202 protein-coding genes, 3 rRNA genes, 1 pseudogene and 2 riboswitches (1 of these 208 cut by a window edge) are annotated in these 230,686 nt (G+C 51.8%); of the genes and pseudogenes, 68 read left to right on the plus strand and 138 right to left on the minus strand.

What is annotated here, in order from left to right; all coding sequences use genetic code 11:
- Window positions 1-209 precede the first annotated feature (209 nt).
- The 12 genes from R70331_RS24985 to R70331_RS25045 all read right to left on the minus strand — a co-directional run bounded on the left by R70331_RS24985 (window position 210) and on the right by R70331_RS25045 (window position 9,878).
- Window positions 210-1,631 carry a hypothetical protein gene (locus R70331_RS24985; protein ID WP_042180294.1) on the minus strand — a complete coding sequence of 474 codons (1,422 nt, stop codon included), beginning with the start codon at window positions 1,629-1,631 and terminating at the stop codon, window positions 210-212.
- Window positions 1,632-2,232: 601 nt separating this feature from the next.
- Window positions 2,233-2,754, minus strand: a complete 522-nt coding sequence (locus R70331_RS24990; RefSeq protein WP_042180296.1) for a hypothetical protein — start codon at window positions 2,752-2,754, stop codon at window positions 2,233-2,235.
- Between the two features lie 462 nt (window positions 2,755-3,216).
- Window positions 3,217-3,609 carry a hypothetical protein gene (locus R70331_RS24995; RefSeq protein ID WP_042180298.1) on the minus strand — a complete coding sequence of 131 codons (393 nt, stop codon included), beginning with the start codon at window positions 3,607-3,609 and terminating at the stop codon, window positions 3,217-3,219.
- A gap of 66 nt (window positions 3,610-3,675) precedes the next feature.
- Window positions 3,676-4,677 (minus strand): WG repeat-containing protein, encoded by a 1,002-nt coding sequence (locus R70331_RS25000; RefSeq protein ID WP_052419211.1) that lies wholly within the window; start codon window positions 4,675-4,677, stop codon window positions 3,676-3,678.
- Window positions 4,678-4,871: 194 nt separating this feature from the next.
- A complete protein-coding gene (locus tag R70331_RS25005; RefSeq protein ID WP_042180300.1) occupies window positions 4,872-5,378 on the minus strand; it encodes a hypothetical protein in 507 nt (168 codons plus the stop codon).
- Window positions 5,350-5,844 carry a hypothetical protein gene (locus tag R70331_RS25010; RefSeq protein WP_197071362.1) on the minus strand — a complete coding sequence of 165 codons (495 nt, stop codon included), beginning with the start codon at window positions 5,842-5,844 and terminating at the stop codon, window positions 5,350-5,352. Before R70331_RS25010 ends, R70331_RS25005 begins: the two co-directional genes overlap by 29 nt.
- Window positions 5,845-6,019: 175 nt before the next feature.
- A complete protein-coding gene (locus R70331_RS25015) occupies window positions 6,020-7,357 on the minus strand; it encodes a 5'-deoxyadenosine deaminase (protein WP_042180306.1) in 1,338 nt (445 codons plus the stop codon).
- 77 nt (window positions 7,358-7,434) lie between these two features.
- Window positions 7,435-7,533, minus strand: a riboswitch (purine riboswitch).
- A 171-nt stretch (window positions 7,534-7,704) separates the two neighbouring features.
- Window positions 7,705-8,229, minus strand: coding sequence for a GNAT family N-acetyltransferase (locus R70331_RS25020; RefSeq protein WP_042180309.1), 525 nt, complete (start codon window positions 8,227-8,229; stop codon window positions 7,705-7,707).
- A 296-nt stretch (window positions 8,230-8,525) separates the two neighbouring features.
- Window positions 8,526-8,915, minus strand: a complete 390-nt coding sequence (locus R70331_RS25030; RefSeq protein ID WP_052380683.1) for a hypothetical protein — start codon at window positions 8,913-8,915, stop codon at window positions 8,526-8,528.
- A 4-nt stretch (window positions 8,916-8,919) separates the two neighbouring features.
- Window positions 8,920-9,222: a hypothetical protein gene (locus tag R70331_RS25035; RefSeq protein WP_039876758.1), complete on the minus strand. Its 303-nt coding sequence runs from the start codon at window positions 9,220-9,222 to the stop codon at window positions 8,920-8,922.
- Window positions 9,219-9,560, minus strand: a complete 342-nt coding sequence (locus R70331_RS25040; protein WP_042180317.1) for an alpha-helical endospore appendage domain-containing protein — start codon at window positions 9,558-9,560, stop codon at window positions 9,219-9,221. The genes R70331_RS25035 and R70331_RS25040 overlap by 4 nt, the downstream gene beginning before the upstream one ends.
- Window positions 9,561-9,584: 24 nt before the next feature.
- Entirely contained in the window at window positions 9,585-9,878 is a 294-nt protein-coding gene (locus tag R70331_RS25045) for a nucleoside-diphosphate sugar epimerase (protein ID WP_081947748.1), read from the minus strand.
- Window positions 9,879-10,090: 212 nt separating this feature from the next.
- Here R70331_RS25045 and R70331_RS25050 point away from each other — a divergent pair, with 212 nt between their 5' ends.
- Complete coding sequence (locus tag R70331_RS25050) at window positions 10,091-10,642, plus strand: GNAT family N-acetyltransferase (RefSeq protein WP_052419212.1); 552 nt, start codon at window positions 10,091-10,093, stop codon at window positions 10,640-10,642.
- A 47-nt stretch (window positions 10,643-10,689) separates the two neighbouring features.
- Here R70331_RS25050 and R70331_RS25055 read toward each other — a convergent pair whose 3' ends face one another.
- The 5 genes from R70331_RS25055 to R70331_RS30740 form a co-directional block, all read right to left on the minus strand.
- Complete coding sequence (locus R70331_RS25055; protein WP_042180322.1) at window positions 10,690-11,421, minus strand: sugar phosphate nucleotidyltransferase; 732 nt, start codon at window positions 11,419-11,421, stop codon at window positions 10,690-10,692.
- Window positions 11,422-11,469: 48 nt separating this feature from the next.
- Window positions 11,470-12,207: a glycosyltransferase family 2 protein gene (locus tag R70331_RS25060; RefSeq protein ID WP_042180325.1), complete on the minus strand. Its 738-nt coding sequence runs from the start codon at window positions 12,205-12,207 to the stop codon at window positions 11,470-11,472.
- Entirely contained in the window at window positions 12,204-13,415 is a 1,212-nt protein-coding gene (locus R70331_RS30735; RefSeq protein WP_052419213.1) for a glycosyltransferase family 2 protein, read from the minus strand. The genes R70331_RS25060 and R70331_RS30735 overlap by 4 nt, the downstream gene beginning before the upstream one ends.
- Window positions 13,412-14,266, minus strand: a complete 855-nt coding sequence (locus tag R70331_RS25070; protein WP_042180327.1) for a glycosyltransferase family 2 protein — start codon at window positions 14,264-14,266, stop codon at window positions 13,412-13,414. The genes R70331_RS30735 and R70331_RS25070 overlap by 4 nt, the downstream gene beginning before the upstream one ends.
- 364 nt (window positions 14,267-14,630) lie before the next feature.
- Complete coding sequence (locus R70331_RS30740; RefSeq protein WP_052419214.1) at window positions 14,631-19,520, minus strand: WIAG-tail domain; 4,890 nt, start codon at window positions 19,518-19,520, stop codon at window positions 14,631-14,633.
- Window positions 19,521-19,803: 283 nt separating this feature from the next.
- Between R70331_RS30740 and R70331_RS25080 the strand changes: the two genes are divergently transcribed.
- Window positions 19,804-20,898, plus strand: coding sequence for a YheC/YheD family endospore coat-associated protein (locus R70331_RS25080; RefSeq protein WP_042180330.1), 1,095 nt, complete (start codon window positions 19,804-19,806; stop codon window positions 20,896-20,898).
- An 89-nt stretch (window positions 20,899-20,987) separates the two neighbouring features.
- Window positions 20,988-21,779, plus strand: coding sequence for an archaetidylserine decarboxylase (gene asd, locus R70331_RS25085; RefSeq protein WP_042180332.1), 792 nt, complete (start codon window positions 20,988-20,990; stop codon window positions 21,777-21,779).
- A gap of 66 nt (window positions 21,780-21,845) precedes the next feature.
- Here the strand turns inward: asd and gpmA are convergent, their stop codons facing one another.
- The 3 genes from gpmA to R70331_RS32215 all read right to left on the minus strand — a co-directional run bounded on the left by gpmA (window position 21,846) and on the right by R70331_RS32215 (window position 26,816).
- Window positions 21,846-22,595: a 2,3-diphosphoglycerate-dependent phosphoglycerate mutase gene (gpmA, locus tag R70331_RS25090; protein WP_042180334.1), complete on the minus strand. Its 750-nt coding sequence runs from the start codon at window positions 22,593-22,595 to the stop codon at window positions 21,846-21,848.
- A gap of 423 nt (window positions 22,596-23,018) precedes the next feature.
- Complete coding sequence (locus R70331_RS25095) at window positions 23,019-23,804, minus strand: helix-turn-helix domain-containing protein (RefSeq protein ID WP_042180337.1); 786 nt, start codon at window positions 23,802-23,804, stop codon at window positions 23,019-23,021.
- A 1,194-nt stretch (window positions 23,805-24,998) separates the two neighbouring features.
- A complete protein-coding gene (locus R70331_RS32215; RefSeq protein ID WP_042180340.1) occupies window positions 24,999-26,816 on the minus strand; it encodes an aminotransferase-like domain-containing protein in 1,818 nt (605 codons plus the stop codon).
- Window positions 26,817-26,925: 109 nt separating this feature from the next.
- Between R70331_RS32215 and R70331_RS25105 the strand changes: the two genes are divergently transcribed.
- The 3 genes from R70331_RS25105 (at window position 26,926) to R70331_RS32220 (ending at window position 29,296) form a co-directional block, all read left to right on the plus strand.
- On the plus strand, window positions 26,926-27,540 hold the full coding sequence (locus tag R70331_RS25105; protein ID WP_042180342.1) for a pyridoxamine 5'-phosphate oxidase family protein: 615 nt from the start codon (window positions 26,926-26,928) through the stop codon (window positions 27,538-27,540).
- A gap of 124 nt (window positions 27,541-27,664) precedes the next feature.
- Window positions 27,665-28,972 (plus strand): aminotransferase class I/II-fold pyridoxal phosphate-dependent enzyme, encoded by a 1,308-nt coding sequence (locus R70331_RS25110; RefSeq protein WP_042180345.1) that lies wholly within the window; start codon window positions 27,665-27,667, stop codon window positions 28,970-28,972.
- Between the two features lie 213 nt (window positions 28,973-29,185).
- Window positions 29,186-29,296, plus strand: a complete 111-nt coding sequence (locus R70331_RS32220; protein WP_020429695.1) for a hypothetical protein — start codon at window positions 29,186-29,188, stop codon at window positions 29,294-29,296.
- A gap of 96 nt (window positions 29,297-29,392) precedes the next feature.
- Here R70331_RS32220 and R70331_RS25115 read toward each other — a convergent pair whose 3' ends face one another.
- The 5 genes and pseudogenes from R70331_RS25115 to R70331_RS25135 form a co-directional block, all read right to left on the minus strand.
- Window positions 29,393-30,610 carry an ABC transporter permease gene (locus R70331_RS25115; RefSeq protein WP_042180347.1) on the minus strand — a complete coding sequence of 406 codons (1,218 nt, stop codon included), beginning with the start codon at window positions 30,608-30,610 and terminating at the stop codon, window positions 29,393-29,395.
- Window position 30,611: 1 nt separating this feature from the next.
- Complete coding sequence (locus R70331_RS25120; protein ID WP_042180350.1) at window positions 30,612-31,358, minus strand: ABC transporter ATP-binding protein; 747 nt, start codon at window positions 31,356-31,358, stop codon at window positions 30,612-30,614.
- Window positions 31,355-32,844, minus strand: a pseudogene (locus R70331_RS25125) (DEAD/DEAH box helicase). The gene R70331_RS25120 and the pseudogene R70331_RS25125 overlap by 4 nt, the downstream one beginning before the upstream one ends.
- A gap of 96 nt (window positions 32,845-32,940) precedes the next feature.
- Entirely contained in the window at window positions 32,941-33,717 is a 777-nt protein-coding gene (locus R70331_RS25130) for an SDR family NAD(P)-dependent oxidoreductase (protein ID WP_042180353.1), read from the minus strand.
- A gap of 28 nt (window positions 33,718-33,745) precedes the next feature.
- The gene (locus R70331_RS25135; RefSeq protein ID WP_039876796.1) at window positions 33,746-34,201 is read right to left on the minus strand and encodes a chemotaxis protein CheX; all 456 of its coding nucleotides are present in this window, start codon (window positions 34,199-34,201) and stop codon (window positions 33,746-33,748) included.
- A 329-nt stretch (window positions 34,202-34,530) separates the two neighbouring features.
- On the opposite strand from R70331_RS25135, the gene R70331_RS25140 reads away from it, so the two are divergent.
- Window positions 34,531-35,433, plus strand: coding sequence for a LysR family transcriptional regulator (locus R70331_RS25140; protein ID WP_042180356.1), 903 nt, complete (start codon window positions 34,531-34,533; stop codon window positions 35,431-35,433).
- 57 nt (window positions 35,434-35,490) lie between these two features.
- Entirely contained in the window at window positions 35,491-36,303 is an 813-nt protein-coding gene (locus R70331_RS25145) for a histidinol-phosphatase (RefSeq protein WP_042180359.1), read from the plus strand.
- Between the two features lie 201 nt (window positions 36,304-36,504).
- On the opposite strand, the gene R70331_RS25150 is transcribed toward R70331_RS25145, so the two are convergent.
- The 7 genes from R70331_RS25150 to R70331_RS25180 all read right to left on the minus strand — a co-directional run bounded on the left by R70331_RS25150 (window position 36,505) and on the right by R70331_RS25180 (window position 43,607).
- On the minus strand, window positions 36,505-37,254 hold the full coding sequence (locus R70331_RS25150; RefSeq protein WP_042180361.1) for a nitroreductase family protein: 750 nt from the start codon (window positions 37,252-37,254) through the stop codon (window positions 36,505-36,507).
- Window positions 37,255-37,481: 227 nt separating this feature from the next.
- Window positions 37,482-38,030, minus strand: coding sequence for a GNAT family N-acetyltransferase (locus tag R70331_RS30745; RefSeq protein ID WP_052419215.1), 549 nt, complete (start codon window positions 38,028-38,030; stop codon window positions 37,482-37,484).
- Window positions 38,031-38,079: 49 nt separating this feature from the next.
- Window positions 38,080-38,976 (minus strand): metallophosphoesterase, encoded by an 897-nt coding sequence (locus R70331_RS25160; protein ID WP_042180363.1) that lies wholly within the window; start codon window positions 38,974-38,976, stop codon window positions 38,080-38,082.
- A 75-nt stretch (window positions 38,977-39,051) separates the two neighbouring features.
- Complete coding sequence (locus tag R70331_RS25165; RefSeq protein WP_042180365.1) at window positions 39,052-39,855, minus strand: DUF3891 family protein; 804 nt, start codon at window positions 39,853-39,855, stop codon at window positions 39,052-39,054.
- A gap of 348 nt (window positions 39,856-40,203) precedes the next feature.
- Window positions 40,204-40,968, minus strand: coding sequence for a succinate dehydrogenase iron-sulfur subunit (sdhB, locus tag R70331_RS25170; RefSeq protein WP_042180367.1), 765 nt, complete (start codon window positions 40,966-40,968; stop codon window positions 40,204-40,206).
- Between the two features lie 150 nt (window positions 40,969-41,118).
- Window positions 41,119-42,861 (minus strand): succinate dehydrogenase flavoprotein subunit, encoded by a 1,743-nt coding sequence (sdhA, locus tag R70331_RS25175; protein WP_042180370.1) that lies wholly within the window; start codon window positions 42,859-42,861, stop codon window positions 41,119-41,121.
- Between the two features lie 80 nt (window positions 42,862-42,941).
- Window positions 42,942-43,607 (minus strand): succinate dehydrogenase cytochrome b558 subunit, encoded by a 666-nt coding sequence (locus tag R70331_RS25180; RefSeq protein WP_042180372.1) that lies wholly within the window; start codon window positions 43,605-43,607, stop codon window positions 42,942-42,944.
- Between the two features lie 435 nt (window positions 43,608-44,042).
- On the opposite strand from R70331_RS25180, the gene R70331_RS25185 reads away from it, so the two are divergent.
- The gene (locus R70331_RS25185; protein WP_042180375.1) at window positions 44,043-44,942 is read left to right on the plus strand and encodes a LysR family transcriptional regulator; all 900 of its coding nucleotides are present in this window, start codon (window positions 44,043-44,045) and stop codon (window positions 44,940-44,942) included.
- A gap of 96 nt (window positions 44,943-45,038) precedes the next feature.
- Here the strand turns inward: R70331_RS25185 and R70331_RS25190 are convergent, their stop codons facing one another.
- From R70331_RS25190 to R70331_RS25220, 7 genes are all read right to left on the minus strand, one after another.
- Window positions 45,039-46,688: a type 2 periplasmic-binding domain-containing protein gene (locus tag R70331_RS25190; protein WP_042180377.1), complete on the minus strand. Its 1,650-nt coding sequence runs from the start codon at window positions 46,686-46,688 to the stop codon at window positions 45,039-45,041.
- Window positions 46,689-46,745: 57 nt separating this feature from the next.
- Complete coding sequence (locus R70331_RS25195; protein ID WP_042180380.1) at window positions 46,746-47,645, minus strand: carbohydrate ABC transporter permease; 900 nt, start codon at window positions 47,643-47,645, stop codon at window positions 46,746-46,748.
- Window positions 47,646-47,659: 14 nt separating this feature from the next.
- Window positions 47,660-48,616 (minus strand): ABC transporter permease, encoded by a 957-nt coding sequence (locus R70331_RS25200; protein WP_042180383.1) that lies wholly within the window; start codon window positions 48,614-48,616, stop codon window positions 47,660-47,662.
- Between the two features lie 249 nt (window positions 48,617-48,865).
- Window positions 48,866-51,133: an AraC family transcriptional regulator gene (locus R70331_RS25205; RefSeq protein WP_042180385.1), complete on the minus strand. Its 2,268-nt coding sequence runs from the start codon at window positions 51,131-51,133 to the stop codon at window positions 48,866-48,868.
- A 47-nt stretch (window positions 51,134-51,180) separates the two neighbouring features.
- Window positions 51,181-52,284: a rhamnogalacturonan acetylesterase gene (locus R70331_RS25210; RefSeq protein WP_042180388.1), complete on the minus strand. Its 1,104-nt coding sequence runs from the start codon at window positions 52,282-52,284 to the stop codon at window positions 51,181-51,183.
- Between the two features lie 272 nt (window positions 52,285-52,556).
- Window positions 52,557-53,225, minus strand: coding sequence for a potassium channel family protein (locus R70331_RS25215; protein WP_042183224.1), 669 nt, complete (start codon window positions 53,223-53,225; stop codon window positions 52,557-52,559).
- 15 nt (window positions 53,226-53,240) lie between these two features.
- A complete protein-coding gene (locus tag R70331_RS25220) occupies window positions 53,241-54,608 on the minus strand; it encodes a TrkH family potassium uptake protein (RefSeq protein WP_042180391.1) in 1,368 nt (455 codons plus the stop codon).
- Window positions 54,609-54,827: 219 nt separating this feature from the next.
- On the opposite strand from R70331_RS25220, the gene R70331_RS25225 reads away from it, so the two are divergent.
- The 4 genes from R70331_RS25225 (at window position 54,828) to R70331_RS25240 (ending at window position 59,369) form a co-directional block, all read left to right on the plus strand.
- The gene (locus tag R70331_RS25225; RefSeq protein WP_042180393.1) at window positions 54,828-55,217 is read left to right on the plus strand and encodes a GntR family transcriptional regulator; all 390 of its coding nucleotides are present in this window, start codon (window positions 54,828-54,830) and stop codon (window positions 55,215-55,217) included.
- Window positions 55,210-55,956, plus strand: coding sequence for an ABC transporter ATP-binding protein (locus R70331_RS25230; protein ID WP_042180395.1), 747 nt, complete (start codon window positions 55,210-55,212; stop codon window positions 55,954-55,956). Before R70331_RS25225 ends, R70331_RS25230 begins: the two co-directional genes overlap by 8 nt.
- The gene (locus tag R70331_RS25235) at window positions 55,953-57,521 is read left to right on the plus strand and encodes a hypothetical protein (RefSeq protein ID WP_042180397.1); all 1,569 of its coding nucleotides are present in this window, start codon (window positions 55,953-55,955) and stop codon (window positions 57,519-57,521) included. Before R70331_RS25230 ends, R70331_RS25235 begins: the two co-directional genes overlap by 4 nt.
- 123 nt (window positions 57,522-57,644) lie before the next feature.
- Window positions 57,645-59,369: a CPBP family intramembrane glutamic endopeptidase gene (locus tag R70331_RS25240; RefSeq protein ID WP_042180400.1), complete on the plus strand. Its 1,725-nt coding sequence runs from the start codon at window positions 57,645-57,647 to the stop codon at window positions 59,367-59,369.
- A 350-nt stretch (window positions 59,370-59,719) separates the two neighbouring features.
- Here the strand turns inward: R70331_RS25240 and uvrC are convergent, their stop codons facing one another.
- Together uvrC and trxA are read right to left on the minus strand one after the other, a co-directional pair.
- Window positions 59,720-61,687: an excinuclease ABC subunit UvrC gene (gene uvrC, locus R70331_RS25245; RefSeq protein WP_042180403.1), complete on the minus strand. Its 1,968-nt coding sequence runs from the start codon at window positions 61,685-61,687 to the stop codon at window positions 59,720-59,722.
- Between the two features lie 115 nt (window positions 61,688-61,802).
- Entirely contained in the window at window positions 61,803-62,120 is a 318-nt protein-coding gene (gene trxA / locus R70331_RS25250) for a thioredoxin (RefSeq protein ID WP_038596102.1), read from the minus strand.
- A 347-nt stretch (window positions 62,121-62,467) separates the two neighbouring features.
- Between trxA and R70331_RS31730 the strand changes: the two genes are divergently transcribed.
- Window positions 62,468-62,626 (plus strand): YqzM family protein, encoded by a 159-nt coding sequence (locus R70331_RS31730; RefSeq protein ID WP_156131196.1) that lies wholly within the window; start codon window positions 62,468-62,470, stop codon window positions 62,624-62,626.
- Window positions 62,627-62,701: 75 nt separating this feature from the next.
- Here R70331_RS31730 and dnaI read toward each other — a convergent pair whose 3' ends face one another.
- The 3 genes from dnaI to R70331_RS25265 form a co-directional block, all read right to left on the minus strand.
- Complete coding sequence (gene dnaI / locus R70331_RS25255; protein ID WP_042180410.1) at window positions 62,702-63,658, minus strand: primosomal protein DnaI; 957 nt, start codon at window positions 63,656-63,658, stop codon at window positions 62,702-62,704.
- A gap of 18 nt (window positions 63,659-63,676) precedes the next feature.
- The gene (locus tag R70331_RS25260) at window positions 63,677-65,224 is read right to left on the minus strand and encodes a DnaD domain protein (protein ID WP_042180415.1); all 1,548 of its coding nucleotides are present in this window, start codon (window positions 65,222-65,224) and stop codon (window positions 63,677-63,679) included.
- 264 nt (window positions 65,225-65,488) lie between these two features.
- A complete protein-coding gene (locus R70331_RS25265) occupies window positions 65,489-65,785 on the minus strand; it encodes a YuiB family protein (RefSeq protein ID WP_042180417.1) in 297 nt (98 codons plus the stop codon).
- Window positions 65,786-66,161: 376 nt separating this feature from the next.
- Between R70331_RS25265 and hemQ the strand changes: the two genes are divergently transcribed.
- Complete coding sequence (gene hemQ, locus R70331_RS25270; RefSeq protein ID WP_042180420.1) at window positions 66,162-66,920, plus strand: hydrogen peroxide-dependent heme synthase; 759 nt, start codon at window positions 66,162-66,164, stop codon at window positions 66,918-66,920.
- Window positions 66,921-67,134: 214 nt separating this feature from the next.
- Here the strand turns inward: hemQ and R70331_RS25275 are convergent, their stop codons facing one another.
- Both R70331_RS25275 and R70331_RS25280 read right to left on the minus strand, forming a co-directional pair.
- Window positions 67,135-67,386, minus strand: a complete 252-nt coding sequence (locus tag R70331_RS25275) for a hypothetical protein (RefSeq protein WP_042180422.1) — start codon at window positions 67,384-67,386, stop codon at window positions 67,135-67,137.
- A 1-nt stretch (window position 67,387) separates the two neighbouring features.
- Window positions 67,388-68,581 carry an NAD(P)/FAD-dependent oxidoreductase gene (locus tag R70331_RS25280; protein WP_042180424.1) on the minus strand — a complete coding sequence of 398 codons (1,194 nt, stop codon included), beginning with the start codon at window positions 68,579-68,581 and terminating at the stop codon, window positions 67,388-67,390.
- A 327-nt stretch (window positions 68,582-68,908) separates the two neighbouring features.
- On the opposite strand from R70331_RS25280, the gene R70331_RS25285 reads away from it, so the two are divergent.
- The gene (locus R70331_RS25285) at window positions 68,909-69,883 is read left to right on the plus strand and encodes an NAD(P)/FAD-dependent oxidoreductase (protein ID WP_042183225.1); all 975 of its coding nucleotides are present in this window, start codon (window positions 68,909-68,911) and stop codon (window positions 69,881-69,883) included.
- Between the two features lie 135 nt (window positions 69,884-70,018).
- On the opposite strand, the gene R70331_RS31270 is transcribed toward R70331_RS25285, so the two are convergent.
- Window positions 70,019-70,162, minus strand: a complete 144-nt coding sequence (locus tag R70331_RS31270; RefSeq protein WP_076112513.1) for a sporulation histidine kinase inhibitor Sda — start codon at window positions 70,160-70,162, stop codon at window positions 70,019-70,021.
- A gap of 326 nt (window positions 70,163-70,488) precedes the next feature.
- Window positions 70,489-71,151, minus strand: a complete 663-nt coding sequence (locus R70331_RS25290) for a YheC/YheD family protein (protein WP_042180426.1) — start codon at window positions 71,149-71,151, stop codon at window positions 70,489-70,491.
- Window positions 71,152-71,472: 321 nt separating this feature from the next.
- Here R70331_RS25290 and R70331_RS25295 point away from each other — a divergent pair, with 321 nt between their 5' ends.
- The 3 genes from R70331_RS25295 to R70331_RS25305 all read left to right on the plus strand — a co-directional run bounded on the left by R70331_RS25295 (window position 71,473) and on the right by R70331_RS25305 (window position 73,188).
- Window positions 71,473-71,733, plus strand: a complete 261-nt coding sequence (locus tag R70331_RS25295) for a DUF805 domain-containing protein (RefSeq protein WP_231576356.1) — start codon at window positions 71,473-71,475, stop codon at window positions 71,731-71,733.
- 102 nt (window positions 71,734-71,835) lie between these two features.
- Complete coding sequence (locus R70331_RS25300) at window positions 71,836-72,045, plus strand: hypothetical protein (protein WP_042180431.1); 210 nt, start codon at window positions 71,836-71,838, stop codon at window positions 72,043-72,045.
- Window positions 72,046-72,210: 165 nt separating this feature from the next.
- Window positions 72,211-73,188, plus strand: a complete 978-nt coding sequence (locus R70331_RS25305; protein ID WP_042180434.1) for a Gfo/Idh/MocA family protein — start codon at window positions 72,211-72,213, stop codon at window positions 73,186-73,188.
- A gap of 727 nt (window positions 73,189-73,915) precedes the next feature.
- On the opposite strand, the gene R70331_RS25315 is transcribed toward R70331_RS25305, so the two are convergent.
- A complete protein-coding gene (locus tag R70331_RS25315) occupies window positions 73,916-74,275 on the minus strand; it encodes a HesB/IscA family protein (protein WP_042180437.1) in 360 nt (119 codons plus the stop codon).
- A gap of 300 nt (window positions 74,276-74,575) precedes the next feature.
- On the opposite strand from R70331_RS25315, the gene mqnE reads away from it, so the two are divergent.
- Both mqnE and R70331_RS25325 read left to right on the plus strand, forming a co-directional pair.
- Window positions 74,576-75,682, plus strand: coding sequence for an aminofutalosine synthase MqnE (gene mqnE, locus R70331_RS25320; RefSeq protein WP_042180438.1), 1,107 nt, complete (start codon window positions 74,576-74,578; stop codon window positions 75,680-75,682).
- Between the two features lie 63 nt (window positions 75,683-75,745).
- Window positions 75,746-76,807 carry an NAD(P)/FAD-dependent oxidoreductase gene (locus R70331_RS25325; protein ID WP_042180439.1) on the plus strand — a complete coding sequence of 354 codons (1,062 nt, stop codon included), beginning with the start codon at window positions 75,746-75,748 and terminating at the stop codon, window positions 76,805-76,807.
- 15 nt (window positions 76,808-76,822) lie between these two features.
- Here R70331_RS25325 and R70331_RS25330 read toward each other — a convergent pair whose 3' ends face one another.
- The gene (locus R70331_RS25330; protein ID WP_042180440.1) at window positions 76,823-77,077 is read right to left on the minus strand and encodes a YuzB family protein; all 255 of its coding nucleotides are present in this window, start codon (window positions 77,075-77,077) and stop codon (window positions 76,823-76,825) included.
- Window positions 77,078-77,159: 82 nt separating this feature from the next.
- On the opposite strand from R70331_RS25330, the gene R70331_RS25335 reads away from it, so the two are divergent.
- Window positions 77,160-77,408 (plus strand): NifU family protein, encoded by a 249-nt coding sequence (locus R70331_RS25335; RefSeq protein ID WP_042180441.1) that lies wholly within the window; start codon window positions 77,160-77,162, stop codon window positions 77,406-77,408.
- Window positions 77,409-77,592: 184 nt separating this feature from the next.
- Here R70331_RS25335 and R70331_RS25340 read toward each other — a convergent pair whose 3' ends face one another.
- The 13 genes from R70331_RS25340 to R70331_RS25400 all read right to left on the minus strand — a co-directional run bounded on the left by R70331_RS25340 (window position 77,593) and on the right by R70331_RS25400 (window position 91,822).
- Entirely contained in the window at window positions 77,593-78,471 is an 879-nt protein-coding gene (locus R70331_RS25340; RefSeq protein ID WP_042180444.1) for a MetQ/NlpA family ABC transporter substrate-binding protein, read from the minus strand.
- 53 nt (window positions 78,472-78,524) lie between these two features.
- Complete coding sequence (locus R70331_RS25345) at window positions 78,525-79,193, minus strand: methionine ABC transporter permease (RefSeq protein WP_042180446.1); 669 nt, start codon at window positions 79,191-79,193, stop codon at window positions 78,525-78,527.
- The gene (locus R70331_RS25350) at window positions 79,193-80,209 is read right to left on the minus strand and encodes a methionine ABC transporter ATP-binding protein (protein ID WP_042180447.1); all 1,017 of its coding nucleotides are present in this window, start codon (window positions 80,207-80,209) and stop codon (window positions 79,193-79,195) included. The genes R70331_RS25345 and R70331_RS25350 overlap by 1 nt, the downstream gene beginning before the upstream one ends.
- A 95-nt stretch (window positions 80,210-80,304) precedes the next feature.
- A riboswitch (SAM riboswitch) is annotated at window positions 80,305-80,447 on the minus strand.
- Window positions 80,448-80,502: 55 nt separating this feature from the next.
- Entirely contained in the window at window positions 80,503-81,297 is a 795-nt protein-coding gene (locus R70331_RS25355) for a Cthe_2314 family HEPN domain-containing protein (protein WP_197071363.1), read from the minus strand.
- 66 nt (window positions 81,298-81,363) lie between these two features.
- On the minus strand, window positions 81,364-83,079 hold the full coding sequence (locus R70331_RS25360; protein WP_042180448.1) for a UbiD family decarboxylase: 1,716 nt from the start codon (window positions 83,077-83,079) through the stop codon (window positions 81,364-81,366).
- A 57-nt stretch (window positions 83,080-83,136) separates the two neighbouring features.
- Window positions 83,137-84,057, minus strand: coding sequence for a COX15/CtaA family protein (locus R70331_RS25365; RefSeq protein ID WP_081947749.1), 921 nt, complete (start codon window positions 84,055-84,057; stop codon window positions 83,137-83,139).
- Between the two features lie 142 nt (window positions 84,058-84,199).
- A complete protein-coding gene (locus tag R70331_RS25370; protein ID WP_042180450.1) occupies window positions 84,200-84,544 on the minus strand; it encodes a thioredoxin family protein in 345 nt (114 codons plus the stop codon).
- A 111-nt stretch (window positions 84,545-84,655) separates the two neighbouring features.
- Complete coding sequence (locus tag R70331_RS25375) at window positions 84,656-86,281, minus strand: putative polysaccharide biosynthesis protein (RefSeq protein WP_042180453.1); 1,626 nt, start codon at window positions 86,279-86,281, stop codon at window positions 84,656-84,658.
- A 26-nt stretch (window positions 86,282-86,307) separates the two neighbouring features.
- Window positions 86,308-86,793: a DUF456 domain-containing protein gene (locus R70331_RS25380; RefSeq protein ID WP_042180454.1), complete on the minus strand. Its 486-nt coding sequence runs from the start codon at window positions 86,791-86,793 to the stop codon at window positions 86,308-86,310.
- 380 nt (window positions 86,794-87,173) lie between these two features.
- Window positions 87,174-87,926: a Cof-type HAD-IIB family hydrolase gene (locus R70331_RS25385; protein ID WP_042180456.1), complete on the minus strand. Its 753-nt coding sequence runs from the start codon at window positions 87,924-87,926 to the stop codon at window positions 87,174-87,176.
- Window positions 87,927-87,981: 55 nt separating this feature from the next.
- On the minus strand, window positions 87,982-90,093 hold the full coding sequence (locus R70331_RS25390; protein ID WP_042180458.1) for a peptidoglycan D,D-transpeptidase FtsI family protein: 2,112 nt from the start codon (window positions 90,091-90,093) through the stop codon (window positions 87,982-87,984).
- Window positions 90,094-90,190: 97 nt separating this feature from the next.
- Window positions 90,191-91,336, minus strand: coding sequence for a transglutaminase domain-containing protein (locus R70331_RS25395; protein ID WP_042180460.1), 1,146 nt, complete (start codon window positions 91,334-91,336; stop codon window positions 90,191-90,193).
- A 45-nt stretch (window positions 91,337-91,381) separates the two neighbouring features.
- Window positions 91,382-91,822 (minus strand): hypothetical protein, encoded by a 441-nt coding sequence (locus R70331_RS25400; protein WP_042183229.1) that lies wholly within the window; start codon window positions 91,820-91,822, stop codon window positions 91,382-91,384.
- A gap of 247 nt (window positions 91,823-92,069) precedes the next feature.
- Here R70331_RS25400 and R70331_RS25405 point away from each other — a divergent pair, with 247 nt between their 5' ends.
- Together R70331_RS25405 and R70331_RS25410 are read left to right on the plus strand one after the other, a co-directional pair.
- A complete protein-coding gene (locus R70331_RS25405; protein WP_042183232.1) occupies window positions 92,070-93,245 on the plus strand; it encodes an MFS transporter in 1,176 nt (391 codons plus the stop codon).
- 258 nt (window positions 93,246-93,503) lie between these two features.
- Window positions 93,504-93,854 (plus strand): DNA primase, encoded by a 351-nt coding sequence (locus tag R70331_RS25410; RefSeq protein WP_042180462.1) that lies wholly within the window; start codon window positions 93,504-93,506, stop codon window positions 93,852-93,854.
- Window positions 93,855-93,929: 75 nt separating this feature from the next.
- Here the strand turns inward: R70331_RS25410 and R70331_RS25415 are convergent, their stop codons facing one another.
- Both R70331_RS25415 and cyoE read right to left on the minus strand, forming a co-directional pair.
- Complete coding sequence (locus R70331_RS25415; RefSeq protein WP_156131197.1) at window positions 93,930-94,547, minus strand: SCO family protein; 618 nt, start codon at window positions 94,545-94,547, stop codon at window positions 93,930-93,932.
- Window positions 94,548-94,563: 16 nt separating this feature from the next.
- Complete coding sequence (cyoE, locus tag R70331_RS25420) at window positions 94,564-95,496, minus strand: heme o synthase (protein WP_042180464.1); 933 nt, start codon at window positions 95,494-95,496, stop codon at window positions 94,564-94,566.
- 261 nt (window positions 95,497-95,757) lie between these two features.
- On the opposite strand from cyoE, the gene R70331_RS25425 reads away from it, so the two are divergent.
- Entirely contained in the window at window positions 95,758-96,762 is a 1,005-nt protein-coding gene (locus tag R70331_RS25425) for a metal-dependent hydrolase (RefSeq protein ID WP_042180466.1), read from the plus strand.
- 260 nt (window positions 96,763-97,022) lie between these two features.
- A complete protein-coding gene (locus tag R70331_RS25430) occupies window positions 97,023-97,217 on the plus strand; it encodes a hypothetical protein (RefSeq protein WP_042180467.1) in 195 nt (64 codons plus the stop codon).
- Here R70331_RS25430 and trpS read toward each other — a convergent pair.
- Window positions 97,214-98,203, minus strand: a complete 990-nt coding sequence (gene trpS, locus R70331_RS25435; protein WP_042180468.1) for a tryptophan--tRNA ligase — start codon at window positions 98,201-98,203, stop codon at window positions 97,214-97,216. The two genes, R70331_RS25430 and trpS, sit on opposite strands and share 4 nt — an antisense overlap.
- A gap of 438 nt (window positions 98,204-98,641) precedes the next feature.
- Here trpS and R70331_RS25440 point away from each other — a divergent pair, with 438 nt between their 5' ends.
- Both R70331_RS25440 and R70331_RS25445 read left to right on the plus strand, forming a co-directional pair.
- Window positions 98,642-99,616 carry an aldose 1-epimerase gene (locus tag R70331_RS25440; protein WP_042180469.1) on the plus strand — a complete coding sequence of 325 codons (975 nt, stop codon included), beginning with the start codon at window positions 98,642-98,644 and terminating at the stop codon, window positions 99,614-99,616.
- 100 nt (window positions 99,617-99,716) lie between these two features.
- Window positions 99,717-99,950: an alpha/beta-type small acid-soluble spore protein gene (locus R70331_RS25445; protein ID WP_042180472.1), complete on the plus strand. Its 234-nt coding sequence runs from the start codon at window positions 99,717-99,719 to the stop codon at window positions 99,948-99,950.
- A gap of 124 nt (window positions 99,951-100,074) precedes the next feature.
- Here the strand turns inward: R70331_RS25445 and R70331_RS25450 are convergent, their stop codons facing one another.
- A complete protein-coding gene (locus R70331_RS25450; protein WP_042180475.1) occupies window positions 100,075-100,491 on the minus strand; it encodes a hypothetical protein in 417 nt (138 codons plus the stop codon).
- Between the two features lie 490 nt (window positions 100,492-100,981).
- A complete protein-coding gene (locus R70331_RS25455; protein ID WP_042180477.1) occupies window positions 100,982-102,781 on the minus strand; it encodes a M3 family oligoendopeptidase in 1,800 nt (599 codons plus the stop codon).
- A 138-nt stretch (window positions 102,782-102,919) separates the two neighbouring features.
- Between R70331_RS25455 and R70331_RS25460 the strand changes: the two genes are divergently transcribed.
- Window positions 102,920-103,099 carry a YycC family protein gene (locus R70331_RS25460; RefSeq protein WP_042180479.1) on the plus strand — a complete coding sequence of 60 codons (180 nt, stop codon included), beginning with the start codon at window positions 102,920-102,922 and terminating at the stop codon, window positions 103,097-103,099.
- On the plus strand, window positions 103,096-103,326 hold the full coding sequence (locus R70331_RS25465) for a hypothetical protein (RefSeq protein WP_042180481.1): 231 nt from the start codon (window positions 103,096-103,098) through the stop codon (window positions 103,324-103,326). Before R70331_RS25460 ends, R70331_RS25465 begins: the two co-directional genes overlap by 4 nt.
- A 77-nt stretch (window positions 103,327-103,403) precedes the next feature.
- On the opposite strand, the gene R70331_RS25470 is transcribed toward R70331_RS25465, so the two are convergent.
- Together R70331_RS25470 and R70331_RS25475 are read right to left on the minus strand one after the other, a co-directional pair.
- The gene (locus tag R70331_RS25470) at window positions 103,404-104,114 is read right to left on the minus strand and encodes a DUF2225 domain-containing protein (protein ID WP_042180485.1); all 711 of its coding nucleotides are present in this window, start codon (window positions 104,112-104,114) and stop codon (window positions 103,404-103,406) included.
- 31 nt (window positions 104,115-104,145) lie between these two features.
- Window positions 104,146-104,529, minus strand: a complete 384-nt coding sequence (locus R70331_RS25475; protein ID WP_042180490.1) for a globin domain-containing protein — start codon at window positions 104,527-104,529, stop codon at window positions 104,146-104,148.
- 361 nt (window positions 104,530-104,890) lie between these two features.
- Here R70331_RS25475 and ylbJ point away from each other — a divergent pair, with 361 nt between their 5' ends.
- The 4 genes from ylbJ to R70331_RS25495 all read left to right on the plus strand — a co-directional run bounded on the left by ylbJ (window position 104,891) and on the right by R70331_RS25495 (window position 109,957).
- Window positions 104,891-106,147, plus strand: a complete 1,257-nt coding sequence (ylbJ, locus tag R70331_RS25480; RefSeq protein WP_042180493.1) for a sporulation integral membrane protein YlbJ — start codon at window positions 104,891-104,893, stop codon at window positions 106,145-106,147.
- 135 nt (window positions 106,148-106,282) lie between these two features.
- Complete coding sequence (locus R70331_RS25485; RefSeq protein WP_042180495.1) at window positions 106,283-107,086, plus strand: NAD kinase; 804 nt, start codon at window positions 106,283-106,285, stop codon at window positions 107,084-107,086.
- A 189-nt stretch (window positions 107,087-107,275) separates the two neighbouring features.
- Window positions 107,276-108,442, plus strand: coding sequence for a copper amine oxidase N-terminal domain-containing protein (locus R70331_RS30750; protein WP_052419217.1), 1,167 nt, complete (start codon window positions 107,276-107,278; stop codon window positions 108,440-108,442).
- A 72-nt stretch (window positions 108,443-108,514) separates the two neighbouring features.
- Window positions 108,515-109,957, plus strand: coding sequence for a S41 family peptidase (locus R70331_RS25495; protein WP_042180498.1), 1,443 nt, complete (start codon window positions 108,515-108,517; stop codon window positions 109,955-109,957).
- A gap of 87 nt (window positions 109,958-110,044) precedes the next feature.
- Here R70331_RS25495 and R70331_RS31275 read toward each other — a convergent pair whose 3' ends face one another.
- Window positions 110,045-110,650 (minus strand): YutD family protein, encoded by a 606-nt coding sequence (locus R70331_RS31275; protein WP_156131198.1) that lies wholly within the window; start codon window positions 110,648-110,650, stop codon window positions 110,045-110,047.
- A gap of 229 nt (window positions 110,651-110,879) precedes the next feature.
- Here R70331_RS31275 and R70331_RS25505 point away from each other — a divergent pair, with 229 nt between their 5' ends.
- Window positions 110,880-111,944, plus strand: a complete 1,065-nt coding sequence (locus R70331_RS25505) for a M23 family metallopeptidase (RefSeq protein WP_042180500.1) — start codon at window positions 110,880-110,882, stop codon at window positions 111,942-111,944.
- Window positions 111,945-111,947: 3 nt separating this feature from the next.
- On the opposite strand, the gene R70331_RS25510 is transcribed toward R70331_RS25505, so the two are convergent.
- From R70331_RS25510 to R70331_RS25525, 4 genes are all read right to left on the minus strand, one after another.
- Entirely contained in the window at window positions 111,948-113,648 is a 1,701-nt protein-coding gene (locus tag R70331_RS25510; protein WP_042180503.1) for a glycoside hydrolase family 13 protein, read from the minus strand.
- A gap of 163 nt (window positions 113,649-113,811) precedes the next feature.
- Window positions 113,812-114,480, minus strand: coding sequence for an alpha/beta hydrolase (locus R70331_RS25515; RefSeq protein ID WP_042180506.1), 669 nt, complete (start codon window positions 114,478-114,480; stop codon window positions 113,812-113,814).
- A 133-nt stretch (window positions 114,481-114,613) separates the two neighbouring features.
- Window positions 114,614-115,195, minus strand: a complete 582-nt coding sequence (locus R70331_RS25520; protein ID WP_042180508.1) for a hypothetical protein — start codon at window positions 115,193-115,195, stop codon at window positions 114,614-114,616.
- 21 nt (window positions 115,196-115,216) lie between these two features.
- Window positions 115,217-115,753 (minus strand): hypothetical protein, encoded by a 537-nt coding sequence (locus R70331_RS25525; protein ID WP_042180511.1) that lies wholly within the window; start codon window positions 115,751-115,753, stop codon window positions 115,217-115,219.
- Between the two features lie 289 nt (window positions 115,754-116,042).
- Here R70331_RS25525 and R70331_RS32225 point away from each other — a divergent pair, with 289 nt between their 5' ends.
- The 4 genes from R70331_RS32225 to R70331_RS31945 all read left to right on the plus strand — a co-directional run bounded on the left by R70331_RS32225 (window position 116,043) and on the right by R70331_RS31945 (window position 124,173).
- Window positions 116,043-117,950: a DUF6385 domain-containing protein gene (locus R70331_RS32225; RefSeq protein ID WP_231576357.1), complete on the plus strand. Its 1,908-nt coding sequence runs from the start codon at window positions 116,043-116,045 to the stop codon at window positions 117,948-117,950.
- Between the two features lie 159 nt (window positions 117,951-118,109).
- Window positions 118,110-120,179 carry a glycosyltransferase gene (locus tag R70331_RS25540; protein ID WP_042180514.1) on the plus strand — a complete coding sequence of 690 codons (2,070 nt, stop codon included), beginning with the start codon at window positions 118,110-118,112 and terminating at the stop codon, window positions 120,177-120,179.
- Window positions 120,176-121,981: a tetratricopeptide repeat-containing glycosyltransferase family 2 protein gene (locus tag R70331_RS30755; protein WP_052419218.1), complete on the plus strand. Its 1,806-nt coding sequence runs from the start codon at window positions 120,176-120,178 to the stop codon at window positions 121,979-121,981. Before R70331_RS25540 ends, R70331_RS30755 begins: the two co-directional genes overlap by 4 nt.
- Complete coding sequence (locus tag R70331_RS31945; RefSeq protein WP_052419219.1) at window positions 121,978-124,173, plus strand: tetratricopeptide repeat-containing glycosyltransferase family 2 protein; 2,196 nt, start codon at window positions 121,978-121,980, stop codon at window positions 124,171-124,173. Before R70331_RS30755 ends, R70331_RS31945 begins: the two co-directional genes overlap by 4 nt.
- Window positions 124,174-124,366: 193 nt before the next feature.
- On the opposite strand, the gene R70331_RS25555 is transcribed toward R70331_RS31945, so the two are convergent.
- From R70331_RS25555 to R70331_RS25590, 8 genes are all read right to left on the minus strand, one after another.
- Window positions 124,367-125,110 (minus strand): glycosyltransferase, encoded by a 744-nt coding sequence (locus R70331_RS25555; protein ID WP_042180516.1) that lies wholly within the window; start codon window positions 125,108-125,110, stop codon window positions 124,367-124,369.
- Entirely contained in the window at window positions 125,097-126,374 is a 1,278-nt protein-coding gene (locus tag R70331_RS25560; protein ID WP_042180519.1) for a hypothetical protein, read from the minus strand. Before R70331_RS25560 ends, R70331_RS25555 begins: the two co-directional genes overlap by 14 nt.
- Window positions 126,371-127,900 carry a glycosyltransferase family protein gene (locus tag R70331_RS25565; RefSeq protein WP_042180522.1) on the minus strand — a complete coding sequence of 510 codons (1,530 nt, stop codon included), beginning with the start codon at window positions 127,898-127,900 and terminating at the stop codon, window positions 126,371-126,373. The genes R70331_RS25560 and R70331_RS25565 overlap by 4 nt, the downstream gene beginning before the upstream one ends.
- A 117-nt stretch (window positions 127,901-128,017) precedes the next feature.
- The gene (yunB, locus tag R70331_RS31285) at window positions 128,018-129,022 is read right to left on the minus strand and encodes a sporulation protein YunB (protein ID WP_081947891.1); all 1,005 of its coding nucleotides are present in this window, start codon (window positions 129,020-129,022) and stop codon (window positions 128,018-128,020) included.
- Between the two features lie 485 nt (window positions 129,023-129,507).
- The gene (locus R70331_RS25575; protein ID WP_042180524.1) at window positions 129,508-130,119 is read right to left on the minus strand and encodes a TVP38/TMEM64 family protein; all 612 of its coding nucleotides are present in this window, start codon (window positions 130,117-130,119) and stop codon (window positions 129,508-129,510) included.
- 238 nt (window positions 130,120-130,357) lie between these two features.
- The gene (locus tag R70331_RS25580) at window positions 130,358-131,230 is read right to left on the minus strand and encodes a glycine betaine ABC transporter substrate-binding protein (RefSeq protein WP_042180526.1); all 873 of its coding nucleotides are present in this window, start codon (window positions 131,228-131,230) and stop codon (window positions 130,358-130,360) included.
- Window positions 131,231-131,256: 26 nt separating this feature from the next.
- Window positions 131,257-132,093 carry an ABC transporter permease gene (locus R70331_RS25585; protein ID WP_042180529.1) on the minus strand — a complete coding sequence of 279 codons (837 nt, stop codon included), beginning with the start codon at window positions 132,091-132,093 and terminating at the stop codon, window positions 131,257-131,259.
- Window positions 132,090-133,289: a quaternary amine ABC transporter ATP-binding protein gene (locus R70331_RS25590; protein WP_042180531.1), complete on the minus strand. Its 1,200-nt coding sequence runs from the start codon at window positions 133,287-133,289 to the stop codon at window positions 132,090-132,092. Before R70331_RS25590 ends, R70331_RS25585 begins: the two co-directional genes overlap by 4 nt.
- A 256-nt stretch (window positions 133,290-133,545) precedes the next feature.
- Between R70331_RS25590 and R70331_RS25595 the strand changes: the two genes are divergently transcribed.
- Window positions 133,546-134,103, plus strand: a complete 558-nt coding sequence (locus tag R70331_RS25595; protein WP_042180533.1) for a GbsR/MarR family transcriptional regulator — start codon at window positions 133,546-133,548, stop codon at window positions 134,101-134,103.
- Window positions 134,104-134,259: 156 nt separating this feature from the next.
- On the opposite strand, the gene R70331_RS31290 is transcribed toward R70331_RS25595, so the two are convergent.
- Window positions 134,260-139,200: a carbohydrate binding domain-containing protein gene (locus R70331_RS31290; RefSeq protein WP_081947751.1), complete on the minus strand. Its 4,941-nt coding sequence runs from the start codon at window positions 139,198-139,200 to the stop codon at window positions 134,260-134,262.
- A 291-nt stretch (window positions 139,201-139,491) separates the two neighbouring features.
- Between R70331_RS31290 and R70331_RS25605 the strand changes: the two genes are divergently transcribed.
- The gene (locus tag R70331_RS25605) at window positions 139,492-140,508 is read left to right on the plus strand and encodes a LacI family DNA-binding transcriptional regulator (RefSeq protein ID WP_042183246.1); all 1,017 of its coding nucleotides are present in this window, start codon (window positions 139,492-139,494) and stop codon (window positions 140,506-140,508) included.
- A gap of 1,401 nt (window positions 140,509-141,909) precedes the next feature.
- Here R70331_RS25605 and R70331_RS25610 read toward each other — a convergent pair.
- The 7 genes from R70331_RS25610 to R70331_RS25640 all read right to left on the minus strand — a co-directional run bounded on the left by R70331_RS25610 (window position 141,910) and on the right by R70331_RS25640 (window position 151,670).
- The gene (locus R70331_RS25610) at window positions 141,910-142,920 is read right to left on the minus strand and encodes a ketoacyl-ACP synthase III (protein ID WP_042180535.1); all 1,011 of its coding nucleotides are present in this window, start codon (window positions 142,918-142,920) and stop codon (window positions 141,910-141,912) included.
- Window positions 142,921-143,219: 299 nt separating this feature from the next.
- Window positions 143,220-144,605, minus strand: a complete 1,386-nt coding sequence (locus R70331_RS25615; protein WP_042180537.1) for a glycoside hydrolase family 28 protein — start codon at window positions 144,603-144,605, stop codon at window positions 143,220-143,222.
- A 154-nt stretch (window positions 144,606-144,759) separates the two neighbouring features.
- Entirely contained in the window at window positions 144,760-145,890 is a 1,131-nt protein-coding gene (locus R70331_RS25620) for a glycoside hydrolase family 88/105 protein (RefSeq protein ID WP_042180540.1), read from the minus strand.
- 17 nt (window positions 145,891-145,907) lie between these two features.
- Window positions 145,908-146,783, minus strand: a complete 876-nt coding sequence (locus tag R70331_RS25625; protein ID WP_042180543.1) for a carbohydrate ABC transporter permease — start codon at window positions 146,781-146,783, stop codon at window positions 145,908-145,910.
- 31 nt (window positions 146,784-146,814) lie between these two features.
- Window positions 146,815-147,783: an ABC transporter permease gene (locus tag R70331_RS25630; RefSeq protein ID WP_042180546.1), complete on the minus strand. Its 969-nt coding sequence runs from the start codon at window positions 147,781-147,783 to the stop codon at window positions 146,815-146,817.
- Between the two features lie 118 nt (window positions 147,784-147,901).
- On the minus strand, window positions 147,902-149,470 hold the full coding sequence (locus R70331_RS25635) for an extracellular solute-binding protein (protein WP_042180549.1): 1,569 nt from the start codon (window positions 149,468-149,470) through the stop codon (window positions 147,902-147,904).
- Between the two features lie 1,648 nt (window positions 149,471-151,118).
- Window positions 151,119-151,670 (minus strand): CueP family metal-binding protein, encoded by a 552-nt coding sequence (locus R70331_RS25640; RefSeq protein WP_042180552.1) that lies wholly within the window; start codon window positions 151,668-151,670, stop codon window positions 151,119-151,121.
- Between the two features lie 213 nt (window positions 151,671-151,883).
- On the opposite strand from R70331_RS25640, the gene R70331_RS25645 reads away from it, so the two are divergent.
- Window positions 151,884-152,555: a lipoprotein gene (locus tag R70331_RS25645; protein WP_042180554.1), complete on the plus strand. Its 672-nt coding sequence runs from the start codon at window positions 151,884-151,886 to the stop codon at window positions 152,553-152,555.
- An 81-nt stretch (window positions 152,556-152,636) separates the two neighbouring features.
- Here R70331_RS25645 and R70331_RS25650 read toward each other — a convergent pair whose 3' ends face one another.
- The gene (locus R70331_RS25650; RefSeq protein WP_042180555.1) at window positions 152,637-154,154 is read right to left on the minus strand and encodes an extracellular solute-binding protein; all 1,518 of its coding nucleotides are present in this window, start codon (window positions 154,152-154,154) and stop codon (window positions 152,637-152,639) included.
- A 181-nt stretch (window positions 154,155-154,335) separates the two neighbouring features.
- Between R70331_RS25650 and R70331_RS25655 the strand changes: the two genes are divergently transcribed.
- Window positions 154,336-156,675 carry a helix-turn-helix domain-containing protein gene (locus R70331_RS25655; RefSeq protein ID WP_042180557.1) on the plus strand — a complete coding sequence of 780 codons (2,340 nt, stop codon included), beginning with the start codon at window positions 154,336-154,338 and terminating at the stop codon, window positions 156,673-156,675.
- Between the two features lie 77 nt (window positions 156,676-156,752).
- Here the strand turns inward: R70331_RS25655 and R70331_RS25660 are convergent, their stop codons facing one another.
- The 3 genes from R70331_RS25660 to R70331_RS25670 form a co-directional block, all read right to left on the minus strand.
- Window positions 156,753-157,460: a hypothetical protein gene (locus tag R70331_RS25660; RefSeq protein WP_042180559.1), complete on the minus strand. Its 708-nt coding sequence runs from the start codon at window positions 157,458-157,460 to the stop codon at window positions 156,753-156,755.
- Between the two features lie 85 nt (window positions 157,461-157,545).
- On the minus strand, window positions 157,546-159,372 hold the full coding sequence (locus R70331_RS25665) for an APC family permease (protein WP_042180562.1): 1,827 nt from the start codon (window positions 159,370-159,372) through the stop codon (window positions 157,546-157,548).
- Between the two features lie 142 nt (window positions 159,373-159,514).
- Complete coding sequence (locus R70331_RS25670) at window positions 159,515-159,931, minus strand: MarR family winged helix-turn-helix transcriptional regulator (protein WP_042180564.1); 417 nt, start codon at window positions 159,929-159,931, stop codon at window positions 159,515-159,517.
- A gap of 135 nt (window positions 159,932-160,066) precedes the next feature.
- On the opposite strand from R70331_RS25670, the gene R70331_RS25675 reads away from it, so the two are divergent.
- Entirely contained in the window at window positions 160,067-160,540 is a 474-nt protein-coding gene (locus R70331_RS25675; RefSeq protein WP_042180566.1) for a DUF2798 domain-containing protein, read from the plus strand.
- A 90-nt stretch (window positions 160,541-160,630) separates the two neighbouring features.
- Here the strand turns inward: R70331_RS25675 and R70331_RS25680 are convergent, their stop codons facing one another.
- The 5 genes from R70331_RS25680 to R70331_RS25705 all read right to left on the minus strand — a co-directional run bounded on the left by R70331_RS25680 (window position 160,631) and on the right by R70331_RS25705 (window position 166,924).
- The gene (locus R70331_RS25680) at window positions 160,631-161,536 is read right to left on the minus strand and encodes an ROK family protein (protein ID WP_042180568.1); all 906 of its coding nucleotides are present in this window, start codon (window positions 161,534-161,536) and stop codon (window positions 160,631-160,633) included.
- Between the two features lie 18 nt (window positions 161,537-161,554).
- Window positions 161,555-163,039 carry a glycoside hydrolase family 32 protein gene (locus tag R70331_RS25685; RefSeq protein ID WP_042180570.1) on the minus strand — a complete coding sequence of 495 codons (1,485 nt, stop codon included), beginning with the start codon at window positions 163,037-163,039 and terminating at the stop codon, window positions 161,555-161,557.
- 423 nt (window positions 163,040-163,462) lie between these two features.
- Window positions 163,463-165,007, minus strand: a complete 1,545-nt coding sequence (locus tag R70331_RS25695; protein ID WP_156131271.1) for an ABC transporter substrate-binding protein — start codon at window positions 165,005-165,007, stop codon at window positions 163,463-163,465.
- Between the two features lie 124 nt (window positions 165,008-165,131).
- A complete protein-coding gene (locus R70331_RS25700; RefSeq protein WP_042180574.1) occupies window positions 165,132-166,013 on the minus strand; it encodes a carbohydrate ABC transporter permease in 882 nt (293 codons plus the stop codon).
- A gap of 17 nt (window positions 166,014-166,030) precedes the next feature.
- The gene (locus tag R70331_RS25705; protein ID WP_231576526.1) at window positions 166,031-166,924 is read right to left on the minus strand and encodes an ABC transporter permease; all 894 of its coding nucleotides are present in this window, start codon (window positions 166,922-166,924) and stop codon (window positions 166,031-166,033) included.
- Between the two features lie 477 nt (window positions 166,925-167,401).
- Here R70331_RS25705 and R70331_RS25710 point away from each other — a divergent pair, with 477 nt between their 5' ends.
- Window positions 167,402-168,442, plus strand: a complete 1,041-nt coding sequence (locus tag R70331_RS25710; protein WP_042180579.1) for a LacI family DNA-binding transcriptional regulator — start codon at window positions 167,402-167,404, stop codon at window positions 168,440-168,442.
- A gap of 66 nt (window positions 168,443-168,508) precedes the next feature.
- On the opposite strand, the gene R70331_RS25715 is transcribed toward R70331_RS25710, so the two are convergent.
- Window positions 168,509-169,210: a metallophosphoesterase family protein gene (locus R70331_RS25715; RefSeq protein WP_042180581.1), complete on the minus strand. Its 702-nt coding sequence runs from the start codon at window positions 169,208-169,210 to the stop codon at window positions 168,509-168,511.
- A 173-nt stretch (window positions 169,211-169,383) separates the two neighbouring features.
- Between R70331_RS25715 and R70331_RS25720 the strand changes: the two genes are divergently transcribed.
- From R70331_RS25720 to R70331_RS25730, 3 genes are read left to right on the plus strand one after another with little or no spacing between them, the layout of a single operon-like run.
- Entirely contained in the window at window positions 169,384-170,859 is a 1,476-nt protein-coding gene (locus tag R70331_RS25720; RefSeq protein WP_042180584.1) for an FG-GAP repeat domain-containing protein, read from the plus strand.
- Window positions 170,860-170,873: 14 nt separating this feature from the next.
- Window positions 170,874-171,569: a response regulator transcription factor gene (locus R70331_RS25725; protein WP_042180587.1), complete on the plus strand. Its 696-nt coding sequence runs from the start codon at window positions 170,874-170,876 to the stop codon at window positions 171,567-171,569.
- Window positions 171,563-172,960 carry a sensor histidine kinase gene (locus tag R70331_RS25730; RefSeq protein ID WP_331281490.1) on the plus strand — a complete coding sequence of 466 codons (1,398 nt, stop codon included), beginning with the start codon at window positions 171,563-171,565 and terminating at the stop codon, window positions 172,958-172,960. The genes R70331_RS25725 and R70331_RS25730 overlap by 7 nt, the downstream gene beginning before the upstream one ends.
- Window positions 172,961-173,025: 65 nt before the next feature.
- Here the strand turns inward: R70331_RS25730 and R70331_RS25735 are convergent, their stop codons facing one another.
- The 3 genes from R70331_RS25735 to R70331_RS25745 form a co-directional block, all read right to left on the minus strand.
- A complete protein-coding gene (locus tag R70331_RS25735) occupies window positions 173,026-173,619 on the minus strand; it encodes a flavin reductase family protein (protein ID WP_042183251.1) in 594 nt (197 codons plus the stop codon).
- Window positions 173,620-173,646: 27 nt separating this feature from the next.
- On the minus strand, window positions 173,647-174,597 hold the full coding sequence (locus tag R70331_RS25740; RefSeq protein WP_042180590.1) for a ring-cleaving dioxygenase: 951 nt from the start codon (window positions 174,595-174,597) through the stop codon (window positions 173,647-173,649).
- Window positions 174,598-174,833: 236 nt separating this feature from the next.
- The gene (locus R70331_RS25745; RefSeq protein WP_042180592.1) at window positions 174,834-175,610 is read right to left on the minus strand and encodes an NAD-dependent epimerase/dehydratase family protein; all 777 of its coding nucleotides are present in this window, start codon (window positions 175,608-175,610) and stop codon (window positions 174,834-174,836) included.
- A gap of 142 nt (window positions 175,611-175,752) precedes the next feature.
- Between R70331_RS25745 and R70331_RS25750 the strand changes: the two genes are divergently transcribed.
- On the plus strand, window positions 175,753-177,381 hold the full coding sequence (locus R70331_RS25750; protein WP_052419220.1) for a carboxylesterase/lipase family protein: 1,629 nt from the start codon (window positions 175,753-175,755) through the stop codon (window positions 177,379-177,381).
- Window positions 177,382-177,418: 37 nt separating this feature from the next.
- Window positions 177,419-178,213 (plus strand): sulfite exporter TauE/SafE family protein, encoded by a 795-nt coding sequence (locus tag R70331_RS25755; protein WP_042180595.1) that lies wholly within the window; start codon window positions 177,419-177,421, stop codon window positions 178,211-178,213.
- Between the two features lie 16 nt (window positions 178,214-178,229).
- Here R70331_RS25755 and R70331_RS25760 read toward each other — a convergent pair whose 3' ends face one another.
- Both R70331_RS25760 and R70331_RS25765 read right to left on the minus strand, forming a co-directional pair.
- Window positions 178,230-178,826, minus strand: a complete 597-nt coding sequence (locus R70331_RS25760; protein ID WP_042180597.1) for a DUF421 domain-containing protein — start codon at window positions 178,824-178,826, stop codon at window positions 178,230-178,232.
- Window positions 178,827-178,898: 72 nt separating this feature from the next.
- Entirely contained in the window at window positions 178,899-179,870 is a 972-nt protein-coding gene (locus R70331_RS25765; RefSeq protein ID WP_042180599.1) for a phosphotransferase enzyme family protein, read from the minus strand.
- A 126-nt stretch (window positions 179,871-179,996) separates the two neighbouring features.
- Here R70331_RS25765 and R70331_RS25770 point away from each other — a divergent pair, with 126 nt between their 5' ends.
- Window positions 179,997-181,142, plus strand: coding sequence for an epoxide hydrolase family protein (locus tag R70331_RS25770; protein WP_042180601.1), 1,146 nt, complete (start codon window positions 179,997-179,999; stop codon window positions 181,140-181,142).
- Window positions 181,143-181,347: 205 nt separating this feature from the next.
- On the plus strand, window positions 181,348-183,276 hold the full coding sequence (locus R70331_RS25775) for an ATP-dependent DNA helicase (RefSeq protein WP_231576358.1): 1,929 nt from the start codon (window positions 181,348-181,350) through the stop codon (window positions 183,274-183,276).
- A 107-nt stretch (window positions 183,277-183,383) separates the two neighbouring features.
- Here the strand turns inward: R70331_RS25775 and R70331_RS25780 are convergent, their stop codons facing one another.
- Together R70331_RS25780 and R70331_RS25785 are read right to left on the minus strand one after the other, a co-directional pair.
- A complete protein-coding gene (locus R70331_RS25780) occupies window positions 183,384-184,724 on the minus strand; it encodes a glycoside hydrolase family 28 protein (protein WP_052419221.1) in 1,341 nt (446 codons plus the stop codon).
- Between the two features lie 205 nt (window positions 184,725-184,929).
- The gene (locus tag R70331_RS25785; RefSeq protein WP_052419222.1) at window positions 184,930-185,883 is read right to left on the minus strand and encodes a type 2 periplasmic-binding domain-containing protein; all 954 of its coding nucleotides are present in this window, start codon (window positions 185,881-185,883) and stop codon (window positions 184,930-184,932) included.
- 243 nt (window positions 185,884-186,126) lie between these two features.
- Between R70331_RS25785 and R70331_RS25790 the strand changes: the two genes are divergently transcribed.
- On the plus strand, window positions 186,127-187,812 hold the full coding sequence (locus R70331_RS25790; RefSeq protein ID WP_442950559.1) for a methyl-accepting chemotaxis protein: 1,686 nt from the start codon (window positions 186,127-186,129) through the stop codon (window positions 187,810-187,812).
- 120 nt (window positions 187,813-187,932) lie between these two features.
- On the opposite strand, the gene rrf is transcribed toward R70331_RS25790, so the two are convergent.
- The 6 genes from rrf to R70331_RS25820 form a co-directional block, all read right to left on the minus strand.
- A 5S ribosomal RNA gene (rrf, locus tag R70331_RS25795) occupies window positions 187,933-188,049 on the minus strand.
- Between the two features lie 197 nt (window positions 188,050-188,246).
- Window positions 188,247-191,174: ribosomal RNA gene (locus R70331_RS25800) — 23S ribosomal RNA — on the minus strand.
- 292 nt (window positions 191,175-191,466) lie between these two features.
- Window positions 191,467-193,014 (minus strand): 16S ribosomal RNA (locus R70331_RS25805).
- Together the 16S, 23S and 5S rRNA genes form the textbook arrangement of a ribosomal RNA operon.
- A 410-nt stretch (window positions 193,015-193,424) precedes the next feature.
- Window positions 193,425-194,444 carry a zinc-binding alcohol dehydrogenase family protein gene (locus R70331_RS25810; RefSeq protein ID WP_042180605.1) on the minus strand — a complete coding sequence of 340 codons (1,020 nt, stop codon included), beginning with the start codon at window positions 194,442-194,444 and terminating at the stop codon, window positions 193,425-193,427.
- Complete coding sequence (locus tag R70331_RS25815; RefSeq protein ID WP_042180607.1) at window positions 194,444-195,409, minus strand: aldo/keto reductase; 966 nt, start codon at window positions 195,407-195,409, stop codon at window positions 194,444-194,446. The genes R70331_RS25810 and R70331_RS25815 overlap by 1 nt, the downstream gene beginning before the upstream one ends.
- Window positions 195,410-195,433: 24 nt before the next feature.
- Window positions 195,434-196,264, minus strand: coding sequence for an amidohydrolase family protein (locus R70331_RS25820; RefSeq protein WP_042180610.1), 831 nt, complete (start codon window positions 196,262-196,264; stop codon window positions 195,434-195,436).
- A gap of 166 nt (window positions 196,265-196,430) precedes the next feature.
- On the opposite strand from R70331_RS25820, the gene R70331_RS25825 reads away from it, so the two are divergent.
- The 5 genes from R70331_RS25825 (at window position 196,431) to R70331_RS25845 (ending at window position 200,356) form a co-directional block, all read left to right on the plus strand.
- Window positions 196,431-197,303 carry an AraC family transcriptional regulator gene (locus R70331_RS25825; protein ID WP_042180612.1) on the plus strand — a complete coding sequence of 291 codons (873 nt, stop codon included), beginning with the start codon at window positions 196,431-196,433 and terminating at the stop codon, window positions 197,301-197,303.
- A gap of 211 nt (window positions 197,304-197,514) precedes the next feature.
- On the plus strand, window positions 197,515-197,955 hold the full coding sequence (locus tag R70331_RS25830) for a DedA family protein (RefSeq protein WP_231576359.1): 441 nt from the start codon (window positions 197,515-197,517) through the stop codon (window positions 197,953-197,955).
- Window positions 197,956-197,978: 23 nt separating this feature from the next.
- Window positions 197,979-198,530 (plus strand): class I SAM-dependent methyltransferase, encoded by a 552-nt coding sequence (locus tag R70331_RS25835; RefSeq protein WP_042180617.1) that lies wholly within the window; start codon window positions 197,979-197,981, stop codon window positions 198,528-198,530.
- 52 nt (window positions 198,531-198,582) lie between these two features.
- The gene (locus R70331_RS25840; RefSeq protein WP_042180620.1) at window positions 198,583-199,263 is read left to right on the plus strand and encodes a response regulator transcription factor; all 681 of its coding nucleotides are present in this window, start codon (window positions 198,583-198,585) and stop codon (window positions 199,261-199,263) included.
- Window positions 199,256-200,356 carry a sensor histidine kinase gene (locus tag R70331_RS25845; protein WP_042180621.1) on the plus strand — a complete coding sequence of 367 codons (1,101 nt, stop codon included), beginning with the start codon at window positions 199,256-199,258 and terminating at the stop codon, window positions 200,354-200,356. The genes R70331_RS25840 and R70331_RS25845 overlap by 8 nt, the downstream gene beginning before the upstream one ends.
- 9 nt (window positions 200,357-200,365) lie before the next feature.
- Here the strand turns inward: R70331_RS25845 and R70331_RS25850 are convergent, their stop codons facing one another.
- The 4 genes from R70331_RS25850 to R70331_RS25870 all read right to left on the minus strand — a co-directional run bounded on the left by R70331_RS25850 (window position 200,366) and on the right by R70331_RS25870 (window position 203,818).
- Window positions 200,366-200,818, minus strand: coding sequence for a DUF1569 domain-containing protein (locus R70331_RS25850; protein ID WP_052419223.1), 453 nt, complete (start codon window positions 200,816-200,818; stop codon window positions 200,366-200,368).
- A gap of 38 nt (window positions 200,819-200,856) precedes the next feature.
- On the minus strand, window positions 200,857-202,248 hold the full coding sequence (locus R70331_RS25855) for an aldehyde dehydrogenase (protein ID WP_042180623.1): 1,392 nt from the start codon (window positions 202,246-202,248) through the stop codon (window positions 200,857-200,859).
- 27 nt (window positions 202,249-202,275) lie between these two features.
- Window positions 202,276-202,578: an ArsR/SmtB family transcription factor gene (locus tag R70331_RS25860; RefSeq protein ID WP_042180625.1), complete on the minus strand. Its 303-nt coding sequence runs from the start codon at window positions 202,576-202,578 to the stop codon at window positions 202,276-202,278.
- 364 nt (window positions 202,579-202,942) lie between these two features.
- Window positions 202,943-203,818, minus strand: coding sequence for an AraC family transcriptional regulator (locus tag R70331_RS25870; protein WP_231576360.1), 876 nt, complete (start codon window positions 203,816-203,818; stop codon window positions 202,943-202,945).
- A 161-nt stretch (window positions 203,819-203,979) separates the two neighbouring features.
- Between R70331_RS25870 and R70331_RS25875 the strand changes: the two genes are divergently transcribed.
- From R70331_RS25875 to R70331_RS25885, 3 genes are read left to right on the plus strand one after another with little or no spacing between them, the layout of a single operon-like run.
- A complete protein-coding gene (locus R70331_RS25875) occupies window positions 203,980-205,158 on the plus strand; it encodes an MFS transporter (protein WP_042180633.1) in 1,179 nt (392 codons plus the stop codon).
- Window positions 205,155-205,775, plus strand: coding sequence for an NAD(P)-dependent oxidoreductase (locus R70331_RS25880; RefSeq protein ID WP_042180635.1), 621 nt, complete (start codon window positions 205,155-205,157; stop codon window positions 205,773-205,775). Before R70331_RS25875 ends, R70331_RS25880 begins: the two co-directional genes overlap by 4 nt.
- Before the next feature lie 45 nt (window positions 205,776-205,820).
- Complete coding sequence (locus R70331_RS25885) at window positions 205,821-206,468, plus strand: cysteine hydrolase family protein (protein ID WP_042180638.1); 648 nt, start codon at window positions 205,821-205,823, stop codon at window positions 206,466-206,468.
- 104 nt (window positions 206,469-206,572) lie between these two features.
- Here R70331_RS25885 and R70331_RS25890 read toward each other — a convergent pair whose 3' ends face one another.
- The 5 genes from R70331_RS25890 to R70331_RS25910 all read right to left on the minus strand — a co-directional run bounded on the left by R70331_RS25890 (window position 206,573) and on the right by R70331_RS25910 (window position 209,745).
- The gene (locus tag R70331_RS25890) at window positions 206,573-206,854 is read right to left on the minus strand and encodes a hypothetical protein (RefSeq protein WP_042180639.1); all 282 of its coding nucleotides are present in this window, start codon (window positions 206,852-206,854) and stop codon (window positions 206,573-206,575) included.
- Window positions 206,851-207,396: an RNA polymerase sigma factor gene (locus tag R70331_RS25895; RefSeq protein WP_042180642.1), complete on the minus strand. Its 546-nt coding sequence runs from the start codon at window positions 207,394-207,396 to the stop codon at window positions 206,851-206,853. Before R70331_RS25895 ends, R70331_RS25890 begins: the two co-directional genes overlap by 4 nt.
- A 13-nt stretch (window positions 207,397-207,409) precedes the next feature.
- Window positions 207,410-208,111, minus strand: coding sequence for a hypothetical protein (locus R70331_RS25900; RefSeq protein WP_042180645.1), 702 nt, complete (start codon window positions 208,109-208,111; stop codon window positions 207,410-207,412).
- A gap of 196 nt (window positions 208,112-208,307) precedes the next feature.
- Window positions 208,308-209,078 carry a DODA-type extradiol aromatic ring-opening family dioxygenase gene (locus tag R70331_RS25905; protein WP_042180648.1) on the minus strand — a complete coding sequence of 257 codons (771 nt, stop codon included), beginning with the start codon at window positions 209,076-209,078 and terminating at the stop codon, window positions 208,308-208,310.
- A 19-nt stretch (window positions 209,079-209,097) separates the two neighbouring features.
- Window positions 209,098-209,745, minus strand: coding sequence for an alpha/beta hydrolase (locus R70331_RS25910; RefSeq protein WP_042180651.1), 648 nt, complete (start codon window positions 209,743-209,745; stop codon window positions 209,098-209,100).
- 150 nt (window positions 209,746-209,895) lie between these two features.
- Here R70331_RS25910 and R70331_RS25915 point away from each other — a divergent pair, with 150 nt between their 5' ends.
- Complete coding sequence (locus tag R70331_RS25915) at window positions 209,896-210,447, plus strand: helix-turn-helix domain-containing protein (RefSeq protein WP_042180653.1); 552 nt, start codon at window positions 209,896-209,898, stop codon at window positions 210,445-210,447.
- Between the two features lie 47 nt (window positions 210,448-210,494).
- Here the strand turns inward: R70331_RS25915 and R70331_RS25920 are convergent, their stop codons facing one another.
- Together R70331_RS25920 and R70331_RS25925 are read right to left on the minus strand one after the other, a co-directional pair.
- Entirely contained in the window at window positions 210,495-210,989 is a 495-nt protein-coding gene (locus R70331_RS25920; RefSeq protein WP_042180655.1) for an HXXEE domain-containing protein, read from the minus strand.
- 130 nt (window positions 210,990-211,119) lie between these two features.
- Entirely contained in the window at window positions 211,120-211,833 is a 714-nt protein-coding gene (locus tag R70331_RS25925; RefSeq protein WP_042180659.1) for a hypothetical protein, read from the minus strand.
- A gap of 426 nt (window positions 211,834-212,259) precedes the next feature.
- Between R70331_RS25925 and R70331_RS25930 the strand changes: the two genes are divergently transcribed.
- From R70331_RS25930 to R70331_RS25940, 3 genes are read left to right on the plus strand one after another with little or no spacing between them, the layout of a single operon-like run.
- Entirely contained in the window at window positions 212,260-212,625 is a 366-nt protein-coding gene (locus tag R70331_RS25930; RefSeq protein ID WP_042180661.1) for a helix-turn-helix domain-containing protein, read from the plus strand.
- 16 nt (window positions 212,626-212,641) lie between these two features.
- Window positions 212,642-213,442 carry a hypothetical protein gene (locus tag R70331_RS25935; RefSeq protein ID WP_042180664.1) on the plus strand — a complete coding sequence of 267 codons (801 nt, stop codon included), beginning with the start codon at window positions 212,642-212,644 and terminating at the stop codon, window positions 213,440-213,442.
- 12 nt (window positions 213,443-213,454) lie between these two features.
- Window positions 213,455-214,294 (plus strand): hypothetical protein, encoded by an 840-nt coding sequence (locus R70331_RS25940; RefSeq protein ID WP_042180666.1) that lies wholly within the window; start codon window positions 213,455-213,457, stop codon window positions 214,292-214,294.
- Between the two features lie 426 nt (window positions 214,295-214,720).
- On the opposite strand, the gene R70331_RS25945 is transcribed toward R70331_RS25940, so the two are convergent.
- Together R70331_RS25945 and R70331_RS25950 are read right to left on the minus strand one after the other, a co-directional pair.
- On the minus strand, window positions 214,721-215,515 hold the full coding sequence (locus tag R70331_RS25945; protein ID WP_042180668.1) for a TrmH family RNA methyltransferase: 795 nt from the start codon (window positions 215,513-215,515) through the stop codon (window positions 214,721-214,723).
- A gap of 24 nt (window positions 215,516-215,539) precedes the next feature.
- Window positions 215,540-216,199, minus strand: a complete 660-nt coding sequence (locus tag R70331_RS25950; RefSeq protein ID WP_042180670.1) for a potassium channel family protein — start codon at window positions 216,197-216,199, stop codon at window positions 215,540-215,542.
- Window positions 216,200-216,389: 190 nt separating this feature from the next.
- Between R70331_RS25950 and sspI the strand changes: the two genes are divergently transcribed.
- Complete coding sequence (gene sspI, locus R70331_RS25955; protein WP_042180672.1) at window positions 216,390-216,635, plus strand: small acid-soluble spore protein SspI; 246 nt, start codon at window positions 216,390-216,392, stop codon at window positions 216,633-216,635.
- 77 nt (window positions 216,636-216,712) lie between these two features.
- Here sspI and R70331_RS25960 read toward each other — a convergent pair whose 3' ends face one another.
- The 11 genes from R70331_RS25960 to R70331_RS26010 form a co-directional block, all read right to left on the minus strand.
- A complete protein-coding gene (locus R70331_RS25960; RefSeq protein ID WP_042180674.1) occupies window positions 216,713-218,296 on the minus strand; it encodes a peptide chain release factor 3 in 1,584 nt (527 codons plus the stop codon).
- 248 nt (window positions 218,297-218,544) lie between these two features.
- Complete coding sequence (locus R70331_RS25965) at window positions 218,545-219,777, minus strand: MFS transporter (protein WP_042180675.1); 1,233 nt, start codon at window positions 219,775-219,777, stop codon at window positions 218,545-218,547.
- Window positions 219,778-219,982: 205 nt separating this feature from the next.
- Window positions 219,983-221,533, minus strand: a complete 1,551-nt coding sequence (gene zwf, locus R70331_RS25970; protein WP_042180678.1) for a glucose-6-phosphate dehydrogenase — start codon at window positions 221,531-221,533, stop codon at window positions 219,983-219,985.
- A gap of 326 nt (window positions 221,534-221,859) precedes the next feature.
- Window positions 221,860-222,816, minus strand: a complete 957-nt coding sequence (locus tag R70331_RS25975; RefSeq protein WP_042180681.1) for a YwmB family TATA-box binding protein — start codon at window positions 222,814-222,816, stop codon at window positions 221,860-221,862.
- Window positions 222,817-223,337: 521 nt separating this feature from the next.
- On the minus strand, window positions 223,338-223,988 hold the full coding sequence (locus tag R70331_RS25980) for a response regulator (RefSeq protein ID WP_042180683.1): 651 nt from the start codon (window positions 223,986-223,988) through the stop codon (window positions 223,338-223,340).
- Between the two features lie 15 nt (window positions 223,989-224,003).
- A complete protein-coding gene (locus R70331_RS25985) occupies window positions 224,004-225,017 on the minus strand; it encodes a sensor histidine kinase (protein ID WP_231576527.1) in 1,014 nt (337 codons plus the stop codon).
- Window positions 225,018-225,078: 61 nt separating this feature from the next.
- Complete coding sequence (liaF, locus tag R70331_RS25990; RefSeq protein ID WP_042180686.1) at window positions 225,079-225,726, minus strand: cell wall-active antibiotics response protein LiaF; 648 nt, start codon at window positions 225,724-225,726, stop codon at window positions 225,079-225,081.
- Window positions 225,727-226,007: 281 nt separating this feature from the next.
- Window positions 226,008-226,712 carry a PspA/IM30 family protein gene (locus tag R70331_RS25995; RefSeq protein ID WP_042180689.1) on the minus strand — a complete coding sequence of 235 codons (705 nt, stop codon included), beginning with the start codon at window positions 226,710-226,712 and terminating at the stop codon, window positions 226,008-226,010.
- A 2-nt stretch (window positions 226,713-226,714) separates the two neighbouring features.
- A complete protein-coding gene (locus R70331_RS26000) occupies window positions 226,715-227,206 on the minus strand; it encodes a PspC domain-containing protein (RefSeq protein WP_042180692.1) in 492 nt (163 codons plus the stop codon).
- 4 nt (window positions 227,207-227,210) lie between these two features.
- Window positions 227,211-227,888 (minus strand): PspA/IM30 family protein, encoded by a 678-nt coding sequence (locus tag R70331_RS26005; protein ID WP_042180694.1) that lies wholly within the window; start codon window positions 227,886-227,888, stop codon window positions 227,211-227,213.
- 53 nt (window positions 227,889-227,941) lie between these two features.
- Window positions 227,942-228,244, minus strand: coding sequence for a LiaF transmembrane domain-containing protein (locus tag R70331_RS26010; RefSeq protein WP_042180697.1), 303 nt, complete (start codon window positions 228,242-228,244; stop codon window positions 227,942-227,944).
- A 312-nt stretch (window positions 228,245-228,556) separates the two neighbouring features.
- Here R70331_RS26010 and R70331_RS31295 point away from each other — a divergent pair, with 312 nt between their 5' ends.
- Both R70331_RS31295 and R70331_RS32235 read left to right on the plus strand, forming a co-directional pair.
- Window positions 228,557-230,410 carry a glycosyltransferase gene (locus R70331_RS31295; RefSeq protein ID WP_081947755.1) on the plus strand — a complete coding sequence of 618 codons (1,854 nt, stop codon included), beginning with the start codon at window positions 228,557-228,559 and terminating at the stop codon, window positions 230,408-230,410.
- Window positions 230,407-230,686, plus strand: partial view of an exosporium glycoprotein BclB-related protein gene (locus R70331_RS32235; RefSeq protein WP_081947756.1) — the beginning only. The gene runs 2,183 nt beyond the window's last position; only the first 280 of its 2,463 coding nucleotides appear in the window; the start codon lies at window positions 230,407-230,409; its stop codon lies beyond the right edge, outside the window. Before R70331_RS31295 ends, R70331_RS32235 begins: the two co-directional genes overlap by 4 nt.

The following is a 230,686-nucleotide window of genomic DNA, read 5'->3' on the forward strand; positions in this document are numbered from 1 at the left end:
CCGGGAGATCGACGTTACCCGATTCAGCCCGTCATAGCCGTAGCCTGTGGTTTTAACAGTTCCATTTCCTCGGCACCTGCGACAAAGGGTTGCAAAAAACTTCATACGCTGCGCACAAGAAGCTTCTGCATTTTTGGAAAACAAAAAGTGTCCCAAGACCGGAACACTTAAATAATGTAATTTGGATATCAGGCACAAATCTACACGAACTAAACAGAGACATCCATCAATTTCACTTGATCTTTCAATAGAAAGCGATTTAAATCGTTTTGGTTAGTAGACGACAAGGAATGGATAAAACGATTCCAGTCACTGGCATAGTTTTGATTCACCCAAGAGCTAGTGTATGCGTTATAGCGAGCTAATTGACCACTCTGCATGTCATTCATTTTGTTTTTATATAAAGCGACAAACGTGTTCAAATCGGATCGAAACGCTGCATTGACGTCATCGGCCCGAACGTTATCCACCATTTGCTTAATCAGGTTCAAAACAGCTTTTTTGTCATAATCCGCTGCATACGCTTCTTTATTCCGCACAAATGGATCTTTCCGCTGCTGCTCAATATAGGCAGCTGCCCGATCAATCTCTCCCTGAATAAATCCGCCGAACGCTTGATCAAGCTTAGATCTTATGCGATCGCTTACTTGAAAATGACCGGAGATCATTTCATACTTCATGGCGGCAAGACCCAGTTTGAAGCCCAGTTCTTCTTCAGAGCGGTTAGATGTTTGAGAACGGTCTTGCAATTGAGTTAGAGCTTTGACCATCGTGCCGGCTGCTTGTAAATCGTCGATACTATATCCATTCTCACTCTTAATTGACATTTCCGATTGCTGCGAATTTAGTGCATACCGAAGCTGTTCTCCCATGAAATCACCTGCTGTCAATAGCCATTCGTCCTGTGTCCCTTCAACGCTGGCGTAATCGGGATTCTCCTGGATAAATTGCATATAAGTTGTTTTCCGCTGTTCGTAAATATCGAGGAAGCTGTTTCGTATAGCTTCTTGCTCGCCTGGCACACCGCTTGCTTCCAAGAATCCACCGACCGATTCGGCAAAGTGATTGGCAGATTCGCCTACCCGTTGAGCAAACATATCATCCAGCTTTGCCAATTCGGTTGCTTGCTCTTCTCCGGCAAATTGGCGTGCAATCCGACTTTTGTATTGGGCATATTCCGAAGCAAAGTAATCAATTTGTTGCCCAACCTCGTCCAACGTTGTTTGTCCGATCATCATACCATGCGTTTGCAAGTTGAAGTCTACATGCTTCCAGGAAATAGCCGAATCCCCGCCTGTTGCTCTTTTATAGGCCAGCGCTGCTTCTGGATCGGATATGCTTTCCGTCCAGATCGAGCCATCTTCATTTCTTCCGATGCGAATCGTAGATGTTGCGGCCCGGAGAATTGCTTGTTCCCGCATGCTATTCGCATTCGCCCGATAATCTTCGATCCCGATCGCGTTCATTTGATTTGTTAGAATAATGGCTGGCTTCCACGGCTGCAATAAAGAGTTCGTGGAAAACGAACCAGCGATCGGGGACGTGACGGATGGAAGACGTTCAGGTTTTTGTTCAATGATGTAAGAGTCATTACGTAGTGCAAAGCCATAAGCAAACATGTTTAGCTGCATAATGCCACCTCATTTTATATGTATCGCTTACACGAGTTCAAAGGTTCTCATTATTAGTGTCGGCACAACAGATTGAATAATTTAGAAAAAATGAGATCTATTCAAACAAAATTGTAATTTGCAGGAAAATAAGTGGCATAGTCAGACGAATAATCGACGAGCGTTGTGATATAGGCAACTCTTTCGTACGAGATCGAACACTTCCGTGTTTGTAATTCCCGCCTGACGAGAAAAAGAAAAATTTTTTCTATTGTAAATGGGAGTTATAATAGCCGCTTTCGATGTATTGGCTATAAAATTCTCGTTCATGTATAAATCCCCGTTTGAATAATCCCAAACTACTGATTGAAGGGCGCTTTATGTATCCTCAAGGGATGTTGCACCTTCGCAATTTGATATAGTTTGACCTAGAGTTGGGCTGTTCAACGTCCCCTCTCAGATAAGAAGGAAGTTTCTATTAAAGAAGTATTTTCCATTCTGAAAACAAAGGACATTCGATATATTCAACTGACTAAGAGGCTGCTTATAGAAATATCAGTAACCTTTCACGATCAATGAAAAACAGGCCTATAACAGCCTGTCTTTGTGTTTTCTAATAATGTTAATTTAAAACCTTGTCCATCTCAAAAAATACACCTTGATCTTTGTTTTCAGTAAGAAAAAAATCCCCTCCGGTTTCAAAGTAATTCTCATGGAACTCCTTATCCATAAATATTTGAACGAGCTTGATGGAATTTTTCTTAACACCAATATTTTCAAGCCATATATTGTAGTTATTTGTAAATTCATCTTCTGTATATAATGTTTCCTTGTAACTTGGATTTTTTATCTCTCTTGGTGAAATACCCGCTTTCTCATTTGAGTAAGTTACCTCCTTTCCAATTATTTGCTCTATATCTTCTTCGTCATATGCGCTTGCTGGTCCATATCCTAAAACCTTGGTTAGTTTCCAAACCCCATAATATAATTCACTTGTAGTGTCTTCTATTTTTGCATTATTCGTTTGTGCAAATACATCCGTCTGAGTTGCTGGTGAAACAGATGCTTTATTTTGAGAAGAAGAGCATCCAGTCGAAAAAATGCTGAGTACCAATACGCCCAATATAACTAATTTCCTGTTCATGTTTTCCCTTCCCCAAAATGTTTTTTCAAAACCATCCGGTCTGTCGAAAGCATCCCTCTTATAGTCACCAGAGTTAAATATTTGCCATTCGTCGCTTTCTTCAATTTATCGGGCGAACTATTGCCTGAACTTAGTTTTCTAGCTAGCGTAGAATCAAAACACAACTAGAATTCTTCACCTGTGCTAATCATTGGGTTTAAAATTAAGGGGGCTAACATTAAAGTCTTTTTTCTGAGTACACTTGAGTCGGAGAATATTTATTGCGGGATTACAATAGTGATATTTTGAGTATACGTGCAGTTCTAATATCTACTTATTCCATAACTTTTCCACATATTAATTTCCAAGAATGCGGATTGCTCGATTGCTTCTATTAGCGCACTTTACAACAAAATCCATAACGATTGCCTAATAGACTCCCTGTAAACCTTCGACTTCTTTTCACTTTCTCTAACTATTCCATCAAGGCTCTCTATATGGTTTTTGGGAGTATTTCAGTATCCAGCCATCTTCCGTGTAAAGCTCCCCGGCCAGCCCATCACTTATTTCCTTAATCTCGACTTCTCCTGTATCTTCTTTACTCCCACTTCCCATAAACAACAGCTTGATCTTTTCTTCCTGCTCAAACAATTCCAGAAAATTATGTAGTGTAGAATCAACAATTTGATTAACGAGACCCATCACCATCTCTAAAGCCGGGCCGTCTAACTTCGATTTAGCCTCCTCATAAACGTTCACAGCACGCTTACTTTTTAATTGTCCAGTTAACATCTTTTCCCATTGTTCAATGGTACTATCCCTAACCTGATTTATAACCAGCTCACCAAACATATCCAGCTTCTCTTTTGCGTTCATTATATCAACCCTTTCACTATTTATATCATGGTATTCTAGAGAGAATCCCCCCGATCAATTGTACATTCATTTATAAATTTCAATAATTCCCTTCTTATCTACACCATTCTCTACATTGATGACGATAGCGTAGGGACCGTTCATTTCTCCCAAAAAGTCAAAGCTTGGCGCAAGCCGTTGCTCTCCATGTAATCCCATTAAGCCATATTTGCGAACCTTCATACTTTCATCTGTAAAGATATAGCCAGGGATCACATTCAAATGCTTATCATAATAAAATGCACTAATAAAAAATGCGGAGTCGCCCGTGAAAACATTATTTCCTTCGCTATCGATAATGCAGTATAAGTCTTTTGAGACGAAGGCAAGCCCATCCTTAAACTCTCCAACCTCAATCATCCGGCCTTCCGTAGCGTTGTACGGATAAAAATCAATAGCTATGTTTCCACCATAATCTATATACGCCCAGGCATCCCCATCCTCCGTGTAATCCGACACTTTGACAGCGGCCTTGCCTTCACTAAAATTCCCGGCGTCATCATACTTTAATTCAACACTTACCTGCCCTTCGGTATCGATGAATCCCCATTTATTGTTTTTCATGACTGCCGCGTATCCTTCATGAAAATCTTCCACCTGATCATATTGAGGTCCTGCAGAATCACTAAACCGCCCTGTACTCAGATACCGCTCTTTTGTGATGCTATTTCCTTTTTTATCAATGTATGATAACTTCCCGTCCATGCTTACCACAGCAACACCGTCATAGAAACGGCCAATACTATCGTATTCATCCGCCAAAACCGTTTCTCCATTTGTGTCTATCACCTTATATTTCCCGCTACTGCCCTTAACCGCAATCCAATCCTCATCGACAAAAAATAAATCGGCATAGTCACCGGCCTCCACAACCCATTTCCACTTTAACTCATCGTTGTTAGTTGGCAATTGGGTTATTACCTGATCCACAGCATACGTGCTGCCGGACTCTACAGTAGAGCAGCCGGATAATAGGACTGCAGATATAGCAATTACTCCAATGATTCTAAAGATAGTTATCCTCTTCATCCCCCAGACATCCCAAAAAAACCACATGGAGTTCATCACATGCGGCTGTTTTACCTTATACCTTATTGTTTAAACCTAATGCAGCAATAAATAAAAGGAGAATGGCAACAACAACAATCAGCTTTTTTCTTTTTGAAAATTTCAGTCTTCATGCCTCCATCTAAATACCTTAAGCCCTATAATTATCCAAATCCCTAGACTGTATCTTCGGGCAGAAATGTTTTTATGACATCGTAAAAAATATCATTCCCCTTAACCTCAACGCCATTGACAAAAACGCTGCTGTCTCTGCCCCACATTGCAACATCAAATAATTTGCCGTTTTTCTTGCTTTCAAACACGTAATAAATTCGGGCATTTACACGTGATTTCTTCTTAACAGATTCTAAGTCATCGTTTATTTGTTTCAATAAATCCATAGGTTCTTCCAAATCACCACCGCGGATAACAATCTTTTGTACATCGGTGAAGCTAATCAAATCTTCGGCACTCAAAGGATAACGAGTGAGGATAAACGGATTCAAATAATAAATGGTCAAGCTAATATCGTTGATATCTTCTTTTGCAACCCGTTTAGAAATATTAAGCGCGGGTTCTTTTGGGTGAATATTCTCCCGGCTGGTTAACATAGCAATCGCAAATATCAGTAAAATAAGACATCCTGAAATAGATTTATTTTTTCCATTCCTGCAACAAAGCATAATTCACCAGCCTCCCACAAATCACACTACTACAATCCAAAAAGTCGCAATATAAGTCCTCGAACATTTTTGAAACTGCAGCCTTCTCCATATATACAGGACTTGGATCAGGTACCCAATCTGTGCGGCTACTGCAAGTAATCTTAACAAGGTTATCCTCTTCTTCGAATAGAAGCAGTCTTTCTGTTCCCTGTTCGAAAAAATCTAATTCAAAGGAGTATATGCCCGATCTGGTTTTTTCTAAAATATCAGGAACCTGTTCAATAACAGTACACAAGTCTGTTCTGCAATCAACAAGCCAATTATCTTGCCCAAAACCGCCGACATCGAACGATACTGCTTTTGAAATTTCAAACGCATCGCACATACAAGATAGAACTCCAAGCGCAGCATCGGTTTCGAAATCGGGTGGTAGGTATTCTGTTTCGGGTATACTTTCCAACGACTTTAACAGTACTAACTTCATCCTAAAAATATGAGATCCGCCCTTTCTTACTCGGGTCACGTACAGATAACCCCAACAATGCTTGCACAAAAAAATAGCCCACAACCGTGGGCAGCATTCACACAAATCAATCATATGTCAAAAATCCAGCTGGCGAAACGGTGGTATTTTGTCGAATGTGACGATAATATACACCTCAGCTAACCTGCGTATGCACCAGCAATCTTTTAATCGAACGATTGGCCTCATGCAGCACAGTGTCTTTATCTACGGTCTTCAGCAGCCCTTTATCCATCAAAATCTCTCCGTCGACAATCGTCGTCTCGACATCGGCGCGGGTGGCGGAGTAGACAATCCGGGAGATCGGATCGACGTCATAGGACGGGAAGGTGTGGAAGTTGTAGAGATTTAGGATCGCCAGGTCGGCTTTTTTGCCTACCTCGATGCTGCCGATCTGGTCTTCCATGCCGACTGCCTTGGCGCCGCCGATGGTCGCCATCCGGAAGACACTGCGTGCATCCATCGTGGTCGGGCCATGGTGGGGCTTCTGGATGACTGCGGCCAGCCGCATTTCATTGAACATGTCGAGGTTGTTGTTGCACGGCGCGCCGTCGGCACCCAGACTGAGGTGGATGTGATCGTGCAGCATCCCCGGCGTATCGGCGATCCCGGAAGCCAGCTTCAGGTTGGAGCCCGGACAGTGGCTGACATGCACCCCGCGGTCGCGCAGAATCCGCTTCTCCTCAGCATCCAGCCAGACGCAGTGGGCCAGAATCAGGCGTTCATTCGCCAGCCCCAGGTGATCGAGGTACACGACATTGCGCATGCCGGTCATGGCCTGAACAATCTCAATCTCACCCTGATTCTCTGAAGCGTGGGTGTGCACTTTGACATTATAACGGGCAGACAGGTCACGCACTTCCTTGAGCAGCGGCTCTGTACAGGAGATCACGAATCTCGGTGAAAAAGCGTACTGGATCCGCCCGTTGCCGTAGCCGTTCCATTTTTCCAGCAGATCTACACTCTCCTGCAGCGAAGCCGCCGTGTCCTCCTGCAGCGCTGCCGGGACGTCCCCGCCCTTCTGATCCATCATCACCTTGCCGGAGAGGGCACGGATGCCGCTTTTGGCAATGGCCTGGAATGCAAAATCCGTATGATTGACCGTCTCCATATCGACAATCGTCGTTGTGCCGCTGGAGATCAGCTCCCCGATCCCGAGCATGGCAGAGTAATACAGCGATTCCTCATCATGGGCGGCTTCCAGCGGCCAGATCCGTTTGCGCAGCCAGTCCATAAGCTCCAGATCATCGCCTTTGCCGCGGAACAGCGTCTGGCAGAGATGAATATGCGTCTGCACAAAGCCCGGAATTACCGTCCGGTTCGTTGCATCAATAACCCGCTCGTCCCCCTGCGCCGTAAGCCCGCTGCCGATTTCTGTAATCAGATCATCTTTGATCCGGATATCCCCGTGAAAGATTTCTTCCTGTTTGTTCATTGTAATAATCTCCGCGTTTTTGATCAGTATGTTCGCCATGTCCGTTTCCCCCTCGTTCAATTCACAGATTGCTTTGCGCACAGCCAAATCCAGATAACATAAAAAGGCCACAAAAATATGCCGCAGCATATTTTCGTAGCCAGAAATTTACGGTTCCCGGTAGAGACCCTTAAACCAATTATTAAGGATATACGAAAAAAAGGATTATTCAATTGGTTTTGAATAACCCCATGATAAACGAAGGACAAAGCTCATGTCAACATAATTAACATATAATTCAGATTAGATACTGTATATCACCATTTATTCTGAAAATCCTATGTCCGACGTTACTTTATATAACATAGCGTTAGATTACATCAGCAACCGGTACATGTCCGACAAGACTATTCCTGGTCTTGCACCAGCACCTTCTCAAATACCGGAAAGCTCGCCGTACGCTGCGGGAAAAAGATCTCGCCTCTGCGCTCATATCCGAGCTTCGGATACAAGGCCAGAGCGGGCGTGTTTTTGGAATAGGTGTCCAGCCGGATGCTGCTGTAGCCTGCCTCCTGGGCATATTGCTCAGCGTATGCAGTCAGCTTCCGTGCAATGCCCTTACCCTGGGCTTCGGGATGAACAGCCAGCCGGTGCATAATCAGCGCCTTCCCCTGCTCCTGTCTCCACTGAATCTCCCGGTACAGCTCATTCGGATGCTCGTCCAGCACAAGAATGCCGGCAACTGCACCGTTGTCTATATATGTGTATAAGGTCCCTTGTTCAATATCCTTTTGAATGATTTCACGGTTAGGATAGCTGTCATCCCACTGGTCGCTGCCGCCCGCCTGCATAACCTGTACGCATCTGGCGATCAGCTTCATAATCTCTTCCATATCCTCTGTCCGCGCTTTACGGATGTCATTACTGCTCATGGTATCCCTGCTTTCCGTGCCTGAAAATTTGAATCTCTTAATGATTCACTAGTGAAGTTTATCACATCAGAGGACAAATTCAATAGCCCGGCAGCAAAACCGCAGCACCGCAGCAGGGCCTGCCCGTACTATACAGGCAAGCCCATGTTGGATGATCCGGAAGATCTCCATCAGGCAGGGCAGAAAGGCCAAGCTGCTTAAAGGAGCCTGCCGGAAAGAGCCTAAGCTGCTGTTAACGGCAGCGCTCTCCCGACAGACTCCATTACCATCCTCAGCCATTACGCCCGTGCCGTTAATCAGCCCAGCTCCAGCTTATGCCCGTCCTCGAAGCCCTTGGCGAAACCGGCGTCGAACCCCACGTTGTATGCTTCGGTGTAGCCCTGCTGATAGGCGTCTCCCGCCGGCGTTTCCGGAGAGACGCCCAGATCCGGGGGGAGCGGAACGACCAGCGGGGCAGCCGGCGTTACCTGTACCGGCGGCTGGACAACCACCTGCACTCTCCGGGCCGCAATCCGGCGGCGGAGTCTTCTTTTTTTGCGCAGCAGCAGGCCTCTCTTCGTCTTGCCTGAACGCAGCTTGCGGACTTTACGCCCCGCCCCTCTGCGGATTTTGGCCTTCCGTGTTACCAGCAGGGTCCGTCTCTTGACTGCTCTGCCTGCGCGCTTGGTCACTTTCTTTCTCTTCATCCGTTTACTCCTCCTGTACTCCATGTGCTCGTCGCGGCGCCCTTTGCGCATGCTTATTAAGCCATGGTGCCGCAGGCTTTCCCTGCTTAGGCTGATGCAGTGAAATACCGGACATCATCCGGCACATGGCGCTTTGATATTGGCTTAGGATTCTGATATTGTCACTCAGCTTGCGGGCCGTCAGCTCCGATTGCCCCGTAATTTCGGCGATACTCTCCAGTATCGCAGCCAGTGCGGCCTGGCTGCGGGCAATGGAGCGGATCATCTCCAGCTTGACGGCGTGTTCGGAGAGAAGCCCGCCGCTCATTTGCTGTCGTCCCCGAAGTCGAAGCCGTCACCGGACATGCCGCCGAAGCCTTCGCCGCCTTCTTCCTCACCGCTGCCCAGCACCGCCTTCAGGTTACTGTACAGCCCGTTTTCCAGCTTGGTCAGCCCCTCTACCATCTCCACAATTACCTCATGGATGGAGAGAGTCTCTTTCAGCTGCTCTTCATGGTTGTCGAAGGATCTGGCGTGGATGTGATGATGTGTCCACTGCTTGACCTTTTCCGCCTCCACCGCTTTGGCCTCGAGAATCATCGCGATGTTCCACTGGATAGTAGCGGTCGACTCCAGCATTTGCAGATAAGCCTTTTCCCTGCTCATATTCCGCCTCCTGCTCTTTAAGCGCTACTCTTCATCCTGGCCGCCTAATTCCTTGATTACCCGGCCTACTCCCTCAGCCATTGCCTCTTCCAGATCAGCAAGTGCATTCAAATAAGCGATGATATTCTTGTTGATCTGGCCGTGGCTTTCGACCAGCCCGCTGAATCCGCCGAAATCAGGCTCCGCATCCGGCAGATCGTGGACTATTTGCGACATACGGACGGCAACGTGGCGTTCGGCGTCAAGAATCCGCGCCATCTGTTCGTGCGTATGGGCCATGTGCTGCAGCACTTTGGTTATTTTATTCTGCACCTTCATGTCTCCTTTGCTCAAACGCCCTGCTACAGCATATGCGGCAGAAGCCCTGTCGGTGCGGAGGAACAGGGCTTGCCGCGGCACTGATGCTATGGATGTCAGGAATATATTGACAGGCGTACATGGAGGCGCATATGCTGGATGCTGGAACGGATCTTTTTTTTATAAACAGCACTTGAAGTGCTAAATATCTTATATACAAACGGGGGAATTCTATGAAGTTATCGGATCAACGCCTGGATTTGCAGGCTTTAACGGCTGTGCAGCTGTCTGCCAGCACCGGCAGCAATACGGCAGCTGCACTTGAGCAGGAACTGGGACTGAAGCTGGCGCCGGCTGTACTGGACGATGAGATGCTGTATGCAATCCAGGTGCGTTATTCCAAAGTACTGCAGAATGCAGAGCACTATCTGTGGTATACGTGCTGGGCTGTAATTCACAGGGAAGAGCAGCAGCTGATCGGCTTCCTCATTCTAAAAGGACATCCGAACGGGCAGGGCGAGGTCATTATCGGATACGTTATCGATGAAGGCCACTGGGGAAAGGGCTATGGGACAGAAGCGGTGCGGTGCTTGAGCGATTGGATCTTCAGTCATCCTGAGGCACAGTGGATTATCGCTGATACCGAGCCGGACAACACGGCCTCCCACAGGCTGCTGCAGCATCTGGGCGCTGAACGATACCGTGAGACTGATGAGCTGATCTGGTGGAGAATCGGCCGGCCGCAGACGCAACAACCCGCTTTTACCGGATCAAATCCTGCATAAAGCCCGGACATGAGATACTGCCCCTATGTACAGAAAAACACGCCGCCCTAAGGCAGCGTGTTCTTCAGCTTTTCTCCGGCCTCCTGCAGAGACTGGAACGTTCCGGCGTCACTCCACCATTCCTCGAGCACATCGTAGCTGAGTTTACCTTCTCCGGCATAAATATTGTTCACATCCGTAATCTCCAGCTCTCCGCGGTTCGAAGGCGCAATACGCCTGATAATGCCAAAAACAGCCTCGTCATACATATAGATACCGGTCACGCAAAAATTTGTTTTCGGCTGCGCCGGTTTTTCTTCAATATAAGCAATCAGGGAAGCATCCGTAGCATCGAACACGGGAACCCCATACCTGCGGGCATCCTCAACCGGCTTCAGCAGCACTTTTGCCGTCCCTTGCGGCTGTTGCATATACTTCTCAATATAAGGCGTCAGATCATCCATAAAAAGATTGTCACCCAGCAGCACGACAAACCGTTCGCCCGGGAGAATGAATCCTTCCGCCAGCTCCAGTGCCTCTGCGATGCCTCCTGCAGCCTCCTGGATTTTGTAGGTTAAGTTCACGCCGAATTCCGCACCGCTGCCTAAAAAATCCGTATACTGCCCCGCAGACTGCTTGCTGATGATCAGGAGAATATCGGTTATCCCGCCCCGGCGCAGCCGGTCTATGCCGTAACACACCATAGGATATTTGCCGACCGGAAGCAAATGTTTGTTCATCAGCCGGGTCAGCGGATGAAGCCTTGTTCCTTTTCCGCCCGCCAGTATGACTCCTTTCACTTACTTTCCTCCTTTATTATCTGTGTCTTTAGCCTTCGGGCCGGCAGGTTAGATGAACTGTGCCGGATCTAAATGCCATTTTTCTATAAAAATCTTACGGTTACGCTCCACCAGCTCCTGAAGCTCCGCTGAGTAAACCTGCTTGAAGCTTGCGCTTCCTTCATGATGCACCAGGCAGTCGCCGCCGATCAGCAGCCGGAAGCCCTTTAGCCTGGCTCGGTAGCAGTAATCATCGTCCTCGTAATGGCCCGGTGAATACCGCTCATCCAGCAGGCCGACACGGTCGAACACGGTTCTTTTGAACAAAAAACACAGACCTACAATCCGCACGGTTTCCTGCCATTTCACCGGATCAGGAACGTTGGCCGCCAGCGCCTCAGCATGAAACCCGGGCATATCGCTGTAAGACGTCCTTACCTGCTGCCGCCCGCTGGCATAATTCGTCACCGGCCCGACAATGCCGACTTCAGGCGCGCTGTACAAGGCCCTCTTCAGATTCGACAGCCAGTCATGCGAGACAATGACGTCATTGTTCAGCAGCAGCAGGTCGTCGCCCGAAGCCAGCTGCAGACCCACGTTGCAGGCAGCCGGAAAACCGCGGTTCTCAGGAAGCGATATGAAGGTCAGCCGGTTTTTGCGGCAATAGGCTGCCGTACCGTCGTCGGAAGCGTTATCGACCACAATGATTTCATAGGGCGAAGCTGTGTGCTGCCTGATCGATTCGACACAGGCCTCCAGCAGCTTACGCCCGTTATAGGTTGGGATAATGATGCTGGTCAAGGTCATAACGCGTTCCTCCAGGCTGCCAGCCTGCTGCGCTGCTCCTGCAGGCTTGGGGCAGAATGCGCTTCGTCCTGTCCCGGCACGATATGAACGGCTTCAGCATGGCCTGATCTTTGCATATGATTGATATGCTGGCCGATTATTATATTCAGTGCTTCGGCATGATCTCCGGCTATCAGCTGCTCCATCTTGTTGCCGGCGCCTGTATTGTCCCGGCGCAGCCGGTTCTGCTTGAATACGTTGACTGTGCCTGCTTTTTGCACCTGCAGCTGCTTCAGCAGCGCGAGCGCCTGCGCTTTGGGCGGCACCATCAGCTCACGGTACCCGATCATTTCCAGCGCCCGCCGGGACAGGGCATGGGGCACGGCAGTCATCGAGCTTGCTCCGAGATCACTCCGGCCAAGCACTATATTGAGGTACAGCTTGCAGCGCGTGACAGAATCACTGAGCTTGAAAGGCGGCAGCAGATGATCCAGATCATTCAGCGCTACATCTACTCCACCGTCTACCGCTGCTGTAAAGCCGGCCAGCTGCGGAGCAGGAATAACCATATCACCATCAAGAAACAACAGGATATCGCTCTTACTGAGCTTGGCTCCGAGCGCACGGCCTACATCATGGCCTGCCGATTCCGGGATATGCACAATGATTGCCTGCCTGCATGTACGGGTACGCTGAAAGCTGTTGTCCGTGCACCCGTTGAGCACTACGATAATCTCATCAGGCGCAAGCCGCTGCACCTGCTTCAGCAGCAGCGGCAAGGTCTGCGCCTCGTTCCTTGCCGAGATAATGACCGACAGCGTGCCGCGCCGTTTGCCGGGAGGCTGCTGTGCCTGCTTCGCGCGGGACGCGCTCGGCTGCCGGCGGGCTGCGGGCTTGCGGCCGGCAGCCCGCTTTTTGCCGGAGGCCGGGCGGCCGCCGGATTTGCGAACACTGCCGGACACAGGCCGCTTGCCGGAGCCGAGCGCAGACACAGATACAGCACCGGCAGCAGAGTCAGGCGGCGTCACAGCCGCTAATCGGGTGAAGTCGCTATGCCCGGCAGCGGATGCCGGGCCGATGGCGGAGTTACGTGCTGCGGCGACTGCCGGGCCGACGCTGGAGTTACGTGCTGCGGCGACTGCCGGGCCGATGCTGGAGTTACTTGCTGCGGCGGCCGGCCGTTTTCTCTGCTGCTGGTACTTTCTGTACTTTACGCCTGCCGCCTTCATCGCACCATCTCCCTTCGCCGTCCTGCGTCATCATAACCTGCCCGTTCTCCCCTGCGTTCAAGCAGCATCGCGACTGCCGCCAGGTGATCGCTAAGAATGATCTCCTGGAGAGGATCTCTGCCGCCGTCCTTTCGGCGGACCGCATTCATCTTGCCGACCTGCACCTTATGCACCGCCCTCACCTTCAGTCCGTCCAGCACTGCGCGGGCATACGCCAGCGGCGGTCTGGAGAGGATTGCGCTTCCCAGCAATGACAGTGCCTTACGGCTGATTGCATGAGGCACCGCAGTAAGGGAATATCCGTGCAGGTCAGGCCGGCCAAGCATAAGGTTGAGCGTATGCTTGGAGAGCACCACAGGATGCGGAATCCGGCTGCGGACCGGGCCGGAGTAATCATTCAGCGCCACGTCTGCCCCACCGCTGACTGCCTCCACAAAAGGGCGCAGCTCCGCTGCCGGGATGACCAGATCCCCGTCAGTAAACAGCAGAATCTCTCCGCCCGCCGCCTCCGCTCCTACTCTCCGCCCCACATCATGCCCAAGCGGCTGCGGAAATGTAATAACCTTTGCGCCCATCCTCTGGGCAATTTCTGCTGTATTGTCGGCGGAACCGTTGACTATCACAATAACCTCACAGCGCGGATGAACGCCTCTGGCTCCGGCAATAACGGCAGCAATCGTCCCCGCCTCATTCATAGCCGGAATGATTACCGACACATAAGGCTCCGGGTGATTCACTACAGGTATTGCTTCCGCAGGCCGCTGCTGCGGCCGGGAGTTCCTCCGCACTGCTTGAGAAGCCCGCCGCCCCGAGCGGCGGGCAGATGTTCGTCTATGCTGTTTCAAGCTCATCCACCTTCCTTCGGAGGGCACACTCCGGGCTGAGGGTTACACCACAGTCTATGTAATCTGCCGTCCTCCGTAACGGCAAATGTCTCTCTTTGTACAGATAATTGGACAAATGCCGCCTGACGGATATTTGTCCATAAGCCTGTCTGCAGCAGCTGGCCTTACTCCGGTTGGGCTGCCGGACACTCCGGCCGAAATCAAAGGCCTATTTGTCCTTGATTTGGCCCTCCCGTATATAAATTAACCTGCACCAAATCCTGCTGCGTTCTGCCAACAGAAACGGCGCAGCCCCAGGGCTGCGCCGTTTCCTAAACCTATTCAAGCCTTGCAGTGACTGGGCAAAGCAATACACCCGCCGGCCAGCCTCTTAATCAAATGCCCGGTGCTCGACCGCCGGTTTCACCAGCGGAGAACCAAGCGCAATCCATGACAACACACCGTAGAAATGCGGGGTTTCCCGCAGGCGGTTGATAACAACCACCGCTTCTCCGCTGCCTCTGCTCTTCAGCGAAGAGTGGAAGTACGGCTGGTTGGTCATGGCAACCAGCACGTAACCGGTATGGCCAAAAGCTTCGTCGAATGTTACAGTGACCTCCACGCTCTCCGCATTGCCGTTGAACATAAATGCCGTCATGCCAAACTGCTGCAGAACCTGCTTGTTTCCGGAGCTTTGTACCGGACTAAAGGACAGATGCTCTGCCGAGACTGCACCTTGGGCCAGATGATCCCCGGTAACAGCGCCGGCTGCAATATGATAGCTCTGCACACTTTCTTCCTCAAGATGCTTGGATTGCACAGCGAAGGCGGCCAATTTAGCAGAATCCACAGCTTCGTCAGCAATTGCGGATGTGTTAACGGCATGCTCAGCCAGCTGCTCCTCCCCGATACTGCCTGCAGCCAGCTTGATTCCGGTAATACTGCCGTCAGGCAGCAGATCGGCTGTGCGGACCTCTTCTGCAAGATGCGCCAGTTTAATCGTTTCCGGAAGCAAATGCCGCTCTTCCAGAATACCATCAGCCAGATGCTCACCGTATATACTTTCCTGCTGCACATGACGGGAATGCACGGCTCCAGCCGCCAGCTTTTCCGCGTCAATACTGCCTTCAGACAGCATATCAGCATTCAATGCTCCTTCAGCCAGATGGTCGGAGGTGATGCTGCCGCTGCGGATATGGCGGCTATCGACCGACTCCGCAGCCAGATGGGCGCCATGCACGCTGTCCGGGGCCAGCTGGCTGGAACCGATCGAGCTCTCAGCCAGCTTCACAGCACCAATGCTGCCGTCCGGGAGCAGATCCGAAATCTCCACTTCCTCTGCCAGATGCTTCAACGTAATGCTTCCGCTGCGGATGTGGCGGCTGTCTACCGACTCTGATGCCAGATGCCCTCCGTAAATGCTGCCGGGCGCCAGCTGGAAGGAGCCGATCGAACCCTCGGCCAGCTTCGCAGCACTGATACTGCCGTCAGGCAGCAGATCAGAGGTCAGCGTCCCTTCAGCCAGATGCTTCAGCGTAATGCTGCCGCTGCGGATATGGCGGCCATCCACCGCCTCAGAAGCCAAGTGGCCTCCGTACACACTGCCCGCGGCAAGCTTCCGGGAACCGATGATGCCGTCAGCCAGCTTATCGGCTCCGATACTGCCGTCAGCAAGCAGCTTCGCACCGCGAGCCTCATCGGCCAGATGCGCCAGCGTGATCTCGCCTTCAGCGATGTGGCGGCCCGTTACTGCATCGTTCACCAGATGGGCTCCGTTAACGCTGCCGGTAGACAAGTGCCGCGATTCCACTGCGTTCTCTGACAGCTTATCGGCCCCGATGCTGCCATCAGAAAGTAGCTTCGCACCGCGAACCTCATCGGCCAGATGCGCCAGCGTGATCTCGCCTTCAGCGATGTGGCGGCCCGTTACTGCATCGTTCACCAGATGGGCTCCGTTAATGCTGCCGGTAGACAAGTGCCGCGATTCCACTGCGTTCTCTGATAGCTTTTCTGCACCAATACTTCCGTCAGAAAGCAGCTTCGCACCGCGAACCTCATCGGCCAGATGCGCCAGCGTAATCTCGCCTTCAGCGATGTGGCGGCCTGCCACTGCATGCTCTGCCAGATGGGTACCGTCAATGCTGCCTGAGGATACATGGTGTGACTCCACAGCGTTCTCCGCCAGCTTTCCGCCGCTGATGCTGCCTTCAGGCAGCCACTTCACGCTGCGGACTTCCTCTGCCAGGTGATCCAGCGTAATCTCGCCATCGCCGATATGGCGGCCGGTTACTGCGTCATGGACCAGATGGCTGCCATACACACTGTCCGCTGACAGATGACGGAAGCTTACGGAATCCTCAGCCAGCTTGGAGCCGCTGACACTGCCGTCCGGCAGAAGCTCAGAGGTGAATACCTCATCAGCGAGATGCTTCAGTGTAATGCTGCCGCTCTTGATATGGCGGCTGTCTACCGCCTCCTTGACCAGATGGTCACCATATACACTGCCGGGAGCCAGCTTCAGCGGACCGATCGTGCCGTCTGCCAGTTTACCGGCGCTGATGCTGCCGTCGGGCAGCCACTGGGCGCTGCGGATTTCCTCAGCCAGATGGTCAAGTGTAATCTCACCCTCGCCGATATGGCGGCTCTGTACCGCATCATCTGCCAGATGGCTGCTGTACACACTATCCGCCGACAAGTGCTGTGCCCCGATAGACCCTTCAGCCAGCTTGGAGCCTTCAACACTTCCGTCAGGCAGAAGCTCTGAGGTGAACACTTCTCCGGACAGGTGCCTCAGCAGGATGCTGCCGCTCTTGATATGGCAGCTGTCCACCGCTTCTTGAACCAGGTGCCCTTCATCCACACTGCCGGAAGCCAGATGGGAAGCCTGAATGGCACCCTCAGCCAGCTTACCGCTGCCGATACTGCCATCCGGCAGCCACTGCGCATCAAGCACCTCCTCGGCCAGATGTGCAAGCGTAATTTCGCCTCCGCTGATATGACGGCTCTCTACCGCATGATCCGCCAGATGACTACCCCGTACACTATCCGGCGACAGGTGGCGGGAAACCACCGCCTCATCAGCCAGCTTGGAGCTGTTGATGCTGCCTTCCTGCACTTGTATGGAAGAAATCGAACCGGGGAGAATATGCCCGTTGCCGACTGACATCGGCCGGATATGGGCTCCGCCGATGCTGCCCGGCGCCAGATGTCTGCCCTGTACAGCGGTATCGCTGAGTGAGGCCGGAACGACTGCCCCCGGAGCCAGATGCTCGGCAGTTACAGCAGCAGGTGCCAGCTTGGGTGAAGTCACACTGCTGTCCGCAAGTTTAATGGAGGTAACAGATAAATCGCTGAGCTTATCTGTCGAGATGCTTTCCGGTGATAGTTTTAATGAAGTAACCGCATGATCAGCCAGATGATGCGGCTGTACTGCACCGGCAGCCAGATGTATTTCCTTTACTGTACCGGAAGCCAGCTTATCGCTTGTTACCGCTCCGGCCTGGAGTGCAGAGCTGTTTACACTGTTCTCAGCCAGGTGTCTGCGTTCTACAGCTCCGGTAGCCAGGTGTTCCGTATCTACTGCGGCGCCCTGCAGCACACGGCCGCTGACACTGGCATCCGCCAGATGCTTTTCCTCCACCGCACAAAAGGCTATATGCTCACCGCTCACCGCTTCTCGGGCAAGCGCATTTGCATTCACTGCACTGTGGGCCAGCTTGGCGCCTGTCACAGCACCGTCCACCAGTTTGGCTGCGGTCACGCTGTGCGGAAGAAGATGCTCTGTACTGACAGAGTCATTCGCCAGCACTTTACCGTTAACGGAGCCGGAGGCCAGATGACTGCCCAGCACAGCACCAGCCTGCAGCTGGTCTGAGCCGACCGACTCTGCCGACAGATGGGACTGGTCCACCGCTTCACGCTGCAGATGGCCGGAGGAGATGGACTGCATGGCAATCTGAGGGCTGCGGACGGCTGACTTCGCCAGATGGCGGGTTGCCACTGCTTCGTCTGCCAGCTTATGTGCCAGAATGCTCTGGTCGGCAATTTTGGAGGAGGTGACCGCCTGCTCCACGATCTGGGCTGTCCCTACCGCTCCCTCTGCCAGCTTCACAAAAGAGATGCTCCGGTCAGCCAGATGATTCCCGCTAATCTCCCCGTCGCCGATATGCGACCCGGTGATGCTCTCCGGACTAAGATGCTGGCTGCGCACCGACTTCTCCGCAAGCTGCCGCGCACCGACTGCCCCGTCGGCCAGATGCCCGCTCTCAATGACAGCAGAACCCAGCTGTTCCTTGCCGATCAGCCGGCTGGCCAGCTGTTCACGCCCGATCGCTCCCGGTGCCAGGTGCTTCGCAGACACCGTTCCTTCCTTCAGATGGCGGCTGTCGATGGCGCCTTCGGCAATTTTGTCGCCGCTGATTTCACCGTCGGCGATTTTATCTCCCGATACCGCATCATCTGCCAGCTTAGAGCGGTCAATGATACCGTTCGCCAGGTGGCGGCTGACAATGCTGCTGCTGAGGATTTTTTCACCGCTTACGGCACCGTCCTCCAGCAGCTCTGAGGTGATCAGCAGCTCGCTCAGATGGCGGCCGGAAATGGACCGGTCTGCAATCTGCTCACCGCCGATGGTCCGGTCAGCCAGCTTTTCGGGACCGATGCTGCCGTTCTTCAGCTTTTCACCGCCGATAGAATGATCCAGCAGCTTGCCGCCGCTGATACTGCCTTCCGCCAAATGCTCGCCTGAAATGGATTCATGGGCGATTTTTGATGAGGTAACGGCTTTTTCCGCAATGTTGATGCTTTGTACCGCGTAATCCTGCAGCCACGGCGTACCGATAATGCCGAACTTCAGCTTGGACCCGTCAATGGTGCGTGGGGCGATTTTGGGGCCGGTAACAGCAGCTTCCGAGATGTCGTCAGTGTATACCTTCTGCAGGCGTTCCTTCTCTGTCAGCAGCGGTGCGGCCGGGAGGCTTACCCGTACTTCCGCTTCATTCCTGGGCGGAGCCTCTGCCGCCGGCTGTTGCTGCACCTGCGGCTCCGGAGCCGGTTCAGCTGTAACAGCCTCTGCCGGAGCCGGGAGCTCCGCCGTGCCTACCCCGCTGACCTGCAAAGACTGATCCGGCGTGTCGGCTATCCTTTCCGTCTCCCCTGTTGCTGTATCCCCCTGTGCCCTTGGACCGCTACGCAGCATGCTCAGTTCCGTTTTATTGGGATTATCCACGTAATAAAGACGCCGTTTGGATTGATTATTCCGGTTCTTTCTGGAGCCCTTCACAAGCAGTCTCCTCCTTCCATCGAATGTTTCTTCTAGGCATCATATGCAGTGGAATAGGCGGGTGACACCCTTTTGCAGCAGCGGGCCATTCTTTAATGAAGCGGGGTCTTTACATCGACGCGGACTCAGGTACTTTGCGGGACCCCGAAAGCTTATACATCCTTTCTTACTAAAAAAGGGCATCTGCCGCCGCGCATTCGTCCATCCTGGACGCCCCGTACAAACATACAATGCTAGAGAAGCGGAACCGCCGTCACTACAGAAGCTAACAGGAGGAACGAACATGGGGCAAAAGCTCGTGGGAATACTGCTAAATGCCGCTATGCACCGGGGCGTTCCCCGGTTAAAAACGGGACAGGAGTCGCTGGAGCTCTATGAGGAGGCCGCTGCCGCATACGGAATGGTCCCCTGCTTCCTGCAGCTGTCCGATATTAACCTTGAATCCGGCTACAGTGTAGCCTATGTAAAGGGAAGCCAGGGATACCAGCTGATGGCCGTCCCGACACCGTCTGTTATTCATAACCGGGCGATCTATAGCCAGAACAGTACCGGAACCGACCGTCTGCTGGAGCAAGGCCTCCTAGTTTTTAATACATGCAACCGCTATGGCAAGGATCAGATTCACAGGCTGCTTGCGCAGAACGGGGCTTTGCGGGGGTTTTTGCCCGACTCTGCGGCTGGTCTGTCCGGGCTGAAGACCATGATGCGCCGCTATCCCGACCTTATATTGAAGCCGTGCCGCGGCAGTGTCGGGAAGGGGGTCATGCGCCTGTCACGGAGGGGTGAACGGCGCTGGATCTGGAGCTATCTCCCTTCGGGAACGCGCCGCTGGATGCATAGAGCAGTGAATCCGGAGGCTCTGCCCAGGGCGCTGCGGGCACGCCTGTCTGCTATGCCTTATCTGGTGCAGGAGCGCATTCCGCTGGCTGAGCTGAACGACCGCCCCTTTGACCTGCGTGTTACGGTTCAGCGCGGCTGGGGGGGAGACTGGCAGATTACCGGCATGTTCGCCAAGCTGGCGGCGCCAGGCGGCTTCGTCTCCAATATCGCCAGAGGCGGCGAAGCGTACAGCAGCTCTTCGGTGCTGGAGCAGTTATTCGGCGGTGAGACGGCTGCCAGCATCCGCATGTCTGTCGAGGCGCTTAGTGTTATGATTGCACGCCAGCTGGAACGAAGCCTGCCCGGCCTTGCCGATATCGGTCTGGATATCGGGGTTACCCGGGACGGGCGGCTCTATTTTATCGAATGCAACGGCCGCGACCAGCGCTACGGCTTTCAGAAGGCCGGTCTTGGCAACCTCTGGAAAGACAGCTACCGCAAGCCGATGGGCTATGCCCGTTTTCTGCTGGATGATCCCTCCAGGTATATCCGTTATTGATTTGTCTCCTATTCTATGTCAATATAATGCAGAGCAGTAACGGTCCCGCGCCGCGGGACCGTTACTCTGCAAGACGGAAGGAGATAATCATGGTTAAACAATTGCTGCGGCTGATGACCGAGCTGTCCTCGTACCGGTGGCTTTCGCGGTTAATGGGTGCTTTTGCCCATAGCAGACTCAGCCGTCTTTTGATCCCGACATTTATCCGGACCTATCATATTCCTGCCGCTGAAGCGGAGAAGCCGTCCGGAGAATATCGCACACTGAATGAATTTTTCAGCCGCAGGCTGAAGCCGGGCATGCGTCCCGTCGCTGAAGGGGCTAACGCTGTAGCCAGTCCCGTTGACGCCCTGATTACCGCGATGGGCGAGATTCATTCCGGAACACTAATGAATGTTAAAGGGCAGAATTATCTGCTGGAGGAGCTGCTCAACCATTCACCGCACCAGGAGCTGTATAAGAAAGGCTATTATCTCGTCCTTTATCTGAGCCCGACCGATTACCACCGTATTCACTCACCGCTTACCGGACGCAAGGTTGAGAGCGATTATATCCGCGGCCGGGCATATCCAGTCAACGAATTCGGCATGAGACATATGAAAAGCGTGCTGAGCCGCAACGAACGGCTCATTACTTATATTGCCGGAACGAACGGTGAAGCTGCCGTTGTAAAGGTGGGGGCAATGAATGTCAGCAGCATCCGATATGCGGATGAGCAGGCTGAGAATTGGCAGATTGGTGATGACCTGGCTTATTTTGAATTCGGCTCCACCGTAGTGCTGTTGCTTGAGAACGGTACCTTCACCCCGCGACCGGGGCTTCAGGAAGGAACCAAGGTCAGGATGGGCGAGCTGCTGGGCACACAGGGCAGACCGCAATAGAACTGCACACAGATAAGGGTACTCCGCCTGCCTGCCAGGTTTGGGAGTACCCTTTTTGTATACGTATTATTCCGTTACCTTACTTGGATTAGCCACTTCCCGCGCCTTCTCCTGGACCTCCTCGGGAATACCGAGATAAAAACGGCTCACCGGCTTCACATTATCATCCAGCTTGTAGACAAGCGGAACTCCGGTAGGTACATTTAGCTTCAGCAGGGTCGGCTCATCCAGATCCTCCATGAATTTAATTAACGCCCGCAGCGTATTGCCATGGGCTGAGATCAGTACCCGCTCCTTCTTGCGGATCAGGGGGACAATGCGGTTGTTCCAGAAATCACCGACACGGCCCACCGTATCCTGCAGGCTCTCGCCGCGCGGAATATCACCGGCACGGACCTCCTTGTAACGGACGTCGTTTCGGGCATAGCGCGGATCATCCGGTGTAAGCAGCGGCGGGCGGACCGAGAGGCTTCGCCGCCAGATCTGCAGCTGCTCCTCACCGTATTTAACGGCCGTTTCACTTTTGCTCAGCCCCTGCAGCGCCCCGTAATGCCGTTCATTCAGCTTCCATGATTTCTGTACGGGAATCCACAGCAGGTCCATTTCCTCCAGCACATAGTTCAGCGTCTTGATTGAACGCTTCAGCACCGAGGCAAAAGCAAGATCAAAGGAGTAGCCTGCTTCCTTCAGCAGCTTGCCGGCGGCCTTAGCCTCCTGGACCCCTTTTTCCGTCAAATCCGGATCACTCCAGCCCGTGAACAGATTCTGGCGGTTGTATTCACTCTCTCCGTGCCGGATTAATACGATTTCATACATACTCACACGCTCCTTCACCCGATGGCTCATTTGCTGTTTAGCCTACGCATAATTATCAATCTGCATTCCAATTGCTGATAGCGTGAACTTCTTTTTTATATCAAACAATATTAAAAAACCGGCAGCCTGCCGGCCCCGGTTCCCTGTCTGTCCTGCTCTATACGTGCACGTATGGGCTGATAGCTTTAGAACCACTGGTCAATGCCTGTGCTGTTCGTCTGCTTCAAGCGTTTCCAGCGGCTCCGGCAAAATCCGGCGCTTCCGCACTTGAGGGCATTATTGGATATTCTGCGTCCTCTAAACATACCTGTGTTCTCCCCTTCCAAGCTGCATCTAGATCATCTGTTAAACCAGGTTGCAACGTATTTACCCCCGGATGTAAAAGCTGAAACAAGGCAGCCGGAAGCGGATGGGTTCAGGCGGTCAGCGGATCTCGGACGGGCTTTTGCCGGTGTGCTGCTTAAATTGGCGGCTGAAAAAGAAAATATCACGGTAGCCCAGCGCATCCGCCACCTCCGTCACATTCATTCCGGCATACAGCAGGAGATGCTGCGCCCGCTCTATCCGGGCTCTGATGACATAGGACTGCACCGACGATCCGGTGATCTCCTTGAATTTGATTGAGAAGTAACGGGGGGACAGGCCCGCCCGGGCAGCCAGATCCTCTACCCGGTGTGATGCCCCAGGATGCTGGCTTACGTAATTGGCAACCTCATGGATTATTTCACTGAGCTGATTGCTGACATGGCGTTCCACCGGCATCATCCGGTCCTCGCGCAGCAGATGGATCATCAGCTGTTTGAGAATCAGGCGACCCTCTTCCTCTGCGGCAAAGGTCTTCACCAGGAACAGCCGTACATAACGGGCCAGCAGATGCTCGAACTCCACGGTTTCACCCAGCTCACGGTAAGGCTCGGGAACTTCCGTCACCGGTTCGGTGATATCAAAATGAATATATGTAAGAACCAGCGGCTTTTGCGGATTATGTGTCGCATACGTATGATCGCCCGGCCGGAACAGGAAGCAGCTTCCCTTGCCCACCTGAAAAGGCGTACCGTTGCGCACAACCGTCCCCTCCCCGCTCCAGACATAGAACAAATCATAATTTTGCAGCGGCTTCTCTCTTTTCTGCCATCTCCAGCCCGGTTCGCACACAATCTTCGCCAGGGCCGGCAGGATCACAAAAGAGGACGGCGATGCATGAAGCATAATATTCCCCTCCTAAAGGTTGTTCTTTGTTACTTTCTGAATGCGTAAGGTGGCTATTTGCCGAAATAGGTGGCTTAATACCTGATTCCCACCAAGTTATATTTTCTAATAAAATTACAGAATGCCTGTCCGAAGGAGGGACAATTGCCTGCATGAGACGGATTCAAGGGCATTTTTGCTATTCATTAGCCGGGCATCAGCCTTAGCCGAGGCCACAAAGGGAGTTTTTTCCAACACTTCGGCGCGATACTTTTTCTATTAAGGGGATTATTTCCCTTAATTGAGTATTTCCGGCACGCTGCTGGCGCCATTAATGGGATTTTTCCCTTTAATCGATTACTTCCGGCACGCTGCTGGCGCCATTAACGGGATTTTTCCCTTTAATTGAGTACTTCCGGCACTCTGCTGGTGCCATTAACGGGATTTTTCCCTTTAATCGAGTACTTCCGGCACTCTGCTGGTGCCATTAACGGGATTTTTCCCTTTAATTGAGTACTTCCGGCACTCTGCTGGCGCCATTAACGGGATTTTTCCCTTTAATCGAGTATTTCCGGCACTCTGCTGGTGCCATTAATGGGATTTTTCCCTTTAATCGAGTACTTCCGGCACGCTGCTGGCGCCATTAACGGGATTTTTCCCTTTAATCGAGTACTTCCGGCACGCTGCTGGCGCCATTAACGGGATTTTTCCCTTTAATTGAGTACTTCCGGCACTCTGCTGGCGCCATTAACGGGATTTTTCCCTTTAATCGAGTACTTCCGGCACGCTGCTGGCGCCATTAATGGGATTTTTCCCTTTAATCGATTACTTCCGGCACGCTGCTGGCGCCATTAACGGGATTTTTCCCTTTAATCGAGTACTTCCGGCACGCTGCTGGCGCCATTAATGGGATTTTTCCCTTTAATCGAGCATTTCCGGCACGCTGCTGGCGCCATTAATGGGATTTTTCCCTTTAATCGAGTACTTCCGGCACGCTGCTGGCGCCATTAACGGGATTTTTCCCTTTAATCGATTACTTCCGGCACGCTGCTGGTGCCATTAACGGGATTTTTCCCTTTAATCGAGTACTTCCGGCACGCTGCTGGCGCCATTAACGGGATTTTTCCCTTTAATTTTGGAGCATGTCCCGTTCCAGCATGATTATGAGAATCTATTCCGGTTAGCACCGATCCTCTCACCCTTAATAATACCTTGTCACGACAGGTTTTGCACATCATTCCAGGCCTGCAACAGACGGCTTACTCCCTCCTCCAGCGCTGCTGCATCGAGGTGGGCAAATGAGAAGCAGGCTGCTGCGCTGCCCGGCCTGATCCTGTACAGCACTGCGTCGCGGAAGTCTGTGCCGCGCCGGAGCGCCGCCGCCCGGAAGGCGGCGAACTCCGCATCGCTGCGCAGCCAGCGTGCATACAGATGCAGGCCGGCGTCACCCGGCAGCACCTCAAAAACATCTCCGAGCCGCTCCGCGAGCAGCGTCCGGAGAAGCTGCGCGCGTTCACCGTAGATGCGTGTCATGCGCCGCAGGTGCCGGCCGTAACCGCCGGTACTCATGAACCGCGCCAAAGCCCGCTGCTCCAGCTGGCCTGCGGGCAGCGGCTCATACAGCGCCTTGGCTGCAATCACCGGTGCAGCCAGCGAAGGAGGCAGCACGGCGAAGCCCACGCGCAGCCCGAAGAACATGCTGTTAGAGAACGAGCCGACATATACGACCCGTTCCTCCCGGTCCAGCGCCTTAAGCGGCTCAATAGGCCGGCCGCCCCAACGGAACTCGCTGTCATAATCATCCTCGATAATGACAGCTTCATGACGCCGGGCCCATTCCAGCAGCCTGCGCCGCCGCTCCAGCGGAAGCACAGCCCCGGTAGGAAACTGGCGGCTCGGCGTTACGAACAGCAGCCGGGCCTCCCAGTCCTCGGGGACCAGCCCTTCTGCATCCACCCTGCCCGGCAGCAGCCTGCCGCCGCTGATCTCCACAGCACGGCGGATACCGTGATAGCCCGGGTCTTCAACCACCGCGCTGCTGCCCTGCTCCAGCAGAAGCTGGGTCAGGATCATGATGCCCTGCATTGAGCCGCTGAACAGCACAATCTGTCCCGCCTCGGCACGGATACCCCGGGTAATCCGCAGATGAGCAGCGATTGACCGCCGCAGCCCTTCGTCTCCTTGAGGCGGACAGTAGCTGTCCAGCAGGCCGCCCTGCTTACCTCCGGCATAGTTCAGCGCGCTCCTCCACTCCGCATACGGGAACTGGCCTGCCTGCATTCCGCTGCTGCGGAAGCTGACGGAACCAACCCCGGTCTTCTCATACACAGTGAGCTGACGCTCCATAAGGCGCTCTCCCCAGGCACTAAGCTTAACCGGCCCAGCAGCAGCCGGCCGGTTCCCGTAACCAGATACGCCCTCCGCAGTCCATTCTACGCTGACAAGAGTGGAAGCACTGCCAGCTTCCGTCTCACTCCCGCCACCATTCCACGGAACAGAACTGCCAGCTACTCCAGACAACCCCCAACACGTACTGCCTCCTCCAGGCGCACGAATCCTGTCAGAAGCATCCGCCTCACTCCTGCCGCCGTTCCTCAGCACAGAGCAGCCAGCTTCACCGGACCAACTCCCAAATAAACTGTCTCCCTCAGGCGCAGAAATCCCGGCACTTCCGGCACTTCCGGCACTTCCGGCACTCCCGCCACTCTCGGCATTCCCAGAATTCCCAGTACCCCCAGCCCCGCTTCCCGCGTCATGCCCTTCATCGTCATCGCCCAAAAAACCGCCCTCCGAGACAAAGGCCCCCCGCCCCCGCTCCGTTCTAATATAACCGTCCGCCAGCAGCATATCGTACACCTGGGATGCCGAGCCGCGGGACAGCTGGTACAGCCCGGCCAGCTTTCTTGTTGAAGGCAGCCTCGTCCCTCCGGGCAGTGTTCCGTCCAGAATTGCTGCGCGGAGCGCGTGGTACAGCGCCAGATATTTGTAACGGTAGATGTCCAGATACTGTTCATATGGAAGTGTAAAGTTCATCCCTATCCTTCTTCCTCAAGAGTGGACTAATAAAATTAATGTAAACCGGTCCTTTTTTATTGTCAATTCTTGCTCTATGCTTGATGAAATTATGGGAGGGTGATAAGCCATGCGCAGAAAAGAATTCCAGATCGAACAGGAGGAGGAAATCGTATCCTTTCTCCAGGGAATGAGCTTCGGCTTTCTGGGAACGGCGGATGAACAGGGGTTTCCCCGGGTGACACCGCTGAACTTCGTATATTCAGATGGCCATTTCTATTTCCACGGCAGCCATGCCGGAGGCAAAATGGACAGTATCCGCCGCCAGCAGCAGGTCTGCTTCACGGTAGCTGATGAATATGCGCTCATTCCGTCCTATTTCAGTGATCCCGAGCTGGCCTGTCCCGCAACAGCCTATTTCAAAAGCGTAACCGCCTACGGAAAGGCTGAGCCGGTTGAGGACCTCGCCGAAAAAGCAGCCGTCCTGTCACTCTTTATGCAGAAGCTCCAGCCTGAGGGCGGCTATACCCTGATCACTGCTGAGGACCCCGTCTACCGGCCGCGGCTGAAAGCCGTAGCCGTTGTCCGTATTACTCCGGCTCAGCTGACCGCCAAATTCAAATTCGGCCAGAATCTCAAAGAGGATAACCGTGCCGGCGTTATACGCGGCCTCACAGAGCGCGGCGGAGCGCGTGATGCCGAAACGCTGGAGATGATGCAGAAATTTTGTCCTTTTCATCCATAAAGAAATTTTTCGAAAAGTATTCATAAAACGCGGCTTTCTTCAGTGACGGCGGCAAGCCGCGGTGATATAATGTTAGGCAATGTTAACGTATATATCCCAGAAGAATACCGGAAGGATGAAACGGATGAATCCACTGGCTGGACAATTGAACGACAACATCAAGGCAGGCAATGAACATGTATACGATATGCTCTCCAATCTCGGCAAAGCGATCTATTTTCCAAAAGAGGGCATTCTGAGCCAATCTGCAGAAGCGACGGCTCATGCGAAGAAATATAATGCTACCATCGGTATTGCAACTGAGCACGGCGTGCCTATGCACCTTGCCGTCATTCAGGATAAGCTGTCCGCTTACAATCCCAAAGACCTGTACGGCTATGCACCTCCTGCCGGCAAACCGGAGCTGCGGACCGTATGGCGGGAGAAGATGCTGCGCGAGAACCCGTCGCTTGAAGGCAAATCCTTCGGCAATCCTGTCGTAACCAACGCTCTGACTCACGGGCTGAGCATTGTTGCTGATCTGTTCGCTGAGGAAGGCGATGCCGTCATCTATCCGGATAAGAACTGGGAGAATTACGAGCTGACCTTCGGCATCCGCCGGCTCAGCCGCATCGTAAATTATCCGCTTTTCACTGAAGATATGAAGTTTAACAGCGACGGGCTGCTGGATGCACTGCTGGCCCAGAAGGACCGCGGCAAAGCCATCGTGCTGCTGAACTTCCCTAATAATCCTACCGGCTACACACCGGGGCTTGAAGAAGGCGAAGCGATCGTTGCCGCCATCCTCCGTGCTGCTGAAGAGGGAATCAATGTCGTTGTAGTCAGCGATGATGCTTATTTCGGACTCTTTTTCGAGGATTCACTCAAGGAATCACTGTTTGGACGCCTGGCTAACCTGCATCCGCGGGTGCTTGCAGTTAAGGTGGACGGAGCCACCAAGGAAGAATTCGTCTGGGGCTTCCGCGTCGGCTTCATCACCTATGCTTCCGAAGACAAGGAGCTGCTGGCTGCACTGGAGCAGAAGACGCTCGGCATTATCCGCGCAACGATTTCCAGCGGAGCCCATCCTTCGCAGACCTTTGTGCTGGATGCGCTGAAAGCACCGGAGTTCCCGCAGCAGAAGGAAGAGAAATTCCAGATTATGAAGGGCCGAGCCAACAAAGTGAAGGCACTGCTGGACAGCGGCAAATACGGAGATGATGTATGGACCTATTACCCGTTCAACTCCGGTTACTTCATGTGCCTCAAGCTGAAGACTGTACCGGCCGAGACACTGCGTCTGCATCTGATCCACCAGTACGGCCTGGGTACGATCGCCCTTGGCGAAACCGATCTGCGCGTGGCCTTCTCCTGCATTGAAGAAGACCAGCTGGAAGAGCTGTTCGACATGGTATATGCCGGTATCCGCGACCTGGAGCAGGCTGATAAATAAGAGGATATAATACCAGCAGACAGTCCCGGACACCCGGGACTGTTTTGATTTTCCGGGGTCTCTGCTAAGTAGCTGAGTATGCATCCATCTCCCCCCCCCCCCGTTTTACGGGTTATTTTACTGTCTCGCGGCATTGGCCTATACACGTTGTTCCCTCCGCACATACAATACGGTGTACTCAAGTACAACAACACATTCGAAAGGGGAATGAACATGAGCGAAGAAGTAAGAGGCGGATACGGATACCCTGGATTTACTAGCACTGGCGCAATTCTGGTACTCTTCATCCTGCTGGTTATCATCAGCCGTTCACTCTTTGTCTAACTGAATTTTTTTTGATATACAGCAAAGAAGCCTTGATGCGGGCGAAAGCTCCCGTCAAGGCTTCTTTCTGTTAACAAGGCTTCTGTAAACGTTCTGCTACAGATCATCATCCGGATCTACCGATTTACGCTGCATGTACAGTTTGAACAAGAAAGCCAGCAGCGCACCTGCCAGCAAGCTGCCGATGGCCGGAAGCGGCCGCTCGCCCACCGTGAGCAGGAAGGGCCAGCCCAGCAGCAGCGCCAGCACAAGCAGGGTCCGGAAAATAAACTGTGTGGTGCTGTCCGCCCTGCTGCCTGCAGGCAGCGGATAGATTGTCAGCCAGAAGGATTCACTGTGCAGCTTGCGCAGCGACGACAGCTGAATGCCGGTCAAAAACAGGAAGAACAGGTAGATGCCGGTGCCGGCATAGCTGCTGCGGTTCCACAGGACGAGCAGCATACCCAGTAAGGCTATCCGCATTACAATTCCGAAGACGTCACCGCGGGCGAAGCTTTTGGTCAGCAGAAAGCGGTACGCGCTATCGCGGCGCCAGGCAATTCCGCTGCCCCAGCGGGACAGATAACGCCGGGCATAAGCCCGCTGCTCGCGTCCCGGCACATCTACGAACCAGCCGAGTATCATCAGCGCTCTTGTGCCCTGATTCTTCTCGGTGGCGATCAGCCGCTCCCAGGGAACGGCATGACGGCCTGGAACACGCAGCGCCGCTATATAAGCGGCTGCCAGCAGGGCGGCGAACAGCAGGGCCCGCAGCGGCGGCTGCCACAGCCATGCCGCAAGCATTAATCCCCCCACTGCCCAGCGCAGCAGCTGATAGCCGGCTGCAGCCGGACGCGACAGCATGGCGATCTCCCGCCACAGCCCGTAGCTGGACAGCAGCTTCACTGCAACCAGCAGCAGGGCTGTATACAGCAAGGATTGAGGCGAAGCGTCCGTGCGTATGTACAGCGGCCATAATGTAATGAGGATAAAGGCCATCCGCAGGAGCTTCCAGACATTCCCGCTCACCCAGGCCGGAGCAAAATACGCCTTCATCCGGTGGCCCTGCGGCAGCAGAAAGATCGTATCCGGACTCTGCAGATAAGTCCGGAAGCTGCTGTGCACTGCTGCAGGCAGCAGGAGCACGAGCATAATCCAGCGGATCGGCAGATCTGCCGGTATATCGCGAAGCAGCGCTGTATACCAGGCGGAGAACACAATCAGCACCATAAGCAGCACCATCGCTACTCCGCTCCTGATTACATAGCCCACGTAAGGGATCATGCTGCCCATGAACCGGCTGCGCCGCTGCCGGCGCAGCTCTTTCAAATCCATATCATTTCCCTCCCTGCACCAGTTCGTAGAACAGCTGCTCCAGGTTCAATCCGCGCAGGCCTGCGGCTTCGGTCATTTCTGCCAGTGTGCCTTCTGCAATAACCTTGCCGCGGTGCAGCACGATGAAGCGGTCGCAGTAATTCTCAATGGTAGAGAGAATATGCGAGCTGAGCAGAATCGACGCTCCCGATTTCTTCAGCTCCATCATGAAGTCAAGCAGGGAGCGGATGCCGAGCGGATCAAGACCCAGAAACGGCTCATCAATAACATAGAGCGCCGGACGGGCCACAAAGGCGCACATGATCATTACTTTCTGCTTCATACCCTTGGATAAATGAGAGGACAACGTATCCATCTTGTCCTCCATATTGAAAAGTGCGGCCAGCTGCATGCTGCGGGATTCATAATCGCTGCGCTCCACGCCGTAAGCCCTGGCGGTAAATTCTACATGCTCGCGGACCGTCATCTCCTCATACAGCAGTGGAGATTCCGGCACGAACGTCAGCGCGCTGTGATACTCTTCCGGATTACTGCTCCGGGTTTTACCCTTTACAGTGATCTCGCCTTTATGCGGCGACATCAGCCCCAGGATATGCTTCATCGTCGTGCTTTTGCCTGCTCCGTTAAGTCCAATCAGCCCGACCATTTCGCCGGGCTGCACCTGCAGGCCGATATCATGCAGTACAGGCTTATTCAGGCTGTAGCCACCGCTTAATCCCGTAATTTGCAGTACGGGGGCATTATTCATTGACTGTCACCTCCCGTAGTTTTGTTCTTGAGCCACTTTGGCGCTCCCTTATTCTTGCGGTTCTTCTCGCGTTCCGCACTGCTGCTGCGGGCTTTGCCCCCGCCCGCAGCAGGGGCTGCACCTGCGCCGCTGCGTCCGCCTGCGGCCCGGCCTGCGCCGTGCTGCGGCTCGCGCCGCACCGCCGCGCCGGAGCCCTCACCGTCCGGCCGCGCTGCTGCCGGCCTTGCAGCCGGGGCATCCGGCTGCACCGCCGCCGTCCGCACCGGCTTGCCGCCGCGCGGCGCTGCGCTCTCCCGGCGCGGGCTGCCCGCCCCCCGCTGCCTTGGCCTGGCGCCGGTCTGCGGGCTTCATCCGCCGGCAGTACCTTGCCGGCGGACAGGGCCCGTTCCTCGAGCTGAATATCCAGCTCGCGGGCGAACTTGCGCATGATAAACGTCTGCTGCTCGGTGACAATCGTCACCGACAGCCCGCGTTTGCCCATGCGCCCGGTGCGGCCGGCCCGGTGCACATAGTGCTCGGCGTCAAAGGCCGGATCGAAGCTGACGACAAGCGTCAGCTCCTCAATGTCCAGACCCCGGGCCGCCACGTCGCTGGCGACCAGCACGCGGAACTTGCCGTCACGGAATTTCGCCAGCACGTTGCTGCGCGTTACCTTGTCGGCATCACCGTAAAGTGCCGCCGCCGTAAGGCCAAGGTGGTTCAGCTTCGCTTCCACCTCAGCGATATCCTCCGTCGCATTAACGAACACAATCGCCCGCTTCGGATTATGGTGACGGATGACGCGGCGCAGCATATCGATCTTGTTCCGCTCCTCCGACACCACATAGTGATGCTCCAGCGTCTGGGCGGTCATTACACCCGGATCAATACCGACCTCGGCCGGGTTCTTCATCTCACGTGAAGCCAGTGCCTTGGTCTCAGGACCGATGGTCGCAGACAGCATAACAAGCTGGCGTGTGCGCAGCGCGCTGCTGACGATCTTCGCAACCTCGCCGGCTCCGCTCAGCTGGAACATCTGGTCAGCTTCATCGATAACAATCGTGCTGACCTCATGCATCTTCAGCTTGCGCAGGCCGATCAGCTCGCGGATACGCCCCGGCGTGCCGACAACCAGCTGGGGATGCTCGCGCAGCTTATCAATCTGGCGTTTGATGGCGGCTCCGCCGATCAGCCCCATCACCTTAATGCCGCGGTGGTCTCCGTAGCGCTCCGCCTCGCGGAGAATCTGCATCGCCAGCTCCTGGGTCGGAGCCAGCACCAGCTTCTGTACCACCCTCTGCTCCGGGTTAATCGTTTGAAGCAGCGGCAGCAGGTAAGCCAGCGTCTTGCCTGTTCCGGTCTGGGAAGCGGCAAGCACGTCCCTGCCCTCCAGCAGCAGCGGGATCGTCTGCTCCTGGACTGGAGATGGAGCGGAAATGCCGAATTCCGACAATCGGGCAACAAGGTCCTCCTGGAGGCCGATGGCCGCAAAAGAAGCATTAGTCATAAGTATGTTTCATCCTTTTCGCTAAGTTAATATCTTCATTATATGCCAAAAAGGCCTCTCCACCAAATGGAAGGCCATTTCCTTGTACACATAGATCTATTTACGGTTCATTGCGTTATAGGTCAGCTTGTCTGCCAGGCGGGGGAACAAACCGTACAGCCGGATGCCGAAGCCGGCAATTCCGGGAAGATCAATCTCTTCCTGGCGCTTTTCCATCAGCTTGACGATCTTGGCGGAGACAAACTCGGGAGTCATCATCATCCGGGCTACACTCTTCTCGTAATTGCCGGAGGGATCTGCCGTCTTGAAAAAATCAGTGGCAATCGGTCCCGGATTAACCGCCGATACCGTGATGCCGCTCTTGCGCAGCTCCTGGCGAAGCGCGTTGGTGAAGCCCAGCACGGCATGCTTGGTCGCCGTATAGGCAACCGACCGGGCTGTGCCGATTTTGCCAGCCATCGAGGCTACATTAACAATCTGCCCGCCGCCCCTCTGCAGCATATGCGGAACAACAGCCTTGGTACAGCGGACAATCCCCATGTAGTTAACGTCCATCATATCATCGAATTCCTGCGCTTCCATCTCGGTGAATCCGGCAAATTTGCCGTAGCCGGCGTTATTCAGCAGAATATCAATTCTGCCGTATGCCGCCAGGATCTCATTGAACACCCGCGCAACCTCAGCCTCATCAGTAACATCGCAGGGATACAGTCCAAAAACGCCCGGAATTCCGGCCGCTGTCTCTTTCAGCTTCTTCTCCGAACGGGCCAGCAGGAGGGGAACCGCCCCCTTCTCGCTGAGCATCCGGGCCGTTATAGCCCCGATCCCGCTTGAAGCTCCTGTAATTACTACTATTTTGTCTTTAAGTTGCATGAAGGTCCTTCAGCTCCTAAGAATACGCCTAAGAAATCATTACCTGAATATCAAGCTCCCCAATGCCTTCCATAAGCAGCGGAATGCTGAGTGCTTTACGCGGGAAAACGGCCATGCTCTCCAGTTTCATCAGCTTCGGAGGTGTAATATCCACAGATACTCCTTGGTTGGATAGAATTGTACTGGCATTTCCGCTGATCATATTCCCCAGCTCTGAAATCGCACTCTGTCCCATTTCATCCATTTCTGCAATCGGATAGCCGCCCATCATTGCGGATACCATCTTCAGCGCCACATGCTCCTCAAGCCCGAATATAATATCCCCGCTGAGCTGTCCTGTCATCCCCACCTGAATCCATATATGGTTATCGATCAGTTCAATATCCTTGATACCCAGATTTCCGGTCGATGGCGAGACCTGAACCACCTGCTCAATTACAATACGTGCAGACTCTAGAAATGGATTAATTACTTCTGCTTTCATGAAAGTGCTGTCCCCCCTCTACCTGGCTTTAGTCATATACCAAAAGTCCTAAGTAATAATGTTTAATTATACTTCATATATCGGCATTATTCATCAAAAATTAATGCTCTTGTCGAAGGAATTCTCAATATAGTTTTCTCCTCCGCATTGCCCTGCCGGATGTAATCTCCTATAATTTAATCAAATGCCCACACTCCGCGTAAGATAAACCTGTACTACCTTCCCTTGTTCCTATGTAACACTCAGCCCTGCAATCCTGTGAAAACGCCCGGTTTCCACACTATACAAATATTCAGCGACACGATTCGGTAATAAAAGGGGGCACATCTATGAACATTAGCCAGCTGGAGACACTGATAACGATCTCCAAAACGATGAGCTTTCGCAAAGCAGGTGAACTGCTTAACCTGACCCAGCCGGCGGTTTCGGCGCAGATTAAGAGCCTGGAGGAAGAGTTCAAAACACAGCTTGTGGACCGGAACCAGCCGGTCACCCTGACGGACAGGGGCAGAGTCTTCCTTACTCATGCCGAGCAGATTGTCAGCATTGTCGAGGAGCTGAAGCAGCGGCTTGCCGATCTGGATGAGAATCCCCAGGGACATATTATTCTCGGTACAACGACCTCTATTGCCATTCAGATTCTGCCGCGCATCCTGTCTTATTTTCAGGACCAGTTCCCGCATATCAAAACCTCAATCTCCTCCATGTCCTCATCACAGATTTATCAGCAGGTGGAGAGCGGACTGGTCGATGTCGGAATCGGCTATCTGATCGGACAGAATCCGGGCATGACCACCTCGGTCCTGTACTACGATACCTTTGAGCTGGTTGTCTCGCCGAGGCATCCGCTGGCCCAGGTAAAAACAGCGGGAATCGAAGCGCTCGGCGCGACGCCGCTCATCCTGCTCTCCCCGGATACGGTCGGCCGCAGATTTGTTGATGATGTCCTGGCCCGGCACGGCATTCAGCCCCAGGTCATCATGGAGCTGACGAGCAGCGAGGAAGTAAAGCGGATGGTCGAGCTGGATCTCGGCGCGGCCGTCATCTCCAAGCAGTCTGTAACCGCCGAGGTGCGAGCCGGCACGCTCCGCATCGTTCCAATTATCGAGCTGGAGGTTACCCATCCGGTTGGCGTCATTACTAAGTCGGGCAAATATGTCAACTCTGCCATGCGCCAGTTCCTCAGTGACCTGAAGGGCATGCCTGAGACCCAATTCATCGGTTCGGAATAAACGGTATGCAGCGCTGCTGACGTACACACACTATGGCCAAAGGAGATGTTCATGCTAATGAAGTTTGACCTGCACACCCATCATTTCCGCTGCGGCCATGCCGACGGAAGCATCAGGGATTATATAGAAGCCGGCATCGCCGCCGGCCTTAACGTCATCGGGATTTCCGACCATACGCCATACTTCGGCCATTCGTCCGAACAGGCTTTTCCCCATATTGCTATGGCCAAATCAGAGATTGTGAACTATGTGGAAGAAGTGCTGGCCCTGCAAAAAGAATACGCCGGCACCATCGACGTCCTGCTCGGTATCGAATCCGACTATTTCCCGGAGCATGCAGAGCTGTACCGGGCTACGCTGGCTGCTTATCCCTTTGACTATGTAATCGGCTCCGTACATAGCGTGAGCGGGGACAGCATTTTTAACAAGAGCCGCTGGAAAAAGCTCAGACCGGAGCAGATGCAATCGGTCAAAGCCGAATATTACCGCCTGATTGCCGATTCCGCCCGCAGCGGCATGTTCCAGATTCTCGGCCATATCGACGCGATGAAGGGCAACTATCCCCAGTTCTGCGATATTCCTGCCGCCGCTGAGATTGATGAAGCTCTGCGGGTTATCGGTGAATGCCGGACTGCAATCGAGATCAACACCTCGGGAGGCACGAAGCTGTGCGGCGGCTGGTACCCGTCAGACGACATTCTGGAGCGCGCGCTGCATTACGGTGTTGAGGTCAGCTTCGGCTCCGATGCGCATAAGCCTTCGCGGGTGGCAGACCAGCGGAATGCTGTAGAGGCCCGGCTGAAGGAAATCGGCTTCAAGGAATGGGTATATTACAAGCGTCGGGAGCGGGTTGCCGTTCCTATTGAATAAATCATGGATCAAGTAGAAACGGCTATGCCGTCCTTCAAAGAAGGCGGTAACCGTTTCTGCGAGAAATATAAGAATTATTGATAGCGTAAAACATATAAATTCTTATATTTCAAAAAAGCACCGCAGCAGCAAAGGTCCCGGGAAGCATAACAGCTTACCGGTCTGTCCTTTACCGCTGCGGTGCTCTGCTTATTAAGCAGCTTAGAATTTATGCAGATTGCCGCAGGTGAAGCCCTGCTTGGGAAGCGTCTTCCCGGCATCCCCGTACTGCGGGTTTAGTGCATAGAAATGGGCAATGACCGCGCTCCAGTCCCGTTCCGTCTGGCCGGCGGACTTCTGGTACTCGCGGAATTCCGCATTGTAGCTGCGGATGCTGCCTTCCAGATCACGATTGTATCGCTCCTGATGGTATACGGCCTCCAGCGGCAGCCGCGGCTTCTTCGGCAACTCTTCGCCAGGGTAGCCGATACATAGGCCAACTAACGGAAATACATACTCCGGCAGCTCCAGAAGCCCGATGACACTTTCGGTATTACGGCGGATCCCGCCGATCGGGATAATGCCGAGCCCCAGCGATTCAGCAGCAGCTACTGCAGCCTCCAGTGCAATCCCCACGTCCACAGCACCGACAAGCAGTGCATCCGTATCGCCTCCAGCCTCAAACGGCTGACCCTCCAGCTCGGCCGCCAGCTTGGTCCGGTAGAAATCCATGCAGAACACCAGAAACACCGGCGCGTCTGCCACATGCTGCTGTTTTCCGCTTAATAACGCGATTTGTTCTCTGCGCTCCTTGTTCTGCACGGCAATAATGGTGACCTGCTGCCCGTTAACCCAGGATGGCGCTGCCTGCGCCGCTTCAATAATGGAGCGCAGCTTCTCCGGCTCTACAGGCTTGTCTGCATACTTCCGGAACGAACGGTGATTATTTAAAATGTTCAATACCTCATTCATTGGATAATTCCTCCTGATCCTTAATGAACTTCTCCTGTGTCTAATCATAACCCGGCGGCAGCCGCAGCCGCCAGTATTTCGGCCTATGTATGCCAGCCCCGCAGCCCAGTCTCGGCAGGAGCGCACAAAAAAATGGACCCGGATCTCCGGGTCCCAACAGCAGTTATATTTCAAAAGGGGGTCATGTACTTAGTTTAACCGGACACTGTTAGAGTTTGATAACGGCTTTATTTCAATTGTGTAACAATGCCGAACACTTTTATGACATCGCCTGATCCGTCTGCCACCGGCACAACACGTTCCAGGGTCAGCCCGTTTTTGAGCATAACCCGCTCGCTTCTCAGATTGCTGCCGCGGCAGCGCCCCTCGATCCTTTGCAGACCCAGCTCCTGTACGGCGTAGTCCAGCATCAGCCCGACTGCTTCTGTAGTGAAGCCTGCACCCCACCAGTCCGGATGCAGCATGTAACCTAACACGGCCTTGCCCTCATGCCGGTTCCAGTTCTGCAGTGACACCGTCCCAAGCAGCTCCTGGCTGCCCCTGGCATAGATTCCGGCGTGCAGGGCGCATGGATCATGGGCATAAATCATCCGCTGAGCCAGTTTGTCCAGAACAGCCTGCTGTGATCCGGCGCCGCAGCGCATTACAATATGCGGCTGAACCTCCGGATGCGAGAGAAGAGCCTTCAGCCTGCCCGCTTCAGCAGGCTGCACCGGCCTGAGTTCAACAGCTGTTCCTTGCCGGACGGTGAATGATACTGTTTCATAAGTAATCATAAATCCTCCTCTTCTCAGCAGCTATTCTGGCATTGTCCTGTCCTCTGTGTCAGGCCCGGCGCAGGGAGAATACGGTCAGCTCCGGCCTGCACAGCAGCCGCAGCGGCATATAGGTTTCGCCGAAGCCTCTGTTCACATAGACCGGCATTGCTTTTGCTGCGGTATAGTATAAACCGCTTATGTATTTAGTCGAGCCGTAGGGCGTGTAGGGTGCCCCTACTAACGGCAGGCGTATCTGTCCGCCATGGCTGTGCCCTGATAATTGCAGGTTGAAGGGATAGCCCTCGGCCGTATCGGCATAATCCGGCTCGTGCATGAGCAGCACCGTGAACATGTCAGCCGGAACATCCTTCAGCGCAGCTGCGGGATCAGGATTGCCCTTGAGCATATCTTCTAGTCCGGCAACCGCGATTCGCTCACCGCCGCGGCTGATGACATAGGACTGATTCCTGAGGACAACAAAACCCGCAGACTGCAGCAGACGGGTAAGCAGCTCTGTATTTTTATAATCATGATTTCCAAAAATAGCGTATTTCCCGAGCGGTGCAGTCAGCTCTGCCAGCAGCGCAACAGAATCATTCAGATCCTCGGCGTCGCTGTCCACTATATCGCCCGTGAAGCAGATCATATCCGGCCTGGCCTCCTTGATATGCTTCACCAGCCGCTTAACATCACCGGCATCTTTATTGAAGCCCAGATGCACATCGCTGAAATGAACAAGCCGCGTTCCGGCAAAAGCCGGCGGCAACTGCCTAAGCTGCAGCTCCAGCTCTGTCACCTCAAGCCAGTTAGGCTCTCCCTGCCAGACATACCCGCCTGTAAGCAGCCCCGCCCCGAATAAAGCACTGGTTCCCCGGGCCAGGAACTGGCGGCGGGTCATCCTGCTGCGGCTGACGCCTGCCGGGTTATTACTATTGGGAGAAGTCCCGGACGAGTCTCTATTCATAGGGAGATTCTCCTTTGCATTAAATTGGATAATGTTGTTCAGCCTCAATCGTATAAATGCTGAGAATGCTTAGCATTAAGCAGACGTTTCCCCCGGGAAACCGGTCACCATGATCCGGCACTCCTCCTCCGGTGTCTCGCGGTAAGCACGGACTATCCCCTTGTCGGTAATGTCCTTACGGCTCACCCTGCGCAGTATAATAACAGTCTCCACCTCATGGGTGAACGGAAACGGCTCAAGCCGCAGTGTCGATTCATCCTGCCACTCGGCGGTAATCACCCGGCCTGAGGTGAATTTAAAATCCTCGCTGCCCGAGAAGCCGTCCTTCCACCACGGGTGCTCTTCGGATTTGGGGCTGCCCGGCCTGTTCAGCGCCATATACAGCGACAGGTCATCACAGAACTGCAGCAGCCTGGCATCAACATACAGCTCATCTTCACCGATCGGCACGGCGCGCTGCTCCAGCTCACGGTGAATGCGTGCCCGGCGCTCCGCTTCATCCTTCTGATATTCGTCCAGCTCCGGACATTCCTCTCCGGACACCTCAATCAGCCGTTCAAAATGCAGGCTGCACAGCAATGCGCCATAGGAGGAGACCGCCTCAATTTCATTAAGCCCCCGCCGGTAAAAGGTAAGCTTAGGCACGACAGGAAAATCAATAAAGCTGTAAGGGGCGTTCTCCGCATCATTCCAGAAGGGTGTTTCGTCCAGATCAATCCAGCCCCGGTCGTGGTTGGCAATGGACCACAGCACTTCATCGCGGCGTACAGATTCGGGCACCTGTTCATCCTTGAACCATTTGGCAAGCTCTCCGGCCAGCCGGCCGTGCTCATGCTGCTTAACCATGACAATTGTTCCATCCTGCTCTCGACAGATCAACGTAATTCCTCCCCCGGTACTCTTTAAATTGAAAGCGCATTAACCAAGAAGATTATAACATGCAGTTCTATAAATGTTTAAGTTTACCTTTTTTGCGGTGTTCCTTATGTATTGACGGAATGTATATCTTGTACCCGCTTTTCCGCGCAAAAGAAACATATAAAACATTACCAGCCGGGTCTTAAGGCCTGTAGTTCACAGAACTGTACTAATCGTACTTTATCCCCGCGCCTTTAAGCAAAATAACCCTGCAAACTTATAGATTCTTTAATATTAAAAAAGCCGTTCCCCAAGGCGGAATTAGCCTTGGGGAACGGCTTTGAACAGAATAATTGCAGCGGTAAGGCGCTATACGCCCAGCCAGCGCTTGAACATATGCTTGGTAGTCTGCTTATTGATCTCGGCAATCGAGGTGGTGAGCGGAATGCCCTTCGGACAGGCGCGCACACAGTTCTGCGAGTTACCGCAGCCGTCGATCCCGCCGTCCTCCATCAGCGCCTCCAGGCGGTCGTCCGCGTTCATTTCGCCAGTCGGATGGGCGTTGAACAGACGTACTTGGGAGATCGCTGCCGGGCCGATAAAATCGGTCTTCTCATTGACGTTCGGGCAGGCCTCCAGGCAGACGCCGCAGGTCATGCATTTGGACAGCTCATAGGCCCACTGGCGTTTTTTCTCAGGCATCCGCGGACCCGGACCGAGATCGTAGGTACCGTCAATCGGAATCCATGCCTTGACCCGCTTGAGGGCACTAAACATCCGGCTGCGGTCAATGACCAGGTCACGTACCACCGGAAAGGTCTTCATCGGCTCAATCCGTACCGGCTGCTCCAGGTTGTCGATCAGTGCGGCACAGGCCTGGCGCGGCTTGCCGTTGATCACCATTGAGCAGGCCCCGCATACTTCCTCAAGACAGTTGGAGTCCCAGCAGACCGGCACCGTACTGTCACCGCTTGCGTTAACCGGATTACGCTGGATTTCCATCAAAGCGCTGATTACATTCATCCCCGGCCGGTACGCCAGCTCAAATTCCTCATTATAAGGCGCGCTCTCCGGTTCGTCCTGGCGGGTAATGATAAATTTCACGTTTTTGGGAGCTGCAGCAGTTTCCGCCATATCGGTTACCTCCTAAAAGTTTTGTGAGCGTTACTCCTCTGATTTCCCTTCGTACAAAACTCACTCCGGAAGCATACGCTTAGTTTTGTGAGCGTTACTTCTCCGATATCCTTCGTACAAAACTCGCTTCGAAAGCATACGCGATTGTATTTAATCCTTGGAATAGTCACGCACCCGCGGCGGGATCAGAGACACATCTACAGCCTCGTAGGAGATTTGCGGGCCATCCGCCGTCCAGGCCGCTTTGGTTGTCTTAAGGAACTCCTCATCGTTACGGTTTGGGAATTCCGGCTTGTAGTGGGCTCCGCGGCTCTCATTGCGCAGCAGCGCTCCGAGTGTCATCGCCTCGGCCAGCTCCAGCATGTTCCACAGCTGGCGGGTGAAGGCAACGCCCTGGTTATTCCAGCGCGAGGTATCGCTCATATTGATGTTGCCGTAGCGCACCTTAAGCTCTTTGATTTTGCCGATCGTCGCTTCAAGCCGCTTGTTCTCACGCACCACGGTCATATTGGCGGTCATCCATTCGCCCAGCTCCTTATGGATTACATAGGCGTTTTCTGTACCTGACATGTTCAGCAGTGATTCGTATTTGCCAACCTGCTGCTTGTGGAAGCTGTCGAACACGGTGGACGGAATATCCTGCACGGACTTCTTAAGCCCTTTAATATATTCTACTGCCTTCGGTCCCGATACCATCCCGCCATAGATTGCCGAGACGAGCGAGTTCGCACCGAGACGGTTCGCACCGTGGTACTGGTATTCGCATTCGCCTGCTGCGAACAGTCCCGGGATATTGGTCATCTGGTTATAATCGACCCACATGCCGCCCATTGAATAATGCACAGCCGGGAAAATCTTCATCGGAATCTTGCGGGGATCATCCCCCATGAACTTTTCGTAGATCTCGATAATGCCGCCGAGCTTGACGTCAAGCTCCTTCGGGTCCTTGTGCGACAGGTCCAGGTAGACCATGTTCTCGCCGTTAATACCAAGGCCTTGATCGACACATACATTAAAAATCTCCCGGGTGGCAATATCGCGCGGCACCAGGTTTCCGTAGGAAGGATATTTTTCCTCCAGGAAGTACCATGGCTTGCCGTCCTTGTAAGTCCAGATACGCCCGCCTTCGCCGCGCGCCGATTCCGACATCAGCCGCAGCTTGTCGTCGCCCGGAATCGCCGTGGGGTGGATCTGGATGAATTCCCCGTTGGCATAATGGACACCCTGCTGATAGACCGCGCTGGCCGCGGTTCCTGTATTGATGACCGAGTTCGTTGTTTTGCCGAAAATAATGCCCGGCCCGCCGCTGGCGAGAATAACCGCATCAGACGGAAAGGTCTGAATTTCCATCGTCTTCAGGTTCTGGGCGCTGATACCGCGGCAGACGCCCGCATCGTCCAGAATAACCGAGAGGAACTCCCAGTTCTCGCTCTTGGTTACAAGGCCCTCCGCCTCCCAGCGCCGTACCTGCTCATCGAGCGCATACAGCAGCTGCTGTCCGGTAGTCGCCCCGGCAAAAGCCGTCCGGTGCCGCTTCGTACCGCCGAACCGGCGGAAATCGAGCAGCCCCTCCGGCGTACGGTTGAACATAACGCCCATCCGGTCCATCAGGTGGATAATCCCCGGCGCAGCCTCACACATCGCCTTAACCGGCGGCTGGTTCGCCAGGAAGTCACCGCCGTAGACGGTATCGTCAAAATGCTCCCAGGGCGAGTCCCCCTCGCCCTTCGTATTTACAGCCCCGTTGATGCCGCCTTGGGCGCAGACCGAATGCGATCTTTTGACAGGGACCAGAGAGAATAGATGAACATGTGCGCCGGATTCCGCCGCCTTGATGGTAGCCATCAGGCCAGCCAGCCCGCCGCCCACGATAATGATATCGGCTGATGCCATGAGAGTTCCTCCTAAAGTTTTGTAGGGTACATATAATATAGCTTTGTACAAAACCGTCTCTTTTAACAGCCGTCACCCGCTTAAAGCAGCGTTCTGAGGGTCTGTGCGGCGCCGGCCGCTGTCTGGAATTCACTGTCACGGAAGGCGAACAGCGAGATCAGGAACATAAAGGTTACAATAACGAAAAGGCCGAGACAGAGCACGGAGGACACTTTTTGTGAGCGCGGCCCGACGGTAATGCCCCAGCTGATCAGGAAAGACCAGAGTCCGTTTGAGAAGTGGAAGCAGGCTGCAATGATAGCGATCACATAAATCGCCAGCATCAGCGGCTGAGTCACAATATCATGCATGACGCCGCCAAGCTGCTCATGTTCAACATTGCCTACGGCAACCTGAACCCGCGTCTCGAACATATGCCAGACGATGAACACGAAGGTAATGACCCCGCTGATCCGCTGCAGGGTATAACGCCAGTTTCTTTCCAGGTTGAAGCGGCTCAGGTTCGGCTTGGACTGGTAAGCGATATACAGCCCGAAGACTCCATGGTACAGCAGCGGAAGCCAGATGCCGAACAATTCCAGGAAGAAGACAAGGGGAAGGCTGTTCAGCCACACCACACTGTCAATGAAGCCTGAAGCGCCACCCTCTACTGCCGCGAAATTCGTCATCATGTGTTCGATGAAGAAGAATCCGAGCGGGATAACGCCGAGCAAGGAATGAATCTTTCTGGAATAAAATCCTCTCATGCAAAGTGTCCCCTTTCCGATTAAAACAGCGTTTTCATTAATGAGCATACACCGCCGGGAGTACAGTTGAAACAGGGGAAGGAAGGCCTTATCAGCTCGCCAGACATCTATTTTCACCGCTATCCATTGTTTTCCCGGACTTTGCTCTAACATTCACAATATGTGAATATCTTGTGTCACTTTTTATGTTACTCTTTTTTGTCTTATAAGGGAATTGCAATCTAATTATTAAACGTTATACAATAAATGCATAAGAATATTTTTAATATGATAATAATTCTCATTTAGAACCTTGGTTTCCTGGTTTAATCCGCTTTTTCAGATGTTGGATCGTCTTTTCCCGGCAGCTATGCTATGAGCATTATCACATTCATCCATAGACAATGAGCGTAAAGTATCAGCATTACCATAGATTGGTCAAAGGAGAACCCCCTTATGTTCGATGATTTGGACATTTTTGCTGCGGTTGTAGAGCATTCCAGCCTCAACCGGGCCTCGCGCCAGCTTAATCTCTCACAGCCTGCCCTCTCCCGCAAAATCTCGAAGCTGGAGGAACGCCTCGGCGTATCCCTGTTCAACCGGTTCGGCAAGCGGCTGGAGCTGACTGAGGTCGGACGCCTTACTTATACTTATGCACTTGAGCAGCGGCTGCAGCGCTCCAAATTCCTTGAGGCCCTGTCCAAATTCAAGGAAGGTGAGCCGCAGCTCGTTACCCTGGGAGCCAGCCTCACCACCCTGCAGACGACACTGCCGCCGCTTGTGAACGCCTACATGGAGAAATATCCGGCTGCCGAGCTGAAGCTAATTACCGGCCGGACGCATGAGATTGTATCCTCCGTCAGTGAAGGCCGGAGCGATGTCGGTATCGTTGCCTCCTCCATCCAGGAGCCGGGCCTGCGCTGCATTCCACTGTTCGAGGACCAGCTCAGGCTGGTCGTCTCCGAGCACCATCCCCTGACCCTGAGTGCAAAGCTGACGATGGATGATCTCAGCCGGCTGCCGATGATTCTATTCTCTAAGGGAACCTGGTACCGCCGTATGACTGACGAGCTGTTCCAGCGCTGCGGCACCGACCCTGATGTACGGATGGAGATCGACTCCTTCGAGGCCATCGTGCGGCTGCTGCCGACAATTAAGGCCGCTGCACTTCTGCCGAAATCATACCTGCGTCCGGAGCTGCTGAACGGCGGCGGACTAGTCTCCCTGCACATCAAAGAGCTGGAGCAGACCCAGCGCACCACCTGCCTCATTTACCCGGGCAACGGCGGACTGAGCACAGCTTCGCGCTGCCTTGTACAGGTTACAGAGGAAGTGTTCCTGACAGACCAGGAATGAACAGCAAATCCCCGGCAGGCTTCCATATTACTATGGAATGTCCCGCCGGGGATGTTTTTATCCGTACGGCTGTTCAGTTATACAGGTGCATCCGGATTAACGGAACTGGCCCGCATCAATTGCTTTTTGCTTCTCATCAAGGATTTCCTGGTAGCCTGCATTCAGGTAGGTTTTCTTCGCTGCTTCATAGTTGGCATCGAAGTCAGCTTCAGGAGCCAGTACAATCTTCACATAGAGTTCCTGGAAAAGGGTGTTGAGATCTGCTTTGTATTCGTTTACCTTCTCAAGAACAGTTGTGAACATAGCATCCGGTGTACGGTATTCAGCTACTTCGTTGTAGTACTTCACCAGATCATCAGCCAGATATTCATAGCCGGCAGGTGACCAGTTGCGCAGGTTCGCTTTGAGTGTCTTTTCAGGCTCAGGGTATTGCGCAATTTCTGTTACAAGACCCCAGTAGTCTTTATTGTTGTTCTGGGACAGGACAGATTCGCCTTTGTAATCCGGGTTCTTAACAGCGATACCTTCTGCGTCAAGCGTGTAGTTCTCGCCTTCAATACCGTTCTGGAATTTGAACAGATTCTCCGGCTGGCTCAGCCATTCCAGGTACATCCAGACTGCAGCGCGTTCTTCATCGGAGGTTTCATAGTTAATCCCCATGATGAAGCCGAACGGCCAGTAGGCACGGCCTTGAGGCTGCTTGCCTTCCGGAACACCTGCAAACGGAGGCACGATAGCAAACTCAGCGTTAGGGTCATTGGCCAGCGTCGCGGAAATAACATCCGTATTGTTGGTCAGATAGAGTCCAAAAGTACCTGTTTTGCCGGAAACGAACTCCGATTTGATTTTTTGCTCGTCAGTGCGCAGATAGAATTCTTTATCAATGAGGCCGTTATTGTACTGATAGTTCATATTGCGCAGCCACAGCTCTGTATCCTTAGTAGTAAAGTCAGCTACGCTCAGATCAGAATACAGCGCACGATACTTGGCGTCGATTGGCCAGTCACGGAAGGCATAGTTATAGTTGAAGCTATTGGCTGTCAAGCTGCCCCCGGTTACACCGAGTCCGGCTTCTTTCCATTTTCCGAGCATCTCGTTGTACTTCTCAAGGGAAGTCAGATCCTCAACCTTCATGCCCACCTTCTCTACCCAGTCTTTGCGGATAAGGGTAGTGAAGTTATCAGCTTCCGGACGGGCAGCGTAGAAGAAAATATTCTTGTCGTCTACAATACCATACTGCTTGATGGTCTCACCCATACTGCCCCAATAAGTCGGTGCATAATTCTCAATTTCAGCCCAGTCCAGCGGCTGCATAACATCCTCACCATAGTAAGTAAGCGCTTGCGGCATATCGTAGTGGAAGATAATATCAGGAGCTTTGTGCGATGCCAGCAGCTGCTCATAGTCAATGACTTCACTCTTGCGGGTAATCGGAATAAAGTTAACATCAATGTTGTATTTGTCACCGAACTCTGCCTGCACCCAGCGGGTGTAGTAGTTATCCGTAACATTCCAGCCTTCGAACGCACGCTCATAGACCGGGATATCAAGCGAAACCTTGTCTTTGAAGCCTTGTGAATAGTCCGGGTATTTCCCTTCAGCTGCAGCATTTGTAGCTGCTGCTGTCTCTGCAGGGCTGTTAGTGGCTGCGGCGTTCTGTTTATTGTTGTTGCCGGAGCATCCGGCCAGCATACCGGCCGTCATGACCGAGGCCATCAATAATGATACATACCCTTTTTTGTTCATCGCAATTCCCCCAATTATAGTTTTCGTATTGAAGTAGTACTGCTGTGGAACATATACTTACTCTTTGACTGCTCCGAGCATAACACCCTGTACAAAGTATTTCTGGACGAAGGGATATACGCAGAGAATAGGCAAAGTAGCAAACACAACAACAGATGCTTTCAGCACTTCAGGATTACTGAGTGTGACCGTGGTTGCTTCCAGCTGGAAGCTTTCACTGGCCTGAATTACCAGATAGTACAGCTTAAGCTGCAGCGGCCGCAGATCGGTCGCATGCTTGATATAGAACAACGCGTCCTGATAAGCATTCCAGCGTCCAACCGCGAAGAAAAGGGACAGCGTCGCGATAATCGGCTTAGAGAGCGGAATCACTATATTCCAGAGAATCCGGAAGTGCCCGGCGCCGTCAATCCGTGCAGATTCTTCCAGGCTGACAGGAATACTGCTCGTCAGAGAGGTCTTCATGATCAGCAGGTTAAAAACACTGAAGGAGAGCGGCAGAACCAGCGACCAGATCGTATCCATCAGCCCCAGATTGTTAATGTTCATGTAATCCGGGATAATGCCTCCGCTGAAATACATCGTGAACAGGAAGATGAAGGTGATGACCCGGCGGCCTTTGAACTGGGCTCTTGACAACGGATAGGCTGCGCAGATCGTCAGGACCATCCCCAGAATAGTGAACAGCACCGTTACAATAACTGAGATGTACAAAGACCGGAGAATACTGGCGTCGGCAAAAATTTTGAAGTACGCATCCAGAGTGAAGCCTTTAGGCCACAGAAAAACTTTATTGGCTATAACATAGGAATCAGAGCTTAGTGATTTGGAGGCCACATGCACGAACGGCAGCAGGCACACCAGCGAAGCAACGACCAGGCCGAATTTAATCAGCAGATCATAGATATCAATACGCCATTTGCCTGATGCGGCAGGACTTACGGTTGATGCTTTCATGGTTCCTCTCCTTTCTATAGGATTCCATCCTCGCCAAGCTTCTTGGCTACCCGGTCAGCTGATACTACAAGGATGATTCCGATTACGGACTGGAACAGCCCGATCGCCGTCGCCCGGCTAAAGTTGCCGGATTCAATTCCCCAGCGGTATACGAGAACCGGTATGGTGGTTGTAAATTCAGTAGTCGCCTTATTCTGCAGGGACCAGATCCGCTCAAATGAGCCGTCCATGACTTTCCCCAGACTCATAATCAGCAGGGTTACAATGGTTGCCCGGATGGATGGAATGGTAATATTCCATACCTTTCTCCAGCGTCCGGCCCCGTCAACGGTTGCTGCCTCATACATTTCGGGATTGATGCCGCTGATTGCAGCCAGATAGATGATTGTTCCCCAGCCCATACTGTGCCATACGCCGATGGCCAGATAGCTGATCAGCCAGTTTGTATCCTCCTGAAGGAACGGCACCCTGGTTCCGCCCATCAATTCAATGAGATTATTAACGGCACCGCTTCCTTCGCTAAGCAGCTGATAGGCGATTGCTCCGATAATAACCCATGACAGAAAGTGGGGCAGATACAGCAGCGTCTGGTTGACCCGTTTGAACTTGACGCTCTTCACTTCATTCAGCATCAGCGCCAGGATAATCGGCATCGTGAAGCTGAATAGAAGGTCTAGCACATTGAGCAGCAGCGTATTGCGGACAGCCCGTGTGAAATCAGGCTTGGAGAAGATCTGCTGGAAGATTTCGAAGCCTACCCATTCACTGCCCCAGAAGCCTCTGGCAATTTTGTAGTCTTTAAAAGCGATTACAAGCCCGGTCATCGGCAGGTATTTGAAAACGATTACAAAAGCTAGCGGAAACAATACCAGCAGATACAGCTGCCAGTCACGGCGCAAGTAATAGAGCGGCCCGTATTTTTTTCTTAATAAAAGGGCCTGATTGGTTTGTGAAGCGCTTGCAGCTTTCAAAGTCTCACCCCCTGCAACATTTTATCTTGTGTCCGGCTGTGTGATCCGGTGTGAATCCAATGTATCCCGATTATCCGGTTTTGAAAATCATGAGTATTGATGATTCCCATCAAATTTGATTAGAGCGCGGTATTATCAGCTTTTGCTGCTTGTTCATAATCAAATATGATAGGCATTCCCAAAAATAAAACGCTTTCATTATGGCTATAAGCAAAGAAAAACCGCCGGCTGGCGGCCCCGAGAGGGCTCCTAGGAGCCCTTGCTCTTGGCCGACTTGTAGCTGCTCGGCGGCATACCTTCATATTTGCGGAAGAAGCGGTTGAAGCTCTGCAGATTATAGTATCCTACCTCTGCAGCAATCTGCTTAATCGTCAGATCGGTGTCCAGCAGCAGCTCCTTGGCCTTTTCAATGCGTAGCTGGTTAAGGAAATCGATCATGCTTTTACCGGTCTGCTCATATACAATTTTGCGCATATAGGAGTAGCTGATCCCGATTTCTTTTGCCATATCCTCGAATACAATTTCTTCACGATAATGTTCCTTTAGATATTGAAAGATCCGTTCCCCGTGATTTGTTTCGCCGGTGCTGTGATCCAGGCTCTGGACGATCTCCCGGAACATCTCGTGCAGATACTCCTCAAGCTCCTCCAGCGTATCCATTGCAGCCAGAATACTGTAGATGTTACCCTTCCCGACAATCATTCTTCCGGTTCCGATATGATTCTCGCGCAAATGCTTGATCGTCGCGCCCATCAGCTGGTGATAAATGAACATGATATTATCATACGAGATATTGTCTTCTGCGCTGATCTGGCTGCGGATATTCTGCAGCTCTTTAAAGATCCCGTCCAGATTGCCGGCATCCAGGAAATTGAGAATCCGCCGTTCGCTGCAGTCAAAGTCGATATATTTGCGGCTGTGCTCCTCTTCATCCTCCCAGTACATAATGCTTCCGGCCCCGTTGATCATCCGCTGCTTTATCAGCTCCATTGCTTCAAACAGCCGCTCGGCCACCACTTCAGGTGCATCCGCCACATCGCTTACTCCGATTGTAACCGTATGCTCCAGCAGCGCAAGCGATTCATCACGGATCTTTTCCAGCGCCTGATGGATAGTCTCCCTGCCTGCCTCATCCTCATCCGGGGCAAAATTCAGCACGATGACAATACAGCCGTCATTATGATAGACAGAGCTGGCCAGAATCCCCTGCGGGAACAGGCTTTCAAACTTGGTGTTAAGCAGATAGCGGTGGTAGCTGCGTGTCTCCACATTGGTATTACCGATATACACCCTGTAACGGTCGATCGAGACTACGGCTATCCGGTAATAGGCTTCAGGGAACATCTCGGTAATCCGCGGCGGAATTTCTCCGCGCAGCAGACGGTGAACTGCAAGGCTCCGGGTATCCTGCTCACGCTCCTGCAGCAGCTGGAACAGGCTCTCCTCCTCCTCCTGCATCCGCTTGAAGGCCATGTCCAGAAAGGCAAGCTCATTTTTGTTGACGACTTCCAGATCACTCTTGGAGCGTATGGTCCGCACCAGCTGCCTCAGCGGCCGTGACAGCCAGGTAGCAAAAAAGAGCGCAAGAACGGTTCCGAGCAAAATAATGGCACCGGTCAGCAGAATAATATTCCCCTGCATATCCCTGGAATCGGCCATCATCTCATCCAGTGAGCTCCAGCTGACATTCCACCATCCGGATAACGCCGATCCGGTCCAGGCATAAACCATCCGCTTGCCGTCAAGCTCGCGTAACGCATAGCCTTCATTTATATTCTGATTCAGCAATTCACGGAGAAACGGCAGCTCATATCCGTCTGACAGCAGCAGTAATTTGTCATTGAAGGAAATCACCCTGCCATCGGAGTCCAGCAGCAGATTATTGCTGTTACCCACCTCTGTAGCATTCAGGTATTTGAAGATCTGGCTCTCCTTCATATTCACTACGACAATTCCGTGGGTGTTGGAGGACAGCCGGTTAAGCGGATACACATAGGAGACGACATTCTCTCCGGTATCCAGCTTGCGCGGAACCCATACGCCACTGATTCCCCGCTGATCCTCAAGGGCTGCCGTCACCCAGTCCATCGCCTCATAGCGCTCCAGCTTCGTCACACTCTTGTCCGTAGAGACTACATAATCAGAGCCGTCCAGATAAAAGTATGAAGAAGCTACGCCGTCTATCCGGCGGTTCAGATTGAGCAGTTCGTTTGTTACAGCCTTGCCGCGGCTGTAATTATTAAAGCTGGAATTAATTTCGTCGTACGTCTCGAAGCTGCGTATCCCGTCAAAAACACTCGTTGCCGCGAGACGGGACGTGTCCTGGGCCAGATTAGCCATTGCATTTTCATTCAGCTTGCGGTTGGCATTAAGCCCGGCAAGCGTTGATTCCCCGATGGCTGCCTCTGAGTTCTCAATAATCTGCGACCCGCTGTACCAGGTAAGGATGGCTGTCGGAATAGCCATGATACAGAACAGAATTAACGCTAACTGCAGCATCATCGGTATTTTTTTCATAGTGCGCCCCCCTATAATCTCTAATCCCCATAGATGATCACAGCAAGCTATCTGAGGAACATAATGAGCTTCTGCAGCCCGAGCTCTCTGATTCCCTGAACCACCAGTTCAGCTATACGCAGACTGCCGCGCTCCTGGAAATGTGTATTGTCAACGGTACCGCCGGGATGATTCATCCATTCCCCCGGTGCTCCCCACAGAAAGATTGACTTGGTTGCTTCCGGTCCGGCTTCTTCAAACAGGATTCTGCTTTTCCCGGCCAGATCAATCAGCGGAACCTCTTTTTCCCCGGCCAGCTTTCTGACAGCCTCCAGATAAGCCCCATGTGTGTCTTCGAGCTTGCCGGAAGCATCAAAATACCGGCGGTGCACAGAGGTGACCAGCACAGGGATTGCCTGCTTGGCGCGCGCACCTTCAATATACTTGCACAGATACTCCGGATAAGTTGTCAGCGGGTCTGTATGACGCGCTTCATCCCATTTCTGGTCATTATGCCCGAACTGGATGAACAAATAATCGCCTTCCCTGATCTCGTCCAGGATCGGCTGAAGCCGGTTTTCCCCGATAAAGCTTTTGGAGCTGCGGCCTCCTACAGCATGATTGGCAACCGTGACATCATGCTTGAAAAAGTACTGGAGCATCTGCCCCCAGCCGGCGAACGGGAAGCCCTTCTCATCCCCGACATCCGTAACTGTCGAATCGCCGGCCAGATATACTGTAATCTGTTCGCTCGTCTTCGTAATTTCCAGCGCATTAATCCGCGGGGCAACACCGCCGAACCTGAGCTTCAGCTGGCCTCCCCGCACGTTCACACCGAACATTTCCCGTGACACTTGCCCGGTGACTGTACGGTAGTTGTTAAAGATCATTCTTTCTCCGTTAGTCTTGAGGGATGTGCAGGACGGCGCCGCCTCATCACCGGTCAGAATGGAAACAATATAATTACCATCTTCTACATCTGCCAGAAAAGCCGTATTAAAAGGGATAACAAAATCCCCGGTAAGCTGCTGCTCGCCCCGGATATGCTCCGTCACCTGTGATACATCTGTAAACCCATAGCCCTTGCCGGCCTCATAGCTGTCCGCAGCAGACACTTTGGTGAATCCTTCTGCCGCTTTCCCGGCGGGTCCGAAATCAAAACGCAAACTCATATTACATCCCCCTACTATAATTTAGATGAAATTTTAAACGCTTACAAGTTATATTGTGGAAAACACTGAACAATGGCTTGCTTACCGTTATTTTAACATTATAAGAATCAGTTAATATATAATTTTAGAGCGATTTTTCAAATAAATTTGCTAAAACAACTAAAACCCAATGAACATATACCACAAATGTTGGAAACAGACATCATACAGCGTAAAAAAACCCGGACAAGTCCGGGCCGGCTGTCTGCCTGAAAAGAACGGCTGATATGATATTATTCCGCGTTAACCGCCTCATCCTCAAACTCCTCAATGCTCGCGTTAGAGCCGATCACGACCATAATATCACCCTGGCTCACGTAATCATGTGCAGTCGGTGCAACAATTATCCCGTCCTTGCGGTTCAGGGCAATGATGCTGCAGCCGTATTTGGCCCTTGTGTTCAGCTCAGAGAGGCTTTTGCCGTCCATGCAGGCGGGTACCGTCAGCTCGACAACTTTGTAGTCCTTGGAAATTTCAATGTAATCCAGCAGATGGGGCGTGACCAGCTGATGCGCTACACGGATGCCCATATCCCTTTCCGGAAAAATAACCCGGTCTACCCCCAGCTTGGATAGCGCGCGGCCGTGCAGAATCGTAATTGCCTTGGCAACCACCTGCTTCACGCCCAGCTCCTTCAGCAGAATCGCCGTCAAAATGCTCCGCTCCATGTTATCCCCGATAGCCACAATACCGCAGTCAAAATTACGCACACCCAAGGAACGCATGATGTTCTCATCCGTTGCATCTGCCATAACGGCATGAGTCAGCTTCCCGCTCATCTCCTCCACACGCTCTTCCAGGTGGTCGATTCCGAGCACCTCATAGCCCATAGCCATCAGCTCCAGCGCCAGGCTGGAACCGAAGCGGCCAAGGCCGATCACAACAAACTGCTGTGCTTTCAACATTACTTTAACCCCTTATCCAATTATCATTTTACCTTCCGGATACTTATACAACGGCTTACCCTGTTTCGGACCCAGTGCATAGGCCAGCGTCAAAAGGCCGAGCCTTCCGGCAAACATCGTCAGGCAAAGCAGAATTTTGCCCGCATCTGTCAGCTCCGGTGTCACACCCATCGTCAGACCGACGGTCGCGAAAGCCGATGTTGTCTCAAACAGAATCATCAGAAACGGCCACCCTTCAGTAGTCGAGAGAATCATCGACACTGTGACAATCAGCAGTACAGCAAGCAGCGTAATAGTCAGCGCCTTGAAGACCCGCTCCTGGGCCAGCCGGTAACGGAACAGCACGATATCCTCCCGTCCGCGCAGCATGGAGACAACCGCCCCGATCATCAGCGTAAAGGTCGTCGTCTTAATCCCTCCGCCTGTTGAGCCCGGGGAAGCCCCGATGAACATCAGCATGACAATGAAGAATTGCGAAGCCTGGCGCATGCCGCCGATGTCTACCGTATTGGGTCCCGCTGTACGGGGCGCAACCGACTGGAAGAATGCAGCCCATATCTTGCCGCCGATATTCAGCGGGCCAAGCGTACGTGCATTCGTGAACTCAAATACAAAAATAACAGCCGCACCGGTCAGAATCAGCGCTGCGGTCATCGTCAGAACGACCTTGCTGTGCAGCAGCAGCCTGCGGGTCTTGCGGTAATCGATCAGATCCGCCATTACGATAAAGCCAATCCCGCCGGAGACAATGAGCAGCATGACAACCAGGTTAATTACCGGGTCACTGGCGTAAGCCGTAAGGCCGCGGTAATCCCTGAACAGATCAAATCCGGCATTATTAAACATCGATACGGCATGAAAGACACCGTAGTACAAAGCGCGGGCAAACGGCATATCCGCCGCCCATCGAAGTGTCAGCAGCACAGCACCGGCTGCCTCTATCACAAGTGAATACACCAGCACCTTGCGGATGAGCCGTACAATCCCCTCCATCGAGCTCTGATTCATCGCTTCCTGAAGAATCAGCCGGTCACGCAGCGAGATTCGCCGTCTCAGCAGCAGTGCGAACAGGGTGGCCATAGTCATAAAGCCGAGGCCGCCGATCTGCATCAGCACCAGGATAACCGTCTGGCCGAACAGGCTGAAGTAAGAGCCCGTATCCACCACCACCAGCCCGGTTACACAGGTTGCAGAGGTTGCGGTAAAGAGCGCATCTATGAATGTCAGAGAATGGCCGGATGTGCTGGAAAAGGGCAGCATCAGCAGCAGCGTTCCGACCAGGATGACTGCGGCAAAGCCAAGCACCAGAGTCTGGGGCGGGGACAGCTTAAGGAATTTGAATTCCGGAAATTTAGGAAACGGCGAAGCCAAGCGGCTCATCCTTTCACATGCTTCTTGTCAGCACAAAATTAATATTCATCCGATAAACATACAAATTATATACGTTATTGTCCAGCATCACAAAGCCTGATTTTTCGGCTGTGATCCATTTCTCTTGATATTGTATGGCGTGTAGTGGTACACTCCATTTATAAAGTGTATGACCTTTCCCCATACACATATCCGTTTATTAACAGCAGAACAAGGAGGCAGGAGCCTATGGATCAGCCTTTTGAGCTTTTACCGGAGCCGTTTCAGATCAATCCCTCACTGCCGATCTACGAGCAGTTTGTCGAAGCGATAGAAGGAAGAATTGTCAGCGGGCAAATACCGCCCGGCTCCCGGCTTCCTTCTGTAAGGGAGCTGGCAGCTGGCAGGGGTGTCAATCCCACCACCATAGCCAGAACCTATCAGGAGCTGGAGCGTGTTGGCCTGATTGTCACCTACCGCGGGCAGGGCACCTTCGTCACCAGGGATGAGACGGCAATTGGCGGGGCACGCAAAGTTATGATGCGCAGGGCCATACAGGATTTTAAGGCAGCAGCCGGAAAGCTTGGCATCACTGCTGAACAATTGCTTGAATTTGATAAGGAGGATTCTAATGAGTGAATATAATTTAGACAATTCCAATTCCGGGATAGGGGTGTCAGCAGAGCCGGCAGCTGTAGAGTGCATAGGGCTCGGGCTTACCCTGAGAAAAAAGAGTGTCCTCCATGACGTCACCTTTGATATTCCCCGGGGCAGCCTGACCGGACTGCTGGGTCCTAACGGGGCCGGCAAGTCCTCGCTGCTGCGCATTATCGCCGGGCTGGCTGACCCCGATTCCGGCTCGGTGAAGATCTTTGGTAAGCCGGCAGGAGCAGAGCGGCTCGGCGAGCTGTCGCTGCTGCCGGACCGCAGCAGTCTGCCGGGCTGGCTGAGTGTCAGGGAATGGCTGGATTTCGCCGCCGGCATCTATCCGGACTGGGACCCGGCTAAGGCGCAGGAGCTGCAGGTGAAGCTGTCTGTATCCACAGAGGCCGTTATATCCTCGCTGTCCCGCGGAGAGGAGGCACGGCTTCAGCTGCTGACCTGCCTGTCACGCAAGGCACCGCTGATTATTCTTGACGAACCGTTCACCGGTGTAGACCTTATATCACGGGAACGAATTGCTTCGGCTGTTGTCGGTGAGCTCGCTGACGGTGCACGGACTTTTCTGATCGCGACCCATGACATCCGGGAGATGGAACTGCTGTTTGACCGGCTGATCCTCATCGGCGGGGGGACAATCCGCAGCATTGATGAGGTAGATGCCCTCCGCCGCTCCGGTAAGTCGGTCGAGTCCCATTACAGGGAAGTGTTCGCATGAATATCATGAAGACGCTTATCAATCTTGAATACAGCCGCTATGACCTGTCCCGGCGCGGTAAACACTACAGCCTGTTTGCAGCCTTGACCATCATTTTTCTGCTGTTCATCACCGGACTGAACCTGAAAGGGACCCATGTGTCGGAACGTGCTCCGTTCATTTATGCCTCCATGCTGCTTTGGTCAGTTGTCACCATCCTTTCCGCTGTGCATATGGTTACATTTAAGAGCCTGAGCCACCGGGACTGGATTCTGTCCTTTCCGCATTCCAGGCTGAAGCTGCTCTATGCCCAGCTGTTCAGCCTGCTCCGGCACAGCCTGAACATCACCCTTGCGGTACTGGCCGCAGCCGGTATTCTTTACTATTATTCTGTCAGAGCAGGCTGGTATCAGCCGCTTACGGCGTCCGGGTTGCTTTATCTGTTTTCAGCTAACACCCTGTTTATTCTGGCCTTTCTGCCGCTCGCGGTTACTTTTGGGCTGGGAGTCAGCCTGTTTCTGCGTTCCCGCCCGGGCGCGCTGCTGCTGTTCCCGTATCTAATGATGTGGATGTTCCCCTTCATAGCAGAAAGCGCTCTTGGTTCTGCCAATCAGGACTTTTACACCTCAGCTGCCAGCTCTCCCGGCCGTGTGCTGCTTGCCGCATTGGTGTTATGCCTGGCCGGCTGGCCGCTCTGCCATCTGTTAATGAAGCTTATTGCCGCCAAAGGAATGAATGCCGCAGCTGCGTCAGACCGCCTTTCCGCAGCCCGCACTGCCTCCGTCCGCCCGGGATTCCGGACGCTGCGGATGAAGTCCGGCAGCGGTTCTGCCGGCCGTCTTGCACCCTATCTGCTCCTTTACCGGCTCCATATCAGCCGCGTACACCGTATAGAGAAGCATCTTGCAATCCGGATTCTCAAGCTGATTGTTCCGCTTCTTATTGCTGCTGTCGTGTACCTGGGTTTTGCCTTGGAAGAGGAGGTCGTTATCCTTGACTTCATCAAGCCATTATTTGCACTGCTTGTTATGCTCGGCAGCATATGGATGCCGCTGCGCACCGGCATTGAACGGAAGCAGCTCCCTTGGCTGCTTGGCTTTCCGCAGAGCCGGCTGGCCCTGCTCCTGAGCGGAGTCGCTGTAGTCTGGACTACTGTAATGCGGGCTCTTTCTGCACTGATGCTCTCAGCCTGTGCCGGCAGCGTTACCGCGCTGCTTGCCGGCCGTACCGGGATAGAGGAGTGGTCACATAGCATCTCCTGGGTGTTGTATTCCTTCCTGCTCTCTGCACTGGCGCTGACCGTCATCCTGTGTCTGCTGCAGATCGAATACTGTACATTGAAATTAAAGGTGCTGAACATCGTAATGATACCGGTGGCTATGCTCGGCCCTCTGCATAGCTTTCTGCTGAACCGGTTCATGTATTCCGGGCTGCACAGCGGGGCTTCGCCTGACTTCCGATTGCTCGGACTGACCGCCCTGATCGCCCTGCCAGTAGCGCTATGCTGTATTCCGGCAGGAGCGGCTTATTATCACATGAGCCTGATTCAGCCCGCCGGCAAAAAGACAAGGTCTAAACAGGCATAAGCCGGGGCTTGTTTACGTAAACGTAGAGATAGGCAAGAGGGTTCTTTTTGTAACGTTCCGGCCCGTCCTTTATAATGAAACAAAATGCAATGACTGCAGAATAATCTATCAAGGAGGCGTTCCATGAATCCCGTCGGCCAGCCCTTACAGCAGCGGCCCCTTTCAAAAAGACTTATCCTCGCAGGCATATTCGGCCTTATCGTATTTCTGATGTTCCAGGTAGCTCCGCAACTGCTCGCAGGAGGGGCTGCTACCGCCATCAGCAAGACTGAAGCCCGTGACAAGGCAGCTGCCTTTGCAGCAGAGCACCTGGGGTATGCCCAGAGCGATCAGGACCGGTGGACGGTAAGCTATCAGACCGACTCTTCCTTCTACGGCTACATGTCCCGGGAAAAGCTCCTGCAGAGCTACAATGACAATAAGCTGGATCAGCGGTACCCGTTCGACGTTTATCATGCTGTGCTTTATACCGCAGGAGCCGCAGATCCGCTGCTTGCCGTTGATCTTAATATGTACACAGGCGAAGTTACCGCCTTTGCACGGAACGGCTATGCCCGTGCCAGTGACGGTTGGGACTACGGCAATCCGCCTGTCCCCGGAAATTCCAGGGGAATTTACTTAGAAGGCAGTGAGAACGGCGGACTGTCACTGCAGCAAAAAGAAACGCTGGCCAGCCCCTGGCTGAAGCTGTGGGGAGCCAGTCCGGCCAGGCTGCAGATTGAAGCAAATACGGACGGCTACGGACTTGTTTATACGGACAGCTCGCTTAAGATCGGTGAATCTTCGCTGCAATACCAGTTTAATTTCTTGAACGGGACGCTGTCTTATTTCCGTGCAGGCTTCTCTGCACCATCCTGGCATGACACCTATGTGGAGAATCAGACTTCGCTGGCTAACAGGCTGACCCTGCTCGGCTACGCCCTGCCCACGCTGGCGCTCGGCCTTCTGGCGCTGATCTTCAGCATTCTGCGGAGGAGCCACACTTCTTTTGTACGGGGCATTACCTTAAGCTCGATTCATTTTACAATCATGATGATCAGCACCTACAATATGCTGCCTGAATCGGCCGTGGACACCGCGGAATCCCGCATAACGGCCGTTATTATGTTCATCATCTATGCCCTCTACAGCCTGCTCATGTCTTCCCTGCTCTACTTTTCCCTCGTCGGCGGCGACGGGCTGTGGCGCAAGGAGGAGGGCCTGAATCCCTGGCCGCGGGCCAACGAGCCCGGCTACGGCAGGTATGTACTCGACAGTCTGCGCGCCGGTTACGTATGGGCCTTCATTCTGCTTGGTGTGCAGACCGTCATGTTCATCATTCTTTCGTTCACCCTCGATAACTGGTCAACGACGGATGCCAGCCAGTCTCCATACAATATGAGATATGCCCTGCTGCTGCCGGTTGTCGCCTGGCTTGCCGGCTTATCCGAGGAAGCTGTCTACCGGCTGTTCGGTATCCGGATGCTCAAAAAGCTGGTCAAAAACACCTTTATCGCTTCCCTCATCACCACTGCGATCTGGGCTTTCGGGCACACCCTGTATCCAATCTATCCGGTCATTTCAAGACCGATTGAGCTGACTGTGATCGGGCTGCTGTTCAGTTATATTTTTCTGCGCTACGGCTTTATCGCGGTCATGTTCGCCCATGTGGTGTTCGACAGCATCCTGATCGGTATGACGCTGATCTTCATGCAGGAGAGTGTGAATATCGCAGCGGGTGTCATTACCATCGTTCTGCCGTTCCTCGTCGGCTATATCGTATACCGGTTCAATCCGCCGGACAGTACCAACCGCAAGGACCCGCAGGGTCCTGACGAGCCGCTTAGGCCCGCAGGATGGCTGAGCTAGGCTCCAGACAATCCAGACAATAATAAAGGTGCTCCGCAGGCTGCCTAGATATAGCAGTCTGCCGGAGCACCTTTTGTATTCTGTGAAAAACCTCATCCCCCGCTGGCGGTCCATCCCGCTTATCTCCGCTTAAAAAACCGGTCGTACAGCACCAAAGCAACCAGTATCGTGAATACCTCCATCAAAAACTTGGGCAGCAGCAGAAAGATAAACTCCATATTCAGCCTCCTGTTATGGTTATTTTTGTATTATACCTATTTCTGTGCAATATCCGTCTATCCTTTATTTCCTCCCGTCCGCCGCATATCAAAAAAAACCGGCCCCAAAGGGCCGGCCTCAATAAGCACATATTATTGCTCATCCTCACTATCAGTATCAGCCTGAGCCGCCGGCTCCTCATCATTGAGCGCAGCCAGGATCTGCCCGGCCAGCTTCTCACCGATGGAGAGCACGCGGAAGTCCTCAAGCGAAGCTTCCTTAATTTTTTTAAGCGAGCCGAAATGCTTGAGCAGCACTTTCCGCCGCTTCTCCCCGATGCCGGGGATCGAATCCAGCTTCGAGGTCACCATCGATTTGCCGCGCTGCTCGCGGTGGAAGGTTATTGCAAAGCGGTGAACCTCATCCTGGATGCGCTGCAGCAGGTAGAACTCCTGGCTGTCCCGCGCCAGCGGCACCGGCTCGGCGGAATCCCCGATCAGGAGCTGCGCGGTCTTGTGCTTGTCATCCTTGACCAGACCGCAGACAGGGATGTACAGCCCCAGCTCATTCTGCAGAATATCAATCGCCGAGGAAATCTGCCCTTTACCGCCGTCGACCACAATCAGGTCCGGCTGCGGCAGGTCTTCCTTCAGCACCCGCTCATAGCGTCGCCGGATAACCTCACGCATCGTCTCGTAGTCATCCGGACCCTGTACGGTGCGTACCTTATACTTCCGGTATTCCTTACGGGCAGGCTTGCCGTCAATGAAGACGACCATCGCCGAGACCGGATTGGTTCCCTGGATGTTCGAGTTATCGAACGCTTCGATCCGGTTCAGCGATTCCAGCCCCAGACTCTGCCCGAGGCTGAACGCCGCACCCGAGGTCCGCTCCTCATCCCGCTCAATCAGCCGGAACTTCTCGTCCAGTGCAACCCGGCTGTTCTGGCAGGCCATGCCGACCATCTGCTTCTTCAGCCCGCGCTGCGGAACCAGCACCTTGAGGCCCAGCCATTCCTGCAGGGCTGCAGCTCCGCTGGCTGCTTCCACCGCAACAGCCGAAGCAGCTTCGCTCTCTGCCTCCGGCTCCCCGTCATCTTCAGCGTCCAGCTCTGCTGCCAGCCTGCCTGCCGTCACAGCTGCGGCCGCTGAGGCTCCGGATGGCTTCTCCGTGCCCTCACTGACTTCCTCCGGCAGCAGAATCTCCTGCGGCAGCGCCGGATTATCGCTGTAATACTGCGTCACATACGACATGAAGTCGCTGTAAGCCTCCCCGTAGAACGGGAATGCCGAAGAGTGGCGCTGGATCATTTTCCCCTGGCGCATGTAGAGAATCTGCACACACATCCAGCCCTTATCCACGGCATAGCCGAACACATCGCGGTCCTTCGTATCCGCCGTATTGATCTTCTGCTTCTCCATCAGGGCATCGATGTGCATAATCTGGTCACGCAGCTCTTTGGCGCGCTCGAAATACAGCTCCTCCGCCGCTTCCTGCATTTTTTTCTGCAGATCCTTTTTGACCGCCTCATGACCGCCGCTTAAAAAAGCCGAAATATCGCGGATGATTTCGTCGTAAGCCGGCTTGAGCACTTCCTTCTCGCATGGGGCGAGACACTGGCCCATATGATAATAAAGGCAGACCTCCTTGGGCATCACACCGCATTTGCGCAGCGGATACATCCGGTCAAGCAGCTTTTTGGTCTGCTGGGCCGCGTAAGAGTTCGGATACGGTCCAAAATATTTAGCTTTATCTTTAAGCACCCGGCGGGTCACTTCAAGGCGCGGGTGCGCTTCGTTCGTTATTTTGAGATACGGAAACGTCTTGTCATCCTTCAACAGCACATTATAGCGCGGCATATGCTTTTTAATCAGATTGCACTCCAGAATGAGCGCTTCCATATTACTTGAAGTCACTATATATTCAAAATCAACAATGTTGGCGACGAGCCGCTGGGTTTTGCCGTTATGACTGCCTGTAAAATAAGAGCGGACACGGTTCTTCAGCACTTTGGCCTTACCCACGTAAATAATGGTCCCCTCTTCATTCTTCATCAGATAGCACCCGGGCAGGTCCGGCAGCAGCGCCAGCTTGTTGCGGATATTATCGTTATAATCCATGATTTCTCCCCCACCTGTTACTTGCACATACTATAGTAATTTTAACACACAAAACGCCCCCGGATAAACCGAAGGCGCTTGTAATCAAATCTTATTCAGTAGCGGTAACTACATTTTATTGGTGTTTAGCTACGATATTCTTAAGGGAATCCTTGGAGTTCAGGCCAACAACCTTATCCACCGGCTGACCGTCTTTGAAGAAGATCAGGGTAGGAATACTCATAACTCCAAAACGGGAAGCCGTTTCCGGATTCTCATCCACATTCAATTTAGCAATTTTTACGCTGTCGCCCAGCTCGGTGGACAATTCCTCGAGAATAGGGGCAAGCATTTTGCAAGGACCGCACCAAGGTGCCCAGAAATCTACTACTACAGTACCCTGACCTTCAACTTCACCCACAAAGGACTGGTCAGACACGTTCACGATAGCCATGATATTGTTCCTCCTTTAATTTTGCAGAGCTGCATCCGCTTCTATAGACTGTGCTTGCAGAAACGAATTCACTCTGTAAGGTTAGCTGGAAAAAAAGCTTCATGTAATATGATAACCATATTACCATTTACCGACACATCCCATTATAACATAGATACTATACTTTTGGGAAATGTTTTAGACAATTACATTGTATAAAATCAATTATTTAGCACATTTTCACTTCTTTACAATATTGCCGAGACTACGTATACTCTAAGAAAACGCATTAATTGTCAATGACTTCCCTCACACGTAATACTGTAATCCATTGCAGTACAGCTTGCAAGCGCAAGGAGGAGAACGAAATGGAGATCAATGCCAAGATACGGGATCCGCGGGAGCATGTTAATGAAGAGCCGCGCAACGATTTGGGCGATCTGATGACCGGTTTTGCGGGAATGGCCGGCTTCATGACGCTGGTATTCTTCGGGATGGTGATTGTGAAATTTGTTTTTCTGGATTAAAAGGTTCATAAAAACAGCGGTGCACGGACTTCAGGTCCCTTGCACCGCTGTTCTTGTGTTAACGGACCAGCCAGCCTAACGGCTTCTTCCCCGCTGGTTCTCCCCGTGAAGCGGAATAACCTCTACAAAAGGGGCAATCCGGTCCATCAGCCGCTGTCCCTTATGCAGCTCTTCCCCGTCCTTGCTGGTAAAGCTCAGATGCTTCTCCAGCCCTTCGAGCGGATAGTTGGAGGTATAGAAGGTCGGCTTACGGTTCATCCGGTAATTCAAAATCGCTCCCAGCACATGGTCACGTGCCCATGGGTTCAGATTCTCCGCGCCGATATCATCAAAAATCAGCAGATCACAATTTTTCAGCGTGTCTACCGTTTCCTTCAGCTTTTGACCGTCCAGCATTATCGACTTGAGATCCTCAATGAAATCCGGCATGTAGACAATGACGCCGGTGTAGCCGGCAACCGCCAGCTCATGGAGCAGATAACACATCAGGAAGGTTTTGCCTGTCCCGAACGTGCCATGCAGAAAAATCCCCTGCGGCGTGAGCCCGTCTTCCTTCACTCCGGTAATATAATCAAAAACTTTATTCACGGCAGAGGCCCGCCGCGGGTCCTTGCCCATAATATCCATCTCATCATAGCCGCCGTTCAGCACGCGTTCATCCACGTAGAAGCTGCGGATCCGTCTGCGGATGCTGTCCTGATTATCCTGGGCAATCTTCAGGCTGCAGGCTGTCTTACGCTCAAATAAATCCGGCGAGCCGTTTACACTCTCAACCGTAAGCTTGCTGTAATGACCCTGGAAATCATTCGGACAATTCTCAAGGCCCGGGCAGTTCGCACAATTCCGGCTCTCCCGCACATACTGGAACAATTGGCTCAGGTGTAGCTTCAGCCGCTGGTCATCCAGCTCGGGATGCTCGGCCTTAAGCTGCTGTACCAGCGGGTTACCCAGCAGGTTCTGCTCAAGATCACGGGAACGCTGGCGCAGGGCCGGATTGTTCATCGAACGCAGCACTTCGCTCATCGACTCCATAGCTGCACCTCGCTTTCTTTACGGCGTCCTCAGGGCGCCCTTCTTCTTATTGGCCTTAATCTCGGCCGCTTTCTTCATCATCGCCGCGAATTCCTCTTCCGATACAGTACCGGCGCTTCCGTCATCCAGCACGATCGGAATCTCCGGCTTGGCAGCCCGGCTGCCGCCTTTGTTATAGGTACGCTGCCGCGTTCCTGAAGCTGCTCCGGCCGTACCGGAGGCAGCCCCCTTACCCTTGACCTTGGACTGGTCGCGGATATAGCGCACCGCCTTCTCGTACGTATTCACCTGCTTGACCAGCATGTTCGAGGCTATCGCCTCCACGAAATTGCGGTTCATCCGCTGGTCGCCGCCGGAAGCCACCATTGTCATCAGGTAATGAATCAGCACATTGATGACTTCAGCGCTCAGCTTGTAGTTCAGATCTATTTTCTCGAATATGTCCATCAGCTGGCCCGGTACCGCCCCCGGAAAAAAGGTTTGCAGCAGCCGGGTATAAGGCTCGTTGCGCAGCATCATATTATATTGGTGGATATCGCATTTGGTCAGGAACTGCGGAGGCACCTCGACATAATACTCCATCTCTACCGGCTGCTCCTGCTGAATCACCTGATCCTCAGGGTCACCCGAGGCTGCCGCGCGTAGCGAGACGACCTTGGACGCAGCAATCTCCCGTTTCTCCTGGCGCTTCATGTCCTGGCGGAAATGCTGGCTGGCACTGTGCTGCAGCGTATCCAGAATCACCTCGCCGTCCGGCGTGAACATTCCGTCTTCATCCAGCAGCCGGCATAAATCCTGCGGACCTAGCTCATATTTGCGGGCCACATAATTGATTACGCCCATCTGGGTATGATCAAAGCGCAGCTTCTCCACATGCATCCGGTTCACCGACTCCCGCGGAAAACGGAGAATAATGTCACTGTAGCCGATAGCCGGTTCACTGCTTTCACTGAAGCCCGGCTGCTTTACTGTAGCCACTTCAGCCAGCGCCTGCTCCAGCTCATAATCTATTACATGGGTATTTAACTGGAAAATATCATAAAAGGGCAGGGAAATATTCTCTTTACCGATTGAGCGGCGGCTCCACTCCTCCGGTTCACGGTTCCAGAACTGCTCACGGAGCGACAGGACGGCGAATTTGCCGATTTTGTCACGCAGCAGCAGCGTCAGATGCTGGGTTGCAAAAAAATCAGCAGGTGACAGCGGCGGCAGCAGCTCATATTCATACATATAATCATCGTTCTCCGGCATGTAGATCCGGCAGGTTGCAAGCAGCCCTACCGCCTCAAGCCGGGAAGCCTGGTCCACTAGATATTTACGGCCTTTCTCGTTCGGTTCAACGCCAAGCGTCATAAACAGCCTGCGCTGCTGCTCCACAGCAGAGTAGCCGATCGATTCAGCAGGAATATGCTCAAACAGCAGCCTGTATAGGCTGATCGCAAAGGCTCCTACCATCGGCTGATAGACCGAGCCCAGCATACGTGAATCAACATGGCTAAGACCGAATTCGCGGGAAACGCAGTACCGGTGATGTTCGGTGAAATGATGCAGGTTACTCATGCGCATCTGCGGATAACTCCCCCTTTTATATACGAATTCATGCAGATTTCTATTCTATCACAAAACATCCGTTCGGAAATGTAAAAAAAGAACCAAATAACCCGGTTTTCGGCCTATTATCGACAACTTTTAAAAGCTTGCTGATCATAGCGGATAATAGAGAAGATAATTTGCGGGAACCCCGAAAGTTTATAAATTGTATAAACCTAAAAAAACGGCCTTTCCACCCCTTCTCAGGAATAGCAGCCGTTTATACGCAGGTGTAGCCCTTTAGAACATCTTATAACCGCCGAGCCGCAGCTTCTGAATTGTCCAGCCGCTCAGCACAGCACCGGTAAGCCCGGCAATTCCGGTCAGGTAATCAACAATATGGAAGCTGCCGAGATGCTCCCAGAGGCTCATGGCATTCCTGTCCCAGATCGAATAGACCACCACGGGCAGGATGATAATCACGAACAGGTAGGCGGGGAACCAGGTTGTCTTCATTAACATGTTAAGGATAAAGCCGATACCAAACATCATAACAAAGAACAGCACGGCCAGAACAAATACAGGAATAAACCCCATCCTACCGCCAACCCCTTTCTATAAATAACCGCACACCACTGCTTAATTAATAGTAAGTTTACTAGAAAAAATGTAACGAAGCAATGAACATTCTTGTCCTCCGAATCCGCATTCAGCCATAAGTGCCGCCTGCCGTTTGCTCTTGGCTGTCCGCTTGCGATACAATGCATATAGATTAACCGGATCATACATAGAAGCGTATGCTTTGGAACCGGATTTAACGCCAATGCAGTCAAGATTTCAATGAAAGTGTAACGCGCAGTGAATTATGCGGAGCCTATGCTTCGTAAAACTGAGCGTATGCTTTCGGAGCAAGTTTTACACGCAGTGTATTCAACGGAGCCTATGCTTCGTAAAACTTTTAAGGAGTGAGAACATGAACGAAGCCGCTTTGACGCTGGAAGGGTGGTATGCCCTGCATGACTTCCGCTCAATCAACTGGACGGCCTGGACTGCCGCTGATGACGAGGAGCGGGCCGTAGCCCTGGAAGAGCTGCATGCCTTCATGGAGGAATGGGGACCGGTTGAGGAAGCCAAGGAAGGAAGCACCGCGGTATATGCCATCGTCGGCCAGAAGGCTGATTTCGTGATGATGTTTCTGCGGGAAAGCCTGGAAGCGCTGAACGCTCTTGAAACCGCCTTTAACAAAATTGCCTTTGCCCAATATACGACGAAGTCTTATTCTTATGTCAGCATCGTCGAGCTGAGCAACTATGCCGCAGGCGGAAGCGCCGGCGACGGCAGTGATCCGATGCAGAATCCGCATGTGGCGGCACGCCTGAAGCCTGTACTGCCTCAGGCGAAGCATATCTGCTTCTACCCGATGAACAAGAAGCGTGAGCTCGCTGATAACTGGTATATGCTCGATATGGATAAACGCCGGGAACTGATGCATTCGCACGGATTGATCGGCCGCGGCTATGCCGGCAAGGTGAAGCAGATCATCACCGGCTCTGTCGGCTTCGACGATTGGGAATGGGGCGTAACCCTCTTTGCCGAGGATGCGCTGCAGTTCAAGAAGCTGGTGTACGAGATGCGCTTCGACGAGGTCAGCGCCCGCTATGGCGAGTTCGGCCCGTTCTATGTCGGCAACCTGCTGACAACGGAAAGCTTTGAAGAGCTGCTTAAGCTGTGATTTTCAATACACAAAAGGATGGTTTCCTGCGGGAAACCATCCTTTTTGCTTATGTTCTCAACACCTATTTGATTTATGACACTGAATTCTCCGGTTTCATTAGATTTCGCCTCAGCTCCACTGTTCTAACACCCATTCCACCGCAAAAAAAAAAGACCGCCCGTCAAAGGGAGCGGTCTATATATACAAATGTAACTCCATCATGAGGGTAAGATTACTCTTCTTCCTCATCCTCGCCGTTCAGGCTCTCCAGATACTCTGCCGTCGCCTTGTCACGGGCCCGGCTTTTATCCTTCAGCCGCTCGATGGCGGGCAGAATGAGCAGGTCAATCTCCTTCTGGACCGGGTAGGCCAGATCATACCGGCTCTGGTCTTCCAGATAAGAGCCCACCTCAATCAGCGCATTGTAACGGTCCAGCTCATCACGGGTCAACAGCCCGCGGACTTGCACGCTGCAGTGGCGCATCCTAGAAGAATCTCCCTTTCTTCAGCACCAGCGGAATGCCGCCGATAATGAAGAGATAACGCATGTCGACTACCTTTTTGAGCTGGGCTGCCGTCCAGCCCTTGTAAGTCTTCTCACCGACTACCGCAATGCCCTGGCCTTTGCCGAGCGATGCCACAGTCCCTTTGTTGCTGAATACAAACTTCTTCGGCTGCTGGCTGCGGATCGCTGCAACCAGGTTGTGCGCACAGCACTCGCCCTGCTGCATCGCAATCTGTGCGGTCGGCGGATACGGGCGTCCTTCCGGATTGATCATCAGGGAGCCGTCACCAATGATAAAGATATTCTCATGTCCCGGAACACGGAGATACTCATCAACCTTCACCCGTCCGCGCATAGCTTCAAAGCCGGCCGCTTCAATCAGCCGGTTGCCGCGGATACCGCCGGTCCAGACAATCGTTGAGGCCTTGATTTCTTCACCGGTTGCGAGAATCACTCCCCCGGGCAGACATTCCTTGATCGCTACACCGATCTTGAAGGTTACCCCCTTCTTGGTCAGCACAGCCATCGCATGCTCAACAAGCTCCGGTGCGAAGCCCGGCAGCGCTGTAGGGGCAGCCTCCACATTGTAAATATTAACCAGACTCGGATCTACATCATATTCCTTGCAGAGGGCGGGGATACGGTCTGCCAGCTCTGCAACAAATTCAATGCCGCTGAAGCCGGCTCCGCCGACTACAAAATTAATATGCTCCTGGGCATTATTTTCGTTCTTATATTTGGCAAACTGATATTCAATATGCTCACGGATCAGCCGCACGGAATTTATGCTGCGGATAGTCAGTGCGTATTTATCAAGGCCTGGAATTCCAAACGTCTCAGGCTCGCCGCCCAGGGCAATGACAAGGTAGTCATAAGAAAGCGTACCGTCTTCAAGAATCACTTTTTTCTGTTGGGTGCGGATTTCCTGCACGGAAGATTTCACGAGGTCGATCTTAAATTCGTCTATTAGTTTGGAGATAGATACGCGTGTATGTTCAATGCTGTCCGTTCCCGCAGCTGGCATATGCAGATGGGTAGTGAAATAATGATATTCATGGCGGTTAACCAGCGTCACATCAGCTTCATTATAGTTCAAAGCTTTCTGCAGCCGCTGGGCGGTCAAAATACCTCCATATCCCGCGCCTAGGATGACAATTTTGGGAATACTGCTCATGTTCCGGCTCCTTCCAACAGGTGAATCTGTCTATGTGTTATTTTTTGTAAAATATTTTAGTTTCTTTTGTGAATTTATACACTTAAATTCGGGAGAATTTCCAATAAAACTTAAAGGATTTCTAAAATAACCATATCCATTGTAAACCTTAGTATCGTTTTAATCAAATATAATCATACAAAAAAACGTCACATCTTTCCGTCCATTTTAAGCCTTTGCAGGGCAGTCCCACAATGTTTATAATGAGTAAGTACACAAGTATGGCATTTTGAAACTATCAACTCGGAGGTGTAATATTACGTGACACTAGAGCAACCCGGCGTTCCTATGAGCGACCTGTTAATTATAGGCGGCGGTCCTGCCGGCATGTTTGCCGCTTTCTACGGCGGTATGCGTCAGGCGTCTGTAACCCTTATTGAAAGCATGCCCCAGCTGGGAGGCCAGCTCGCCGCGCTTTATCCGGAAAAATACATTTATGATGTGGCCGGTTTCCCGAAAATCACCGCACAGGAGCTGGTTGACAACCTGTCCCGGCAAATGGACCTGTTCCAGTCCAATATCTGTCTGGAGGAGAAGGTGGTATCTGTTGAGAAACGTGACGAACGCCACTTTGTAACTACTACAGATAAAGCGGAATACCACAGCAAGGCTGTTATTATTACCGCCGGTGTAGGCGCCTTTGAACCTCGCCGTCTGGAGCTTCCTGAAGCGCCGCGGTTTGAGAAAGCCAATCTGCACTATTTTGTAAGCGACCTGAATGCCTTCCAGGGCAAAAAGGTGCTGATCAGCGGCGGCGGCGACTCCGCAGTTGACTGGGCTCTCATGCTTGAGCCGATCGCTGAGGAGGTTACACTGATTCACCGCCGCGACAAGTTCCGCGCACATGAGCACAGTGTAGAGCAGCTGATGGCTTCCAAGGTAAACGTAATTACCCCTTCAGAGATCACGGAGCTGCACGGGGAAGAATTCATTACCAAGGTAACCTTGTCCCATATTAAAACCAAGGAGACACAGGAAATTGAAGTAGACAGTGTTATCGTCAACTTCGGATTCGTATCTTCGCTGGGTCCGATTGCACAGTGGGGCATTGAGATTGAGAGCAATTCCATCGTCGTGGATTCGCGTATGGAGACGAGCATTCCAGGCATCTTCGCCGCCGGTGATATTACTACATACCCCGGCAAGCTGAAGCTGATTGCGGTTGGCTTTGGTGAAGCACCAACTGCCGTTAATAACGCCAAGGTATATCTTGATCCGGATGCCAAGCTTTCACCGGGACACAGCAGTAATCTCAAGCTTTAATTATCCGCTATCTGCATATAAAGAATAAAAGGGTATCCTTTCAGGTTGATTCCACTCCAACTTGAAAAGATACCCTATTTTGTGCCGCTTGCGGTTAGACAGAGCAGCTGCTGCAGAAAATAAATTCGATATGCCTTAGTGTAGAACCGCATGTACTGGAGAGTGTAAGTTCCGTTTGCGAATTTCAGCGAGCAACAGAGCGATGAAATCATGCTCCAATTGTAGCTCTATAGCTCTTTGATAAGAGTCCAGCAGCATCTCATCCGACAATTCAACCACAACGTTCACCTACCTTTCCTTTGTTTGAATCTGAATCTATCATAGCAAACTATCATTCATCGAACAAGCGTTCTTATTATCCACAAGCTACTGTGGAAATCCTGTGCATAATTTGTTAGTAAGGATAAAATATCCATTTCCTTCACAGTGGAATATGGGGATAATAGTTATGCACAGGGAGTTTCCACTTTATTTTCATCAAAAATATTTTCCAAAAAGTTCACAGAAAATAGCATTTCTTACCTCATATTACCTCGGTTCAGATATAGCTAAACGCAATTTTAGCCTATAGTTATCATTATCGTCAATTCCGAAAAAATAATGAATCACTTTGGTCTGGTATTAACCTCAAGAATCCAGATTTTGCCCCGGTGATCTACTGCATAATCAAACCCAAGCTCACCGATCCCCGGAAAATGCCGTTCCAGCAGTTCGATACAGACATGTGTCAGCCGGCGCATTTCCGCCTTTTTGGCCGACGCGCTGATACCCGGAAGTGAACGGCGCAGACCATGCCGGCAGGTCATCATGGTTCCGCCTTTACAAAGATTAGTGACAAATAACCCCGGGCGCGCCAGTCTCCCCACCATCGAGCGGAATTCCCAGTGCTCGCCGTTCTTCACAACCTTAACCCGGTAATCAATCGGACGTCCGGCAATCCGGGCAAGCGAGATGCCCTGCTGAATCATATAACGCCTTCTAAGCTTTACTCTGTCGAGCGCATGCTTCATTGATCCAAAATCACGGTACATCCGGGTGTGGTGGTTGTAAGTAAATCCGTAGCCCCGGCTATCCCGGAACACCTTGATTACCCCATGGCCCCCGCCGCCGACAATCGGTTTGATGACTACATTTCCGTATCTGCCCAGCATTGCCGACAGTCCGGCAGCGTTATATCCCTTCGTTCTCGGAATGTAACCGGCAACCCGTGAATCGCTGAGCAGCGCCTCGGTTTTCAGCCACTTGCTGGCCAGTTGTCTTCCCGCCATTGTTCCCTCTCCTTTCGCAATCCCAGCCTACCCTATAGATTACTCAGAAAAGGAGCTGCCCTCCTGTATGATTGTCCGTGTAAAACCCGTTCACAGCAAAAAAGGGCATATGGCAGCAGGCCTTATGTCCACAGGAATTTGTCTTGCCGGCAAATGATTACTCATAATAGTGCTGTACCGCATATACATCATTTTGTAAAATGAGGAGACAGACATATAACAGGAGGTTCAACTATCTGCATGGAATGGTACCTGAAAGCGATAAAAAACTACTTTAATTTCACAGGTAGAGCAAGGCGCACTGAATTTTGGATGTTTGCAGTGATTAACTTTCTAATCGGATTTCTGCTCGTGTTTATTGAGGCGGTTTTTGAACCGGCCCCCATTATCAGGTCGGTCTATTACTGGTTCATTCTAATCCCTTCCTGGGCCGTTCTGGTCCGCAGGCTGCATGATAGCGGAAGAACGGGCTTGTGGATTCTGCTTGCTTTTATACCGTATTTCGGGTACCTGATCTTATTTTTTTTGGCCTGCATGGACAGCGAAGGGAATAACAAGTATGGCCCAAGTCCAAAGTACTGATGTTTGTTATACAATCCTTATGAACCCGACCCAGGCTAAGCCTCTTCCGCTGGAAATTTCTTTGAAGTTCAATGTATGATTACCGTGAGAGGGGGCTTCATTATGGCTCAATTATTCGAGGTTTTGTACTGGTTCGCGATGATCGGCATGTCTGTCGTTCTGGCAGGTACCACTATCCTTGTCTGCGCGCTAGGCTTCAGGTTTATCCGTGACCGCCGCCCATTTCTGGGTGCAGGCTGCATTGCTTTTTCCCTCGCTGCCGCCGCCCTGATTATCTTTATGGTTCATTACAAGTTCATCGTGCCTGCTTGAGCAGCTGCTGTTCAGGAATACTATATATTCTATGAAAAAAGCCGGCTTACGGCTTGTGCAGATAGACTGGTTGAGCCGCTCAAAATTTTTTTCTACTATTATAATACTCTATTTATACTACATATATGATATAGCGGGCCTTAAATACCGGAAGGGGTTATGTACATGAACACACAGATTAACTGGGGAATTATCGGCTGCGGTGATGTAACCGAAGTCAAGAGCGGGCCTGCGCTGCAGAAGGCAGAGGGCTCACAGCTTGCCGCCGTCATGCGCCGTAACGGGGAGCTCGCAGCAGACTATGCCCGGCGGCACGGCGTACCGCGCTGGTATTCCGGCGCACCCGAGCTTATCACAGATCCCGGCGTAGATGCCGTATATATAGCAACGCCACCTTCTACGCATATGGAGTACACCTTAGCTGCAGCAAAGGCCGGCAAGCCCGTCTACGTAGAGAAGCCGATGGGCCTGAATACGGCAGAATGCGAGACTATGCTGGCTGCCTGTGAACAGGCGGGCGTTCCGCTCTATGTGGCTTATTACCGCAGAGCACTGCCGCGGTTCCGCAAAATTAAGGAATGGCTGGATGCAAACGCAATTGGCGAGCTCCGGTTTGTACGCACTATGCATATGACCAAACCGCTCGAAGCTGCAGACGGTCATAACTGGCGGGTAGATCCGGCTATTTCGGGCGGCGGCCTGTTTCTGGACGTGGGCAGCCACACGCTGGACCTGCTCGATTGCCTGCTTGGGCCGATTACAGATGCGGCTGGACATGCCTCCAATCTTGGAAGCTCTTATGCACCTGAGGATACCGTCTCCGGACGGTACCGGTTTGAATCCGGTGTCCATGGAACGGGGATCTGGTGCTTCAACGCCTACACCAACGAGGACGTTACTGAAATTGTAGGCAGCCTGGGCGGCATCACCTTCTCAACCTTCGCGGACCGGCCAGTCATCCTCCGGACAGCGAACGGGGAGCAGCCGGAATTCATTCCTCACCCGGCTCATATCCAGCAGCCGCTGATCCAGTCCATTACTGACGAGCTGCTTGGCCGCGGCACCGCCCTCAGCACCGGCCTCACTGCAATCCGCACCAGCCGTGTTATGGATGAGCTGGTAAGTAATTATAAGGGGCGTTAATGCCCCTTATTAATAATTCAGTTTACATTTTCATTCATGCCTAGAAGAGTCTGCAGCCCCGCTTCCCTTTTTTTCAGATATATATACAACTCCGCCCGCTCAAATATTTGCATATGAAAAAATATGATCATATATTGATGCTTTTCAACGCCCAATTTCAGCAAGTTTTCTATATATTCGATAGTCTCATCAAAATAACTGGTGCGGGATAGGTGATATTACTTCCCTGTAAAAGTCCCCTTTTTCTTTAAACCATTCATGGAAAGGATAAACCGCTGTATAGAGAGGCTCGTAAAAAATCAAATTTGTCTGCAGCTCTATCAGCTCATTTCGGGCTTTTCTGCGCTTTATGTACCTGAATGTCAGCATCGCAACGCCCCCTCTGAGTTATACAATGGTTGCATTGCCGCCGGATTACCCTAACGGACCCAGATGATCTTATTCCGGCCATAATCGGTTATTTATTAGGCTAACGGACACCAGCGACCTTATTTATTTAAAATCCGCCCCGGCAAACGTCATTTTGCTGAAATAAGCTCACTACGGTCCGTTAGCTTGGTAAAGTGTCCTCTCAAAGGAAAATAAGGCCGCTACAGTCCGTTAGCACCGTCATCCTGCCTTGAAACAAAAAACCTCCTGAAAGTGTATTCTGCAATGTACACATCCCAAGAGGCTCTAATTTTAAATTATTGCGTGTGTTAAAAGTCCTTGACTTCTTAAGCTATATTTAGCAAGGCTCAGCCGCCGGATTCCCCGCTTCTTCCTTCGTACGGAACGATGAACCGCAGCCGCAGGTAACACTGGCGTTCGGATTATGAATGGTGAACCCGCCGGTCATGCCGGATTCCTCGAAATCAATCTCAAGGCCGTTCAGGTAACGGATATCATCCTTGCTCACTACTACCTTGAGTCCTTCAACATCCATATAGACATCCTGTTCGGTCTCGTTGTCGTCAAAGCCCATTGCGTATGAGAACCCGCTGCAGCCGCCCGCAGTTACACCAAGACGAAGGAACATATTCGGCACTTCCTGATCAGCCAGCATGGTCTTAAGCTGTCCCGCCGCTGTTTCACTGATTGAAATCATAGTCTAACCTCCTAAATGTTATATGATGTCATAAGCCTTCCGGCTAAAAGTTATACTCTATATAAAATTCAGTATACTCCACTACGTCCGTTCGCTCAAGTCACAACTCTCCGGCTAAAGCTTCCAAACAGGAAAATGCTAACTTCCCGCGGCGGTTGCTCACCTTTAGAGAGAGGTTTATAATAGGTTAAGCGATGATCTGTAAAATTCGGAAATTTGTCACGGAGGCTAGGTGCCTCTTTCTTTATTTTTATTCATGGACCGCCGGTTCAGGAAGTCTAACCTTCAGGAGGAATTTGTATGTCTACACTTATAACCCCGCACACCGATGCCAGAATGGCAGACATTATTGAAAAAGTACGCGGCGGCGAACGATTAAATCTGGAAGACGGCGTTTATTTATATGAAAGCGATGACCTGCTGACAATCGGCCAGCTGGCTAATGAGGTCAACCTGCGCAAGAACGGGAAAAAGGTCTATTTTATCGAAAATATGAGCCTGTATTTCACCAATGTGTGCGAATCCCGCTGCGCATTCTGCAATTTCCGCAAGGATGACGGCGAAGAAGGGGCTTACACCCTGTCTGGGCCGGAAATGGTGCAATATGTCGAACAGCATATCCACCCCGGTGTGCGCGAATTCCACATTGTCGGCGGCCATAATGATAAGGTGCCCTTCCAGTATTATGTTGATTCACTGAAGGCGCTGCATGAACGGTTCCCAGAGGTGACACTCAAGGCTTATACGGCAGCAGAGATTGATTTCTTCACCCGGATCAGCGGGCTAAGCATCCGTGAAGTGCTGGAGCAGCTGCGTGCGGCTGGACTGAAATCACTGACCGGCGGCGGAGCAGAAATTCTCTCCGACCAGTACCGCAAAAAAATGCGGGTCGATAAAGCGAATGTCGAAGAATATCTGGAGGTTCACCGGACCGCCCACAAAATGGGCATGAGAACACACACAACGATGCTGTACGGCTCGATTGAATCACGCGAGGACCGCATCCGTCATATGCTGCAGATCCGTGAGCTGCAGGACGAGACAAACGGCTTCATGGTGTTCATTCCGCTGTCTATGCAGCCGAAGAACCGCAACGCCGGTATCATGCGCCGCAACTCTGCTTACGAGGATCTCAAGACAATTGCCGTCAGCCGGCTGATGCTCGACAATTTCGACCATATCAAGGCTTACTTCATTAATATAGGTGTACAGCTGACCCAGGTAGCCATGAGCTTCGGTGCATCCGATGTACATGGAACCATCCTGAAGGAGCGGATCAGCCACGCCGCCGGGGCATTGACGCCGGAGGGTATGACACGTGAAGAGCTGATCTGGCTCGTCAAAGGCGCCGGACGTATCCCGGTCGAGCGGGATACCTTCTACAACGAAATCAAGGTTTACGAATAGAATAGCGTTACTGTGCCTGTTGCAATCCATACTACAGCCATATTTGAAAGGAAGACGGGTCTCATGAGAACACTACTTGTCCTTGGCGGCGGCTACGGCGGCCTTGCCCTGATCCAGGAATTGCTGAGCCACCATCTGCCCCACGATGTGGAGATTGTTTTGATAGACCGGATGCCTTATCAGGGAATCAAGACCGAATATTATGCGCTTGCCGCAGGTACTGTGAACGACTATCATCTGCGTATCCAATTTCCCGTGCATCCGCGCCTAACTGTGCGCTACGGCGAGGTAGGCTCGATTGATCTGGACAGCCGGCTCGTTTTTCTTCAATCCGGTGAGCCGGTTCCCTATGATATTCTGGTGATTGCCCTGGGGTGCACGGACAACTATCACGGCATTGAGGGTGCTGAGCAGCATACCTGCAGTATCCAGAGCTTCTCCGCCACACGGGAGACCTACCGCCGGCTCAATGATATTAAGCCGTACGGATCGGTGAATATCGTAGGCGGAGGGCTAAGCGGAGTCGAAATAGCAGCAGAGCTGCGTGAGAGCCGGCCGGACCTGAATATCCGGATTCTGGACCGCGGAGAGCGTGTCCTGTCCGCCTTTCCGGCCAAGCTGTCCCGGTATGTGGAGGAATGGTTCAGCGAACACCAGGTCGAGACACTCGGCCGCATCTCCGTGTCCCACGTAGAAAAGGGTGCCGTCTTTAACGGCACCCAGGCAATTGCTGCGGATGTAACGGTATGGACGGCTGGCATTCAGCCGGTCAAGGTCGTGCAGCAGCTTGAGCTGCCCAAAGACCGGGGCGGCAGGCTTGTGATTAGCCCGCATTCGGACATAGCCGGTTATCCCGGGGTCTATGTGATTGGAGATTGTGCCAGCCTGCCCTTTGCGCCGAGCGCACAGGCGGCAGGCGCACAGGGCGAACAGGTCGCCTATGTGCTCCGGTCACTATGGCGGGGTGACACCCCGAAGCTGCACGCCCTCAAGCTGAAGGGAACACTCGGTTCCCTGGGCAAAAATGCAGGCTTCGGCCTGATGGGCCGCCGCTCCGTAATCGGTCGTGTTCCCCGTCTGCTTAAGAGCGGTGTGCTCTGGATGTCCAAACGGCACTTCGGTTAAACAACAGGCCGGCTGTTAGTCCAGATCCAGGCTGTCCCAGGCTTCCTGCTCCTTAATGGCAGTCTCGATAGCCTCCTCCAGCTGTTCCGGGGAATCCGCTGCAATGATCTCGCCGTCTACCATGGCGAACGGTTGCAGGTAGCATTCCCCGCAATTGTTCAGACAGCCGTATTCAACAACATCATATTCGGGATTCTGCTCCAGCTTGTTCATAAGCGGGCCTGTCCCGTGCCCGATATTGCTGGCACAAAATTCAATAATTGGTCTCATGATGTTCTCCTTATTATACGCTAACCATTTTATTTTTTAACTTTTTGTACTATAATAAGCTTACGAAAGGAGTGATTGAGAAATGAGTGAGAATGTACAAAGCACCACCATGTATGATGAGGTTCTGGAAGTACTGGATAAACTACGTCCATTCCTGCAGCGCGATGGCGGCGACGTTGAACTGATCGACGTTGAAGACGGTATCGTTAAGCTGAAGCTTATGGGTGCCTGCGGCAGCTGCCCGAGCTCCACGATCACGCTGAAAGCCGGGATCGAACGCGCCCTGATTGAAGAAGTAGAAGGCGTAGAAGAAGTTGTTCAAGTATTCTAATCCCGTTCTATACCGTCCCGTTTCCCTGAATCAGGGGAGCGGGATTTTTTCTATTATAGAGGATTTCATCCGGTGTCACAACCCGGTTATTTCTTCCCGGCGTAAAAAGAGGCTGCCCGCAAGGTCATTAATGACCTCTCCGGGACAGCCTCTTATTCATTACGAAGCCGCGTTAATCAGCAGCTTAAAATGCAGGGATAATGGCACCTTCGTATTTCTCTTCGATGAAGGCTTTAGCTTCTGCGGAGTTCAGGGCAGCAGCCAGCTTCTGGATTGCATCAGAATCCTTGTTGTCAGGACGGGCTACCAGCAGGTTAGCGTAAGGGGAATCAGCACCCTCGATGAACAGGGCATCCTTCGTTGGAACCAGGCCGGCTTCAAGCGCAAAGTTGGTGTTGATCAGCGCAATATCTACTTCATCCAGCTGGCGCGGCAGCATTGCTGCATCCAGTTCAATGATTTCCAGGTTCTTAGGGTTTTCAGTGATATCTGCCTTAGTTGAAGTGATGTTAGTATCATCCTTCAGCGTAATCAGACCGTTCTTAGCCAGCAGGATCAGAGCGCGTCCGCCGTTGGTTGCATCGTTCGGGATTGCTACTTTTGCACCGTCAGCCAGTTCGTCAACGGATTTAATTTTTTTGGAATAAGCGCCGAATGGCTCAACGTGAACTGCAGTCACAGATACAAGATCCGTGCCGTTCTTAGTGTTCTGGTCATCCAGGTATGGCTTGTGCTGGAAGAAGTTCGCATCCAGTGCCTTCTCGGCCAGCTGTGTGTTAGGCAGGATGTAGTCAGTGAATTCCTTAATCTCCAGCTTGATGCCTTGTGCTTCAAGCAGCGGAGCGATGGCATTCAGAATTTCGGCATGCGGTACAGGAGAAGCACCGATAACAAGCGTTACCGGATCAGCGGCAGGCTCTGTAGTAGGCTCAGCGGAAGCATCAGCTGCCGGAGCATTAGTTGCTGCAGAATTTGCAGCGTTATTAGCAGTGTTATTGTTGCCGCAAGCTGCCAGCACCAATACCAAGGTCAAGCTGAAGAACGTCAGTAGTACTTTTTTCATCTGTAAATCCCCCTCTAAATGTGTTTATGAATAAGGCTATATTTGGAATTACCTTATTTCCGGGTGAAATATTGGACCAGCCTGTCTCCGGCCATCTGCAGCAGCTGAACTAGTATAACCATCAGCACTACAGAGATAATCATGACTTCCTTCTCATAACGGTAATAACCGTAGCGGATCGCGAGGTCACCAAGACCGCCGCCGCCGATCATACCCGACATTGCTGTGTAGGAGACAAGGGTTACCAGCGTAATCGTTACTCCGGCGAGCAAGCCTGGACGGGCTTCCGGCAAAAGCACACGCATAACAATCTGGCCTGTCGAAGCCCCCATGCCCTGCGCCGCTTCAATCACTCCGCGGTCTACCTCACGCAGTGAGGTCTCCACCAGTCTGGCAAAGAACGGGGCAGCACCGATAACCAGCGCCGGAATCGTTCCAAGTACCCCGATTGAAGTTCCCATAATCGTCTTGCTCAGCGGGATCAGGGCCACCATCAGAATCAGGAATGGAACCGAGCGGAGGATATTTACAGCCAGTGATAATACCGAGTAAACAACCCTGATAATACTGTTATTTGATCTTCCCCATAAATATAACACAATTCCGAGCGGTAAACCAAGAATAATTGTGAAAATTCCGGAATATGCCAACATTTTTAATGTGGCACCGGATGCTTCACCCATTTCCTGCCAATTAATATCATTAAAATTGAGACCGCCCATCAGGAAATCACCTCCACATCAAGTCCTTGTGCCGCCAGTTCAGTTATCGTAGCGTTAATTGCGCCGGGCTCGCCTTCAAACCGGACAATCAGCTGGCCGTAAGGGACATCCTTGATGGTCGAAATCGTACCCTGCAGAATGGCAAAATTGACGCCTGTTCCGCGTACAATCTCAGATAAGGTGGACTCATAGGTTTTTTGCCCCAGAAAAGTAATCTTAACCGCCTTCGTATCGCCTCTGCCTCCAGCTTCCAGCGCTGCTCTAAGCGGACCGTCCTGCTGTGTTTCACTGCGGATGAAATCCTTGGTCACCTCATGCTTCGGCTTCAGGAATACCTCTGTCACTTCGCCCTGCTCCACAATTCCGCCTCCGTGAATAACGGCTACCCGGTCGCAGATGCTCTGGATGACATGCATCTCATGGGTAATCAGTACAATGGTCAGGTGGAACTTGCGGTTAATATCAAGCAGCAGCCGCAGAATGGAGTCTGTTGTCTGCGGGTCCAGCGCCGAGGTGGCCTCGTCGCACAGCAGAACATCCGGATCGCTTGCAAGTGCGCGGGCAACGCCGACACGCTGCTTTTGTCCGCCGGATAGCTGGGCCGGAAATTTGCCTGCATGGTTTTCAAGGCCGACCAGCACCAGCAGCTCCTTCACCTTCTGATCAATCCGGCTCTTTGATGTGCCTGCCAGCCTCAGCGGGAACGCGATATTGTCATATACGGTAGCAGAGGATAACAGATTAAAGTGCTGAAAGATCATGCCGATCTTACGACGTTTCTCCTGCAGCTGCCCCTTGCCGAGAGCGGTAAGCTCAACGCCGTCTACCCAGACCTCACCGGCGGTCGGGCGCTCCAGCAGGTTGATGCAGCGTATCAGTGTACTTTTACCGGCACCGGAATGGCCGATTACACCGAAGATCTCACCTTTTTTGATAGACAGATTTAAGCCCGAGAGCGCTGTTGCGGCCTTACTGCCCTTTCCGTAAACCTTGGTCAACTCTTTCAGCTCTATCAATTTCCGTCGTTCCCCCTTTATTCTGATGCTAATCAAAAAAGCCCCTTCCGATCATTGCAGATCGCAAGAGGCCCTGTGCGTTTGTTAACAATGCCATCTCATCTGCCAACGTCCGCATCCATGCGGCATTGTAGGAATTAGCACCATGACATTTGCAGGCAGCGCAGAAATAAAGGGCTGTACACAAATCGGTTGCCGGGCTTCATCGGGCCTATCCCTCCGCCGCTCTCGATAAGAAAAATATGAAATTATTGAGCGATACTTGTCGCAGAATATAAGAATATAATGCAAGCCTAAGTATAGTGAGTTTCCGCTTTTTTGTCAAAGGAAGATTTTGTCGCTTTAACGTGCCCCTGTCCTGGAGTATTATCAGCCATAGCCTTGTTTTTATGCCACTGCTCATTGCTGTAACGGAAGGCTGCACATAAGGATTTGCAGACCATCTCCACACCCTGCTTCAGATCCTCCAGATGGCTGTCCACATCCTCCAGCCTTATTTTATCATGAAGCCCTTGATGCCTCTGCCACAGATCATCCTGCATTTCAGCGTTCATGTAATGAATCTCGGCGTTGCGGCGCTTGCGCAGATTCTGCAGCGGCTCACGGTATGAATTCTTTATGTCCTCAAGCTCATCTGCCAGCGGACTATGCGTCTTAAGCAGCTGAAACTGCCGCAGCACCGTGAAGTAGGAGAAATGGGCCTTATTCTGGCTTGTGTTCAGATCATACAGGCTGTTCAGTACCGTTCCCAGCTTGTCGAGCAGTGAGAAGACACGGATAAAGCCGTTTTTATAAAAATAAACATACCGCGCGTAATCCCCCTGCTCCTCCACCGACATATCATCCATGTACCCTGCAACGACCTTTTTCCGGTAAAAAGCTGCGGCGAAGCAGCTCTGCTCCAGCTCATCAAGCGAGGAAATCAGGCCGCGTGTCCATATCTCCAGCTTGCGGTACTCATGGTCATGATCTTCATGGTCATTCATTTCCTTGCGCAGCATGGACGCTACCTGTGCCATGTTGTCCATCGCTTCAGCCAGTACCCCGCTGTTGCGGCGCGGAGGCTCACCCAGTAATATCCGCAGCATGACTTGTCCTCCTTAAAGTTACGAAGAATGTATGATTCCAGCCTTTAATGAACGGTCAGCTGAGCTTTACTGCTGAAAATAACGGCTCCAGCTGCGGTCAACCAAATCCAGTGTACTGCTGCAGGCCGTCTGCTCCGGTTCATATCCCGGCTTCATACGCGCATCAATGACAATCGGCAGCTTGTAGCTGAGCTGATGCTGCTTTATTACTGAAGCAGCATAAATATCCCTGGCCGGATCAAACCGGGTAAACACCGTCCATAAGAAGGAGCTTTGGGTGCGCACCGCTTCAGCAGCATGATCCGTCACTATCACCAGCGGCCAGGCTGTCTGCTGTTCGCGAAGATCAGCACTCAGCCTGACGGGAAGCTCCGGGTCCTCTTCATAGGATGCACCGGAAACAGCTAAACATCCCCCGCAATAAGGAACGGCTTCCGCAATTCCTGGCAATTGACCCTCTGTATAAGAGCGGGGAAGCTCCCGTATGGCAGGTCCTACACCCGATAGTACCGCCTGGCTGGCAGAACCCGGCTTGCAACCATCCCCGTCCGCAGCTGTATTGCTAAATACATGCAGACCGGCAGCCGGATTGAAGCGTTCCAGAACGTATTCCAGGGTGGCGGGCAGATCAGAAAAAACAGCCGGTCCCCCTGTAAGCAGCAGCATTCTGCTGCTGCACAAATGCCGTTCACCCAAGATGCGGAACGCTGCACCCAGCGCCTCCTGCGGAGAGCTGTCCTGCACAGCTGCTGCGGCAAGTCCGCCCGGACCGGATTCGGAGTATGTCCAGAAGGCATTCACCGAAGGCATTGCCAGATGATGGACAGGAGAAAGCAGCTGCTGAAGGTAATTAACCAGGTAAAAATTATCCTCTTGCGGAGTAACAGCAATGGAAGCCGGATAAATTGCATCCTTGCGACGCCAGATCCGCTGTACATGCATGACCGGGGCCTGCTGCGCTGCAGATTGCGGCGTAACCAGGCCGCGGATTGCAAACTCCGCTTCCGCAGGAATGGAGTGCCCGCCCAGCGGGTCCTTGACCATAGGCAGCCTGCTGCCGAGGATTAGGGACGCGAGTACCAGAGCCGGCAGCCGGACTGAATGCGAAGCACCTGCTGCTGCCATCAGCGCAGGCGGACCTCCGATAAAGACGGATACCGGCAGGGCCTCGCCTGCGGCTGCAGCCTCCTGCTGAAATAAGCCCGCCCCCTGGTTCCGCTGCCAGTCTATTTCAGCCGTGCTGTGATCAATGAAGCGGAGCCGGTGCATACCCAAACTGTGCTTCTGCGGCTTCATCAGGCTCTCAGTATAGATAAGCGGAAGCGTGATGTAGGCACCGCCTGCCTCCTGCCAGCTGGTAACACGCGGCAGCTCTTGAAGCGGATCATTCGTCCGGCAGACGCCAAGGACCGGCGCCTCACCCTGCGGCACATGCTTTATGCCTGTTTTCAGCAGATTATAGACCAGCTTTTTTTCCTTCCACATATTAGGGAGCGTAGGCGGCAGCAGCGTATCAGCCGCTCCGGCCACTGCCTTCAGCAGCTGCTCCGGCCTGCTGCCAAAAGCACGGTCCACGCGCCGGGCTGTTCCGAACAGATTGGTCACCACAGGAAAAGGGGTTCCTTTCACATTGGTGAACAGCAGCGCCGGCCCTTCCTCCCGCATGACACGCCGGTGAATCTCCGGCAGCTCCAGATAAGGGTCCACAGGAACCTCTACAACAGCCAGCTCTTTGTCCTTGCGAAGCTGCTCAATCCACTGGCGTAAATTTCCGTATCCCACCTTTGTTGGCACCTCCTAACACAAACGTCTTCCTTATTTATCGATCAGATGTGAACGTTATTTTATGCTTAGCTGCCATACCCGTACACTCATATAGCACAGCACTCCAAACAATCCGGCGATCAGCACAATATGGGAAAGTGCAGCGAATATGTACAGTTTCTCGTTATACAGCGTATGAACGACTGCGGCACCGCTGAACACCTGCAGCAGGCAGAGTGTAACCGCGGCTACTCCCAGCATCCGCAGCTCCGGCAGCTTTTTGTATCTCCAGAATGCCAGGTGGCCTAGTAGGGCCGTCAAAAGAAACAGCAGCGCTGCAGCAAGCCTGTGCGTGAATACAATGCCCACACCGCCTGTCAGCTCAGGGACCCATTCCCCGTTGCAGAGCGGCCAGCCCGAGCAGCCTCCCTGTGAATCCGTATGGCTGACATAAGCCCCGATATACACAACGATATAAGAGTATAACGCCGTTATCCAGGTTAAGTTGCGGAAGCCCCGGCTCACCGCGGGTCCGTCTGCATCCTGCTGTCCGGCAGATTGATGCCATCTTCTGGTTCCAAGAGCAAGCATCAGGGCACTGGCAAAAGCAATCAGGGAAAAGCCCATATGCAGGGCCATCACCGCCGCCGACTGCGAACGGATAACCGCAAGCGCTCCCATTCCTCCCTGCACGACAACGAATAAAAGGGTTAAGAGGGCATAGCCCAGCAATTCCTTGCGCTGGTGCGCAAACCGCCGGAACAAAATCATGGATGCCAGCGATAGCAGGCCGGCAAGGCCGCTGAACAAGCGGTGAGTGTATTCGATCATTGAGCCGAGCGTGTATGCCGGAATAAGCTTGCCGTGGCAGAGCGGCCATTCATTGCCGCATTCAAGACCCGAGCCTGTCTTGGTTACAACGGCGCCTCCGAACAAGGCGAGAAACATCATGAGGCAGGTTATGTAGCTGAGCCACTTCAAATGAGCTGTCGTCACTTTGATCACCCCATTGTACCAAGATGAATGGAAGGAGAGAGATGGACACGCCTTGCCTATGAACCCTTATGAATGCTAGAAAAAAAGCACCGCTTCTGCTCTGGTCGGGGCGAAAGCGGTGCTTCATGCTGTAGAAATGATATTACTTATGGATGCTCAGATAGACTTCCAGCGCCCGGTCCAGGAAATTCTCGATCTCCTCACGGGATTTACGCAGCTTATTGACAAAGCGCACTAGCTCCCGTCCGTCGCTGTAGGCTACAAAGCTGGGAATACCGAGAATATTCTGTTCCTGGCTGACATCACCGACAGCATCAACATCGACCTCAACCAAGGTCAGGCGATCCGCATAATTCGTTTCTACCTCAGGTATAAACGGATCAATAAATTTACAGTCGGAGCACCAGTCCGCCTTGAATACGGCTATCGTTAAACGAGGCGATTGAATCGCTACCTGAAACTCCGCAGCAGAAGAAATTTTATCCATGCAAGGGTCAATCCTTTCCTGGTTAAACTGTATATGTTTCTTCTCTAAGTGAAGCAAATTGTGCTCAGTAAGTCAATTCAAAACCATAAAATTAAGACAAACATCACAGCATTATTCGTGTGTACGCACTCTGGCGGGCTGAAGCTTCATCAGCGGGTTCAGAACTTTCTGCAGGACACGCGGGTATCCGGCAATCTCCTGGCGGCTGAACACGCCCAGCACAATAAGCAGCACAAGATAAATAACCACAACTGCCGCGCCTACAACCAGGCAGGTAATGAGGAATGCGATCCGGTCGGGCATCATACGGGTTAGCGTAATGCCCGCCTCATTCAATCCGTAGCCGATTCCGCCGGAGGCCAGTACGGCGACAGTGAAGCCGCCCCAGCGTTTGCCCATAATGGTAAAGGGCACAATCTTCTTCAGCATGCGCAGGTTGAGCAGCGTAATGACGATAAAGCAGAGCGCCGTAGCGCCGATAATCCCGTAGATGCCGAACACCTTGCTTAGCAGGAAGCTTGCCGCCAGCTTGGTCAGGATACCGGCAAACACATAATACATGGAAATCCGCGATTTCCCCATGCCCAGCAGAATGGAGTTCGTTGTCATCATCGTAATCTGGAAAATCGTTCCGACCGTCAGCATAGCGACGATTCCGCTGCCGTCCAGACTGCTGAACAGCAGGCCGTTAATGGAATAGGCAGCGACCACAAGCGAGACTACAATCGGTGTCCCGGTCAGAATGGATATCCTCATCGCCAGTGTGACCTGGCGCTGCAGATGCTGCTCATCCTTGCGGGCATAAGCGGCTGAAATAATCGGAATCAGTGATGTACTCAGCGCAATGGCAAGCACTGGAGGAATGCCGGCAACACTGATCGCCCGGTTGCCGTAGATCCCCAGTGCGCGTGTAGCCTCTTCTAATCCGGTCTGGCCGCTGAGCAGCGGCACAATTAACGTTGTGTCGATAAAGTTCACGACCGGTACAGTCACAGAAGACAATACAATCGGAATGGATAATTTAAAAATATCTTTATAAATACCGAGCAGGGGAAGTCTGGCCGCGCTTGAATCGTACAATGCCGCTTTCTCTTCGGTGCGGCGCATTTTCATAGCATAATACAGCATGATTCCGAATGCCCCGATACTGCCGAACACGCTGCCGAACGAAGCACCAGCCGCCATCCATGTATTGTCATAGCCCTGCTTCAACAAAATGTAAGCAAGCAGGATCGCGGTGGATACCCTGGCAATCTGCTCGACAATCTGCGAAATACCGCCGGCCATCATATTGTTCCGTCCCTGGAAATAGCCGCGCATCATGGCGATGGAGGGGAATAGCAGCAGCGCCGGAGCAATAGCCCGGATTGCAAGTGTACTCTCTGGAACCTTAGCATAGTCTGCATAATACGGGGCTGCTATGTACAGAAGTGTACTCATCACAACGCCGACAACCGCAGCGAAGATCAGCGCCGCCCGGTACACCTGCTGGGCTTCATGCGGCCGGTTCAGGGCGTAGCGTTCGGATACCATTTTGCTGAGCGTGCTTGGAATCCCCGCGGTAGCCAGCGGAAGCAGCATCAGATACACCGTATTGGCCTGTGCGAATGCTGCATTTCCGGTAACATTAAATAAGTGTTCCAGCGGAACCCGCTGGGCAAGCCCGAGCACGCGGGCTATAAGCGCTGCCGCGGCCAGAATAAGCGTGCCTTTGACAAAAGACTCTTTCTTGGACAAACTGTTTCGCCTTCTTCGCTGTTAATTTAGTTCACAGAGATCCAGATAAAGAAGAGGACCACCATCATAATCTGCAGTATTACTTTGACTACGGTACTGCTGAATAAGCCGAGCAGGGAGCCGAAGCTGACCTTGACCGCTTTACCCGGCTGGGAGCCGGCGATCAGCTCACCGATGAAGGCGCCGATAAAAGGACCCAGGATTAGGCCAAAAGCAGGAATGACGAATGGCCCTATTATGATACCGATGGTACTCCCGATAACCGAGGCACGGGAGCCTCCGAATTTTTTGACTCCCCACGCCCCGACCACGTAGTCCGCTACAAACAGCACAACCACTATGAGAGTCTGGATAATCCAGAACCAGGCTCCAAATGATCCGAATGAAAAGAACCAGCCGTATACAAAAAACGCCAGATAAATCGCCAGCGCACCGGGCAGTATCGGATATACCGCCCCCGCCAGCCCTACCGCAAACAAAGCAATGATCAGAATCCAACCCAGGATTGCCATTCCTTTAGCCTCCAGTTTTGATAGCATTAACTTCCTTGAACTCACGTGGCAAAACCGCTTCGAAAGCATACGCTTAGTTTGATAGCTTCAGCTTCTTTGTTTTCCTTCGCAAACTTCCTTCGGAGCGTATTGTTCGTTCTGATAGCATAGTTACACACCCGATATTTCTTTGGTCGCGTGTACCCAGGTGCAGGCACTTAGTTGCACTTTGTACAACTAAAATACCCATTTTTGCTCATATTTCTATTTTAGTTGCACTTTGTACACTTAAGCAGCCGTAAAATGCTGATTTTGAGCCATTCGGCCAAATTTAGCTGTACAAAATACAGTTATTCGCCGCGGGAGCCAGCTTTGACCCAATATAAGTGTACACACTACAGCTATTCTGCAGTTACACCTAATACATATTTCTCAATCACTTCAGCAATGCCGTCCTCGTTATTTGAGGCAACGACAGCATCCGCTTCCTGCTGCACCGTCTCCTGGGCATTGCCCATCGCAACGCCCAGACCGGCGGCCTGAATAGCCGCCAGATCGTTCAGGCTGTCGCCGACGGCAACCACCTGGGACATGTCAATTCCGAGCAGCCTGCACACCTCTCCGATTCCGTAGGCTTTGTTCACGCCAAGCGGATTGATCTCAAGGTTAACCGGGGTGGAGTTGGTAATCTCCAGACCGCCTAGATCCTGAAGCTGCATCAGCAGCTTGTGGCGGATATCATCATCCTCTGTAGAATAACCGAATTTGAGCCATTCGCGGCCCATAATGTCCCCGTCCCAATTGTTGCGGTTATAGACCTGCTCGGTAGAGTACGCCCAGAACCAGATGCCATATTCCTCAGCAATTTCGTACAGCCGATGAATCAGCGCCGGGTCCATCAGCGAGCGGCGATACAGCTCATATGGCTCCCGCCAGATTTCACTTCCATTCACAGTGATCATCGGAGTCTTGAGGCCAAGCTGTTCAGCGTAAGGCATAGCACTCCGGAATGCCCGTCCTGTGGACAGGCAGACGTGAACGCCGGCATCGACCGCTTTTTTAATCCATTCTACTGTCTTAGGGGTAATCAGTTGTTCATCATTCAGCAGGGTTCCATCCATATCCAGTGCAAGCAGGCGGTATTTGGCAGTCATTGCCACCCCTCCGTTTCTAATGTCGCCCTCATGATGAGGGGCTGATTAATATTGCTTAGTTTGTCGAATCAGCGGCATTTGTGCCGTCTGTTGCAGTTGTATCGCTGTCCGCAGACTTTAAAGATTTCTTCGGTATTCCATCCAGGCCGTATTCCCAGTCATAGGCATCAAAAATCTTGCGCGCTACCGGAGCAGCACTGTTCGAACCGAATCCGCCCTCCGGAATAACTACAGCAACAGCCAGCTTAGGATTTTCGCGCGGGGCAAAAGCAATAAACACCCCGTTATCACGGTTCGTATTGGTTCTGTCCGTCTGCTGCGAGGTTCCCGTCTTCCGTGCAAAATCATAAGAGAAGTCAGAGAACGCCGAAACCTCACTGTTCATGCCCTTAATAACTTCCCTCCAGTAAGACTTATTGAAGGTAGTGACCTCATCCAGCACTTCACGCTGAAATTGCTTAATGACATTGCCTTTGGAGTCGGTAATCTTGCTTACCAGCTGAGGCTTAATCCGTACGCCTTCATTTGCCAGAGTAGAAGCATACTGGGCAAGCTGAAGCACAGTGTAACGCCCCTGCTGGCCGAAGGAGGCATAGACAAGAGCGGCCTGCGCGCTTCCCGCGGCCTTGGTATCGGTATAGTTGATCTGTCCGAGGAACTCTCTCGGCAATCCGCTCTGGGTAGAGACGCCTAATCCGAATTCCTTCATATATTGATCCCAGACATCAATACCCTTATTCTGGTATTTCTCCCACAGCTTCTTGCCGATCATATCAACCATGAAGGCATTGGAGGATTTCTCAATCGCTTTGGCCGGGTCCATCGATCCGTATACATGACCGGAGGCGTTGCGTACAGAGGCATTATCATTTTTACCAAAGTAGGCAATCCCTCTGTCCTGATAAATGGTTGAAGTTGTAAAAAAGCCTTCATTCAGCCCGATGAGCACACTTAGCGGCTTAATGGTCGAGCCGAGCAGTACGGTAGAACCGAACTCATGGCCTGACATGCCCGAGGAATACGGCGTAATGGTCCCGTTCTGATAGTTCCCCATTATCTCGTTCCATACCTTCGTATCCATCTTGTCGGCCGTCCACACATTGGTATCATAGTCCGGCATACTTGCCATCGCTACGATATTTCCGGTATCGACTTCCATGGCTACCGCATAGCCTGTCAGCGCATCGGTGTGGGTCTTGCCCTGCACGGCGTGAGTATGGAGCCAGCTGATCTGATCCGTAATCGCCTGTTCGGTTTTCATCTGAATGGATTTGTTAATGGTCGTCCATACGTCATTGCCTTTGACAGGAGGCACAACCTCTTCGACCTTCTCTGCCATGTTCTGCGGATTCACGGAGATTACCTGATAGCCGTTTTTACCGCGCAGCTCTCGCTGGTATTGCAGCTCAAGCCCGTCAAATCCGACAAATTCATCATCTTTATAGCTCAGGCCGGGGTCAGCATCTATTTTTTTCATTGCCGCCTGAATATTTTTGTAGATATCCAGACTGTTAGAGGATTTGAACGGCTTGATATAACCAATCGTCTGCACGGCTACCGTATCCTTATCATAGTGCCGGCTGCTCTCCTCGACAATTTCAAGGCCGGGGTATTCATGTTTGTGCTCCATGAAATAAGCCACTTCCTCCGAAGTCAGCCCTGCCTTGATCCGGCGGGCCATGAAGCCCGAATATTTCTTGAAATACAAATCCAGTGAGTCGATGACATCCTGTTCTGTCAGCTTTGCAGCAGCAGGATCACCGTATTTATTAAAGTCCTCAACCAGCTTCGCTGCCAGTGCCTCGCCCTTCGCCTTGGCATCCGGGGTCAGCGCCGTTTCGCCAGTGATTTTGTCCGTGGCTTTAGCGGTATATTCCTTGGTTAATGTAATGTAAAGCGACTGTACGGAAGTTGAATAAGCAAGCTCCTCGCCTCCTGCCGCACGGATCACACCGCGGATTGCTGCAAGCGGAACATTTTTGGTATCACGGCTGGTCTCCACCTCTGTAAGCGTAGGCCCTTCAACAAACTGTACAACGGCAAGACGGATAATAATGACGCAAAAAATAGCAAACGTGCTGAAAAAAAACACGTTAATCCGCAGGCCAAGCGAGCTCTTGGTAGTATCTTTGTCTGGCGGAGAGGCCTGCTTACGGAAAAAACTCACAGTTTTTCACTCCTTTACAGCTTAAATAAACATTTCGGGCATATCATGCACTTACTCCACCGAATTGTACCATATAACGGGTCTGACTTCCTCTTTGTCACAGTACATCCTCTTTAAGATGGGTTTCGGCAAAATCCTCCGTATTGAACCAGTTCCCGCTGGAGGCCCAGGTGGAATCAAGCGGAATCCAGGCCTGCCGTTCCGGAATAAAGACCTCATTCCAGGCATGCGGACCGTAGCCCCCCTGCCCGTCATAGCCCCGTCCGGTAACGACACGGACCTGAAGTCCCTGGGAGCGGCCCATAACCGCATACAGCCGGGCATAATCAATGCAGACTCCGAGCCGGGTATCGAATGTATCCTGCGGCGTCTGCTCCTTCCAGATTCCATTCTGCTCATAATTGTCCGCCTTGCTGTAATCATAGGCAATCCGGGAACCGATCCAGTCATACAGCTGCCTAGCCTTTGCCTCAGAATCAGCAGCTTGTCCCGCAATATCTGCTGCCGCCTGCTCAATATCAGGTGAAATGTCATGATCAATCACCTCGTATTTGCGGCGCAGAATATCGTTCATCTCGGCGGCTACCGCTTTGGTAAGGACAGGCAGCCTGCTGCGCACATTCTCGCCGGCAATCGGTTCAAAAACAGCCGCCGCACTCTGGCTGTATATAGGAGAGGATTCGACATAGCGGCTGAACCCGCTGTCCGGATTAAGCCCGACTCCTATATACAAGGCGAAGACCAGCACCAGTCCGCGGACCAGCCCGACGGCCAGCCCGATAACCGCACCGCCCAGCCGGCTGGTCTGGTTAATTCTCCGGCCATGCGGACGCTCCTTACGTCCCGTAAGGCGGAAGGGCAGGAACATGAACAGCAGGCCAAGCAGCGGGCGGATCAGACTGTAGCCTAACAGCAGCAGCAGGAAAAACCGCACCAGCGGTGAGCCCTCAAGCACTGATACAGCCGTGTAATACAGCTGCTGCCACCCGCTGAGCGGACTGTCCGGCAGCACTACCGATGCTGCCCAGCCTTCAGCAACCGGTGAAAAATACAGCGCCGCAGGAATAGCGATAATCAGTGCAGCTACAGTCAGCAGCCCGGTTCCCAAGAGACCGAACAATCCTCCTGCCGCACGGCTGAATCCGCGGCTGTAGCCCTGCAGGAGGGAAAAGAGCACGACCAGCAGCAGCAGGATCGAAATCAGGTTGGCTTCACTTAAGCTTGCTATCCAGCTGTCCAGCATGTCCATTCCCCTTTCTGCATTTATAGCGCCTCAACGGTCTGCATGCTAATTTCCGTTCTTCCGGGCTTCGTCTATAAAGGTTTTGGTCGTATCGGTGATACTCCACTTGCCGAGGCTGACACCGCGGAAGGTCACTTCAACCTTATCTTCTCCCGCTGTCCCCTTAACCTCAAGATTCGGCGTCGTAATCGTAAAGGTACCGTCTCCGTTTGAGGTATATTTTGCTTCCTTGGCTTCGCTCAGCATAACCTCCTGGGCTTCGCTCTTCAGCGTGCTTACCGTACTGTCTGCCACCTTATTCACTGCATCACCGATCTGATCCATAGTAACCCCGCTGTAAATGAACAGACCGGCGATAATAACGATTGCAATTGCCCACTTCAGCACCGTTTTGACCAGATTAATAACCGCAAACAGGATGACGAGCGCTATAACAATAACAAGCCAATTCTCTCTGATAAATTGTGACCAAACTGCCGGATCCATCAATTTCACAACACCCCTATCGCAATATTCATATTCATTATTATACATGAATGCCCCATATAATTCATGATTGCCTGAGTGCATACAGGTTAGACGAATAAAATGGTATAAGCCCTCCGGGGCGCACGTACAGTACAAGTAGGCCTGTTTGTAATCTGCTGGCTGAAGCTGTCCTTATGCCGATAGTCAAAAAGAAACCGGCAGGCCCGTCTTCCGGGTCATGACCGGACTTCCGGAGGTGTATACCGTGAAAACCGCACTGTGGCTGTATCTGTTTCTGTTCCTGGCCTTTTTTGATCTGCATGCACAGTATCCGATCCTGACCCCGTTTGCCATGTCGCTTGGCGCAGGCCCTGCCTTCATCGGCTGGATGATGGGCATGTATTCACTGACCCATCTTCCCGGCAATCTGCTGGCCGGCGTACTCGTTGACAAAAACGGCAGCCGCCGTTATATCGTCTTCAGCCTGGTGGCAGCAGGTATTCTGCTGCTTCTGCAGGCCTACGCCCAGCTACCCTGGCATCTGCTTGTGCTGCGGGCAGCCAGCGGATTTGCGCTGGCTTTTCTCTCCCCCGCCTGCATGACACTGCTGGCCTCACTGTCCAGCGATTCAGCCACACAGGGCAAATATATGTCCGGGCACGGCATCATCCATACGCTGGCCTCAGTGGTATCCCCGGCAGCCGGGGCTTATATTGTGCATAAGGCCGGTTATTCCGGCACCTTCACCACACTGGGCTGGCTGCTGATTGCCACCGGCCTCATGGCTCTGATCAGCGTGCCGAAGAAGGCGCCTGCCCGTGCCCTGGCTCTACAGCCGCCGTCTCAGCCGGCTTCACCGAAACCGTCTGTTCCCGCTGCTGAAGCCGGCACCAGCCGGCGCTACTATCTGCTGCCCTTCTTCGTCTCCTGCGCGCAGGGCGTCCTGTTCTTCGAGCTGCCTCTGTCACAGGGACAGGACGGCATCGTCTCAACCGGTGTGCTGCTCTCGCTCATGAGCCTTGGGGCACTGGCTACACTCAGCCTGATGTTCCTTAACCGCACGTCTCCGGCCGGCCGCATCGCTGCCGCACTGCTCGCTATGGCTCTCTGCTTCTTCACCCTGGCCGCGTTCACAACCATTCCGGCAGGTGTTGTCCTGTTCATGCTGGGAGCAGCAAAGGGTGTGCTGTTTCCCGCGATGGCTTCGCTGTTCATCAGTCTGGGCAGCGGCGGCCGTTTAGGCCGCACCTTCTCGCTGCAGTCCATTGCCATGTCGCTTGGCGCCTTTGCCGGACCGGTTGCCGCCGGACAGCTGCGCGGATACGTCTCGCCTTATTTCATAGCCTTCGTCTTGCTCATGACGGCTATCCTGCTGCTTCCGCCCAAAGGAATCAGCCGGCCTTCACTTTACCATAACGGCTTAAATAATCCTGCAGCCTGATATACCTTCCTGGTGCCTGCAACAAATCATGCCAAAGTCCGCACACCTTTACTGCTATAATCAGCCATAACGCCGCCCGGCCGCTGCCGGGCAATTTTCTTTTTACGACATTTCCCGGGGAATGATTGTGCTTATCGCGTATCCGGCTGTTAAAAATGACGAAGCTTAGGTAAAATAAGCGGTAGGTACCTGTATTAATCATTAATCCGCTTAAGCTTAACGCCCCCTTCAGAAATTTAGATTTAGAGGTGACCGCTTATGTCCATTACCATCATCGTCGAAGGCAAAAACGACCGTAGCCGTCTGCGCCGCCTGCTCAGCTCCGAGATCGATATCCAGTGCACTTTCGGTACGCTTAACACCCTTAAGCTTGATACCCTGAGGCGTAAAATCGGGGACGGCGAAGTGTACCTCTATATGGATAACGACAGCTCCGGCAAAAAAATCCGCGGCATTCTGCGCGATGCCTTTCCGGATGCCACTCATATCTATACCCGCAGAGGTTATGCCGGTGTCGAAGGGACTCCTGATGAATACAGCATTACCCAGCTCGAAAAGGCCGGACTTGAGGAATACATCATCTATCCCCAGCCGCTTCCTTTCCTTTGACGGTATGCAAAAAACGTCTTGTCCGGGTCTCCTTACGCAGAGGAGCGGACAAGACGTTTCTAGTTATCCCGATTATTACTCCCGGGCCAGTCTTTTCAGTGCACCGGCAAGGAACTCGGGCGTTATATTCTCCGTATCACCGGCATCATACAGTCCGCGGAGCTGATTATCCCGGTCCACCAGACCGATCAGATTGGCATGGGCAAAGTTATCCTTATTATCCCCGTAGATAAGCACCTTGAAGGAATCTGCTGCAAGCTTACGTATCTGTTCCTGATCGCCCCGCAGAAAGTACCAGCCGTCATAATCCGCGTGAAAATTGTCTGCGAACGTCCTGATTGCCTCTCGTGTATCTTTTTCAGGATCGAAGGAAATCGAGACAAATGCTGTATCCTTGCCAAAGCTGCCGTCCTTGACCAGCAAATCCTGTGTTTCAGACAGCATATACGTAGTAATCGGACAAACATCTGGACATTCGGTGAAAAAGAAATACACCAGCCGCGCCTTCCCTTGCGTATCTGCCAGCGTAATCCGCTTACCGTCCACATTCTCCAGCGAGAAGTCCTGTACCTCCCCGATAACCGGCAGCTTACTCTTGCCCAGCCCCAGTGAATGGACTGCCAGATAAGCAGCCATACAAAGAGCGGTCAATAGCAGCAGCCAGGTCCATTTGTAGCGCTTCAAGGTTTGCACAGGCCTCTCTCCCCTCTTATCCGTGGATCGTATTCAGTACAAGCGCGATCAGACTGACAGTGAGGTAATTAATGGAGAAAAAGAAATTTTTCTTGGCCCAGGCATCATCATCCTTTGCCTTGAAGCCGATTATAGTCAGATAGAGCCAGGCTACAGACAGGCCGAGCGAGATAACGAGATAAAAAATCCCTGCATAGTCATATGCATACATCAGTATAGGTACAGGCAGCAGCAGTGCGACGTAAGGAATCATCTGGAACTTAGTCCGCCGTACTCCCTTGACTACAGGCAGCAGCGGAAAGCCCGCAGCCCTGTATTCCTCTTTGCGGCGGATGCCGAGGGCCCAGAAATGGGGCGGCTGCCACAGGAAGAGCATCGCGAACAGCAGCCAGGCACCCAGATCAACCTTACCGGTAACAGCGACATAACCGATGACCGGAGGCATAGCGCCGGAGATCGCGCCCACTGAGGTGCTCCAGGTTGATGTTCTTTTCAGCCAGAGGGTGTAGACTACAACATACACGAACACACCGACAATACCGAATATCCCGGCAAGCACGCCGCAGAATGCGAACAGTACAGCCAGACCGGCAATGCCAAGCCCGATAGCATACATCAGCACAACACCCGGCTTCAGCCTGCCGGTCGGCAGACCGCGTTCGCGTGTCCGCTCCATTTTCATATCAAGGTCACGGTCAAAATAGTTGTTGAACACGCAGGCAGAAGCCATAACCAGCATCGTTCCCAGCAGTGTCAGAATTAATCTGCCGTACTGCACATCCCAGCCGGATGCCACCCAATATCCGGCAAAGGCAGCGATCAGGTTGGAGCGGATAATGCCCGGCTTTGTTACTGTAATGAAATCACGCCAGCCTGCACCCTCCCGGGGTGCTTTGGCCTTAGCTGCCGCGGAATCGGAAGAAGCCTGATATCTCAATTGATTGTCCACGTTTGGTGTTCCTCCTTCATAAGGGACTTCTAAGCGTTCGGTCGGAGCATTGACTCCTAAATACATTCTCAATTAAGAAAAATACTCGTTTCGCTGTTAACTTTATCATATCAAACCGCAAAAGACTTTGACAATCATTGACCAAGATGTTCATCATTTCGACAATTACGTGACTTTATTTATTTCTCCGCCCCCTAAATAAGTCAGCCTGAAATTGGGTAGTTATTAATAGAGAACTTCCGTGCAAAGGAGATCTGACCAATGGATACAGCAACACATTTTGTAATGGGCCTGGGACTCGCAGGACTTTCCTTCGTTGACCCTGTCGTGGCCTCACAGCCATCCCTGGCCGGAGCCGTCATGATCGCCACTGTACTGGCTTCTCAAGCTCCAGATGCCGACACCGCGCTGCGCCTTAAAAATAACGCCGTGTATATCCGTAACCACCGGGGGATTACGCATTCCCTGCCCTTCCTGCTGTTATGGCCGGCACTGATTACGATCGTAATCGGCCCGTTATTCGGCTTTACGGATCTGCAGGCACTAAGTCATATCGCGCTCTGGAGTTTTATCGGCGTTGCCGTCCATGTATTCTCGGACCTGTTCAATACCTACGGGACCCAAGCCGCCCGCCCGTTCACCGAGAAATGGATCGCCTGGAATATCATCCATATCTTTGATCCGTTTATCTTCGGAAGCCACGCGGCTGCGGTCATTCTCTGGATCAGCGGTATTGTGCCTCCGGCTCCGCTGTTCACCACCCTGTATATCTGCGTTGCCGCTTATTACGTCTGGCGGACGGTGGTGCATGCCAGGATTACACACAATATTAAAAACAAGGACGTACACCATGATCCCGGTGACCGCTATATTGTCATCCCTTCGATCTCGCCAACGCGCTGGAATGTGGTTAAAGCCAAGACAGACGGCAGCTACAATGTCGGTGTGCTGGGCGGAAGCCGACTGGAATGGTTCAAGCATGCTGTATGCTCCACCCACCCGGCAGTAGAGCAATCCAAGACACATCCGGATGTCCAGGCCTTCCTGTACTTTACCTCCTATGCTGTGGCCGAGGTTGAGGAACTCCCCTCCGGTTATATTGTACGCTGGGGGGATGTGCGTTATTTACACCGCAAGCAATTCCCTTTCGTAGCCGTACTGGCTATGGACAATGAATATCATGTGCTTAACACTTATGTAGGCTGGCTCAGCAGCGAAAAGCTGGATGAGCGGTTTGCCATTGACCCCGGCTCCATGAAGCTTTAACCGCACACTTTATTCACACAAGCAGGCAGGACGGCATTCTCCCGCAACCGGAGAGCAGCCGCTCTGCCTGTTTGGCTTCAGCTCCAAATATCCCCCTCTTGACGCCTGCGGCAGCATAGGGCACAATCTCCATAAAGCGTTTTCAGTAGCAATTCTTCGTTTTTGCAGATATTCCCTGCTTCTGCACGCAAAATAATCCTGCAGGGCATAAGCCCGGCAGGATAAATTTATTTGCTCTATAGAAAGGAAGGCTGGATTGTATGGGTAAAGGTCTGTCTTTGTGGTTCGCAACTTCTTCAATACTGATTCTGACAGCCGCTTCAATCAGTATCAGCTATAACCTCTGGCTGGCACTGCTGCTGGGCCTGCTATGCATCCTTAATATTGGCTGGGGGTTTATCCTGAAAGCCAGACTCAGACGCAAAGCAGAGGCCCGGGCACAGCGTTCTTCTTAACGGTAAGGCAGGAAGCCCATCCGCTCCTTCACACCCGCTAATGTCTGGGAGGCTACATTCCGGGCGCGCTCTGCACCTTCGGCCAGAATATCGCTCAGCGTGCCCGAGCTGCGGATCTCCTGATACCGCTGCTGCAGCGGCTCCAGTGCAGCCACCAGCACCTCACCCAGATTTTTTTTGAAGCCCCCGTACATTTGTCCTTCATACTGGTCGGCAATCTGCTGCAGGCTCATGCCGGAGCACTCCGCATAGATACTCATCAGATTGCTGATTTCCGGCTTATTCGCCGGATCATACACTACCTCACGCCCCGAATCGGTGGTCGCGCGGCTGATTTTTTTGCGGATAACATCCGGCGGGTCCAGCAGTGCGATGTAGCTGCCTGCATTAGGATTGCTTTTACTCATTTTTTTACTTGCATCATCAAGTGACATGATCCGCGCGCCGACTTCAGGGATGTAAGGTTCAGGAACGGTAAAGAAATCGCCGAACCGGTGATTGAACCGTCCCGCCAGGTCACGGGTCAGCTCCAGATGCTGCTTCTGGTCTTCTCCAACCGGTACAAGATCAGCATTGTAGACCAGGATATCAGCCGCCATCAGCGACGGATATACGAACAGGCCGGCGCCGACTGAATCTTTACCAGAGGATTTATCCTTAAACTGCGTCATCCGCTCCAACTCACCCATTGCAGTAAGTGTGGTTACAATCCAGCCCAGCTCTGCATGCTGCGGAACGTGTGATTGCATATAAACATTGGATATCTTCGGATCAATGCCTGCTGCCAGATAAAGGGCTGCTACGGATTCCGAATTCTCGCGCAGCGCTGCAGGGTCCTGGGCAACTGTAATGGCATGCAGATCCACCACCATGAAGAAGCATTCATGCTCCTGCTGCAGCTTTACGAAATTTTTGATCGCGCCGATATAGTTGCCAAGTGTCAGTGAGCCGCTGGGCTGAATGCCCGACAATACTTTTTTAGCCATGATTTTCTACCTCCTGAATGTAATTCAATGTGAACAGAACGCAAAAAGGCCCCACATCCGCAAGGGACGTGAGACCGTGGTGCCACCCTTATTCGCCGTTTGTGATGTTCCGCGGGAACAATACACAAAACAAGCCTTAGCTTCCGTTAACGGGGAAGAGCCGTCCGGTCTACTGGGGCCTGCAGCCTGTTCAAACGCGGCGCTCAAGGGTCCATTCAGTCAGGAGTGTCCTGCCGGTTCGCATCAACCACCGGCTTTCTGAAGGCGCACTTTCTGCTTACTTGTCCCTGTCATCACATTGTAATCATTTCTTAATGCATTCATCATAGAGCGAGACCGTGATGTTGTCAAATGACTTATCCACTGCTGAATAAATCTGTTATGATAAAGATATCCATGTTCTATGCCATCAAGTTAAGTTAAAGGAGCATATCTCTTATGAAACAGGTGACCAAAGGGCAGTGGGGCGGTTATGATACCTATATTCTGCATAGCCGTGAACTGGAAGTCACGCTTTTGCCGCGGCTGGGAAATAACGTTATTTCCTTATGGGACCGCAAGGAAGAGCGGCAAATCCTGCGCACGCCTGATGAAAGCGACTTGGCTTATTACATGCAGAAGCCGTACCATTTCGGCATCCCGCTGTTAGTCCCTCCCGGGCGCATACGCAAGGGGCAATTCAGGTTCGGAGGCGCCAGCTATCAGTTCGAGCAGAACTCAGCAGGAGATCACCATATCCACGGCCTGCACAGGACCCAGTCCTGGTGCGTGAGTGACATCGAAGAAGATGAGGACGGGTGTGCCGTTACAACAGAATTCAATACTGCAGATGATCCCGGCTGGATGGCCCAGTTCCCTGTACCGCTGCGTATGGAGATGACGTTCAGGCTGCAGGATGCCAGGCTGCAGCAGACACTGAAGGTAACCCATCTGGGAGATACAACGATTCCTTTCGGGATCGGCTACCACACCTGGTTCATGATTGACGGTGAACCCCAGCGCTGGAAGCTGACCCTGCCCGCTGAGGCCATCTATGAATTGAATGACGAGCTGCTAACAAGCGGCAATCTGTCTCCCCTGGGTGAGCTGGACTCCCTGCATCATGGAATGGACCTTGCAGGCAAGGATCTGGACACCGTGCTAAGAACCGGCGGCTATCAGCCTTCCGAAGCCCTGCTGATGCGTGAAGACGGATACGGCATCCGTTATACAGCAGACAGGAGCCGTTTCCGCCACTGGGTAATCTACACCAAGGGGCTGACTGACCAGTACCTGTGCGCTGAACCGTATACCTGGCTGCCTGATGCCCCCAACCTTAACCGGGATGCAGACTTTACAGGAATCATTACACTTAATCCCGGTGATAGCCTGTCTCTGCCGAGCACACTCGAAATCATCTATCCCAAGCTCTAAATTTCATATAATTCCCAGCCTTAAAAACTTCTGAATCCGTGCATGAATTCCCCTCCTCGCGCCCATACTATCTTCACAACGGACGAAGGAGGTGACAAACATGGGTCAAGCAGGTCAACAAGGTCGTGGAAGCCGTTCTAATAACCTGGTCGTTCCACAAGCGAATGCAGCGCTGCAGCAGTTGAAATATGAAGCAGCACAAGAGCTTGGTGTAACGATTCCTCAAGATGGTTACTACGGTAACTACACTTCCCGCGAAACCGGTTCTTTGGGAGGTTACATCACCAAACGTCTGGTACAACTGGCAGAGCAACAACTGTCCGGTCGTTCGTAACATCATCTTTTCAGCCGATTTATCCGGCAGGATTCATTTCTTGACGGACTAGCTTTACAGCCTGCCTGCGCTTCATGCCGAAGCGCGGGCAGGCTTTTTACTTATATCAGGAGCTATGTATGGTTCAGCCGAGATACTGGTCTGAGAGGTCGCCGGAATGCGGCCCGCGCGGAGCACGGATCATCAGGTTCGCCATGTTGTAGTTAGACTCCAGGATGGCATCAACCATTACCATCCCTTTACGGACGGCAAATTCATAGCTGATCTCACCATGCGTCCAGCGGCGCTTATACTTCAGACTCTCCAGTGCCATAAGCCGGAATGAAGACTGCTGTGCAGAAGTCAAACCCTCCTCTTCCGCTTCACTAAAGGCACCGCTGCGTCCGGACAAAGGATTATGGCGGATACCGAACTTGCCGATGGCATTATTTCTGATCTGTATGAATACCGTACCGGAGCTTAACCCGGACAATTCCTCCTGCAGCTCCTTAAACACTAAATCCACCTGCCTTGCCAGCGATAGCTGTTCCGTGCGTAGCATATTGTTCCTCCTAAAAGTTTTGTTAGCATAGCTTCTTTGCATATTTTTCGGCAAAACTCGCTTCGTAAGCATATGCTTAGTTTTGTTAGCATAGCTTCTTTGCATATTCTTCGGCAAAACTTGCTTCATCGGACCCTTCCGATATGGTTCGACAAAACACACTGCATAAACTTAAATCCTGGCTCTGTTGATTTGTTAATTATGAAATAACGTCCTTAAAACTGTTACCTACCAGGCCTTATATAAGGCTTTAGGCACATTATAGGACACAGTTTTCGGCGCTTCAACAATATTCAACATAATTGGGTGAATATCCCTATGTATGCGCAGTTCACAGCATTAATTTTGAAAAATTTCATCAAATACGACCTCATTCGACAATATACCATATAAAAAAAGCCCCTAAACAGGGGCTTTTGCGCATTCACACGTAACTTAGATATCCACTTTATCCTGCAATAATATGATTTGTCCTATTTTTGACAAACATTTACGCGTATTGCTCAGTCATCTGCAGGAATTCGTTAATGTCCTGGGCAATCAGCTCTACTGCACCCTGCCAGAAATCAGGCTTTGTGAGATCGACTCCAAGATGTCTCATCACCAGCTCTTCCAGTGTCATGATGCCGGTATCACGCAGCAGGCTGTCATATTTATCTGCAAAGGACGGTCCTTCCTGCAGGGCCAGCCGGTACAGCCCAGTACTAAACATATAACCTACAGTGTAAGGGAAATTATAAAACGGAACATCAGAAATATAGAAATGCAGCTTGGAAGCCCAGAAATGCGGGTGATATTCCGACAGCACGCCGCAGAAAGCCTCTTTCTGCGCTTCCTCCATCAGTGCCGATAACTCATCGGCATTAACGAGACCGTCCTTGCGCTTCTCATAGAAGCGGGTCTCGAACAGGAAACGGGCATGTATATTCATAAAGAAGGCTACGCTGTTCTGAATTTTTGCTTCAAGCAGAGCCAGCTTCTCATCGGCATCGGCAGACGCTTTTACCTGGGCATCGGCAACGATGACCTCAGCGAAGGTCGAGGCTGTCTCGGCTACGTTCATAGCATAGTTCTGGTTGAAGAAAGGCTGGTCATCGAGCAGGAAGGAGTGATAGGCATGGCCCAGCTCATGTGCCAGTGTCGATACATTCACAGGCGTCCCGCTATAGGTCATAAAGATACGCGACTCCTTGCTCTCCGGAAACGATACGCAGAATCCGCCCGGACGCTTGGCCGGACGGTCTTCGACCTCAATCCAGTCATTGTCGAAAGCATGCTCGGCAAAATCCGCCAGCTTAGGACTGAATTTGCGGAATTGCGTCACAATGTCTTTTGCTGCGGTTTCGTAAGGAATTTTGCCGGAGGATTTGCCGACCGGAGCTTCGACATCAACCCAGGACAGTGAATCCTTGCCGAGAACCTTGGCTTTACGCTGCAGGTAAGAGACAAGCGCCGGCTTACTTTCTGTAATGACTTTCCACATCATATCCAGGGTTGCCTGCGACATGCGGTTGATGGCCAGCGGCTCCTTAAGCACATCATCCCAGCCGCGTCCCTTGTACAGCTTAAGACGGAACCCTGCCAGATGATTAAGGGTATCCGCGCTGTAATCCTCCGCCGCTGTCCAGGCTTCTTCCCACTTGCGGAACATGGTTTCACGGACACCCGCATCATCATCGCTCAGCTTGTTGAAGGCTTGACCGACAGACAGCAGCTTGACTCCTTCTTCATCTTCAAAAGGAATTTCCACTTTGCCTACAATAGTCTCGTAGTGCTCACTCCAGCCGTGGTATCCGTCAACAGCCAGCTCCAGGGCAAGGCTTTCCAGCTCAGGGCTCATCTTCTCGCGGGCCTGGTCCCGGCGTTCACTCAGGACAAAGGAGAGCGGTGCGATTTCAGGACGGGCCATCCACTGTGCCCATACCTCATCTGAGGTCTGGCGCAGTAAGTTGTCAAACTGTGAGCTGACGCCTTCAAATCCGGCACGCAGTCCGGTTACTTTGGCTGAGAGGCGTACAGCTCCTTTGTCCTGCTGATTCTGTGCACCAAGACATCCGGCAAACTCCGAAGCCTGTGTCAGGCGGCTCAAGCAGCTCTGCAGCAGCCCGATTACATCATCAAGTGCAGTTGTATCGTATGCGCTGACCGGAAAAGCAGCACTGTTAACCTTTTCCCGCAGGACGGCAATATCCTCTTCAAGCTTATTCAAAAACTCCCCGAACGCAGAGGAGGAGGACCCTCCGGGGAAAATCGAATCTAAATTCCAGGTCAATGAGATAGGTTGTTTCATAGCTGTCCACCATTCCTTTGCTCATATTTAGTTTTCTTGTTATTTGGCTGTGCGCCATGGTACAGTGAATACGAAAAGTGCGCTTGCAGCAATGCTCCCGCACATTAAATAACCACAATCCATAAGGAGGGCTGCAACATGAAGCCGCTGCAGATTTCGCCGGAAACGGCCATTACCCTATCCAAACAGCTAGGCGTTCCCCTGGAACACCTGATGCATATGCCTCAACATATTTTGCTGCAGAAAATTGCCGAGCTGTCGAAGAAGCAGAGTACAGACGCCGGAACAGAAGCTCCGCCTGAGAAGGAAAACCAATGATTCCGTTCAGCCATACCTGGCCTTATGACATCATCTACGGTGACCTGTATGTACAGAATTGTCCGTTCTGCTCCAAAGAGAACGTCCTGTTGCCGCTGAAGCCGAAGGAGCTGCAGCTCATCCGCGACGGCAAAAAAAGGCTGCTGGTATTTCCCTGCTGCAGCACAAGTCCGACAGTTATCGATAATGACGCCGATTATCTGCTGTTTGACCGTGCTGTCCGCTGAGCAGACATATAAAGCGCACATAAGGGAGCTCCCCTTGTCTGCGCTTTTTTTGTTGTATACTCGGCTGCTAACAAGCGCTACAGGCTATAATCTGAGGGTACACCGTCCGGATCTGTATCTTCACCGCGCATCTGCTCACGCAGCAGTGTCCACTGCTCACGGGCTGCCCGGATCATCACGGCATCCATAATCCTCTGATCATTAATCAGCCGGGAGAACCACCTGACCGCATTCGCGTACTCTCCCACCCGGCGGTGCAGCTCGCCGATCAGAAACATCAGGCGGGCATCGCTGCCGCCGATCCCGTCACTTTCAAATACCCGGACATATTCATCCAGTGAATAGCGCAGGAACCGCTGCTCCTGCTCCGTCTCACCCTTGTAACGGTGCAGCCAGGCGATATGGTGCAGATTACTGGCGATAATCCGCGGCTTATCCTTAATGCACTGCGCACAGATCAGCGCAAGCTTGTACGTTTCCAGAGCGGTGTCCCAGCTGCGTTTGCCGCCGAAATCACGGGACTTCCACCGGCTTCCAACCTGCTCATTAAATACCTTACGCTGCCAGTCGGCCAGCTTGTCAGCCGAATTCTCGGTAGAGGCGAAACCGCAGTTCGGGCAGACGCGGACCACATAATAATCCGGATTCTCATCTTTATAATAGGAGCAGAAATCTGCGTCACGGCGTATGGCCCGTTTCAGGCTGGGACGAACCCGTGATGTGGAAAACTCATGTTCACAATTAATGCAAATAACTTTTATCGAATACAAAGGGATCAAATCTGACAAATGCCCTCATCCTTTCACCATCATCGGCTCTTTATTCCTGGGGCATATTGACAAAATGGTGCGCAGGACCGGATAGCCTGCTCAGTACAACGGACCGGAGCGGCTCAGCGACCCCCGTCTCTTCCAATGCTTGTTTCATGCAGTCCAGCCATTCCTCCGCACGCTCCGGCGAAATCGGAATGTGCATATGCCTGGCCCGCATCATCGGATGCCCATGCTCCTGCGAAAAAAGCGCGGGACCACCAAAAAACTGGCTGAGAAATTGATACTGCTTCTCCAGAACAGGAGTAATATCTTCAGGGAACAACGGGCTCAGCTGCGGATGAAGCTGCACCTTGGAATAGAACACTTCCACCAGCCGGTGAAGCCCCTCAGCGCCTCCCAGATTGTCATACAGGCTTTGGTTTGGATTCATGGAGGTTACCAGCTTTCTTCCTTATTAATGTACGGCCCTTCTATTATAACAAAAAAAGAGCGCTAAACTAAGTTTAGCGCCCTGTAAATTATTTAGTAGGTCCTGAACTCCTCATCACCTGGAGGGACGAGCGAGACCCGGATTACATATACAAAAGCACAAACCAGAACCCCGGCAACTACACTCATCACCATCACTCCATCCCTGATTATAAATATTATAAAGCTGTGCGTGTATTCTTTTTTATAATACCATAACAGAGCCTGAAAAACACAGATTTTTGCAACCGCTTTCCTGTTTTTTTTGTGCTGTTTGTCCTGCTTCCGGCATACATCTAAACATAGACCGGGAGGCGTTGCTGATGACTCTGAAAAAGCTTGGCAGTCCGCTGCTGGGCCTTCTTCTGGCCTGCTGCATGGTACTGATGCTGGTGTACCCGGCCAGCACACTTGCTGCAGCCCTGCGCGGGCTGGCGATCTGGTGGGACGTGCTCTTTCCCTCGCTGTTTCCCTTCTTTGTTATTTCTGAAATGCTGCTGGGCTTCGGTGTGGTTCATCTGTTCGGTGCGCTGCTTGATCCTCTGATGCGTCCGCTGTTCAATATACCCGGCAGCGGCGGCTTTGTGGCGGCAATGGGCTATGTGTCCGGGTATCCTGTCGGCGCCAAGCTCACCGCCAAGCTGCGCGAGCAGCAGCTGGTCAGCCGGGCAGAGGGGGAGCGCCTCGTTGCATTTACCACCTCCTCAGACCCGATTTTTCTGCTGGGTGCTGTATCCGTCGGCTTTTTTCACGACGCCTCCCTTGGGCTGGTGCTGGCACTCGCGCATTATGGCGGAGGCCTGATTGTGGGCCTGCTGATGTCCTTTCACGGAAGAGGGGACAAGTATACTGACCCGCAGCCGTCGGAAGCAGCAATACCCCAGGCTGCGCCTTCACAGCCTGAAGGCCGGATCCGCCTGGCGCTCAGCTCCATGGCCGAGGCCCGTCGCAGGGACGGGCGGAGCTTCGGGGAGCTGCTCAAAAGCGCAATCCAGTCCTCCCTGCAGCTTATTATCGTCGTGGGCGGGCTGGTTGTATTCTTCAACGTGCTGATGGAGCTGCTCACCCGTGCAGGCATTATGACGGCATTATTCAGCGTACTTGGCTGTGTGCTGTCTCTGGCCGGCTTTCCGCAGCAGCTGTCAGCAGCACTGGCCAGCGGCTTCTTTGAGGTAACCATCGGCGCCCGTTCGGCTGGAGAAGCCGCAGCAGCCATCCCCCTGCAGTTCAAGGCTGCAGCGGCGGCCTTTATTCTCTCCTGGGGAGGGCTGTCCGTGCATGCCCAGGTGGCCAGTATCCTGAACGGAACCGGCCTGCGTTATCTGCCTTTTATGGCAGCAAGGCTGGTGCACGGCCTGCTGTCGGCAATCCTGCTGCTGCTGCTCTGGAAGCCTGTTGCCGGCTCAGGCTTGTCAGCAGGCTTCAGCGCGCTGCCTGCAGCGTCCGGCTTCACCGCATCAACGGGCTCAGCCTTTGCAGCCAGCCTGGCCCTGCTGGGTTTACTGCTGGGAGCAGCACTCCTGCTGTCGCTCCTGATCTGGCTGCTTAAGCAGCTTACCCGGCGGCTGCGGCAGTCTTGAGCTTCCGGGCTGTGCTTAGCTTTTGTCCATTATGCGCTGCCGGCTGTGATTCTTTGCAGGCCCTTATATTGTGTTCCAGTTCAAGATTGATTATGATCGTTGTATGACTGAAACATACAAAGGAGCCTGTACATCTTGAGATATTATGTTCTGGACCGCGGAGACGAATTGTCCATCAAACTTGCGGAGCAATTTCACAAGCTGGCGGCGGAGCGGGGCCTGGTACTGGATGCGGAATCCCCGGAAATTGTCATTTCGATTGGCGGGGACGGAACCATGCTGCATGCTTTTCATACCTTCATTGACCAGATTCCCAATCTTGCCTTTGTCGGAGTTCACACCGGGCATCTGGGCTTTTATGCCGACTGGCAGGCAGAGGAGCTGCCTTCTCTGATTGACCACATGTGCGGGACTACGGATCTGCCCCCCCACAAGTCGCGTATTGTGCGCTATCCGCTGCTTGAGCTGGAGATCCATAAGAAATCCGGAAGCACCTCCCATATTGCGCTGAATGAATTTACCCTCAAAGGCGTTGACGGGACAGTCGTTATCCAGGTGGATATTAATGACAACAACTTTGAAATGTTCCGCGGCGACGGATTGTGCGTCTCTACGCCGTCAGGCAGCACCGCATATAACAAAAGTCTTGGCGGCGCCATGATGCACCCTACGATTGATGCAATGCAGATCGCCGAGATAGCCTCCATCAACAACAGGGTGTTCCGCACGATGGGCTCGCCGCTTCTGCTGCCCAAGCACCATCACTGCGATATTTATTCACGCAAGGAGCAGCGCCTTCTGCTGACAGTCGACCATATCAACATCCCCGTGGATGATCTGATCTCGGTCCGCTGCCAGGTGTCAGACAAAAAAATCAGCTTCGCCAGATACCGGCCCTTCCCTTTCTGGAACCGCGTCCGTGAAGCTTTTCTCATCTAGAGCATCCGATTTCCAGCAAGATGCAGTTCAACCGGGAAACAACAGCAGTCCCGGTTTTTTTATGTGCAGGAATTTTTACAAACATTTCTATTATTACTGACATGAACCGATAGACAGAGAGAAAAATTGGATGGTATAATGAACCTATTTTACATAGAGTTTGTTAACTCATAAAGGGGAGAAATTTTGTTGAAAAAATGTTCAGCTATTATCGGGACCAGCCTGCTGGCGCTCGCTCTTTCGGTCCCTGCTTTTGCGGCCGAAAAGCCTATTTCTGTCTATGTAAATGGCACTAATCTCACCTTCCCCGCCGGTACGCCTTATCTGGATAACAACTCCGTGCTTGTGCCTTTCCGGGTGGTTTTTGAGAAGCTTGGCATGCAGGTGCTCTGGGATGCTTCAACCGGGACAGTGACCGGCACCAGCTCCAGCCTTACCATTTCCCTGAAGATCGGCAGCAAGCTCGCTACAGTCAACGGTACGGTCAAAAAGCTCACGGTTGCCCCTGTATCCAGCAACGGGACAACTTACATTCCGCTGCGTTTTGTAGCTGAAGCTACCGGAGGTACAGCGGTCTGGGACGCTTCCGGCAGAAGCGTGAAGATCACCACTGCAGCCTCCACAGCAGCAACTGATGAGCAGGCCATCACGGCACTGATCAGGCAGGCTGTCCAGTACTACAATGAGGAGAAGACTATCAGCTACTACTCTCTTATTGATGATGCAGACAGCTTCGGTGACCAGATCAGCTCGCTCAATAATTTTTTCCAGAACTATGATATCAAGACAACCATTGAAGAGCTAAAGGTTCTCAGCATTCAGGGTAACGAAGCAACTGCTTACACTGTTGAAAAGGAAATCCGGACCGGCGGATATTATCTTCCAGACGAGCGGAGCGAGTATCTGTACAGTCTTGTGCGCGTAAACGGAACATGGAAAATTTCCGAAATTACCAATGAGGACAGAACCGTGCTGCTGACTAAAGAGCAGGGCATGAAGAGTGCGGGGGTTCCTCAGGGACAGGCGGACATTATTAAGGATAATCTTTCTAAATACTTCCTGGCCATGACTGCTAAGAACGTTGATGCAACACTCGCCCAGATGTACTCCTACGGTGAAGATTATGATGCGGAAAGCCGGTCATCCCTGCAGGAATTCTTCAGCGAATACGACCTGAGCTATGTCCTGAATAATTCCAATATCTTCTATTATGCCAACGGTGAGGCAGCTGTCTATGCGGAAACGACCCTCAAGGATGCTGAAACCGGGGAAAGTGTAGAGCAGCCTATGCTGTTCATCTTCTATCAGACAGAAACCGGCACTTGGATGATCGATGATTTTTATTATCTTGACTAGCCTGAATAACTCCCGTAATCATTAGTTGTTGTATTGCAACTACAAATCCATTCAAAGGGTGTATCTATTTATATGAAACCGGCAAAATTGATCTCTGCTGTTGTAAGCGGCTGTCTGGCTTTATCCCTTATGTTCTCACCGGCAGCCCTGGCAGCGGATACTGCTCAAGCCACCTCCAATACCGATCTGATCAACGAGATCATGAAGTATCTGGAAAGCTATAATGTTGAGGGGGTTGACCGGGACGCACTAATCCGCGGGGCTATTGACGGGATGGTCAACACACTGGATGACCCTTACAGCGTCTATTTTGATCAGGAGGAAGCTGCGGAATTCGAGCATCAGGTAGATCTGGAATATGTCGGCATCGGCATCAGGCTGATGTATATCTATACCTCCAAAGAGCTGTATATCGAAGAGGTTATGCCAGGCTCACCAGCTGAACAGGCAGGACTGAAGCGCGGTGATACCATTCTCAAAATCAACGGGGTTGCGATCAGCGATACCTCAGGCGAGGAGCTTGCCGGAGCCGCCGGAACGAAGGTTACGCTGCTGATCAGCAGAAACGGAGCCAGCAAAACCATCGCTGTAACGCGCAATGCCATTACCACTGCATCCGTGACCGGCCAAATCATCGGCAGTAATACAGCCTATATCGCGATTACAGGATTCAGCCAGACTGCTGATGAGGAATTCGCCAAGGTCCTCGGAAATATGCGTGCAGCAGGCATGAAATCACTGGTTCTTGACCTGCGTGACAATACCGGCGGCTATATGGATTCTGCGTACAATATCGCTTCCATGTTTATGGATTCCGGCATTATGATGTACACTGCTGGTCAGGACGGCCGGCTGGTGCCTGAAACCATTACAAACGGCAGCAAGATCGGGGTTCCGGTCGTCATTCTTACTAATGAGTATACAGCAAGTGCTTCCGAAGCGCTGACCGGTGCTTTGCGTGACAACAAGCTGGCTACCATTGTCGGCACCCGCTCTTACGGTAAAGCACGGATTCAGAGCCTGCTTCCCGTATCTAACGGAGATATGCTGAAGCTGACTACGATGAAGTACCTGACTCCGAACAAAGAAGATTTCAACCATGTCGGGCTTGCTCCGGATATCGAGGTTCAAGGCAAAACGGCACAGCTGGTAGCCGCCCTGCGGATTGCCGGGTTGACTACGATCACGCTGGCGGGCGACAATCATATCCTGGACGTCAACGGCCATGCCTTTGCCGGAAATATCGGCCTGCTGAAGCAGGATAACAAAGTATATGCATCGGCCCGCGTACTGGCTGCACTTGTAGAATGTGATATTACTTGGGACTCCAAGAATAAGAAGGCTGTATTTACGAATGGTGCCGGCAAAGCCTTCGGGTTCACATTGGCCTCCAAAGAAGCCGTATCCAAAAATGATGAGACTCTGATTGATGTCAGTGCATTCGCGAAGAAATTCCCTGCACTTACCTGGAGCTACAATGCTGCAGCCAATCAGCTGAAATTATCTGTAAAATAATATCAGTCACACAAAAAGAGCATCCCGGCAGCCATCATAAATGATTGCCGGGATGCTCTTTGGTCTGACTGTACATTTCCAGTCAGATTAATTCGCAGGATTGTTTGGCTGGTTATTATTATTCTGGTTCTGGTTCTGGTTCTGACTCTGTTTCTGGTTGTGCTGTCTGTTCTGGGATTCCTTGTGGTGCTTCTTGCCTTGAGCATCCTTGTTCCGGTGATTCCGGCTCTGATGCTCACGGACAGGCCTTTCCTTGCCCGGACCCCCATCCTTGTTGCGGCCTTCAGATCTGTTGGGAGCTTCACGGTGTACTCTGACAGGTGCCGCAGGTTCCGTCTGCTCCGGCTTCGTTTCATCAGCCGCTGCCGGTTCAGAAACCTCTTTGATCAGAATGTCCTTGTATTCCCCTTCTTTAGGCGTTTCTTTCAATTTATGCAGCACAAAATACGCGCAGCCGAAGTTGCAGTATTCATTAATATAATCAACCATGCCGGAAATCGCCGTATCACGGTTCACCTTGGGATGGTTATCCCGGAAAAAGCCCTTCAGCCGCAGCTGGCTGTAGCCCCAGTCACCAATAATAAAATCATAACGCTCCAGCACCTCGCTGTACCGCCCGCGGAATGCCTCCGGGTTCCAGCCGTCTTTATGATCGAGCATCAGCTCGTAGCCTTTTCCACCTATAACGATCAAGCGCGTGTCGCCTGCCTTTCAACTGTAAAAGTTTCAACGTAGCCGTTGCCTCATATTATAGCATGTGCAATGGGGGATTGCCTGTTTTTGTGAAATTTGTCTGCACAGAATCCGCCCCGGCTTACTGGTACCTTTAGACAGATGCGGATAAAATGAAGCCGTTTGCCTCAATCTATAATAAAAGCATCCGGCAGTTTTGTTAAGCCGGTTTTTATAGGAGGTAGTTATCATGCTGGCCCAGCGCAAAAGAAAAGCAACCCGAAAAACCGTACTGTGCCTCACCGCAGCCCTCATGCTGTGCAGTGCGGGCCAGACAGCTGCCTCTGCCCCGGCAGTGATGTCCGCCGGCTACTCTGCCGCGGATAAAGCAGACCTGCTCGCTGCGCGGAAGGAATTATATGAACAGATGAGCGCAGCAACCGGGATTCCCTGGTTCCGCTTCGCCGCCATTGATCAATACGAGCGGACCATCGCCAAAAAGAAGTCCGGTAGCGAAGCCCCGGACTCCCCGCGTATTACCGGCATCAGCATTCAGGCCCCGGTATGGGCCGGGCCGCTTAACCCGGATCAGGGCGATACTTCTCCGGAATCAATCTCCTTCTTCGGCGGCATCGGCTATGACGGCTCCGGGGACGGCAAGGCCGATCCGGCCAACGATGCCGATCTGCTCTACAGCATGGCCAGACATCTGCTTAGATACGGGAACTCTGCCAGTGATTTCAGCATCGGCGTCTGGGAATATTACCATAATGGCCGCGCTGCACAGCGTGTTGGCCAGTTCGCCAAGCTGTACGAGCATTTCGGACGGCTTGACCTGTCCGGCAGCGCTTTTCCGCTGCCCATCGGCAACTCCTACGCCTACCGCAGCACCTGGGGCACGGGCCGGAGCTGGGGAGGCGCGCGTATTCATGAAGGAACCGATCTTTTTGCACCCCACGGCATGCCTGTACGCAGCACCTGCTTCGGGATTGTCGAGACTAAGGGCTGGAACCGCTACGGCGGCTGGCGGATCGGCATCCGTGATATCGAAAACCGTTACCATTATTACGCCCATTTATCAGGATACGATAAATCCGTAGCCCGCGGGGATATTGTAACCCCGGGTCAAATCGTCGGCTGGGTCGGCAGCTCCGGCTACGGAAGTCCTGGAACCCAGGGCAAGTTCCCGCCGCATCTGCACTACGGTATCTACCGTGACCGCGGTATTACGGAATGGGCCTTTGACCCGTATCCGCTGCTGAAGCAGTGGGAGAATCAGGAGTACCGCGCCCGGAAGAACAAGAAAAGCAGATAGCCGTCAGTACAGCAGCATACAGCCGAACGGCTCTAGCTCTACAAGTATTTTCCCGCTATTGCGGATGGTCAGTCCGCTGAGCAGGTCGGTCAGCACCTTTTTATCTGTGCGGACACTGCTCAGCTCAAGCTGATAGGTATTGGGTGAATTGTTAATCAGCACAGCGATCTTATCCTGTTCCCAGCGGCGTATATACCCTATAACACTGCGCGTTTCATCGGTAAACCAGGGACGGAATGCGCCCTTTTGCAGAATGATATACTGTTTTCTCAAGGCTATCAGCTTTCTGTACCACTCATACAGCTCTATATTCTGATCCTCAGCCTGCCACACCATCGGCTTGCGGCAATGCGGATCTGTGGCTCCCTCCATGCCAACCTCATCTCCATAGTAGATCATCGGGATGCCGATATAGGTCATCTGGAAAAATACAGCCAGCTTCATCCGGGCCAGCGCAGTTCCCTGCTTGTCCCAGCCGCGCCCGTTCTCCTTGCAGGAAGTCAAAAAACGTTCGGTATCATGACTGCCCAGCAGCTGGAACATGGCCGAATTGGCCTGATCGTTGTACAGTGCCTCTATATGCAGCAGCTGTTCCATAAAACGGGCGGGTCCTGCCGACTGCAGCGCAAAGAACTCCAGCACCGCCTCCCGCAGTACATAATTCATTCCGCCATCGAATTGGTCGCCTCTCAGCCACTGACCTGAAGCATGCATAATTTCGCCGATCAGCAGCAGCTCGGGAAACTCCGCCTTCAGCTCGCGGCGCAACCGGGTCCAGAACCCGGGGTTCACCTCATTTGCCACATCCAGCCGCCAGCCGTCAATTCCCGCCTCACGCACCCAGTGCCTGGCAACGGCAAGCATGTAGTCTGCAGTCTCTGGATTATTCATATTTAGCTTAGGCATATGTACTTCTGCTTTGGCAAAGGTTTCATAGCCCGGTTCAGGGTGCTGGCTAACCGGATAGGAGCGGATGAAAAACCAGTCCTTATACGGTGACTCCTCCCCTTTCTCCAGCACATCCCTGAACGCAAAAAATGTATCCCCGGAATGATTGAACACCGCATCCAAAAGAACGCGGATACCGTACCTGTGAGCTTCATCCACCAGCTTTTTCAAGTCCTCAGCGGTTCCGAAGCCGGGGTCAATCTTGTAATAATCGGAAGTATTGTACTTATGCCCGGACGGGGATTCAAATATCGGCGTCATATAGACGGCTGTTACGCCCAGCTCATGGAGGTACGGCATTCTATCCGTAATTCCCTGCAGGGTTCCCTGATTATAGCTGCTCGGAAAAATCTGGTATACAATAGCTCCGCTGCTCCATTCCGGCACCTCCAGCGCTTCAGACCGGTGCACATAGGCATATTGAAAAGCCCCTGCCTGCTCGCGGTTCCCGGCCGTTCCTCTCTCTCCGTACCATGCATAATCCCCCTCCGGATTGGACGCGTAGAAAACATAACGGCATCTTCCGGTTGAGGTCAGAATAACCGCCTCATGAATCTCGTAAGCTCCTGCTGAACCAATCCGCTCCATCGCGAGCGGCTGCTCTCTTCCGGGTGAATCATAACGGTCGGAATGGATAACGGTGCAGGACAGCTGCAGGCCGGCGGGTACGAACAGGCGCAGCTTCAGCGCCCCTTGTCCGGCGGGAAAGGCTAACGGGTCATCGGCAGTATGATGGAAGAACCAGCGTGTCGGCATATTTTACAGTCTCCTCATTAGGTAAAATCGTCCCGGTTCCCAAGCGGATGTGATCCCGTTGCTGTACGTGGCTCATTATAAGTAATCAAGTCAGGGAAACCGGTTTCTCTAATTTGAAATTACCATCTGCTGTATACGTTGTCAATTCTCTTTAGCTGCAGGCTCATAAAGTTTCCGCCTGTCTGATGAAATGCAGAATCTCCTTCATTACCCGTGCATGGTCATCACAATGGCAGACCATATGACCGCTTTTTTCCACCATCAGCACCTGCTTTTGTCCGGATGGAATTGTCCGCTCCAGAAATCCTGCGCTTTTGGTCTTTACGAGGTGGTCCCTTGTTCCCTGAACAATCAGGGTTGGAGCTGTAATCTGCGGATAAATGTCAAAGCTCTCACGGACAAGGCGCTGGAATTGCCGGGTGGCTTTGGGCGGTGTAGAGCCGAATTTGCTGAAGTAATTTCTGAGCATGGCCGGACTGCCCAGTGTTCTTACAATCTCCAGCGGATTGAGCGGAAAGACGGGCGCTGACAGCAGGGTAAGCGACTTAACAGCCTGCCGGTACTGCACAGATAAGCGGGATGCAATCAGTGCACCGGTAGAAAATCCAATCAGATGCACCGCCTCCTGCTCCTCCAGCAGCTTGTTCAGCTCATGCTCGGCACTCTGCAGCCAGCCGAACCTGTCCGACTGCCGGAGCTCCCGCCTGCCGCCGCCATGGCCTGCAAGCGTAAAGGTCCGGGAACGGTAGTGATGCTGCTCCATATATTGTGACAACGGGGAAATCTCATGTTCGCCGCCGGTAAATCCGTGAATGAATAAACAGCTGTCCATATCTGACCTCTTTTCTCAAGGAAATATACAGTATATACCACACTTAACTATATTTTATCCAATACATGCAAAATAAGCCTCAACGCTTTTATCGTCAAGGCTGAAGGATATAAATTTACGCTGGGGCATCGGATCAGCGCTCCCACCATGTCAGGCTCAGTGCGGATGTAATAACCAAGCCGATCGCAGAGCTGGAGGAGGTTACGTTGGCACACAGGGAGCTGCCGGGAGGCAATACGATACTGCCGGTAAAGGATTGGCTGAAGCTGCCCGGCGCCAGCTGATAGCTGTTCAGCACCGTTCCTCCGCTGACTGCCGAAGTGGAGGACTGTACGGTCTGGCTGCTGACCGCTGAACTGGCCAGATTATTATTAACCGCCGGCAGAGCTGCCGGAGAGCTTAACGTCCCTCCTCTTATGATTGTAAATGTCCCGGACATGGCAGACAGCAGGGAGGACCCTCCGATACTGCCGGTAATACGGGAGATAAATACTGTTCTGCCGCTGCCAGCCGGATTGTTAATCCGCACGGAGATAACGGCTGAGATCAGGCTGAGGACAACGGTAGCGCTGGCGGAAGCATTGGCTGAATACAGGACTGCGCTTTCTGCTGCACCCAGCTCAGGAGGAGCTGTAATATCCGGCGACCGGAAGGTATTGGTCATTTCCACAAAAAGCGGCTGATCATTGTCGTTGAACACATAGTGATTAGGCACTGGTAAACCTCCCTTCCATCTTTAATATTCCCACCAGTTGATGGAGCCGGTTGCAGCTGTGCTTCCCGAGGCAATAGTGATGGAGACCGTCAGGGAGCTGCCGGACGGGACGACAATCCGTCCGTTGAAATCGACAAGGACCGGGCCTGCTGCCAGCAGCAGCGAGGCCAAATTGGCCGGTGATCCGGTAGGCGCAGCAGTTGAGGTTCGGGCCGTCATCACACTGGTTACACTGCTGCCAAAATTAAAATTAACCGGTGTCCCCGTTGTGCCCGTTACTGTTGCGTTGCGCAGCAGCGACAGCGTTACCGCAGCCGTAGCCGAGCTTGCCGTTACGCGTGATATATAGGCCGTGCGCCCGCTGCCCACGGGATTAAACAGCTGAATTACCAGCGGTGCAGCTGTTGTTACTGTGGAAGTAAAAGGAATGGCGAACAGCAAGCCGGATATGGCCGCATCGGATTCCGGAGAGGAATCGATCGCCGGAGCAATATAGGTATTGACCTGTTCCGTAAATAACGGCTGGCCGCTCTGGTTAAAAACAGCATCGTTCGGCATTCTTTCGCCTCTCCTCTCTTTCTAGCATACTTTCATTTTATGCCGCCGGCAGCCGCAGGTTGTTTGGAAATCTGCGTATTTATTGCTTCTGTTGCCCAAGCATTCCCCTGACGATGCCATATATTAATATCACACCATTCGAATGGCTTATTTGCAGCCGTACAGGCTTTGCTGTGCCGTAAACCGCATTGCGCAGAGACTTATTGTGTTCGAGACCCAGACGACGGTTTGGGTCTTTTGCCCGAGCAGGCTCTGTATTTTTCTATTCAATCAAGAAAGGGTGAACCTTGTGCCAAATTACAGTTCGTTTCAATCCAACCCGGATAATCTGCGCACGCTCATTTTCGGCCGGGACCCGTCCACCTTAAATGACCTGCCGCTGACAACCGATTCCAGCGGTAACCTGACTACAGTCATCCTGGGCGGCACCATCACCAGCGTGCTTGGCGCTACCATTACGGCTGGTACACTGTCCTCCGCCGGGACTGTAACCAACATCCTGAACGGGACGATCACCAGCGTACTTGGCGCTACCATTACTGCCGGTACATTATCCTCTGCTGGTACGGTAACGAACCTCTTGGATGGGACGATTACCAGCGTGCTCGGTGCAACGATTACGGCCGGTACATTAACTAACCTGCTCAACGGGACGATCACCAGCGTACTTGGTGCGACCATTACGGCCGGTACATTATCCTCTGCCGGTACGGTAACGAACCTCTTGGATGGGACGATTACCAGCGTGCTTGGCGCTACGATCACTGCCGGTACATTAACTAACCTGCTCAACGGGACGATCACCAGCGTGCTTGGCGCTACCATCACGGCTGGTACATTATCCTCTGCTGGTACGGTAACGAACCTTTTGGATGGGACGATTACCAGCGTGCTTGGCGCGACCATTACGGCTGGTACATTATCCTCTGCTGGTACGGTAACGAACCTCTTGGATGGGACGATTACCAGTGTGCTGGGCGCTACGATCACTGCCGGTACATTATCCTCCGCTGGTACGGTAACGAACCTTTTGGATGGGACGATTACCAGCGTGCTGGGGGCTACAATCACTGCCGGTACATTAACCAACCTGCTCAACGGGACGATCACCAGCGTGCTTGGCGCTACCATCACGGCTGGTACATTATCCTCTGCTGGTACGGTAACGAACCTCTTGGATGGGACGATTACCAGCGTGCTTGGCGCGACCATTACGGCTGGTACATTATCCTCTGCTGGTACGGTAACGAACCTCTTGGATGGGACGATTACCAGCGTGCTTGGCGCTACAATCACTGCCGGTACATTAACCAACCTGCTCAACGGGACGATCACCAGCGTGCTTGGCGCTACTATCACGGCTGGTACATTATCCTCTGCTGGTACGGTAACGAACCTCTTGGATGGGACGATTACCAGTGTGCTGGGCGCTACGATCACGGCCGGTACATTAACTAACCTGCTCAACGGGACGATCACCAGCGTGCTTGGCGCTACCATCACGGCTGGTACATTAACTAACCTGCTTAACGGGACCATCACCAGCGTGCTTGGCGCGACCATTACTGCCGGTACATTATCCTCCGCTGGTACGGTAACGAACCTCTTGGATGGGACGATTACCAGTGTGCTGGGCGCTACGATCACTGCCGGTACATTAACTAACCTGCTTAACGGGACGATTACCAGCGTGCTTGGCGCTACCATTACTGCCGGTACATTAACCAACCTGCTTAACGGGACAATCACCAGCGTGCTTGGCGCAACTATTACTGCCGGTACATTAACCAACCTGCTTAACGGGACAATCACCAGCGTGCTTGGCGCGACCATTACTGCCGGTACACTAAGCAGCGTAACTTCGATCTCACAGCGCAGCTTTATCGAGCAGGCAACACTGGCGATCCCGACCGCTGATGCCTATACTCCGCTGCCGGCGAATACAACAAGTGTACTGGGCACCTACTCCTATTTCATCCTGAATAACGGCGCCAATCCGGTGAATACACGCGTTGAGATCAGCGCGGACGGAACGAATTACTTTGTCGATACAACCGGAGATAATCCGCTTCCTGCCGGTTCGGTAGATGTCATTGTGCCGGCGCGCTTCCTGAAATACACCCGTCTTTCGTATCAATCAGCGACACCGGGGGCAGCTTCGACTATTAATGTCATTTTTGATGCCCAGGGAACGTAAACAAGTCGTCCGTCATATCCTGTAGAGGCAAAGAGTGCATGGAGTTCCATGTACTCTTTTCTTCCGCTGGCGACCCGTTAGCGCAGTTACAGCTACATATGCCGGCCAATGCCGGCTGATTGCTGCAGGAGATAATGTACCTGCCAAGGAGGAAATTTCATGACCGAACCCACAATTGGAGTTCATCTGATTATCCGAAATGAAGCCGGCCTTCTGCCCGCTTGCCTCAAAAGCGTAGCCGGAGCCGATGAGATTATAGTTGTTGATACAGGCTCGGAGGATGATTCAATAGCTGTTGCGGAAGCATACGGAGCCAGGGTGCTGCAGTACAATTGGGAGGATGATTTCTCCAGAGCCCGCAACAGCGGACTCCGCCATGCCGCAACCGGCTGGATTCTGGTCCTGGATGCTGATGAGATATTGAACACTCCGCTCACAAAAATCCGGCAGATCCTGCGGGGCACAACAGCCGAGGCTTTTACTGTCACGATAGAAAACATACTGGGACACCAGACAGAAGAGCGCCTGTATCATACAGCTATCCGTCTATTCCGCGGTGGACAGGGCTACTGGTATTCCGGAAAAATCCACGAGGGCATCGACCAGGCCATTATCAGCAGACACGGCATTTCCGCGATCCGGCACAGCAGCATTCAACTGGTTCATACAGGCTATCTGCCGGAGATCATGTCCCGCAAAAATAAAGCCGCACGCAATGAAAAGCTGCTGCGCGACGCAGTCGCAGAGCAGCCGGAGAATGATTTTTACAGCTACAATCTGGCCGTCGCCTGCTGTCAGAAAGGCCAGGTGCAGGAGGCGGAGGAGCTGCTGCGCCATACCTTGAGCCGGGCACCGCTGCCCGCCCCGTACCGTCCGGCCATGATCCGTGATCTAGGCAAAATCTATCTGTCCGCCGCAAAAATGAGCTCTATAGATGCACTGCTGGCCAAAGAGCTCGAGCGTTACAGCGATTACCCGGATCTTCATTACCTGCAGGGCCAGTCCTTGGAAGGCCAGGGATTGCTGGAGCGTGCTTTTCAGTCCTATGAACGCGCTGCTGCCCTTGCAGAAAACCTTGATTATCACACAAAATACGTCAGTGAGCACGGTATCACCACCTTCCGCCCGCTGCACCGTATGGGTGAAATCTCCCGTCAGCTCGGCAAACCGGATGAGGCCGCAAGGCTGTTCCACCGTTCGCTGCAATCTTTGCCGTTATATGCACCGGCGCTGCTGGGTATCGTCAACTCTTTTCAGTCTCTGGACGTGCCTGATCACAGCATAGCAGCCTTGCTGCAGCAGCTTGTCCCGGCGGATCAGCCTGCCGGAAGGGCAGCCATCGTTAATGCACTCTGCGCAGCAGATGCCTATGAGGCTGTGTGCGGACTGCCTCATAGGCTTTTTCCGCCTGAGAACGGTACGTTACTGCAAATGGTCCGCGCCTGGATAATTACGGGTAACCCGGATACAGCAATGTCTCTGATCCGGGAAGGCCGGAATCTGCTGGGTACAGAGATCACAATCACCGGATTGCTGCAGGAGCTGCGTGTGCTTGAAGCCCTTTGCATATGGTCACAAGGCTCTGCTCTGCTGGAAGAACAGCTGGCCGGGATGCCGGAGGAGCAGCGCAGCAGCTGGTATAAGCTTAATCAGAGGCTGGCCGGAAGTCTGGGGGGCTCTGCGAAAGAGACTGCTGAGGGGCATGCGGATGACACACTCGATAACACTGCGCTATCCATGCTTTTAATGGAGCTGATTCCTCTGGCTGTTCAGCTGGAGCTTTATCCGTTGGCAGATTCGCTCGCAGGATTGTCCGTACGGCATCAAGCGGAGCTGGCGGCAGCCCTGTATAAGGCAGGCTGTGTGCTAACAGTTGGAGAACGGTTCATTGAGCTGGCAGGTGATGAACAGGCGGCGAAGCCGGTTGCTTTTTATATCGGGGAGATGCTCTATGATAAAGGGCACTATCAAGAGGCTGCCGGATGGTTTCAGCAGGCGCTCGGGCAATACGGACAGGAGGATGCTGCACGTACCGGCTTGGCAGTCTGTTATCTGCAGCTGGCCGCAGCGGATCTGAACAAAGCCGTGGCAGGCTTCGGCGGAGATTATGAGCATGGTCCGATACTGGAGGATCTCGCTGCGATCCAAAACACCCTCCTTCTGCTGAACCGTACGCCCTGGCATACGGTGTGGAGCAGGCACAAACGTCAAGGGGGGGTACAGCCATGAGTAAGCCGCAGCGAAAGCCGCTGATCTCTCTTTGCATGATCGTAAAGAATGAAGCCGACAACCTGGCACGGTGTCTTACCAGTGTACGCGGAGCTGCAGATGAGCTGATTATTGTCGATACGGGCTCTACGGATGACACGATTGCAATTGCCCGCAGCTTTGGCGCTGCAGTTATCTCTTTTCCCTGGACCGGAGACTTCGCAGCCGCACGTAACGCCGGTCTGGAGAAGGCGCGCGGGACGTGGATTCTCGTGCTCGATGCCGATGAGGAGCTGGATGCGGAGAGCAAGGGGGAGCTGCTGCTGTGTGCAGAGCATGTGGAGTATGAAGCGTTTTTTGTACGGATTCATAATCATAAAGGGACTGAGCATGCCTCTCCGGTCATTACCGTCAATCCGATTCTGCGTATGTTCCGCAGCCGCCCGCAATACCGGTTCAAGGGAACGATTCATGAGCAGGTTGCTGCTGCAATTGTCGAAGCTGCTCCGGATGCAGCCATGCACCTTAGTACGGTGATCATTCACCATTACGGCTATGCTGACGGTGTAGTAGCCAGAAAGGATAAAATCAGCCGCAATCTCAGCCTGCTCAAGGAGCAGCTGAAGCTGAACCCGCGGGACGCTTTTCACCAGTTCAATATCGCAGTCGAATATATGCGGCTTGGTGATTACACCCAGGCGCTGCAGCATCTGCAGCTATCGCTGGCAGAGGCAGAGCCGGATACCAGCTTCACCCACCTGCTGTATAAATATGAAATCCGCTGCCGGATCATGTCCGGGGACCCGGCTGGCGCACTGGATGCATGCAATACCGGCTGCGCGCTTTTTCCCGATTATCCGGACCTTCACCATATCAGGGGGATTCTCCTGCTGCAGGCCGGAGCTTATGCGGCGGCCAGAGGGGCCTTGCGGCAAGCGCTAGTCATCGGCACATCACCGCCCGGCTACCATACAGAATCCGGGATGGGTACTTATCTGACCTATGCCGCACTGGGACAGCTGTGCCAGGAAACCGGAGAAACTGAAGAGGCCATAATCTGCTATACCAGGGCAGCCCAGCTCCAGCCGGAGCCGTTCGCCCTGCTGGCGCGTCTGGTGCGAACGATAAAATGTGCAGGACGCGGGCATGAGCTTGCCGGCTGGCTGGAGGCTCATCTGCCGCCTCTTGCGGCAGATCGGCCCCGGCTGGCCGGGCTGCTGCTGGCAGAGGGCTGTTTTGCAGCTGCGGCAGAGGTTGTGAGAAGCGGCGGTGAGGTGGAGGGCGAGAGCCTGGGGAGCGGCGGTGCGCTACCGGAGAGCAAGAGTCCGGGGAGCGGCGGTGTAATGCCGGAGAGCGAGAGTCCGGGGAGCGGCGGTGTAATACCGGAGAGCGAGAGTCCGGGGAGCGGCGGCGCGCTGCCGGAGGGTGAGAGCCTGGGGAGCGGCGGTGCGCTGCCGGAGGGTGAGAGTCTGGATAGCGGCGGCGCGCTGCCGGAGGACGAGAGTCTGGGGAGCGGCGGTGCGGTGCTGCAAGGGGCAGCTGCAGCCAACCTGCTACAGCTGCTGGAGCAGGTTGGCAGTACACCGGCAGACCAGCAGCTTAAGCATCCGGATATTGTATCGCTGTTAAGCCATCCTGCTGCTGCCGGACCGGATTACAACCCTCCTCCCTCCGGCTCCGAATCCAGGTCCGCCCGTGCCTGGATGCTGCTGGCGGACGGTGCTCTGGCTTCTCTGTCCGCTTCGTCCGGTTACGGTCCGGCTGCGGGCAGGGCACGGCTCATCCTTCCTCTTCCCCGGTATGGAGGAGAGAAAGGAGTATGAAAAGTATGAGTATGCTGCCGATCTCCCTCTGCATGATTGTTAAGAACGAAGCACAGCATCTCGGGAGATGCTTGTCCTCTGTGAGAGGGCTCGTATCCGAAATCATCATTGCAGATACCGGCTCCACTGACGGGAGTGTGGAGATTGCCCGCAGCTTCGGTGCCACGGTTATCAGGGTGGCGTGGGAGCATGATTTTGCCAAAGCCCGCAATCTGACTCTCCGCCAAGCCTCCTGCCCGTGGATTCTGGTGCTGGATGCGGATGAAGCCGCTGGCGGCTGGCAGCCGGAAGCTTTAGAGCGGCTTTTGAATACCCCTTCAGTTCAAGGCTATTTCCTGCCCTTTATTCATTATGTGGGAAGTGCTGCCGGCGAAGAATACGTCACAGACAATGTCTGCCGGCTGTTCAGGAATGATCCCGGCATACAATTTCACGGGACCATTCATGAGGAGGCGGCCAGCAGTATTTGGGCGCTGCCGGACGGCCGGATTGCTTATGCGGATCTGCCAGTACTTCATTACGGGTATGTGGATGAAGAGCTGCTGCTCAAGAACAAAGCCTCCCGCAATCTGGAGCTCATCCGGGCTGCCTTACAGCTTGATCCGCAGAGCTATGCTCTGCGTTACGCGCTTGGCACCGAATATTACCAGCAAGGCCGGTACGGGCAAGCCGCAGATATTCTGTTCCCTCTGCTTCACGAAGCTCCGTCCGGCCGTGGTTATGCAGCAGACATCTGTCTCAAAACAGCGTTTGCCCTGCAGGCTGCCGGACGGCTTCAAGCCGCCAGGGCGGTTTATACCGAAGGCCTAACCCTGTTTCCCGGCTTCACTGACCTGCTGGAATCGTATGCCCGGCTTCTGCTGGAGGAAGGTGAAGTACAGGAGGCTTACCGCCAGCTGCTGGCAGCGCTTAGAAGCGGAGATGCCGCCCATAAGTATCCCTCATCCTCCGGCAGCGGAACCAGCCGCACCAATCTGCTGGCCGGACAGGTCTGCGAGCAGTTGTATCTGTTCGGAGAAGCAAAGGAACACTACGTGCAGGCAATCCGGTTCATGCCTGACCTGTCAGCAGCCTGGGATGCGCTCGTACCGGTCTGCTTGCTGTCAGGCGACGTTGACTGCCTCACTGCCTTGACCTTGGCAGCCGGCACAGCTCTATCGCCGGGCACGCTGCGCCTGCTTGTGCCGGCGGCGCTGAACGCCCGTGCAGCCGGCTGGCTGCACGCACTCAGCAGCGCCGCACAGCTGCCCGCTCCGGCGCGGCGCGTGCTGCAGGTGCTGCCGGATATGCTCCGGCAGCATGAAGCCCCCCCGGCAGTCGCCGCCCGCCTGGAGCGGCTGCTGCCGGAGCCCGGGCCCGAGCAGCCGTTTATACACGGCTATCTCTGGGCCTGGGCCTGCCGCACCGGGGATACCGCTGCGGCACAGCACTGGCTCGGCAGCCTGGCCGGCTGCCGGCCCGGACTCCCGGCAGTTGCGCAGCTCCTGCCGGGAGGCTCTGCGGCAGCGCCGCCACTTGGCGCTGCCATGCCTGCGCCCGCCGCCGCTGCGCCAGCCTCCACTGCCTCCGCCACACCCGCCGCCGCTGCGTCAGCCTCTACTGCCTCCGCCGCACCAGCTACCGCTTCACCCGCCGCTGCGCCAGCCTCCACTGCCTCCGCCACACCAGTTGCCGCTGCACCAGCCGCCGCTGCGCCTCAGCCCGGCACGGCAGACCTTGCACCCGGCGCCGGGTCCCGGCCGGCTGCCGCCGATCTCGCGTATGCCGCGCAGCTGCTGCTCCAGGCAGGTGCCTGGAGCAGCCTGCTGGGCTTATACCGGAGCGCCGGCACGCGGCTGCAGTGGACGCGCCTGCCGCAGCCGCTGCTCGGCGGCCTGCTGCAGGCACCGGCCGCTGAGCAAGAGCAATGGTGCTCCATCTACGATGAACAGGAGCACCAGTACAACACGCCTGCCGGCCCGGCGGAGTGGCTGCTGTATGCAGCCGTAGCCAGCTCCTGCGGCAGGCAGCCCCTGCTTGATTCCGCAGCTGAACAAGCGCTGCGCTGCTCGGGAGGCAAGGCCCTGCTCACCGGCCTTGCCTATTACAGGCTGCAGCTGGCAGCAGCCTGTACAGAGAAGGGGCATATGCCCGCCGGCAGCATTCCCTGGCTGCTGCTGGTGCGGTCCGCCATCCGCGAGGCCACCATGTGACGCAGCCGGACACGGCTCCTGCTGAACCGTTATGAGCGGTACAACTCTTTCACCGCCGGAACGGGTTTACAGCAGGCTCCCCGCGGGTTCACTTAGCTGTCTCCGGGATGGGGAGCGAGCCGGCCGACCCCTAGCTGTACAATTTCTATGACAATAGCCTCAATCCAGCGTACCCGGCAGCCTTATTCTTATTTTAGTAGGAAACATCTTTCCCCTGCCACTCCACCAGCCGCGGATGCTCATCCAGAATGGAGCGGTACTGCTCCAGGCTGCCCCACCGGCCTTCGGGGTCCAAATCCATGTAGCGCTCGTATTTACCCCGCAGCTCTTCCGGGGACAGCGCCCAGCCGTAATGCTTCACCCGCAGCTCAGCCAGAAAACCGGGCAGCACCGCATAAGACAGCGGAAGCCGGGGCACATGATGATCCATCCGCGGCGTAAAATAATGAAAATCCGGCAAATAACGGACCAGCGTACGGGTATGCTTCGTGTGGATATTCCAGTGCTCATCTTCACGGTAATGGGTGGTGCCGCCCCAGAAATCGTACAGCCGGAAGCCTACCCAGTCGTAGACATCCTGATCGATCAGCCGGCGCATCTCCCGCTTTGCCGCTTCTTCATAGAACTCGTCAGCATCCACGGACAGCAGCCAGTCGGGCCCGGTGGATACCGCGAGCTCCCACAGCGTCTGCCGCAGCTCCCATTCCCGGCTGAACAGCGGACTCTCCAGCGTCACCAGCTTCGTTACCTTGGCAAAAGATTGGCACAGCCGTGCCGTGCCGTCCGTACTGCCGTCATCGACAATGACGATTTCATCCACGAAATCGCTTAGCTCCTCCAGCACCTGCTCCAGATAACGCCCGGCCTCGTTGCGAACCTGCATCATTGCGGTCAGCCGGTTCCCGGAGGCTTTGCGCAGCGGTCTAGACCTCATCATCTGCTATTCTCCCCCTTAATCGTCCGACTGCCTCCTCCAGATCAGCCATTTCCGCAAAAAGCGCCCGGGCTCCCTGATCCGCCCCAGCCGCCCGCAGGAAACTGCGGATCGCCGCGTGCCTTTTTCCGTACAGCAGATATAACGTCCCTTCCATTACCGGAATCTGCTGGAGGATGGAGATGGCCGCCCCGCTTCCCTGGAGCACCGCTGAAGCCGGGTCACCGGCTGTGCTTTCGGGCTCCTGCTGCAGCCGGAGTGCTTTTTCCCATTGAAAAGTATCCGTATAATTAAGCAGCAGCAGGGACCTGGCCTCCGGATCTGCCGCTAATTCCAGCAGACGTATGGCCGCAGCCCCGTCCTCATTCAACCGGTAGAGCTCCGCCTGCACCAGTTCACGCCGGCCGCTGTCCAGCCAGTGATGCAGCTGCTCCGATACCGCCCGTTCTTCTGCAGTGAACGCAGTAATCTCATATTGGCGGACAGCCAGCTCCAGATTGCCGCGCTTCGCTTCCATTGCTGAAAAAAAGCGGTAATGCGAATGCAGGCAATCCGTGTAGTCATGGAGCAGCATCAGCTCGAAGGAACGGGTCAGCAGCTGCGCCGCACGCTCATCTCCGAGCAAATACAGATAAGACGCAGCCAGATAATGCACCGTAGGCTGCTTTGGCAGCTTCGTACACATGGACAGATAATACTCAGTCCGGTGCCTGAGCTGAATTCCGGCCCACGGCTCCACGGCAGCAGCCTTATCCTGCGGATGCCACAGCTCCTCAAGCGATCTTTTCCAGACCGCCTCATAATCCGCCAGAAAATACAGCCGTTCTCCCCTGCGGATAATCCCGTAGGACAACGGACTGTCCCCGCTGAGATAGACAACACCGCTCCGGCTCAGCAGCTGCTCCAGATACAGCCGCTCCGAGGCCGTTGCCGTCAGATCGGCTTGTGCAGCCAGCACTCCGCTGTATTTATCCCACAAGCTGCTGTCTTCCCCTTCAGGACAGTGCTCCAGCAGAGCCACCACAAAGGCCGGCGACAGTGCCAGCACATCCTGCAGCCAATAGGGTGAGGAGACCAGCACCGTGAAATCTTTTACCGGGAGCCTATAGATTTCTTCCAGAGACAGGGAACGGATGCCGCTCTCCGCCTGCTCGGAGGAACTCATTTTCCCTGCAAAAACAACATCCTCCCGCTCAGGCAAAACGTCCAGCAGTCTTTTGTAGCTGTATGCTTCCCAGGAGACCCCGCTGAAAATAATATAGTTCACGTCCGTGTCCCCTCCTCTCCGTCAGAAGGCAGATTATCATTCACGGAGCCGCCGGCTCCCGAAGCAGGTCCCCCTGCTATGTAGCCTACCGCCAGCTCCGGACCCGGACAGAGCAGAAGACTGCGGCGGGAGGACTCCCTTTTCACAATCCGGCCCGGCATAATGCCTCCCCGGTGTGCAGTACGCTCAAGCGGCAGCACTGCCGCTGCGCCCCGTTCCGGGTAGCTTGGCAGCTCAGATTCTGCAAGTCCCGGCGCTGCGCTGACGATCAAAGCGGCAGAGCTGTGCTGCAGAGCCTTCACAATCCGGGTTACATATTCACTGTCATAGCTAACGGATGCGGACAAGTAGACCGTCACTTCGCTTTGGTACATGGCGGAAAAGCTCTCAAGTGCACGCAGCCACAGCTTCTCCCCCTGCACCGTGATAACGGTATCCTGTTCATGGACAGGAAAATCAGGCGAGGTATCAGCCCAGCTGTCCCGCACACTGACCCAGCGTATATTCCCGTAGCTCTGCTGCGCCTGCAGCAAAGGCTGGCGCTGCATTGATGCCGCAGCCGGCCATTTGTCTTCAAAATACACTACTGCCGTCACAAGCGGCAGCGCTGCGGCTGTTCTGCCCAGCGGTATTGCCGGCTGCCGTTCTAGTGCAGACAGCTCCCCGGGAACCGGCAGCCCGGCTTCCCGCAGACGTTCATCCGGAAGTCTCCATTTGGCACAATAAGCCCGCCCCGCTTCAGCGTATGCAGCCTGTTCTCCGCCATCCGTTTGTCCGGTGTTGCCTTCCAGCGGCTGAAGGACATGTACATACGACGCGCTGCTGAGCGCAAGCCTTGCACCCAGCTGGCGGGCGCGCAGACACCAGTCGGCAATGATGTACCGCCGCTCACCGAGCGAGGCATCCAACCCGCCGGTCCGCTGCAGGATGTCACGGGTAATGATCAGGCAGGGCCCGCTCAGCACCTGGACCTCCTGCCATTCTCCCCGGCGGCGGCTCAGCTGGTGATTGACATAAGCGGACAGTTCAAGATCATTGCCAAAACGCAGCACTGCCCTGCCTTCCTGTTCCTCCGCTGCGGAGCAAGGCGCTGTAACGAAGACTGCCGGATCATCAATAGCCGGCCACAGCAGTTCGCCAAGCCACCCCGAGGTGACCATCACCCGATCCTCCACCAGTACGACAAAAGAGGTCCGGGCATCTGCCAAGGCCTCATTGGTCCGGTAATTTCCGCGCTCATAAGGAAGAAAGGACAGCTCTGTCTCTGCAGAGAACTGCTTAAGCAGCGGTTCCAGCGGAAAGTCCTCCTTCATCACCACTCCTGTCAGGCGGACAGCAGGACCGGAATACAGCAGCAGCCGCTTCAGACATTCTTCCGCCCACTCCTTATGCGCAAGCTCTACTACAATCGTCACACCATCCTTGGCCGGCAGCGGCAGCAGCCCTTCCCGCTCAAGGTAACTGTATCTTCCAGCCAGCCGTTCCGGACTGACCACATCCGCTTTAGCCTCAGCATTATAAGACATTCCGGTTCACACTCCATCAGATAAAAACTTTGCTACCTATAGTGTATGAGCCGGCTTCGGCATTATCCCTATTTTATTCCATTTCCTCTTGCGTCAGGCCGATCCGCTGTCACGCTGCTATTCCCCGGCTCCACCTCCGGCATTGCCGCCGCTGTCCGCTGCATTGCCCCCGCCGGCAGCATTATCCGGACCCGAAGACGGAGCCCCGGCGTTGCCTGACGGCATCTCCTTCCCGCTGTTGCCGGCGCCGCTGCCTGTGCCGGAGCTGTTACCTGCTCCCCCGCCTGCGCCGCTGTCCGCTGCTCCGTGCTTATCTGTGCTCTGGCCCGGAGCCGGGATGGCGATGCCCGGTGCACTGCTGCCGTTATCCCCGACAGGGTTGCCCTGATTGTCATAATAATACATCGGCACATCGCCGACCACCATCAGGTAAGACACCGGAATCTCCGTATCAACCACCTGCGGCTCCATGTCAAAAGGAACAACAACCGCAACCTCGGTGACGATATGAATGTATACCTCGACAAGAATCATATTGATCCCCGCATTTTTCTGGCGGGTATTGAGCTCTACCTTGACTGCCCCCTGCGGCTCAATCTTGATCGGCACGTCGGGCCCGAAGGAGGCGATCAGCGGGCTGTCCAGCGCCTGGCCCAGCGGAATATGCTCTGTCCGGTTGTGCAGCTCCTGCAGGGTGCTCTGGATAACCTCCGCCGCCTGCGAGGTTATCCGCATATGCTCCCTGTAGTTGAGCATGAAGCCTGAAATTTTGCCGTTATTGTCTGTTTTCCAGTCGATCAGCGCCTCCGCATCTCCGCCATCCGCAACCTGGGAGGTTATAGCCTTATTAATGGATTCGGTAGCAATCTGCTTAACACGGATCTGGGCCAGATGAATGATCGGCGGACGCAGATGCTGCTCCACATACCGCAGACCCTGCAGCACTCCGATAGCCAGAACCAGGCTAAGAATAAGCCAGAAGCTTCCCCGCCTGCGCGGACGGGCCGGACTTGCGCTTCCGTTACCGCTGTTCCGGCCGAACAGCCTTCCTCTGCCCTTGAAACCGCCAGCACTTCCCTGCGCTGCAGACAACACTCCTGTGCTCCGGCTACTGCCCGGCATCCACGAGCCGGACGGAGTACGCTCCTCGTACAAGCTTCCCTGCCCGCTGCGCGTTTTCCATCCCGCCGGCCACCACAGCCCCGTCCGTGCCGGCTTAGCCTTGAAGCCTGCACTGCGTCCCGCCGGCTGTGCCATGCCGGCCCGTGAGGGCTTTGCCTTAAAGGACGCACTCCGCCCGGCAGGCCGCGGCAGGCCTCCCCCGCTGATCCCCGGCAGCCGCAGACGGCCCAGGCGGCGCAGACCCGGCAGCGCTGCCCGCCGGCCTCCCCATTTCCGAATTCTGCCCATGCTTTTCTGTCCCCTCCCGGTATTGCTGCGGCCAAGCCGCCGCCAATTACTATAGGGTATTCAGGCATAGGACAAAAAAGAAGAACGCCCTCCCAGTGCCGTCACTGTGAAAAGCGTTCCTAAGCCTCGTATAATGTTCTCTTTTACACCATCAGGGTCCCAGCAGTGAACCTTAATCCTTCTTTGCCTGATGCTTCCTACTGCATCCTGCTGCGCTTATCCTCCTGCAGATGTCCCCAGTGGCGGCGTACAAAAACTGCCAGCAGAACAGCGATAAATACCGCATACCAGCCCAGGAATCCTCTCCATTCCTCGCGCGGAACGATCAGTGAAGAGCCGATCGTCCCGAACAGCCAGATATAGGACAGGTTGCCGAGCACCGTCCCCCAGATATAAGCGGACACCTTAATCGGGGAAACCGCGGCCATAAAATTAATAATATTGCTGGGCATAATAGGAACTGTACGCAGCAGCACCAGCGTCCAGATCCCATACCGGTCCAGGTAACGCTGCCACTTATCGTAACGCTTCAGCTTGGATCTCCATTTGCGGTCAAACCAGCCGTACAAATATCTGCGGAACAGGAAATAGATGAGGACCGAACCCAGATTGCAGGCCATCCAGCTGACCAGCATACCTCCGATGATATTGAACTCGGATACATGAAGTACAATCAGTATAGCAAGCGGAAAAAATCCGAACAGGCTTTGCAGCAGTGTTAGCGGGACTGTCGCCAGCAAAATATAAGGCCCGCTTAAGCCCATACTCTGCAGCAGCCAGTCAATCCAGCCGTTAATCATTTCTGTCATGGAGCTGTCTCCTTTCCCGGCACTGCTGCATCAGCTCGGCTAATTATTCATAAAGATTTATCAGAGTTCAAGAAAAACACCCCTTACGGGGTGTTTATTACAGATCATAATTACGTATGAAATTGTATGTAAAGAACAATCATCGGCTGAAAAATTACAGTTTTGTAGCCATATGTTCTTTTCATCATAGCACACATTATTTACTGCTGCAAAAGTCTCTCCTGCTTCTTATCCGCTATTACTGCGCAGAAGCGATCCAGGCATTGACCTGCTCCTCATGCCCATCGACCCATTTTTTTGCCGCGTCCTCCGGTGACTGGCCGCCTGCAATATCAACCATAACCTGCTCCATATCCTCAGGAGTCCAGTTGAACTGGTCCAGGAAGCTATATACCTCAGGCATATCCTCATTCAGCCCTGTACGCACCATAGTATGAATCTGTTCAGCCCCGCCGTATACAGCCTGGGGGTCTTCCAGATATTTCAGGTCCATGTTGGCAAACATCCAGTGCGGGGTCCATCCGGTCACAACAATAGGCTGATTATTCTGATAAGATTTTTCCAGCTCCTGAACCATGGCTGCGGACGAGCTTTCAAGCAGTGTATAATCACTCAAGCCATATGCCTCAATCGCCTTCTCGGTAGCCATCATAATGCCTGCTCCCGGCTCAATGCCGACGATCCGGTTCTGCAGCGTTCCCGCCAGCTCCGCATTTTTCAGATCCTCGATAGAGTTAATATCCATGTAGGTTGGAACGGCAAGTCCGGTTTTGGTTCCGTCCAGGTTGGGGCCCAGATCTTCAAGCTTGCTGCCGTATTGTTCCAGGTAGGATGCATGTGTGCTTGGCAGCCAGGCGGCAACCATCGCATCTGCACTTCCGTCAGCAATACCAGCCCACATCGGGCCGGCATCGACCTGCAGCATTTCTACAGACATGCCGAGCTTCGATTCAAGGACTTCTTTTACAACATAAGTGCTTGCAATCTCTGAGTCCCAGGCCACATAAGCCAGCTTCACCGTCTTGTTACCGCCTGATCCGGACGAACATCCGGCTAAAGCAGCCACCACCAGCAGAACAGTCAACAGTAATCCTATGCTTTTCTTCTTCATTAATCACTCACACTCCTATGGTTTGATTAGTTTTGTTGCTTGGTTTTGAACAGCTTCTGGGTCAGACGGTCAAGCAGAATGGCGATAATAACAATCGCTATCCCGGCTTCAAAGCCTGCTCCGGTCTTGGCCTGCGATACGGCCCGGTAGACATATGCACCTACACCCTGGGCGCCAATCATCGATGAGATAACGACCATGGACAGCGACAGCATAATCGTCTGGTTAATCCCGGCCATGATGGTCGGCATCGCTATCGGCAGCTGAAGCTTGAACAGCTTCTGTCCCGATGTGGAGCCGAAGGCATCCGCAGCCTCAACCAGCTCCTCCGATACCTGACGGATACCCAGATTGGTCAGCCGGATCGTCGGCGGAATCGCAAATATAATGGAAGCGATAACCCCGGGCACTACGCCCAGTGAGAAAAAGGATACCGCCGGCAGCAGATAGACAAACGCCGGCATCGTCTGCATGAAATCAAGCACAGGCGTAACAATGTTCTGTATAGTCTTGCTCTGGGCACATAACACACCGACCGGCACGCCGATCAGTACGGCCAGCACCGAGGCAGTCAGCACCAGCGCCAGCGATTGCATCGACGGGTTCCACAAGCCGAGGTTGTCGATCAGGAGCAGCCCGACCACCGCAAACAGTGCCATCCGCCATTTGCCGATCCAGTAGGCAAGCGCAGCTATAATAAGGGTCAGTACGATGGCCGGCAGAAAGGTCAACGCCGCTTCAATCCCGGTCACCATCCCGCCGATAACCGCATGAATCAGGTCGAACAGCGGGCCGAAGTAAGTCATCAGCCAATCCTCAATCCATTCAATGCCCTGGCCTATAGGGAGTTTGGGTATGTTCATACCAAAGCACCTCCTTCTGGAACCGCATTGCCGGCAAGTGCGGACAGCACGGCTCCTTTAATCACGATCCCCTTCAGCCTGTCGTTCTCATCGACCACTGCAACGGGCAGATGGGTCGCCGACATCAGCTCAAACAGATCATTCAGCAGCGTTTCCGGACGCACACGGGGAATCTCCCGCTGCATAACCTCCAGAATGCTGAGGTTTTCCTTCAGCGCTCTAGCCGCATCGTCTGCCGTAACAACGCCCTGCAGCTTCATTTCATTATTTGCCACATACAGGCTGGACACGCCGCTGTCCCGCATCAGCTGCAGGGCTACACGCGGTCCGCGCTCCGGCCGGATCATTTCCGGCTGGCGCATTACATGCGCCGCAGTCAGTACCTTAGACAAATCCACGTCCTCGACGAAGCGCTCCACATACTTGTTGGCCGGCTGAATCAGGATTTCCTCCGGTGTACCGATCTGTACGATTACACCGTCCTTCATCAGGGCTATCCGGTCACCGATACGCAGCGCCTCGTCCAGATCATGGGTGATGAACACAATTGTTTTCTTCACTCTTGCCTGCAGCTCCAGCAGCTCCTGCTGCATATCCTTGCGGATCAGCGGGTCAAGCGCACTGAATGCTTCATCCATAAGCAGAATATCGGGATCATTGGCCAATCCTCTGGCCAGACCCACACGCTGCTGCATACCGCCGCTAAGCTGATCGGGGCGGTGGTTCTCCCAGCCCTTCAGTCCGACAAGCTCCAGTGCCTCCATGGCACGCCGGGTGCGCTCTTTTTTGTCTACACCCTGTACTTCAAGTCCGTATTCGGCATTGGCCAGCACGCTGCGGTGCGGAAACAGGCCGAACTTCTGGAATACCATCCCGATATTTTTACGCCGGAACGTCCGCAGCTCCTCAGAGCTCATCCGGACTACATCCTTGCCTTTAAATAAAACCTGGCCGCCGGTAGGCTCAATCAAACGGTTCAATAACCGGACAAGCGTCGATTTGCCGCTCCCCGATAAGCCCATAATGACAAAAATTTCACCTTCACTAATGCTGAATTCAGCTTTGTTGACCCCTACGGTCAGCTTGGCCTCACGGGCAATCTTCTCTTTGGACCACCCCTGCTCCAATAATGGAAGGGCGCGTCCTGCATCGTTACCGAATACTTTGGTTAGTTGTTTCACCTCTATAATTGCCATGGTGACCTCCTTTTCCCCTTTTCGTTATTCAGGCACTTGCTCCTCAATAAGTGTAGCGGAGTTGTGAAATAGGACGCAAAGCCCGTATACGCTAAAAATTTAGTGTACAGTTTTAACTTTACGTACTTTACATAAAGAATACTCTGTTTTTCTCCATATTTCGTTTCAGGTACATTCTTTACTTATTGAAGAGGATTTGTTTACAATACATTTGAGAGGTTTGCAGTCTATCAGCCTAATCCTCAGGAGGGACACCATGAACGATTTAGAAGGGCTTGAGCCCGAGCAGATAAACAGAATCAGCAAGGCCCGCGAGCGGGTGATTGATTCTATCGGCAAAAACATGGATTTATACGGAATAACGCTGTCTATCGGACATTTATATGGTTATATGTACTTTAACGAAGGCCCGGTAACGCTGGACGAATTGAGCCACACCATGGGAATGAGCAAGACATCCATGAGCACAGGCGTCCGCACGCTGCTGGATCTGAAGATGATCGATAAAGTATGGGGAAAAGGCACGCGCAAGGACCTGTTCGAGGTCGTGCCCGACTGGCATCAGAACTTCAGCGATTATTTCTCGATCAAGTGGAGAAAAGCGGTTGAAGGCAATATGATCGCCTTAACCAAATCACTCACCGAAATCAGGAACATGCAGGCTGAATATGCGGAGAATGCCGAAATACTGCGTCTTTTGATAAACGATGAAGAGAAGATTATGGAAGCCATCAAATACTACCGCTGGCTGCTGAAGCTGATTGAGGCGCTGGAAACCGGCAAGATTTTTGAACTGATTCCTAAAGAAACCTAAACGCTTATTAAAGTATGTCTTACATTCAGTGAAAAAATTACACTGGCACCCTGTTACTTCCCGCCTGCACGCCAAAGAGCCGCAGTCCCTTCAAGGGCTGCGGCCTTTAGTGCTTTTTTGATTCCAACCTGAACGCAGTCCGGCTCCGTCCTCTTGTTACAACACCTCTTCGAGCACAACATTATCCATTACAATCCGGTTGCCGGCGCTGATTGCCGTGTTCGTAGCCTGGCTGTTGCCCGTAATCAGCCCCATCAGGAAAACCACATGCACCAAGGTGTCCGTTCCGCCGCTCATGGTGAAGGTATAGCTGAATTCCTTCATTTCACCGGTCAAGGCAACACTCTCCGCAGGCAGATACTTCGTATAATCACCGCCCTTATGTTCGGCCGCTACTTCAATCAGGCGGTCAATATCGGAGCGGGCCTGGAAGGTCAGCCGGTAGGTTTTACCCTGCTCCAGCTTCAGGTCAGCATAGTCTACCTGCGCGCTATAGCTTGCATTGCCTGTTCCGGTAAGGCCAACGGCCAGCTCCCCGTTCAAAGCCCCGGCAGAGCCGGTTCCGTCAAAATACTGCGTCCAGCCTTCCAGCCCCTTCGCCGCATCAAAGGTTCCGTTATCCAGCGTGCCGCTTACCGGCTGGCCTGGTGTATTGCCGGTCACTTCGCTAATAACGATATCGTCCAGTGACAGGATGTGCGCAGTTCTATTGGCTGTTGTATCCGCCCCTGCTGTGGCACCAATCAGATAATTCAGCTTCAGCGGGCTGTTGTCAGCGACGGTAAACTGCGCGCTGTAAGTCGCCCAGGTGGCCGTGATATCAAATTTTGCCTGCTGGGAGGCAGCGGAGGTACCGCTGTATTCCACAATTATCTGCCGCGGCACCGTCGATTTGGCTTTGAAGCTAAGCTCATAGGTTTTACCGGCCTGCAGCTGGATACCTTCCTGGAATAACTGGTTAGCCCAGAGCTGGCTTCCGGCTGCGCCGATGTCAATATTTGCCGCACCATCCGTTACACTTAACACTGCTGCTCCGCCTTCACCAGACCACGTATTCCAGCCGGCGGTTCCGCTTGTGAACGAGCCGTTCACCACCAGATTGCTGCCGCCCGCCAGAATGACCTGCGTTACCGCCGCAGGGACGTAACCTTCCGCTTCGACCGTAATGATATAGCTTCCTTCTGCTGGAAAAGCGGCGGCGTTAATCGTAATCACGCCGGGCTCAATACTGTATTGCGCAGGGGTGAGTGCAGCTTCATTCACTCTAACCCCCTGAATCTTGCTCCGCCAGGTTTCATTGTCAGTGAACTGTAGCTGGACCGGCTGTCCCGTCCGGTTATTGCTGCTGTCAGCAAGCAGCTCCTGCGGCTTAGCCGGGGCGCCTTTGATCTGGAATTTCACATTATCAATAATGACATCATGCGCATCCGGAATACTGACGCCGTCCACCTTGCCCAGGAGGAATTTCAGCGAAAGTGTATCCTTTATGCCCTGCCGGAACTCGTATGTGTAATGGGCGCCTTCCGGCGTTACCTCAATGAGCTTAGTGAAGGAGGCCGCATACGATCCATTCTCTACGTTAATGCCGATCTTACGGGGAACAGTAGACTTGGCATCGAATTCAATCACATATTCCGCTCCGGCCGATGCCTTCAGCCCGTTCTGGAACAGCATGACTGAGTAGTTCTGGCTGCCGGTATTGGTTATACTGAATTTGGCCGCCCCGTCAGTCACCGCAGCCGCACTCTGTCCGCCCTGCTCGGTCAGCAGGCGTTCCCAGCTGCTGAAGCCGAAGCTGAAGTCCCCGTTCACCAGCGGATAATACACAAGCGACGGATCGTAATAGGTGCTGGTCCGCAGCAGCACGAAATTATCCAGCTGCATGGTACCTGTTGCGGCGCCAAGCCGGAGGACAAACTGGCCTTCATGGTCGGCAGCTCCGGCGGCCAGTCCCTTGAATTCGGCGGTGATGCTCTGCGCCCCTGCTGCCAGCTGTACTTCCTTGGATGCATACAACGTGCCGTCTTTGCCAAGCAGCTCAATTACCGCAGTTCGTGCAGCAGATACCTCGGCGTCAAAAGTCAGCTTGTAATCCTGGCCGTCCACCAGGAAAATCCCTTTCTGCAACAGCCGTACATCGGCTCCTTCAGCTCCGCTGCCTATAATCTGCAGCTGAAGATGCCCATTGCCGTCCACTGCGCTGCCTACTTCCGCTCCGCCGGATGCGGCGGTATGCCAGAAGCCAAGACGGTCAACGCCTCCAAGATCAAAGGTTCCGTTGTACAGATGATTGCCGCTGCCCAGCGGCGTTTTGGCACTGTCATGCTCGAACGGGATACTGCCGATCTCCGTAAGGCGGGCATTACCCAGCCATACCGGAGCTGTATTCGTACCCAGGTTAAATTCAACCCGTGCTGCAATATCCGAATTCTCCTTCATCTGGAACATCGTTTCATAGTGCGTCATCGTTCCGGTCAGCTCGGCCTTGAGTCCGGGCGAGTACGCCTGATAGCCGCGCGACTCCCCGCCTGTCAGTCTGACATTAATGCTCCGCTCCGTATCCGTTTTGGCATCGAAGCTGAGCTTGTAGAATCTGCCTTTAGCCAGCGATACAATAGCCTGCGGCTGGATGGAGTAAGAATTTCCGCCGGCGCTGCTGATGTCCACCTTCAGGAAATTTTGACCGCCGACCGGTTCAAGGCTCGCTGCTGCGGCAGCTCCTGCTTCCTTGTACAATACCCAATGCGCCGTATTCGGAATGCCCATGCCGGCATCCCCTTCCTTCTGCTCGGTGTAGCCGCTGTTGTGAATGAAGTTGCCGTCTTCGGTTGGAGCAAGCGAGCCCTCCGGATAAGGCTCCTTCGCAATCGTTACAGGTACAGGCTCACGGTATTCACGGCCGGTCAGCTCATACACACGCACATAATCGACAGACATCGACTGCGGGAACACCGTCTCCGGAGTCGGATTGCCGTCAAAGTTGCCGCCTACGGCCAGATTCATCAGCAGATGGAACTCCTGGTTAAACGGAGCCGGATAGGCATTGTTCGCCGGCTGGCCGACGCTGATGCTGTACCAGTCATTTTTGGTCTGGAACAATACGCCGTCCACGTACCAGCGGAGCTCTCCCGGCTCCCATTCAAGGGAATAAGTATGGTAGTCGGCGATGGTTCCGTTATCCGGGAAAACATATTCTTTGCCGGAATATACATTATCCGGCCAGAATCCGCCGTAATGAATAGTACCGGCAACGGTGTCAGGCCGGCTGCCCCAGCCCTCCATAATATCAATTTCACCGGAAGCGGCCCAGTTGCCATACTCATAGTTTTCCGGCAGCATCCAGATGGCCGGCCACAGGCCTTTACCGGTCGGTGCTTTTGCCCGGATCTCAAACTTGCCGTATTTCTTGCTGAACAGCCCCTTGGTCTTGATCCGTGAAGAGGTATATTCCTTGCCGTTTACAGATTCCTTATGTGCGGTAATAACCAGATTACCGTCTGCTTCTTTTACATTCTTCTCATCGTCGGTGTACCATTCCAGCTCATTATTGCCCCAGCCGGGATTGCCGACTGCAGTACCGTCGCCCAGATCATAGGTCCACTTCTCCGGATCAATGCTGCCGTCGTTGAATTCGTCGCTCCATACCATTGTCCACATGCCGGCTGCCGGTGTTGGTGTGGCCGTCGGCTGCGGCGCCGCAGTTGCTGTAGGTGCCGGCGATGCGGTAGCGCCGGAGGAGCCTCCGCCGCTTACAAGTGCCGGAGCAGCAGCCTTTAATTCACTGCTGCTGCCTTTGGCAACGGGAACGCCGCCGCTCGTAACACCGTCAGCATTGTTGGTTACCTTCCCGAAGCTGCCGCTGCCCTGAATAGCTGTCCCCGAGGCGTTGGCAGAAAGCAGGAGCTCTCCTACCCGGGCGTTATCTGCCAGCACAATCCGGCTTGGAGTACTCAGGTTAAGCTTGGCCAGCTTACCAGAGAAGCCCAGCAGCAGACTGCCGGTCGTGCTGTCCGCTGTACTGACTGTATTGAAATCCCCCTTCAGGCTGACCTCTTTGACGCCTGAGCCGATCTCGACATCGGTGAAGCCCGCTCCAGTGAGCGTCCCTTCCTCCAGTACTGCACCGGAGCCCAGGTATACGGTCCCTGTTGCAGTGCTGCCCGCGGCGTGCAGGCGGATGCTGCCGGCCGGTTTTGACACTTCCACTTTTCCGAGCTTACTGTTCTGCAGGCTTACCGAATGTACCCCGCCGCCGCGGACATAGGTTATCCCTTCCACATCCACTCCGTCCAGCGTGGCCTTTCCTTCAGCGATCCCCTCTGTGAGATAGAGATTACCTTCAATATCCGTATTCTGCAAAAGAATATCGGCACTGCTAAGCACGACGTTCCCCTTTACCGTTCCCAGAGAAGCCTCCCCCGGAGAGGTAACCAGCCCCGCTACCATCAGGTCAGTAGTCCGGGCCAGCTCAGCACGGGTGATGGCACCCTCCGGCTTGAATAAGCCCCCGGGATAGCCCTGCACATAACCTGCTGCAGTAAGCGCCGACACCGCTCCGGCCAGTTCACTGCCTGCTGCCGTCAGGTCTGTATACACCGCCGGCTGCTTGCCCGCTTCCAGACGAAAAATCTTCTGCAGCGCCACTGCAGCTTCGCCGCGGGTCAGCTTTGCGGACGGATGAATCAGATTGTCCGCATCTGCACTCAGATACCCTGCGGCAACCGCCTTGGCAATATCGCTTGTGAACCAGCGATTACCTGCCGCATCGGCAGGAAGCGCAGAGGCCTCCGTCTTATAGTTGAACAGACGATTTATGATGACTGCGAACTCTGCCTTCGTAATCTGTGTATTCGGCCGGATCGTTCCATCCCCGTAGCCGCTCATCACGCCGATGCCTACCCAGCGCTGCAGTGACTGGACAGCCCAATGATCCGCCTTTACATCGGTAAACGCTTTCAATTCATCAGTTACAGCAGACTGCTGAGCAATTGTAGCCGAAGGCTCCGTTGCTGCCTCCGCAGCTCCGCTCCCCATGGGCGACAGCAGACCTGCCGCCAATACGACGGCAGCAAGCGCCGCTGAAATGTTCTTTTTCATCCTCTGTTATCCTCCTCTAGATTACGGAATCGCTGATTAAATCAATCGAAATCGGTTTCGGTTATGCAGTCCATTCTCTGCCTGTTCTGAATACAGGACAGGCATTATCCGGATCTCTTCCCTTTACTGGTATTGGGCAATGCAATAACCGTTGACTTGCCCGGAGAAGTTGAATAGACTTAACTGTAACCATATGGAGTACCGGACAAGGCTATAAAACCAGTTGAAACCGGCAGTTTACCCGTCTTCTGGTCTGGTTCCTTTATCAAGCGGAGGGTGGAATGGATGCAAGTGAATATCAAAAAAATTGCCGAAATGGCCGGGGTATCCGTATCCACTGTTTCGAAAATCATGAATAACTACAATGATGTTTCCGAAAAAACCAAGAAAAGGGTTCTGGAAATCATTGAACAGACGGGGTACTCCCCCTCAAATTCCGCTAAAACGCTGGCTACTAAAAAATCCAATCTGATCGGCGTCATTTTTGCCGGTGAGCTCAACGTGGAGATTACGCACCCGTTCTTCGTCGAGGTGCTGAACTCCTTCAAGAAACAGATGGGGGTGCTCGGCTACGATCTGATTTTCTTTTCCAACGAAAAATTTGTCAGCGGCGGTGATTACTACTCCCGGTGTGTTCATTTTCATGTGGACGGCTGTGTCATCATCTCCGGGGAAAAAATGGAGCCTGCCATCCACGACCTGGATATGAGCACTATTCCCTGCATCGGCGTTGACCTGGAGCTAAAAGGCAATAAGTCTGGCTACGTGATGTCGGATAACTATCAGATTGCATCCAAGGTGGTGGAGCATCTGTATCTGCTCGGGCACAGAGAGCTCGGCTTCATCGGCAGCACGGGCGATTCCGGCATCTCCAGCCAGCGGGAGGCGGGCTACATGAAGGCGATTGAGAGCTTCGGCCTGACCCTTAACCCCGGCTGGTTCATCCATGGCGATGACTTCTTTGAGCCTAGCGGCTATGCGGCTATGCAGCAGCTAATTGAAAGAGGCCCCCTGCCCAAGGCGGTGTTTGCCGCCTCCGATCTGCTGGCCCTCGGTGCCATCCGGGCCTTGAAGGAGCACGGCCTCCGGATTCCTGAGGATGTGGCCGTCATCGGCTGTGATGACATCGAGGCCTGCAAATACACCAGCCCTACACTGACCACCATCCGCCAGAACAAAGAGCGTCTGGGTGTACTCGCCGCCCACATGCTGTTTGACCTGATCAACAACCAGTCCGAAGGCGGCTCCTTCGTCGTTGAGCCCGCACTGATCGTCCGCGAATCCTGCGGCAGCGGTCTGCGGGGCTGAGCTGCAGCATCGCCGCGCTTAGCAGGCGGCTTTGGCGATTCGCGGCGGCTTCTGCGATAGAGCCTCTGCATCACAGCGCCTAGCAGGCGGCTTTGGCGATTCGCGGCGGCTTCTTCGCCCGAGCTTCTGCATCGCCGCGCCTGGCAGGCGGCTTTGGCGATTGGCAGCCGCTTCTTCGCCCGAGCCTCTGCATCGCAGCGCCTAGCAGGCGGCTTTGGCGATTGGCAGCGACTTCTTCGCCTAGTTGCTGAGTCCACCGCAACGCGGCCGCCTGCTATCTCCCCTCGCTAACTCATTTAAGTGGAAATTCGCCACTTAATTCTCTGGTGAAAGCCGAAAAAAACATTTTAGTGGGAAAAACTCCACTTAATCCCTCTTATTTCACCGTCAAGGGGCAAAACGGGCCGAAATAGCTGGACTTTTTCCAGCTAATCACTTTGAAGAACACGAAAATGCAGCATTAACTGGCGATTTTCCAACTAAATTATGTGTGCCCCGTGTGCCCCGTCTGCTAGTCACACTTTCGCTGCCATCCCCACACAACGTACTCAACTTCACATTCTCCCGCCCCGAATAACAGCCGGACTTCACAACATGTGCATCTGAAATCTGCAGGTTTTCTGCAGGCTATCCTTCAATCATCTTTTACATCATGCGGTTAATCTTCCTTTACATCATCCCGTCAATCATTCTCTACATCCTCTACATCATCCTGCAAAATATCACGGGCATTATGTGCAGGATACCTCGCAGCGGCTCCCCCTTTCAGCCTCAACTGTCAAGCCCCGAATGATTTCGAGTTTATAGCCAACACAAATACCGAAAATCGCTTAATTCAACAAACCGGATTCGCTGCCAAAACCGAAAACGTTTTCGATAATATAATCTCTCATTTCATACAGGCATTCAAGGCGCCGTTTTTCTGATTTTGGGTATGATTTTTCGGTTATGTAGGGAAAAAGAGGGAGGAAGCACGGAAGGCTGGACTTAGGGAATGGGTCTAGGGAAGCGGCATTCGTGAGACTGGGCTTGGGAGGTGGGACTCGGCTGGCGGGACTTGGAGAACTGACTCTGGTAGCGGGACGCGAATACGGGGTTTGAAGAATTGGCTCGGAAAGCGGGACTCAAGTGCGGAGGTTGGAGAACTGGCTCGGAAAGCGGGACTCGGGTTCGGGGCTTGGAGAATTGACTAGCTGGCGGAACCCAAAGTATAGTGCTTAGGTAGTTGGAACATGGATATATATTGAATGTAAAAGTTTGGATACCCGGCACATCCTTCATGCTGGTGCAGGGAGCCAGGTGTGATGAAGGCCAGCCGCCCCTTGTATATTTTTTGTGAAATATAGAAAGGGGCTATCCGTCCGGCCTTATAAGTTGCTTAACTGACAAGCTGACTATATGCTACAAAACATCCGGCGGCGCCACCTGTTCATCCAGCTGCAGCTCCGTCAGAATACCGGCATGCGCCAGTCCGGCGCCGAAGCCGTAGAGCAGAACACGCTGGCCGCTGTGCACCTTTCCTTCACGGATGCCAAGATCGAGTGCAAGCGGAATACTTGCGGCAGAGGTATTGCCGAAATACTCCAGGCTGTACAATGCCTGCTCCAGCGGATAGTTCAGCCGTTCACAGACGGGTTCAATGATCCGAAGATTGGCGCTGTGCGGAACGAACCAGTCTACCTGTTCGAGGGTTGCACCGGCATGCTCCAGCACCTGCTGAACGCCATGCGGAACCGTCCGGACTGCCCATTTGAACACCTCACGGCCATTTTGCACCAGCTTACCTGAATCGCCAAGATCTACACCATTCACTGAATGCGACAGTCCGGTACGGTAGACATGATGCGCACCGCCGCCGTCACTGCCGAGATGATAGCCGAGGAAGCGGTCCTGCTGCTCATCTGCTTCTACAAGCACTGCCCCGGCCCCGTCACCGAACAGGATGCAGGTGCTGCGGTCACTGTAATCGGTAATTTTGGAGAGTGCATCCGCTCCGACAACCAGCACTTTACGGTGCAGTCCCGAAGCTACATATGCATGGGCAGTATGCAGTCCATACACAAAACCTGCACAGGCCGCGCTCAGGTCAACTGCCCCTGCTGTAAGCGGAATACCGAGCCGGTGCTGGATAATAGAGGCTACTGAGGGGAAAGAAAAATCCGCCGTGCTGGTTGCGACGATCACCATGTCTATATCCGCTGCAGATTTTCCGTAACGGGTCAGCAGATTCCGGACAGCGGCAATACACAAATCGCTGGTGTACTCATCCTCCCGGCTGATTCTGCGCTCACGGATACCCGTCCGCTGGACAATCCACTCATCATTGGTTTCTACCATCTGCTCCAAATCACGATTGGTCAATTTACGCGCCGGGACATAGGAACCGATGCCTGTAATTTTTGCACCCTTCATTTTCGATCACCTCATATAGTTTTTTGAAGTAGTATCTGGTATTAGTACTTGGTACTAATTATATGCGATGGAGCTCCATAATGCAAAGGAATCGTCTTCCTCCTTTTCACAGAATATCACCTGGCTATATCCTGACTTAGCAGCTATAGCTTATATTACCCATTCTCTCCCCATCCTCTGCATATCCTCCAAATCTGTTAGCCCATCAGCCTGTCTTACCGGTCCGCTCCAGCAAAAAAAGACCGTAGCCGCACCCGGCCACAGTCCATATAAAATACCGCTTCAACTTCCTAATTCATTCAGATCTCCGCCGGTACTACCTCCACCTGCTCAACCAGCTTTTCCGGCTTGGCTGTGTTCCAGGAGCGGCAGTTCAGTACCTCTACATCCTCACCATTTTCGATATAAAATGCAGGTCCTTCGTGGTTCGCGACCGTCACTTGCTGAAAGCGTACATCCCGTACGTTGCCGAGGAAAAAACCGCGCTTTTTCATATCCGCAAGACCAGCCATCATATCGGGCTGCCCTGGGACAGCATCCTCAGCCATGGAAATATCGACGTCAGTGAAGCTGATTTCCGAGACATATTGCTCGGCCAGCCCATACAGAAAGCCTGCGGCAGCATGAACATTACGGGCGGTAATATTGGCAAAATGTATCCTCCGGAAGCACGGCGTCTCCGCCGTCACCGGATAAGGCTGTTTGTCCCAGACATACTTTTCTTTCCCTCTGGGCCCGCAAAAATAGTACAGATTCATCGTAAACGGACAGATTACGCCCTCCATCACGATATTACTAACCCGGATATCCTCAATGATTCCGCCGCGCCCGCGCCGTGACTTCATGCGGATGCCGCGGTCTGTCTCCTTGAATACACAGTTGCTGATCGTTACATTGCGGATATCTCCGCTCATTTCACTGCCCAGCACAACAGCCCCATGCCCGTGCACCATAGTACAGTTCGTTATTGAAATATTCTCACAGGGAATGCGCTCCGCTGTATCCTCCGTCCCGGCCTTGATGGCGATGCAGTCATCACCTACATCAATATGACAGTTGCTGATCCGCACTCCGGAGCAGGACTCGGGATTAATGCCGTCTGTATTCGGCGAATCCGCCGGATTCAGAATGTAGATATTGTCGATCGTCACATTGCTGCAGACAATCGGATTGACTGTCCAGCTCGGTGAATTGAGCAGGGTCACATCCTTTACCGTTACCCGGCTGCACCGGTTCAGGCCGATCAGCGTCGGGCGCGGATACTCCAGCGCCTCAGGCTGCTCCCGGTGCTTATACCACCAGGGCGCCCCGTTTCCCTGCAGCGTTCCGCTCCCGGTAATGGACACATTCACCGCATCCTCCGCATAGATACAGGGAGAATGCACCTGGCGTCCGACACCTTCCCAGCGGGCTTCCACTGCCGGGTAGTCTGCCGGATCGGTACTGAAGCTCAGCACCGATCCGGCACTCAGGTGCAGCTCAATGTTGCTGCCAAGACGTACGGCTCCGGTATGAAAGGTTCCTGCGGGAACATAGACGGTTCCCCCTCCATCCCGGATGGCGGCTGCAACCGCAGCAGCAATAGCCTGAGTCGCCGCCGTACCGCTGTCCCTCAGCGCCCCAAAATCCTCAATATTATACAACCTCTGCCTTCCCCCTTCCCTAATTGCAAAGCTGATACGCATTTTGTGATATCACGGTTAAAGGTCTGGCCGAAAATCCAAAGAATATTTGGACTTCCGGCCGTTGTTGTTACTGTTTTTTTCAATTCATACCACTGTTCACAGGGGAAATCGCGCACTATCATTAGCGCCACCTGCACTTCCTGCCACCAGCCGCTTACTCCGTACCGCCAGCCGCCACATCCGTCACCCCGTACAATGACTCCATCTCCACACAAGCCATCACCAGCGCCCCAACGCCATGAAGGTCATTGCTTACTTTCGGACGGGTTACATAATTCTCGTAATCTCCTGCCGAGGTGCCGATGCAGATGTCCGGCAGAATCAGTCTTCCCTGCTCATCCTCCTGCAGCACTCCAATAAGGCCTTCATAGCCTTTACGGGCGGCAGCGGCAGCCTCTGCTGCATCAGGCGTCAGACCCAGCTTCACTGCCTTGGCGATGGTATACACGAACAGGCATGAACCGGAGGTCTCCAGCCAGTTATCCGGCTTATCCCCTTTATCGACTACCTGATACCAGAGCCCGCTCGCCTTGTCCTGGTAGCGGATCAGCGCCTGCACGAATTCTCCGAGTGCAGCAGCAAGCTCTGCCCGCCCCGGCTCCTCCGCAGGCAGCAGCGTAAGAAACTGTGACAGTGCCAGCCCGTACCAGCCGAGCGAACGGCTCCAGAACTCGGGAGAGCAGCCGGTCTCCGGATTGGCCCAAGGCATGCGTCTGCTCTCATCCCAGGCATGATAGAGCAGCCCCGTTGCTTCATCCTTCATATACTTGCGCATCAGCCGCTCCTGGTGCAGCACTGCCTGGCGCAGCTCCGGATCGCCGTAGGCATCCGCATATTTCAGCGAGAACACCCCGGCCATGTACAGACCGTCAAGCCACATCTGATAAGGATATTTGTCTTTGTGCCAGTAACCGCCCTCGGCTGTCCGGTTGACCGTCCGCAGCAGACTCCGCAGCTTATCCGCGGCAGTCTTGTACTTCGCAAGACCGGTCCGCTCATGCAGCGTGAACAGCAGCAGCCCTGCCTGAACCGCATCCAGCTCGTCGCGGGCAAAATACAGATTACCGTGCTCATCCACCAGATCGTCCACATACTCCTGAATGTAAGTCAGATAATGTTCTTCACCCGAAGCAGACCACAGCAGCTCCATTCCGCACAGAAATACGCCCTGATGGTAGTGCCAGCGGTGAGCGGGAGGAAGCTCTCCCGCCCGGTAAGTATCCATTAATGAATCACAGGCCTTGCGCGCCCATTCTATTGGTGTTGCCGGCAGACTGCCTATCATCCCTTATCCTCCTTTCCCTAACCCTTCATTGAACCGAGCATAGCCCCTTTGGCAAAATGCTTCTGCAGGAACGGATATACCATCAGAATCGGCAGTGTCGCTACCACGATAACAGCCATTTTAATCGACTGGTCCGGCGGCGGAACGGCCGCATCAAGTGTAGCGCTGTGATCCATCCCGCTGGCCAGGACAACGATCTGCCGCAGCAGAACCTGAATCGGCCATTTGGCGCTGTCATCCAGATACAGAATTGCACTCATATAAGTGTTCCAGTAGGTCACCGCGTAGAACAGGGAAATCGTAGCAATTGCCGGCATCGACAGCGGCAGCACGATCCGGAACAGAATGCCGAAGTCGTTACAGCCGTCGATTTTGGCCGATTCCTCTAAGCCTTCCGGGATGTTCTGGAAAAAGTTTTTGAGAATGATCATATTGAACGCACTGATCGCCGACGGCAGGATAAGCGCCGCATAGGAATCGATCAGCCCCAGCTCTTTTACCACCAGGAACGTTGGAATCATCCCGCCGTGGAACAGCATCGTGAACACGACCAGAAAGTTAACCACATTGCGTCCGTCGAGATCTCTTCTGGAGAGCCCGTAAGCCATCAGCGCCGTGATAAACATACTGAACAATGTACCAATCAGCGTAACGCCAATCGAGACTCCCATTGCTTTGAAGATTGTATCCGTTGAAAAAATAAATTTATAAGCCTCCAGACTCCACACCTTCGGAATCAGCACAAATTTGCTCGCCGCAATCTCCGCACTTGTCGTAAAAGAGCCCGCCACCACATGCACAAACGGCAGCACGGTAATGAGCGCAATCAGCGCCAGCAGCGTAAAGTTAACAGCGGCAAAAATCCTGCCGCCCAGCGATCTGTCCTCTACCATCTTCTATTCCTCCCGCAGTCTCTCATTTCACTTAATAAACGCCTTCTTCGCCCATTTTTTTGGACAGCTTGTTGACGGACATGACCATAATGAGGCCAATAATGGATTTAAAGAATCCGATGGCCGTACTGTAACTGAACTGTCCTTGTCTTAGTCCTGCGGTATAGACATACGTATCGATAATTTCCGCAACATTCCGGTTCATGGAGTTCAGCATCAGATAGACATGCTCGAAGCCAAGATCCAGTACGGAACCAATTTTCAGAATAAGCAGGGTAATGATGACACTCCGGATAGCCGGAAGCGTGATATGCCAGATCTGCCGCATCCGTCCCGCTCCATCCATGCGTGCAGCTTCATACAGCCCGGGGTCAATCGCAGCGATCGAAGCCAGATAAATAATCGTACCCCAGCCTGCTTCTCTCCAGATAATCTGGAGGATATACATCGGCCGGAACCAGCCCGGATTCAGCAGGAAGTTCACCTGCTCGAAGCCAAAATAACTCAGCAGCTCGTTAATAATCCCGCCGTCCATCGTAACCATAACGTAGGTAATCGAGACGATGATAACCCAGGACATAAAGTGAGGCAGATAAACCAGTGTCTGGAAGAATCTTTTGAAAAATGTGCCTCTAAGCTCATTCAGCATCAGGGCCAATATGATCGGCACCGGAAAATAAAGCAGAATATTCATGCCGAACAAAATGAGCGTATTGCCGAGAATCTTCATAAAATCCGGTTCGGTGAACAGGCGTTTGAAATGCTCCATCCCAACCCATTCACTGCCCGTAATTCCCTGGTAAGGCTTATAATCCTGAAAGGAAATGATCAGGCCGTACATCGGCAAATATTTAAATAGAACAAAAAACAATATACCCGGTATCAGCATGACGTACAGATATTTGTTTCTCCACAGCCGCTTTTTGAGCTCACTGCTGCTTTTATAGCTTTTGGGCTCCAGCTGTGAAGCTGCACCGGGCTGAGCGGTAACATCCTGCATAGTTCTCTCCCTTTCTGTTTCAATATCTTATCTTTAAAAAGAAGGCTGGCGAAGCGGCTTGGCCTCGCCAGCCTTCCGAACTCCGGATTACCGTAAAGGGGTGCCAGGGAGCTGCGTCTTATTTTTTATAGACAGCGTTATATTCATCAATGATGGCCGAGCCTCCGCGGCTCTTCCAGGCTTCCACTTCTTTTTCAAAGCCTGCTTTGTCCAGCTGGCCATAAATATAGTTGTAAGTGGCATCCGTAATGATCTGCTGCAGCTCTACGCCCTTCGACGTATAAGTGGCAGAATCCAGGGCAGCTGTAGGGTCAGCAACGCCTACCTTCACATTTTCAAGAATCAGCTCTTCCGCATGGATACGGCCAGGCAGCACGTTATAGCTCAGGTACATACCGTTGGTTTCAGCCTCACCGATTACACTGTCCTTGTAGCCCTTAACCTCACGCTCGATCAGTTCCTTGTTATCTGTAGGCTTAGCCTTGCCGTCTTCTACCGTATAGTGAGTACCCTCGATACCCCAGTACATCAGGTTGGATACTTCAGGGGTCATCATTTTGTCGAAGAAGCCGAGGATTAATTTCAGTTCAGCTTCATCCTTAACCGCAGATTTCGGGAACAGCACTACGTTGTTATAGCCCGGAATCATCCACTGTGCGAACTTTCCGTCTGGTCCGGCAACCATACTGTGTGTATCAAGCACGGCATCCGGGAAGTTTTTGATCAGATCCTTGTTCAGGGTGTCGATGTCCTGCATCGAGCCGCCGATGTACAGGCCGGCTTTGCCGCTGACGAACATGTTTACGGCATCCGTTTTACTTGTAGCTGCAAAGTCTTTGTTCATATAACCGCCGTCACGCAGCTTTTTGAAGAAATCCATAGTATCGATGTATTGCGGGAAGGTGAAATCCGGTGCCAGCTGGCCGTCCTTCTCACCCCAGGTGTTAGGTGTGCCAAACCAGGCAGAAACCGTTTTATAGGCGCCGTATACCAGCTCGTTGCGGTCCACGAGTCCGATGGTGTCCTTTTTACCGTTGCCGTCAGGGTCCTTTTCAGTAAAAGCCTGGGCCATTGCGAACAGCTCATCCAGGTTAGCCGGAGCCTGCAGGCCGAGCTTATCCGCCCAGTCCTTGCGGTAGATGATACCCTGGCGGGCCAGCGGACGTCCGATGTACAGCGAGTAGAGCTTGCCGTCCACCTTGGTGTTGTTCAGGATTTCCGGCTTCAGCTTGTTGAGGTTCGGGAACTCGCTTAAGAGCGGCCCGATCTCCCAGAACTGTCCGTCCTTGATCGCTTCTCTCATCTGCACGAACGTGGTCTGGTTCTTCAGATACGTTACCTGCGGCAGTGAGCCGGTGGCAAAAGAGGAGTTCAGCTTTTCTTCATAAGTATCGGCCGGGAAGAACTGGTAGGTCAGCTTCGTATTGGTCAGCTTCTCCAGCTCTGTCTTGATCGTATCCGGCGGGGTTTCCGCTGTGTTTAATGGAAGCATGATTTTGATTTCTGTCGGCTTCTCCGGCTCAGGTGCCGGTTCTTTAGTTGCGGCCGTAGTTGTGTTTCCGCCGCTTGTGCCTGGATCTTTAGTAGCCGCCGCTTCATTACCGTTGTTACTGTTGCCGCACGCTGCCGTCAGCATACTGAATGTCAGCAGTGAGCTGAGAAGCAGGGTGAAGGATTTTTTCGTCATACCTGTTTGACCTCCGTTTGGCTTGTAATTGGTTACATGCCTCACACTACAGCTCCGGCCAGGTTACGAAAACAATCATTTACTCATTATGGGGGCTTTCGGGGGGGTGTCTGGGGAAATGATTATCGGGTGATGGGGAACGGATAAGGTGAGAGGAAGGATAGTTGGTTAAAAGCGTGGGGGTGGGGCGATGAAGTCTGGGGAAATGCTGGAGGCGGGGCGATGATGCTAAGGCAAGTTCAGAGGGGGATCGATGAGGCAAAGACTAGTCTGGGTGGCGCTATTCGCTGCTGCGGGGAATGTTTGGACTTCCGGCCGCTGTTAGGTTTGGATTTCCCCATTTCAAACCGCTCTTCGCGGTAGAAATCCAAACCTAAAGGCGGACGCTATCGCTCCTACAGTTCCAAACTTCCCCTCCGCTGCTCCCGCCTGCGCGGGAGTTTCCATTCACCTTATCCGGGTGAAAGGGAGCAGGGCAGTTCCCGCCGCTTGGATTGCCGGCGGAGAAATGTGCGGGTAAGCCGATGATGCTAAGACAAAAGCAAATGTGGCAAAGACTAGTCCGGATGGCGTCATTCGCTGCTGCGGGGAATGTTTGGACTTCCGGCCGCTGTTGTCTGCAGATTTCTTGATTTAAACCGCTGATCGCGGTAGAAATCCGCAGACAGCATATGCTTCCGATGCTAGCTTTCCTGCGGAAAGCTTTCAGGCGGACGCTACGCTCCTACAGTTCCAAACTTCCCCTCCGCTGCTCCCGCCTGCCCGGGGGTTTCCTCTCACCTTATCCGGGTGAGAGGGGGCAGGACTTGCCCGCCGCTCGGATTTGCGGCGGGGAAAGCGAGTTTGTTTAACCGATCTGCAGCAATAGTTGTGCGATGTACAGTTACGTATTGCGGGGACTGAGTTTGCTGCTCTATAAATGTGTTGAGCACAACTAATTCCTTGGCTGCTGATCCATTCGCGCCCTGGTGCGGCCCAGAGTATGATTCAATGTTACTTTGAAATCTCATACCCCCGACGCTCGCGCTCACTCTGCCATTCTTACGGACTCAGATGACGTTATTTCCGGGATTTCGGGCTCCCGCAATGTTTAACGGACACCAGAGGCGTTACTTGTTGTTGAAAGATCCATATTGGTGCTTTTCAGCATAAATAGCGTCATCTGTGTCCGTTAGAAATCCAAAACGTGCTCAGAGCATCGGATAACGTCTCCTGAGTCCGTTAGAACGGGGGCGCTCCATACAATAACGCCAGGCGAACCACTATAGTCATCTGTGTCCGTTAGAACCGGCGCGCCACCTACGAAAACATCAGGTCAACCAGAATTTTCTCCTAGGTCCATCAGCACACGCATATCCCAGCAAACAGTCCCAAGTGTGCACATATCAGCCTTACGGATTTCTGAATACCTGCCCTGCTGCATCAGAAGGGATACTGCCGCCGCACCTACAATTACAGGGTTCCTGCCCCCGAAACCAAAAAAAGCAGAGCTAAGATACTCCCTTAAAAGGAGCACCCTCGCTCTGCTAATCTTTGATGTTACTTACCGGCCCCGTACTTCTGCGTATTTCCCAGAAGAAGACTGCTGTCCGGCCGAATTTCGAAATCAATATGTGTTATACATGCTCCAAATCTGTCCGTATACCCCTCAACCCAGCTGCATCGTAGTCACACACGTATCATTCTGCTCAAAGGTAGAAATTTCGGACACTGCTTTTTTACCGTCCTGTTCGATCGTTACATTATAAGTCTTATCCCGCGGCAGCCATAAATCAATGAAGCCGTTAGGCTGGGATTGTACGGTCTGCTTATCCATAACCTGATTACCCGCGGCATCCTGGACTGATACGCTGAAATCCTGAGCCGGCATTTCTCCCTGGCAGCCGGTCAAGCTATGTGTGGCGCACGGATGCGTCTTAGTCACATAGGGCGCGATGGAGACAAAGAACTCGTCCTCCGGCAAGGTATAGCTGGCGGATTTACCATCTGTTTCTTGCACAACAAGCTGTGTGGAGGAAATGGATGCCGATTCTGCCGTCAGCGTGCGGCTGCTGTAATCCTGCACCAGCTGTTTTAGTGCGGTTGCATCTAAGGCTGTGCCAGAGTTTTCATCGTCCCGGCTGCCGTTTCCTGCGTAAAAAAATGCTCCTGCCGCAATGATTACCGCTAACCCGGCAGTCAGTAAGACTGATTTTTTCATGGAATATTCATCCTCCTGTCTATACTATTATAGTCCAGCCGGAGCACCTGCAAACTAGGGCCTGTCTGGAAACTCATTACTACGAAACTAACAGGGATTGTATTATCGCAGCTTTGGTTATTGGATCATCTGGAAAAAATAGCTATAATAATAACCACAAGGCTAAAGATTTTATCCTGGCCGAAGAGACACTTTTGGGAGGGAGGAGAAGGGATGAAGCGTCTTATTTTGTTATTAGTACTCTTATTTACTCTAAGCGCATGTAATAATTTTACCACGAATGTCTATGAACCTGAAATCCCTGTTACAGTTATCGGCAAAGAAGCCAAAAAAACAGAGCATTCAGCCATTACTAAAGTCAAAGCTTCAACGACATCCGATTTTTTGACAAAAGATAAGGACGGCCTATCTGTATGGGACTTTGAAACCGCTTATGCCATGTGCGTGACTGCTCTATCCGATTACTACAAGGCAATATGGAACGGCTCTGATATTCATTTGGATTCCTACTTTGATAACAAGAACCTGAAGCAATATATGCAACAAAAAATCAATTCCCAGCATCATTTATTTCTCAAGAACAAACTTACAGATAATGCAGTCACAGGTCTTGATATTGGTGTTGAGCAGGTGGAGTTTAATAATGAAGGTGACTTCTTCTATTTAAAATTAGTTGGAAGTGTAAAAAAGGAGATAGGAAGCTTTGCTGAACCTACCGAATTTCTAATACAAAGTTTAAATGGAAACTTAGTTATTGTGGATTGGTACTCCAGTGGAAAGGATAGCTATGATTCATTTGCAAGAGGAGAGAGTCAGATTATCAATAGACCTAATATTTGGAACGAAATTGAATGGCTCGAAAAAAATAATTTGATCACGAATTGAAAATTGTGTGTAGAGCGTGTCTGAAGATTACGAGTCAGCGGGTTTTCAGACACGCTCTAGAGCCTATTCGATTACTGCCCTTTACCCGCCGCTCCCCGCCTTGGCCAGCGCCTCCGCATATTCCTGCATGATCAGGCTGCCGCCGCTTGATTTCCATTTCTCCACTTCCGCATTGAACTCTGCCGTATTCATATTACCGAGGATATAGTTGTAGGTGGCATCGGTAATAATTGTCGACAGCTCGACGTTCTTCTCATCATAGGTCGGGGAGCTGAGCGTCAGCGTCGGATCGTCCACAACAAACTGCTCATTATCACGGCTGAGCTGCTCGGCCATGGCGGTCAGCTGCTCTTTCTGCACGACCTGCAAAATGTTGTTGTTGCTGATATCAGCAATCATCAGGGAGTAGAGCGGATTAACCTCATTGACCCGCAGCTGCGAGGTTTCCTCCGGCAGGATGACCTTGCCGTTCTCCAGCTTATAGTGGCGGCCTTCGATGCCGTACTTCATCAGATTGGCCACATCCTTATCCATGCTCCAGTCAAAAAAGCGCAGGATCTCCTTCAGCTCATCCTCATTCGCAATCGCTTTTTTGGAGAACAGGTACAATCCGTTATAATTGGGTATCGACCATACCCTGTACCCGTCAGGGCCTTCGATCCGGTTAATGAGCGTAAGCTCCGCCTGGGGATTAATGGCCTGGGCTTCAATCGACAGCCGCTGTACATCCGTCATACTGCCGATAAAAATCCCGGCTGTGCCGCGGATAAACTTATCACGCTGCACCTCCTTGCTGGTCAGGGCAAAATCCCGGTTAATCAATTTTTCTTCATATAATTTGTGCATGAAATTCATTGTGTCCATATACTCGGGCGTATCGAACTCCGGAATGAACTGCCCGTTCTCCAGCTTCCAGTTGTTCGGTGTGCCAAAGTAAGAGCTTAATGTTTTGAACACGCCATAGACAAGGTCGTTGCGGTCCACCAGCCCGATTGTGTCCTGCTTCCCGTCGCCGTCGGGATCATTGTAGGTGAACTGCTTCATCACTTCGTACAGCTCTTCCAGATTCTGCGGTTTGTCCAGCTGCAGCTGATCCAGCCAATCCTGGCGGATAATGATCCCCTGCCTGGAAGATGGACGCTCTGTATACAGGCCATAAATCTTGCCGTCCACCGCAGTCTGGCCGAGAATCGCCGGGTCCAGCTGCTTCAGATTCGGGAATTCCCCAAGATAAGGACCGATCTCCCAGAAGGCTTTGGAGCGGACCGCATTTTTAACCAGATTATAATCAGTGAATTTGACAAAAGTGACCTTGACGAGCGAATTCGTTGTCAGCGCCGTGTTCATTTTATCGCTGTAGATCCCCTCAGGTACCCAGGTTATATCAAGCTTCACTCCCGTCCGCTGCTCAATCTCACTCACAATCTCTTTAGACGGCTGCTGCGGAAAATGCAGCGGAGCCAGAATAGAGATCGGCGGCAGGGCCTGATTGGGCTGATCGGAATCCGCATCACTGCATGCACTTAATACTGTTAACGGGAGCAAAGCAAGCAGACAGCAATACCGGACTACTGAACTCCGTACGAGTCTTCCGAACATTCCTGCATCCTCCTCATAGGCTATGTATGTATTAATAACTGCCAATTATTGAATATTATTCTAACGTAAGTCATTATTAGAGAAAATGATTATTGCGGCACCAGATGATTATTGTTATTATCCTCCATGATGCATACACTTAAAGCAGACTGTTTCTAATAAAGAAAAGGTGTTGAATGCTGTGAAACACTTAAGCTTTCTGAGCAAGCTAACGCTGTTTACCTTTGTGATCAGCACGATTCCGGTATTGTTTATCGGATCATTTTCGTATCTCACATCCTCCAATGAAATTCAAAAAAATGTTAACAAAAGCAAAATGGAACTCATTTTACAAATTAACTCAAATGTAGAGCATAAGCTGACTACTGTCAATCAGACTTTGAATCAGGTTGTTAATTCCTCAGTGCTCAAAAAAGCATTGAATAACCCTTTAAATGTAACCGATTTCATTTTATATAACGAGCTGAGAACCGAGATCCGCAATATGCAGTCCTTTGACACGAAGCTGGAGGATGTCATTCTGCTGAACCAGCGCGAGAACTGGATGATCAAAAATTCCGGCCTTTACCGCCTGAACGAATACCAGAATTATGAGCAGCTGTCCAACCTGATGAATGTGCGTGATTCGACCTCATGGGTGCTTAACCCCTCCTCCCTGTTCTACAGCGAGGAGAGCGTCAATGTTACCGGCTGCGATTACAGCATCAGTCTGATCAAGAAGCTGCCAACCAACAAGCTGCAAAAATACGGGCTGGCGCTCGCCAATATTCCGGCCTGCAGCCTGCAGGATTTTATTAACTCGGAGATTGATCCGCTGGACAGCATCATTGTACTGGATGAATCCGGACGCATCCTGCTGCATCCCGATAAAGAGCTGATCGGCAGGCCGGCTACCGCGGGGGGCTTCAATGATTTTTCGCTCGTAACGGGCATGAGTGAGCCTGCGGGCCAATTCAAGACGGCTATCGGCAAGCAGGATTACTCTGTAACCTACCTGCGCTCGCAGCTGAACGGCTGGACTTATCTGTCAGTCACCTCCATTAAGGGCCTGACCAAGGAGTCCTCCAAAATCGGAACGTACACCCTGCTGATCTGCGCCTGCATGCTGCTGCTGTCCGTCCTGACTGCCTGGCTCGGCTCGCGGCGGATGTATTCTCCGATACAGCGGCTGCTTAATCAGATGGGGCTGCGCAGACCGGGAATCAAGGCCCGTTTCGCTGATGAATTCCAGTCGATAGGCGAGCAGATGCATCATCTGTTCCAGTCCAAGTCGCAGCTGGAGAAGGAGCTGAGCCAGCATATCCGGCAGGTCCGTACTTTTTTCCTGACCAAAGCCTTTCAGGGCAGCATCAAGAAGCGCGAGCTGCTCGAAGAGCTGGAGCAATACGGGTACCGGCCTATCGTTGAGGAATGGAGAACCATGGCCGTCATTACCCTCAGTATCGACTACTCATCCGAAAGCAGCTATGACAAAAAGGATCTCCATCTGCTGCTGTTCGCCGCCCATAATATGGTTGAAGAGCTGGTGCCGCCCGGAGGAAGGCTTGCTCCTGTTATAATCGACCATGCCGTGGTAACGCTGATCGGGAGCACGGAAGGCAGTGCCGAGGCCTTTCACCGTACGCTCTATGCGCTGACGGAGAATTTGCAGCAGGAGATTAACAGCTACCTGAAGCTGCAGGTGAGCATCGGCCTCAGTCTGCCCTTCCATAATACCGACAAGCTGCCAACCGCCTACAAGGAGAGCCTTGAAGCGCTGAAATACCGGATTACACTTGGTAAAGGCATCATCATCCAGTACGAAAATATCAACTCCGGCAATCATTATCTCAACCTTAACTATCCGGTGCATACTGAAAATGACCTGATGGATGCCATTAAGCTGGCCGATACGGATAAAGCGAAGGAGCTGCTGCATAAGCTGTTCGACTGCATTTTCAAGCTCGGACTCTCGCCGCAGGAATATCAGATTCCGCTGCACCGCCTGCTGGGCAACATCCTGATCATGATGCAGGAATCAGGGATCAGCCTCAATCAGATCTACCATGTGAACGGCTCGCTGTTCGAGGAGCTGACCGATCTGCATATCGTTGCCGAAATTGAGGACTGGTTCTGGAGTATTGTAATTCTGCCGATGATCCGGGTTTTCCATAGCCGGCAGAATGCGCAGTATCATAACATTTCCGAGAAAATCATTGATATCGTGCAGCATGATTACGATAAGGACCTGACACTGGAGGAATGTGCTTCTCGCCTGCATTATAATGCCAATTATATCAGCAGCGTCTTCCGTAAGGAGACGCAGTATTATTTCAGTGAATACCTGGCAATGTACCGGTTCAAGATGGCCAAAAAATGGCTGGAGGAAACCGATATGCCGATAAAGGATATCGCCGCCAGATTGAGATATAACAATTCACAGAACTTCATCCGCTCCTTCCGCAAACAGGAGGGCATGACTCCCGGCCAATACCGCGATAATGCTTCCTCCCGTCCCCGGGCCGTGCCGGATGATTATTAACCCGGGCAGAGCAAAGCCGCCGGCAGTTCAGCAGAGGATGCTGATGCCGGCGGCTATTTTTTAATAATGTTATATGTCTACTGCTTCATCTGCCTGCTTCTCCTCGAACGAACAAGCCAGATTGCCGCTGCGCAGGCCACCAGCACCAGTCCCCCGCCGGCGACGGCAATATTCTGTACCTGCGGCACGTAGACCACCAGCTGGACCGGCTCGGTATCGGCCATGGTGATACGCCAGGTCAGGGTGTTACCTTCCCGGGCATCTGCATTGTTAGGCCCGTACAAGTTGTACGGCAGCGTTAATTTGAAATTCACCGCCAGATTCTGCAGCAGCAGACGAACCAGCGATTCCGGCACATTAAGGCTGCCGACGCCGTCAATGATCTCATCGGTATAAGCATTCAGCTTCGGCTGGGCCGTAACCTCGTATCGGGTATACAGCCAATTATCCTTTTGAGTAACCTCAGTATCTATAATATCCAGGCTGCCGGCATTTTTCTGCAGTTCTTCAAACGACTTGTAGGTCTTCAGGAACTTATACTCCGTTGATTTACCGCTTTGGCTCTTATCCAGCTCTATACCTGCGTCCGCTAGCCTGTCCCTCAGCACCTCCTCCAGCTTGCCGCCGGCCAGAGATTCCGCCCTGGAACTCAGCAGCATGCTGAAGGCCAGCTCCAGACTTCCGTTTTTCTTCACTGTCATATGCGCTGTTCCGCTGGCGCAGCCGGTTACAAGAAGCAGCACAGACAGGATCAGTGCGGCCAGGCTTACTCTTCTCCCCTTCAACCCTATCCCTCCCGTGCTCCGTTTTCTCCATTATACACACTAAAAGGGCAGAACCGGGAATTGTCCCGCTCTGCCCCTAGCCCGGTTATTTTTTCAAATGGTAGGGCACTGTAGTTATAATTACATTTCTGCGGTACAGGAGATGCGTACGGATCAGCAGACTGGACTGGTTATGGAGAATGTTGTGCCAGCCCTTCTTGGGAATGAACTGCGGCACGATCACCGTCACCTGGTAATGCGATTCGTTCGCCTTGCGCTGGACGGTATCAATAAACTTGATTAACGGATGAATAATGCTGCGGTATGGCGAGTATAGCGACACCAGCCTGATTTCCGGATGGAACTTTTTCCACTTTTCTTCAAAGGCGTGCTCCTCTTCCCGTTCAAAAGGCACATGGACCGCAATAATCTGGCTGGCCGACAACGATTGTGCATACCGTAGCGAGTTCTCCACGACATGCGTAATCCCGGCCACCGGCAGGATGATCACATTACCTTCAATCGCCAGCGGCTCCTCTTCACAGGTGGTAAGACGCAGCTGGTCTGCTACAGCCTCATAATGCTTGCGGATCCGGTAAAAGAGCAGAATAATCAGCGGCAGGAAAACCAGCACAGGCCACACCTGCGGGAACTTGGTCAGGAAGAACATGATCGTAACCACGAAGCTAATCAGCGCCCCTGTTGTATTAATAGCCAGCTTACCGGCCCAGCCTTGCGGCTTCTCCCGGATCCACTTGATCATCATCCCGGTCTGCGACAGGGTAAAAGGGATAAATACCCCGACCGCATATAACGGAATCAGATGCTCTGTACGCCCCTCGAAGGCAATGATCAGAATGATCGAGAGTACTCCAAGGCTTAGAATACCGTTGGAGTACCCGAGCCGGTCGCCGCGGACGGTGAACATTCTCGGGATAAATTTATCCTTGGCCAGATTGACCGCCAGCAGCGGAAAAGCTGAATAGCCCGTATTGGCAGCCAGGATCAGAATCAGCGCAGTCGTACCCTGTATGAAGAAATACATAAAGTTCCGGCCGAAGACCTGTTCGGCAATTTCGGAAATTACGGTTACCTGCTCATTCGGGATTACACCATAATAATAAGCCAGAACCACGATGCCGGAAAATAATACGGCCAGCAAGATCCCCATGGCTGCAAGCGTCTTGGCCGCATTGGCCGGGGCAGGCGCCTTAAAGTTCGGAATGGCGTTGGATATGGCCTCGACGCCGGTCAGTGCAGAGCTGCCTGAGGCGAAGGCCCGCAGCAGCAGAAACAGGCTGATGCCCGCAACCGGCGTACCGAGCGGGGTATGGAGCTCTGCCGGGACATCACCGGCGATCATACGGAACAGGCCTACACCGATAGTAATAAAGATGGCCAGCACGAACAAGTACACCGGATAAGCCAGAAATGATGCCGATTCAGTAACCCCGCGCAAATTAAGCGTTGTAATCAGCAATACAAACAGGATGGCGACGGGCACATTATAGGGGTGCAGCTCCGGAAAAGCCGAAGTGATCGCATCCGTACCCGCCGATACACTCACCGCCACCGTCAGAATATAATCAACCAGCAGCGAGCCCCCGGCTATCAGTCCGGGATATTTACCCAGATTTTCTTTGGAGACTACATAAGCTCCGCCGCCCTGGGGATACGCATAAATAATCTGTCTGTAGGATAAGATCAGTGCAGTCAGCAGCACAAGCACCCCGGCAGCAATAGGAATGGAATACCAGAATGCCGCAGCGCCGATGGTTATCAGCACCAGCAGGATCTGCTCCGGCCCATATGCAACCGAGGATAAAGCATCTGATGAGAGAATGGCCAGCGCCTTCGTCTTGCTCAGTTTCTGGTCGCCCAATTGCTCCGATTTCAGCGGCCGTCCGATCAGTAATCTTTTTACCGAAATCATCGTCTGCCTCACCTGACTTTTTTAAGTTATATTACCCCTGCAACCCGTGATTAAATTCAATCCATAATATACATTCCCCTGCCTTCTTGCGCAACAGATTTAATTCAGCATATACGCAAATCCGCTACACAGCCGATCCAGCTTACAGCCAGTCGTCCGCCAGCAGCTGCTTCAGCAGCTTCACCTGCTCTTCGCCGATTTTTGCCGAAATCTCCTGTTCGATCTTTTGCTTAATCTCCGTCATTCTGCGGCACACATCTACTCCTTCTGCGGTCAGCGCAATATATTTATCGCGGCTGTTACCTTCTACCTGGACGGTTTCGACATACCCGCGCTCCAGCAAGGCAGTTATAACCTTCTGCGCCCCCTGACGGGATATGCTGATTCTCCGGCTGATGTCCGAAATGGACAGTCTGCCGTGCAGCTCAAGCTTAGCCAGAATATGCGTCTCTGTATGATTTAGCGGATCACCGCTATCACTGCTTACTTTCTCACGTAATACCTTATGCTTTTCACTGACCAGGTCAATCAGATTTAAGCCGCGGATATATTCCTTCATCAACAAGGCCCCCAGTTATCAGAATACAATTTCAATTTGAACGTTTTTTAGTTTTATTGTCAACTAGGTTGACAATAATTCACCCCCCTGCTAATATGAGTGAAGCAAAAACTTAAAGCTAAGGGAGTTTGAACAATGGGCAAAAATAAAAAAGAAGCACTGATTTTCACCAGCATGACGTGCTTTTTAATGGTCGTCGGAATGAGCTTTTATAATGTAATAATATCGGTTGGCGCAACAAGCGGAGTGTTTATTCAAGTTGCAGCAGGCTTGCTGCCGGCGCTTGCAGTAGCACTCGTACTGGATATCTTCGTAGTCAGCAAAATCGCCAAGGGGCTGGCCTTCAAGCTGCTTAAACCGTCAGATCCTGTTATCAAAAAAGTATTGACCATCTCATCCTTTATGGTCTGCGGTATGGTCCTCTGCATGTCCTTATATGGCACACTAGCACACTACGGTTTTGGAGACAACTTTCTCGGTCATTATCTGACCGTCCTTGGCCTTAACTTCATCTGTGCCCTGCCGCTGCAGCTGCTGGTTGTCGGTCCGCTCGCCCGCTTCCTCTTCACCAGAATGTTCCCGGTTGCCCCTTCAGTACAAAGCGCATAGCTGCTGCACAAGGGGATCAAGGATGAGAACGGACTGTAAAAGAACAAAAAATCCCGGTGCTTTTGTGTAAAGCACCGGGATTTTTCATGTCTATATGAGGTTTGACTTGGATGATGAAGTTTGATTATGGATTGCTGATAACCCCAAAGCAAGAGCACCGCATAATCCCGCCTGCTGACCGAGGCCCGGAGGCACAATATACTCCTCCATTTGCGTGAGAATAGCAGCTGCACTGACATAGTCATTCAGGTTCCGGCGCACAGCCTCACGGATCAGCGGGAACAGCTGGGACTGCTGCATTACGCCGCCGCCGAGGATGATTTTCTCCGGGGAGAGCAGCAGAACAGCCTGAGTTAGAGACTCGGCAATATAGAAGGCCTCGATCTCCCATGCCTTATGCTCTGCCGGAAGCTCATGGCCCTTCCTTCCCCAGCGGGCTTCAATGGCTGGACCTGCCGCCATTCCTTCGAGGCAGTCCCCATGATACGGGCACCTCCCGGAATAATGATCCTCCGGATGCCGTCTCGTCGGCACATGCCCCCCCTCAGGGTGGACAAGACCGTGCACCAGCCGGCCTTCCGCATACACGCCGACACCGACACCCGTGCCTACGGTAATGTACAGGCAGCTGGACAGATTCTGAGCCGCCCCCCATTTTACCTCACCATAGGCTGCAGCATTAACATCGGTATCCCAGCCCAGCGGAACGGGAAAGGCTTGCTTCAGGTTCCCGAGCAGATCATAATTTGCCCATCCCGGCTTGGGCGTGGTCGTAATGTAACCATAGGCCGGACTATCCGGGCGGAGATCAATCGGACCAAAGGACCCAATCCCGATGGCTTCAACCCCTATGCCTTGAAAATATTCAATCACCCGGGGCATCGTCTGATCTGGATGGCCGGTCGGGAAGCTGATCTGGTCCTCAATCCGTCCGTGCTCATCCCCGATGCCGCATATAAATTTCGTCCCGCCTGCTTCAATCGCTCCTATACGCATGTATGCCGCACCTCCCGCTTACTTCCCGCTGCCGGCTGCGGCAGGTGAGGACAGCTCATAGATATCCAGTGACAGGAACACATCCTCTTCGTGTTCTGCAAAGGCAGCAAGGCCTTTGGAGGCGGGTCCTGGGTACATAAGATCCGTAACGACTGCCTGACCGCCGCCCGCGAATACCTCAACCGACGAGCGGTCTACATAAATAGTCAGATCATAGACTTCAGCCGGTGCTGCAAGCTTCGCAGAGTGAACCCCCGGGAACAGGCTGTGGAAGTCACTCTTCCCGGAAGCGCTGCGGTCTACATACAGCTCCTCCGTCTGCCCGTTAATGCCCGCAACGGTTTGTTCCCCGGCACCTGCCTTTAAGCGGAAGCCGGCGGAGGTACCGCGCGGAAGCTTCGCTTCTATGAGGTAGGCATCCATCTCTAATCCGGCACAGGCCGCATTAATCTCTTGTACCGAAGCATTCTTCAGGGACAAGACCGGTATCCGCGCCGCTTCCAGCTCTTGTGCAGGCTTCTGAATGAGTGTTGCTTCCCCGTTCCTCATCTCCAGCGTAAGCTCCCGGGGAATTGTCATCGCTCCGCGGAAGCCTTCCGTCGGCGTCTGCTGGGCATACATCCAGTTGCTCATCCAGCCGATAAACAGGCGTCTTCCATCTTCCTCCGGAAGATCAGACCAGCTCACTCCTGCATAATTATCCCTTCCATAATCGACCCAGCGGATGACCTGCGATTCTTTATCAGGCGTGAACAGGCTTCCGTCAAAGTCACCCGTGAAATACTGTGTTCTTGAGCCTTCCTCAAACGCAGGCTCAGCGCCGATGCTTACAAGCATCACCCACTTGATATTGTTCTCATCTCCATCTACTGCCAGCGGGAAAAGATCCGGACACTCCCACACTCCATCGTGGGAGCCAATCCCTGCGCCGAATTCACTGGCAAAGGTCCAGTGAATCAGATCCGGCGAGTGATACAGGCATACCGTCTGGCCGCAGGCCACGATCATGACCCAGCGCTCCCGCTCTGTATCCCAGAACACCTTGGGATCACGGAAATCAATGAAGCTGTCATGGGTCAGCACCGGATTCCCGGCATATTTGATCCAGGTTCTGCCGTTGTCCTTGCTGTAGGCCAGACTTTGATACTGCACGGCAGGCTGTCCTTCCGGCATATTCAGGTGATGGGTGAAGATAGCCACCAGCCCCGGCTTTTCCCCGAACAAGCCCGTCGTATTCTTCCAGTCAACAACAGCGCTGCCCGAGAAAATCATTCCCAGCTCATCCGGCACCAGTGCAACCGGCAGCTCTTCCCAGGTAATCAGATCCTTGCTGACGGCATGGCCCCAGTGCATCTCCCCCATACTCATACCATCCGGGTGATGCTGAAAGAACAAGTGGTATTCTCCTTCGAAGTATACGAGCCCGTTCGGATCGTTCATCCAGTTATGCTGAGGTGAGAAGTGATAGACACCCCGGTAGTTTTGTTTTGTGATTGCTGACATTATGATTTCTCCTTTTCTCCCGGATAAGCTGAACTTTAGTTTTTACCAATTTGGCGTAATTCGTGGACTACATGGAATGCTTGGACTTCCGGCGGTTGTCAGGATTGATTTTAGATTGAACCTGCGCAATTATACCTTCGGGATTGGCCGTGACTACAGAGAATGTTTGGACTTCCGGTCGCTGTTGTCTGCAGAATTTCTTGATTTTAACCGCTATTAGCGGTGGAAATCTGCAGACAAAGGCGAACGCTGCCGCTCCTCCAGTTCCAAAATTCCCCTCCGTCACTTTTCCCTTCATTCTGTATTTTCAAGTTCATTCAATGTAACCTATCCTTCCAATAGCAGCTCCAGTTCCAATCTTCTCCTCCGCCGCTTTCGCCTCCAGGTAACACTTTAGTTCAGCTTATATTTTTTATTTTTATATTACTTCCCCGTTGCTCTGTCATAGCCGCCCTGCTTGATCTCCAGCCATTCCTGCAGGCCAAGGCGGTCCAGCTCCTTGAGATAGTCATTCCACTCGGCATCAATTTTACCGTTCTGATACCATTCGGTACGCATTCTCAGCACATAAGCGAACAGGTCGGTTTCAATGGTCGTCAGGCGGTCCAGCTCGTCAATGGAATGGAATACGCTCGGCATGACGTTCTCAGCCTTCATTTTGGGAGCCATGATGTTCTTGACGATATCCATTCTGCCCTTGGCATCATCCGGCATCGTTGTGTACTTATTATAGTAGGAATCCAGAATCGCCAGCGGCCCGCCGATGCTTGTTTTCTCACGGAGCTCAACAGGAGCGGTGCCTTCCAGCGGCAAATGCTTCAGCATCCCTGCAGCTTCATCCAGTTCAAAGATGTTCTGCTGCGTGTCATCCCCGTAGGTTCCCCAGTTGTTCTGTACGGACTGGAGCGGATCATACAGCTGATCCACCCATTTCGCCGTGGTCTCCAGATTTTTGTTCGCACTGGTCACGACCATTTTGCCGCGGCCCAGACCCAGGGCGTTCGTCCGGGTTACGTTGACTTCACCGTCCGGCCCGGCCAGCGGCGGCATCACCTCGTAAGCATCGTTCGCTCCGGAGATATTCGCCTTGTCCCAGGAGAAATACAGCCCGTACTTCTGATCCTTCCCTTTTGCCAGATAAGTGCTCCAGTCCTGGGTATAGGCCTCGATATCAATCAGCTTTTCTTTGTACAGCTCATTAATAAACTTAACAGCATTTTTGTAGCCTTCCTCTGCAGCCGTAAAGATCACTTTGCCGTCATCACTTACCACCGCATGGTCAGGATTCTCGCCCAGTCCGAAGGAGGCAAACAGGAAGACCAGATCCTCCGCTCCCGGCTTATTAATGAAGGATAGCGGAATTTCATCAGCCTGGCCGTTACCGTTCGGGTCCTGTGTCTTAAAGGCAATCAGTACCTGCTTCAGCTCTTCCGTCGTTGCAGGCATCTTGAGGTTCAGCTTCTCCAGCCATTCCACATTGATCCAGGGCATACTGTCCACCGCCTGAATTCTCTCCTTGCCGTTCCCCAGCTCTTCAATCCAAGGGAAGGCGTAGATGTTGCCGTCAGGTGCCGTTATCATGCTTTTATATTCTGGAGCTTCTTCCAGCACTTTTTTAAAATTAGGCATATTCTGCTCGATCAGCTCATTCAGCGGGATGATGGCCCCGTCCTTGGCCAGCTTCAGCAGCTCATAGTCACTGTAGTCGGCATTAAAAATAGCATCCGGAAGATCACCGCTCGCGACAGCCAGGTTTCTTTTTTCTACAAACACGTCACTCGTGAAGTTCTTCCAGTTGATATGCACATTTGTTTTTTCTTCGAGCCGCTTATTGATCAGCTTGTCGTTCGGATCGGCCGGGGCCAGTGCGGAGCTTTGCGTAATGAAGTTCAGGGTGACTTTGCCGTCAGGGTCCTGCTGCTCACTTGCAGCACTTCCTCCCCCGCCGCCGCAGGCAGCAAGAAACATGAAGGAAGCAAGGACTGAGGCAGAAGCAGCTTTTGACAAACCTTTTGACCTTTTTAATCTTTTCACGGATATGACCTCCAAATGAATAGGAATGAAAGAATCTTATCTATGTGCGGGCCGATGCCTATTTAATGGAACCGACCATAACACCTTTTTCAAAATATTTCTGGAAGAACGGATACATAATAATCAGCGGCAGACTGGAAACAACAATCGCAGCATACTTGATGATTTCAGACAGACGTTTCATTTCTGCTGCCGCCAGCTGGTCACTGATCATGCCGGGGTCCACCTGATTCTGGATTAGGATCGAGCGCAGCACGAGCTGCAGCGGGTGAAGCTTGGGATTATCGAGATAGATCATCGCGTCAAAATAGGAATTCCACTGTCCAACAAAGGCATACAGCGCCAGCACGAAAATAATCGGTTTGGAGAGCGGCAATACGATGCTGAAGAAAATCCTCATCTCCGAGGCCCCGTCCACATTGGACGCTTCCTTCAGCTCATTCGGCACGCCCTTGAAGAAGGTTCTGGACAGAATAATATTCCATACATTAACTGCCCCCGGGATAATGACAGCCCAGACCGTATCGAGCAGGCCCAGATTTTTAACCAGCAGATAAGTCGGGACCAGCCCGCCGCCAAAGAACATCGTGAACAGGAATATGGTCATAAAAAGACCCTTCCCCTTCATCCGGTCATCCGACAAGGCATAGCCGGCACAGATAGAGACCATGACGGTCAGGATAGCAAAGGCCGATGCATAAAAAACAGCATTAGCAAAGCCCCTGAGCATCGCAGGATTAGTAAGGATCATCTTATAGCCTTCAACTGACCAGTCCGATATTTTAAATGAGATTCCCCGGCTGAGCAGGACCGACGGGTCCATGAAGGAGGCGATCACCACATACACGAGCGGAAGAATCACCACCAGCACAGCCAGTGTCAGAAAAGCGGCGTTCAGCACAAGCATCAAACGGTCCAGCCGCGAATGGTTTACGAACATGATTTGTTGCTCCTTTCTTAGTAAAGACCTTCGCCCTCATTCAGCTTCTTCACTGTAAAGTTCACCGTAATCAGCAGGATGACGTTAATGATTGAGTTGAACAGCCCCACCGCCGCAGAATAAGCGTAGTCCCCGGACTGCAGTCCGATTTTGTAGACATAGGTCGGAATGATTTCCGAGGTTGGCAGGTTCGTCGCCGTCTGCATCAGATAAGCCTTTTCAAAGCCGATAGACATGATCCCGCCCGCCGCAAGAATGAACACAATCGCCATAATCGGCCGGATGGTCGGCAGATCAATATGACGGATTCTTTGCAGAAGGTTCGCACCGTCCAGGTTGGCTGCGTTATGTAACTCAGGGTCCACGTTGGCAAGCGCCGCTACATAGATAATGGAAGCCCAGCCCGCCCCCGTCCATATGTCGGAAAGAATGTAGATCCAGCGGAAATACTCCGGACGCGACATGAACATCACCGGCTCCCCGTTAATCCAGCTGAACAGCTGGTTGATTGGCCCTGTTGGAGAGAGGAAAATGAACAGCATCCCTACAACAACCACAACGGATATAAAGTTTGGCGCGTAGAGGAAAAGCTGAATGTTCTTTTTCACTCCGGCCCGGCGGACCTGATTGAGCATCAGAGCCAGCAGAATCGGCACAGGAAAGCTCAGAATCAGGCCGAAAAAACTCAATTTAAGCGTATTCATAAAAATAACCTCAAAGTTAGGGGAAGACAGGAATTTCTCAAAGTTGTACAGCCCCACCCATTCACTGCCCAGAATCCCCTTAATCGGGCTGAAATCCTTAAAGGCGATAATCGCACCATACATAGGGCCATATTTAAATATCAGGGTCAGGATCAGCGCCGGTGACAGCATGAGATACAGAAAATAGTGCTTCTTCAAATACTCCATCAGAGAGCTCTTCCGTCCCGCCGGCAATTTCCGCTGACCTACTTCTATCGAATTATGCAATGCCTTTACCTCCATTCTTGTACATGATTTATAATTGACTGCTTCAGGGACGCTGTTAAAAGGCTTACATTTTGCTGTTTATGCCCCTTCGTTCTTTTACAATTTATCAAATACCATCTTCTCCGTCAATACATTTGTAAAAATATATTTGTTCATTTGACTACTTTTTCGTTCGTATAAACCCGTTTAATATTGTCAAAAAGGTAATAATGCTGAATGATTGCAATAAAAACCTGTATTTTTAATCTGAAATGCACATTCCAAGTTATAAAAGACAAATATTTAAAGGAAATACAGAAATAAAAATGTAAACTTAATTGTGCATTTGTAAAACTGTCATTGCTATTTTGGCAAAACTATTATACATTTAAGGGAGTAAAAGAAGAGAGATCATAATATAGAGGTGAACTTACATATATGGCACGGGGTAAAGTAACGATACAGGACATCGCTGATGCACTGGGAATCTCCAGAAATACGGCCTCCAAAGCCTTGAACGGAAGCGAGGGGCTGCCTGAAGAAACGCGGAATAAAGTCATCAAAAAAGCGATTGAATTGAAATACAAACAATTTTCGCTGATGGAGCCGGATAATGTCCAGCCGAAGAGCTCCCGGAATATCGCTTTATTAACGGAAAACCTTCCGAACACCTCCCACTTTGGCTCGACTTTAATCAGCGGCCTGGAGAAGCGGATCAGCGCCGAGGGATACAACCTGTCCATCCACATCATACGGGAAATTGAACAGAACGCGCTGACACTCCCTAACAATTTCGATGTCGGCAATGTGGACGGTATTATTTGTATTGAGCTCTTTGATCTGGCCTATAGCAGCCTGATTACAAGCCTTGGGATTCCGACTATCTTTATCGACTGCTCTGCACATGTCTGCTACCCCGAATTCCGGGCGGATGTCCTGTTAATGGAGAACGAGAACAGTACCTATCTGCTTACCAGGAAGCTTATTGAGGGCGGTTACACAACCTTAGGCTTTATCGGGGATTATAATCATTGCCGGAGCTTTAATGAGCGGTGGGTAGGGTTTAACCGTGCGTTAACTGAGGCAGGAATCCGGCTGGACCTCACCCAGTGTGTACTGGATAAGGATCATCTTTTCTTCTCCAGCCCCGGCTGGACTGATGAGAAATTGAATGACATATCAGAGCTCCCGTCTGCTTTTGTATGCGCGAATGATTACATCGCTGTTGGCTTTATGAAATCCCTGAAGAATTTCGACCACTCTATTCCCGGTGATATAGTAATCTGCGGGTTTGATAACGGCCCCGAATCCAGAATTATTGAGCCTCATCTGACTACTGTTCATATCTACAGCAATGAAATGGGTGTCAAAGCTGCCGAAATGCTGCTGTCACGGATCAATTCTCCCGAGCAGCCCTATCAGGTCTCTCATATCTATACAACACCGATTTTCCGGGAATCTACGCCAAATATCGGATAATGCACACTAACAGCGGAAGGCAGTCATCTTTTCGGATGCTGCCTTCTTTTTATTTCAATGACAGTGTTAATACCGCCCGATCCGCCGCTCCTCCAGCTTCTTTCCCGTCTGCTTATACACGAGATAGGTCATCTCCGTCAGATTTACCAGCCCGAGCGACCGTTCATCCAGCACCGAGTATGTATTCGAGCCCAGATCGCAATTCATTCTTACTCCGTCCCAATAAATCCGCTCTACGGGCGTGTGTCCGTGAATGACCGGCTTGCCGCCCGTCAGCGCCAGCAGCTCCCCTCCAGGCTGATGATAGAAATCGTATTCATTCATCCACAGGATGTCCCGTTCCTGCTTATCCAGCGGCTGCGCAGGATTCAGTCCGGCATGAGTGAAGATATACCTGTCATTCTCATAGTACAAAGGCAGAGAGCAAGCCCACACCATCTGCTCCTGCCGGACTGCTTCATCCGGAAATGCCGCAGCGAAGCTCTTCAGCGTCTCATGCCCCCCGTGGCTCAGCCACAGCTTGTCCCCGCGCACCAGATAATCAGCCATCATCTCCTCATGATTGCCCATTACAGCATGAACATTATGCGGGTACTGCTCTGTGAGCTGTTTGATCCTTCGGACCACCCCGGCCGAATCCTTGCCCCGGTTAATCATGTCTCCCCCGAACACAAGCTGATCACGGTCCGGTACAACCTCTGCTTTATCCAGCAGCAGGTTCAGCCCCTCTAAATCCCCGTGGATATCGGTTATAAAAAATGTTCTCATCCTTCTCCCCTCCGCCCTGCTTAGCCGGGCTGCATCCGCGTTATTACTTAATCATAGCAAATTATTATAGCAGCGCGCTCCTTGCTTACAGCGTAACCTTTACCATTTTGCAACTACTTTGCCATCCGGTTGGGATATACTAGGCACAGATAATGCAAAGGAGATTATATCTTATGAACAAATCCGGCTTAAGCCTTAGCGCCATACTATTATTAACCCTGATAACGGCAGGCTGCGGCGCACCTAAGGCGCCCAGCGATTTGCTGCGCGCCCCGTCACAGGGCAGTGCGGACGGAACCATTACCAGCATTGTAAAATCATTTCTTCCGGCAAATGCCCATCTGACTGTCCCTGTCCATTCCGATTCGGGCAGCGCCATTCAGCTGCAGGACCTGGACCAGGACGGCAAGGATGAAATTCTGGCCTTCTATAAAACGGACAAAACGGATTACGAAGTGAATACGCTTGTTCTCTCCCAGTCAAGCGGCGACTGGAATAAGCTGACCACGATTACCGGTGTCGGCAGCGAGCTGGACTATGTACAGTTCACCGATGTTACTGCGGACGGGCAAACGGATATGCTGCTCGGCTTCAGCGGCGGCAAGGGGCTCAGCAAGGAGCTGGCCGTTTATACGCTTGACGGCAGCATCGTATCCGAACTGCTCAAGCAGCCCTATGACCAGCTGGCCGTCGGTGATCTGACCGGCAGCGGAGATACAGATATCGCTTTGTTCCAGACCACCTTCACTACAGACATGCAGCCAAGCGCCCGGCTACAGCTGTTCCGCCTTACAGGCGGTACGCAGCAGAGCCTGGCCGATCAGGCTTTTGACGGCGCAATTATTCAGGCCAATTTCACAAAGGCGGCTCCCGGGGCCAGTGCCTTGTTCGTTGACGTGGCGATTGGCGCCCATGCCTCCTATACTTCCCTGCTGGTTTGGGAAAATGATAAATTTATTGATATACTGGCAGCAGAAGACTATCATCATGAAGAGCTCGCAGCAAGCCGGGATATTGCACTTACTCCTCATTCTCCGGCACTGGACAGCAAGCTGGGCGAGAACAATATGGCGATTAAGGACTATCCGCTCTACAGCTCGGATGTCAACGGTGACGGCATTACCGAAATCGGCTTCCTTGTCCCTCCAGCAGGTACAGAGAGCATGGCGCCCCTGGCGACACCGTTTATCACCAAGTATTATCAGTGGGACGGACAGAACGGCCTGAAATTCGTAGAAGAGCAGTTCGACAGATGGGGCTTTAACTTCAGTATTCCGCAGAGCTGGAAAGGTAAATATGCCCTTGAAATTGCCGAGGAATCTCCAGAGCCGTGGAAGAATATCCGCTTCAGCTACAGGGAGGCCGGCTCGGACGCACAGGCAACGCTGCTTGAGCTGCGTCTGCTCACCAAGCAGGAGTGGCAGAATACGGAAAGCGCACTGAAAACGGAGAATAGAACATATGCCCTGCTCTATGAGCTGCAAAATACAGAGGATGCTGAGGCACCGACAGTGCTGGTTGCTGTTCTGCCTGCGGAGGATGCTGCCGCCAAGCTGAGCGGCTCCGCGCTTCAGGAGTATAATCAGCTGAAGCTGCCGCTGGAGGAAGTCCGGCAGCTGGCCGGAACACCACAGAAGCCCTTGTACTGACTAGGAGGTTATCCATGAAGGTGCTGGTATTGGAAGACGAGAAGCCGATACGCGATTTTTTACACGTAAATCTGAAGCGTGCCGGCTTTGAGGTGACCGAAGCTGCTACCGGTGAAGCGGCACTGGCCGCGGCGCGGGAGCAGCGGGATTTTGACATCGCCATTCTCGATCTGATGCTTCCGGGGATCAGCGGCTTCGAGGTCTGCGCCATGCTGCGCAGAGATTTCCCCCGCCTGGGCATCATTATGCTGACCGCCAAAAGCCAGGAGATCGACAAGGTTATGGGTCTGGATTCAGGAGCGGATGACTATGTGATCAAGCCGTTCAGCCCGGTAGAGCTGCTGGCCCGGGTCCGTTCACTGTACCGGCGTATGTACCCCGGGGAGACAGTACTGCAGGAGAACGTCATCCAGCTGCCCCCTTTTACCCTGATGCCGGACGAACGGAAGCTGCTGAAGGACGGGCTGGAGATCGCTTTGACGCCCACAGAGTTCTCGATTATCAAACTGCTGATGGAGCAGCCCAATAAGGCGATTAACCGAGATGATATTCTGACCTCGGTCTGGGGGCAGTATTTCATGGGAGAGCTCAAAATTGTGGATGTAAATATCAGCCGGATACGCCAAAAAATCGGCCAGGATGCCACAGGGCCGCAATACCTGGAAACCGTGTGGGGATTCGGCTATTTATGGAGGGTACAACATTGCTGAGAGGGATCAGGGCACGGCTCATTACCTATATTACAATAGTCCTGCTCCTAATCGTCCTGCTGCTGGAAGGGGTATTTATTGTCGCGGTCCACTACTTTTATCTGGGAAGTGCGATGGAGACCCTGTCTTCAAGGGCTACGACCTCCGCTACCTTTTTCAACAAGTATCTGGAGGGCTATTCAATCAATGAGCGGGCCAGGTACATACTGGAGAACCTCTCCACTGAGGAGAGCAGCAAGGTTGAGGTACTGAACACCGAAGGAAATGTCATCATCAATTCATTCGGCTTTTCCAGCGAAGAGCGGATTGATACGCCTGATGTGAGGAATGCACTCAGCAGCGGCAAAGGAAGCTACCAAAGTCTTACCCCGGTGAACGGGGAACGGATTATAGCGGTCTCTCTCCCGATCAAGGAAGCCGGGATCAATATAGGCGTGCTGCGCTATTCCGTTTCTGCCGAGCCGCTGTACGACGTTATTGTCACTATTGTGCTGAATGCAGTGTGGGTCGGGCTGCTGGTCATCCTGTTCGGCTTCGTGCTCAGCCTGATCATCGCGAAGCGGATTGTAGGGCCGATTCAACAGCTTACGTCTGTAGCCAAGGAAATGGCGACCGGCAATTTCACCGCCAAGGCAGCGAAGCAGCATAATGATGAGATCGGGACGCTGGCCGTCACGCTCAATTACATGTCCGACGAAATCCTCAAGAGTGAAAAAATCAAATACGACTTCATCTCATCCGTCACGCATGAGCTGCGTACTCCCCTGACCTCAATCAAAGGCTGGGGCGAGACGCTGCTTATGGGTGATTTGTCCGATAAAAAAGAGACCCTGCAGGGTCTCGAGGTGATGACCGGCGAAACAGACCGGCTCATTGGACTGGTAGAAGATCTGCTCGATTTCTCCAAATTTCAGGCCGGGGAGATTACGGTTGATCTGCAGCCGTATGATCTCAGGGGACTGCTGGAGGATCTGCTCCTGCAGTTCCGCTACCGCGGTCAGACGAAGGAAATCCGGCTCTACGCCGATATTCCCGACCAGCCGTTGCCGGTTAACGGTGATTTCAACCGCTTGAAGCAGGTGTTCGTCAATCTGCTGGATAATGCCTTCAAGTTCACTCCGGCACAGGGGGCGGTAAGCCTAACTGCGGTCCAGCAGGAGGAGCTGATCATTATTACGGTAACGGATACCGGGGAAGGCATAGAGGCGGCTGATCTGGACAAGCTTGGCACCAAGTTCTTCAAGGGCCGCTCACGCCAGTCCGGCAGCGGTCTGGGTCTTGCCATCTGCAAAGAGATCATCGGGCTGCACGGCGGACGGCTGAAGATTGAAAGTGAGTTCACTATAGGAACCTCAGTCATTGTAGAGCTGCCGCGTTATATTATGCAGTAATAGTGCCTTGGCTGCACCGGTAAGGGACGGCCGGAATCCTCCGGCTGTTCCCCGGGACAGTCCTGTTAGACCGGTCTTTCAATCTCAAAAATCTCTCCGAGACCCGCATAGTGATTCCCTGCCAGACGGCTGACTGCGCCCAGCTTGTGCGGATCAATTCTGCCCTGCTCATAAATCTCCTCCGCAATGTGAAACTGGACGACTCTGCCGATCAGCAGCTCGAAGCCCGGGAATTCCACTGTTTGCTCCAGCACACATTCCATTCTTACCTTCGCTTCCTTAACTCCCGGCACAGAGATAGCAGTGCTCTGCACAGGTGTAAGTCCTGCAAGCGTTATTTCACTCTGATCCGGAGCAAGGGGAGCTGCGGTCATATTGATCTGCTCCACATTGCTGCGGTCCACAATATGCACTACAAACTCCCTGCGTTCCATTATGTTCCGTGCTGTATCCTTGGGCTTGCCTGCCGCATGCTGAACAGACACTGAGATCATTGGCGGATTGGAGGAGACGATATTGAAAAAACTGAAGGGTGCTCCGTTCAGCACGCCTTCTGCAGACTGCGTTGTCACAAAAGCAATCGGCCGCGGTATAATGCTGCCCACCAGCAGCTTATAATTGTCCCTCTCCGTATTCCCTGCGGGGTCTATCGCCAGCATATCAGTCATTCCTTCCCGTAAGTTCATTTAGTCGAGCTCTCTGATCTGGAACGGCAGCAGAACCTGTTCAATCTGTGCTCTGTGCGGCTCATACTGTGCCGGCAGCTTAAGCTCCGTACCCATTGTTTCCTGCGTTTCATCATGGGCGAAGCCTGGAGGATCTGTAGCAATTTCGAACAAAATCTCCCCATGCTCCCTGAAGTAAATCGCGTTAAAATAGTTCCGGTCCTGCACTGCGGTTACCCCATATCCGTGATCATGCACGTAGCTCTGCCATTCCAGCTGATCCTGATCATCCTTGGCTCTCCAGGCGATATGATGCACTGTGCCTACACCCATTTCACCTCGCTGTACAGCGGTCATTTTGAGATCAATGACATTGCCCAGATCGGCAGTAGAATGGAAACGGGCAATATCATTTTCCCGGCCGATAAATGTAAGCCCCAGCACCTGCTCCAGCAGCTCAGCCGTTGCTTCCGGATCAGTCGACAGCAGTGTGGCGCCGCCGAACCCTTTGATCGCAACCTCTGGTGTAACGCCCCCGAAGGTCCAGCCGTTCTGCTCCCCGGCTTCCCGCTCCACCAGCTCCAGATGCAGCCCGTGCGGATCATCGAATTCAAGCACCTGCTCCCCGAACCGCTCCAGCTCGCTGAAAGCGACCTTGAACGTTGCCAGTCTTTCTTTCCAGAAGCTCATCGCTCCTACCGGGATAATGTAAGTTGTTACCCCCACCTGTCCGCCGCCGATTTTGCCTTTGTAGGCTCCAGGCCAAGGGAAGAAGGTAATGATTGTGCCCGGCTTCCCTCCGTCATTGCCGAAGTAGAAGTGATATGTGCCCGGATCATCAAAATTGACTGTCTGCTTAACCAGACGCAAGCCCAGCACCCCTGCGTAAAAATCCATATTCTCCTGCGGATGCCCGACAATTGCTGTAATATGATGAATCCCCATTGTTTGTTTTGCTGCTGTATTAGTCATTATAACCGACCCCTTTTATTGTAGTGTTATTTCAGAGAATCATTTTAATACGTTATTACGTTTTAAAGATTCTTAAGTTTAAGATATTTAGGATGATTATCTTTAAGTTAAGATAACTCCTTGATCTCAATTTACTCCCTTTTTATCTTAAAGTCAAGATACTTTTCGGATTACTGCCTTCTGTAGAACGCAATCAGGCCCCGAAACCGGAGCCCATACTGTCACTGCACTGCTGACTATGTCTTCTGTCCCCCCTGGTAGGCCGTTTCATCCCGGCGTATCCTCCGGCCGGCTGCCTTGGCCTGCTCAAGCAGTTCAGCTCCGTCATCCTGCGGCTTGTAGCCGATCAGTTGCTCAAGGTAGGCAATATCGTAATAGTTATCCTTATTGGCAGACGTGCCGTAGAGGTTCAAATACTTCATTCCTTCATCGGCCTCGATACAACAGATAGCCAGCTGCAGCATATCGCGTCCGGATATCCAGATATGTCCTGCACGTTCGGAATGCGGACGGTCATCTTCGGGAAAATTACCGATTCGGATATTAATAGAAGAAATTTTTCCTTGATCCGCATACAGACGGCCGAGCAGCTCAATGTAGCATTTACTCAGCCCGTAGAAGCTGTCCGGACGGTAAGGATCGGACGGTTCAACCTGCTCATCTGTCTTATAGAAACCGGTCGCATGATTAGAGCTGGCGAAGATAATCCGTTTAACTCCGCTTTGCACCGCAGCTTCAAACAGCTTGTAGGCACCGGCTACATTTCCTTGCAGCACCTTACCCAGAAAATCATCCTCATCCTTCATCCAGGCAAAATGGAGTACGGTATCTATGCCTTGCGTCAGTTTTTTAAGACGCGCTTCATCGGCAATGTCCAGCTGAACAATGCCCTGGCTTTCTGCTGCGACAATATCAGCTCCGGTAACATCATACCGGCCGTCTTGCTTCAGTCCCTGGTAGACTGTATTTCCGATTACACCCGAAGCTCCTGTTATCAGCAGTTTCCGTTTCATCTTTACATGCTCCTTTCTCAGCAGTTTATAGATGCGCTGTTAGTTATTACCCGCAGGAGGAGGAACCTATACGGTCGATATTGATATCTTGTCCGGTACACCGGAGCAGTTCTATAATAAAAACGAGTAGAGGGGGATGTGTATGAGCGCAAATTCATTTATGGAAGAAACCGTTACCATTTCTGACGGCAGGCTAAAGGGGATTCACCTGACCGAACAGCGGGCCATGGCCTGGCTGGGTATCCCTTATGCCAAGCCGCCTGCCGGGCAGCTGCGCTGGAAAGCGCCGCGTGAAGCGGAGCCCTGGGAAGGCATATTATGCGTCCGGGAGTACAAGAACAGCAGTGTTCAATGGCTGGAGGGTGAAGCAGGAGGCAGCGAAGACTGCCTGTATCTGAATATTTGGCGTCCGGAGCATACTGAAGCCGGCCGGCCTGTATTGGTCTATCTGCACGGAGGCGGTAATATCGCCGGCTCCGGACAGGACTTTCAGGGCAGCCGGCTGGCGGTCAGCACTGACAGCATAGTCCTCACTATAAATTATCGTTTGGGAGCAATGGGATTCTTCCGCCATCCGGCGCTCCGCACAGGTGATCCGCTCGATGATTCAGGAAATTACGGCCTGCTGGATATTCTACATGCGCTGAAGTGGGTACAAAAGAATATTAACTATTTTGGCGGAAATCCGGGAAATATAACGCTGGCGGGCCAGTCAGCCGGAGCAAGAAATGCTCTGGCCGCTTATCTCTCTCCGCTTAGCAGAGGCCTGTTCCACAAGCTGTACCTTATGAGTGGCGGCTTAACGACGGCCGCTGCAGAACAGGGTGAAGCTTATGCTAATGATATTCTTGCGGCATTGCTGTCAGATGACGGGACAGCTGCAAGCGCTGCTGAGGCGGAGGAATGGATTACGCAGCAATCGGCCGAAGCAATTGCGGACTATCTGTACAGCCGGAGTGCCGGACAGTTTGCCGGAATGATCCGCGACACCGGAATCCGCATGGGAGCATTCCCCCATTTGTTCGAGGACGGAACCGTTATTCCGGAAGGCGGCTTCGACAGGCTCAATGCTCCGGAGTATCCTGTGCTGCCCTTTGTACTCGGCAGTACAGCGAGCGAATTTACCGGCTTTGCTTTGGCCGATTCCCGCTTCTCAGGCCTGGTGCAGGCTGATGGCAGGCTAAGCGGAAATACCGGGCTTGAGCAGCTTTACGCAGCGGCAGTTCACTATGGTAACAGGCTCTATGCCGCTTTTAATGCAGAGCAGACTGCAGACCGCTTAACGGCTGCGATCCCGCACATCCCTGTTTTTGCTTACCGGTTCGGCTGGGGCCTGCAGGAAGGAGTGACCGGTGCTGACTACCGGCTTTTGCTGGGTGCGCCGCACGGAGCTGATATTGCTTTTTATACGGGTGCATTTGAGGGCAATTATCCGGAAGGTGTAATTACCGGACATAATGAGCCCGGACGCAGGGAATTGTCCACTTTAATGTGCAGTTATCTGCGGCACTTTCTAAGCACAGGTAATCCGAATACGGAAGAGCTGCCTGACTGGCCGCAGTGGACCGGCAGCACGGATACAGCCGAAATTCTTGTACTGGACGCCAATGCACAGAAGGCTGCTTTGCACACTGTGACAAGGCTTGTACCGGAGGATATCTGCTCCGCTATGGAAGCAGACGAGAGCCTGACCTCAGAGCAGCGCAGATGGATTACCCGCAGGCTGTTCGCCGGACGTTTTTTCTGGAACGCACATGATGGTTACATTTGAGTCGTCATAATACTTTATAACGAAAGGGAACTGCTGAGTGCTAATCTACCTGCTTTTATTCCTGCTCGGATTGACCGCCGGCATTTCCGGATCGCTTGTCGGACTTGGCGGCGGCTTCATTGTTGTACCGGCGTTAGCCTTTCTGTACCCTGAGATGCCAACCGCCCATTTGGCCGGTACCTCCATGGCAATGCTGCTGTTCAATTCTATTTCCAGTACTTACGTCTATGCCCGTCAAAAAAGAATCGACTATCAGGCGGCGCTCTGGTTCGCAATGGCTTCTATTCCCGGCTCGGTTATCGGAGCGCTGTTATCAGAACAGATTGAGGGAAGAGCCTTCTTTGTCAGCTTCGGCATTTTTCTGGTTCTGATTGCGCTGCTGCTCCTGTTCAAGCCGAAAAAGCCCCTGACCCTGCCGTTTAATCCTACGGTCAAGCGGAGCTTCGCAGATGCTGGAGGCAGCCGGTTTGAATACGCCTATCATATGCCTACAGGCGTTATTATCAGCTTCTTCGTCGGTTTCCTGGCCAGTCTGTTCGGCGTCGGCGGGGGCAGTCTGATGGTGCCGACAATGACGCTGCTGCTCGGCTTCTCGACACATATTGCCGTTGCCACTTCCATGCTGCAGATTTTTCTGTCGTCAATCGTCAGCACATCAACCCATGGCTATCTGCAAAATATTGAGTGGATCATGGTGTTATGCTTAGCGCCCGGAGCCATTATCGGCGGCCAGCTCGGCGCACGGCTTGCCAAACGCCTGCCGGGTAAGCTGCTGCTCAGGCTGCTGGCGGTCTTTCTGATTATTGTAGCTGCCCGGCTGATCATGAAATAATTCTGAACTGTTCCATCTAAAGCTGGTCAAACAGACTTTCATCCGGCTTCTTCTGTCCCTGCTCTTTCGGCGCTGCTGCACCATTCCCGGTCCCTGCTCCAGCCAGGTATTTCGCCAGCAGCGTCTCCACGTCGGTCAAGGTTACTGGCCTTGCGGCATCTGAAAGCTCATAACCCATCATGCCGTTAGGCTCAAATGTTGCCGTCTTCACATCGCTGAGCCTGGAAATACCCTGCTCCCGCAGATTCATCTCCAGCGCTTCTATGGTTAATCTCAGCTTCTTCAGATTCTGCTCCTGCACCCGGCCGTCCTTAATGACAATAACCGCCGGTCCCTTGACCAGCCTTTCGAACAGGCTCCACCGCAGCTGCAGCCACTCTACCGCAATCAGCACGGCAATAAATACAACAGCAGCCGCCATCGTAATCAGGATATGATGGTCCGCAATAGGCTCTACGATAATCGTCCCGATGGATATCATCGCGATTGTTGTCGGGATGGTCATCTGTGAGATGGATTTCCTGCCGGCCAGTCTGAGCACCAGCATACCGAATATAATCAGCACCAGAGCCTTCCAGACCTCATTCCAGACCTCATTCCAGATTTCGTTCATACCCATATCCCTCCGCCATCTATAGATATGGGTATTTTTTACTGCACCGCTCCTGATTATGCACCGTTGGGATTACAGCAGATGGTACACTTCTTTTCCCGCCAGAAAATCCTTGCATTTCCCGTATACCTTTACCGCATGCTCCTTAACCCAGCCGTTGCTGGCGGGATCACGGATGAACATCGCATAGCTGATGAAGACATCCATCAATATTTGTCCTTCAATGTACCGGATATCGTCAATCGTGAAGTCTCTCCGTGAGCTGTAGCCCTCCAAAAAAGCCGGTCTTAGCTCGCTTTTCAATGCTGTGGAAGCGCTTCCTACATCAAACAGATAATATCCGTAGCCGGATAAACAGAAATCTATCAGATGCGGCGTTGCTCCCTGCACAATCACATTTCCGGGCTGTACATCGGCGTGAATGATTCCCCAGCTGTCCTGCCTTGCATCCAGCTCGGTCAGCTGTACCTTGATTACATCCAGCACTTCCACGATTATATCGTACAGCTCCTGAGTATATACGCCGCCAGTTATACCGCATTTAAGCTCTTCAATTGCGGAATCAATACTTTGTACACCGTATACAGGCCTCGTTAAGCCGGACAGCTGCTGCCCGCCTGAAGCGTTATGAAGCTCTGCAAAGGTCTCTCCCAGTGTATAGGCAATCCTCCCGATATTCTCCTCATCCCCTGTCAGCACTGCGCCTTCCAGCCACTCCAGCACTGTCGCATAACATGAGCCGAATTCCTCGGACGGATACAATGTTACATACTCGCCTGCATGGTTAACGACCGGCTCCTGCACCTGAATCGCCTTCCTCCGGTTCAGCTCCTGAAGAAGATACACTTCGGACTTCAGGCCTTCCAGCGTATGCTGGGTGCCAGACAGCCCCGCTGTTCTCGGATGGTGAATCCGGAGCAGATAAGCCTTGCCGCCGGCTGCATCCGTTACCTTAAAGGTCATATTCTCGTTATGCCGGATGAACTCAATTACCGGCTCCTTTACAGGATAGAACGATATTACTTGCTCAGCATGCTTGATCAAAACGGCTTCCCTCCAGGTTACAAATTAAGGTATGCTTTTCTCCTCTTATATTCCATAATAATACATATGAAGCTGGTATAGTTTACTATACTCGTAATTTACAACGGAAAGAATGGGGGATTCATCTTGGCAACTGAACGTTTTGAAATCTGCGTAGCCGATGAAGTGCTTGCCGATCTAAAATACAGATTGGATCATATCCGCTGGCCTAATTTATTCGAAGATAACGGCTGGGAGCAGGGGACAGACTTCACCTATTTACATTCACTTCTGGCGTATTGGCGGGATCATTTTGACTGGCGGGCACAGGAAGCCAAGCTGAACCGGTTCGCGCATTATCGCAGCAATATTGACGGAATCGATATCCATTTTATCCACGAGCGAGGTAAAGGGCCTAATCCTCTGCCCCTCCTCTTAACGCACGGCTGGCCGGACAGCTTTGTCCGCTATTCCAAAATCATACCGATGCTCACTGACCCGGCAAGCTACGGCGGGAACGCCGAGGATTCCTTCGACGTTATCGTTCCTTCGCTGCCCGGCTTCGGCTTCTCCGGCTATCCGGAGCATGGAGATATCAACAATGCCCATATTTCTGCTATGTGGGCCAAGCTGATGACGGAGGAGCTAGGCTATACCACATTCGCGGCTGCAGGCGGTGATATCGGCTCGGGTGTTACAAGATATCTGGCAGCCAGCCGTCCCGGGCTTTTGGCTGGAATCCACCTTACCGATATCGGCATTATCCGCAGTCTCTTGGCTCCGGGCAACCAGGCAGATCTTACTGCTGAAGAACGGCAGTATCAGCAGACTGCCCAGAGCTGGCTTGCCCGTGAGGGGGCTTATATCTCCATTCAGTCTACCAAGCCCCGTACGCTGGCTTATGGACTCTCCGACTCACCGGCCGGGCTGGCAGGCTGGATTCTCGAAAAATTCCACGACTGGAGCGACTGTAAAGGCGATCTAAGCCAAAGCTTCACCGAGGATGAGCTGCTCACGAACATCATGATCTATTGGGTGACCAATACGATAGGCTCAGCTGCACAAATCTATCACGAAAACGCCTCTTCCCTACCGCCGCTGGGCCGGATCGAAGTACCCACAGGACTGGCCTTGTTCCCGGGCGATATTCTTCTGCCGCCTAAGGAGTGGGCAATGCGCAATCTGAATATCACCCGCTGGACGGAAATGCCGCACGGCGGGCACTTTACAGCCATGGAAGCACCCGGGCCGCTGGCCGGGGATATCCGCGCTTTTTTCAGGCCGCTGAGATAGATAGACAGCTTAATGACTAAGCCTTGACTGCCAGGCCTCTATCGGAGATAATTACAGTTTGACCCAAAAAATCAATTTGCCGGTACAGGCGCATTGAAACAGTGAAGGGGCGATTGTCATCAGCTGGTTAAGTGATCATTATAAGTTACAGAAACGGGAGCAGAAGAAGGACATCGAGCCCGCTCTGGTCAATGCCGTCTTCCGGATGTACGACCGGTTTCCCAGACTCGGCCTCCGGGAACGGACCGGACAGCAGGATATGTCGCTGGATATTGCGGATGCGTATATTAACGGGCGCAACGCTATGGTCGAGGCCGGAGTCGGCATCGGCAAATCCTTTGCCTACCTTATCCCCGGTCTGCTCATTAACCATATCTCGCAGCAGCCGGTTATTATTGCCACCTCCTCCATCCAGCTATCCGAACAGATCCATAAGGATCTGCGGGTAATCGGAAGCAGGCTCGGATTCACAACCGTGCGCTCTGTGGTCGGAAAAGGCATGGGCCAGTATGCCTGCCGCTACAGGGCAGCGGACCTGGTCCAGCCGGAGGCTCCGGACTCCCCTGCGGCAGCTCTTGCCCGCCGGATTACAAATTATGAGATTGATGAGCGGGCGGATATTCAGGGCGGCATCAGTGATGCCGTATGGTCCGAGGTATGTGTAAATGACTGCAAATTCGAACAGTGCCGCTACAAAAGCACATGCTCGTTCTATGATATGCGCGCCAAAATCAGCGCCCGGGCAGGTGACATGGATTTCATCATCGTTAATCAGGATCTGCTGATCCGGGATCTGATCAAGAAAAAAGAAGGCACAAGGCCCCTAATAACCGAGCAGCCGGCGCTGATCGTCATTGATGAAGCTCATAATCTGGAGGCTAAGGTGCGGGATGCAAGAACGCTTGAATTCACCTTACGGGGAACCAGCCGGATGCTCGATGATGTGCTGCAGATTCTTTTCAGGCAATCTGCAGATAAAAGCCTGATGGCACAGGTCCGATTGGTCAAAAGCTGTTTAAACAGCATCTTCAAGCAGGCGGAAGCCGATCTGCTGCAGACCGCCAAACAGGACAATGACCGTATCAAATTATCCGAAATCAAAGGAATTCCGCTCAGCCGGGGCATACAGCTGTTGAAGGATTTTCAGCTTGGGCTCGCGGTACTGACTTCCCGGAATGAACGCGAGATCGACAATTTGTATGAAGCGGTACACGGGCTGATCGACCTGTTCGCAGTCCTCTCAGGGAGTGAGCAAGGCTATCTTCTATGGGCCGGCACAAGCCGCCGCGAAGCAAGCATCAGCATCTGTCCCAAGAACATCAGCCAGTTTCTGAAACAGGCTTTATTCAACGGAAAGACCTCTGTCATCCTCACCTCGGCCACGATGTGCCAGGGCGGTGACACGCTGGAGGAGCAATATGCTTATCTGACACAATCGCTTGGTTACAAGGGGGATTATATGGAGCGCCAGCCCTCCCCTTTTGATTACAACAGCCATACCATGATGTACATTTCCGGTAGTGTTCCCTACTACAACCACTTGAACCGGCAGGAGTATCTTGAAGCGGCGTACAAGGAAATGTTGAGGCTATGCAATGTAACAGACGGGCGGACACTGGTGCTTTTTTCAGCCAAAGAGGATATGAAATTCGTTTACGGGAAGCTGCGGTCCGAGACGCTGGCCTGGGCGCTGCATATTCAGCAGGAGGGCTCATCCCAGGACGGGGTCATAGCCGGGTTCCGGCACAGCAAAGGAGTGCTGCTCAGCACCGGCGTATTCTGGGAAGGGATCAACATCGAGGGCTCCGACCTTTCACAGGTTATCGTGTTCCGGCTGCCTTTTCCGGTTCCGTCAGATCCGGTCTATGAATATAAGGCGTCTAAGGCGAATAATCCGTTAAAAGAGGTCTTCGTACCGGACATGCTGCTCCGCTTGCGGCAAGGCACCGGACGCCTGATCCGCAGCGAAACTGATCTTGGCGTGCTCAGCATCCTCGATTCCAGGCTGTCGGCAGCCGCTGCCAAGGATTACCGGAGCAAAGTGCTGGAGGCTCTGCCGTTCAAGCAGGTGACCGAGGATTTCCGGGTACTGGAGCGGTTCGTGCAGGCTAAGGGCATAAAGCGCAGGATATGAAAAAGGACAAGCCCGGCGGATTAATGCGGAATATAATATAACTGCAACAAAATAGCCCCGATACATCAAGGTTTTCTTGATTATCAGGGCTTTTCTTCACTTCCTTTTTATAGAGTTACGCTGTAATCCTCCAGCTGCAGCTGCCCGACATTTGCAAATGCAACGCTCTTGCCTGAAGCAGCCGTAACCTTGAACCCCTTCAGACTGATGGTCTCAACATCACTGCAGATTAAAGCGCGGTCTGCACTGAGGTTTATATTTTCGAGACTGATGTTATTTAGGCGGTGCTCAGGCAGACCCTTAATTTCGACGGCAATTGCAGCCCCTTCACCGCTGATGTCCTTAATACTGATGTTGCTGAAATCGGAAGGCGTGCTGGTCTTGGGAACCACGGTACTGTAACCGTAGAACATATTGATCTGTACGGCTTCTTCTCTAACATTATCAATCTTAATCTGCTCAAACCGGATATTGTCCACATAACCGCCCCTGCCGCGCATCGACTTCAGCCGGATGCCCCGGTCTCCGCCGGTGATGGTACAGTTGTGGGCATACACATTCCGGACTCCGCCTGACATTCCGCTGCCGATTACAAGGCCTCCGTGTCCTTCTTTCATTACACAATTGCGGATGACAATATTCTCACAGGGCTTGCTGACCCGCCAGCCGTCCTCATTCATGCCGGAATTGATTGCGATGCAGTCGTCTCCGGTCTCGAAGCTGCTGTCCTCAATGAGCACATTGCGGCAGGAATCCGGATTCAGCCCATCGGTATTGGGGCCGCAGCTGACAATATCTATTCCGCGGATGATGACATTCTCGCAATAGACCGGATGCACCGTCCATTGAGGCCCGTTATGGATCACGACTCCTTCTATCAGCACGTTCCGGCAGCGGACAGGCTGGATGAACGACGGCCGCAGGGCTGCCTCCTCCGTACCGAAGACCCGCTCCACAACAGGAATCCCGTCTCTTTCGGCATAGCAGAGCTTATCAGCTGCGGTCTGCTGGAGCTGCTTCCAGTGCCACCATGCTTCGCCGTTTCCGTTAAGCGTCCCCCCGCCGGTAACCGCGATATTCTCGCAGCCGATAGCATAGATCAGCGGGGAATAATTATAGCATTCCATCCCTTCCCATCTTGTAAAAACCGGCGGGAGATAATCGGCAAAGGTATCGCTGAAAGTAATAACGGCCCCCTTCTCAACAGACAGGTGAACATGACTTTTTAAATGAACCGGGCCTGAATGCCATTCCCCCGGGGATACGATAACCGTACCTCCTCCTTGTGCGGAGCAGTCATCCACAGCTCTCTGTATCGCGTGAATATCCTCAGACATCCCCGTATCAGAAAGCCGGTAATTCTCAGCCCTGAAACACTGCTCCGGAAAACGCGGCTCCCGGATTTGCTCCATCTCAAAAGGGGTTCCGTAGAAATGGGTGTTTCGCATAGGTTTCTTGATTCTCCCCTCGCTTTGATTCTGAATTGTTGAATAAAAAAATAGTATCACGATAGGCTTCTGCCATGAATGGATAAAAGAGCCCGGCACTTGTAAAATTCGAGCTTGTTATCGCGCAAAAAAAAAGCAGCCTGCATCAGGCAGGCTGCTTAGGCTGACCGGTATTCCGGAGGAATACAAACGGTCACTTGTTCTGTTATTCAGCTTTTAACGCGGCTTGCTGCTGTTCAAAAATCTCGTAGAAGTCGCTCCAGATCAGCACATTATCCTTTTCTTTATCCCCCCACCCCTTGTACCAGTCCACAATTTCCGCACCGCCTCCGGTTTCCCATTGCTTGGCTGCGTCCTGGGCTGCTTGTTCCATTGAATATTTGCTGCCGCTGATGATGGCTCTTGTGTAAATATCGTGTACTGCTGCTGTGACGTTGCTGAATTTAACCTGCAGCTCCTTCGGCAATTGCGGCATATGCTCAGAGTGCGTCAAGCCTTCACCCACCGGCAAATCGGTCATATACGTGTCTACCGCTTCCTTGAACAGGCGCAGAGCTTCCTTCTGTGCAGGAATCGCTTCATCGAACTGGGTCTCGGCGTAGCCGTATTTCCCTTCCTCCAGACGGCTGTATACCATACCGAAATCGCTTGCCCAGCTTACTTCATTTTTGTATTTTTCCTGATCCACAATAACCGGTCTGCCGTCAGCCTCAAGGTTATAATGCTCACCTTCGATCCCGTAGCGGAACGTGCGTCCGGTATCCGGCTTAACCAGGAAATCAATATATTCCATGATGGCTTCCGGATTTTTGGCCCGGGCATTTACAATCGCGGTCATCTGCACCGGGTTGTTCCAGACCGTAGTGAATTGTCCTGCTGAAGTCACAGGAAGCGGCATAATCTTCAGCCTTGCATCCGGCACATTTTTCATCAATGTATCCAGCTCACGCGAGGCGAAGCCCATATAATCGTTGGTCATAAACGCATAGATTCCGATCTTGCCGTTCAGGAAGTCCTGCTTCGATTTGGACCCGTCCTTATCGCTAAGGAAGATGCCTGCAATGCTGGAAATAAGAATATTGGCAGCTGATAAGGCAATAATCAGCTTGGTGCTGAATTTCAAAGATATATTAAACAGCCGCCGCCTGTTGTCTGCCATCGCTCTTCCTCCGGCTCAGTATGATTGGATTTCCATTTATACAGTGCATGATAGAGAGATCGAAAGTCAACATTTGGGTTTTTGATTAAATTTAAGAATATCAAAATAATTTAGCTACAATTCCAATGTAAAGGTGTCGATAAACATTAAAGACCTATATTTTTTTGCCAAGTTGAGGAGTGGGAAGAGCGCATGACAGACAGACAGGGAAGTGTATTAAAGAGATTGAGGCTTACGATTAGGATGAAATTATTAACAGGGTTTCTGGTAGTAGCTGCACTGCTAGCTTTTGTGAGTATCTATGCCTTATCTCAGATTCATGGGATGTCCCAAGGCGCCGAAGAAATTGACCAGAAATGGATGCCGAGTGTCAGCCTGCTGGGTATGATGAACGGGGATGTCTCAGATGTAGAGCGTCTGGCTCTTGCAGTCATTGTTGAGACCGATGAGAGTGAAGTTGAGAAGCTGAATGAAGCCCTGCAGGTGCTCCAGGCCAAGATTGAAAATGAGCGCAAAGAGCTTATTTCCCTTCTTGAAGGGAATGCAGATGCAATGGCGATGTATGATACGTTCAGCACGAACTATGATTCTTATATAGCAAAAATGCCAGCCTTCATTGAACGCGGTACCGCTAACGACTACGGAGAAGCAAGCAGGCTTCATTCAGAATCCTATCCGTTATGGTATACCGCCAATGATACGATTGCTCAGCTGATTACGTTAGGCAATGATTTATCACAGCAGGCTACAAAAAATTCACTGGTATCCGCAGAACAAGCCTTTAATGTTATTTTAGCAGTAACGGTTATTTCCTTCCTGCTTGCAGTATTTATCGCTTTCTTCATTGCAAGCATTATTGCAAAACCGATTCAGAAGCTGAATGCTTCGGCAATGCTGATTGCTAATGGAGATTTAACCGGTGAACCGATTTTGCTTAAAAATAAGGATGAGCTCAGCACGCTCGCCGCTTCCTTCAACACCATGACAGGCAATCTGCGTGCAATGATTCAGTCCGTTTCCATGACCTCAGAGCAGGTAGCCGCATCTTCAGAGGAACTGCTTGCGAGTGCAGAGCAGAATGCAAAGGCATCCGAGCAAATCTCTGAAACCGTTGAGCTGCTGGCGGCAGGTACAACAGAGCAGGTCAACATAGTGAAACGCTCCTCCCAGGCGATGAGCGAAATGTCCCTGGGCTCCGAGCAAATTGCCCAGCTTGCCCAGAGTGTATCCGTATCAGCTGTAGATGCCGCGAATCAATCGTCAGAAGGGAACCGGATTGTCCACCAGGCAGTAGAACAAATGAGCTCGATCCGCACTTCGATCGCTTCTCTGACAGAACTGGTTACCGGGCTGGGAGAACGTTCTGCAGAGATTGGCAGTATTACCGGAGTAATCAATAATATCGCCCGTCAGACTAACCTGCTTGCATTGAATGCGGCCATCGAGGCTGCGCGTGCTGGTGAGCATGGACGGGGATTCGCCGTTGTGGCTGGAGAAGTGCGTAAGCTGGCAGAAGAATCCTCAGTATCGGCTCAGAAGATTACAGATCTCGTACAGCTCATTCAAAATGATACAAACCACGCCATAGAGGCTGTAAAAGTAAACAGCAGTGAAACTGAGGCCGGGATTGAGATTGTGACAGCAGCCGGACAAGCATTCGGGCAGATTACTGAGGTGGTAAACAAGGTGGCAGGCGAAATTCAGGAGGTATCCGCTGGTTCAGAAGAAATGTCAGCCAGCACGGATGAGTCAGTCCAGTATATGGAACAAATCTCGAATATTGCGCAAGAGTCATCAGGTGAAGTACACAATGTATCTGCTGCAACGGAAGAACAGCTGGCCTCCATGGAGGAGATTGCTTCCTCAGCCAGCGCCCTCTCCAAGATGGCAGAAGAGCTGCAGGAGCAGATCAATAAATTCAAAGTATAAATAATATAGAATTAAGCCGGGGAGAAATCCCCGGCTTTTTGTATTGCAGATTGAAGGCACTGGTAAGGTGTCAGAAATAACAAAAAAGCCATTGTTGATTGCTCAACAATGACTTCATGTGCTTGGCAGCGTCCTACTCTCCCAGGACCCTTCGGTCCAAGTACCATTGGCGCTGGAGGACTTAACGGTCGTGTTCGGGATGGGTACGCGTGGAACCCCTCCGCTATCGCCACCAAACATGCGTCTGTGAAACAGACGCTGCCGCTAGACATTTGGTTCATCACCAGAAGTGCGAATAAATGTCGTTGCGTTACAGGCTTGATCACCTGAAAACTGAATCCGAAACGAATCTGCGTTTGCCCTTGTTATGGGGCCCCCGGAAAGTATTCGGAATCGGCTTCGTCAGCCTCTTCTTCACTTTTTGGGGTAGTTTGTTGGATAAGCCCTCGACCGATTAGTATTGGTCAGCTCCATGCATTACTGCACTTCCACCTCCAACCTATCTACCTCGTCGTCTCCAAGGGGTCTTACTAATTGGGAAATCTCATCTTGAGGGGGGCTTCACGCTTAGATGCTTTCAGCGCTTATCCCGTCCGTACGTAGCTACCCAGCCATGCTCCTGGCGGAACAACTGGTGCACCAGCGGTACGTCCATCCCGGTCCTCTCGTACTAAGGACAGCTCCTCTCAAATTTCCTGCGCCCACGACAGATAGGGACCGAACTGTCTCACGACGTTCTGAACCCAGCTCGCGTACCGCTTTAATGGGCGAACAGCCCAACCCTTGGGACCTACTTCAGCCCCAGGATGCGATGAGCCGACATCGAGGTGCCAAACCTCCCCGTCGATGTGGACTCTTGGGGGAGATAAGCCTGTTATCCCCAGGGTAGCTTTTATCCGTTGAGCGATGGCCCTTCCATGCGGTACCACCGGATCACTAAGTCCGACTTTCGTCCCTGCTCGACTTGTTGGTCTCGCAGTCAAGCTCCCTTATGCCTTTGCACTCTTCGAATGATTTCCAACCATTCTGAGGGAACCTTTGAACGCCTCCGTTACTCTTTAGGAGGCGACCGCCCCAGTCAAACTGCCCGCCTGACACGGTCCCCGTACCCGTTAAGGGTACCAGGTTAGAACCTAGATACGATCAGGGTGGTATCCCAACGGCGCCTCCACAGAAGCTTGCGCTCCTGTTTCTACGGCTCCCACCTATCCTGTACAGATCGTACCCAAATTCAATATCAAGCTGCAGTAAAGCTCCATGGGGTCTTTCCGTCTTGTCGCGGGTAACCTGCATCTTCACAGGTATTAAAATTTCACCGGATCTCTCGTTGAGACAGCGCCCAAGTCGTTACGCCATTCGTGCGGGTCAGAATTTACCTGACAAGGAATTTCGCTACCTTAGGACCGTTATAGTTACGGCCGCCGTTTACTGGGGCTTCGGTTCATAGCTTCGGGTTACCCCTAACCACTCCCCTTAACCTTCCAGCACCGGGCAGGCGTCAGCCCGTATACTTCGCCTTACGGCTTCGCACAGACCTGTGTTTTTGCTAAACAGTCGCTTGGGCCTTTTCACTGCGGCCCCCTCGGGCTATTCACCCTACCGAGGCACCCCTTCTCCCGAAGTTACGGGGTCATTTTGCCGAGTTCCTTAACGAGAGTTCTTCCGCGCGCCTTAGAATTCTCTTCTCGCCTACCTGTGTCGGTTTGCGGTACGGGCACCTTCTCCTGGCTAGAGGCTTTTCTTGGCAGTGTGAGATCATGACCTTCGCTACTACAATTTTCGCTCCCCATCACAGCCTGGCCTTAATAGTGTGCGGATTTGCCTACACACCAGCCTCACTGCTTAGACGGACATCCATCAGTCCGCGTCACTACCCTCCTGCGTCACCCCATCGCTCATAGCGGATTACGGTGGTACAGTAATTTCAAACTGTTGTCCTTCGACTACGCCTATCGGCCTCGCCTTAGGTCCCGACTTACCCTGAGCGGACGAGCCTTCCTCAGGAAACCTTGGGCTTTCGGCGGATCAGATTCTCACTGATCTTTTCGTTACTCATACCGGCATTCTCACTTGTATGCTGTCCAGCGCTCCTTACGGTACACCTTCAACCTACATACAACGCTCCCCTACCCCAGATACATACGTATCTAGCCATAGCTTCGGTGGTGTGTTTAGCCCCGTTACATTTTCGGCGCAGAGTCACTCGACCAGTGAGCTATTACGCACTCTTTAAATGGTGGCTGCTTCTAAGCCAACATCCTGGTTGTCTGTGCAACTCCACATCCTTTCCCACTTAACACACACTTGGGGACCTTAGCTGATGGTCTGGGCTGTTTCCCTTTTGACAATGGATCTTAGCACTCACTGTCTGACTCCCGGCAAGAAGATAATGGCATTCGGAGTTTGACTGAGCTTGGTAACCCTTGCGGGCCCCGCACCCAATCAGTGCTCTACCTCCATCACTCCATTCACCGAGGCTAGCCCTAAAGCTATTTCGGGGAGAACCAGCTATCTCCGAGTTCGATTGGAATTTCTCCGCTACCCCCACCTCATCCCCGCACTTTTCAACGTACGTGGGTTCGGGCCTCCAGTGCGTGTTACCGCACCTTCACCCTGGACAGGGGTAGATCACACGGTTTCGGGTCTACGTCCACATACTAAATCGCCCTATTCAGACTCGCTTTCGCTGCGGCTCCGGCTTCTCACCTTAACCTTGCATGTTAAACGTAACTCGCCGGTTCATTCTACAAAAGGCACGCCATCACCCATAGATCGGGCTCTGACTTTTTGTAAGCACACGGTTTCAGGTTCTATTTCACTCCCCTTCCGGGGTGCTTTTCACCTTTCCCTCACGGTACTGTTTCACTATCGGTCGCCAGGTAGTATTTAGCCTTGACAGATGGTCCTGCCGGATTCATACGGGGTTTCACGTGCCCCGCACTACTCGGGATCCGTCTCGGAGAGAACACAGTTTAGGCTACAGGGCTTTTACCTCTATCGCGGGCCTTTCCAGACCTCTTCGCCTACCATATTCCTTTGTAACTCCATGTGAGACGTCCCACAACCCCAGGAGGCAAGCCCCCTGGTTTAGGCTGTTCCGCGTTCGCTCGCCGCTACTGACGGAATCACTATTGTTTTCTCTTCCTCAGGGTACTTAGATGTTTCAGTTCCCCTGGTCTGCCTCTGCGTATCCTATGTATTCAGATACGAGTAACTGCGAATTACCACAGCTGGGTTTCCCCATTCGGACACCCCCGGATCAAAGCTTGCTTACAGCTCCCCGAGGCAGTTTCGTTGTTCGCCACGTCCTTCGTCGGCTCCTGGCGCCTAGGCATCCTCCGTGTGCTCTTATTAGCTTAACCTCGATTTTTCCTTCAGGAAAATATCGGACATTGAATCACTCCAAAGCCTTTATTTCCATTCAGATCATCGTTAGCATCGCCATTAATTTTAAACTTGTTTACACAAGTTCAGCTTAAAGGAATGTTCTAAAACGCAAATTCGTTTCGGTATCCAGTTTTCAAGGATCAAGGTACTACTTGAGAGCTTAAACTCTCAAAACTGACCAACGAGTGAGTAACAGGCCTAAACCTGAGTTTTGGAAGCTTAGCTTCCGATTTGAATGTTCTCATTGCAGAGAACGATTCTCCATAGAAAGGAGGTGATCCAGCCGCACCTTCCGATACGGCTACCTTGTTACGACTTCACCCCAATCATCTACCCCACCTTCGGCGGCTGGCTCCCTTGCGGGTTACCCCACCGACTTCGGGTGTTGTAAACTCTCGTGGTGTGACGGGCGGTGTGTACAAGACCCGGGAACGTATTCACCGCGGCATGCTGATCCGCGATTACTAGCAATTCCGACTTCATGCAGGCGAGTTGCAGCCTGCAATCCGAACTGAGACCAGCTTTGCTGGGATTGGCTCCACCTCGCGGCTTCGCTTCCCGTTGTACTGGCCATTGTAGTACGTGTGTAGCCCAGGTCATAAGGGGCATGATGATTTGACGTCATCCCCACCTTCCTCCGGTTTGTCACCGGCAGTCACTCTAGAGTGCCCAGCTTAACCTGCTGGCAACTAAAGTCAAGGGTTGCGCTCGTTGCGGGACTTAACCCAACATCTCACGACACGAGCTGACGACAACCATGCACCACCTGTCTCCGATGCTCCGAAGAGGGGCACTATCTCTAATGCTTACACCGGGATGTCAAGACCTGGTAAGGTTCTTCGCGTTGCTTCGAATTAAACCACATACTCCACTGCTTGTGCGGGTCCCCGTCAATTCCTTTGAGTTTCAGTCTTGCGACCGTACTCCCCAGGCGGAGTGCTTACTGTGTTAACTTCGGCACCAAGGGTATCGAAACCCCTAACACCTAGCACTCATCGTTTACGGCGTGGACTACCAGGGTATCTAATCCTGTTTGCTCCCCACGCTTTCGCGCCTCAGCGTCAGTTACAGCCCAGAAAGTCGCCTTCGCCACTGGTGTTCCTCCACATCTCTACGCATTTCACCGCTACACGTGGAATTCCACTTTCCTCTTCTGTACTCAAGCCACCCAGTTTCCAGTGCGACCTCAGGTTGAGCCCAAGGTTTAAACACCAGACTTAAATAGCCGCCTGCGCGCGCTTTACGCCCAATAATTCCGGACAACGCTTGCCCCCTACGTATTACCGCGGCTGCTGGCACGTAGTTAGCCGGGGCTTTCTTCTCAGGTACCGTCACTCCGGTAGCAGTTACTCTACCGGACGTTCTTCCCTGGCAACAGAGCTTTACGATCCGAAAACCTTCATCACTCACGCGGCGTTGCTCCGTCAGGCTTTCGCCCATTGCGGAAGATTCCCTACTGCTGCCTCCCGTAGGAGTCTGGGCCGTGTCTCAGTCCCAGTGTGGCCGTTCACCCTCTCAGGTCGGCTACGCATCGTCGCCTTGGTGAGCCGTTACCCCACCAACTAGCTAATGCGCCGCAGGCCCATCCCTTAATGACAGATTGCTCCGCCTTTCATTCTCTTCTCAGGAGAAAAAAGAAATTATCCGGTATTAGCTACCGTTTCCGGTAGTTATCCCAGGTTAAGGGGCAGGTTGCCTACGTGTTACTCACCCGTCCGCCGCTAAGCTTACCCCGAAGGATAAGCTCCGCTCGACTTGCATGTATTAGGCACGCCGCCAGCGTTCGTCCTGAGCCAGGATCAAACTCTCCAAATTGGTATTTAGAAAGAGCGATTGCTCATTTTGAAACATCTGACGAGAATTTACATTCTCTACTTTTGGATCTCACCGAAGCGATCTCCAGATACTCACTCGTTGTTCAGTTTTCAAAGATCAAGCTCGTCGTCGCCTTCGATCATCTCGTCAGCAGCAACTCTTATACTATATCACTTCCGACCATTCAATGTCAAGCTCTTTTTTAATTTCTTTTTTCGAGCTTAGCTTCGACGCTTTTCAGCGTTTCGCGGCCAGATATAGAATATATCATATATGCACGTGACCATGCAAGTGTTATTTTCAAAAAAGTTAATACACATATTTCGCTTCTATTATTAGTCATTAAATATTAATATCATTAAATTCAAAAACGGACTAGCATAGGCTAGTCCGTTTCATTGGATTCAATTTCAGTTTATTTCAACTAACGCTTTGATCACCTTGGACTCCGGCTTCAGCCAGCTGTCAAAGCAGCTGATCATTCCCTCAAAACTCGTGCGGTGTGTTATATACCTGTCTATGTCAACGTAACCAGCCGAGATTGCCTTCAGCACAAAATCAAAATCCTTCATGGTAGCATTACGGCTGCCCATCAAGCTCATCTCGTGACTGTGGAAGTTAGGGTCATTAAAGGTAATCTCGCTTTTGACCAGGCCGACGTATACCAGTGATCCTCCGTGTGCGACCAAGCCGAAGGCATTCATCATGGATTTGGCATTCCCTGTTGCATCAATGACAAAAGCGGCTTTGGGTTCTCCTGTAATAGCTGCAAGCTGCTCCTGCGGCGGCTGCAGGGCATTCACTGCGTGCTTCACCTGTGCCGATTCCCGGCAAAAGTCTAGACGCTCTTCATTCACGTCCATAGCGATGACTTCTGCTCCTGCATACCGTGCAAGTGCCATAACGCCAAGACCAATCGGGCCTGCCCCAATCACGAGAACCGTATCGCCGGCAGCCAGGCCTGAGCGCCGGATGGCATGTGCACCAATCGCCAGCGGCTCCAGCATAGTGGCCTGGTCCAAAGTAAGTCCGTCTGTTTTAATTAAATGTCCCAAAGGAATCGACACCAGCTCACGCATACCGCCATCAATATGGACACCAAACACCTTCATATTTTTGCAGCAGTTTGTTTTTCCGATAGCACAGGCTGAACACTCACCGCAGTGCATGTAGGGTACAATGCTAACCTGATCTCCTGCGTGCAGCCCTGCCTCATTATCTCCCACCGCTTCGATAACACCGGCGAGTTCATGACCCAGGACCCTCGGATAGCTAAAATACGGCTGATTTCCCTGGTAGGCATGCAGGTCAGTTCCGCAGATACCAATCCTCCGAATACGAACGATGGCTTTTCCCTTTTCCAGTACAGGCTCCGTTAAATCTTCATACAATACAAATTTCCCGACTTCCTCGCAGACAATACCCTTCATTATACAATACCGCCCCCTTTGTCCGGTTCCAGGCATTCATTGTATTCAGGACGGCCGCTAACCCATGATTCATTGTGAACCGGCTTCAGTATATCCAGCACTTCCTGCAGCAGCTCGCTGTCCAACCTTTCGTCAGTCCAAGCGGCATTCTTGATAATATTCGCCGGTGTGGCTGTGCTTACCAGTGTAGTCGGGATCTGTTCATGGCTGGTAGAGTACTGTACAGCAAGCTTGGCGATATCTGCACCTCTCGCAGCACAATGCTCGGCGGCTTGTTTACAAACTGTTTTTAGCCTGCTTCCGGCAGGATGCCAATCTGCTGTCTCACGCGTACTCAGCAAACCCATGGACAGAGGGGAAGCATTGACCAGCCCGGTCCCCTTTGACTGAAGCAACGGCAGCAATTCCAGCAGGGAATTATCATTAAGCGAATAATGGCAGTAGGATAAAATGGCATCTACATCGATTTGCGGGAGCAGCGTATCAAACAACTGCAAAGGCAGGCCGCTGATCCCGCTAAAACGGATCTTACCCTGTTCCTTCAGCTTAATCATTGCCGGTACCGCTTCTTCCAGGATCACTTCAGCCGGCACAAATTCAATATCATGCAGAAACAGAATATCCAGGTAGTCCGTATGCAGCCGCTTGAGGCTCTCTTCCACACTGCTGAAGATACGTTTGGCTGAAAAATCAAAGCTTGCTTCGCCGTAACGACCGGCTTTGGAGGACAACAGGAATTGGTCACGCTGCAGCTCCTGAATCGCCTTTCCAAGTACCGTCTCTGCTTTGGTGAGACCGTAATAGGGTGAAACATCAATGTAATTAATGCCTGCATCAATGGCTGCATGTACCGTCCTGATGCTCTGGCTGTCCTCCGTCTCACGAAACACAGAGCCCAGCGAAGAAGCGCCAAAGCTTAGGACCGACACATCCAGTCCGGTATTTCCTAATCTACGATATTTCATTACAAGTTCCCCCATTCAGCAGATTCATAGTTTGTAAAACGCTTTCGCATTGTCACCCAACAAACACCCCCGCTCATACTCCCCCCAGGCTTCAGGCAGTGAACAGATAAGAATATCCATAACCTCTGAATAATCTGCGGCCAACAGACATACAGGCCAGTCACTGCCGAACATCACCCGCTGCGGGCCGAAGAGTTCTATAACTGTGCGTATATATGGAAGAAAGTCTTCTTTTCTCCACCGGTGATGCTCACCCTCTGTGACCATTCCTGATAATTTGCAGTAGATTTGGGGATACCGGGCAAAAGCTGTCATGTATTGTTTCCAGGGTTCCATGTCCTTGTTCCTAATTGGAGGTTTAGCCATATGATCGATAACGCCGCGCAGATTCGGAACTTGTTCAAGGAGCTGTAATACAACATCCATCTGATCAGGAACCAGCAGTAAATCTACGGACACACCCTCTTCCGCATATCCGCGGAGCGCTTTCACAAACCCGGGCTCTAATATCCGGTAAGCATCCGGCATGTCTTGAATCATAATCCGGAATCCCTTGAATTTCGGATGCTGCCTGAACTTCTCATAGATCCGGCGGTGGTTCGGGTCGAAAAGATCCAGCCAGCCTACCACTCCAAGCACAGATGGCGATTTGTCAGCGATAGACAATATGAAATCAGTCTCCTCAACCGTCGGGGCAGCCTGAACAATAATACTCCCGTCAAGGCTCTGTGTTTGAAGCAGCGGCTCCAGATCAACCGGCATGAAATCCCGGTACAGGACCGGCAGCTCCGGTGTGATCCAGCCATAATCTCCCCGTGTTATTTTCCAGTAGTGCTGATGAGCGTCAATCCGCATCCTGTTGCACCCTCTTTTACATTCATAGTGTAATGCTTAATGCTCCTCTTTCATGAACATTGTATACTAAGAGAATCAAGTATTTAATGTCTTAAACATGCATTTTTATAACTTATTTTGATATCCGTTCTTTACATTACACCATCCTTAAAAAGGAATGATCTGAGTGAAGCCTATCCGCAAACCCTTCTTTGGCGATCCTCTATTCCCGCTGGAGCTTGCCTACAAAACGGTAAAAAGACAAATGAATGAGCTCCCGGATCATCTGCATGACCGGTATGAGCTAGTCTATATTCATCAGGGTAAGGGTGTTTTCTTTATCGATAATGCCTGGTTTGAAAAAAAACAGGGTGATCTGTTCATCATTCCGGGTAACACGATTCACCACTCCCTGCCACACAACGAAGATCCCATTGTATCCTCAGCGCTCTACTTCGCTCCTACACTGCTTGCAATGGAGCCGATCGACGATTCGTACAACAGCTTGTTATGCTTTGATTTTGCCAGACAAAAAGGAATATACCGCATCGAGCTGCCCGAACCGTTAAAGGCGGCCACTGGTACGGCGCTAGATCAGCTACATCAGGAACTGGAAGAACGGCAATTAGGCTATCATGAAGCAGCCAAGCTTATTGCCTGCCAGCTCCTACTGCAGATTAACCGGTATGTGCAATCTGTCCGCAGACGCAACGCCCCCCTTGAACCTGGTGTTGGCCCCTTTTGGATGAAGCAGGTACTGCGTGATATCGACGAGCATCCCGAACGTGAAGCCTCCCTTGCCCGGCTCGCGGAAAAAGCCAACGTCTCTGCTCCCCATTTCTCACGGGTCTTCCGGCAGCTCACAACTATGAATGTCACCCAATATGTAAACGCCAAACGGATTATCCGCGCCAAGGAGCTCCTGATCCGCTCAGATCAGAAGATTGCTGATATTTCGGAACAATGCGGATACGAAACACCGACTCATTTTTACAGGATGTTCAAAGCTTTAACCGGGGTAACACCGCATAAATACAGACAGAGCCAGTCCAATCTGTAAAAGAAGCCTGAGGAGTATTCAGTGACTAAGTCGCTGCTCCCAGGCTTTTTTTGTAGTCTCCAGTTATAGCTTCAGAATTTCTTCAGAATTCTCCCCGTAATTTCTTCAGTTCTTTTCATTAAGATGACTACATCAGCAAGAGAAGGGGTGACAGGTCATCAGCAGCACACTTTTATCACTCATTGACCATTACGGTTATTTGTTTTTTTATGTGGCTTTGTCTCTTGGACCCTTTGGTGTTCCGATTCCAAACGAAATCACGGTGATTACAGGCGCGATTCTGAGTGGCAGCGGTGTTTTGAATATCGGCATGACTTATATATCCATTCTTTCTGGTCTCTTAACGGCCATAACACTATTTCATTTTGCAGGAAGAAAATTTGGACAGCACTTAAAGCATAAGTTCCAGCACAGCCGTAATTTTCAACAAGCCGAAAAAATACTCAGCCAGCGGGGCGATTGGGCGATGTGCATTGGTATTTTTATACCTGTGGTGAGATACTTCCTCCCTTTCCTAATCGGATTCAACAGAGGTTCACTCAAGAAATTCATGATTATTTCCTACTCCAGCGCTTTAGTCTGGACACTTACTTTTTTCACGGCAGGTACAAGCTTTGGCCATCATCTTTTATCTTTTTTCAATCATTTTTAAATTTAAATATGGGGGAATAATGAATGAATCAGCATTTATTGTTTTTACAGAGGTTCATGAAAAGTCCGAAGAATGTAGGAAGTGTGGCACCAAGCTCCCGTTTTCTGGCGAAAAAGATGGTTAACCAGGTAGACTGGGATGAGGTAAAGGCCGTTGCAGAGCTTGGATCAGGAACAGGGCCTATTACCCGCTACATCCAATCCAATGTGAACCGGAATGCAAGTGTCTTTTTATTTGAAACGGATCATGTAATGAGGACAAAACTGCGGTTGAGTTATCCCGGATTCTCTTGTCACGCAAATGCAACCCGGTTAGTAGATACCCTTAATCAAAAAAACATCATTTATCTGGATTGTATTTTCAGCGGACTTCCTTTTTTTAACTTTGAACGTGAACTGAGGGATACATTAATGAATCAGATTGTTCAGGCGCTCAAGCCGGGAGGAATGTTTATTGCTTTTCAGTACTCCCTTCAGATGAAGAAGCAGCTCTCTGAACATTTTATAATAGAAGATATTAAATATGTACCCTTGAATGTGCCTCCTGCATTTGTGTACGTCTGCCGGAAAAAGTAACCGGACTGCTGTATAATAAGCACCAACTTCAATAGAGAGAGGGCAACTGCAGATGAATACCATCCTTGTTGTTGATGACGAATCCGAGATAAGGGATATCATACATGTCTATTTAAGAAATGAAGGGTACCATGTCCTTGAAGCGGCTGACGGCAAGGAAGCCTTACAAGTCCTCCAGGCTTCACCTGTTGCGCTGGTAATCCTTGATGTCATGATGCCCCGGATGGACGGAATTACAGCCTGCCTGAAAATCAGGGAAATCTCCGACACGCCAATCATCATGTTGTCCGCTAAAGAAGAGGATATCGATAAAATCACCGGACTTACCACCGGAGCGGATGATTATATGACCAAGCCCTTCAACCCGCTGGAATTACTCGCCCGTGTAAAGGCCCAAATGCGGAGGCAAACGTTACTTGGAAAAGCCGGAAACCCTTCACTTATTCTGATTAAAGACCTTACCATTGACAAAAGTAAGCACTCAGCAAAGCTAAAGGGAAATGACATTGTGCTAACGCCTCTGGAGTTCGCCATTCTGGTACTGCTGGCCAGTCATCCTGGACAGGTCTTTAGCTCCGAGCATATCTATAACAAGGTCTGGAAAGAACCCTTTGGTTACTCCGATAACACGGTGATGGTTCATATCCGCAACTTACGTGAGAAACTGGAAGATAATCCACGCAGTCCTCAGTATATTAAAACCGTTTGGGGAGTTGGCTATAAAATTGAATAAACCTGTAATGCAATCTAAAAGAAAACAAAAGATTCAGCTCAACATTCTGCTCAGCATGCTGCTTAGTCTAATACTTGCTGCGACGATGAATAATGTGCTGATTTATTTCGTGTTTCAGGTAGGAACAGGCATGGAATGGCTGGAAAAGGTATTCCCCTATTTTATTACGCCCTTTTTTATAATCGTATTTATTCTAACTTTCCTTATACTGACACGCCGCATCGTCAAGGACCTTATGACACTGGAACGCGGACTTCAAACAATTACCGGGGGAGACCTGAGCTACCGTGTTCCTGTAAAGCGGCAAGATGAGCTTGGGCGGGTAGCCTTTAATATCAATCAGATGACAGAACGCCTGGAGCAGCAAATCGCAAAAGAACGGGAAGCTGAGCTATCAAAGATGGAATTGATTACCGGCATCTCGCATGACCTGCGTACCCCACTGACCAGTATCATCGGATATATTGAACTGCTGAGATCCAATTCATTTCAGGATCAGGAAGAATACGACCGCTTTGTGCAAAACACCTACAGTAAAGCTACGCACCTAAAAAAGCTACTTGATGATCTTTTTGAATACACCAGGCTTAGCTCAATTGACACTCGTCTAGAGGCGCACCGGATTGATCTCTGCCAGCTCCTGAACCAATTGCTGTTTGAATTTGAACCGATCGCTTATGACAATGAGCTTCACATCATTAAAGAAATCGGCAGCTTGCCGGTGTATTCAGTCGTAGACAGTGATAAAATCGCCAGAGCCATTGATAATCTGCTGATGAATGCTCTGAAATATTCCTTCAAGCCGGGGGCAATCCGCATTAACATGCAAACAGATCATAAGCAGGTTACGATCGGGGTCGAAAACCGCGGAACGCCTCTAACAAGGGAGCAGCAGGATAAACTGTTCGAACGCTTTTATAAGGTTGACCACTCCCGAAGCAGTGAAGGTATCCAGACCGGGGCCGGCCTGGGCCTTTCCATTGCCAGAAATATCGCTGAGCTGCATGGGGGTTCACTTACACTTAATCATGTAAACGACTTATTTACTTTTCAACTTAGACTGCCTGCAGAAGCTGGAAAATATAAAGCATAGTAATCACTGTCAGTCCGTATGCTGCAGCTCCGAAAAATGATCTGCGATATGCATTGCAAAATATTGATCATATTGCGCCTTGCTCAGTTCTCCGAAAAGCAAATGGGGCTGCAAGGGTCCTTGAAATGCCTGAAATGCTTCAATTGTCCTGAGCAGCAGATCCATCCCCTCTCTGGCTGTACCCTGTAGTTCAGGCTTGGGAGCGCCTGGAACATGAGCGGTCAGGCTATGCTTCATGTATCCCTGCTTCAGGAATTTCCGGATGGCAACACGGCCGATTGTATTCCTTATTGCCTTTGGCTTCATTTGCGGATAACCGGTCATCGAATATTCAATGGTCTGGGCGCAATGGGCCAGAATTTCATAGACAGGCCATTCTTTCATCGGGACGACCTCCTGCCCGGACATTTTGGACAGCTCTTTTTTCACTTCATCTAATGAAGCAAACGTAACGTTACTCATAGTACCTCTCCTCCTCGCCTGCTACCCTACAAAAGGCATCAGCGTAATAGTTTTCTAATCCACTTCAACCGGTTCCCGTAAGGAGGATATAGGATCGGAATTCCAATCTTTGTGCTTTTGCTCAAAACACTCTTGGCATGCGAGAATAAATCGAAGCTATATTTCCCGTGATAGGCACCTATGCCTGACGGTCCCACCCCGCCGAAGGGCAGATGGTGATTGGCCACATGACTGATCGTATCATTAATGCAGCCACCGCCAAACGATACCCGGGCTATCACCTCTTTTTCAACGTGACCGTCTTCCGTAAACAGATACAATGCCAACGGCTTCGGATGGCTGTTAATCATGGTAACTGCATCCTCGAGGTGGCCGAAGCCCATTATTGGCAGGATCGGACCAAAAATCTCGTCTTCCATAGCGGCATCAGACCAGGATTCTGCAGCAAGCAGCGTGGGTTCAATATAAAGCTCTTCCCGGACCTGGCTGCCCCCAGATACAATACGGGCTTGATCCTTGTCCAGCATAGCAGCCAAACGGTCGAACTGGCGTTCATTAACAATTCGCCCATAAGCCTGGCTCTCCCTCGCATCAGAACCAAAAAATCTGGCTATGACCTCTTTCATCTTGCCGATCAGCGCTTCCTTGACCTCTTCATGCACCAGGACATAGTCCGGGGCAATACAGGTCTGGCCTGCATTGATCATCTTCCCCCAGATAATTCTTTCAGCAGCAACGTCAAGATTAGCCGACCGGTCTACAACCGCAGGACTTTTACCTCCCAGCTCAAGCGTAACGGGAACAAGGTTCCGGGACGCTGCTTCCATGACAATTTTACCGACAGGCACACTTCCGGTGAAGAAGATATAGTCAAACGATGCATGAATCAGTGCAGAGGTAGTTTCCTTCTCCCCTTCAATAACACGGATATACGTTTCATCAAAGGTTTCGGCTATAAGCTTCTTTACAGCTGCACTGACAGCCGGAGTATTCTCGGAGGGCTTCAGGATAACACTATTCCCTGCGGCAATTGCACCTATCAGGGGTTCCAGCAACAACTGAAAGGGATAATTAAAGGGGCCTATAATCAGAATAGTTCCATAGGGCTCCTTATATATCCGGCTGTTCGAGGCAACATGATAAAAAGGTGTTTTCACCCTCTGCGGCTTCATCCATTGTTTCAGATTCTTACTGATATACCGGATGCTGTTCAGCACATACCCGACTTCTGTGGAGTAGGCTTCAAATTCATTTTTGTGCAGATCCTGATAAAGTGCTGACAGTATCTCCTGCTCGTTCCTTCTGATCGCATCAGCTAGCTTTCCAAGCTGCTCCTGCCGGAAGCTTAGGCTGCGGGTATACCCGTTATTCAGCTTACTCCGGTGCTCCTGTAGTATTTGTTCGACCCGCTCTGTAGTCCACTGTTCCATCTAATACACCTCCAGTTAATTTTACATTTATAAACAATCGCGCTCCAATGCAGCCAGCAGCTTCTTCAACAGCTCCACTGCCTCCTGCATGGATAAGTAATAATAGCGCTGGGTGCCTATTTGCTCCACGTCAATGACGCCCGCATTCTTCAGCAGCTTCAGGTGATGGGAAACTGCCGGCCGTGACAGCTTGGACCGCTCCGTTATTTCATTGACCGTGAGCTTCTCATTCTCGGACAGAAACAGCAGAATGTCCTGACGGTTCGAATCGCTTAATACCTGGAGAATCGGAAGGCTTTGACGGAATATGTCCAACGCCTGCTTGCCCATTTAGCACTCACCCTATCTATGATTAAATGTTTAAACTTTTAAACCAATGGTGTAAATACAGAGTAACAAATTCCCGTATGAAAATCAAGCTGCTCCGGCTTATGATCTTGTTTTCCACTTAAATGAGCATGAATAAGCGCTTCTTCCAACCCGAGCTCAGACAGCCTGCGGTGAAGGAAAGAATTTACGCCCGCAGTAGTGCCTCCTGAACGGACTGGCGCACCTTTATAGAAGAGATAGGATGAAAAATAAATTCCTGTTCCGATTCCGGAATCCGCAGCCAGATGCTCCACTGGGGATCGGGGATAAAATGTGCCCATATGAACTCCCATTCATTCTTTTGGGTACTGTATTGATGAGGCATTCATTTATCACAAGACTTTCTATACTCAAGGGGCGTCAATCCTACCTTTTTCTTGAATAGCTGATGAAAAAACTTCATGTCATGATATCCTACTGCAGCGGCGATCCCGGCTACACTGTTGCCGCCTTCCGATAGGAGACGGCATGCGGCATCCATACGAACATTTTGCAGGTAATTCGTAAAGCTCATTCCGGTCTGATTCCGAAACAGACGGCTGAAATGCCGTTTACTAAGGTTTGCTTTACCGGCGAGATCATTCAGCTTAAGTCCGTTTGCATAATGATAATTAATAAACGCGATGGCTTCGTCGATAGCCATCCACTGCTGCTTATCCCCTAAGGCCATATCGGTTTGCAGCCGGTCTCTAAACATGCCAATTAATAATTGCACGACAAGCGCGGAGAGGGCTGCCAGATATCCCGGCGGCTTAGCCGAAAATTCACGATACAATTCCCGAAACAGGAAGTGATAGGTCCCATCCGTATCCTTTATTGAGAACCAGAGTGCTTGTTCATTTGAGAAGTATTCACATATCTCCTTGGTTTGAGGAAAATACGACTGAAGCTCTGCTAAATAGTTCACTGGAAATAAACAGTTGTACACGATAAGGGGGTTGCCCTTCGTAAGGGTTCTTGGCCGAAACACATGGCTGGGCCCAACTGGAATGAATACCAAGGTCCCTTGCTCAACCGGAACGGCCGCATCATCAATATAATGAACCCCCGCACCTTCACTGATATATGTAATTTCAATAAATTCATGGGAATGGGTACTCATATCAAATGTTTCATTAACCCTGTTTACAGTTATCGGCATGCCAGGCGCAAAGTAGCTGTCTCCAGACATAACAAAACTACCGCTTTTAATACCCATCATTGTCACTCCGTTCTATTTATTTCAAGGTTAAACTTTTTTCAAATTTAATAGATGTATGTCCTACTTTACCTATAATCATGTCCCCAACAACCCATAACTCTGCTTCTCACTCCCGCTACAATAAACTAAGTCAGTTAAAAGATCACAAAGGGAGTTAAAAAATGAGAAAAAAGGGATTACTAATCATAGCCTTATTTGTTGCAACATTGAACTTACGTCCTGCAATCAATTCCATTGCTCCGCTACTGGAGGATATCCAAGTTGACCTTGGAATGAGCGCTGCATTAGCCAGCTTGCTTACTTCAATCCCTGTACTTTGTATGGGGTTATTCTCCCCGTTAGCAGTCAAGGCAAGCGGCAAATGGGGAATGGAACGGATAATAGGCTATTCTTTATTAATCATTGGAATCGGAACGGTCATTCGTCTGTTTGCTCACTCCACTGCTGTACTTCTCATATCTTCATTGATTGCCGGATTAGGCATTGCCTCTATAGGTCCGCTAACTTCAGGTTTTATAAAAAAGTATTTCCCAGGGCATGTTCCATCTATTATTGCAGTCTATAGCATTGCATTAACTATAGGGGCGGCAGCAAGCTCAATGCTTGCGAGTCCATTACAGGGATATTACCATTCGTGGCAGAAAGCGATAGGCTTATGGGCAATACTCGCTTTTATTGCAGCGGTTCTTTGGTGGATCATGGTTAAGCCTAAGTCTGCCGGAACGGTTAACGCATCGGGAAGTCCACAAATCAGATTGCCTTGGACCAATAAAAGGGCTTGGATACTAACGCTCTCCTTTGGTTCCACGGCTATGCTAATGTATTCTTTTACAGCTTGGCTCCCCTTAATTATTCAAGAGCTGGGGTATTCAAAATCCTTTGCCACGCTCTGTCTGACTATATTTGTTATTATTCAAATCCCTTTCAGTTTGGTTCTGCCCATAATGCTAAAGAAGTTCCCTTCCAGACGGTTATGGATGGTTACTGAATCCTTACTCATACTGATCAGTCTGGTTTTATTCGTTGCTAATGTCTTACCGGTTGTCTCCACTCTCCTTTTTGGTCTCGGAGCAGGCGGATTATTCACCTTAAATCTTTTGCTGCCGATAGATGCCACCAGCAATGCTGACGATGCTACTTCCTGGTCTGCAATGCAGCAATCTGCGGGATATGTTATTGGTGCATCCGGTCCCATTCTTTTAGGCTGGATTCATGATGCTTCTCATAGTTTCACCCCTGCTATAATAGGAATGATTCTTATCAGTATTCTAATGATCATCATTCAAGTCGCCGCAACTTCAAAAAAGAAAGCAGATCCACTAGGAGGTTCCCTTATATGAATATATTGATTTTTGGTGCCACTGGAAGGGTTGGGAGCCATATCGTTGCCCATGCTCTGCAGGATGGACATCATGTGACCGTATTAGTCCGCACGCCGGAGAAGATTCAACATTTCGATCAGAACCTGACGGTCATTCATGGTAACGTGCTAAATAAAGAGGACATTACCTCCGCAGTACAAGGAAATGATGTAATTATTAGTGCACTAAATACAGATGGTACAACAACTCTATCAGACAGTATGCCTCTCATCATTGAAGCCATGTATAACGAAGGTATACAACGTATTATAACCGTAGGAACTGCCGGCATTCTGCAAAGTGAGCAGTCCCCCAATCTTCTGCGCTATCAATCAAGCGAATCCAAACGCAGGTCAACCCGTGCAGCAGAGGAACATCATCATGTCTATGATTTGCTAAAGCACTCAACCCTTAAATGGACTATCGTATGCCCTACCTCCTTGCAGGATGGAGAGCGATTGCGGAACTACCGTGTAAAGCAACATTTTCTGCCTGAAGGCGGTATTGAAATATCTGTACCGGATACAGCGGAATTTACTTATAGTCAAATACAAGCCGGCAATTTCATGAACTCGCGTGTAGGCGTTGCTTACTGATTCCCATCTCTGTTTTGAATAACCCTAATACGAAAGGAAGATTGTATGTCCCGATATACTGAACCAAACTGGAACCAAAGTGCATTGATTACTATTGATACCCAAAATGACAATGCGCTGTCTGGCTCTAAAGCCGAGGTAGCTGGAACTCCAGAAATTTTACCGACAATGAAGAAACTTGCCGAAGCCTATCGCCGGGCAGAACGCCCTATTATTCATGTCATCCGGTTATATAAAGAAGATGGTACCAATGTCGATATCTGCCGCAAAGAAGTTTTTGAAGAAGGTTTCAAGTTCGTATTACCCTTCAGTGCCGGGGCTGAGCTAGTGGACGAAATTAAGCCGCCAAAGAGCCCAATCCTGGACAGCGATTTGCTTCTTAGCGGGCATTTTCAACAGCTTGGAGAGTATGACTGGGCCATGTATAAACCCCGTTGGGGAGCCTTTTATCAGACACAGCTTGAGGAGTTTCTCAGCCAGAGGAATATTGATACGTTAATTTTTGCAGGCTGCAATTTTCCAAACTGTCCACGAACGAGCATGTATCAAGCCAGTGAAAGAGACTTAAGAGTGGTTATGGCAGCTGATGCAATATCCGGTGTTTACGAAAAAGGAACCGCAGAGCTGAGAAATATCGGGGTATCCGTGTTGGAGTCGGACGATATTATCAGGCAAATAGATAAATTGAAATAATAAGCTTTCCGCTGACAAAACTTAAAAAGCAAAGAGCCGATAAATAACCGGCTCAATTGCCGAGGAACCCGGGTCATCTAAAGACCCTGGGTTTCTTTTGTAGTTTATCTTTCAACGAGACTCCATTTCCTGATCCGGTCAGTTTGTACTTGTAGCCGAAATGAAGCCGTCTGTTCAATCCTGTGTTGAGAACGCAAAATGGCCCGGTCAATTCGTGTTGACATCACTTCTAACCACTCATCACCATACCCGGTATCCTTCCTAAGAATTGAATTCTTAATGGCCTCTGTTTCAGGTTCAGTTAACTTAACACTATTAATCCAAGCAGAGAGATCAGGCCTTTCTTTCTCGAAGGATCTTGATTCTTCACGAAATTCATCACTCATGGCTGTACTCCTTCCCCTTGAAATGCTTCTAGCTCTTGCCGCAGCTTCTTGCGTGCCATACTGAGCCTATATCTAACGGTTCCCGCTGGTAATTCGAGAAGCTCACCGATCTCTGAACTGTTCATCTGTCCGATGTACTGGAGTATTAAAACACGGTACAGATTATCGGGAAGCCGCCGGATCGCTTGCTCTACATTAAGGATTTGCTCCTTTATTTCGAAGGTGTCCTCGGCCGATTTCGATACTAGAATGTTGCTGACAGCATCAGCTTTTATCTTATCCTCGGTCCTGTTCTGTGTAGAGCGTCTCCGATAATGATCAATAACCAAGTTTTTTGCTATACGATAGATCCAATACCGAGATTCGTCGATTCCCAGCTCAATGCCAACATGGATTTGATTCCAGATTCTCAGAAAAACCTCTTGCAGCAAGTCTTTGCTTGTCTCGCGATGACTAACTTGTGACATGATGTAAGCAAAGATGATATGGTGATATTTACCGTAAACCTGATTAAAGAATGCCTCCCTCTGAGGGTCATTCATTGAACGTAGCCTCCTAGGTCTGCACGGCACGAATATCGCCATACTTCAGAGCTGTAAGCGCCAGTAACAGCGAAGCCTGCTTGCTATCCGCCGTTTGAACGTTTCCCCACAAAAAGACCTCAGATACTTTTTCATGTAACAGCTCTGGAGAAACATCAGCCTCAATACTGAATTCCCCCCTCAGGATCAAAGTAACCGGCTTCTTCAAGTAAAAGAAGAAATCATGACCAAATCGGTCTTGCCCAGAGAACATTCTTGGTTCACTTTCGTAGCAGTGTAGCTCACCGTACAACTGGGAGATTGACGACGTTAGGACATATTCGCACTCCTTCGGCGCAAAGATTTCGCCTGTGAGGATCAGGGATTTGTACCCGACCTTCTGGAATGGGGATGTAATTATTAGTCCCCCTGTGACAAGAAGAGTCTCCTCGGGGTCGCCTCCTTCGTTCTCCAGAAAATCTCCATGAAGCTTCAAATCTCCGCTCAGAACTTTAACTTTCATATCTGACGGTATAGAGACAACACTTCCAACATAATGCATCGGAATGTTATGGATACTGCCTTCAAGCTGATCCGAAATTAAAATCGTACCGACATATGAGATTTCCGTTACATTTCTAAGTTCATCTACAGAACGCAAATGGCGGAGGTCCAATAATCCAAGATATGTGATTTTCCCCTGTTCAGTCAAGAAGTCCGTTTGAATTTCATTCATTGCATATCATCCTCTCGAATGGTTTCACTCTAAAAGACGTAACAAGTTGCCTAGTGTTGGGTTTCCGTAATAAGCGATTACTAAATAAAACAGGACACAAACCAATCATCCGGCTTGTGTCCTATTTTATCTGCAAATATTAAATGTTCAACAGGCCCGCTCTAGACTCTGGCAGCCTATACTTCCTGACGCAATCTTAATTGAATTGCCAGCAGCTCAAGCTGAGGTTACCGTACTGATAGCTCCGGTGAAGAAGCTTGGCCTTACGGCTGGCATCACCAGTACCCATGGCCAGCAGCAGCGGGATAAAATGCTCGTTGGTGGGAACGGCTTCCCTGGCATAAGGGGCCAGCTCGTGGTATTGAAACAATGCTTCGGTATCCCATGCCTCCACCTTATCCTGAATCCAGTTGTCAAACTGCTCAGCCCACCCGTCAGTCCCCTCGGACGCCCAGTTCAATCCTCTTAAATTATGCACGGTTCCTCCGCTTCCGATAATGAGCACATCCTGCTCACGAAGCTTAGCCAGCGCCTTGCCGATTTGATACTGCTGTTCATTAGACAAGTGACGGTTCACGGATAACGCAACGACCGGGATATCAGCATCCGGATAGAGCAGCTTCAGAACCGCCCATGCCCCGTGGTCCAAGCCTCGTGTCTCATTCCGGGTGTTCTCAATGCCATACTTGGTGAACAAACTTTGGATTTTCTCCACAAGCCCCAGATCACTCTGCGCCGGATAAGTCATCTGGTACAGCTCGTCCTGGAATCCGCCAAAATCATAGATCGTTTCATACGCCGCTGCAGCGCCAACCGTCTGGACTGCTTCTTCCCAGTGCGCGGAGAAAAGAACTATCGCTTTCGGCTTTGGCGTATTCTCTTTAAACTGCTTCAGCAGCCGGGTATAGTCATTATCCTCAAGTACGATTGACGGTGCGCCGTGTGCAAAAAAATAGGAAGGTATCATCTTCTGTTCCACCCCTTGTTTAAATTAAATTGGCATCTTTCTTAATCCACTGCAAAAGATCCATTTGGTTCTCTTCGGATACGCCATGATCGGTCGGATATAGTTTGAACGTTACGCGCTCCGTTTGTTCATGTAGATAAGCAGCTGTCTCGTGCCCGATCCGGACCGGAAACACAGAATCATATTCCCCGTGCGAGGCAAATATAGAGACGTCCTTAATGCTGCGAAGGGAGTACTCTGTTTTCACAAAATCAGGAACATATCCGTTGAGTGCTACAATTCCCTTTAATTGTGATCCCATCGTAAGGGCAAGCGTCATGGACAGGATCGCCCCCTGGCTGAAGCCGAGCAAATAACGTCTGTCAGGATCAACCGGATACTTCTCTGTAGCATATTGAATAAAAGATTCAAGGTCGTTAACTGCCTGGTCGAACATCTCCCTTATCGGATTACCCAGGCTTTTCAAATCGTAATACTGGTATCCGGCACCGAGCGGCAGATTACCGCGAATACCTATGATGATGAATGCATCAGCCAGCGGAGCAACCAGATCATACATATTGCGTTCGTTCGATCCCTTGCCGTGGAGTGTGAAAATCACCGGATATTTCTTGCCCTGCTCCAGATTAGCCGGTAAGTGAATGTCATATGGATAAGCGGAAGTCATCCTTGATTCCTCCTTGCTCAATAAAATATTAGTAATAAAAATATATTTTCTATATGAGTAATTTAGCGCATGCCACATTGACTTGTCAACTCAAAAATTGATAATATAAAATTAAGTTTCGTATTACAAATATTCCAAGGGTGTGATCAGATGGATATCGGCTCAACAATCCGGGCTATCCGGAAGCGAAAAAATATAACGATTGCCCAAATATGCGAATTAACCGGCCTATCCCAAGGCTTTATGAGTCAGGTAGAAACCAATAAGACCTCTCCATCCATTTCCACATTGGAAAATATAGCTCAGGCGCTAAAAGTGCCCCTTGCCTACTTGCTTCTAAAGAAAGAAGAGCGGATGCATATTGTCCGTAAGGACGAACGGACCATTACAACCAGCGGCCCGGCCAATCTAAAAGTGGAACACTTGAGTTCTACCCAGAACGTACGTATGAGCATCGTAGAAATCCCTCCCGGTACTATGACTGGAGAGGCGCCGCATGCGCATGAAGGGCAGGAAGTGCATGTAGTCATTAAGGGGAGAATATACGCAGAGCAAGGAGAGGATGGAGCCGAGTTTGCGGAGGGGGATTCCTTTAGCTGGAATGCCTGCACCCCCCATCTGGTAAAAAATATAGGCGAAGACACAGCCATCGTACTAATCTCCATCTATACAGAGAATGAGAACGGACAAGACCTGTTTTAGACAAAAGCCCGCATCCATGCCATCTGGCCGGGTGCGGGCTTTTGTGCTTAGAAAGAGGATAAAGAAGAAGTTATTTTGCCGCCAACCTTAAACAAAACCGGAATGAGTGATATTAAAATAATTCCTACAAGCACTGTTGATATAATTAACTCTCTCCATATAATCAAATGATGTAAGAACATCTGATAAATAACGAATGAATTTATAGGAATGTTAAGTAATAAGCCAGTAAGCAGTCCAGGTGCATACTTTTTCATCAAAATGGTCGCTATAAGATGTGGAAAAATAGTATTTAATATCATCGAGCCTAAAAATCCAATAAAAATCCATTTTGCAAACACTGATTCTGGCATATATAAATAACTGAATGCAGATAAATAAGCCAGAATAGTTATAACAATAACAGCAAAATGAAATTCACTTGAAGCAACTGGCTTATGAAACCCTGAAGATTTCTGTGACCATTTAGGCAACCAGACTGCTTCTTCGATATTATGAAGTGTAATAGCAAAACAAAAAAATACTACCAGATAATAGTCCACTTCTCTTCCCCCATCCTTAATGTAACTTGAATGGTCAACAGTTAATCAGACAACAATCTTTATGTAACCAGTCCATACTTTACCTCACTCTGCTTTCGTTTCAACAATGAGGAAAAAGGAGAACTTCCTCCTACACCTTTGATCTTAGCAACACTTCGCTTCTTATACGTAGGATCTCATTATATTGAACAAGCATTTCTAGGATGTCATGACTCTCTTTGAGCCACTCACAATCAGAAACTTGCATTCGAGATATTAAGGGCTTGATGGTATTCCTTGAAATCGAGCCATCAAAGAACATTTCCATCTTCTCTTCTTTGACCCATTCTTTGACCGCGTTATCGCTACCGAAATATGTATTGAACCTTCCTTCCCCAAAACATTCATACAGTGTTTTAGGCATTTGATCGAAATAGAAAAAACCACGTTTTTGCATTTGTCTGTTTGGCAACCGCATCACATTAGCTCTTGTTGCAGCTAACTCAGCAAATTGATACAACTCTTTTACTAACGCATGTTCGGGCGGTAAATAGTGATTAATATTTTCTATGATGTCTTTAAAACACTCATTTTCTTTTGAGGGTGTTCTTCCATTCCCCTTATAGCTAAAGGTATCTCCTGCCATACTTTTTAAACTCATTTTCAAGGGAATCCATAGCGAAAATATAGTATCGGCATGCAAGTTTCCATCTAACCATACGACATCTAAATCATTCTTTTTACGCCATTCTTCACCACCATAACCTGGTTGTTTAGGATCAGGCATCAAGTATATTAAGAAATTGACGATTGGGTTGTCGGTGTACTCCTTGCCAATAATTTTTTTCAGTCTATTCTCTGACATTTATATTGCCCCCCTTTTAATTAAAATCCTCCGTATATGTTGAAAGGATCTTGTCGAAGAGTTGGATGAAATCCTCAAACTTCGTGGAAGAGCTAGCGGGATTCGAAGCAAACAGATAACTTGACAAAATAGGGGTTAACTTCGATGTGCCCGCGAGACGCCTGACATCGATTCTGACGCAATAATACTCGTCATAAGGTAAATAATGAAACGGCTCCCTGGGAAAGCTGAGGGAGCCGTTTCGTGAATTTGACAAGAAACAATTGGCTATGTAGGTTTAAACCGGAGAAAATCTGTCTAATGGACGTTTGAGTTATAAAATATTCGGCGACACTTATAATAATTTTTACAAATTGTAAAAACCTGTTTTACATCTTAGCTAATTCTTATATAATGAGAGTATAAAAACGAAAAGAGGTGGCTACAATGATGATCAACTTTTTTGACCACCGGACGCAAATTGCAGAGAACATCAAGGCTTTTATGAGGTTCAAAGGTTACACCAAGCTTTCACTGTCTAAATTAACAGGTATATCGAGACCTACCATCGATCTAATCCTGAAAGCAGAAAGCCCAAACCCCACTATCTATAATAACCAAATTGCCACGATCAATCAAAGCTTTGAATTGCCGGAGAACTATTTCTTGGAGAGTCGTATAACGATCACCCCTCCTGAACCTGTTTATGCGTACTCCGACCACGGTATTGGTGAAGCAAGAAGCGAACGAGCACAGCATTTGTTAGATGGGCTGGACAACATCTTGGATATCTATGCCCTTTACCTTAAATAAGAAAGGGTGATACCGATTGAGAATCACAAGTTCAAACTTGGATGAAACGATTGAGCGAAATGCCCAAATTCATAATGAAGTTAAAGCCCATATTTCGTTTATCGAAAAACGTCTAATCAAATGGCGATCCTTCCCTATTGAGCAACAAGCATTTGAGATCTTAAAGGAACATCAACTGATTGAGATCCCTATTCCTGACCTCAATTGGGGAGGAGCCATTCGTAAATTTCCAAATTGTCACAATGTCCCTATTATTAATACTGCCCAACCTCGCGTCTATCAATACTTTATCTATTGGCATGAAATCTATCACCTTACCGAAAGTGAAGAGTTAAAACTTCATGGAAACGATTATGACATTTCGGTTGAATTCGATTTAACCGAGCGTAAGGCTGACTACTTTGCAAGTCGAATGATCTTCGGTGACGGCGATTTGTATGATTACTTTCACAGCTTGGAATATGAGGACTTCTTCGTTAAAATTGCTCATTGCATGAAGTCCTATAAGGCTCCTTATAAAGCTGTCCTTATTCAGCTCTATCAGCTTGCCAAAAAGAATCAGAATCAGGCTGTTCAAGAACTGGTTAAATCTCATTTCGATAAGCAATTGACGACTCAAACATGGGAAAGTCTATTCCAAGAATACTCTTTGGACGATACGCTGATCAAACCTTCGTATGTCACGAATTTGAATGCGATCAAAGGACCCATTAAGGAAGAGATCAAACAACATTCCGACGTGGAGTTATTCGCAGAGAACCTCCGAGTTGTCGAAGAATGGGAGAAGGAATTTAAGTATGAATTAAATAAATCGTAAAGGAGCGTTTCGATGGCTAACTACGAAGCACTAGAGGACAAGCTTCGAAACGCAATAGAAGCAAAAATCTTGATTCTCGACTCAGGCAAGCTTCAATTCCTTTATCAGCATCAGGATGTACTCAAACAGGACAAGGTATTTGAAGGATTCGATGTAGTGTTGATCCCAGGTTGGGTTCAAGCGGAATATGTGCATCATACGGGGAAGGTCGAATACGTAGCTTCCATTCCGATCGATGTTCTTATACTCGAAGAAGAAGAAGACTATCCAGCAATGATCTCATACGAGCATCAAAGGTTGATGGAGATTTTTAGACTCTCTGCCCCACACGGAGAAGCATTGCGTTTCTTGTCTCTCTTATCTAGAAAAGACATTGTAGAATGGGGAGATGACTGGATCACCCGATTTTACGCTGAAGGGTTTCCGATGAAACAAACAGAAACAAGAACCACGAGAAAAAATGCCGGAGAAGCTTCAATTCTGACGCTTGCCTATCTCCTCCTTTCTCACTATCCAACACAGATTCACAACATCGCGATTGCTACTGGTGATTTCGGACTCATTAATATTAGAGATAACTTGGAGAAGCACGCAAATAATTCAAAATTAAATCTCAACATCAGCGTTCCGGTAAACATTTCGTTCTTGAGCAAGGATGTAACGATGTTCCAAGCCGTAAAGCGTGGAAGCTTACAGGTTGATGACATTCCACGTTTACGACCAAACGATAGCTCTGCCATATACCTTGAACTATTCGAGGACGGTACGAGCGTTCCTCGTAAGCTTAAGCTTGAAACCACGAAGTTTGTTGATATATGCAGGCATCATCATCGTTACATAATGATTTACTAGGCGGAGCGGGACATGCTCCGCTATTTTTACGCCCATCGTATTAACGATTTATCGGGAAGACTATTATCATTGGAAGAATTTAATCGAAGAGATAGATGAAATCCTTAAGGAATCAAAAGAAAAGAGATAACCTCATAATTCGAGGCTATTTCTTCTCCAACACACCCCAATCCCTTTCCCCACAAGGCAGAAACCAATTTTCGGGATAAAAATTCATGTCCTTTCATGTCAGGTCACAAGGGCGAAAAACTGGTAAAGAACTGGCTCAATTGTGAACGAAACGAGATAATAATTACTGTCCAAAAAGAGAGAGAAAAAGACTGGGGAAATGTGCGATTAGATACGCTGCATTTCTCCAGTCTTCGAGTGACTCTGGACAGTTATTTTTATTCAGGGACAGGAAGTTTGAAATTGGACAAGAATTTTTTATTGGTTACATCCCCGCTGCCGCATCCCCTCAAACAGCAGAATCGTAGCCGCCATCGCCGCATTCAGCGACTCGGCCCGGCCGGCCATCGGGATGATGATACTCTTGTCGACTAGCGCTGCCGTCTGCGGGGAGATGCCCTTGCCTTCGCTGCCGATCAGCAGCCACTGGCTGCCGCGGAAGTCATGCGTATAGCAGGAGTCTTCGCCGGTCAGTGAGGTGCTGACCAGAAGAGCGCCGCGTTCCCGCGCCTGCGGCAGAACAACGCCCAGATCTCCCTCGACTACGGGGAGATGGAACATCGAGCCCATCGTGGAGCGGATGGTCTTCGGATTGTACAGATCGGCACAGCCTTGGCCGAGGATAACCCCGTCCGCACCTGCAGCATCCGCGCTGCGGATGATCGTACCCACGTTGCCGGGGTCCTGGACGCCGTCCAGCACAACAATCAGACTGTCCGGCTTCGCCAGAATCGTCTCTACGCCCTGCTGCTCCTTGCGGACAACTGCAAACACCGGTTGCGGCGTATTCGTGCTGCTGCACTTGGAGATAACAGCCGCCGACACACCGATGACCTCCATGCCCTGCACCGCCTGCAGATGATCCCGCAGCTCAGACGGCATTCCCTTGTCCAAATCGTAGGCAAGGATCTCCACATCGGCTTCCGCCAGCAGTGCCTCCTGTACCAGATGAATCCCTTCCACTATATATTTGCCTGACTTATCGCGGTGTTTCTTTTCCTGCAGTCCGGCCCATTCTTTTACCCGCGTATTCTGCGGTGATAATATTTCCATGAAGTTCTTTCCTTTCGCACATCTTTATTGATAAGCCATCTCCAGCTTGGTCAGATTATCCTTGTGCCCAACGATAACCAGCACATCGCCGTCTGCCAGCCGGTCCTCGGCTCTTGGCGTGATGTTCATTTCTTCGCCCCGGCGGATAGCCATGACGTTGCAGCCGTATTTGGCACGGATGTCCAGCTCCAGCAGGTTTTTACCGAGCATCTGCTTGGGGACCTTCATGTCCAGAATGCTGTAGTCCGGAGACAGCTCGATATAATCAAGGATATTCGGCGAGGCCAGATGATGCGCCACCCGTAAGCCCATGTCCCGTTCCGGATAAATGATTTTGTCTGCGCCGATCTTGCTGAGTACCTTGCCGTGCAGCTCATTCCTTGCTTTAACCAGAATTGCCGGCACTCCCAGATCCTTAAGGATCAGCGTAGTCAGAATACTGGCCTGAATGTCTTCGCCGATCGCCACAACGACAACGTCAAAATTACGGATTCCCAGCGCACGCAGCGCTTCCTCATCAGTAGAATCTGCGGATACGGCATGGGTCACAATACCCGAGATCTCCTGGGTGCGCTGCTCATCTGTGTCGATTGCCAGCACATCGTAGCCCATGCCGCTGAGCGCCTTGGCTACACTTGAGCCGAAGCGTCCCATCCCGATAATCGCGTATTGTTTTTTAGCCATGTCCGTGTACCCCCTGCAGCATTTTTCGTCTCACACAGTATAGCATAAGGGCGGCCAAACTTGAATTTTCACTGCCGCCGCAGGGCACATTAGTACAGGGCATTTTGAATGGAGCCTGTCCTGCAGCGGCAGCCTGTTCAAGAGCTTCCGCCCATTGAAGCTTTGCATTTAATTAAGAAGGAGGTGCACAATGCCGGTAACCATTGATTTACGCCAGGCTATTCTTCATAAGGTGCACGGCCAGTCTGAGGAAGGGCTGCGCTCAATGATTGAGGGCTCTGTAGACGGACCGGAGGCCGCGCTTCCGGGACTTGGTGTCGTATTTGAAATGGTCTGGAAAGATATCGGCAAGGCCAAGCAGGATCATGTCATCGGACTGCTGCACAGGCATCTGGAGGAGATTACTCCCGGAGCCATTACCACTGAGCAGAGATAGACAGCCAAAAACCTCCGCTCTCATAACGTGCAGTTGCACCGTTAGAGGCGGAGGTTTTTGTTTAAACATTCATGGCATTAAGGAGCCGTCTCGAGGAACTTCGCAGTAGGGTTCTTATCTATCGCCGTCCGCATGGCGTACTCGTTCTCGAACAGTACGACATAGTTGCCCTTTTTATCCGTTACAAGTGTAGAGTTAATCCGGAATTTCGAAGGGTCCGGCTTGTTCTCATCATCGACGATCCAGCGCGCGAACTGATAGCTCATACGCTGCAGCATAACATCTACACCATATTCGCCCTTCATCCGGTATTCGAACACCTCGAACTGCAGCTGGCCGACTACGCCGAGCAGAATATCGTCGAAGTTAACCGTACGGAACACCTGGATCATACCCTCTTCTGTCAGCTGGTCAATCCCTTTTTGGAACTGCTTCGACTTAAGTGCATTTTTGATGCTCACTTTGGAGAAAATCTCCGGTGAGAACGTAGGCAGCTCATCGAACTCCATCTCCCCGGCCTGGCTCAGCGTATCACCGATCCGGAAAATACCCGGGTCAAACAGACCGATGATATCGCCCGGATACGCCTCTTCGACAATATCCCGGTCCTGGGCCAGGAACTGCTGCGGCTGGGACAGCTTGATGTCCTTGCCTGCCCGTACATGCTTCACACTCATCCCGCGCTCGAACTTGCCGGATACGATCCGCAGGAACGCGATACGGTCGCGGTGGGCGGGGTTCATGTTGGCCTGGATTTTGAATACATAGCCGGTAAATTTCTGATTCGTCGGCTCAATGGAACCCACAGTACTGCGGCGCGGCTCCGGCTTCGGTGCCAGCTCCAGGAAGTTATCGAGGAACGTCTGCACTCCGAAATTGTTGATCGCACTGCCGAAGAAGACCGGAGTCAGCTCACCGCGCAATACCTTTTCATAGTCAAAAGCGTCACCCGCCACATCTAGCAGCTCCAGGTCCTGGCACAGCTGGTCATGCAGATATTCTCCGGCCATCTCACGGATGATCGGGTCACGGTAGCTCTCAACCTTCTGCACCTTAATTACCGAGTGATCGTCACCCTGGAACAGCTCCACCTGATTCTTCATCCGGTCGTACACGCCGCACAGCTCACGTCCGCTGCCGATCGGCCAGTTCATCGGTACGGAGCGGATGCCCAGTACATTCTCCAGCTCCTCCATCAGATCGAACGGGCTCTGGCCTTCACGGTCCAGCTTGTTGATAAAGGTAAAGATCGGAATGCCGCGTTTCGCGCACACCTGGAACAGCTTGATCGTCTGTGCTTCCACACCCTTCGCCACGTCGATCAGCATGACCGCGCTATCCGCAGCCGTCAGGGTCCGGTAGGTGTCCTCACTGAAATCCTGGTGACCAGGGGTATCCAGAATGTTGACCCGGTGATCCAGGTAATCAAATTGCATAACGGAAGACGTTACCGAGATTCCGCGCTGCTTTTCTATTTCCATCCAGTCACTTGTCGCATGCTTGCTTGCTTTACGGGCCTTAACCGTTCCCGCCAGCCGGATTGCGCCGCCGAACAGCAGCAGCTTCTCCGTAAGTGTTGTTTTACCCGCATCCGGGTGGGAAATGATCGCAAACGTTCTGCGTTTGTCCACTTCCTGTTGCAGTTTCTGATCCGGTGTCATTGCACATATCCCTTCATATATAAATTCATGCTGCCTCTTCCATCGCACAAGGCTATGCTCAAATCGGCGCTCTGCTCATAAGTACAAATCCCTTCTACCGTAGATTCTTTATTATCCAATAATAGTCTCCGGTTCAACCACCAGTGAAAGCATCCTTTAAAGTATATCAAAATCCGGCAGACATTATCTACAAAAAAGCAGCGGAAGTCAAATAAGTTGGTGAAATTCACCGGATAAAAGCATCTTTTTTAGCCAGCTGCCGTTTCCGCTTCTGCATGGGCCGTGTCCATTATGATATGCCGCTTATTCAAAAAGAGCAAAACCGTCATGGAAAGCATCACACTTACCGCACCAAGCATCCAAATCACAGTATAGCCGAACCGTTCCGCAAGTACACCAAGCAATAAGGTCACAGCAAAGCCGGCAAGCGATTGGAGGGCGGACAGGCCGGAGGTGAATGTGGCTCTTTTGCCCCTGGGAATGAAATCCTGTACCCATGCGCTGAATAAGGAGAACTCCAGTCCGAGCCCAAATTCATACAGGATCAGCCCCGCAATAAATATACCCGGATGTGCAGACAGCCCTGCCAGCAGCAGCCCTGCGGCCGAAATCACCATTCCCGTGCAGATAATCCGCACAGCCGGAATCCTTCGCTTCACCAGAAAAGAGCTGCAGAACGATGACAGACTGATTACAGCCATAAAAACGGTCAGCAATCCTCCTAAGGAACCTGCGGGCAGACCCAGCTCATTTACTCCATATACCTGCCAGCTCAGCAGAAAAGCCAGCAGGGCCGCATGGCTGAATATACTTTTTAGCAGAATGAACCGCATCAGCTTATTCCGGGCAAATTGAATTGTCGTGATATACACCTCTTTAAAAATCCCGGCCTCTGTCCGCACCCCATAATTGTCACTGAACCGCAGCCAGACGTACAGGCCAAGCCCAACTGCCACTGCCCCCGCTATAGCAACCGGAAGATAGAGGTAAATATTGCTGCTAAGGGATGCGAGCAGTGCTCCTGCAACCGCAAACGCCGAGACATATCCGTTCAGGCGCGGCAATGCAATATTTTTATACTCCGGCATGCCCAGATCCTCGAGCTTATCCAGATACCAAGCCTGCGGCGAGCCGGAGATCAGCGCAACCCCCAGAGACATCACAACCGCAGAAACGATATAAACCGCCAGATTGCCGGCAAATGCAAATACAGTCAGTCCGCCACCCCAGATTATAAATCCGATAGCCGTCAGTCTCTTCCTTCCATATAAGTCGGACAGATTGCCGCTTGGGTAATCAAATATCGCAAGAGACAGCGAGGATACCGCAAAAATAATACTGATCTGCAGCGGATCAATCCCCCTCATGCTCATCAATACGATAAAAACCGCTCCATACATCTTGTCAGCCAGACTATAGCCGCAAAGCATCGTTCCGAGAAAAAAACTGTACTGCCTGTGAGCCTGCCCTGTCCTCTTCATCAAAGAATGCCCCATTTCTGCAACAAAATTATGTAGGCCTTCGGCGGCTTGCTGTGCTTCCCCGGACTGCCTCTCTCTACATTTAATGGAATTATATAGCAAGTAAAATGAAATGGAATCCTTTTATTGTAACTTTCATAGAAAATACAAAAACAGCGGTCCCCCGCCATCGGGGAACCGCTGTTCTGAAATCTATAGCGCTGTACTAGCTGTTCACACGCCATACCACATTATCTTCATCCTGTCCGTTCACCGGCCACCAGTGGAAGCCGTCCTGATCCAGCAGCTGATCTGCTTCTACCGGGCCCCATGAGCCTGCAGGGTAGGACGCCAGATCATTATTCTCTTCCTTCCACGCTTTCGCGATCCGGTCTACAAACGACCAGGCCGAGGATACTTCATCCCAGCGGGTAAAATAGGTCGAGTCACCGCGTGCCGCATCATGCAGCAGACGCTCGTAGGCCTCAGGGGAGTTAATGCCGACCATGCAGCTCTGGCAGAAGTCCATCGCCAGCGGCTGAATTTCCGACTCTGAACCCGGCTTCTTGGCATTGATCTTCACGTAAATGCCTTCCATCGGATTAACGCGGATAACGAGCAGGTTCGGCTCAAGCTTATGCTTCTGGCCCAGGTATACGTTAGTCGGCATACCTTTGAACTCCACAACCACTTCCGTCGTCTTCACCGGCAGGCGTTTGCCGGTACGGATGTAGAACGGAACGCCCGCCCAGCGGAAGTTGTCTACAAAGATACGGGCCGCAAAATACGTCTCGGTATTGGATTCAGGATCTACCTTATCCTCCTGGCGGTAAGCCGGCAGGCTCTTGCCTTTGTACAAACCTTGAGTGTATTGCCCGCGCACCACGTTCTCGCGCACTTCTTCAGAGGAAGAGTAAGGACGCAGCGAACGGAGTACCTTAACCTTCTCGTCACGGATATCTTCAGCCAGCAGACGGCTTGGCGGCTCCATTGCAATCATCGTCAGCAGCTGCAAAATATGGTTCTGTCCCATATCGCGCAGGGCTCCCGCATGATCATAATATCCGCCGCGCTCTTCTACCCCGACCGTTTCACCAAGGGTAATCTGAATGTTGGCAATATGCTTATTGTTCCACAGCGGTTCAAAGAACGCATTCGCAAACCGGATAACCTCAATGTTCTGGACCATTTCCTTGCCGAGATAGTGGTCGATCCGGTAAATCTCTTCTTCCTTGAACACCTGGCGGATCTGCTCATTCAGTTGCTCAGCAGATTCCAGGTTGTAGCCGAACGGCTTCTCGATAACCAGACGGTTCCAGCCTGCGCCCTGCAGCATGCCTCCGGCTTTAAGGTTGAACGACACGCTGCCGAACAGCTCGGGAGCAAGCGCCAGGTAGAACATCCGGTTACCCGGAATCTGGAATTTCTCTTCAAGCTGCTCCGTCTGCGCACTCAGCTCACGGAAGCCGTCAACATTATTGATGTCCAGCGATTTATATTCGAAATGCTGAACAAATTCGTTCCATTCAGCAGCATCGGCTACCTGATAACGGCAGAATTCACGGATGGATTCTTTCACATCCTCACGGAATTCCTCCTGGGTACGGGGACGCCGAGCCACGCCAATTACCGCAAAATCATGAGTCAGCTTGCCTTCACGGTACAAGCTGTATATCGCCGGAAAAAGCTTGCGGCGGGCCAGATCTCCGGTTGCCCCAAAAATAAAGAATACAGCACCGGGTGTGTGCAGTGCATCAAGGGTTTGATTTTCAGCCATGGCTCCTCATCTCTCTGTATGTAATATAGTTATTGACAATCATTCTCAACAAGCCGCATAACGGCGTGATGTCATTTTATCATATTCGCAGTAAGGATGCTATCACATTCCTGACAGTTTTTCTCGGGATTTCGTAATTTTCCATTACTCTTTCTTATTCATTTTCATACAGCAGCTTATATTCCGGCAGCAGCGGCTATTTCTTTAACACTTGCATATTATACCTTCCGGCAAAAAGCTCCGCAAACGCGGAGCCCGGTTTGCGGAGCTTTGTATTAGCATGTACTGAAACGGACCGGATTATGACGATAATATTGAACCGCTCCTTAATATTCGATCGTTATCAGCGGCAGCCCGATGGTCACACGGTTACTGTTGTCATTGCTGTTCTTGTGTACGGCAGCCTGAAGGGCTAATCTGTGCTCACCGCTGTTCACATATCTTTGTGCACCAGTGATGCCGTACGAACGGCTGCTGGTCGCGTCATCCTCGTAGCTTTCCAATGCCTCTAGTCCATCCAGACGCTCAGCCATTATCCCCTCCACCCGCTCAAGCGCTTCACCGGATGATTCCTCTGCCAGCGATGTGCCCTGCAGCGAAGCATTCCACTCCGGTGTGATGCCGGCGGCCAGCAGCTGTACTCCGGCATCTGCCGCTACAGTCTGAAATGCAGCTGCCTGCAGCAGCTCCCGTGTTTCCACAGTCACAATTACATAGCTTGCGCCTTCGCCCAGCTCACTCCAGAACAATGACATGCTGCTATGTGAATCCAGCGGACGGGAGGCCCTATAGGTTACGTGACCGTCTTCCTCAGTGGCCTCCGGCGTGCCTAGTCCGAGCTGTTCGGCCAGCCGGGCTGCTGCAGTTGCATTAGTATGTGGCACAGCTTGAGGTACTGCTGTGGCTTCCGCATGGAACGTGGCTTGAGTTATAGCGGCGGGAACTGTTTGAGACTCGGTTGGTGCTGCTGCAGGACTTTCTTCCTGATTTGACGCATTATTAGGAGCTGTAGCTTTACCGTTGTATTCCCCTTGCCATTTGACCACCATCCGCAGCGGAGAGCCGGCGGCAGTTACCTCCCGGCCAGCCGAGATCAGAAGCTCCAGTGAGCGGAGCAGCTGCTCCGGGCTGGACGCAGACAGAGAGGTGTCTGCTCCAGCTTCCTCGGTATTCGTGCGGCTGGCTCCGCTTGCGAATCCCGCAAGCAGCAGCACCAGCAGACTGAGGCCAATGATGACCAGCGTTAACTTCCCCGTCCCTTGTCTATGTCTGCCCGCCTGCATTCCGCATCTCCCTCTCTCATCCAATCTAGCAATCTACTAGAAAGGATAGCCCGATTAGGGAGGAGTTATACTTGCCTTGCCAGATTCCTGCTAAATTTCCAAACTTACAGGGTATTGCGATTTAGTGTGCATCCATACGCTTCGGGTGTTGAACTTAATTTAGAAGGAATGAAATGTGCCTATTACTCGTTCGCAGGAGCCGGAACGCCCTCTATGCACAAGAGCCAACATAAAGGGAATATTCCCTTTATGTTGGCTCTAAAAACCTTCGATGAGCTACTTTAGAGGGAAAATTCCCCTTAAGTCCGCTTATCACGCTCGTTCTCGGCGAATATAAAGGGAATAATCCCTCTAATTTGGCTATCATCAGCCTATGTAGGGTAATTTAGAGGGAAAAATCCCCTTATGCCTACGAAAAACAGCCTTGTTAGCCGGAATTTGAGGCATTTCTGCCTCTCATTTCGCCTCCCAGCCGTGCCAAGCAGGAATACTCCATCCCGTACGAGGCCTGTGAGCCGAGTTCACTCCGCCAGTCCGTTCTTATATGCATAAATAGCCGCCTGGGTCCGGTCCTCGACACCCAGCTTGGCAAGCACGTTGGTGACGTGAAACTTCACAGTCTTGATCCCGATGATCAGCTGATCGGCGATATCCTGATTGGATTTGCCCTGGGCCAGCAGCTTCAGCACTTCCATCTCGCGTTCCGTGAGCTCCTTGTAGGCCGGAGCCTCTGCTTTGGCATTGTTGCGGAAGCGGTTCATCATCTTGGATGCAACCTGGGATTCCAGCACAGATTGCCCTCTGGCTGCAGCGCGGATGGCATCCGCCACCTCACTCGCCCGTGAGGTCTTCAGCAGATAGCTGAAGGCACCAGCTTCAATCACAGGGTACATTTTCTCATCATCCAGATAGCTCGTCAGCACGATAACCTTGCAGTCCGGGTACAGCTTGAGCAGCCGTTTGGTTGTTTCAATGCCGTCCATACCTTCCATGACCAGATCCATCAGCACCACATCCGGATTATATTCCTGGGCCAGCCGGATGCCTTCCTCACCGCTTCCGGCTTCGCCTACTACTTCTATACCTTCTTCTGTTCCAAGCACTGCGGCAAGTCCGATCCGCACCATTTCATGATCGTCCACCAGCAGAACTTTGATTTCTTCTGTTTCCATGGCTGCTCTTGCCTCCTATTCATTGACCAGCGGTACAGTAATTTCAATTCGCATCCCTTTACCGGGCGCTGTAATAAATTGTATGGATCCGCCGGTTTCTGCAATCCGCTCCTGCATATTCGACAGCCCGTATGAGGTCTGTTTGCTGTCATCCATCTCAAATCCGATGCCGTCATCACGCAGCGTCAGCCGGACGGCATCGCCCCTCCGGTGCAGCCGGATCTCCATCTTCTCCGCCTTGGCGTGGCGCAGGGTGTTCGATATCGCTTCCTGCACAATACGGAACAGATGGTTTTCAACCCCTTTAAGCAGCTGTACATCCGGATCCATCTCGAAAATAATCTCCATCGGCACCTTGATCTGCAGTTCCTTAATCAGCTCCTGGAGTCCCTGCTCCAGCCCTTTGCCTTCCAGATACACCGGCCGCAGATGCAGCAGCAGCGCCCGCATCTCAGACTGGGCCACCGCAGCCATCTCTTCGATCAGAGCAATCTGGCGCTGGGCCTTGTCAAAATCCTTCTCCAGCGTTCTGCCCACAGCCGTCGCAGTCATGGAAATGGCGAACAGCTGCTGGGATACGGCATCATGCAGCTCCCGGGCCAAGCGCTGCCGCTCCTCGATAATCGCCGATACCCGCGCCTGCTCGGCCAGCTTCGCATTGTTGGTGGAGAGGCGCTGCAGGGTATTTACCTGGTTCTCCCACTTGCCGCTGATCCGGCCAAGCTGTTCACCCAGCCGGCCAAGCTCATCGCTGCCTAGCACCGGCATTGCCGGGGTAAGATTGCCTTTTTCCCAGGCGACCAAGGTTCCGCGAAGCCGCTCCAGCCTGTGCTTGAAGCGAAAGCTCTGATAGAAGCCGAAGCAGACTCCGAAAACGACCGGCAGCAGAATCAGCGTTACTCCGGTACGGATTCCGATCTCCCAATTCTCAAAAGGCTGCAAATAACCGTATGTATACATAATGTACAAGAAAACCAGCAGCATGACAAAGGAGAATAACGCCCCTTCACCCATGCTGCGCGTCACCATGCTGCTGTTCTTTTTATCCACGTACAGGAGCCTCCCTTTCTCATTAAATGCCATGCTGCATTCAGGATATTCTTACATCCAGATCCCCCATCAGATAGGAAATACTGAATTTTACCTTTTGCTCGCTGGTATCGTAGTTGGCAGACTTCCAGTTCAGCCGGTTCATCATCCCTGTATCGCGGTGGCTGCCGAATTCAATCGAGCCGAACAGCACGAATGCCTCAATCTCTACGCCATAGTCCTCGGACAGATGAATATCTGCGTCACTGAAGATTCCCTGAAACAGCATGATGGTCTCCTTCTCCTCAGCCATTGCCAGTGAAAGGTCAACATCAACCTCGCCAAGCACATGCCATGCACTGAGACTGCGCATCACCCAGGGCGATAAATCCCAGTCGAACCGTGAAGAGAAGCCCTGCTTCTGCATAAATGTTTTTCCCTGCTGCAGCCGTTTCGATTTGACGTAAAACGCGCCGAGTGAGATGAGACAGATGCCCAGTACCAGCAGCAGATGATCCAGAAGCAGCAGCACTGCGCCGATTCCCAGCAGCTTATAGCCCTGCTTCACCTTGCCCGAGGTTGTACGGTATATCCCCATGAGCAGGAACAGGAGTGCAACAACGGAGAAAAATCCGATCCATTTGCCAAATATCATCAAGCAGCCCACGCCAATCAGTCCGATGGCAATCAGACGGTTCCGTTTATCCATAGCGCACCTCCTCAAAGTTTTGCGAAGCAAAACTATCTTCGTAAGCATTTTCTACGTTTTGCGAAGCAAAACTGTCATCGTAAGTCTAAACTTATATAGGAATAACAGAGGAATCAGATCCTCTGCTTTATTTTCAGCTTTAAAATAAATATAATCCGCAAACCGTAAATTCATTATAAAAGCGCATCCCGCTATAAAAGCCATACCGGTATGGTGACCCATACCGTATGGCTTTTACCTTGTTCAGCATATCATATCCGCCTGCTTTTTAGGAACAGGGATTAATCTTCTTTTTTGTCCAGAGACGGTGCAGATGGAGGATTCAATTTGTTCTTCAATGCGGCAAGCTGTTCTTCCACCTTCAGCTGCTTCTCAGCATCAACCGACTTGTTGTACAGGCCGGCAGACGGGCTGTAAGGGGCTCGCATAACGTCTGCTTCTGCTTCAAGCTGCATGATTTTCTCTTCCATACGGTGGAAGCCGAGAGATGCGCTGCCGCTTTCAATGGAATGCACGCTGCTGATCTGGGACATCTGCTTCTTGGCCTTAGCCATCTGGGCGCGGGATACCAGCTCATTGCGCTTGTTGCGCAGCTTGTAGAACTCATCCTTCATGTCGTGCAGCTGCTGCACCAGCTCCTTGGCCTGTACTTCTGCCTGGGCGTGAAGATCGCCGTATTCCACTTGCTTCTGGTCGAAGTAGATTTTTTCTTCCAGCAGCTTGCGGGCAACCTCCTCCTGACTATTCTTCAGTGCCAGCTCAGCCTGGGCTCCGCGCTGTCCGGACATTTTAGCTGCTTCCTCAACACGCTGCTTCATGCGGCGCTCGTTCGCCATCTGCTTGGCAACTGTAACCTCTGCTTCGTGGATCTCTGCCTCCATATCGCGCAGATACTGGTTCAGCATTACGATCGGGTCCTCTACTTTATCCAGCAGGTCGTTTACCGACGCCTTTGTCATATCCTTAATCCGTTGAAATACTCCCATGATTAAACTTCTCCCTTCTCGTATTTAGCAAGTTTTTGTTTGAGCTCTTCGACTTCTTTCTGCAGTGCCTTCTTCTCAATATCCTTCATCATGGCATCCAGGCCGGAATCCTGGCCGGGATAGCTGTTTGCTTTGTCATAGCCCGGGTTCGGGTTATAGCCCGGCTGTCCGCCGTGTCCGCCGTGTCCTCCAGGGGCGCCGTAGCCTCCCTGTCCCTGCGGGCCGCGTCCGTATCCGGGGCCGCCGGCATAGGGACCGCCATAGTGGCCTCCGGGTGCTCCGGGTCCGGGACCGAACGGATTATACTGCGTCGGCTCCTTTGGAATGATCAATGCTGCAATGAAATATACAAGTATTGTCGCGCCTCCGGTAAAGGGAATGCTGACGAGCAGCAGAATCCGGAACAGGGTAGAGTCAATGCCGAGTGTCTCGGACAATCCTCCTGCCAGCCCTGTCATTACCTTGTCGCGGCTTGAACGATACAATCGGGTCATAGCACTACTCCTTTCCGCCATTGTTAAGCTTCTCCTTGAGCTTAGCCATTTCTCTTTCCAGCACAGTTGCTACTGTCTCGCCGGCCTGCACCGCGTATTCCTGGCCCATGCGGCGCAAATCCCGCAGACTCTTGGCTTCCAGTTCCCAGTCATTCATCCGGTCTTCAAGCCGTCCGAACATTTTGGGAACATCGCTGCCGCTGCCGTAGGCAGTTGCCCTCTGGTTCATGCGCTGCTGAAGTCTCAATGACTCCATCCGTGCCGCATAATACTGGCGCTTGTTATATACTGTCTGATATTCAACCTTCAGCTCGTTCAGCTGGCTTTCCAGCTCATACAGCGATCCCTGGCTCTGTTCCAGCAGCCCGCTGTACTGCTCCAGCTTCTCTTCGTGAATAATTTTCTCCTGCAAAGCCATCTTTGCCAGATGGTCCTCACCGGCCTTGAGCGCCAGCAGCGCCTGCTCCTCACGTTTGTTTCTCATAGCTGTTGCCTGATTAACCTGCACCTGCAGCTGCTTCGTATGCGCAGCATACTGCTGGTACAGCCGCTCTGCTTCAGCGATCTCCTCACGGGTCGAATGTAAGAACTGATCAATCAGCTTCACCGGGTCCTGGCTTTGTTCAAGTCGTTCATTTAGATTAGCTACGGTAATATCCCTCATGCGGCGAAAAACACTCATGATTTCCTGCTCCCTCCCTGCTTCTCATTAAGTAAACTTTACAGCCTGTGTTCTTAGTATGTTCTGCCTCTTCTGCCTTTGAGCACCGAGATGCCCCAGACAACCAGCGCAACCCCGAGCAGTGGCCCGATGATCCAGGACAGCTTCGAGATTAAAGCCATGACACCGATAAACAATACGATCCAGCCGATAATTTTGCGCCCGCTTTTAATTCCGTAGTATCCGAGAGCCACAAGCAGTACCGGGAACAGGATTCCGAATATTCCATGGATCAGGTGGGGCAATACCCCGAGCAGCATAACCGCTCCAATCACAATCAGCGCAATAGCAAGTCCGTTACCTTTTCTATTCTGCATTTTTTCTCACCGCCTTTCGTTGACCTCGTTCTTATAGCTTTATTCTAGGGTAATCTGCAGACTTTCAAAACAGACCGCGGACGGTTTTACAAACTGGACCTTAGTCGGGGAGCATGCCGGACCGGCGATGACGGGCAAATGCCTTTTCAGCCTGAAATCCGCTTGCTATGCAGATAATTGCGCAGATAGATAAAATTATTTTTAAAAATTCTGCTTTTCCAGTGAAATAAGTCGATAATTGTCAAGCGTTTGTTCAGAGGTCTGTGATATATTGTGATAAAAGTCATACACAATAGAGTCCGGAGGAATTTGATGCAGACCTCGATAATTGTTCTCGCCCAGCAGCTCCCGCTGCTTAAGTCATGCCTTGCCAGCATTGACCTGTTCACTGCTTCCCCCTATGAGCTGATTATTATCAATGACGGCGGGGACCAGGAAATTAGCAGCTACCTGACTCTCTTCAAAAAAGCCCGCTCCTTCGCAACCAATGAACGCGTTGGTGTAGCCGCCGGCTTCAACTTGGGTGCCTCTATGGCTCAGGGGGATTATCTTATCTTCATACGCGATCACATGATCGTCTCTGAGGATTGGCTGGAAAGTCTGCTCGGCTGTGCACGCAGGTATCCTTCGGCTGCAATGATTGGTCCGGTCAGCAATGATGTGAGCGGTCCGCAAAAACTGCCGGTTGTATGCACCGTAATGGATCAGCTCGATCATATCGCCAAATCCTTCGCCCTCTCCAAAGCAGGACAAGCCAAATCAACCACACGGCTGCTCAGCCACCTGCTGCTTGTACGCAGTGAAGCCTTCCGGGCGCTCGGCGGATTCGATGAACAGTTCGGGCTGGAATCCTACGAGGATGATGACCTCTGTTACCGCGCAATTCAGGCCGGCTATAGTCTGCATATTGCTCTGGATTGTTTCGTCCGTTACATTCAGCCTCCCCCGCTCTTTCCGGACAACCCTGCATGGTACAGTACACAGCTGGCTGCTAACAGGGAAAAAGCCCGCCAAAAATGGGGATTCGACCTCACAAACACTCTATATGAAATGAAACGCAGGATTACAGTCAGCTTATGCATGATCGTCAAAAATGAAGAAGCTACCCTTGAACGCTGCCTGGACAGCGTACTTGGTCTGGCAGACGAAATCATTATTGTAGATACTGGCTCTACCGACCGCACAAAGGAAATTGCCAGCCGTTATACAGATAAGGTCGTGGACTTCACCTGGGTAGACGACTTCGCCAAAGCCCGGAACTATGCCTTCAGCCTCGGAACACAGGAATATCTGTTATGGCTGGATGCCGACGACGAGTTTCTGCCTGCTGACAGGGAAAAATTTGTAGCGCTTAAGAACGCCTTGGACTGGGACACAGATGCAGTCTCCATGAACTATAATCTCGCATTCGACGAACACGGCAACGTAACCTCCAGCCTCACCCGCAACCGTCTGGTCAAGCGGGAGAACGGGTTCCGCTGGTTCGGCGTTGTACATGAATATCTGGAGGTAAGCGGAAAGATCCACCGCTCGGATATCTCCGTTACCCACGGCAGAGTTCACGGGAATTCTGACCGCAATCTGCAAATATATGAAAAGCGCTACACGGCGGGCGAGATTTTCTCTACCCGTGATATATACTACTTCGCCAATGAGCTGAGAGAGCATAAGCAGTGGGAAAAAGCGATTTCCTTCTATGAAATGTTCCTCCAGCAGGTCGACGGCTGGGTGGAGGACAAGATTAATGCCTGCGGCAGTCTTTCTGACTGCTTCCGCGAGCTTAACAGCCTCCAGCAGGCCAAAGCCAAAGCTCTTTATTCCTTCTCCTTCGATCTGCCGCGTGCAGAGAACTGCTGCCGGATCGGGAGCCTCTACATGCTGGAGAACGATTATGCCAAGGCCATTTACTGGTACAAGACGGCAAGTGAGCTGGCTAAGCCTTTGGATAGCTATGCCATACTTCAGCATGCCTGCTGGAGCTGGCTGCCTCATCTGCAGCTTGCGGTCTGTTATGACCGGATCGGCCAGTACGAACGGGCCTGCGCCCATAACGAGGCAGCGGCGGAATTTATCCCAACGGACAGCAAAGTGCTGGCGAACAGGGCGTATTTCGAATCCCTGGGCGTTGCAAGACAATCATATACTTTAGGGGGAAGCAACAAATGAGCAAAAAGCAACCGGATATCCAGTACACTGAGATCCGCATGGATCAGGTGAACGCCAAAAGGGATATCAAGCCTGTACTTATGAAAACATCAATGGCGGTTATGGTGCTCAGCCAAACAGCAGGACTGCTGCCAAGCTTCGGACTCGGCAGCACGGGTGTTGCCTCAGCTGCAGAGAACAAAGGCTTTAACGATGTAAGCAGCAGCTCTTGGATGTACAAGTATGTCATGAAAATCGCTGCACTGGGCTTTGCCGAAGGGGATACCACCGGTAATT

Origin of the sequence: Paenibacillus sp. FSL R7-0331 (assembly GCF_000758645.1) — a bacterium.
Classification (GTDB): Bacteria; Bacillota; Bacilli; order Paenibacillales; family Paenibacillaceae; genus Paenibacillus_AQ; species Paenibacillus_AQ camerounensis.

Excerpts from the sequence above, each read along its gene's own strand:
- trpS (WP_042180468.1), bottom strand. The coding sequence starts at position 98,203 with ATGGCTAAAAAAGTATTGTCGGGCATTCAGCCCAGCGGCTCACTGACA.
- R70331_RS25120 (WP_042180350.1), bottom strand. The coding sequence starts at position 31,358 with ATGAATAATGCCCCCGTACTGCAAATTACGGGATTAAGCGGTGGCTAC.
- R70331_RS25960 (WP_042180674.1), bottom strand. The coding sequence starts at position 218,296 with ATGACACCGGATCAGAAACTGCAACAGGAAGTGGACAAACGCAGAACG.
- R70331_RS25445 (WP_042180472.1), top strand. The coding sequence starts at position 99,717 with ATGGGTCAAGCAGGTCAACAAGGTCGTGGAAGCCGTTCTAATAACCTG.
- R70331_RS25265 (WP_042180417.1), bottom strand. The coding sequence starts at position 65,785 with ATGGGGTTTATTCCTGTATTTGTTCTGGCCGTGCTGTTCTTTGTTATG.
- R70331_RS25140 (WP_042180356.1), top strand. The coding sequence starts at position 34,531 with ATGAACATTAGCCAGCTGGAGACACTGATAACGATCTCCAAAACGATG.
- R70331_RS25585 (WP_042180529.1), bottom strand. The coding sequence starts at position 132,093 with ATGAACATACCCAAACTCCCTATAGGCCAGGGCATTGAATGGATTGAG.
- R70331_RS25205 (WP_042180385.1), bottom strand. The coding sequence starts at position 51,133 with ATGAAAAAAATACCGATGATGCTGCAGTTAGCGTTAATTCTGTTCTGT.
- R70331_RS25465 (WP_042180481.1), top strand. The coding sequence starts at position 103,096 with ATGATTCCGTTCAGCCATACCTGGCCTTATGACATCATCTACGGTGAC.
- R70331_RS25630 (WP_042180546.1), bottom strand. The coding sequence starts at position 147,783 with ATGCAGGATGTTACCGCTCAGCCCGGTGCAGCTTCACAGCTGGAGCCC.
- R70331_RS25275 (WP_042180422.1), bottom strand. The coding sequence starts at position 67,386 with ATGCGCCACTGCAGCGTGCAAGTCCGCGGGCTGTTGACCCGTGATGAG.
- R70331_RS25335 (WP_042180441.1), top strand. The coding sequence starts at position 77,160 with ATGAGTGAGAATGTACAAAGCACCACCATGTATGATGAGGTTCTGGAA.
- sdhA (WP_042180370.1), bottom strand. The coding sequence starts at position 42,861 with ATGGCATCAGCCGATATCATTATCGTGGGCGGCGGGCTGGCTGGCCTG.
- R70331_RS26005 (WP_042180694.1), bottom strand. The coding sequence starts at position 227,888 with ATGAGTGTTTTTCGCCGCATGAGGGATATTACCGTAGCTAATCTAAAT.
- R70331_RS25280 (WP_042180424.1), bottom strand. The coding sequence starts at position 68,581 with ATGAGCAGTATTCCCAAAATTGTCATCCTAGGCGCGGGATATGGAGGT.
- R70331_RS25965 (WP_042180675.1), bottom strand. The coding sequence starts at position 219,777 with ATGAAGAGGACAGGGCAGGCTCACAGGCAGTACAGTTTTTTTCTCGGA.
- R70331_RS25940 (WP_042180666.1), top strand. The coding sequence starts at position 213,455 with ATGGCTAACTACGAAGCACTAGAGGACAAGCTTCGAAACGCAATAGAA.
- gpmA (WP_042180334.1), bottom strand. The coding sequence starts at position 22,595 with ATGTATGAAATCGTATTAATCCGGCACGGAGAGAGTGAATACAACCGC.
- R70331_RS25870 (WP_231576360.1), bottom strand. The coding sequence starts at position 203,818 with ATGATGGGTATTAAAAGCGGTAGTTTTGTTATGTCTGGAGACAGCTAC.
- R70331_RS25370 (WP_042180450.1), bottom strand. The coding sequence starts at position 84,544 with ATGGATAAAATTTCTTCTGCTGCGGAGTTTCAGGTAGCGATTCAATCG.
- R70331_RS25945 (WP_042180668.1), bottom strand. The coding sequence starts at position 215,515 with ATGGAAATATTATCACCGCAGAATACGCGGGTAAAAGAATGGGCCGGA.
- R70331_RS25850 (WP_052419223.1), bottom strand. The coding sequence starts at position 200,818 with ATGAGTAACGTTACGTTTGCTTCATTAGATGAAGTGAAAAAAGAGCTG.
- R70331_RS25005 (WP_042180300.1), bottom strand. The coding sequence starts at position 5,378 with ATGCTTTGTTGCAGGAATGGAAAAAATAAATCTATTTCAGGATGTCTT.
- R70331_RS25340 (WP_042180444.1), bottom strand. The coding sequence starts at position 78,471 with ATGAAAAAAGTACTACTGACGTTCTTCAGCTTGACCTTGGTATTGGTG.
- R70331_RS25835 (WP_042180617.1), top strand. The coding sequence starts at position 197,979 with ATGAATCAGCATTTATTGTTTTTACAGAGGTTCATGAAAAGTCCGAAG.
- R70331_RS25345 (WP_042180446.1), bottom strand. The coding sequence starts at position 79,193 with ATGGGCGGTCTCAATTTTAATGATATTAATTGGCAGGAAATGGGTGAA.
- R70331_RS25710 (WP_042180579.1), top strand. The coding sequence starts at position 167,402 with ATGGCACGGGGTAAAGTAACGATACAGGACATCGCTGATGCACTGGGA.
- R70331_RS25575 (WP_042180524.1), bottom strand. The coding sequence starts at position 130,119 with ATGACAGAAATGATTAACGGCTGGATTGACTGGCTGCTGCAGAGTATG.
- R70331_RS25095 (WP_042180337.1), bottom strand. The coding sequence starts at position 23,804 with ATGCTTCATGCATCGCCGTCCTCTTTTGTGATCCTGCCGGCCCTGGCG.
- R70331_RS25860 (WP_042180625.1), bottom strand. The coding sequence starts at position 202,578 with ATGGGCAAGCAGGCGTTGGACATATTCCGTCAAAGCCTTCCGATTCTC.
- R70331_RS25395 (WP_042180460.1), bottom strand. The coding sequence starts at position 91,336 with ATGCTGGACAGCTGGATAGCAAGCTTAAGTGAAGCCAACCTGATTTCG.
- R70331_RS25030 (WP_052380683.1), bottom strand. The coding sequence starts at position 8,915 with ATGAAGAGAAAGAAAGTGACCAAGCGCGCAGGCAGAGCAGTCAAGAGA.
- R70331_RS25455 (WP_042180477.1), bottom strand. The coding sequence starts at position 102,781 with ATGAAACAACCTATCTCATTGACCTGGAATTTAGATTCGATTTTCCCC.
- R70331_RS25380 (WP_042180454.1), bottom strand. The coding sequence starts at position 86,793 with ATGGCAATCCTGGGTTGGATTCTGATCATTGCTTTGTTTGCGGTAGGG.
- R70331_RS25315 (WP_042180437.1), bottom strand. The coding sequence starts at position 74,275 with ATGATTTCAATCAGTGAAACAGCGGCGGGACAGCTTAAGACCATGCTG.
- R70331_RS25285 (WP_042183225.1), top strand. The coding sequence starts at position 68,909 with ATGAGCGACCTGTTAATTATAGGCGGCGGTCCTGCCGGCATGTTTGCC.
- R70331_RS25110 (WP_042180345.1), top strand. The coding sequence starts at position 27,665 with ATGAATCCACTGGCTGGACAATTGAACGACAACATCAAGGCAGGCAAT.
- R70331_RS25810 (WP_042180605.1), bottom strand. The coding sequence starts at position 194,444 with ATGAAGGGTATTGTCTGCGAGGAAGTCGGGAAATTTGTATTGTATGAA.
- R70331_RS25460 (WP_042180479.1), top strand. The coding sequence starts at position 102,920 with ATGAAGCCGCTGCAGATTTCGCCGGAAACGGCCATTACCCTATCCAAA.
- R70331_RS26000 (WP_042180692.1), bottom strand. The coding sequence starts at position 227,206 with ATGACCCGATTGTATCGTTCAAGCCGCGACAAGGTAATGACAGGGCTG.
- R70331_RS24985 (WP_042180294.1), bottom strand. The coding sequence starts at position 1,631 with ATGCAGCTAAACATGTTTGCTTATGGCTTTGCACTACGTAATGACTCT.
- R70331_RS25220 (WP_042180391.1), bottom strand. The coding sequence starts at position 54,608 with ATGAGCCGCTTGGCTTCGCCGTTTCCTAAATTTCCGGAATTCAAATTC.
- sspI (WP_042180672.1), top strand. The coding sequence starts at position 216,390 with ATGCCGGTAACCATTGATTTACGCCAGGCTATTCTTCATAAGGTGCAC.
- R70331_RS25300 (WP_042180431.1), top strand. The coding sequence starts at position 71,836 with ATGGCTCAATTATTCGAGGTTTTGTACTGGTTCGCGATGATCGGCATG.
- R70331_RS25225 (WP_042180393.1), top strand. The coding sequence starts at position 54,828 with ATGGATCAGCCTTTTGAGCTTTTACCGGAGCCGTTTCAGATCAATCCC.
- liaF (WP_042180686.1), bottom strand. The coding sequence starts at position 225,726 with ATGGATAAACGGAACCGTCTGATTGCCATCGGACTGATTGGCGTGGGC.
- R70331_RS25980 (WP_042180683.1), bottom strand. The coding sequence starts at position 223,988 with ATGGAAACAGAAGAAATCAAAGTTCTGCTGGTGGACGATCATGAAATG.
- R70331_RS25705 (WP_231576526.1), bottom strand. The coding sequence starts at position 166,924 with ATGGAGTATTTGAAGAAGCACTATTTTCTGTATCTCATGCTGTCACCG.
- R70331_RS24990 (WP_042180296.1), bottom strand. The coding sequence starts at position 2,754 with ATGAACAGGAAATTAGTTATATTGGGCGTATTGGTACTCAGCATTTTT.
- R70331_RS25135 (WP_039876796.1), bottom strand. The coding sequence starts at position 34,201 with ATGAAAGCAGAAGTAATTAATCCATTTCTAGAGTCTGCACGTATTGTA.
- R70331_RS25475 (WP_042180490.1), bottom strand. The coding sequence starts at position 104,529 with ATGAATCCAAACCAAAGCCTGTATGACAATCTGGGAGGCGCTGAGGGG.
- R70331_RS25890 (WP_042180639.1), bottom strand. The coding sequence starts at position 206,854 with ATGAGTGATGAATTTCGTGAAGAATCAAGATCCTTCGAGAAAGAAAGG.
- R70331_RS25430 (WP_042180467.1), top strand. The coding sequence starts at position 97,023 with ATGGGTAAAGGTCTGTCTTTGTGGTTCGCAACTTCTTCAATACTGATT.
- R70331_RS25080 (WP_042180330.1), top strand. The coding sequence starts at position 19,804 with ATGGGGCAAAAGCTCGTGGGAATACTGCTAAATGCCGCTATGCACCGG.
- R70331_RS25930 (WP_042180661.1), top strand. The coding sequence starts at position 212,260 with ATGATGATCAACTTTTTTGACCACCGGACGCAAATTGCAGAGAACATC.
- R70331_RS32215 (WP_042180340.1), bottom strand. The coding sequence starts at position 26,816 with ATGAACTTTACACTTCCATATGAACAGTATCTGGACATCTACCGTTAC.
- R70331_RS25450 (WP_042180475.1), bottom strand. The coding sequence starts at position 100,491 with ATGCTACGCACGGAACAGCTATCGCTGGCAAGGCAGGTGGATTTAGTG.
- R70331_RS25105 (WP_042180342.1), top strand. The coding sequence starts at position 26,926 with ATGCGCAGAAAAGAATTCCAGATCGAACAGGAGGAGGAAATCGTATCC.
- R70331_RS25985 (WP_231576527.1), bottom strand. The coding sequence starts at position 225,017 with ATGGTGACGCGCAGCATGGGTGAAGGGGCGTTATTCTCCTTTGTCATG.
- R70331_RS25045 (WP_081947748.1), bottom strand. The coding sequence starts at position 9,878 with ATGAAGGTGCAGAATAAAATAACCAAAGTGCTGCAGCACATGGCCCAT.
- R70331_RS25305 (WP_042180434.1), top strand. The coding sequence starts at position 72,211 with ATGAACACACAGATTAACTGGGGAATTATCGGCTGCGGTGATGTAACC.
- R70331_RS25425 (WP_042180466.1), top strand. The coding sequence starts at position 95,758 with ATGGATACAGCAACACATTTTGTAATGGGCCTGGGACTCGCAGGACTT.
- R70331_RS32220 (WP_020429695.1), top strand. The coding sequence starts at position 29,186 with ATGAGCGAAGAAGTAAGAGGCGGATACGGATACCCTGGATTTACTAGC.
- R70331_RS25735 (WP_042183251.1), bottom strand. The coding sequence starts at position 173,619 with ATGCTGGCGATAGACCCCGCAGGGAATACGGAGAGGGACAATTATAAG.
- R70331_RS25035 (WP_039876758.1), bottom strand. The coding sequence starts at position 9,222 with ATGAGCGGCGGGCTTCTCTCCGAACACGCCGTCAAGCTGGAGATGATC.
- R70331_RS25900 (WP_042180645.1), bottom strand. The coding sequence starts at position 208,111 with ATGAATGAAATTCAAACGGACTTCTTGACTGAACAGGGGAAAATCACA.
- R70331_RS25565 (WP_042180522.1), bottom strand. The coding sequence starts at position 127,900 with ATGTCTTATAATGCTGAGGCTAAAGCGGATGTGGTCAGTCCGGAACGG.
- R70331_RS25060 (WP_042180325.1), bottom strand. The coding sequence starts at position 12,207 with ATGACCTTGACCAGCATCATTATCCCAACCTATAACGGGCGTAAGCTG.
- R70331_RS25975 (WP_042180681.1), bottom strand. The coding sequence starts at position 222,816 with ATGCAGGCGGGCAGACATAGACAAGGGACGGGGAAGTTAACGCTGGTC.
- R70331_RS25495 (WP_042180498.1), top strand. The coding sequence starts at position 108,515 with ATGAAACCGGCAAAATTGATCTCTGCTGTTGTAAGCGGCTGTCTGGCT.
- R70331_RS25260 (WP_042180415.1), bottom strand. The coding sequence starts at position 65,224 with ATGCGCATGAGTAACCTGCATCATTTCACCGAACATCACCGGTACTGC.
- R70331_RS25645 (WP_042180554.1), top strand. The coding sequence starts at position 151,884 with ATGAAGCGTCTTATTTTGTTATTAGTACTCTTATTTACTCTAAGCGCA.
- R70331_RS25615 (WP_042180537.1), bottom strand. The coding sequence starts at position 144,605 with ATGCGTATCAGCTTTGCAATTAGGGAAGGGGGAAGGCAGAGGTTGTAT.
- hemQ (WP_042180420.1), top strand. The coding sequence starts at position 66,162 with ATGAACGAAGCCGCTTTGACGCTGGAAGGGTGGTATGCCCTGCATGAC.
- R70331_RS31295 (WP_081947755.1), top strand. The coding sequence starts at position 228,557 with ATGCAGACCTCGATAATTGTTCTCGCCCAGCAGCTCCCGCTGCTTAAG.
- R70331_RS25880 (WP_042180635.1), top strand. The coding sequence starts at position 205,155 with ATGAATATATTGATTTTTGGTGCCACTGGAAGGGTTGGGAGCCATATC.
- R70331_RS25635 (WP_042180549.1), bottom strand. The coding sequence starts at position 149,470 with ATGACGAAAAAATCCTTCACCCTGCTTCTCAGCTCACTGCTGACATTC.
- R70331_RS25115 (WP_042180347.1), bottom strand. The coding sequence starts at position 30,610 with ATGGATTTGAAAGAGCTGCGCCGGCAGCGGCGCAGCCGGTTCATGGGC.
- R70331_RS25330 (WP_042180440.1), bottom strand. The coding sequence starts at position 77,077 with ATGAGACCAATTATTGAATTTTGTGCCAGCAATATCGGGCACGGGACA.
- asd (WP_042180332.1), top strand. The coding sequence starts at position 20,988 with ATGGTTAAACAATTGCTGCGGCTGATGACCGAGCTGTCCTCGTACCGG.
- R70331_RS25995 (WP_042180689.1), bottom strand. The coding sequence starts at position 226,712 with ATGGGAGTATTTCAACGGATTAAGGATATGACAAAGGCGTCGGTAAAC.
- mqnE (WP_042180438.1), top strand. The coding sequence starts at position 74,576 with ATGTCTACACTTATAACCCCGCACACCGATGCCAGAATGGCAGACATT.
- R70331_RS31945 (WP_052419219.1), top strand. The coding sequence starts at position 121,978 with ATGAAAAGTATGAGTATGCTGCCGATCTCCCTCTGCATGATTGTTAAG.
- R70331_RS25950 (WP_042180670.1), bottom strand. The coding sequence starts at position 216,199 with ATGGCTAAAAAACAATACGCGATTATCGGGATGGGACGCTTCGGCTCA.
- R70331_RS25840 (WP_042180620.1), top strand. The coding sequence starts at position 198,583 with ATGAATACCATCCTTGTTGTTGATGACGAATCCGAGATAAGGGATATC.
- R70331_RS25665 (WP_042180562.1), bottom strand. The coding sequence starts at position 159,372 with ATGATTTCGGTAAAAAGATTACTGATCGGACGGCCGCTGAAATCGGAG.
- uvrC (WP_042180403.1), bottom strand. The coding sequence starts at position 61,687 with ATGGATTATAACGATAATATCCGCAACAAGCTGGCGCTGCTGCCGGAC.
- R70331_RS25150 (WP_042180361.1), bottom strand. The coding sequence starts at position 37,254 with ATGAATGAGGTATTGAACATTTTAAATAATCACCGTTCGTTCCGGAAG.
- R70331_RS25720 (WP_042180584.1), top strand. The coding sequence starts at position 169,384 with ATGAACAAATCCGGCTTAAGCCTTAGCGCCATACTATTATTAACCCTG.
- R70331_RS25855 (WP_042180623.1), bottom strand. The coding sequence starts at position 202,248 with ATGGAACAGTGGACTACAGAGCGGGTCGAACAAATACTACAGGAGCAC.
- R70331_RS25070 (WP_042180327.1), bottom strand. The coding sequence starts at position 14,266 with ATGAGCTTGAAACAGCATAGACGAACATCTGCCCGCCGCTCGGGGCGG.
- R70331_RS25010 (WP_197071362.1), bottom strand. The coding sequence starts at position 5,844 with ATGAAGTTAGTACTGTTAAAGTCGTTGGAAAGTATACCCGAAACAGAA.
- R70331_RS25190 (WP_042180377.1), bottom strand. The coding sequence starts at position 46,688 with ATGAACAAAAAAGGGTATGTATCATTATTGATGGCCTCGGTCATGACG.
- R70331_RS25670 (WP_042180564.1), bottom strand. The coding sequence starts at position 159,931 with ATGAAGGAATATATCCGCGGCTTAAATCTGATTGACCTGGTCAGTGAA.
- R70331_RS25235 (WP_042180397.1), top strand. The coding sequence starts at position 55,953 with ATGAATATCATGAAGACGCTTATCAATCTTGAATACAGCCGCTATGAC.
- R70331_RS25130 (WP_042180353.1), bottom strand. The coding sequence starts at position 33,717 with ATGCAACTTAAAGACAAAATAGTAGTAATTACAGGAGCTTCAAGCGGG.
- R70331_RS25580 (WP_042180526.1), bottom strand. The coding sequence starts at position 131,230 with ATGAAGAAGAAAAGCATAGGATTACTGTTGACTGTTCTGCTGGTGGTG.
- R70331_RS31290 (WP_081947751.1), bottom strand. The coding sequence starts at position 139,200 with ATGAAAAAGAACATTTCAGCGGCGCTTGCTGCCGTCGTATTGGCGGCA.
- R70331_RS25715 (WP_042180581.1), bottom strand. The coding sequence starts at position 169,210 with ATGAGAACATTTTTTATAACCGATATCCACGGGGATTTAGAGGGGCTG.
- R70331_RS25525 (WP_042180511.1), bottom strand. The coding sequence starts at position 115,753 with ATGCCGAACGATGCTGTTTTTAACCAGAGCGGCCAGCCGTTATTTACG.
- R70331_RS25505 (WP_042180500.1), top strand. The coding sequence starts at position 110,880 with ATGCTGGCCCAGCGCAAAAGAAAAGCAACCCGAAAAACCGTACTGTGC.
- R70331_RS30735 (WP_052419213.1), bottom strand. The coding sequence starts at position 13,415 with ATGAAGGCGGCAGGCGTAAAGTACAGAAAGTACCAGCAGCAGAGAAAA.
- R70331_RS31730 (WP_156131196.1), top strand. The coding sequence starts at position 62,468 with ATGGAGATCAATGCCAAGATACGGGATCCGCGGGAGCATGTTAATGAA.
- R70331_RS25440 (WP_042180469.1), top strand. The coding sequence starts at position 98,642 with ATGAAACAGGTGACCAAAGGGCAGTGGGGCGGTTATGATACCTATATT.
- R70331_RS25675 (WP_042180566.1), top strand. The coding sequence starts at position 160,067 with ATGGGCAAAAATAAAAAAGAAGCACTGATTTTCACCAGCATGACGTGC.
- R70331_RS25750 (WP_052419220.1), top strand. The coding sequence starts at position 175,753 with ATGAGCGCAAATTCATTTATGGAAGAAACCGTTACCATTTCTGACGGC.
- R70331_RS25820 (WP_042180610.1), bottom strand. The coding sequence starts at position 196,264 with ATGCGGATTGACGCTCATCAGCACTACTGGAAAATAACACGGGGAGAT.
- R70331_RS25895 (WP_042180642.1), bottom strand. The coding sequence starts at position 207,396 with ATGAATGACCCTCAGAGGGAGGCATTCTTTAATCAGGTTTACGGTAAA.
- R70331_RS25910 (WP_042180651.1), bottom strand. The coding sequence starts at position 209,745 with ATGACTTCCGCTTATCCATATGACATTCACTTACCGGCTAATCTGGAG.
- R70331_RS25610 (WP_042180535.1), bottom strand. The coding sequence starts at position 142,920 with ATGAAGGGTGCAAAAATTACAGGCATCGGTTCCTATGTCCCGGCGCGT.
- R70331_RS25160 (WP_042180363.1), bottom strand. The coding sequence starts at position 38,976 with ATGAATAGAGACTCGTCCGGGACTTCTCCCAATAGTAATAACCCGGCA.
- R70331_RS25780 (WP_052419221.1), bottom strand. The coding sequence starts at position 184,724 with ATGCGAAACACCCATTTCTACGGAACCCCTTTTGAGATGGAGCAAATC.
- R70331_RS25240 (WP_042180400.1), top strand. The coding sequence starts at position 57,645 with ATGAATCCCGTCGGCCAGCCCTTACAGCAGCGGCCCCTTTCAAAAAGA.
- R70331_RS25325 (WP_042180439.1), top strand. The coding sequence starts at position 75,746 with ATGAGAACACTACTTGTCCTTGGCGGCGGCTACGGCGGCCTTGCCCTG.
- R70331_RS25145 (WP_042180359.1), top strand. The coding sequence starts at position 35,491 with ATGAAGTTTGACCTGCACACCCATCATTTCCGCTGCGGCCATGCCGAC.
- R70331_RS25625 (WP_042180543.1), bottom strand. The coding sequence starts at position 146,783 with ATGGTAGAGGACAGATCGCTGGGCGGCAGGATTTTTGCCGCTGTTAAC.
- R70331_RS25760 (WP_042180597.1), bottom strand. The coding sequence starts at position 178,826 with ATGAACGAAATCTGGAATGAGGTCTGGAATGAGGTCTGGAAGGCTCTG.
- yunB (WP_081947891.1), bottom strand. The coding sequence starts at position 129,022 with ATGCCGGGCAGTAGCCGGAGCACAGGAGTGTTGTCTGCAGCGCAGGGA.
- R70331_RS25590 (WP_042180531.1), bottom strand. The coding sequence starts at position 133,289 with ATGGCAATTATAGAGGTGAAACAACTAACCAAAGTATTCGGTAACGAT.
- R70331_RS25685 (WP_042180570.1), bottom strand. The coding sequence starts at position 163,039 with ATGTCAGCAATCACAAAACAAAACTACCGGGGTGTCTATCACTTCTCA.
- R70331_RS26010 (WP_042180697.1), bottom strand. The coding sequence starts at position 228,244 with ATGCAGAATAGAAAAGGTAACGGACTTGCTATTGCGCTGATTGTGATT.
- R70331_RS25385 (WP_042180456.1), bottom strand. The coding sequence starts at position 87,926 with ATGACTGCCAAATACCGCCTGCTTGCACTGGATATGGATGGAACCCTG.
- R70331_RS25410 (WP_042180462.1), top strand. The coding sequence starts at position 93,504 with ATGTCCATTACCATCATCGTCGAAGGCAAAAACGACCGTAGCCGTCTG.
- R70331_RS25515 (WP_042180506.1), bottom strand. The coding sequence starts at position 114,480 with ATGGACAGCTGTTTATTCATTCACGGATTTACCGGCGGCGAACATGAG.
- R70331_RS25620 (WP_042180540.1), bottom strand. The coding sequence starts at position 145,890 with ATGATAGGCAGTCTGCCGGCAACACCAATAGAATGGGCGCGCAAGGCC.
- R70331_RS25650 (WP_042180555.1), bottom strand. The coding sequence starts at position 154,154 with ATGTTCGGAAGACTCGTACGGAGTTCAGTAGTCCGGTATTGCTGTCTG.
- R70331_RS25925 (WP_042180659.1), bottom strand. The coding sequence starts at position 211,833 with ATGTCAGAGAATAGACTGAAAAAAATTATTGGCAAGGAGTACACCGAC.
- R70331_RS25885 (WP_042180638.1), top strand. The coding sequence starts at position 205,821 with ATGTCCCGATATACTGAACCAAACTGGAACCAAAGTGCATTGATTACT.
- R70331_RS25185 (WP_042180375.1), top strand. The coding sequence starts at position 44,043 with ATGTTCGATGATTTGGACATTTTTGCTGCGGTTGTAGAGCATTCCAGC.
- R70331_RS25050 (WP_052419212.1), top strand. The coding sequence starts at position 10,091 with ATGAAGTTATCGGATCAACGCCTGGATTTGCAGGCTTTAACGGCTGTG.
- R70331_RS25785 (WP_052419222.1), bottom strand. The coding sequence starts at position 185,883 with ATGGCAGACAACAGGCGGCGGCTGTTTAATATATCTTTGAAATTCAGC.
- R70331_RS25595 (WP_042180533.1), top strand. The coding sequence starts at position 133,546 with ATGAACGATTTAGAAGGGCTTGAGCCCGAGCAGATAAACAGAATCAGC.
- R70331_RS25905 (WP_042180648.1), bottom strand. The coding sequence starts at position 209,078 with ATGATACCTTCCTATTTTTTTGCACACGGCGCACCGTCAATCGTACTT.
- R70331_RS25915 (WP_042180653.1), top strand. The coding sequence starts at position 209,896 with ATGGATATCGGCTCAACAATCCGGGCTATCCGGAAGCGAAAAAATATA.
- R70331_RS25000 (WP_052419211.1), bottom strand. The coding sequence starts at position 4,677 with ATGAAGAGGATAACTATCTTTAGAATCATTGGAGTAATTGCTATATCT.
- R70331_RS25815 (WP_042180607.1), bottom strand. The coding sequence starts at position 195,409 with ATGAAATATCGTAGATTAGGAAATACCGGACTGGATGTGTCGGTCCTA.
- R70331_RS25210 (WP_042180388.1), bottom strand. The coding sequence starts at position 52,284 with ATGAGTTTGCGTTTTGATTTCGGACCCGCCGGGAAAGCGGCAGAAGGA.
- R70331_RS25640 (WP_042180552.1), bottom strand. The coding sequence starts at position 151,670 with ATGAAAAAATCAGTCTTACTGACTGCCGGGTTAGCGGTAATCATTGCG.
- R70331_RS25740 (WP_042180590.1), bottom strand. The coding sequence starts at position 174,597 with ATGACTAATACAGCAGCAAAACAAACAATGGGGATTCATCATATTACA.
- R70331_RS25290 (WP_042180426.1), bottom strand. The coding sequence starts at position 71,151 with ATGGCGGGAAGACAACTGGCCAGCAAGTGGCTGAAAACCGAGGCGCTG.
- R70331_RS25695 (WP_156131271.1), bottom strand. The coding sequence starts at position 165,007 with ATGTTTCTTGCTGCCTGCGGCGGCGGGGGAGGAAGTGCTGCAAGTGAG.
- R70331_RS25400 (WP_042183229.1), bottom strand. The coding sequence starts at position 91,822 with ATGGATCCGGCAGTTTGGTCACAATTTATCAGAGAGAATTGGCTTGTT.
- R70331_RS24995 (WP_042180298.1), bottom strand. The coding sequence starts at position 3,609 with ATGAACGCAAAAGAGAAGCTGGATATGTTTGGTGAGCTGGTTATAAAT.
- trxA (WP_038596102.1), bottom strand. The coding sequence starts at position 62,120 with ATGGCTATCGTGAACGTGTCTGACCAGTCCTTTGTGGGTGAAGTTGAA.
- sdhB (WP_042180367.1), bottom strand. The coding sequence starts at position 40,968 with ATGGCGGAAACTGCTGCAGCTCCCAAAAACGTGAAATTTATCATTACC.
- R70331_RS25015 (WP_042180306.1), bottom strand. The coding sequence starts at position 7,357 with ATGGCGAACATACTGATCAAAAACGCGGAGATTATTACAATGAACAAA.
- R70331_RS25540 (WP_042180514.1), top strand. The coding sequence starts at position 118,110 with ATGACCGAACCCACAATTGGAGTTCATCTGATTATCCGAAATGAAGCC.
- R70331_RS25020 (WP_042180309.1), bottom strand. The coding sequence starts at position 8,229 with ATGAGCAGTAATGACATCCGTAAAGCGCGGACAGAGGATATGGAAGAG.
- R70331_RS25790 (WP_442950559.1), top strand. The coding sequence starts at position 186,127 with ATGAAATTATTAACAGGGTTTCTGGTAGTAGCTGCACTGCTAGCTTTT.
- R70331_RS25725 (WP_042180587.1), top strand. The coding sequence starts at position 170,874 with ATGAAGGTGCTGGTATTGGAAGACGAGAAGCCGATACGCGATTTTTTA.
- R70331_RS25555 (WP_042180516.1), bottom strand. The coding sequence starts at position 125,110 with ATGATGAGGTCTAGACCGCTGCGCAAAGCCTCCGGGAACCGGCTGACC.
- R70331_RS30745 (WP_052419215.1), bottom strand. The coding sequence starts at position 38,030 with ATGATTACTTATGAAACAGTATCATTCACCGTCCGGCAAGGAACAGCT.
- R70331_RS25040 (WP_042180317.1), bottom strand. The coding sequence starts at position 9,560 with ATGAGCAGGGAAAAGGCTTATCTGCAAATGCTGGAGTCGACCGCTACT.
- R70331_RS25510 (WP_042180503.1), bottom strand. The coding sequence starts at position 113,648 with ATGCCGACACGCTGGTTCTTCCATCATACTGCCGATGACCCGTTAGCC.
- R70331_RS25180 (WP_042180372.1), bottom strand. The coding sequence starts at position 43,607 with ATGAGAGGATTTTATTCCAGAAAGATTCATTCCTTGCTCGGCGTTATC.
- R70331_RS25680 (WP_042180568.1), bottom strand. The coding sequence starts at position 161,536 with ATGCGTATAGGAGCGATTGAAGCAGGCGGGACGAAATTTATATGCGGC.
- R70331_RS25745 (WP_042180592.1), bottom strand. The coding sequence starts at position 175,610 with ATGAAACGGAAACTGCTGATAACAGGAGCTTCGGGTGTAATCGGAAAT.
- R70331_RS25875 (WP_042180633.1), top strand. The coding sequence starts at position 203,980 with ATGAGAAAAAAGGGATTACTAATCATAGCCTTATTTGTTGCAACATTG.
- ylbJ (WP_042180493.1), top strand. The coding sequence starts at position 104,891 with ATGACTCTGAAAAAGCTTGGCAGTCCGCTGCTGGGCCTTCTTCTGGCC.
- R70331_RS30755 (WP_052419218.1), top strand. The coding sequence starts at position 120,176 with ATGAGTAAGCCGCAGCGAAAGCCGCTGATCTCTCTTTGCATGATCGTA.
- dnaI (WP_042180410.1), bottom strand. The coding sequence starts at position 63,658 with ATGGAGTCGATGAGCGAAGTGCTGCGTTCGATGAACAATCCGGCCCTG.
- R70331_RS25230 (WP_042180395.1), top strand. The coding sequence starts at position 55,210 with ATGAGTGAATATAATTTAGACAATTCCAATTCCGGGATAGGGGTGTCA.
- zwf (WP_042180678.1), bottom strand. The coding sequence starts at position 221,533 with ATGGCTGAAAATCAAACCCTTGATGCACTGCACACACCCGGTGCTGTA.
- R70331_RS25700 (WP_042180574.1), bottom strand. The coding sequence starts at position 166,013 with ATGTTCGTAAACCATTCGCGGCTGGACCGTTTGATGCTTGTGCTGAAC.
- R70331_RS25195 (WP_042180380.1), bottom strand. The coding sequence starts at position 47,645 with ATGAAAGCATCAACCGTAAGTCCTGCCGCATCAGGCAAATGGCGTATT.
- R70331_RS25355 (WP_197071363.1), bottom strand. The coding sequence starts at position 81,297 with ATGCTGCGGATATTACTGGGTGAGCCTCCGCGCCGCAACAGCGGGGTA.
- R70331_RS25775 (WP_231576358.1), top strand. The coding sequence starts at position 181,348 with ATGTACGACCGGTTTCCCAGACTCGGCCTCCGGGAACGGACCGGACAG.